This window comes from Pseudoalteromonas sp. CnMc7-15 (assembly GCF_022347925.1).
GTDB classification, from domain to species: Bacteria; Pseudomonadota; Gammaproteobacteria; order Enterobacterales; family Alteromonadaceae; genus Pseudoalteromonas; species Pseudoalteromonas ruthenica.
Map to the genome: position 1 here is coordinate 230,686 of NZ_JAKRFT010000004.1, position 202,556 is coordinate 433,241.

The following is a 202,556-nucleotide window of genomic DNA, read 5'->3' on the forward strand; positions in this document are numbered from 1 at the left end:
TAACCAATATGTTGTTGATTGTAGACCGAGGTTTTCGGTAGGAGGTAACAATGCGGTGCTTATCTTTGCTGGCCTTTATATTGTTGTTGGCAGGCTGTAGCAGTACTGAGCAATCACACCTGCCACCGCCGCCGGTGAATTTAACCTACCATCCCGAGCTTCAAGCCTTGCCTGTTGAAAGTATGGACGATATTTTCAACCTCAACAGCGATATGAAAGCACAACTCAATCAAGCCTTCGCTTCGCGTTTTGGTGATTTAAGCGCAACCAAACGCTTAATTATGTTCCTACTCAATAATGGCGATAAGAGTTTGCGTTATCAAAGTGGTGCTACGCTGACTGCTCAGCAAACCTATAACCAGCTCAACGCTAATTGCTTATCCTTGTCTATTTTGGCCTTCAGTATGGCCGAGCACTTGGGCTTAGAAGGTGAATTTCAACGCGTCCATATCCCCGAATATTGGGCCCTCGACAAAGGCTACAACCTGCTCACCGGCCATATCAACTTAAAATTACGCATGCCGAAAGTGCGCCGCAGCGATGTCATTAACCTTTATGACAACCAAGGCGCTATGTTGGTTGACTTTGCGCCAGACATCTCCGGCGACAACTTCAAAACCACAACCATCAGCAAAGAACGTGTAGCAGCCATGTTTTATAACAATAAAGGGGCGGCGGCGTTGGTGAATAACAAGCGTAACGAGGCGTTCAGTTATTTCCTGGCGGCTACACAGATGGACCCAAGCTACTCTGGTGGGTGGGGTAATCTCGGTATCTTATTTCGGGTGATCGAGGATTATCAGCGCGCCGAGCAAGCTTATGACTATGCCTTATTAGCCGACGCGAACAATAATACAGCAGCGGGTAATTTAGCCATCTTGTATCAACTTACTGGGCGTCAGCAACAAGCTCAAGAAATTGAAACCGCGTTGGCAAATAAACGCAAAACTAACCCTTATTACCAAGTGGCCCTTGGCAATGAAGACATTGTAAAGAAACAATATAGCCAAGCTTTAGCGCATTTCCGTAAGGCCCGTGAGCTAGACGGGCGCATGCATGAGAGCTACTTTGGACTGGCGCGTACCTATTACCTTATGGGCGATATCAAGGCCGCACGCAAGCATCTCACAATGGCACATCAGCGCGCGCAGTTTAAGTATGATAAAGAACGCTATCGCGGTAAGCTGGCAGCGCTGAATTTAGTTGCCAGTAATCGATGAGCAAATACGGATGGCTTATTTTGATGTTGTCGCTGAGCTCTGGCGCTTCAGCGACAAACTGGCAAGATGATATCGCCTATTTATCTAGCCCGGCATTGGCGGGACGAAAAACAGGCTCAGCGCCGAGTAAGCTCGCTCAACAGTATATTGTTCAGCGTCTGACCGAGCTAGGTTATCGCACTGAACGCGCTGGTTTCTCTTTTACAAGTGGTTTTTTTGCCAACACTCAAGGCATTAACATCTTTACCAGCGAATGCCAAACCCGCTGTTTAGTGATCAGTGCTCATTATGATCATCTCGGCCGCCATGGTCAGCGCTACTATCCAGGAGCCAACGATAATGCCTCAGGAGTCGCTGCCCTGCTGTACTTAGCGCAGCAACTGAAAGCCATGAAAGAGCAAATTATTTTTGTCGCCTTTGATGGCGAAGAGCAAGGCCTGCATGGGGCCAAGCATTTTGTCGAAACTCAGCCTGCGCAGCGCCTGTATACAAACTTAAACCTCGACATGCTGAATTTAACCAACGCTCGCAGCAGATTGTTCGTATACGCGCCACATAAAATGTGTGCAGCGGCAAAGCAAAGCTTAATCAACAGCCCAGTAAAACTCAGTGTAGTGCGCTCGGGAAGAAGCATTAATCGTCGCTTGGGGAAAGACATCACCGATTGGCGCCGGGCCAGTGATCACTATGCCTTTTTGCGCCGAGGGATTGCGGCAATATTTATAACCGCAGCAGAAGATAAGCATTACCACAGCCCTGAAGATACCTTCGAGCATATCAACAAAGCGCGTTATCAAGCTACACTGCCTATGCTAGCGCAGTTTAGTCGCGCTCTACTCACTAGGCAGTGTCAGGCTGTAGCACATCCACGATAGCCGCCGCGTAATTATCGGTAGAGGCAATGAAATGGGCTTTCGTTGCGCGACGCATTTTTTTTACTTGCCATTCCAACTTACAGGCGTCACTGCGTGAGCCAACCGGAGTCGCAAAAATGAGCGATAACGGTCCTTTGCCACGTAAATTCTTAGCCCCTTTACCCTGCTGATGAGCCTCAAAGCGCTTTACAACGTCGTTACTCACGCCTGTGTACCAATGGTTATGACGCGTCTGTACGATATATAACCACCACCACTGATGACTTTCACTTTCTATAAAACTATTTGCCTTCGCGGCGGTCTGATGTAGCATTTGACGCTTTACCTTCAGTGCACAATAGGTATCATGCTAACAATAATTAATAAGGACTGATAAACGAACATGCAGTGGTTAAAACCGTATTCGCTGGCCGTAGCCGTAGTTTTGTCATGCAGTATTCTAAGCGCATGCTCTAGTTGGGTCTACCGCATTAACATTCCCCAAGGGAACTTTTTAGAGCAATCTGACGTGGATCAGCTTCGCGTTAATATGACCCGCGAGCAAGTGTTGTTCGTGTTAGGTAAACCCGTTGCCGAAGATGCGTTCGACGACGACACTTGGCACTATCTATATGTATTTAACTTGGGCCGTAAAAACGAACAACGCAAGCAGCTTACGCTTGAGTTTGAAGACCAAAAACTCGCCCGAGTTATCTCTGACGACTACGAGCAACCAGAACAATTTAACACTCCTTTGGAGCAATAAACGCTCATAGGTGATACGTAATAGGCTGACAACTCGGGCTCTTACGTTGTAAAAACGCGGCTTTCATGCCGCGTTTTTTAATTCCCTGCTCGCCAAGCGGCAATGTTGCGCAGCTCCCGAGCCATAACCTGTCGTTCATGGACCAACAATGCCTGATATTGGCACGCACTCACAGGCGTTATACAACCATGGTAAGTTCGCCTGTACTGGCTATATAAAGCGTCGAAAATGCTCGCGACTCGCGCTAGGTGAAAACCAGAAGTAACGATGTGTAAGCAAGCCTTTGCATGGGTTGCCAGCACTGGCTGACTAAGCAATGCATCCTCAAAGGTAAAGCGGCTCATAGTTGGCGCAAGCAGTGCCTTGCGCTCGACGCCCTGGGTTATTAAATGCTGCTGTTGAAGCGCACTATGAGCCCAGGGTGATTGATTAAAGTGCTCCCCAAAGCCACCCGTGCACAGCACATGCGTCTGACCTTGGCTATTTAAACGATAATAGAGCTTGGCCGCATACTCTCCCCGGGCTCGAGCGATGTCACTCAGTTGCCCGAAGCGGTCATTCGGTGCTCCGAGCACAACCACCACGGCGTAAGAAAGCCCGCCATCAGCGCTTTGCGCGCTATTCTTTGACTTTACCACCAGTCACTTTATTGGCGCGCCCCTCTTCTTTGGCTTTTTCCGCACGACGACGGCGAGCCTCTTTGGGGTCAGCAATAAGTGGGCGATAGATTTCTACCCGGTCACCTTGTTTGAGCTCAGTATCAAGCTTGCAGGTGCGGTTCCATACCCCTAAAGTTAAGTTCGCCATGTCAATCTCAGGGCACTTGTCAACGATGCCCGACTTCAACACGGCTTCTTCTGCGGTACTGCCCTTAGGGATCTCCACCCGTAAGGTGGTGGCTTTGTCCGGCAGTGCAAACACCACTTCGACTTCAATCATGCCCGCTCCCCATAAACGACCTTGGCCCGTTGGGTAAACGCTTTTACCATATTTTTAGCTACATCATTGAAAATACGGCCAAACGCCATTTCCACTAGCTTGCTCGCGAACTCAAACTCCAATTTCAGACTGACCTTACAAGCATGCTCATCAAGAGGCTTAAAATGCCAATGACCATGTAAATGCTTAAAAGGGCCATCCACCAGCTGTAAGGCAATGGTATATGCTTGCTCATCGAGCTTGTTTTCTGTGGTAAACCACTTTTTTAAACCGGCCTTGGAAATCTCCAGACCGGCGCGCATGGTATTGTCTCCCTGAGCAAAGACTTTCGAATCGCTACAATGGGGCAAAAACTGCGGGTACGCGTCGACATCATTCACTAAGTCGAACATTTCTTGGCTGCTGTACATGACCAGCGCTGACTTTTCTATCTGGGGCATAACCTCTCCTCACAATAGCCGCAATTCTAGCAAGCTTTCTTAAGCGCCCCAAGTACCCTGTGCAAAACCAGAAAACTCACTTTATTCATTGAGCGCTAAGCAAAAAAATGATGTAAATACACAGACAATCAGTATAATGGCGACGTTATGGCAAAGAAAAAAACCGCAAAATCGACCTCAAATACCATCGCGCTAAATAAAAAAGCGCGCCATGAGTATTTTTTACACGATAAATTCGAAGCTGGCGTTGAACTACAAGGCTGGGAAGTAAAGAGTATCCGTGCCGGTAAGGTCAATATCTCGGAAACGTATATTCATATTAAAAACGGTGAAGCGTTTTTATTGGGGAGTCAAATTCAGCCCCTTAACAGTGCTTCGACACACACAGTGTGTGATCCGATGCGCTATCGCAAGCTGCTATTGAATAAGCGTGAAATTGACCGTCTTATTGGCGCAACCGAACGCGAAGGGTACTCGCTTGTTGCCACCGCTATGTATTGGAAAAAATGCTGGGTGAAACTGGAGTTCCACCTCGCCAAAGGTAAGAAAATGCACGATAAACGTGCTGATACCAAAGATAAAGATTGGGCTCGAGAAAAAGAGCGCACAATGAAACATAAAGTCAGATAAAAGCGAGCTCTAGCTCGCTTTTTTATTACTCGAGAAATTCCTCTTAAATTCAACACCTTACTAATTACCTTCAGTTGGCATTCAGCTAAATCACTGGTCAATAACAAATTTTATTACAAATTACCCCTAATAGGTCATTGCCAAATTCTTGTAAAGAATGTTAATCCTATGTTGTTTGCTTGATTCACGACAGTCACCCTAACTGATTGTTAATCAACGACGTGTAGACATACTCCATCCCCGTAAGTCGGGAAGCTAAAAGGACTCTCTTGGCGACTCCTCACGCATTGACTGAGTATGCAGCCGTTTGCCCACGCCGTTAGGCTTAGGTGTCTCTAGCAAATGTATTCAAGACAACTAAAAGTTTCCCTTTAGGAAACATAACAACAAGGATTTCAGGATGAGAAAGTTTACTCCGTGCACTGTGCGCACTGCCCTAAGCCTCGCTTTAGGCTCTGCTGCGTTATCCCTCCCCTCTGTTGCCAGCGCTAACGAAACCGGTGGTGAAGGTGTAGAACGAATAGAAGTCACTGGCTCGCGTATTAAGCGCACCGATATGGAAGGGCCATCTCCTGTACAAAGCATAGGTAAAGAAGACATTGCCAATATGGGCTACGACAACTTGCAACAATTGCTAGAACGTATGCCTGTAGCTGGTAACGGCACCTTCTCTACTCGCGGCAACAACCAAGACTCAACCGCAAACGGCGGCGCCGCTGTTAGCTTACGGGGGCTAGGACCGGATGCCACTTTGGTGCTTATTAATGGCCGCCGAGTCGCCATCAGCGCCTTCGCCGAGAGCATCACCAATTCTTTTGTCGATATCAACTCGATTCCAGTATCAGCCATTGAACGTATCGATATCCTTAAGGACGGCGCCTCGGCCATTTATGGCTCAGACGCTGTTGCTGGGGTAGTGAACGTAATTTTGAAAAAAGACATTGAAGGGATTGAAGTCAACCTTGGCTACGGAGAAACGACCGGCCCCGACTATGATGAAACCACCGCAAGTTTAGTATGGGGCACAACCAGTGATAAAGGCAGTGCGTCGGTGATTCTGGACTATTTCAAGAATACCGGTTTAGAGTCAGCGGAAATGGGTAAGCTGGGTACCGCAAACCAAGCGCCTTATGGTGGCATGGATTTTCGTTCATCACGTGGGTTCCCGGGCTACTTTTACGTCGATGGTGAAAAGACTATCGACCCGAACTGCCCACCCGAGAGTGCCACCGCCAGTGGCAGCTGTTTGTTCGACTATGGTCCGTACGGTTTTATCACGCCTCCTGCAGAGCGCGTAGGCGCCATTGCTCAGTTTGATTACAACTTCGATAACGATATCACTGCGTTTTTGGAAATTGCAGCGCAGCACAACACCTCTGAAGCCGGTGGTGCACCAACACCACTTGATGAAGACGCAGGCCTTACCGTTCCGGGCTCCCACCCTAACAACCCGTTCGGACAAGACATAGAAATTGGTCGTTATCGTACCGTTGATGCGGGTCCTCGTCGTTGGGATATCGAGTCTGATACACTGCGCTTCGTAGCCGGCTTGCGCGGTGTGATCAACGACTGGGACTGGGAAGTGGCCGCGCAAAAAGGCCGCTCAAAGTCAGAGCAAACGGGCGATCGCTCTATGGGTTGGGTCCGTGTTGATTTCCTACAGCAGGAGATTGATGCCGGTAACTATAACCCCTTCGGCGGTGTCCAAAACGATCCGGCGGTGATTGACCGCATTACCACCAGCTTAGTGCGCCGTGGTGAGTCGCATATGACTTCTTTTGATGCCAGTATCAGTGGTGAAGCGTTCGAATTTAACGATGCCATGGTGATGATGGCTGCAGGTCTTGAGTACCGTGAAGAAGATGTCAGCGATGTGCCTGACGATCAGTTCCAGCGCGGCCTTATCTTTGGTACTGAGTCCGTCTCTGCCGCTGCAGAGCGTGACCAGTGGGCGGCTTATGTGGAGTTCTCCATTCCTCTGCGCGATGACTTAGAGTTGCAATTAGCCGGTCGTCACGATGACTACAGTGATTTTGGCTCTACCACTAACCCTAAGGTTGCCTTGAAATGGGCGCCTAGTGATGAGTTTTCCCTGCGTGGTTCATGGGCACAAGGCTTCCGCGCGCCGTCTTTGGCGCAGATCGGCCTAGGCCCATCAGAAGAAAGCCAATTCTTCGTCGATACCTATCGCTGTCAAGCCACCGGACAAGATTGCGATCTACTTGATTACAATATCGAGTTTGCTGGTAACCCAGACTTAGAAGCTGAAGAGTCTGAGTCTTGGAACGTTGGTGCTATTTGGGCACCCACCACCGATTTAGGTATCTCTGTTGATGTCTGGAGCATTGAACAAGATAACAAAATCGACGAGCAAGACTTCGGTATGATTTACAACACGCACTGTAACGATCAAAACAGCACCGTGTGTGTACGCTTGCCACCGGCCAATGGCGAGGCGCTAGGCGTTATTCAAACCGTCAATAGCACCTTTGAGAACGTCTCATCACAAGAAGCATCAGGGGTTGATTTATCAACCAACTACAGCATGGACCTTGCCGACATGGGGCTATTGAAGTTTAATCTTGAATGGTCTTACATGCATGAGTTCAACAAGGATGACCGCGAGTATATTGGCGAGTACGAGTATCCTAAACACCGTGGCTTGTTTAGCACGAACTGGGAGTTCAACGACTTCAACGTCAATATGAATATCAGCTATATCGGTTCATTCGAGGACACACCGGATATCGACTTCGATGGTAACCTGGATTTCGACACCGAGACTTCTCGTGATGTTGCCTCGCAAACCCTCGTCGATATTCAAGGTGCTTATCACATCAATGATGCAGTACGCGTATCTGTGGGTGTGAATAACCTCTTTGACGACGAGCCGCCATTTGCCATTGGCGATGGTGATTCTGACCTTTACGGTTATGTATCGTCTATCCATAACCCCCGTGGACGCTACGTATACACCAACTTAACGTGGCGCTTTAACTAAGCCACTCACACAAAAAAGGCCGCGAATATCGCGGCCTTTTTGCTGGGCTCAACCCTTAACCATAGGTATACGAAGATTGAATACCCAATGGAATATCTAAGCCCCAATAGGCTAGCAAGAAGATGCTCCAGCCAATCAAAAAGGCGATAGAGTAAGGCAACATCATCGCTATCAGCGTACCTATACCGGTATTTTTCACATACTTTTGGCAATACACCACCACCAGCGGGAAGTAAGGCATCAATGGCGTAATAATGTTTGAGCTTGAATCACCAACACGATAAGCAGCCTGAGTTAAATCAGGAGAGATATTAAGCTGCATTAACATTGGTACAAAGATAGGCCCAAGTAGTGCCCATTTCGCCGAGCTTGAGCCGACAAACAAGTTTACAAAGCCAGTTAAAAAGATAATACCGACAATAGTCACGCCACTTGGCAAGGACAAGGCTTTCAAGACTGCTGCGCCCTCAATCGCCAGTAATGCACCCAGATTAGACTGTGCGAATGCGGCAATAAATAGCGCACAGAAGAACGCCATCACCACATAATAAGCCATCCCTTCCATGGCTTTGGTCATCGCCATCACCATGTCTTTTGAGGATTGGAAAGTACCGGCAACAAAGCCATACACCGCCCCTGGGATCCAGAACAATAAGAAAATAAGCGGTACGATGGATTGCATGATTGGTGCGCTAAAATCAGCCAGCTTGCCATTTTCGGCGCGCAGTGGTGAGTCACCTAAACTAGCTACATAGGCTAACAGCGCCAAGCCAGCTAGCATCACTGCAGTGGCAATAAAGAAGGCTTTCTTTTCTTTCGAGGTCGCCGTTTCAAAAGCCGGCAATTCATCGGTATTACCATCAACCGGAGAGTTCTTTAACCGTGGCTCAATAATCTTGTCGGTGATATACCACCCCACCAAGACAATGAAGATACTCGACATTGAGGTAAAGTAGTAATTGTTAAGCGGGTTGATTTCCATTGTTGGGTTAATGATCTGCGCCGCACTTTGGGTAAAGCTTTGTAATAGCGGGTCGATACCTGAGGGAATAAAGTTAGCACTAAAGCCACCGCTCACACCGGCAAATGCCGCTGCGATACCCGCCAATGGGTGACGCCCCATGGCGTAGAAAATAACCCCGGCAAGTGGGATCACTAATACATAGCCGGCGTCTGTCGCGGTATGCGACACAATACCGACCAAAATAATCATCGGTGTAAGTAAGGCTTGCGGAGTGCGTTTAAGCATCAGCTTAATGCCGGTATTGATATAGCCACTGTGTTCAGCAACGCCAACACCGAGCATCGCCACCAGCACCACACCTAATGGCGCAAAGCCGGTGAAGGTCTTCACCATCGAGGCGAGAAAGCCCGCTAACGCATCGCCGGTGAGGAGGTTATTAACCACAATAGGCGCATTAGTGCGCGGGTCAATGACATCAAAGGTAACGCCTGAGAATATCCAAGAAAGCACCCAGATCAGTAACATAGAGAACAAGAAAATCATTGCCGGATCGGGCAACTTGTTCCCCACATGCTCAATAGTATTTAAAAAGCGCGCGATAGCGCCAGTTGGTGCAGCTCCTTGCTGGCCACCGTTATTATTATTCATTATCACTCCTTAGCTAAAGCGAGTGCGTGAACATCCGCCACGCAATTTCCACTGTGCAGACTACTGCAAAATGCCCATAAAGGCTATATAGACAAAAACACCAGCTAGCTGGTGTTTTTAGGTATTCGTGTAACGCAATGGGCCTAGTTGGCAAGCGCCTTAACTTGCTCCCAAATCACCACCACATGATCTCGGTCGGTGTCATCCAGCTCACCATTTTGATAGGCCTTTACCAAGCTTTCTTCCACCTGTTGGTTGAGCTCATCTGGGGTTAACGGCAAGTTCTCTACCTGCGCATAACCGACAGCCAAATCAAAGTGGCCGCGCAGATAACCGCCCGCGAAGAGCTGATCGTCATCGGCATTATCAACCAAATCATCAAAAAACTGCTGTGCCGCATCGACATACTGTGTGTAAGGCATTACTACTCCTCAAAGTGGCCCACGGCGTAGAGCACATGGTCATTAAAGCCTGTGGTTATTTGTATATAACCGGATAATTCGTCGTCTAGTTCGCTGTCGCCGGTATCACAAACCAATGGCCGCCCTTGCAGCGCTTGCAATTTGCTTTTCGTAGCAACAACGATGATATTGTCTTTTCCTATAGCGCGAATAAGCGCTGGGCTCAGTTGCTGGTTGCCTCTGCCGAATAAATGTCCTTGGCCACCAATGAGGGTAATAACCAGTTTGGTTGGCGCCTGCTCGACAGCACTGAGCAACTGCTGCGCGGTCATGTCCTGTCCTATCAACGCTTGATCTTGAACTAAATCCACCCCTAGCAAGGTGTTCTCTAGGCCCATTTCTTCCATGACGGCCGCAACCGTAGAACCGGAGCCCATAATGTACTGGTATTGTTCATCCATCTCGCTGACCACAAAGGCCGCGATGTCAGCAAGCACTAACTCATCGACTTCTTTACCGCCAGCATTTTTCACCGCTTGCACATAGCGTAACTCGCTGGGAACGCGCAGCTCGCCGTAGCGCTTGGCGCGCACTGCACCTTGGCGAAAAGCCTGCTCATCAATGTCCATAACATCACTTTCGCTGAGGGTCACCAGCTCACCTTTAACCAGCATTTCAACCACCCTACCCGCCGCTTTTGGGGTAATGGCATACACGCCTGAGTGAATTTTACAGCCCGCAGGAATGCCCAGCGCCGGCAGCGTATCATCAATGGCATGACAGATATTTCTGGCGGTGCCATCGCCTCCGGCAAACAATAATAAATCCACACCTATAGCCTGCAGCGCTTTTGCCGCCAGCTCAGTGTCTTGAGCCGTGGTTGAGCGCTCACTGTGATACACCACTTCGACATCAAAGCCGAGCTCTTTGGCGACTTGTTCGCCCATTGAGTCATTGACAGTGTAAATACACAGTTGCTCACGATATGCGAGGAGCTGCTCGAGGGCCGCACGGGTACGTATGTTCGCTTTCGGCTCGGCGCCAAGAGCAATGGCTTTAGCTGCTGTTTGCGCACCGTCACTGCCTTTGAGCGCAACGGCCCCCCCAAGCCCAGCCAAGGGGTTAACAATTAAACCTAGTTTAAAGCGCATCGTGTTGCTCCTGTATACCCTGCCACTGCGCCCGCTCTGGCGTCAGTGGGTAAGGTTGCTGATAATGCTGACTCAAGGCTTGCAATAGGCGCTCAGTGCGAGCATTAAAGCCCTGCTCAATAAGCCTGACTAGCTTGTCGTACACCCGTTGCTGAAAACGGAATCGGCAGGTTTGCTCACCACCGAGATTATCCGCTGACACATTAAAGGGAAAACCCGCCGCCAGAGATAACGCCCATTCAATTGCTTGTGGATGCACTTCCACCTGCTCAAATGCCTGCTGTTGCTCTTTACTGCGCCCATCAGGGCAGTACCAGTAACCGTAATCTTCACGAGTTCTGCGCTCAGCACCGGCAACAAGCCAATGAGCAATCTCATGCAGAGCACTTGCGAAAAATCCATGGGCAAAGACAATACGGTGATAACCGCAATGTTCGTCTGCGGGCAAGTAAATGGGCTCGTCCTCACCGCGCACCAATCGGGTGGTGTAATCCGCATAAAACGTGCGCTCAAATAGCGCGATTAATTCATCAACGTGGTGCATAACAAAATTGAAAACAAAAACACCGCAGGATTGTACGGATTTTGCGAGGTAAAGTAAAAACGCAGCCCTATTGGCTGCGTCACTTTATTTATTTTTGCCCTGGGATAGGGCCAAACTCATGGGCCACATGGGGGTTTTGCGCCCGTTGACGTAATAGATGATCCATCAAGGTAATGGCCATCATCGCCTCGGCAATAGGCACCGCACGGATACCCACGCAAGGGTCATGACGGCCTTTAGTGATCATTTCTACCGCCTCATTGCGAGTGTTAATACTCTGCCCCACCACGGTAATACTTGACGTGGGCTTAAGGGCGATACTGGCAACGATATCTTGGCCGGTAGAGATGCCCGCTAACACACCACCCGCATGATTGGAGGTAAAGCCTTGTGGAGTGAGCTCATCGCGACCTTGAGAGCCTTTTTGCTCGACCACGGCAAAGCCATCACCAATCTCCACCCCTTTAACTGCGTTGATACTCATCAATGAGTGCGCCAGTTCTGCATCAAGACGGTCAAACACAGGTTCGCCCAAACCTACCGGCACACTTTTAGCCACGACCGTGACCTTTGCGCCGATGGAGTCGCCCTGCTTTTTTAAATCTCGCATATACTCATCAAGGGCATCAATTTGACTAGCATCAGGGAAGAAAAAAGCATTGTTATGCACTTCATTCCAATCATACTGCTGCGCTTTAATAGGCCCTAGCTGCGATAAACACCCTTGCACCTCGATACCGTGAAATTGTTTCAGGTACTTTTTCGCTATTGCCCCAGCAGCAACGCGAATAGCGGTTTCTCTGGCTGAAGAGCGCCCCCCACCACGGTAATCGCGCACACCATATTTATGCCAATAGCTGTAATCACCGTGGCCCGGGCGAAACACATCTTTAATTTTGCTGTAGTCTTTGGAGCGTTGATCGGTGTTTTCAATCACCAAGCCAATACTGGTACCGGTCGTTTTGCCTTCAAACACCCCGGAGAGAATTTTCACCTCATCCGCCTCCCGGCGTGCCGTAGTGTAGCGGCTTTGCCCCGGCTTGCGCCGGTCTAAGTCGTGTTGTAAGTCAGCCTCATTAAGCTCCAGCCCAGGTGGGCAGCCATCGACCACCCCCCCTAGCGCCGGCCCGTGGCTTTCGCCAAAGGTAGAGAGCTTAAATAGCTGCCCTATACTGTTACCTGCCATGTTCTTTCCTCATTCCAAAAATGGCGTTACCTATTCGCTAACCTAGCTGCCAAAGTGGGCATCTAAATCAGCTTTTGAAATCATAAATACCCCTAAGCCCCCCTGCTCAAACTCAAGCCATGTGAAGGGTACCTCGGGATATAGCGCTTCCATGTGTACCATAGAGTTGCCCACCTCAACAAATAATAAACCGTTATCTGTTAGATGCTGCGCTGCATTGGCAAGCAACTGGCGGGTCACATCCAAGCCATCTTCACCCGAAGCCAGCCCTAACTCCGGTTCATGGTGAAACTCTTGAGGTAAATCGCCCATATCCTCAGCATCAACATAAGGCGGGTTGGCAATAATCAAGTCGTACTTTTCTTGGCCTACGCCGCTAAATACATCGGATAAAATCGGTAATACTCTATCTTGCAGCTGATAATCCTGGATATTGATATCTGCCACGGCCAGTGCATCAGGGGAGATATCCACCGCATCCACCAGCGCATTTTCAAATGCCTGCGCTAAGGCTATGGCGATACAGCCTGAACCAGTACACATATCGAGTATACGCATTACATTTTCGGGCTCTTGCACCCAAGGTGAAAACTGCTGCGAGATGAGCTCTGCAAACGGTGAGCGCGGCACTAATACCCGCTCATCTACATAAAATGGCATGCCAGCGAAATATGCTTGATTGGTTAGATACGCCACGGGTGTGCGCTCATTAATACGTTTTGCAATCAGTACACTCAAATGCAGCTTTTCAGCTGTGGTTAAACGGCTACTAAGAAGCGTATTCGGCGCATCCATAGGTAAATGCAGTGCCGGTAATACCAGAGCTACAGCTTCATCCCAAGCATTATCAGTACCATGGCCAAAGAATAAGCCATGACCACTAAACTGACTTGTGGCCCAACGCAGCCAATCATTGATAGTTTCTAAGGTGTGCTCAGCATCTTCGCGCTGGGCGTCGGTTAGCAAAATGTCGCTCATGTTTGTAAACGCTCGTTATCCCTTAATAGCGCCATTGTAGCGTGTTTAACGCTAGGTTTTTATGCTTTTTTTGGCTAAACTCTCGACCATGAAAAAACAGCAACCAACAGCACCTGACGCACAGCCATTGTCGCAACAGGACATCGATTTATTTCGCCAAAGCATTGGCGCCACCAAGCGGGTCAAAAATGACACCGTGCGTTTGACTGGGCAACAGAAAAAGCCGATCGCTCAGCGCCAACAAGTGGAGCGTCAAAGTAATACCGAGTTTTACTTTTCTGACGAGTATATACCCGACATAGACACACATAGCACCATCAGCTATGTCAAAGCAGGAGAAGACCGCTACTTGGCAAAGCAGCTGCGTCGTGGCGATTACAACCCGGAACTGATCCTCGACCTGCACGGCCTCAACAAAGAAACGGTCAAACAGGAGTTAGCAGCGCTGATCAGCGCCTGCAAAAAGCAGCATGTGGCCTGTGCGTGTGTAGTGCATGGAATTGGTGAGCGGGTGTTAAAGCACAAAGTGCCGCAATATCTGGTGCAGCATCCTGATGTGATTGCCATGCACCAAGCGCCGCTGGAATATGGCGGTAAAGGGGCGTTATTAATTCTTATTGACTTGCCCGTGGATGTCAGCCCACTTCTTTAGGCTTGATAAATATCGGCATCATGACGCTGCATCAAAATGCTTGGGTCATCAATGGCGTCAAAGCCAAACTGACGATATAAATCGTGCGCATCGAAGGTGGCGAGCATAAAACGTCGTAACCCTTGCAGCTCAGGGTGGGCAACCACCTTAGCAATAAGTGCTTTGCCTATCCCTTGCCCTTGATAATGCTGCAACACAAATACATCAGCCAGATAAGCGAATGTGGCGTAATCCGTGGTCACGCGGGCAAAGGCTACTTGCTCGCCCCGCTGATTATAGGCGCCAAAGCACAAGGAGTTATCGATGGCACGACGCATCACCGCAGCAGGAATATCTTTAGCCCAGTAAGTGCGGCTTATAAAGCCGTGAATCACGTCAAACTGCAGCTTTGCTTTATCTGTATCTATATGCACTGAACTCATGGGGCTTCCACTTCGAGGTGTTCAGGCAACGCATTGACCGCTCCCTCTTCCAGCGGACGACTAAAGTAATAGCCCTGCACAATAAAACAGTTATTGGCTTTCAAAAACTCCATTTGTTCTTTCGTTTCAACCCCTTCGGCAACAACATTGAGGTTTAATTTTTGTGCCATAGCAATAATAGCTGCGGTGATCTCCATGTCATTAGAGTCTTCAGGGATATCTTGCACAAAAGAGCGATCCACTTTCAGCACATCAACCGGGAAACGTTTTAAATAGCTTAGCGACGAGTAGCCGGTGCCAAAGTCATCAATGGAAATAGACACGCCCAAACGCTTCATTTCAAGCAACTGCGAAATAGCGGTATCGACGTCTCCCATTAACATAGATTCAGTGAGCTCAAGGTGGAGCTTGTCAGGGGCAATGCCAGATTCACGCAAGGTTTTACTCATAGTGGCAATGAGGTTGGCGTCTTGGAACTGCCGCGCTGATAAGTTCACCGATACATTGGCTTCAAGCCCGGCTTTAGCTCGACGCGCCGAGAATGCGCACGCCTCGCGCATCACCCACTCACCAAGCTCAACAATGAGTCCTGTGGCTTCAGCGATGGGAATAAACTTAAATGGTGAAATGGGGCCTTGCACAGGATGAGTCCATCGCACCAATGCCTCAAAACCAAGAATACGGCCATCACGGCTATCAACCTGTGGCTGGTAATGAAGATGAAATTGACTATCACGGATCCCTTGGCGTAGCTCATTTTCTATGTATAAGCGCTCGTTTGCAGCGGCATTGAGCTCTTTGGAGTAGAAATGATAGGTATTTTTGCCTTTCGCCTTGGCTTCGTACATTGCCAAATCAGCGTGCTTAAGCAATTGATCTTCTTCGCTACTGTCATCGGGCGCCATGGTAATACCAATACTGGCACTCACAATCACCTCGTTATTGCCAAGCTGAATAGGCTGATTAAGAGTGCGCTGAATGGTGTTAGCGACTTCTTTTGCACGCTCATGACTTTCAATACCACTGAGTAATACCGCAAATTCATCACCGCCTAAACGGGCAATGGTGTCTTCGGTACGAAGGCGGTTTTTGAGGCGCCGAGCTACCTCCACCAGCAATTGGTCACCGACATCATGACCCAAGGTGTCATTAATGCGTTTAAATTCATCAAGGTCGAAGTAAAACAAGGCAAAAGCATAATGCCCTCTATCCGCGAGCGCCATCGACTTACGTAGCTGCATGCGGAAGAAAGTACGGTTAGCCAAACCTGTAAGGGTATCAAAATAAGCCAGCTGCTCCATTTTGCGCTGACTCTCTTTTACAAAGGAAATGTCTTGCGCAGAAACGACGTAGCTATCGACATCCCCTTCCTCATCACGGATAGGAGAAATACTGAGCGATACCCATATGGCTCGACCATCAATGTGCTGCAGCATGGTGTCACCACGCCAATAATTACGCGAGCGTAAATCAAACTCAATGTCTTCGTTGAGAATCGCCATTTCCCGGGCAATAACACTGAGTAATTTGGCCTCAATAAAGTGCTCTTCGCTGTACCCGGTCATCTCCAGCATTTTCGGGTTCACATATTCAATTTGCAGTTGATAGTTGGTGATCAACACCCCAGTACCAGAGTAAGCGACCGCTTTAGAGAGCCGGTTGGCAGCCTGCTCGGCCACTTCTTTTTCTTTAATACGCTGATTAAGCCCGGTTATGGTGTTACTCAGCTCGACACTCATGTCTTTAAATGAGCCATTGAGAACACCTATTTCATCTTTACTCTCTGGCGGGAAGTCGGTGTCCATTTTGCCTTTGCCAAAGCTGGATACCGCATTCACAAGCAAATAAATGCGCCGGAGCACGAGCTGATACAAAGCTTGGTGTAATAGCAGAGCAACGAGAATGGCGTAGAGAATAAACAGCCCTAAGAACTTTATTTGCAATGCCTCAAGCGCTTCTAAAGCACTGGACTGCTTGCGGTAAATACCCACGTACCAATCGAGCCCTTCAACTTTGCGAATCGTCGTGAGGTAGTTCTCTCCCTCGTAGCTGAATTGCTCTGTCACCGTTGGCAGTTTTAAGCGCAGCGCCCCACTGACTAATTCAACCAGTTTAGGGTTAATAAAGTCAGACATGCGTAGCGGTTTACCTTGGCGGCCATAGCGTTGGTAGGTGGCATTGTCTAAGCGCGGGTGAGCCAATAACTGTCCCTGTGCATCAACAACAAACATCTGCTGATGTGGGTCATCTATTGGTAAGTATTCGAGTAATTTATCCAGTTCTAAATCCGCACCTGTTAGCGCGACGTGCTGATCCTGCTTATAAATGGGCGTGACAATACTGACAATCCATTTGCCCCAGATAGGGTCGTAGTACACCGGCGTCCACACTGCCTGACGGGTGGGGTTATTTTGCTCATTAACGCGATCGAAATTCAATGAGTTCACGGCGCGATAATCCGCTGGCACATCCAATGCCCAGTTTGGCGGCGCCACTCGAACAAAGTCATCCTCGGTCAGCAAATAGAAATTAAAATAGTCTTGAATCAACGTGGGTGAGATGACCTGCCAAAGCTGCTCTGATTTTGCAAACAGTCGCTCGTAGGATGGTGAATAATTTTTTTTCGGGATGATGGCAGCAGAAAGGCCATCATCAGACATGCTGCGCAGTGTTAGTTCATCGGTAATTATAAATTGAGGTGACTTAAAGGAAGCGTTGGTGTTGGTGTGAGTGAATAAAGCGCGTTTAACGACCTCGTTGGCCTGCTCAGCAATGTTGGTTTTGGTATCAATAAAACGGCCAAACTGGCCGATAAAACGTGCACTATATTGGTTTAACTGTTCATGCTCTTCAAACATCAACTGCTTTTGCTCTGACTTGAGCATCAGCACCGCCGCAAAAATACCGGCAATCAAACAAATAGCAGAGATCAATGCCGAGAGCTTGATGCTGAGGGAATGAATGCCAAACCGAGATGGCGGACGCCTGTAGACCACTGCCTATCCTTTTTAAGTCTCTGGATTAATGTACTTTTAGCCAGCTAGCAAATATAACAGGCCTCAGGCACTTATATAAACCTTTTTCGTGGAATAATTGATTGCACGGTATTGCAGCCCATACAAAGGTATGAGCAATAACACCGCGTTGCTAGTTCGCACAGTATTTGTAACACAATAACGTTTTCTACTCACCTAGTTTACCGGCGCTAAGACATTAAATTGAGAAATATCAAATTAGCCCGATTTAGCTGTTGACTTGCATAGAGTGGAACCAGTAGATTGAAAGTATGAACAGTATCTCTTTCGTATTTTTTCGCTTTTTTATCTTCCGCCCTTGTTAGGGAGGCCGATAGCGAGTACGTGAGATTCACCATATGCTAAAGCCTCCCCACCGGGAGGCTTTTTTCGTTTTGGGAATGAGGAAACCTAATAATGACTAACGAAACACTGCATGCATTGCGCCGGGATATTAACGAAATAGACTCCGAGCTTTTGATTTTGCTGGCTAAACGCCGCCGTATCGCACACTCCGTTGTGGAGTATAAAATTAACAACAATAAACCCATACGTGATGAAGCCCGGGAACAGGCACTGCTGGAGAACTTGATAAGTTATGGCAAATCCTTAGGGTTAGACGCTTATTATATCAACAATGTGTTCCAGCGTATTTTAGAGGACTCGGTGTTGCACCAACAGGCCATGTTGCAACAAAACCTCAACCCCGAAGCCTTAGGGACGACCAACCGAGTCACTTACTTAGGAGGGCAAGGCTCGTACTCGCAACTGGCCGTACATAAGTATTTCAGCCGCCGCCCAGGCAAGCTCGTGGAACTTGGTTGTTCACAATTTGATGAAATCACCGGCGCAGTGGAAAAAGGCCAAGCAGACTTTGGCGTACTGCCTATTGAAAATACCAGCTCTGGCAGTATTAATGAGGTGTTTGATCTCTTACAACATGCCCAAGTGTCGATTGTCGGTGAAGTAACCCACAGCGTTGAGCACTGTGTATTAGCCAAACCAGGAACCGAGCTGGGTGATATTAATAAGCTCTTTGGTCACCCTCAGCCATTCGCTCAGTGCAGCCGGTTTATTCAAGGGTTAGATCAGGTTCAGCTCGAGCATTGCGACTCCACCACCAGTGCAATGAAAGCAGCGCTTGAATGCGATCACAGCGCAGCAATTGGCTCAGCGCAGGCCGGTAAGCATTTAGGGTTAGAGGTGCTGCAAACGGCGATTGCTAATCAAAGTGAAAACCACAGCCGCTTCATTGTGGTTGCCCGCAAACCGCTTCAGGTATCAATGCAAATCCCCACAAAAACATCGCTAATTATGTCAACCTCGCAGCAAGTGGGCGCCTTAGCTGATGCTCTGATGATTTTCAAACAGCGTGAAATTAACTTAGTGAAACTAGAGTCTCGTCCGGTGCCAGGCAACCCTTGGGAAGAGGTGTTTTATGTCGACTTAGAAGCGAACATCGACAACCCTAATGTTGATCAAGCCTTAGAAGAGCTTAAACCCTTCACTGAGTTTATTCGCGTTTTAGGCTGCTACCAAAGTGAGTCACTTAAAGCGGTTACGCCAAAAATGTAATCCTGCCTGTGTAGAAAGGCGCCATCAATGCCTTTCTACACACGGAACACATCTTTGATAAAGCAAATACTAACCTAACACCTTGGCATCGTTAGCTTTATTTAACAAAGCTCGGCTTTGGCTTAAGAACTGATCGCTGGCATCACTAAAGAACACTTTTGCATCAGAGAATGCGCTCATTAACGCCTCTTTGTCTTTATCACGCAGCATGCTTAAAGTATGTTCATAGGTATTTTTATACGCCTCCAAGAGCGGCTCTACGCGCTCAAACTGCGCAAGCATGATGTCGCTATACAGCTCTGGGCTTTGTGCAAACAAACGGCCCACCATCATTAATTCCAGCTGATAGATAGGGGACGAGCAATCGCGAATTTCTGCTAAGCTATGTTCTTGTTTAGCTAGAAACTGGCCATATACGAAGGTGGTTAAGTGACGCATAACCTGAATTATTTGCATGGCTTCGTCGTGTTTGCGTGCGCTCATAGTGACAAGTTGACACCCCCACACTTTAAGCTGAGCCAACAACGCCTCACCCGCTTCACTCTCTACGTCTTTGCACACCACCACCGTTTGTTTAACCCAATGGCTAATATCTGGTCCAAACATCGGGTGCAAGCCCAATACCGGACCGCTGTGTTTGTTGGTCAGCGCCGCTAAGGGCTTTTCTTTCACAGACGTGATATCAACCAGCAAGGCATCGTCGTCCAAAGCAGGTAGGTTGGCGACAACCTCCTCTACGGCGTTGATAGGTACACTAATAAGCACACATTTAGCGCCTTTGAGTAACTTTGCAGCTTCGCCACTTTGCTGTTCTTGGCGGTCAATAATACGCACCTCAACACCACTACGGGTAAGTTGCTTAGCAAATAGTTGCCCCATCGCTCCACGGCCACCGACAATCGCCACCGGATTGAGCGACTTACAAACACAAGCCAACTCACTTTGTTGGTTTTGATAGGCCTCTCGCATCATACGCCGCAAAATATCTTCGACCAAGTCAGGATTGACCGCCGCTTCTTCAGCCTCTTTACGCCGCGCCGCGATCAACGCCGCCTCGCGTTCGGGGGCATGCAAAGGAGCGCCGCTTTGTTGCTTTATTTTGCCTACCTGCTCGGTGATTTGGTTGCGCTTGGCAAGGAGGCGAACGAGTTCGGTATCACAGGCATCGATTTGATTGCGAAGTTGGGCTAGCTGCTGCTCTGAGGTCATGATGTAAACTTAAAATTACACTTGGTAAACTAATTAATACATCGATAGTAGCAATATTAGTAAGTCAGGAAAAGGGGCAAGAGGTAACAAGGTGCTGAATAATATGCGGGGAGTCACCTGCAGCGAGAGGAAGCATAAGGCGCTGCCTGTAAAAACCAAAGCGGGCCAGCTATCACTAGCTGGCCCGCTTTATCACGTCTTAGTAAAACGCGCGTATTAATTAAGTTTTTCTTTAATACGTGCAGACTTACCAGAACGCTCACGCAAGTAGTAAAGTTTCGCGCGACGTACTGCACCGCGACGCTTAACTGTGATGCTATCTACAAGTGGGCTGTGCGTTTGGAATACACGCTCAACGCCTTCACCGCTTGAAATTTTACGCACGGTGAATGCAGAGTGTAGGCCACGGTTACGCTTAGCGATTACAACACCTTCAAAGGCCTGTAGACGCTCTTTGTTACCCTCTTTTACACGTACCTGTACAACAACTGTGTCACCAGCGCCGAAGCTTGGTACGTCTTGCTTAAGCTGTTCAGCTTCAAGCTCTTTAATAATATTTTGGTTTACTTTTGCCATTTTATTTCTCACTTTCCTAGGTGTAACTGTCTTCTAGCCACAAGCTATGAGTTTTCTTGCTGATATTCAGCAAGTAACTGCGCTTGCTCCTCAGTCAGAGCTAGGTTTTGCAACAAGTCTGGACGTCTTTGCCAAGTTCTCCCTAATGACTGCTTTTGCCGCCATTTTGCGATTGCTTGGTGGTTACCACTGAGTAGAATCGGTGGAACCGCTTTGCCATCCAATATCTCTGGCCGGGTATAGTGCGGACAATCGAGCAAGCCATCCGAAAATGAATCCTGCTCAGCCGATTGGTTATGACCTAACACCCCTGGCACTAATCGCGCAACAGCGTCAATTAATGTCATGGCCGGTAGTTCACCGCCGCTGAGGATAAAATCCCCAATCGACCATTCTTCATCGATATAGGATTCGATGAGCCGTTCATCTATACCTTCATAACGACCAGCTACTAAAATCAGTTTATCGCACTGAGCGAGCTCTTGTGCGCCTTGCTGATCTAGTTTTCGCCCTTGTGGGGACATGTAAATTACCTTAGCGCCCTCGCCTGCCGCAGCTTTCGCATCGAGTATGGCCTGCTTCAATGGTTCAACCATCATCAACATGCCTGGACCTCCACCATAAGGGCGGTCGTCCACAGTACGATGCTTATCCGTTGCATAATCGCGCGGGTTCCAGCAGTGAAAGTCGATTAAACCACGTTTCACTGCGCGGCCTGTTACGCCCTGCTCAGTAATTGCCGAAAACATCTCTGGAAAGAGGCTTATTACCCCCATCCAAAACGGTATTTGTGCCATTAAAAGCCTGGGTCCCAGTCCACAGTAATCTGACGCTCGTCGTGGTCCACATTGATAATGACCGAATCGGTCAAAAATGGGATTAAACGCTCGCCTTTGCCGAATGCATCTTTACTGTTTGCTTTCACAACCAGCACATCATTCGAGCCTGTCTCCATCAAGTCATCAACTTGACCTAAGTCATAACCTTTTGTGGTTACCACGGCCATGCCGATGAGATCTCGCCAATAAAACTCCCCTTCGGGAAGCTCTGGTAATTGCGCCACTTCAACCGAGATTTCCGCATTGGTCATAGCCATTGCTTGGTCACGGTCATTAATTTGCGCAAACTTAGCGATAAAGCCTTTGTTGTGGCGACGCCAGTCACTCACTTCAAAGGTTTGCCATTTACCTTGTTGCCCTATCAACCATGGGCTGAAATCGAAGATCCCTTGGGGATCATCAGTAAATGAATGCACCTTAAGCCAACCCTTGATCCCATACGGGGCTCCGAGTTTGCCAACGACGATTGTTGAGGCTTGCTCTTGTTGACTCATGGTTACACTTACGCCTATTAAGCCGCTTTACGAGCGTCTTTAACTAGCTTTGCTACGCGATCTGAAAGAGCCGCGCCTTGGCCTACCCAGTGATCAACACGGGCAAGGTCTAGACGAAGTTTTTCTTCCTGACCAGCAGCAATAGGGTTAAAGAAACCTACTTTCTCGATGAAACGACCGTCACGCGAGAAACGGCTATCCGCAACCACAATTTGATAGAAAGGACGCTTCTTAGCGCCACCACGTTGCAAACGAATAGTTACCATACCGTCCTCTAAATAGATTGACTGTTTTCATTAATAAGTGAAACTTCCCCATACAGGGAAGCTCGGGAATTGTACGAATTTTTTGCCACAATGCAAGTAAGAACTGCATTAAATACGTGGTTTGTGTGGGTTAAATGATGATCTTGGCTTTTGAGCTGTCGCTAACGGCCGGTTTGTTCAGCGTATGTCGTCAAGTAATAACCCATAAATAAGGCCATCAAAACGCTGGCCCTGCTTCACTATCGCTTGCCTTAGTCGTCCTTCGAGAACAAAGCCACAGCGCGCTAACAGCGCCTGAGAACCTTTATTCCCTGCAAATACGACTGCATGCAGGCGCAGCAAATCAGTTCCATGAGCGAGCTTGCTTAATAGCTGTTGCAGCGCCTCACTCGCAAAGCCTTGGTGCCAATAAGGCTGACCCAGCCAATAACCTACCTCCGCTGATTTAGCGTACTCGAACTGCCCCACTGTGGCACTGATACAGCCAATCAACTCATTATCGTGCTCAATGGCGTAGATGTGCTCGCTTTGAGCGCCCTCTCGAACCCACCAACTGGCATCCGCCTCAGTGTAAGGATAAGGGATTTTGGGCGATAAGAAACGTTGTACCTGGGCATTATTGAGCAAAGACACTAACGCGTGCTCATCTCCTTGGGCAAAACGACGTAAGCTAATCGCCATAACCGCTGCCAATAGCACTAAAAGGCATCGCCAGTTCAAGTTCGGGAACTTGCCTGCCTATCCATGCGGGAAAGGTATTGCTGTTCGGCCCTGGAAAGAGCGTGTATTCGTTTACCCATGGATACTGCTTCGCAGCAGCTTGGATTTTAGGAATAAGCTCCGCTGCTTTGGCGCCGCTGACCACATGAAATTTATCAGGCTCAGCACCGTACCAGTAACGATCAGGTGTGGATGTTTTATAGCTGCGCAAAGCCGGTCGACCTTGGTCCACGCCCCAGCCAACCACTTCATACACTGTATACTGCTGTGCCCCCTGCTCTTTTATTGCAAGCCAAGTATGCACGGCAAACCAACCACGCCAGCTGAATGCATCAGCAGCATAAAACTCAATCACCGCCCCCGGCTCACTCACCGGCTGCGCAATACCCGCACTTTCACGACTGGCAGTACGCCAATCCGTGCTTGTACAGCCAACCAATACCCAAAAGAGCATAGTAATAATGAGCGCTCTCATATCAACCTCGCTTGTTACATTGATATAGAACCTACTATTTCACCGCTCAACGCGCTTTGCAACGCAAAAAAAAGCGCGACGGTTGTCACGCTTTTTTTATATAACGCATTGGCTCAGAACTTAGGGCCGCCGGGACCACCCATCATTCCTGGTGGCATCATCCCTTTCATGCCGCGCATCATTTTCATCATGCCGCCTTTGCCTTTCATCTTTTTCATCATTTTCTGCATCTGTGTAAATTGCTTCAGCAGCTTGTTGATGTCTTGTACTTGTGTGCCAGAGCCCGCAGCAATACGCTTTTTGCGTGAGCCTTTAATAATTTCCGGACGCGCGCGCTCTTTCGGTGTCATGGAGTTGATAATGGCTTCCATTTGCACAAATGTTTTGTCGTTAACTTGCCCTTTTACTCCTTCAGGTAAGTTACTCATGCCTGGCAACTTATCAAGCATGGACATCATGCCACCCATGTTTTTCATTTGTCGCAGTTGGTCAGCAAAGTCCTCTAGTGTAAAGCCGCTGCCTTTAAAGACCTTATCCGCTACTTTTGCAGCTTTGTCTTTATCGACCTTCATTTCCACTTCTTCGATAAGAGACAAAACGTCGCCCATACCGAGAATACGCGACGCGACACGATCAGGGTGGAACGGCTCTAGAGCATCGCTACGCTCACCAACACCGATAAACTTAATGGGTTTACCAGTAATATGGCGAATCGATAGCGCGGCACCACCTCGGGCATCACCATCGGTCTTGGTTAAGATCACGCCACTAAGTGGCAGTGCTTCATCAAAAGCTTTCGCAGTATTCGCCGCATCCTGACCGGTCATGGAATCAACCACGAACAGCGTTTCAATTGGGTTAATAGCGCTGTGTAGTGCTTTAATCTCGCTCATCATGTCTTCATCAACGTGAAGACGACCGGCGGTATCCACTAACACCACATCAATAAATTTTTTCTTGGCGTGAGCAATGGCGCCATTGGCGATATCAACTGGGTCTTGCGAGGTATCGCTGGGGAAAAACTCGACATCTACTTCAGATGCTAGGGTTTCAAGTTGTTTAATTGCCGCTGGTCGGTAAATATCGGCACTCACCACCAATACCGACTTTTTCTTGCGCTCTTTTAGGAACTTCGCCAACTTGCCAACACTGGTGGTTTTACCCGCCCCTTGTAAGCCAGCCATCATAATGACTGCGGGCGGCTGGGCATTGAGGTTAAGTTCTTCGTTAGCCTCGCCCATGGCTTTTTCAAGCTCTTCACGGACTATTTTGACAAACACTTGGCCAGGAGTCAGGCTTTTAGTCACCTCTGTGCCGACGGCACGCTCTTTGACTTGCTTGACGAAATCACGAACAACGGGCAAAGCGACGTCAGCTTCAAGCAAAGCCATACGCACTTCACGCAGCGTCTCTTTAATATTGTCTTCAGTGAGGCGGCCACGGCCACTGATGGTTTTTAGGGTCTTCCCTAATCGTTCCTGCAGATTTTCAAACATCGCTAACGATTCCGTTGCTACTTACATTTTCGCCGATTATAACTGAAAGCGGGGGGCAAATCCCAGCACCAAGTGCAAAGCAAAGGCAATTAGATCTAGGCAAGCGTGTTCGCTTTAAATACAATGGCTTCTTGATGGAATAATAACTACGAGCAAAAAAGGTCATCATGCTGATTACAATTTTGACACTGTTGAGTTGTGCTTTTTACGGTGCTGCTACCGCGCACGTATTGTCTCGCTTGTTTGATGCCAAAGGCCCATCGCAAAAAACCACGGTGATCCTCAGCACGCTTGCGATTTTGACGCACATGGTGTTGCTCGTAAATGCGGTATTCACCACCCAAGGCCAAGACCTATCTTTTATTAATGTATCGCTGCTGACCTGCTGGGTTATCGTATTATCAGTGACCGCCGTGTCATTGCGCTTTCCAGCCACCTTATTGCTACCTGTCGTGTATGGGTTTGCCACTATTTTATTACTCGCTAGCCTATTTATGCCGCACGATATCATCGTGCAAAGTATTCGCCTGGAAATTGGGTTAGTGACACATATCTCTATTTCACTGCTGGCTTATTGCGTGCTGGTGATTGCTACCTTGTATGCGGTGCAGTTTTATTTCATCGACAAACGCCTTAAACGCAAAGACCTAGCCATTGTATACAGCCACCTGCCACCGCTGATGGTGGTCGAACGTCAACTTTACCAATTAGTGTTTGTTGGCACAGCTTTGTTGAGCCTCGCCCTGCTCTCTGGGTTTGTATTCCTAGATTCCATGCTGGCTATTGAAAACGCGCATAAAACGGTGCTTTCCATTATCGCCTGGGGGGTGTTTTTAGCCGTTGTTATTGGCCGCAAGCTGCGAGGTTGGCGCGGCAAATCCTCTGTGATCACCATTATGGTCGGTGCCGGCCTACTCACTCTTGCCTATTTTGGCAGTCGCTTTGTCCAAGAAGTAATATTGCAGCGTTTTTAAGCAATTACTTTATCTTCAGGGCAAGTTCACTTGACTACGCGCGGCGAGTGCCGCTTAATATACCTTGATTTTTAATAGAAGGATCCTTCTTTGGACGACATATCGACGAGTACGTTGTTTATCATTCTAGCAATACTGATCGTACTCTCCGCATACTTCTCTAGCTCCGAAACTGGGATGTTGTCGATAAATAAATTTCGACTACGCCACCTAGAAAAACAAAAACACGCCGGAGCCACGCGAGTCAGCAGCCTACTCAAGCGCCCTGATCGCCTTATCGGCTTGATCCTTATTGGCAATAACCTTGTTAATATTGCGGCCTCTTCAGTGGCCACGATTATTGGTATTCGCCTGTTTGGCGATGTTGTCGGCTTAGCGGTGGCCACTTTTGGGTTGACCTTTATTTTATTGGTCTTTGCAGAGGTGACTCCGAAAACCATTGCCGCTTTGTACCCAGAGAAAATCGCCTTTCCAAGCTCGCTGATTCTTAAAAATTTGCTGCGCTTAACCTTGCCTTTTGTGATTGCCCTAAACTGGATCACTAACGGTTTGTTGCGTCTGCTTGGCTTTAGCCCAGAGCAAATGGAAGAGCACAGCCTTTCTAAAGAAGAGCTGAAAACCGTGGTAAGTGAAGCCGGGGCCATGTTGCCGGCCAAGCACAAAAGCATGCTGACGTCGATTTTAGACCTTGAGCAGGTCACCGTGGAGGACATTATGATCCCGCGTAATGAAATTAACGCCATTGATGTTAATGATGACTGGAAGGTGATCAGTAAGCAGCTCACCAACTTGCAGCACACCCGGGTGCTTTTATACCGTGACCAAATCGATGATGCCGTGGGCTTTATTCATGCTCGAGACGCACTTCGTCTACTCACCAAAGAGCAGTTTAATAAGTCGTCGCTGCTTCGCGCAGTAAGGGAGATTTACTTTATTCCCGAAGGCACCTCTTTGAATACCCAGCTACACAAGTTTCAGCAGGTTAAAGAGCGTATTGGCTTGGTTGTTGACGAATATGGTGATATTCAAGGCCTAGTCACACTTGAGGATATTCTCGAAGAAGTAGTTGGCGACTTCACCACCACACAAACCCGGCCACCAAGCGAGGAAGTCAGTCAGCAGGATGATGGCTCAGTGCTAGTTGATGGCGGTGCTAATATTCGTGACCTCAATAAAGAAATGGGTTGGCACCTTCCCCAAGATGGGCCAAAAACTCTTAGCGGCCTGATTGTCGAGTATTTAGAAGATATTCCCGACGCCAATTTAGGGCTTAAAATTGAGGGCTACCCGATTGAGGTCATGGAAGTAAAAGAAAACATGATTAAGCTGGTACGTGTGCTCCCACAGAAGCGTCGCAAGAAGTCTAAAGACTAGCCACCCTTTTAGGGCTGCTACCTTTTTCCAGGTGGCAGCCTCTATCCATGTGTAACCAACCTAATCGTCCGCAAAGCGATAAAAAGACCCACAAACCAAATCGGTTTTTAATCTGACTGCGTTTGTGGTCGCTAAAAAATAAGTCCGAGAAACGCCCCTTAAGGAGTCATGCTCGCTTTCAGCGCCCAACATATACTTAGACATTATCCTCTGCCTTTGCTAACTTCATGACTTTATGGATAAATAATATGCACTGCTCAAGCTTTAAGGTGTCTTTAGCTAGGAGCGACAAATGCGTTTGTTAGTTGCACCTCGATATTACCCATACCTTAAGGATACGGTTTGAAACTCAGTAAAGAGCTTTATGCAATTGCCTCAAGCATTGCGCATGAAACGGATGGTTTTTTTGATACAAAAGGACCTGGAGCCGGGAACCTTTCAACAAATCAATTCATTGATTTAGTTCGCAGCCGCGCGGAACAGGCCTTTGGCGAGGATTATAGCGAACAAAAAATTTGTGGCGACAACTCGATGGCGGTGGACTTTTATTTTCCCGAAGAACAGACGGTTGTGGAAATTGCATTGGGGATAAAAAACCCAAACACTGAATTTGAAAAAGATATTCTTAAGGCTCTTATGGCCAGAAGCTTAGGTAATAAAATTAGAAACCTTGTCTTTATTTGCAAACCCGGTGGCTATAAAAAATGCAATCAGCCGGGTCGCAAAGCAATGATCGAATGGCTACAGAACCAAAATGGAATGACCCTGGAAGTGTGGGATCTTTAATTACCGGACCAAATAAGACCTATTTTCAACAAGCTGCACAGAATAAAGAAGTATTATAAGTTCCTAGGTATTGATTAGCACGTGTGGTGGTTTATTTACTGTTGTTGTTTTTATAGCGGGCTTTTATTCTAACTATCTTGGCTTTACCACTGGGGAAGCTTCCTCCTATCTGTAATCGCGAACCACAGTTGGTAGAGGCTTTTACGCGGAGGCCAGTCACTACTGCCTACTTCAGGAACGTTTCAAAGAAACTCTCCGGGTAAGAGAAAACAGGGAATGAGTATCAAGACCGAATCCCGCTACGGATGTCATTCAGAAATTTACAAAGGATGAGCAATAACTCGCTGCAATAATGTTAGTTAATAATTTCAACTGCAGCGCTAACTCTTCACGCCCTACGGCGAATTATAATAAAAATAATGTTCAGATTAGGAGTCTAGGTTGGAAATTAGAAAGCTGAATGCCTTGCGAGGGCTCGCTGCACTTATTGTTTTCTTTACACATTTCAGTGATATAACCCTCTGGTTTGACGGCGCACTAAGCGGCTTTTTAATGGCATACCCTTATTTAAGTAAAGAGTTTAATCTGGATTGGTTGTCATTTGTTCTGACAGTTCTGATAACAAAGTGGTATCAATTCTGACATTCTCTTGCGTGCGTAAACCGGTCGTTGGCGCTGACTTATTTTTGCCCTTTTTCAAACCAGCACGACAAGAGCTAGGCTTTTTAGGCATTAACACGCATTAATGAATAATGCCAATGTCATCCAAAATAACTGAGATATCATGTCTTGGAGTGAATGTTATATTAAGGATCAAGCTCTCTTCTTGTTTAACTTCAGATAAAAATTCAATCGGAAAAACCACTGTCTGCAAAGTTGGTTCCGTAGGTGCAAATTTTACATCTTCATTTTCTAACTCTGAGTAGTCAGATACTAGCAACGGAGAAATACTGGCTGTAGATTTCGTCTTTTTACTTATCACAACACCATTCTTATTCAGAAACTCTATCTTAATGTCAGAAGCTAAGTTATAGGGTCTGCATGCTTCATGCTCTTCGGATGTCTCTATCGCGATAGAGACAGTTAGACTCTGTTTATCTTCAGCGATAACATGAAAGGTTGGTAATGCGAGTTGTAGCGTCGTTGCAACTTGTTCTTCGAGTTTCAGTTTCAGTACCTTGTTTGGTGTATCCACCCCGCCTCTTAATCGTTCCTTTTCAATCGAGAATGACACTGGCTCATTTTGGCTGTCAACCCTAATCTGAAAGTTCTTGTTTTCTGTCTTAACGCTTTCAAAGTTTTCAATAGACCAGAATGTTGAAGTACTGAACCGAGATACATAGATATCATCGGGTAAGCCAAACTCTGAGTTTGGCGGGTGCCTCAATATATCCTGATATTCTTTCTTTCCAGATAAAGTAAGTTCAATGAACGCTGACACAAATACCTTGGTTAGTTGCTCTTGCTGTTTAGCTGTCAAGAGCTTTTTATAAAAATTCTTACTGCCTCCCCAATGAAAATCATCAGACATATCTTGATTGAAATTTATGTGGTTTGCTTTGTGGATGTAGATTGAATGATTCACGTAATTTTTGCCGTCATCATATTCAACCCTCTGCCACTGTTGACTCCCTAAGAACTGGTAAACATCGGCGTCATGCCCGCCCTGTAAAACAAGATAGTTAGTATTCTTAAGAATGTTTTTGCCGTGTGCGTGTTGGTATTGTCCGTCCATGGGCGCTAATGCCACTACCGATTTAATTCCAAACCCAAACTCTGTAGGTTTTTCACTGTTCGGTATCGTTTTTAAACTGTTAAATGTCGAAGCTAAGGCGACGGCTTCTCCGCCTCTAGACATGCCAATGAGAGCAACATTTTCTAAATCCAGCTTGTTATAAAATCTGTGATCATGTTGGTTATTCCACACGCTAAGTAGCTTTAGATGCTCTAAAAGAATCCACCCGCGAGCACCGTTTTCTCCCCACAAACCATTTAAATAAGTCTGATCGACCTGAACAACAAAAAAACCGCGACTGGAAAACATCTCTCCTAAATAATCAAAACCGGGATCTGAGTTACCATGAACCAAGAAAATGACAGGCCGCTTTTCAGAAGTTTGTGGCAGCCAAACTTTCGCTTCTAAAGGTAAATCTTTGCTATCAAATCTATGGTAGGCATCATATTTATAGCCTTGGCTTTTGGAGTGGTCAGCAAGAAAGTTTGGTAGAGTGACGTCAGGTGCGACTAGATCTGGCTTATCGATAGAAAATAAATAGGGTTTTTCTCCATAAGTCATCACATCGTATTTGTATTTACCTGTTTTTGCTGGATTCGGAAGGCTACTTACCTTCTTATCTGGAAAGATATAGCTATCTGAAACACACTGTAAAGTGTCGGACGCCGAGGTTGAATACGAAACAGCTAGAGCGATGCTGGTAATGAATCTTAAAAGCAAATGCTTCAACGTATTTTCCTTGTTAATCAAATTATTTATTAGCTTCATCTTGACCTTTCCCTGAATTAGTATCATTCAATGAGATTTTTTATTTTTTATGCAACGTTGGTCGCATGTATGTATGAAAAAGTTTAAATAATCTAATTTTTATTTTTTCCAAAATAATTAGCCAAAACTAAACAAGGAAATGGCTAGTTTTATCGCTTGGCTGCTATTGGGCGACTGTCAACAGATGGCGGCTTAAGGCATGAAACGGTAGTTAAAATAACTGGAGCTGAACTTCCGGTATTTGTCTATTAATGCCCGTCAGCCATTGCTGATGGCATCTCCGCTCGTCAAGCGGACTTCTTGTTACTCAGCTAATTCGAAACTTTGAGTTAGCTACATTGCCCCTGATATGCATAAATCAATTTATATCAGCTACTTTGGGGTAGCTCAGCATTCCTGCGCTTTGCAGCAAGCGGACTCTTATCAACCCATCTAAACAGGTACATTATAATCAGCTTTGTGACACCGCTTGTAACGGCCAACATCAACAGCGGCCAGCCATCTACTAATCCCATACTTAAAGCAAATATAATCGTAGAGATATCCATCATAAATATGAACTGGCTCATTTTAAGGTCGACCGCACCAGTGTGTCCAGAGCTATAGATGAGCCTTATCTGATGAAAGTAGCCTTGAGCAAGTAAAAATGAAACAACGAGTATGATAGAGGTAGAAATCAATTTCCCCTCGTCAGAGATAGTCTCACCAAAGAAGAGGCCGACAAATGCTAGAATGAGGCTAATAGCAGCGACTGCAAAGCTTATTGCAGATTTTACTGACTTTCTATCTAATAAGATTTCCATGATAATTTGTAGCACCAATATAGACGCTATCAATCTGGGCCAGACAATATAGTGGTTAAATGGCGATATTGAGTAGCCGTAAACAAAAAAAGATAAATAGGCCAAGTAACTTACTGTAAATTGGTTCAAAGACAAAAGCTCAGTAGGACGTACGCTATTGTCACTACTCGCTTTTCTTCTACAAATTGTTCTCAATTGCGAGAATACACCATATAAACTAACGAATATGAATGCTGTGTTTACCGTCCCGGCAATGTTGTAAAAATCCAAACCCATCCCTCATACCAGCAAAAATCGTCGACAACATAGCATATTTTTGGTATATAAAGTTTACCTAAATGCCAAATTTATTGCATATTGTCGACAATACATCAAAATGGAGTTATGGGTAAGAGAAAAGTTGCGCTTATCATCGGCAGTAGTCAGGGAGTTGGAGCTAAAGCAGCGGTGCGTTTGGTTAATGAAGGCTTCCCAATTGTTCTTAACCACAGAGAGTCAGATATTTTAAAACAAGAAGTAGTACAAAAAGGGAGCGAGTGTATAGCCGTGCAAGCCGACGTATCGCAGGAACATATGTCGCAAAACTGTTTAATGCCGTCGACAAAATAGCAAAATAGGACGACTAGCAGTGCTAGTGAACAACGCAGGTGTTTTGGAAATGTTGACAGTTTGTCCGGGACAATTTATAACAATTCACGTCACTCGTACGCTCTAAAGTGCACCGATGGGCTCCGCGTTAGCTATACAACAATAAACATGGACGTATTATGGACGTATTATGAAAGTCTTATTTATCTTATCCATTATTTTCTTTTCTACCTGCAGTAATGCTGTAGTAAAAAGACATGATGTTCCCCCTGAAAATTATGTCATTGATAAAATGCCTGAATACTTAGTTGATATGCCCCATGAAGGACATGGTGTATTAATTAATTCACAATGGGTTGTAACTGTAGCACACACTATTTTTTATGATTATGTTGGCAAGGATCTATTAATTGGTTCAAAAGAGTATGAAATTGAAAGCGTTCATATACACCCAGATTACACTCAACCTAATAAAAATTTACTTAAAGGTGATTTAGCGCCCTTAATGAATTTTTTCAAATCTAGAAGTGATATAGCGTTAATCAAATTAGCTTCAACTGTTAGCGGTGTAGAACCAATCAATATTTATTCTGGTAATAGTGAAAAAGGCAAAACAATTACAGTCTATGGTAGGGGAGCTACTGGGAACGGATTAACTGGCGAAGACCCAGATACCAAATCACTTCGTGTGATGAACCGGTTTCAAAATGTTGTTGAAAGAGCGGAAGGTAACTGGTTAGCATTTAAATTTGACGAACCAGAAAGCGCACTACCACTCGAAGGTATGCATGGTTCAGGAGATAGCGGAGGAGCTTCTGTTATCTTTCGAGACGGTGTCCCTTTTCTTGTAGGTTTATCAAGTTGGCAATTAGGGCATGGCGATATAGCTACTTTTAAAGCCGGATTGTATGGTACCACTGCTTATCAAGTTAGGGTGTCAAATTACCATGACTGGATATTAGGTGTATTGGGTAGCTAACAAGATACTATATTATTAGTTAATAATTTCAACTGCAGCGCTAACTCTTCACGCCCTACGGCGAATAATAATAATGCTCAGATTAGGAGTCTAGGTTGGAAATTAGAAAGCTGAATGCCTTACGAGGGCTCGCCGCACTTATTGTTTTCTTTACACATTTCAGTGATATAACCCTCTGGTTTGATGGCGCACTAGGAGGCGGCTCCGGTGCCTATGGGGTGATGCTATTCTTTTTACTAAGCGGCTTTTTGATGGCATACCTTTATTTAGGTAAAGAGCTCAATCGCACTAACCTCACGCGCTATTTATTGGCCCGAGCAGCAAGGGTGCTGCCCTTGTACCTAGCTGTGGTGTTTACCTCGTTCATACTCGCTAAAGGCGGGAATGACAGCCTATATAACATACCTGATGTCAACGCCTTACTCGGCCACTTGCTATTTATTCACGGCGAGAGCGTACTTTGGACTATTCCACCTGAAATACACTTTTATGTGGTTTTTATTGCTTTTTGGATGCTGGCTAAAAACAGAGCAGGCTATATCTATCTCGCTATTGTGGCGGTAATGATTGCGCTGTTTTTTACCAACTTTCCGAGGATTTATGGCGATATTTATGGAATACCCTATAACCTCTTTAGCATATTGCGCACCTTACCTTTCTTTTTTGTGGGTGTGATTTTGGGCTTACTGTACCCCACCCTAAAAGTGCCTAACTACATGCGAAAACACCGCTTTGTACTGGTTCTTCTGTTAATACCGCTTATGTATCCACAATTCACTCCGCTAACCAGCGGCGATGAAAGACGGATGTGGCTAAGCTATGAAGTGTTACTAGTTATGAGCACGGTATTCTTTTGCGTCGTATTTCTCGTCCCTGATAACAATATTGTACTCGCCAATCGCCTCGGTGATTTCATCGGCAAAATCTCCTATTCGCTATACCTGCTGCATATGCCCATTATTATGCAGGTAAATAAGTTAGCGTTGACTGTTGAGCTCAAACTCATTGTCGCCTTAGCACTAAGCATAATGGTAGCCTACTTGTCATACCGATACTTCGAGCAACCTATCGCCAAGCGTATTCGTCACCTCACAGCGGCCAAAGCACAGGATGCGCCTATGCGCGCCGGTTAAACTATTGTCTATTATGGAGACGACCTTGAGTTATTTACTGTATTTTATTCTTATCGTTACATGCGCTACAGGGCTCGCAAACGAGCCCTTTGAAATACCAAGAAGTGCAGTTATCGAATTAACAGAGCCTTCGAGCAAACGGGTATACCCTGTATTTATAAAGCTGCCTCGCTCTTATGCGATAAATAAAGATAAAAAGTATCCCGTCATTTACCTGATGGATGCCTGGTATAGCTTTCAGATTGCCTCAGGTGCTACACGCTTTCCGATGAACAGCGGCACAATGAAAGAGGCTATCATTGTGGGGATATCCTATTCACGAGGCTCAAAAGGCCCATCTAGTCGAATAAGAGACTACACTCCGGTGCAAGCCACAAACTGGAAGTTTCAAACTGGCCATGCTGATGGTCATGCTAAGTTTATCCGCGAGAGCGTCTTCGCCTATATTGAGCAGAACTACCGAACCCTCCCCTCACAACGCACCTTTGTGGGACACTCATTAGGGGGGTTGTTTGGCGCCTATATCCTGTTCAATTACCCTGATATGTTCAGCGGTTATATACTCGGTAGCCCATCGGTATGGTTTGCCAATAACGATATTTTACACTCATCTGTGATGAAACCTCGTTTACCAACCAAGGTCTATGTATCAGTGGGCAGCTTGGAACAGCCAAAGTATGGAGAAAAGCAGCATATGGTGGCTGGGGCGCAAAAACTAATAGAGAAAATGACCGCTGAATGCGGAAAAAACACGACGATTAAGTTTCGCATTATTGAAGGGGCTAAACACGCGACAGCGTTTCCGAGCACCTTGATCCAAGGATTGGACTGGATTTATGCGCAGCAATAAATGAGCAACTACAGTGGCACTGGCTAAACTTGTAGTAATAAAAAAAACAAAGGAGAAGGCTTATGCAAGGCAGCTGCTTATGCGCACAGGTACGCTTCGAAATAAAAGGTGAGTTCAGTCATTTCTATTTATGTCACTGCAGTCACTGCCGCAAAGACAGTGGCTCGGCGCACGGAGCCAACTTGTTCTCAAACTCGGCTACACTAACTTGGTTATCAGGTGAGCCGTTGGTAAGACATTACCAACTCCCACACAGCGCTCACTGCAAAAGCTTTTGTAGTCGGTGTGGCTCGGCATTACCCATGTATCAACAACAAGGAGACATACTCGTTGTTCCTGCAGGCTCGCTCGACGATGACCCTAATATCAATGTCACAGCACATATTTTTTACGCCGATAAAGCGCGCTGGGAGAAGGGCTTTGAAGATATCCAGCGCTTCAGTGGTGCTCCTAAGTTGCAGCAATCAGAAGAATAAGCGCTCAAACCAGTTCTTATCTAACTCCTCTTCGCAGCGCTTAAGCTGAACCGCATAACGGCTGGCACGACGTTTCACTTTATTCGCGGCGCGCATTAACCAAGCCTTACTGCGATAGGTGCCGCGTTTATAACCGCCCCACCCTTCGTGATAGTTAAGGTATTGAGCATACGCATCCCACTTCGAAATGCCGTTAATCTGATGTGTTTTCCACACAAACCACGCCATAAAATCGATTGCATCGTCAAAATCGTCACGATCAGCGCCGCCGTTATCGGTTTCGCGTGTGTAATCTTCCCAGGTCATGGTCTTTGCCTGTGAGTAACCATAGGCGTCACTGGCACGACCTGTGGGGATGATCCATAAGAAATATTCCATGGGCGGGGCAGCATCATGACGAAAGGAGCTTTCTTGATACATCATCGCCATTAACACATGTTTAGGCGAGCCCCAGCGCTCTTGCGCGTCCTTGGCATCAAAATACCAATCTTCTTTCTCTTCAAAAATCTTGCAGATATCATCGGGTTGCTTAGGTGGCGCGGTCGCACATCCAGCAAATAAAAACAGGGTAAAAATAAGCGATAAATTTTTTTTCATTTATTTTGAACTTAATCCGCAAGCCTTAGTCTGAACTTATGAATGCAGCAGTTTAGCATTGTTTCATCCCTGTAGAATAATTTGCGCGGCTACCTTAGCCGCGCTTTTTTTATGCTTCTACCTTTTCCACCGCAAAGTATTCATCTAAAAAGGCTTCAAAGCTCACAGTGTCTTCCTGCTCCACCTGCTGTTGTGCCTTAACCGACAGTTCGGCTTGCTCAGCTAAATGTGCGTCGTCAAAGCATTGGTACTGCCACTGACTATGAGCGTCGCTGTAACGTTGTGCCAATTGCAAGGCAAACTGACCATTGTCAACATCATCACTGAGTAACTGTTGTAGGTAGCGCCCTGATATGGTCTTACTAGGATCGCTCACCCAGCTCTGTAACTCAGCAATGGTATGCTGATAAACATCGCTGCCATGCGCTTGGTCCATATAGTCAGCGACTTTTGCAAGATCGGTAAAAATGTCCTCGGCCCATTGCTTCAAAGAGACAGACTCGTCACCGCGTTGCAACTGCAATTGCGGATCGCGACCTTGATTGACCACCCGATCGAGGTTCTCTTGTGTCTGGCCTTGCTCCTGCCAATCCATGTGCGGCGATGCCTTTAATAAGCAGTAGGTCAAAAACACATCCAAGAAACGAATTTGCGTTAAATCGATGCCGGTATCCGCAAAGGGATTCACATCCAAAGCGCGAATTTCGATGTATTCAATGCCGCCGCGCAATAGCGCCTGCGTTGGCTTCTCGCCAGAGCGAGCATTGCGTTTCGGGCGGATAGGCGAGTAAAACTCGTTTTCAATTTGCAGAATATTTTTATTTAATTGCTGCGGTTTTGGTGCATGATAATCATCAAGATGCTGGTACAACTCAGAAGGTGAGTTGATCGCGCTCTTTAAGCCGGCAACATATTCCTCCAATGAGTTATACATTACCCGCAAGCTCGATTGCGCGCTATTAGTGTAACCCAAATCACCCAAACGCAGAGCTGTGCCATGCTCAAGGTATAGGCTACCTTTACCAAGCTTTTTAAACGGTAATGAGGTTTCTTGCCCTTCTAAAAAGGAGCCGCACAATGCCGGTGATGCACCAAATAAATAGCTAATTAACCACAATTCGCGTTTAAAGTTACGAATTAGTCCTAAGTAATTGTCGGAAATAAAAGACTGTAAGTCACCACTTTGCCCAGCTAAACCCTGCAAGGTTTGCCAAAACGTTTGCGGATAAGAGATATTGAAATGCACCCCGGCTATGGCCTGCATCATACTGCCGTAGCGGTTTTTTAACCCCTCTCGGTATAGCGTTTTCATACGACCGACATTGGATGAGCCGAATTGCGCCAACGGGATTTCATCTTGGCTTTGGATATAACACGGCATACTCACCGGCCACAATAATTCATCTTCGAGTTGCGCCAGAGTGAACTTTTGTAGGTCACGCAACTGAGCCAATGTTTCCTCAGGATCAGTGCTTACTGGGGTAATGAATTCAAGTAAAGCTTCAGAAAAATCGGTGGTGATCATCGAGTTGGTTAAGGCACAACCAATCGCCACTGGGTGGGGCTTTGTCGATAACCCGCCGCTGCGATTGGTACGCAGCGCCTCGCGCTCTATACCCCGAACAATGCCGACAATTGCGGCTTGATTTTCAGCGGACGACAATTCGCTAAGACGCTGATTTAATTGTGTACAAGTCAAAAAATACTACCTCTAGCCAAGCGGCTTAATTCTGTTGTTATGGGGTGCGCTGCCAAATACTCAAGTCCAAGGCAGTAAAATAACTTTCTCTTTGCTGCTATTTTGCTCTAAACGCTGATGCGCCATGCCCGCTGCCGAGAGCGGCATAGTGCAGTGAGCCAGCTCTAAGTGACCTTGGCGATACCACTGGTAAATACGTTTAAGCTGGGCATTGTTTTTAACCACCAGCACACCGCATGCAGTCACTCCTTGCTCGTTGGCCGCAGCAATAATCTCTTTTTGTGACAATGTCGGAATAGTGACTACACGACTGTGTGCACTTAATCCTTGTAAACAACGCTTCCCGACCTCTAGGCCCACAACATCGAGCAAATAACCCTTACGTTGCTCAGCCACAAACTGGTCATAACTCATTTGCTGAGCGCAAGAAGCGACACTTTTTGGCAGCTCACTGCGGCTAATAGCAACAACCTGATACCCCATTCGCGCGGCAATTTGTGCAGCTAACGAGCCGACTGTGCCATTAGCACCATTAATGTAAATGGGCTGACTTTTTGGACAGGCGAGCGCCGAGAGCGCTTGGAAGGCCGTTAACCCTGACAAACACAGACCGGATAGCACCGCATCTTCATTCACCGCATCGACTTTAATGAGTTCGTTTTCACGGGCCAAACAATACTGTGCATAGGTCCCTGGCTGGGTGGCAAAGCCAACCATACCCATTACCTTATCACCCTTTTTAAGCGTTTTTACCGCCTCACCACAGGCGACCACCTCGCCAAACAGATCATAGCCTAAGCTCATAGGCAGGTGATGTTTGTTTTGCTCTGCCGCAAAGCCGATACCAGCGCGGGTTTTTACATCAATGGGGTTAATAGCGGTGCTCAGCACCTTGATAAGTAACTCATGCTCACCGGGCTTTGGCCGCGATAGGGTCACTGGTTTTAGCACCCCTGGCTCACCAAAAGCATGAATGACCATGGCTTGGTATCCGTGTTCCATAGCTAACACTATTGTTGAATGATTGCTCCTAAACCTATATTGACATTACCACTGCATGGACACAATAAAAAAGGCGACAAATTATTGCCGCCTTTCGTATGAGTTATAACTGACCTTTATTTACAGCTAAATAAAAAGCCTTGCTCGTCAGCATCAATGGAAATCAAGTTGCCATCAGCCAACTCACCCGCCAACAGCTTCTGTGCAAGTGGGTTTTCAATGGCCTGCTGGATAGCCCGTTTTAAAGGTCGAGCACCATAGACCGGATCGAACCCGCCCTCGGCCAGCTTAGCTAATGCCGCATCGGTGATTTCCAATAGGTAGCCTTTTTCAGTGAGCCGCTCATGCAACTTCGCCAACTGAATATCAGCAATCTGCTTGATGTGCTCTCCGGCTAGTGGATGGAATACCACGGTTTCATCAATACGGTTTATAAACTCTGGCCTAAATTGCTGCGCCAGCACCATCATCACTTTGTCTTTCAATGTGGCGTAATCATTATTCCCAGCTTGCTCTTGGATCACATCCGAGCCCAAGTTAGAAGTCATAATGATCACCGTGTTTTTAAAGTCCACGGTGCGCCCTTGCCCGTCAGTGAGACGACCATCATCCAATACCTGTAGCAAGATATTGAATACGTCTGGGTGCGCCTTCTCCACTTCGTCAAGCAGTACCACCGAGTAAGGACGACGGCGCACAGCCTCGGTGAGGTAGCCGCCCTCTTCATAGCCAACATAGCCCGGAGGCGCACCGACCAAACGCGCCACTGAATGTTTCTCCATAAACTCTGACATATCGATACGAACCATGGCATCTTCGGTGTCAAACATCAGTTGCGCCAATGCTTTGGTAAGCTCGGTTTTACCCACCCCTGTAGGGCCCAAGAATAAGAATGAGCCTATGGGTCGATTGGGATCAGCTAATCCTGCACGAGAGCGACGGATGGCATTGGCAACAGCGGTGACCGCTTCGTCTTGGCCGATAACGCGCTGGTGCAGCTCGTCTTCCATCTGCAGCAACTTCTCACGCTCGCCTTGAAGCATTTTCGCCACTGGAATGCCGGTCCAGCGTGAGAGGATCTCGGCAATCTCGTCTTCACCAACTTTATTACGCAGCAAGTTCATATCTTGCATTTCAACTTGCGAGGCAAGGTCTAATTTGCGCTCCAGCTCGGGAATTCGGCCGTACTGCAGCTCTGACATTCGCTGTAGATCACTGGCTCGACGTGCCACCTCTAAGTCCAAACGCGCTTGCTCGAGCTCCGCTTTAATCACTTGAGTGCCTTGCAGCGAGGCCTTTTCCGCATTCCATACTTCGTCCAACTCAGCATATTCACTTTCCAGCTCTTGGATCAGCTCCTGCATTTCCTCACGGCGCTTTTGGCTGGCCTCGTCCTTTTCTTTAGCTAAGGCATTGTCTTCAAGTTTCAACTGAATGATACGCCGCTCAAGGCGGTCCAACTGCTCTGGCTTAGAGTCAATTTGTAAACGAATGGAAGAGCCCGCCTCGTCTATTAAGTCGATGGCTTTATCGGGCAATTGCCGGTCGCTAATATAACGGTGCGATAAATTCGCCGCTGCAACGATCGCCGGATCGGTGATTTCCACAGAATGGTGCAGCTCATAGCGCTCTTTTAACCCACGCAAAATAGCAATGGTGTCTTCAACACTCGGCTCATTTACCAATACCTTTTGGAAGCGACGCTCTAAAGCCGCGTCCTTTTCAATGTATTGACGATACTCATCTAAGGTTGTCGCCCCAACACAATGCAATTCACCTCGTGCTAGCGCCGGCTTCAGCATGTTCCCGGCATCCATGGCGCCGTCGGTTTTACCCGCACCGACCATGGTATGAATTTCATCGATAAAGAGGATCACTTGCCCCTCTTCTTTAGCCAGCTCGTTGAGGACCGACTTAAGACGCTCCTCAAATTCGCCACGGTATTTAGCTCCGGCCACTAAGGCGCCCAAATCGAGCGATAACACGCGCTTATTCTTAAGACCCTCAGGAACCTCACCGTTTACGATACGCTGCGCTAAGCCCTCAACTATCGCCGTTTTACCAACGCCCGGTTCACCAATTAACACCGGGTTGTTTTTAGTGCGCCGTTGTAACACTTGCACGGTGCGACGGATTTCCTCGTCACGACCAATAACGGGATCAAGCTTGCCTTGCTCGGCCCGCTCGGTGAGATCGATGGTGAATTTCTCAAGCGCCTGACGAGTATCTTCAGCGTTGGGGTCATCCACTTTTTGCCCGCCGCGCAGTGCGTCTATGGCTTTTTCTACCTTACCTGTGGTGATATTCAGAGCTTTAAAAATCTCTCCTAAAGGCCCCTTATCTTCACAGGCAGCCAGTACGAACAGCTCGCTGGAAATATATTTGTCTTTACGCTTTTGCGCATATTTGTCGCATAAGTTCAGCAATGACACCATGTTATTGGACAACTGCACGTCGCCACCGACGCCCTCCACTTTAAACAACTTCTCAATTTCTTGAGAAAGCTTAGTGTTGAGCTCATCGGCGCTGACGCCTGCTTGGGCAAAAAGAGCACGCACACTCGAGCCTGTTTGCTGCAATAGTGCGTACATTAGGTGTACGGGTTCAATAAATTGATGATCGCGACCGAGTGCTAATGATTGAGCATCGGAGAGCGCTTGCTGAAATTTACTGGTAAATCTATCTAAACGCATCTGTTTGTTTCCACTAAAACTTTAATTACCTATTTAATGGGTGCTAGCGCGCGTTTGATCAAGTTATACGGTTAAAATTTTGGTGATTATTTGCGCCAGATCACACTGGCCATACGACCAGTTTGGCCATCGCGTCGATAAGAAAAGTAGGTATCGGCAAGGGTATAAGTGCAGGCCTGAGCTTTAGTGACATTACTCACACCAGCTCGATTAAGCGCAAGCTCGGCTAATAGTGGCAAGTTGGCGAGAAATTTGTCGCCGTGTGCTGTAAAGCCCTGCTGATAGTCGCCACTGTGAGCGCAAAATTGGCTTTTAACCTCATTCCCGACCGCAAAGGCTGAGGGCCCTATAGCAGGCCCAAGCCAAGCATGAATATCTTTCGCGGGGGTGTTAAATAAGGGTAACGCCCGCTCGATGATGCCTCCGGCAAGGGAGCGCCAACCACAGTGCAAAGCGGCCACTTCAGCGCCATCTTGGCTGGCTAATAAAAGCGGCAAGCAATCAGCAGTCATAATAGCCAAAGGCTGCTTTGCTAAGCGTGTGAACAGGCCATCCGCTTCGATTCTAAGCTGTTCACTGTACTGAGTAACACAATGAACATGGATGCCATGTACTTGGTTTACATAACAGGCAGGACGCGGCAGTTGGCTGTTGAGCACAGCGCGATTGGCGAGCACAGCTGACTCTTGGTCGCCCACATGCAGCCCCACATTGAGGCTGCGATACACGCCCTGACTATACCCGCCTTGGCGGGTGCTTTGCAGCCCCCCTACCAGGGACTCATCAGCGCCCCAGGTTGGCGTATAAAATGGTGTTTTAGAGGTCATCGTAGCCGTTGGCTTCGGTGTCTTGGCGCAGCGCTTCGGTCAGCGCCACCATGTCCTCAGGGACTGGAGCCTGCCAACGCATTTGCTCACCGGTGATCGGGTGTGCTAACTGCAACTTAATGGCATGCAAAGCCTGGCGTTTGAAGCCTCGTAAGGTCGCCATAAACTCTTCACTGGCATGCTTAGGAGGACGTGGGCGTCCGCCGTAAAAGGGGTCACCAACAAGTGGGTGACTGATATGCGCCATATGCACACGGATTTGGTGGGTACGACCCGACTCTAGGCGCAGCCGTAAGCGTGTATGTGCACGGAACTTTTCAGCGACTCGGTAGTGCGTCACGGCTGGCTTGCCAAATTCATTGACGGCCATATGCGTACGTTTAGTGGCATGACGACCGATGGGCGCATCGACCATACCGCCTGCGGTCATGGTGCCATAACAGATAGCTTCATACTCACGGGTGAAATTTTCACGTTTTTGCAATGCCGCAACCAAATGCGTTTGTGCTGGCAAGGTTTTCGCAACCACCATTAACCCTGTGGTGTCTTTATCAAGACGATGGACGATACCCGCACGAGGGATATTTTCAATCTCTGGACAATGATGCAATAACGCGTTTAACACTGTGCCATCTGGGTTGCCGGCACCAGGATGGACCACTAAGCCCGCAGGTTTATTGATCACCAAAATATCGTCATCTTCGTAGACGATATCTAAAGCAATATCTTGTGCTTCATATTCTCGCGGCGCTTCAATTTGCGCGTTGATCTCTACGTGTTCACCGCCCAACAGCTTTTCTTTGGGGGTGTTTAAGGTGAGGCCATCAACCTGCACCATGTCATCGAGAATCCACGTTTTTATTCGTGAGCGCGAATAGTCCGGGAACAATTGCGCCAAAATTTGGTCTAGACGTTTACCGCCTAGTTCCACGGGGACCTCTGCACTGAGGGAAATTTGTTCTGCCATAAGCAAGTTTTACCTAATTTACCAGTGCAAGCTCTGCTCGACTGGGTTAGAATCGCATAATTCGCATAGTTTACTCGGTTTTACCTACTTGGCCTAGCCGAAGACAACGAAGGTACCTAATTAATGATAAATAAAATAAGTAAACGGGCACTTGCAGTCGTATTTACGGCCTCCTTACTTAGCGCATGTTCATCCGCGCCAGAACAACAAGAAATTGAGCGCGTACCCAACAAATCCGCACAAGCTTTGTATGAAGATGCACGCGAAACCTTAGATTCAGGCTTATATGCCCGGGCAATCGAGCTACTTACCGCCATTGATTCTCGCTATCCGTTTGGCCCTTTCTCTAAACAAGTGCAAATGGACTTAGTCTATGCGCATTACCAAACTGGCAATACAGAGCAAGCTTTGGCCACTATTGACCGCTTTATTCGCTTAAACCCGAACCACAAAGACTTAGACTACATGTACTACATGCGTGGCTTGGTCAATATTAAGGCCGATAAGAATGCCTTCCAAGAATACTTTGGTGTAGATCGAGCCGATAGAGACGCAAAACGCACTCGAGTGGCCTATAAAGACTTATCAACTCTAGTCAACAACTACCCTGACAGCAAATATGCACCTGAGGCAAAGCGTCGTCTTGCTTGGCTACTCAACCGCATGGCTCGCAACGAGTTGAAAGTGGCACAGTATTATTACGAGCGTGAAGCTTACCTGGCCGCAGCAAATCGCGGTAAGTACGTTGTTGAGCATTTCTCACAAAGCAGTTACCTTGAGCCTGCGTTAGAAATGATGGTGAAAAGCTACGAAAAACTTGGCTTACCAGATATGGCTGAACATGCCCAACAAACCCTTGAGGCAAATAAACGCGAACGCTAAGTAACGCACACATAAAAAAACCGATGCTGTGAAGGCATCGGTTTTTTTATATTTATAAGTTATTAAATCGCTTCTTCGTCTTCCTCTTGCGTACGGATACGTACCACTCGCTCGACTTCCGTCACGAAAATTTTACCATCGCCTATTTTGCCGGTTTGTGCGGTTTTCACTATAACTTCGATAGCACGCTCGACATCTTCATCGGCTAGCACGATATCGAGCTTCACTTTTGGTAAAAAGTCGACCATGTACTCGGCACCGCGATAAAGCTCAGTATGGCCTTTTTGGCGACCAAATCCCTTAACCTCACAGACCGTCATACCGGTGATACCAACCTCTGAAAGGGCTTCACGGACGTCGTCTAACTTAAATGGCTTGATGATGGCTTCTATTTTTTTCATGACTTTTTATATTCGCGATGACAGATGCGCCGATTTTAGTCAATTGTGAGTGTTGAAGCAAACGCCCAAGGGGTGACTAATGCGTTAATAGTGTTAAAATTAATATAATACCCATATCAGGATGAAGTTATGAAAACCTGTAACACCCCAACATCTAAGGGCTTCACTCTTATAGAACTCATGGTGACCATTGCAATTGCAGGCATATTACTGGCTATCGCATTATTTGATAGTACGCAAATGTCAGCACAGGAAAAAGCGAGCAATTTTAGTACCGAGCTCAAACGTAACGTTAAGTTCGCCCGAGCCAAAGCGATGACCACGGGTGACCCTGTGATTGTGTGTGCGATGACCAACCCTGGTAGCTCAGGAAATTGCCTCAATAGCTGGCAAAATGGCACTATCGTCATTTTCTCAGACATAAATAACAACGGCACATTCGAGGCCAATGCAGATATCCTGCACCGCTCTATCAACAATTTGGTCGCCAACAGTCAGCTTGTACACAGTGGCAATGCACGAAGCTTGCGGTTTGACCAACGCGGCCAGCTGACCGTAGGACAAAACGGGTCCTTTATATTTTGTCCCACCGATGACAACGAACATAACGTGGCAGTTTCAGTAATGGCCTCGGGAACGGTACGAGACTTAGGTAAGACCGAGCAAGCTTGCACATCGGGCTAACTGTTCTACTATTTACAAGACCAAAGAAGGATTATTGAGGCGTCAAGGATGAACGCGCTTACTCCCCCCATGTGCTCACATATAACAAATGTAGGCACGACCTTGATTGAGCTGCTTGTGACTATCGGTATCGCCGCGATGTTTGCAGCCGTCACTTTATTTAATGCCCAAGATTGGGCGTATCAAAACCGCCGCTCAGATTATATTGAACAACTCTACACGCATCTATTTGCGGCAAGATCGTACGCTATATTCAACAACCATTACGTGAGCGTATGCCCTGCGATTGCTGAGCGCTGCGTGCCGAATTGGCAAAATAATATAATGGTGTTTGTTGATAGAAATAACGATAAACAGCGTGGCGGCGATGAGCCGATTTTGAATATTCTCACTGTTCCGATTGGCAACGATACCATCGACTACCCAAGACGAGCTGTTACTTTTAAACCAACAGGGGCTCTAGGTGGCTTTCAATCTGGTAGCTTTGTGTACTGCTCAGTGGAAGATAAATTAAACCAGCCTGCCTATCGTATTACCGTTAGTCAGACTGGTCGATTGCGGATAAAGCAAGACAGTGATAAATGCTAAAAGCTAGCGCAGCTTTTTAGCATCTAGAGCGCGAGCCTCAGCTGAGCCAAATTGCTGTTTGAATTCAACACATTGAATGACTTGTTCAACTCTCGTCGCTTGCTGCTGTTGTGGTGCTGCGTACCCCCTTTGATGCGCAGCAAGCTCCGCTTGGTGTCGGCTTTTTTGCTTCACTTGTACATCAATAACCTGGTTTACACCGGTTTCCAGCGATACGTAACACTTATATTCATTAAGTAACCTAAGCTCTACTTTCGCACTGGCCTGAGTCGCAGCTATTACAACTAAGGCCAAAAACATATATCTGAACATTTATATCACCTCTTCCAGCAAGTGTCGGTGTCTGCACTTCCCGTGGACCCCTTCACACCCACTTCATTAATAGTGAAAGACGTACACTCACTGTCTTCTAAAGCTATTCCAGATGCTGGAGTAGCAGTAATTATAAAACTCTGAGCATTCACTGTTGCCGACAATGAGTACAAATCTGACTCCGTTGAGTTTGAAAGCCCGAGATCGGCCATGGTGGCAGTGTATTGACGGTTATCAGCAAAAAACTGCTCTTGCTTGCTTGCTGCATCCAACAAAGCTGTCATAGCCTCAGAGCGCGCGCTACTGATGACAAATTGCTGATAAGAAGGATATGCAATAGCCGCCAAAATACCAATAATTGCAACCACCACCATGAGCTCAATCAAGGTAAACCCTTTAACATGCTTCATTAATCAATCGCCTCCTCTTTATATATGTAAGTGCGATGCGTTTTAAACCCAAATGGGTTTTCATCACAACTTGCCATACCGCAATCTCCTGGCAGCCCGTTTGGCTCAATCGATTTCGCTTTCAAGGTGCCTTCACCATCACCTTTACCCGCACCAATTAAAATAAACTGACTTTCGCTTTCTTCCTCTGCGGTATCCGGATCATCTACTTTGGTAAAGAATAGTGTCGGCGTATCAGGCACTTTATTACCTACATCAAATTTTAGTTGATCATACACTTTTGCACCGTAGTGCAGATGGAATGCATACAAACTACCACCACCGCCTTTGAGCGAGCACTGCTGTAGGTCATTCTCTTCCGAGGGAACAAAAGTAGTGAAATAAGCAACACCACCGACCACGGCAGCTGCCGACAACGACTTCTCATTTGCACCAAGGCTATACTTCCACCCTGAGAATTGAGCGAGATCTTTCTCTAGCTCTACAAAACCACTGTCGTCATTTAATTTGGCAGTGAACGGATCATTAGTAATATCCATCAAATCATCCATAGTGATGACGGCTGGTATATCTTCACCGCGCAATGACTGCGTTATGGTATTTTCATCACGCAGCATAATTAGATGATTATTTTCACTTTCATCAAGTGGATGAGCCCGATTACCACTTCCAAGCACAATCGCTTCATAAGGAGTTTCCTCACGCACAACTTGTGTCGAAGACTCTTCATCAATGATAGTGGTGTATTCGGATACTTTACTAAAGTAAGTCCTCGCCACCTCGGGCTGATAGAAGAATCGACGTTCATTGCCAGTAATTGACAAATCAGCAATCTGTACGGCAGTCCACGGCTCACTGCCCACAGGGTTATCCGTTGGTAAATCGAATCGCCACACATCACCACCGGTATCGGCTGCGTAGAGACGATCGGTGAAACCATCGTAGTCAGAATCAAGCAACGCTATGTCACCGGGAATACTGTGCTCACCTTCATAAGTGGTATTGCCATTACCATTAGCTCCGGGAGTAAAAGACCACACTAAATCGCCGGTTTGTGCATCTAAAATATAAACACCCCGGCCAGAGTTGTCCGGGCTAATGTTGTCAGCATCTTTATTAATGTCATAGCCTGCGCCCACAACCACGACTGGTTTAGTACCGTTTTTCTCTATAAACGTAACTTTAGGCTGAGACCATGTTTGCCCAAGCTCTTCCATCCCGGTGGTGTTGGCGTCTACCTTCCACATTAATTTTGGCGAGCTTGGAGTGCTGATATCAAAAGCATAGTACGAATCACCGCCACGACGCATACCAGTGAATAACCATACTCGGTCAGAGGGGTCGACGACACCGTTCTCATTTTTATCATCGAAGTACATAGAGGGTGAACCATCCATACCATACACTTTCTCGCCTTTTATATTGCGACGTAAAGTTGTGAGGTTCGGATAAAGTTCATAAGGGATGAAGCTCCATTCCTCTTCAATGGTATTGCCATTGTCTTTGAAAAGGTGCAGTGAACCGCCATTGGTTCCTACCGCAATACGGATACTGCCGTCGCTGTAGGCTATAGCAAGTGGTTTAGAATGCAGCGGGTCGGCGAATATATCACTACGCAGCTCTGATGTATTACCATCGGAGTCATCATCATCAACGTCTTTACCTTTAGCCCATTCGAATAATGAGTCTAGCCGTTCAACGGGTGTGCCGAGATAAGTGCCAAGGTCGGCTTGAGAGCCTGCATGGGATAACGCATTCGCCAAGGTAAATTTCGGCATTTCGCCTGTCCCTGCGCCAATATCAGTGTAAATAGTACGACTATTAAGACCTGCCAGCACCGCGTTTACGCCACCTTTTTTAACCTCGTTGCCATCGGCTTTGCCATCTTTCGTCCAAAAAGTAACGGCGCTGTCTTTAATATTTCCTTCACTGCCTGAGGCACCATCAATAGCCAAGTTGCCTTTACTGTCAACAATTTTGGTGCCATCTACTTTTAACTTTTTCAAATTACCCGACCAACGCGCACCTTCTTCAGGTAAAAACATGGCATAGTAAACCGAATCGAGTGTTTGGGTTCTATCGAAGTTGTTACTGGCTACGGCTGGCGCCGTAAATGTAGTATTTACTTTGAGGATTTCTGCCAGCGCTTGGCCAAAAGATTGCGATAGTTCAATGGCATTTTGCGCCGCAAAATACCCTTTATCACCGTTACTTTTTGTTGCCGTCGCCGCCTCTTTAAGTAGCCCTGCAGCATCATCAGCACCATCACTAAAACCAATGGTAAAAGTACTCACACGTTGTACATCGTCTACTGAGGTATTCACATCATTGTGATGCATCCAATGGGTTAAGTTCGGCAGATAGTTAGAAGTGCTTAACGTGTCATCATTGTAGGGAGTCGTTGAGGTCACCACTGGATCACTGATATCAGGCTGGTTAGTCGTAGAAACAAGGGAAGACACTAAGCCATCTGCCGCTTTGTCCACCGTTGGAACACCATCAGTAATGAGAATAATGTAAGCCTCTTTAGAGCAGCCACCAGAAAACGGCGATTTATATACATTATTGCTGACTGCCGATAGATCCATGGCTGGAGTATTCCCGTCGTATTTGAATCTACACTCAGACTCCTTACAGTCGGTATCATCGTCTCCATACCATACACTTTGGCCGGCAAAAAAGCGGAACGCCTCGTAGGTTGTCTCACATAATGGTGTATTAGTTTCACCATCAATGCCGGAAATTTCACCGATAATATCAGCGTTGCTTTGGCCAAAATTGGCAATGACCCTGCCACCATCACGGGTATTTTCTTTGGGGTAATTAAGGTTGAACACCATTAAGCCAAAATCGACAATGGGTGTGGCGTTTAGCACCGTCGTGATAGATTCTTTAGCTACATCTAACTTAGACTTAATTTCCGTATCTTTATCCGTAGCATGATACCAACGTAGGTAATTAGGATGGTAAAGTGTCACGACCTCGCCGCCACTGAAATCCGCGCTGGCTTTGTCCTTTTGCTCCTTCGTCACGGAACTGGATTGGGTGTAAAAGTCATTTCTGCTTTTTGATGCGCCGCTGATAGGTAAGCCCGTCAACTCGGTGTCCCCAGACTTATAGGTTGTGCCGCCTATCTTTATCTCCAACCCGGTATTATCAGTATTCTCGTTAAGGATATCATCGAGGCAGTCAAGTGCAGAGATAGTATTGGCACCGCTATTGTCTTTGAGATCAACCCAAGAGCCGGTATTTCCTTTATATTGATGCTCTCGAATATAGCCGGTATAGAAGCCATATTGCTGCAAAGACTCTCTCGCAGCATCACACCCGTTAACATAGCTATGAAAGCGCTTGGTATCACTGTTGCTGTCAGTACGCGGTAGCTGCTGATCCACGCCTGAACCAATAGTAAAATAAACGAAGTCTTCATTAAGCGAGTTATCAAAAGAGGATACGACATCATAGGTCACATCAGGGTCGTAGCTTTTTGTCGTTTCTATCAGCCCATTCATACTGGCTGAGTTATCAAAAATAATAAGTACTTGAGGCTTTCCTGATGAGGTGAAAAATTTATTGCCTACATAAAGTTCAATATCCTCACCAAAGGATTTGCTCACACTGAAGGTGAGCGATGCTATTACTAATAATTTAAACAGTTTCATGTCATTCACCTATATGACTTACTGGCTCGATATACTTGCCATCTCTTGGGCTAACCCCGAGACAACAGTCACGTTATGCCTATTCGATTTACCATACTCAACGCGACTTCGCAGACTCAGCATATTGCACTTTATACCTGGTGTTGGGTTGGCTCTGGGTGGACAATCCAAGTCTTGGGGGCCGTCGTTATTGTGAAATAATCGCAGTGTTGCTTGTGCTCCTGCAGGCTCAAGCTGGACAAACTCGTCGCCACCGGCGTTAAATTCACCTCGGTTGAAATAAAGCGCGCTTACTGTCGCTGCCTTTTGCTTTTCATCGAACACCGCGCGCTCCGAGTCAGCCAATGCTTGCTCACTGGCAACATCGTAATCTTGAGCGGCATTCACAACTTTCATATCCACACTGCTTGCACTCATAAGGGTTACCGCGATACCGGATACGATAAGCACCATGACTAAAGATGCGATAAGTACGACCCCACCTTGATATTGCTGCGTATTCACCATGTTTCGACCTCTGCATTACGTACTTGAACAGTGGATACATAAACGAGACGACGGAAATTATCATCAAAGCTTAAACGTCGCTCAGTTCCACCTTCCCCACCTAGGATATATGTTTGGTTTGTTTTACTCATATTTCTATCTGACTCTGTGGCCCGTACTAGCGCAAATAGCTGCACGGTTAGCACTTTAGAGCTTACTTGTTCCCACTCAGAGGTGCTCATTTGCGCTGCGCTTAAATAGGTATCGACGTTGCGGTCACCGTTATTGTCCAGTCCGTAAAGAAGGCGAATATTCTCCACTCCCTCAAGTACCGACTCAGTCACCATCCCCCCTGTTGGCGTAAGGCGTTTTCTCATCAGTACGGGGACAGTAACGGTCTCATCCCCTGACTGATACGACTGCTCATTGATGTAGTAAACATGATGGGTATAGCGCCATACCGAACCATTCATATTGGTAGGATTGGCAATTGCACCGTCCCCTATGAAGATGCGAGCTGAGGATATATCTGTTTCTATATAGTAATCATTATTACTGGTTGCCTGACCGGTTACGTCATCTCCAGCGACACGCTTGATTTGGATAATGTCGCTGTCAGCGACCGCATCATCTATGCAACCTAAATTAGCGCCAGCCACAGCCGTGACACTATACAAGTATTTAAAGCTGCTTGGACTGTTAACAGGGAAACTGGCATTATTCAGTCCAGCAGTGCAATCATTACCTGGATTGACCACCCCAGTGACATCAACACTACCGGTACTAAGAGAACTCATTCCGTAAGTGCCCCAGAATCCCGCCATTTCCAAGTCGCGACTGATGATATCTAAGGCCATTCGGCCGGTTTCCTGTAGCTCACCCATTTCGACGGTATCGGACGTCGTTGTTTTCATGCTTACATACGTAAACATGACACCGCCTAGAAGGAATAAACCCACAACCATGGCAACAATTAGCTCAACCAGCGTATAACCATGGGCTTTATTTAAAGGAATAGAATTAGCGAACATAGGCGAATGACTCCAAAGCGAGGGCTCTTCGTTGATTGCTCTGACCACCGCACTCATCTTTGCTTTGAACAATATCCCCAGTGCTCGCGAGCTCTTGGCGCGATGCCCAAGAAACAATGACATCGATATCTAGCTGTTCGCCATTGACACGTGTATCAACACAAACAGTGGCATCGGCTAATGCACCTGTATTTTCCTGAGCTCTTATTGCTCGGCGCCACTGTTCGATATCAAATGCGGCAAGTGCGCCTGAACCACAATTAGCATTGATACACGAGGCGTAATTAGCAGCAACAGGATCGTCGCTTGAAACGGTGACGTTATATGCTCCCGCCATTGCTGCTAGCGTATTGGCTTTGATACGGCCAATAACATCATGAGCAACGCCTAACGCGGCAGAGCGCTGCATAGAATCGTAGGTGGCTTGCTTAGCTTTCGCTTGTAGCGCAACTGCGCCCAGTAAACCAAAAACAAGCACAATAAAGGCTATTAATGTTTCTAATAAAGTAAAGCCATTTTGCTCTCGCATAATGTTTAAACTCTAATTTGCAACTTCATAGTTAACATTCTAGTAACTGATGCAAAAGCCACAACTTAAAGAGGTGCTAACGGTGCGAAATCAGTCATGAGCGGCACCCTAAACTGTTAAATAACCCAGTAGAGGAACAGTAACCAGCCTATTTTACTAAGTCATTATCATTAACCCATTTAGCGCAACTATCTGCTCGCAGAATACGTAAGCAACCCAATAAAATTTGAGAGCTAGATCAGTAGATTATGATCACACTATCCACTTATTCCAAACTCTATGGCACAGAGATTTTTGCATTAGAACAAAGTTAATGACATGTATAATCAAAATGATATGATTGTTTCCAAATAAAAAACACGGATTTTACAACAATGGAGCTACGTAAATTTCAGTCTGGTGTCACTTTGTTGGAATTGCTGGTCACCATGGGGGTTGTCGGTATAGTTGCTGCGATTGCATTTACCGACTCGACAGAGTTATTAGCTGAGGATAGAGCAGAAAATCAGTTGCAAGAGTTAAAAAGAAACCTTTCTTTTGCTCGCGCCAAAGCGACAACAACTGAGTCAAGAGTAATCGTTTGCCCTCTTTCCGGTAGTCAGTGCTCTACCGATTGGACAAATGATGATATTGCTGTGTTTGTCGATAATAACAATAATAACCAGCGCGATGCTGATGAGCCGCTGTTGAGGGTAATGAAAGGAGTAATAAGCGAAGACTTGCTGAGCTACACAGGGTCAAGCCCCATAGTGTACAACGCAACGGGCCGTGTAGGTAACACTCAGGCAGGTACGTTTACATACTGTCCACACGGTGTCACCTCAGAGTCTAACAGAGATATGCGCTTAAGCCAGTCTGGAACAGCACTCTATCAAGGGCAAACAACCACTGAGTGTAGTTAGCACAAAATGTAAAAAAGCCTCAGAATGAGGCTTTTTTGTTAGCTTTTCTACAACCCCCAACATTCTTCTTTGCTAGCACCAGATGCGCTTTTTTCTCCTGCTTCATCAATGCTAAGACTCTGACATACATCTTTCTTAGCAGGCCCTTTCTTTGCCGTAGCCGTTACTGTAAACGCATTCGGGTTTACTGCCACGGTTAGCCCATATAGACCTGATTCAGAGTCACTTGAAGCCAACCCCAAATCATTTAAGTTTGCTGTATACTGTCTGTTATCTACAAAAAATTGTTCTTGACGATTGGCAACATCAAGGAGTGCAGCCCGGGCCTCTGCCCGAGCTGACTGCTGCACATACTGGGCATACGACGGGTAAGCAATTGCGGCCAAAATACCTACAATAGCGACTACAATCATTACTTCTATTAATGTAAATCCATGCTCTTGAGTGTGATTAGAACTCATCACGGTTGTCCTCTCGTCTGTAAATATACGTTTGCTGTGTTTTGAGGCTAATTCCCAACCCAGCTTTAACTAAGTCTATTTTGCCATCACCATCCATGTCTCTGGGTACTTCCTGCTCTACCAGCTCTTTAGGGTCAAGTACGCCATTTGGCAGTACTATTTTTCCTGAGCTTTTATTATTTCCATCCTTTTGCCAAACTACAGTAGGTGTATCAGGAACCAATTCTCCGACTTCTTTGTAGCGCCAGTTGTAAACTTTGGTACCATAATGCAAATGCAAGGCATAAACCCCTCCTTTACCTGGTGCTAGACTGCATTGATTGATTGTAGAATCGTCAGATGCGGGCTTAAAAGTTGGAAAATAAGCAACTCCTCCGACTACTGTAGGCGAAGCCAACGCCTTTTCACCCGAACTGATCCGGTATTGCCAGCCATTAAAGTTTTCACCAATATTGCGCTCTAGATTCCTAAATTGCTCTTCATCATCAAGAGCATTGGCAAAGGGATCACCGGTAATATCCAGTAAATCACCTAAATTAATGGTTTGTGGTAATCCATCGTTGAAAGATTGGGTCAAGGTGTTCTCATCACGCACCATAAACAGTCGGTCATTAATAGTGTTATCCAATGGCGATGCACGGTTCCCACTGCCAATAAGTATTGCTTCATAGGGGGTGGTATTTCGCGTGAGCGTCGTTTTGCTTTGACCATTTACCTCAGTGGTTGTCTCAGTGACTTTACTGAAGTAAGTTCTTGCCACGACTGGGCGATAGAAAAACCGTCGATTGCTGCCACTGCCACCTAACGCGGCGAGTTTATGGTGAGTCCATGGATTAGCACTGTCTGTGGGGTTGCTACTAGGCATATCCACACGCCAGATATCCCCGCCTAAATCGGCTGCGTATAAGCGATCAACATAGCCATCATAGTCGGAGTCAAGGTACGCGATATTCGCTACAATGCTGTGATTACCTGCAAAACCGTTTTGCGGCGTGAGTGACCAAACCTTTTTGCCCGTTTCGGCATCAACAATATAGATACCTCTGCCCTTACTATCTGCCCCACTGGCGACATTGTCTTTGTTAGTATCATAGCCTGCACCAAATACAAGCAATGGTTTATCTTTATAACCATCAATATTGGCGTATATCACCTCTGCACGAGACCAAGATTGACCAAGTTCTGCAAAGCCGGGGGTTTGATCAGATATTTGCCATAATAAGGTCGGGTTGTCAGGGTCCGTAATATCCATTGCATAGTAGCTAGACCCCCCTCTGCGCATAGCAAAGTATGCCCATACTCTGTCACCACCATCGACTACATTAGGTTGTCCTTTATCATCGAAGAACAAAGAAATAGGGCCATCCATTCCATAGACTTTTTCGGCACTGTCGTTATACAAAGGTTTGACCACCGAGAACAACTCCTGTGGTATAAATGCCCAGCTTTCTTCTACGGTGTTATTGGCACTGTCTGTTGCTTCATTATCCTTGAACATGTGAACATAGCCGGCGTTAGTACCAAGCAAAATACGAATATCATTACCATAGTCGATAGCCAAAGGCTTTGAGTGTAGGGGATCGCCCATAACCGCTTGACGCATTTCATTGATATTGCCATCTGCATCCTCATCCTGAGCATCTTTACCTATTGACCAATTGATCATCGCTCTGGCCTTGGCGCCATCATTGCTAAAATACTTATGTAAATCTTCTTCAGATAACGCATCTTCAACATTAGAGTAGGTGAAGTCTTTTTTATCGCCCTTTAGATAAGTAAACACCTTCCGACTTGTGGTGGCGGAAGCCAAAGTACTGTTAACACCGCCATTAATGATGCTAGCACCATCAGGTGGAGTATTAGGCTGTGCCCAAAATGTGGTTACGCCTTTTTTTATTGCGCCACTATCATTTAGCGCCTCCGCACCTCCAGTCGCCACCACTTTATCACCACTGACCTTCAACTTCTTCAAATTACCTGACCACTGTGCCGTCTGACTAGGGTAAAACATGGCATAATAAAGCGAGTCACGGCTTTGGGTTTTATCAAAGTTATTACTGGCAAATGCTGGTGACGCAAAAGTATCGCTCACCTGACGAATACTATTAATGGTTTGTGTTAGTGCAGTGGAGAGTTCACTAGCACTGTCTGCTTTTTTATATTGGCCGCCTCCATAAGCTGCAGTTTGCTCAAGAACTGCAAGGCCTTCTTTTGACAGCCCATCACCAAAACCAACAGTATAAACACGCGCAAAGTGTTTGATATCATCATTTGGTTTATAAACATCAACAGCAACGCCACTATTGTTGGCGGTTGCGGGGATACCGTGCATGAGCCGAGCTAAAGAATGAAGATAGCTGGCATGGGTGGTTTGTTGAGTTGGATCTCCAGGTAAGGAAGTTGGCGCTGTACTAAACTTAGCCGTATATTCAGAGATTATCTTTGCATCCCTGTCTTGGTCACTAGTAGGGTCACCATCGGTCATAAGAATTAGGTTGACAGAGTTATCACATCGCTTAGTTTTGTCACTGGCGAAAGGAGAAGTATACTTGCTCCCATCATCAATACTTTTATCCCTGCCATTGACATTTTTAGCTTGGTCTAAGTTTCCTCCCTGAATATAGCGGTATACTTCGTAAAGCGTTTCAGAGATAGGTGTAGAGCCGTCAGCATCAAAGTTATCGATTTTTCTCTTTATTTGACTATGGTCGCTACCAACCCCTTTCACTATGTAACCACCTTGCCCCGAGTACAACCGAGCTAAGCCAAATTCAACGTCCTCGTTCGCGTCTATTAACGATTTCATCGCTTGTTTTGCGACGGGCATTTTCTTGTCACAGTTACGCCTACAAGTGGGATCTAACTTCCAACCCATACTCCCTGAAGTATCAAAAACAATCATCACCTTCGGTTTTTCTTCAGAGTTTGCATCACGATTCAGATAAAGATCGGTGTCATCTGCATAAGTTGTAAACGAGCTCACGCTCACCGCTGCCGCGATGGCGCTGTATTTAAATAATTTCACAGGTTACATCCTTGAATATCAACGGGCTTTATTGGTTTCTAACATCTCTTGGGCGATTCCGCTGAGAAGATTAAGTTGGTGCCGTGTTTTAGCGCCATAGTCATAGGCGGTCTGCACTTCCACCAAATTACATACGATGCCCTCTGTAAAGTTGAACTTACGCGGACAATTTAACATCATCGGGCCAGGATTGAGATCACGCATCAATGTGGTTGCATCACCATTTGTAGCTAAAGTAATGGTGTTTCCAAACGCTGGCATTTGAGCTCGAGAGTTTAAAAATTCACTGTTACTTTCTTGGTTTACTTCATCGGCGATCACCGTTTCTTGCTCGCCAAGAACTTCGTGATCTGCTTCTTCACGAATCAAGGCTGCATTGGTGGCTTTAACATCAATGCTTGAACTACTCATTAATGTCACCGCTATCCCTGTCACAGCAACCAACATAATCAAGGCAGCCACGAGCACGACCCCTTGCTGAGTTTTTAAATAGCCCACAAATTTTCTCCTACATTGCGTAATTGCACAGTTGAGGTGAATACAGCACGACGGAATTCATCGTTAAAGGTTAATTCACGCCCATTGGTGCCCCCTAGTTGGTAGGTTTGGTTTCGTAAATTCAAACCCGGATCTGGCGTTAATGAACGAACCAAAATACTAATTTGTATAGTTAATACCTTGGCAGTTTGTTGCTGCCACTGTTCAACTGTCATGGTGTTACTCGTACTGTATTGATCAACACGGGAGTCTCCATTGGTGTCCAAACCGAACAACAAGTGAATGTTCTCGACTCCTTCCATAATTACGTCTGACTGAATAGGTGCAGCTCCGCCTGCGCCCGTGGTTAGTCGATTGCGCATCAAAGTGGGAATAACTCGGGTTTGCCCCTGAACTTGAAAGGTCTGTTCCTGCACGTAGTAAACATGGTGGCTGTAGGGCCACAATGTTGCATCGGGACGAGGTAGAACAGCGGCAGGACTATCAGAAAATTCGGCCCTATTTTGAGCCGCTAAGAAATAAAAGCGTTGTGCATTAGTCGCACCAGGAGCGACATTTTGCCCATCCAAGCGCTTGACTTGTAAAATATCAGAATTAGCTATGGTGTCATCGATACAGTTTAGCTGCGCTCCTCCAGCAGAAGTAATCGCAAAAATATATCGAAATTCGACAGTGCTGCCATCAGGGAAAGAGCCATTATTCAGGCCACTTTGACAGTCATTCGCTGGGGCGGCAGGGACAGTCGTGTTTGCTGCAGTGAAGCTAGATTCGTAAAATGTCCCCCAAAAACCGGCTTGCGCTATGTCGGCGGTCATGATGTCCAAAGCTAAACGTCCGGTTTCTTGCAACTCACCAATAGTCAGAGTATCTCTCGTGGTGCCTTTCATACCAATGTAGGTAAACATTACCCCGGCGAGGATCACCGCACCGACGATCAACGACACCATGACTTCTACAAGCGTTAAACCTTGCTGTCTCTTAAATCTATTATTCATCGTTACGCTCTCATGTGAATTGTGCTGGTTAACCTCACCAAGCGGCGGTTATTTCCATAGTTTCCACAGGCAACGCTGTTGTCACCACCATTAAGTTCTTGCCTACCCCGCCAAGCAATAATGATTTCCACTTCCACACGATCGGTCACAGCGCCATCTGTTTCAGTGGTATTGATACAGACTGTGGCATCATCTAGTGAGCCACTGTTATCTCTCGCTTTGATAGCAGCAAGCCATTGATTTCTGTCATAGTTAGCGAGTTCAGCAGGGCCACAAACTTGGTTGTTGCAATCAATTGTTTGTATAGGGTCGGCGCTATTAAACGTCATCGCGTACAGAGCAGCGATCGTCTGCGTATCATTTACACGAATTCGTTGCATGATATCGGCACCTAAAGCCAGTGCCGCAGAGCGCTGCATAGAATCGAATGAGGCTTGTTTAGCTTTGGCTTGAAGCGCAACCGTGCCTAATAAGCCGATGGTGAGAATAATGAATGCAATCAGTGCTTCGAGCAGGGTGAAGCCAGATTGATGCGCTTGTCGCGAGTGTCTTCCTGACATGAAATGTACCTGATGTTTTAATTTTTGTTAACGGCAGGATAATGATATTGAAGTTAGGAACAAGCCAGGAAGGAATAAACGGTACTATATTAGGTATGAGCGGTCATTTATTGGGAACTATCACCATAGAGTAAGTCTTTGACTTTGCTCACTTCACGACGGCTCACTGGCAGCGGTTGCTCACACCCTTGTAGAAAAATTTGGTATTGGCGCTGGCTTTGCGTGAGCGATGTGACTTTATTGCGGTTCACTAAGGTATTTCGGTGCACTCTGAGTAATGTAGTGGGAAATTGCTGCTCTAGCTCTTTTAAGCTTGTATCTAATAACACTTGTGCGCTTTCGCAGACTGCCTGAGTATATTTACCATCTCGAGCGACATAAAGCACTTCATCAAGGCTAAGTGTTTTTAGCTGGTTCCCCAGTTTGTAGCTCAATTGCTGACGCTGTTTATGGTTCACTTGCGCACGATTTTGCTGACCGAGCTTATTGATGACCTTATCCAGCTCTGCTGCTTCCAGTGGTTTGAGCAAATAAGCTGTAGGCATCACTTTAAAGGCATCCAGAGCATGGTTCGGGTGGGCAGTAACAAACACGATAGCCGGGGGCAATGACTGTTCGGAGAGTTGCTGCGCGGCCTCTAAACCATTCATTTGCGGCATTTCAACATCAATAAAGACAACATCTGGCTGTGTTTTCGCAGCCAATTCAAGCGCCTCGGCGCCACTACTAGCATAGCCGGCAATATGGATGTGCCTGTAGGTACCTAGTAGGCGAGCGACGCGGGCTTGGGCGAGCGGTTCATCATCAACGATTAATACTTTCATTAAAAGACTCCATTCTTGGGATCACAAGCTTTACTCGGTAACGATTGTCAAAGCGATGCTGACTTAATCGTGCTCTACCATGATATAAAATCGCCAGCCGTTTGCGGATGTTGGCCAAGGCAATGCCGTTGTGACTGCGTTTTGACTCGCTGTTAGCTGACACACTATTGCTGACTATCACCGTTGCGCTTTGCTCACTGAGGTACACCTCGACTTCTATCAGCGAGCCGGTCGCGCTAGCCTCCACTCCGTGCAACACTGCGTTTTCTAGTAACGGCTGCAAGGTCAAGCACGGCATAGCAATGTTATGTACCGTATCAGGAATCGACCACTGCACAGCTAGGCGTGTGCCAAAGCGCCATTGTTCAAGAGCGATATAGCGTTGAGCTAACTGGAGCTCGTCGTTAAGGGTACTTTGCTTTCCTACGTTCATAGCAGCGCGAGATAACGATGCCAGTGCTAATGCCGAGTCCTCTGCAGCATGGGCATCTTGATGCGCTAATTCAGCGATGGTGTTCAAGGTATTGAATAAAAAGTGCGGGCGGATACGCGCTTGTAACGCGTCCAATTGAGCACTGGCGTAGGCTGAGTGCGCCTTAGCATGTTCATTATAAATGGCCATAAACTGCACGAACAGCGCAGCGACTAACGCACTAATGGCGCAGCTTTTAATTACGAACCACACTGGCGCTTGTTCGGCAAACAGCGCCAAATAACTGATATATAAAGTGGTCATGAAAGTGACAAGCACCAAAGTGCCGATCACTGCACCAGCTTGGATATTGTCACTTAATTGCGCTCTAATGCCATTCAACGCATACAGCAGAGCAAAACTAAGAGAAACAATGAACTGCACCAGCAGGCTGACCTGACCTAACACGACCCAGAAGTTTTCCAACGCACTGACGCTAAAGCTAATGATCAGCGCCAATGCCTCCCCTACGACCAAGGCACTTAATACCCCTCGGGTCTGACAAAGCGTGGTCAGCAGGCTGTAGCGATTGCTGTGCGGTTGCGATGCTGGTTCCACGCTTACCTCGATACTAGCTATCGTAGCTCGGCCGGTACAGCAAACACGATGTCTTCTTCACGCCCGGGGTTTTCCGTGACTTGTTCACCACCTGCACACTGCAAGTGAGCAATCACTTCTTGTACTAACACCTCAGGTGCTGATGCGCCTGCTGTCACGCCCACAGAATCAATGCCCTCAAGCCAGCTGGAATCAATGCTGCTGGCATCATCGATAAGGTAGGCTTTAGTGCCCATCTTACTGGCAAGCTCTCGCAACCGATTAGAGTTTGAACTGTTTTTGGCACCCACCACTAACAGCACATCCACTTTATCAGCTAAGTCTCGCACTGCATCCTGACGGTTTTGCGTGGCATAACAAATATCGTCTTTTCGCGGGCCGTCTATATCTGGGAATTTAGCCCGCAGCGCATCAATCACATCAGCAGTATCATCTACCGATAACGTGGTTTGACTACAATAGAACAAGTTGCTTGGGTTTTTCACCTCAAGCTGAGCGACGTCCTCTGGAGTTTCGACCAGATAAATCCCGCCTTCGGGATTATCGTATTGCCCCATGGTACCTTCTACCTCAGGGTGGCCGTGGTGACCAATGAGAATACACTCAATCGCTTTGCGTGATGCTCGCGTCACTTCCATATGCACTTTGGTGACTAACGGACAGGTGGCATCGAATACTTTTAACTCGCGACGCTTGGCCTCTTGACGCACAGCTTGGGAGACGCCGTGAGCACTAAAAATGACGATACTGTCGTCGGGCACTTGATGCAGCTCTTCAACAAACACGGCACCTCGGTTTTTTAAACCATTAACCACATATTTGTTATGCACGACTTCATGACGCACATAAATTGGCGCCTCAAAAATATCCAAAGCCCGCTCAACAATACTGATAGCCCGGTCGACGCCAGCACAAAACCCACGCGGGTTAGCAAGCACTATTTTCATGGGTTTGTGACCTCCAAAATTTCCACTTCAAAGGTTAACTTTTGCCCAGCTAACGGGTGGTTAAAGTCAATAGTGACCGACTCGCCAACCACTTCGCGAACAACACCAGGAAGTTCAGTACCATCGGGCTGAGTAAACGCAATAATGGCACCGACTTGAGCCGGTGCATCACTGCCGAATTTGCTTTTATCAACATGATAAATATTGTCAGGGTTGGGCTGGCCAAAGGCATCCTCTGGCTCAAGTTCAAAGCTTTTCTCATCACCAGCCGACAGCCCTAGCAAACATTTTTCAAAGTTTTCCGTTAAGCTGCCATCGCCCATGGTCAGCTTAGCCGGCTTATCGTGCACTTTAGTAGAATCCGCTGCAGAGCCATCGCTGAGCTTGATAGAGAAATGAAAAACAACCTCGGAATTGGCACCGATCACCATGTTACTCATGGGCCTGCTCCTCTTTACTGCTGGATTTAAAGGCATCGAATAATAACAGCGCCGCACCAATACAAATGGCGCAATCGGCAATGTTAAACGCGGGATAATGCCAGTCCTGATAATAGACATGGATAAAGTCGATAACATACCCATAGTGTAGTCGGTCGTAAAGGTTACCAAGTGCTCCCGCGAGCACCAATGCATAAGCACTGCCGAGCAGCTTATTGGTCGCTGGCAAGCGTTTTAGCCACCATACCAGCAGCACCGAGATAGTCACGGCAATAGCACTTAAGAACCACCGTTGCCAGCCGCCGGCATCACTGAGAAAACTAAATGCGGCACCATAATTATGTACATAGGTAATATTAAAAAACGGCAAAACATCAATGCTTTCCCGTAACGACATAGCGCTGACAACCCAAGTTTTAGTGCCCCAATCGAGCACTAAAACCAGCGCTGAAAGCGTCAGCCATATAAGCCCACTTCGCTTTGCTAACACCTTCGCTCCTTACTTACTGCTTAGGCAAACTGGCGTGTTTCGCCATCGCCCTCAACGTTAGTTACGCAACGCCCACACAGATCGTCATACTTATCGTGGGTGCCTACATCATCGCAGTAATGCCAACAGCGCTCACATTTGCTCGCCGAGGTCGCCACCACTTGTACGCCAAGCCCTGACAGCTCTGAATCCGCAATCTCTGCTGGTTTAGTACTGAGCGCTTGCACCGTTACTTTTGATGTTAACAACACAAAGCGCAGCTCTTCACCCAGGGCATCCAGTGTTGCTTTTAACGTATCGTCGGCATAAAGCGTTACCTCAGCTTGCAAGGTGGCACCGATAATGTCTTCTTTACGAGCATTTTCCAGTACTCTGTTCACTGCATCACGCACTTCTAATACGTGTTGCCACTGCTCATCAGTGAACTTACCTGATACCGCCTGAAGGCCGTTATACCACTGTCCGGTAAAGACAAACTCTTCGCGCTCACCGGGCAGTGCCTGCCAAATTTCCTGCGCAGTAAAGCTCAGAATTGGCGCCATCCAGCGGGTCATAGCCTCGGCAATATGGTACAGCGCACTCTGACACGAACGACGCGCATGAGAATCAGCCTTTGCCGTGTACTGACGGTCTTTAATCACATCCAGGTAGAATGAGCCGAGCTCTCCGGTGCAGAAGTTCATCAGTTTTTGCGTTACTAATAGCAACTGATACTCGTCATAAGCCTTAATGAGCTCTTCTTGTAAACTGGCAGCGCGAGAGACAATCCAGCGGTCTAGTTCAACCATCTCTGCCACCTCAACAAGGTCAGTCTCAGGATTAAAACCATTGAGGTTGGCTAACAAGTAGCGGCTGGTATTTCGGATACGACGATAACGGTCCGCCGAGCGCTTAAAGATCTCATCAGACACGGTCATCTCTGCGGTGAAGTCACTCGAAGCCACCCATAGACGCAAAATATCCGCGCCCATTTTATTCATCACGTCTTGCGGTGAGATAACATTGCCCAAAGACTTTGACATCTTGCGGCCTTTTTCATCCACCGTGAAGCCGTGGGTCATTACTTGGCGATATGGCGCGTGACCATGAATTGCCACACTGGTCATCAGTGATGACATAAACCAACCACGGTGTTGATCTGAACCCTCAAGGTAAAGATCGGCAGGACGCGTCAATTCGTCACGTGCATCAATCACGCAGGCATGGGTTACGCCAGAATCAAACCACACATCTAAAGTATCTTGTACCTTCACGTACTGCTCAGCATCATCACCTAATAAGGTGTGCGGCTCTAAGTCGTACCACGCCTGGATACCGTCTTTTTCTACTAGCTGCGCAGCTTGTTCAATCAATTCTGCGCTGTTAGGGTGCAAATCACCGGTGTCTTTATCTACGAACAAGGCAATAGGTACACCCCAAGTACGCTGACGCGAAATACACCAATCCGGGCGCCCCTCAACCATATTTTCAATGCGGCTTTCACCCCATCCTGGTAACCATTGAGTCTTTTTAATTTCGGCAATAGAGTCTTTACGCAGGCCGGCTTTGTCCATTGAAATAAACCACTGCGGTGTGGCGCGGAAAATAATGGGGGTTTTGTGACGCCAGCAATGCGGGTAGCTATGCTCAAGGGCGTGGTGATGCAACAACGCGCCTTTCTCTTGTAACAGCTCAATCACATTAGGGTTGGCTTTAAATACATGCTGACCAGCAAAAATAGGGGTGTCTGGCAAATAAACGCCGTTTGCACCCACTGGATTGGCCACTTCTAAGCCGTACGCTTGGCCTGCAACATAGTCTTCTTGACCGTGGCCTGGCGCGGTATGAACAATGCCCGTACCTGAGTCGGTGGTCACGTGATCAGCCAAAATAACAGGTACATTGATATCGAGGAACGGATGCGCAACGCTCAGTTTATCAAGCGCTTCACCTTTAACATAACCCAAAGTGTGATAGTGCTTAAAGCCGAAGCGGTCCATGCAGTCTTTGACCAACTCTGAGCCCAGTACAAAACGCTGCTGCTGACCTTCATCTTCGACCTGCACTAGGGCATATTCCAAATTCTCATGCACGGCAACGGCGCGGTTCGCCGGTAGAGTCCATGGCGTTGTCGTCCAAATCGCCGTGGCTACTGGACCATTTCCTTGATGGCCCTCAGCCAAATCAAAGGCGCTAACAATGGCCTGTTGATCGACGAAGGTAAATTTCACATCAATAGCCGGTGACTGTTTATCCTGGTACTCCACTTCGGCTTCCGCCAACGCTGAACCACAGTCGGTACACCAGTGCACCGGTTTCGCCCCTTTATGCAGGTGACCTTTATCGATAATGCGACCTAGGGTACGAATGGCATTGGCTTCGAAATCATAGTTCATTGTTAGGTAAGGCTTATCCCAATCCCCTAACACACCTAAGCGTTTGAAGTCAGCTTTTTGGCCGTCTACCTGTTTCGCCGCATACTCACGACATTTTTGGCGAAATTCCGCTACCGACACTTTTTTGCCTGGCTTACCGACTTTCTTTTCTACCATCAGCTCGATCGGTAGCCCGTGACAATCCCAGCCGGGAATATAAGGCGCATCATAATCTGAAAGCGTCTTAGACTTGATAATAATGTCTTTAAGGATTTTATTAACAGAGTGACCTAAGTGAATGTTACCGTTCGCATAAGGAGGGCCATCATGCAAAATGAAAGACGGCTTACCTTTTTTTGCTGCACGAATTTTGCCGTACAAGTCTTGCTCGTACCATTGCTTAAGCATGGTTGGTTCGCGTTTGGCCAGGTTGCCGCGCATGGGAAACTCAGTTTCCGGTAAATTTAAGGTATGTTTATAGTCGCTCATTAATCCTACTTTCCGTTCCGGCTACAGACCGCCGCTGACATCTGCGGTAGTCGATAAAGTAAAAAACTGTTTGGCCTCGATAATATCTTGATTAATTTGCGCCACCAAGGCATCAAGACCATTGAATTTGTGTTCATCGCGCAGCTTCGCTTTAAGCTGCACTTCGATAAATTGCCCATAGATGCTTTGCTGGAAGTCAAACAAGTGTACTTCCAACAAGGCTCGGGTACCGTTAAAGGTGGGCTTATTGCCCACATTCGCGACGCCGTTATAAGTGTGCGTACCCACTTTGGCTTGCACCGCAAAGACACCGCTGAGCGGACAAACTTGCCGCTTCAGGGCCACATTGGCCGTTGGAAAGCCAAGCTCTCGGCCTTTTTTCCAACCGTGAATCACGCGTCCGCTAATGGCGTAATCGTGACCCAGCATCGCTTTAGCCAGCTCTAAGTCACCGGCTCTGAGCGCTTCACGAATAGCCGTACTGCTGACTCGCGCATTGGCCTTTTTAAAACTCTCGGTGCTTTTCACCGCCATACCGGCTGTTTCACCCATGGCCTTGAGCAACGAGAAATCTCCACTGCGGCCTTTACCAAAGCGGAAGTCGTCGCCCACAGTGAGTGCTTTGACGCCAAGCTTTTTAAGCAATACTTCGCTAACAAATTCAGCTGCACTTTGGCTGGCAAAGCGGCCATTAAAGCTCACGCAGACCACCCGCTCCACGCCCAGTTTAGCGAGTAAGGCAAGCTTATCACGTAGTCGAGTCAAGCGTGCCGGAGCCCGTTCTTTTAAAAAGAACTCTTGCGGCTGCGGCTCAAATAACATCACGGTGCTGGGTAAGTTCAGCGCGCTAGCATCACGCAATAAACCTTTTATCACCTCTCGATGACCCAGGTGCACACCATCAAAATTGCCTATGGTGAGTACACAGCCATGATGTTGGCTTCGAATATTGTGGATCCCGCGTATCAGCTCCATTTCTAAAAGGCCTTGTTTTACGCACTACGACTGACGAAAGTGCTCGATTATAATCTTTTTTTTAATGTGATTCAGTAGTTGCCGCGTTTTTTATCATACTTGGGCGCACACCCATAATGAATAGCACGCCAAAGTAACAACTCATCGCCACAAAAATCAGCCCTGCCAACAAAGCGATTTGCTCATAAAAAGGCCATTGCTGCCACATAAACTGGCTTTGTAAAGCATACACCGCCGCCCCCATACAGGCAGTAGCAAATAAGCATTTGCCAGTAAAGATGACACTGGTTTTTGAAAAATGATAGACCTGCTCTTTAGCCAGCTGTCGATATAACAATAGGGCGTTACAAGTCGCAGAGAGTGCGGTGGCCAGCGCAAGACCCAAATACCCAATAAACGGGGCGAGCAGTAAGTTAAATACCATATTCAAAACCATGGCGATAATGCCGATGCGCACCGGAGTGCGGGTATCCTGACGAGCGTAAAAGCCCGGCGCTAATACTTTAATCAGCATAAAACTGACCAGACCAACGGCATAGGCGGCCACGCCCAAGGACACTGCGCGAACATGATCCACCTCAGCGCTTGCGAACGCACCGTGGTCAAATAACACGGTAATAATCAACGGGCTTATTACCATCAGTCCTAGCATGGCAGGCAACCCTAGAAAGATAACAAAACGCACTCCCCAATCTAAGGTGTGCTGAAAATCAGATCCCTTATCACCGGCGTGGAGTTTAGATAAGGTCGGTAAAATCACCGTAGCAATGCCAATGCCGAATAAACCTAAAGGAAATTCAATGAGCCTGTCCGCGTAGTACAACCAGGCGATGGAGCCTGTCACCAAAAAAGAGGCAATCACGGTATCGAGAAAGAGGTTGATTTGCGACACCGATACACCGAATAACGCTGGGATCATCAGTTTTCGCACTTTGACCACGCCAGGGTCTTGCCACCCCCATCGTGGCTTCACTAACATTTTGGCGCGGTATAAAAACGGTAGCTGAAAGGCTAATTGCACCGCCCCACCAATGAACACACCGATAGCTAAAGCGTAAGCTCCAATGCTGACATACTGATGCAAGTATATAGCGCTGCTGATAATGGCAACGTTCAACAGCACCGGGGTGAAGGCCGCCACCGCGAAGCGGTTATACACATTCAATATGGCGCCACTGAGCGCGACCAGCGAAACAAAAAATAAATACGGGAAGGTCCACTTCAACAGCGCCGAGGCTAAAATAAATTTATCGCCCTCACCTGTGCCTTGGTACCAATCAACAAACCACCCAGCACCAAACAGTGCGGCGATTATGGGCGAACCTATCACGCCAACAATGGTCACCACCAACAAGATAGTGCCTAAGGTGCCTGCCGCCCGCGCCACAAATAAGCGCACGGCATCATCACCTTGCTGCTCCTTGATTTCACTGAGCACTGGCACAAAAGCTTGGGCAAAGGCCCCTTCTGCGAATAAACGGCGTAAAAAATTGGGAATGCGATTAGCAAATAAGAATACGTCGGCAGCCGCATTAGCTCCTAAAAGGTTTGCCACAACGGCGTCACGCACTAAGCCCAGTACGCGCGATATCATGGTCATGGCGCTGACTATCATGCCAGAACGAAATAAACTGTTAGCCACATATCCTCACTGAGGCAAACGATAATGGCGGCATTATGCCAACAAATAGGCAGCGAATACAGCGCTGGTGGTTGCCTAATAGCTTTGCTATAATCCGCCGAGGTCAGAGGCCTAAACTGCAATAACAGACCAATCATTTATTTGGGTATATAGTGCGTTAACCCAACTTTGCACTGTATATATGTGTCTCCCGGTAGCCATTGGCGATTCGTTACTCCCGCAGTTTGCTTTGTCTTTTGTTAATTTGATTGACAAATTGGAAAAAAGAGGGCATAGTCCACGGCCTTTAAATATAAGCTTTATTTAAGATTGTTAGGAGCAAACCTTGGCTAACATCAAGTCTGCAAAGAAACGCGCTGTAACGAGCGAAAAACGCCGTCAGCACAACGCAAGCCGTCGTTCAATGATGCGTACATACTTCAAAAAAGTATCTGCTGCTATTGAAGCTGGCGACAAAGAAGCGGCACAAGCTGCTTTCGCACAAGCAACACCTATCCTAGACCGTTACGCGACTAAGGGTCTAATCCATAAAAACAAGGCTGCTCGCCATAAGAGCCGTCTTGCAGCGAAAATCAAAGCACTATAATTTAGTTTTTTGATAACGCAAAAAACCGGCATTAGCCGGTTTTTTTATGCCTATAATTCAAGAAATCAGACAAATTCCATGTTGGGGTAAAACTTTTTCAGCATGGCTGCTATTTTCTTTGGCGAAAACGGCTTAACCACAAACCCCTTAGCGCCTTTATCAATTGCGTCCTTAACATTATCAATTGTTGAGTGAGCGCTGACCATAACCACATTGGCCTCGGGGAGCTGACTATTTATGTCTGCAATCATGTCTTTGCCATCGCCGTCAGGCAATTCGATGTCGAGAAAGATAATATCGTACTCTTTGTTCGCGCACGCAGACATGCATTGCGCAGCGTTTGCCGCCTCATCTACATTTTCAATGCCTAAATGCATTAACGTTTGATGTAAAAAGCTACGCACCGTACCCACATCATCCACGATTAAAATCGCTATATCCTCATCCATTGGACCTTCCCTAATTTGCGCCTTAGCCACTGGTGTTTAAGTTAACTTCCAGCCCTAGCCACGCTATACTAAAAAAACGTTTATATTATAGAGTCCTATATAGTTTAGGCCAAGTAAACCTGTGTGTAGAGCGTTATGGTAAAAAAAACTAAAAAGCATTCACTCTTGAAGCAAGCAGCGACGCCAAAAAGAATTAAGCGGCCGCCCTCTTCGGCAGATAACGCCTCGCAGCGCCAAGCACAGCAGGATGAGCAGTCGCGCCAAGGAGCTCCTCAGCGCACTAAACCAAAAGGTAAGTTAGGCCAAATTATTTTATTTACGTTATTAGCGCTGCTGGCAATATTTATGCTGATGCCAAAACCTCAGTTGATCACTTATCAAAAGCTGGGGTTAGTGGCCAGTAGCATTTATGTGCCCACCCTACTTGGGGGCCCAACACTCGTAGATTCAGAGCTTTACCTGCAATCCATAGACGCCAACAAGGCCATGTACTTATGCCGAGATCGCACGCAAGCAGATACTTGTCATCGCTATGAAATCATCAAACAAGAAGGTTTTTTTGCAGTCTTAGTGCATCTTTTTTCAAGTTAGAAAAACTTATCCGAAAAAGATATATTTTTTCGCTTGCTTAAGGGCCTTCACGTTCGCATAATAGCGCTCCTTTTTTAACCATCACGTTGTGGAGCGATACACCTTGGACGTCAACTTGGGAATTCAGATTTTGCTTGGAGCACTGGCTATTGGCGCATTTTTTATTAGTCATGGACGCTTACTGCGCATTGGCGCAAGTGTAGCGATTGGTCTGTTATTTTTTGTGCATGCGCAACAATTAGTAACCCCCAATGGACTGACTAACATCTCCCTGGTTTTAATTAATACGTTTTATTTATTTAAGGTGTACACACAGCGCATCAGTGGCCCATCGGTTTAGCTTGAATTGGTTTAAAAATACGCAGTCAGTACTATCGAGAGTGATCATCATAGTACTGACACCGTATATTGGGCTAGTATAAAGCTAGTAGTAACCATGTAAGCGAGGTCATCATGACAGCGTCTCATAAAAGCCCAGACTCGGATCTTTTCGCAGAGCTAATGGAGGATGTAACGCCGCTCAAGCAAAACGATAAGGTAAGCTACTTCGAACCGCACACCACGCCCACCCTCGCGCAACAACACAAACGTTTGGCGGCGCAGTTAGATGCAGAGTTAGATGACAACATCCTCAGCACCGAATACATTGACTTGATTGACCCACTCGATTTTATCGCCTACAAAAAAGATGGTGTACAAGACGGCGTGTACAAAAACCTTCGCTTAGGAAAATACGGCGTTGACGCCACACTCGACTTGCACGGTCAATCACTGCTTCAGGCACGCCAGGCACTGTATGAAACGGTGAGCGACTGCCACCAGCGTAACATTCGCGTATTGTTAGTGCGTCACGGCACTGGGGAGCGTAATCAATCCCAAAAAGGGCTGCTCAAAAGCTACGTCAATCATTGGCTCAAACAATTGTCCTGTGTACTTGCCTGCCACAGTGCGTTGAAGCCCCATGGCGGCCTTGGCGCAACCTACGTGCTATTAAAGAAAAGTGCAGATAAGAAATTGGAAAACCGCGAACGCCACGCTAAACGCTGAAAATAAAAATGCCGAAACCCTAGGCTTCGGCATTTTGTCCGTCGAATGTCAGTTACAAATAGGAGCTTTACAGCGGCATGGCATTGGCTTGGTTGAACCAAGCTGCGAGTCCCAGCAAAGCAACCCAAAACAACACATAGCTGAGCTTAGCTCCGCCTTGATTATGTTTCATAGCGCTTCCTATAAAGGTTGCGGCTAATAAAATAGCCTAACTTGTTATTTTTTTTATACATCAAGCATGTAGCATGTTTACTATAGCAACTGACTAAAACTTAACAAGCTGTTTACTTACACAGTGTTTAGTTCCTATTAAAACAACTTAATAAGCTCGTTCGCGGCTAATAAGGTGCTTTAATGTTTGCCCAGACTGCAAGCGTTGATAGTTGTCGACCACTTGCTCAACAACCGTTTCAATGCGGCTAAGCGCACTGCAATGCGGGGTCAAAATGAGGTTTTCTTGGTGCCATAAAGGGCTTTCCTCTGGCAAAGGTTCTTGGCGAAACACATCAAGGGTGGCACCGCCTAAAGTGTGTTTTGATAGTGCGGTTTGTAATGCACTTTCACAAACATGCTCTCCTCTGCCAACATTAATTAATACCGCATGCGCAGGCAGTTTTGCCAACAGCTCAGCATCAATTATATTGCGGGTCTTTGCAGTCAAAGGCAGTATACAAACCAAAAAGTCGACATGCGCAAGCATCTCGTTTAGGCCGCTATCACCGCAAAAGTGTGTCACCGTCGCTGTGTCAGGTTTTTCTGAGTTCGACCACGCTTTGATAGTAAAGCCATTAGCCGCTAAACGCTGCGCAATAGCGCTACCAAGCTGACCGTACCCGAGCAGGCCGACGCGATTGTGCGCGCGCACCCGCTTCGCTCGCCATTGTTTGCTACTTTGTTGGCGCCAATAACGAGGCATATGAGATTTATGCAGCAGCACTTGAGTTAATACGTATTCAGCCATATCTGCTGCCAGCTCATTATCAACAATACGCGTGACCGACACATGATCTGCAATGGCATCCAGGTTAAGGCCGTCGACACCGGCACCAAAAGAAGACACCGCTTTTAGATTTGGCAAAGCACTAAACACCTCAGCCGGTACCTGCCAGCCAAGCACCATATCAATCGCTGCAGCATCCTCAATATCAGGCCATACTTGTACTTGCTGCTCACCCAGTTGCTGTTTAAGCATGCTCTGCAGCTTATCTGTATTTCTGTTCGCAATTGCCACTAATAAACTCATATTATCTCCATCACAGCGATAGTTTTCCTCAGTATCCCACAACCCGATGTCGTCTTGAAACTGTCATCTATTTTACACTTTGATGTCATGGTTAATTCTTACCCTGTGGCTAACCTCATTACCAAAGGGTGGTAATATGATCAGTATTGATAAAGTGGTTGAAGATAACTTACCGAGTCTTGCCAACTCACCAAAAGTAAAAGGCCTGGTAAAGAAAGGGCTGGGCTATTTATTACACGAACAAGAGTTTGTTGCTTTTGCCGATACCTATCCTCACCTACAAGGATTAGAGTTTATCGAGCAAGTGCTCGAAGAGCTGGACTTCAGTGCTCGCTTTAGCTCATCACAGTTGGATAATATCCCAAGCGAAGGCCGCCTCGTGATTATCGCGAATCACCCGATTGGCTCATTGGATGGCTTGGCACTGATAAGCGTGCTAGCTCGCGTACGCCCAGATATCCGTGTTGTTGCCAACCGTTTGTTGATGAGTGTAACGCCAATGCACTCATTACTACTGCCGGTTGATAACATGTCTGGCAACAGCCGCAAGCAAGAACTCAATGCCATTCATCAGCACCTTAAAGCTGAAGGAGCCTTGTTAATTTTCCCTGCTGGCGAAGTGTCGCGGCTACGCCCAACAGGCGTTAAAGACTGCAAGTGGAACAATGGCTACCTGCGTATAGCCAAAAAGGCCAATGCGGCTATCTTACCGATTTTAGTAAAAGCTAAGAATAGTCCGCTGTTTTACGGCACGTCGATGATTTACAAGCCGCTTGCCACCTTGTTATTGGTACAAGAAATGTTTAAGCAACGGCAAAAGTCGCTGGAGTTCGAAATAGGCACTGCCATTCCGCCGAAGTCTTACCTTATTGATAACCTTAATGACAAAGAGATCAGCCGGCTTATTCGTAAGCAGCTGTATAGATTGGGAACTAAAAAGCCTGAACTCTTAAAAACCCAAGCTCCCATTGCCCACGCCGAGTGCCGCCAAGCCTTAGTAGGGGCGCTCGGTGAATGCGAGCGCCTGGGAGAAACCCAAGATGGCATGCAAATCTACTTATATAATTACCAAGGCAGTTCACCGCTATTTCGTGAGCTCGGACGCCTTCGCGAAATTGCCTTTCGCGCTGTCGGCGAAGGCAGTGGTCGCCGCCGTGATATCGATAAATATGACATGGACTATCACCACCTCATTCTATGGGATCCTAAACAGCTAGAGCTCGTGGGCTCTTACCGCCTTGCATGTGCCGATGACATTATTGCCAAACACGGACGCCAAGGGTTATACACGGACAGTTTGTTTAACTACCAAGACGATATGGCGCCTTACTTCGGTGCTGGCATCGAACTTGGCAGAAGCTTTGTGCAACCCAAGTACTGGGGCCGCAAAAGCCTCGATTACTTATGGTTTGGTATTGGTGCGTTTATTAGTCGCTACCCGCAATATCGCTATTTATTTGGGGCGGTCAGTTTATCCAATGCGCTGCCTCAAAATGCCAAAGAGCTGTTAGTTTATTATTATCAGCATTACTACGCTCAGCAACAGCCGTTGGCAACGGCTAAACATGAGTTTAAATACAGTGAATGTGTAAAAGAGCAGTGCCAACGTTTGTTTAATGGCAGTGATGCAAAAGCTGACTTTGCAGAGTTAAAACACGTGCTTGCCAACATGGGAGCACAAGTCCCAACACTCTTCAAACAATACACTGAACTTTGCCAACCTCAGGGCGTCTCATTTTTAAGCTTCAGTGTGGACCCCGACTTCAACAACTGTATTGATGGCCTAGTGCTGGTAGATATGGCAAAGCTAAAAGAAAAAAAGGCGCGCCGTTACCTTAACAACGAAACCCTCATTAAGCGCACCTGCAATATTGATTAGGGTCTGTTGATCTTTGCTGTTCTATTTTTGTTCTGTTTGAGCGTGCTTTTATCGCGGCGCTCGATGTGTGGCCTAGTAATCTAAGCGAATATCGAGCAACAATGAGAAAAGTGCGCTCAAAAGAATCGTTCGGCAGCGCTTGATTGGCTTTTCTACTGTGTTATCGGCTGGCTCACATAGAATAACTATGCCACGCAGCCTCTGCCTTGTATAAAACCCAATCAAACTGCTGCAAAAACGAACTTGAAAGGTCAACAGACCCTAACCAACTCCCAACCAAAAAAAGCCGGCGTATGCCGGCTTTTTCATGACTCACTTGTGTTATTTAGTGAAAAAATGCGCCAATGTGCGCTCGTAAATTTCGGTGATCTTAGCTAAATCACTCACAGCCACACGCTCATTGTCTTGATGTATGGTGTGGTTACGTACACCGCATTCGACCACTTGGGTGTCAGCACTGGCAAAAAAGCGCCCATCAGAGGTGCCGCCACTGGTACTCAGTTGCGGGTAACTCTGAGTGCTTTGGTAAATAGCTTCTTCCAACGCTGCGAGCAGGTCGTACGCTCCCCCACCCGCCGTGTAATAAGGCTCACAGGGACGCTGCCAACTAATTGTCGTATGTTGCTGCCAAGGCGCCAAGGCAGCGGTGATTAAGCGTTTAACGCTTTCACTACGATAACCATGACTATAACGCACATTAAACTCTATAAAGCAGCTGGCTGGCACCAAATTATCTAAACTGTTAGGGACTGTGAGGCCAGTTATTTGTAATGTTGTTTTCGACCCTTCAATATCTTTTTGCCAATCTATTTGTTGCAAAGCCATGCTCATCTGAGCAGCCAAATGTGCGGCATTCACACTGTGCTCGGGGTAAGCCACATGCCCGGCTTTACCAAGAACTTCAATACGTGCTGAAAGCGCACCACGGCGGCCATTTTTGATGGTATCGCCAACGCGTTTATCGGCTGTGGGCTCACCCACTAGGCAGACATCAAGATGTTTACCTTGGGCGGCGAGGTAGTTAGCTATTTCCGCACTGCCATAAAGTGCCTCACCTTCCTCATCAGAGGTGATCAACCAATAAAAGTGCCCCTGTGTTGGGCTTTGCATGAGCACCCTATCGGTCGCTTCCAACATTGCTGCGACGCCGCCTTTCATATCAGCGGCTCCTCGGCCAATAATTTCACCATTGATTATCTCAGCAGCAAAGGGATCAACATGCCACCGCGATGCATCAGCAGGTACAACATCGATATGGCCACAAAAGGCAAACTTGGCGCCTGGACCAAAGTAGCAATCGGCAACAAGGTTCGTGACACCATGACAGGTGAATACATGACAATTAAAACCACGCTGTTGCAGCTGTTGTTGTAACCAATTGATAGCCCCACCTTGCTCAGGGGTAATGGAGCGAAACCGAATAAGCTGTTGTAAATATGAAACGACATTATCTTGATTAACGCGTTGTTGTTGCGATGTGTTCAATTGCATAACGCCTGCCCTGTTGCAGCTGTTGGTAAAGCTATTACAACCTGCTCATATGACATCTTAATGTCAGCTTATGAACTCTCCTTTGTGTGCATGAAATGGATAAAAGTTTAATCTAAATCAAGGTTTTTAATCGCTCTGCAGCGTACCTGAGGCAAAGCTTGATCTAGAACAGTTTTTATTTTTCTTAAGTAGTGATAATGGCGCCAACAGCAAAGCTTTTCCGATGTATCGAACAGGAATATGATGATGAAAAAAACACTCAGCGCAGCTCTAATTGGCCTTTTCCTTGGCACCTCTTCATACGCTCACGCTAACCTAAGTGTTAACGTTGGCGCTATCAACGTAAACCCTGATAGTGAAGTGTCTAAAATTAACGAAGCCCCAACCTTAGGGCTTAACGCCGACGATGATACTCAGCTTGGTCTCACGTTCGATTATGCACTCAATGACAATTGGACCATTGAACTTATCGCCGCCACGCCATTTAGCCATGATGTTAATGGTCGCCTTGGCCTTGAAGGTGCGAAAATTGGTAACATTAAGCACCTTCCACCCACGCTATTAGGTCAATACCACTTTGGCCAAGCAGGTGATAAGTTCCGTGCCTTTGTGGGTGCCGGCGTAAACTACACGGTATTTTTTGATGAGCAAGCAAGCCAAGACTTAAAAACCACGTTAGGGACTGATGATGTTGAACTCAAGCTTGACGACTCAGTTGGTTTGGCCGCTCAAGTTGGCTTTAACTATGCATTCGACAAGCACTGGGGTTTACACGGTATGGTGAGCTACATGGACATTGATAGCGATGCCAGTGTATATGCAAACGGCCAGAAAGCGCTGACCGTTGATGTCAAAATTGACCCTGTTGTGGCGATGCTAGGTGTGCGTTACACCTTCTAATACCGATTCACGGTTACCACTTGCTAATGTAAGCAACTAAAGCGGCTAATTCTTGTTAGTCGCTTTTTTTTGCTCCAACATGGCTTTCCAGTGCATGATTTCCGGCGGCAAAATGGGTGCCTCGTCATTAAAATCAGCCAGCGCCAAAATCTCTTCGATATCGACGACCCCTTTTCGCGAGCGAAACACGCCCCGCACATAAGCAATGGCATGCAGGCCTCGGTGTGAGGTGAATTTTTGCTCGATATAAAAATACTTATGATCCCAGCCTACCAATCGGGTCGAAACCGTGAATTTTTGCCATGGTTTTACATCGCGAATATAGGTGATTGCTGTCGCATTAACCACAGGGAACCAACGGCGCTTCATCACCGCACGCAATAGTCCCAAACGCGCAGTCATCCATGTCCGAGCGATATCCATTAACGCCAAATAACGAGAATTCGTTAAATGTAAATTAATGTCGCAATCCAGCGGCCAAGCCCGAAAGTCAATATCGACCGTATCCAACAGCGGCTGTTGTGTTTTATTACCTTTGATTTTGAAAAACAGCCATAATAAACGGAAGTATAAGTTCACCGCGCTCTCCTTGTGGTTGCGTGTTAAGAAACAGGTAAGACCACCATCATAGCATTGCTTGAGTCGTCGAGCACCTTAGTGCGTTAGTTGCGCAGCGACGCTAGGTCATTTATGGTTAAAACTTCTCGCTCACAAAGGGGTTAATATGAAACCAACTTTATTTGCTCTGGCCACATTGGCAATGAGTATGCCTTGCTTTGCTGATTTTGATTACGTCGGCAAGGGCACAACCGCAAACAGCGCCGGGCAACAAACACCTTTCACCTTCGGTTTCGCATGGAACAGTGAGCAAGGTACGTTGCGTATCGGCAACAAAAGTTATGATATGGACACCCTCCCCGAGTCATACTCTTTGGCCTTAGTGCTTAGTAAAGACGACAGCCAAGTATGGCTGCAAGAGTTCCACTCTGGCTGGTTTGACAGCTTTTACTGGCAACTCGGCGAACATGTAATTCGCCTAGAGAAAGGACAATTTGAGCAACAGGTTAAAGGCAATTACGAGTTACATATTGATGATCGCAGTTACTTTTTCACCAGCAATAATGCCGCTATAAAAGTAAACTTCGCAGCTGAGGGCGTTGAGTCGATCACCGTCAGTGGGGTCACTAAGAACATGGGCACAAAAAAATAGCGCCTGACGGCGCCATTATTAAACTTTGACCGTTTTTCGGTTTATCCCGTATTCACGCAGCTTATTCGCTACAGCGGTGTGACTCAGGCCCAAACGCTTCGCAAGCTGTCTAGAGCTGGGGTATGCAGGGTAAAGTTTACGCAATAACGTAGCTTCAAAGCGTTTTACCGCCTGATCTAGGCTGCCTTCAAAGTCAGACTCCAAGTAACCAAGATCATTGGTGAAGCTCGGAAGTTGCAAGTGCTCCACCGTCAGTTCGCTATCATCGAGCAAAGATACCGCGCGGTAAATGGCATTTTCTAATTGCCGCACATTGCCCGGCCATGGATACTGCTCCAAATACTCAATACACTCTTTACTTAAGCTAGGTACTGTCGCGCCGTTTTGCTGCGCATACTTTTGCACAAAGTGCTCGGCCAGGGGCCCAATATCTGCTTTTCTGTCACGCAGTGGTGATATTTCCAGCGTCAGTACATTAATACGATAATAGAGGTCCTCGCGAAAGCCTCCCTCTTGCACCATGGCTGGAAGATCTTTTTGCGTCGCCGCGATAATGCGCACATTGACCTTTACTTCGTTCTCATCACCAACTTTACGGAAAGTACCGTCCTGTAAGAAGCGCAGCAGTTTGGTCTGCAGCTGAGTCGACATCTCGCCAACCTCATCTAAAAATACCGTGCCGCCATCGGCTTGCTCTAATACCCCGCGTTTGGGGGCGGCGTTGTCTTCATACCCGGCATAACCAAATAACTCTGACTCAGCAACATCATCAGGCAGTGAGGCGCATGACAACGCAATAAAGGGTTTAACCGAACGATTAGAGGCATAGTGGCAGGCTCTGGCCATAAGCTCTTTACCTGTGCCCGTTTCACCGGTGATCAATATCGGCGCATCAAGCTGCGCCATTTTGCGCGCCTCGCGTACAGTGCGGCGCATCGCGGTTGAATAATTATGTATGGTGGCGAAACTTTCTTGGCCATAGCGGCGAAATGCACTGACTTGTTGACCTAGACGACTTTGTGATTTGATATTGATAACCGCCCCCGCCAAGGCGTCTTGCTCTTCACCTTGAGGCACAGAGATAGGCAGAATATCGGCAATGAAATCTTCTCCGGCCACTTCCACACGGGTGGTTTGTCCTAATACCTCTGACCCCTCTAACCAACGGGTAAAGTTAAAGCCTTTAAGGAGGTTATTGATATTGGCGCCGACCACGTCTTGCTCGCTCAATTGTAAGTCGCGACATGCCGCAGCATTACACAACCGCACCCAGCCCTTGTTATCAATGGAGATAACGCCATCGGGGAGCGCACTGAGCAGCGTATTAAGCTCGTTATGCTCACGCTCGGAGGGCATAAACGCGGTTGTTCGAACGTCTTCAACACCGTCAATTAGGCGGATAGAAGGCATAATTTTTTGGAATTGCTCAAACTCGATGGGGGGGAAGCTGACATACATACGACAATGCTTAGCATCTACTTCGATGCCTTTTAGGTCAACTTGGTAGCTCACCAGGATATTCAGTATCTCTTGGGCGATACCGATTCGGTCTTGGCAATATATTTCAAGGCGCATGGATCCCTCAATCACGTGTTACCAATCAAATGCTGGGCGCAATCATACGCTATAAAAGGCTAAGATGGATAGCAAAACGTAAAGAAAATTGAACAAATAATCGATTCTATTTTATACCCCCACGCCAAGAAGTTATCGTCTGGATTGCACGATATAAGGCTAAAAAGCCAGCATGGTAGAGCTCTGGGTTCATTGGCGGTTAAGCGTCAGTACTTCCCCTGATGCATGGCTCTATGTATACTGTCGCGCGCTTGTCATCAGGATAAAGCAGCGCAGCGCGTGCAATTCTATGCATAACCTCGCTTTTTTACCATGGTGATAGCGGGCCACCCGTTCACATAAAATGTGCCCCCTCAGACTCCAGTTGAGGTTATGGCACACCATTACTTGGCGTCGCCGAAGTAATACTTGAACATCATAACAATAATAATAAGGCCTAAATAAGTGACAGTACGGCAGTACTGTAAATTGCAGTAATAGTATTCAAGGCTCACAGCCTTTGATACTGATTTATTTAGGAAGTAAATTTTCATGAGTTCAGCACCTAAAACAGGTGATCTTTTCGGTCACCCTAAAGGGCTCTTTTTGCTATTTTTCACAGAAATGTGGGAGCGCATGAGCTATTACGGTATGCGCGGCATCTTCGTGCTTTACCTTTCCACTATCGCCACCGCCGCAGCCATGGGTTGGGATATGGCTTACTTTGGCATTGACCCTTTAAGTGCCAACGCCCAAGACGAATATCACAAAGCGCTACAATCAAATGCACTCAGCATTTTGGGTATCTATGCGCTGCTTGTTTATGTAACACCGGTACTCGGTGGCTGGTTTGCCGACAATGTATCTGGTCAGCGAAAAGCCATCATTTTCGGTGGCCTCACCATGGCCCTCGGCCAATTTGCTTTAGGCACGCCTCATGCCATGGTGTCAGGCTTTGAGAAAGAGATGATGTACCTTGGCTTAGCGCTACTAATTCTAGGTAATGGCTTCTTCAAACCTAATATCTCTACCATGGTGGGAGACCTATATAGTGAAGGTGATAAACGCCGCGATGGCGCCTTTACCATCTTCTATATGGGGATCAACTTAGGCTCTATTTTAGGTTACTTCGTCGTTGGTTCTATCGGTGAAAAGTTTGACTATCAATACGGCTTCCTCACTGCCGGCGTCGGTATGCTACTGGGTGTAGTGTTGCAGTTACTATTAGCCAAAAAATACTTAGGTAGCATTGGTACTGTGCCATCTGCTAAGCAGTCTGAGGACGACCAAGGCGCAAACAAAAAGCCGCTAACCAGTGAAGAGCGCGACCGCGTTAAAGTGATCCTCATTATGAGCTTTTTCACTATCATCTTCTGGGCTGGGTTTGAGCAAGCAGCGGGGTCAATGAACCTCTTTGCGAAATACAAAACCGACTTGGTGTTTTTTGGTTGGGAAATGCCGGCCAGTTGGTTGCAAGCAGTTAACCCTATTTTCATCATTATCTTAGCGCCTATTTTTGCCAGCTTATGGATTCGTATGGGTGATAAAGAACCAGATTCACCACGTAAGTTTGCCTTAGGCATGTTCTTCCTTGGCCTAGGGTTTATTTCTATGGTCGGAGCGGCTTTACAAATTGGCGATGATGCGAATATGAAAGCCCATGTAATTTGGTTAGTGATGGCGTATATCTTCCACACCATGGGTGAGCTGTGCTTATCGCCGATCGGTTTATCTATGGTCTCGAAGCTAGCACCACTTAAGTTTACTTCGTTACTAATGGGTATGTGGTTCTTATTCTCGGGCTTGGGTAACTACGTAGCAGCCGAAATCGGTAAACTAGTTGGCGAGGGTGGACCACTTAGCACCTTTGGCGGCGTTGCCATTATGGCCTTTATCGCAGGTATTTGCTTGTGGCTAATGGCCGATAAGCTGGTTGACTGGATGCACGGCGCCGAGGGCCAGCATGATAAAGAGCAACTGCTAGAAGAAGAGTTGGAAATCACTGGTGAGAAGCAGTAACTGTTAATCCCCTCTTTCACTAAGGCGCCTAATGGCGCCTTTTTTGTGCATTTTTTTTGATGGCTGAATCTATTTAGAGAACAAATTTAACGAAAAGCTTACAGTTACCTAAAAACGTCCACTTATATTTACATTACTCCTCCTAGTTAATTCCCTGCCTAGGCTTTCTCTTTGGCACTTTTTCTCCGATGATGCCATCAAATGATCAGAGGTTGGCTGTTGCAATTTATAACCATTATTAGTGCGGACTCACCGCAATCACAGCCACCTATTACCTATGCAAGTGGAGTAACAACATGAGCGAAGTAAATAACCCTCTCGGCCTAATGGGCATCGAGTTTACTGAATACGCAACCCCAGATGCGGATTATATGGACACTATCTTTAGTGAGTTTGGCTTCTCAAAGTTGAAGAAGTTTAAAGGTAAAGACATTGTTTATTACAACCAAAACGACATTCACTTCCTTTTAAACAATGAGCGCGGTGGTTTTTCTGCTGAGTTTGCTAAAAGCCATGGCCCTGCCATTTGCTCTATGGGCTGGCGCGTAAAAGATGCGAATAAAGCCTTTGAAGTGGCGGTTGAGCGTGGAGCCAAACCGGCCACGGACGCAACCAATAAAGACATGCCTTACCCTGCTATTTTCGGTATTGGCGATAGCTTAATTTACTTTATCGACAAATTTGGCGACAACGGCTCAATTTATGACACCGATTTTGAAGATTTAGCGCAACCGAATGTGGTTGAAGGCAAGGGCTTCACTCGTATCGACCACCTAACCAACAATGTCTACAAAGGCACCATGGAAACATGGGCTAACTTCTATAAAGATGTGTTTGGTTTTACCGAGGTACGTTATTTCGATATTAAAGGCCAAAAAACCGCACTGCTTTCATATGCATTGAAATCACCTTGCGGCACCTTCTCTATTCCAATCAATGAAGGTAAGGATGACAACAACAACCAAATCGATGAGTACTTAGACGAGTACAATGGTCCGGGCGTGCAGCACTTGGCTTTCTTAACTGATGACCTAGTCGGCTCTTTGGATAAGCTAGATAAGAGCAATATCGCCACCTTGGATATTGTTGAGCATTACTACGACACTATTTTTGACCGGGTGCCTTGGGTCAAAGAGGACCGCGAGAAAATCAAGCAGCATCAAATTTTGGTCGATAGCCAAAAAGAAAACTGCTACTTACTACAAATTTTCACCAAGAACTTATTTGGCCCTATCTTCATTGAAATGATCCAGCGTGTTGATGATGGTGGCTTTGGTGAAGGTAACTTCCAAGCGCTGTTCGAGTCTATCGAACGCGATCAAGAGCGCCGTGGCGTTCTATAATTCCCTTTTTATCTAGCGTTAAAAGCAGGCTCACCATTTATGGCGGGTACTGCTTTTTCACGTTTCGAGCCCTTGTTTTTTGTGTGAACGGCTCAATAACCAATTTAGAATCAGCAAAAGGAATCTCTTATGCAACTCAATGAAACGCACGATAAGAATTTAACCAGTTGGGTCAGCTCAGCCAATGCCAATACCGATTTCCCTATCCAAAACTTGCCATTTGCCACCTTTCGTCGCAAAGGCAGCAACGAAGTCTTTCGCGGTGGTGTTGCCATTGGCGATCAAGTCCTTGACCTAGCTACAGTTGCACGCCTAGAGCTGTTTGATGAACAGGCACAGCAAGCTGTTGAAGCCGCAGCAGGAAAAAATCTAAACGCATTTATGGCTATGGGCCAAGCACATTGGTCAGCATTACGTCTGGCTTTATCGCGCGCCTTACGCACTGATAGCGAGTTACAAAACCAGCTGCAAGATGCGTTAATCGCACAGAGTGACGTCGAGTATGACCTGCCTTGTCACATTGGCGACTACACTGATTTTTATACCTCGATTTATCACGCTACAGCTGTAGGCAGTTTATTCCGTCCGGATAACCCTTTGCTACCAAACTATAAATGGGTGCCCATTGGCTATCATGGTCGCGCTTCTAGCATTGGCGTAAGTGGACAAAGCTTCCCGCGCCCTAAAGGTCAAACCAAGGCACCTGATGCCGATACGCCATCGTTTGGCCCCTGTAAGCGCTTGGACTATGAATTAGAGCTTGGCATTTATCTTGGTAAAGGCAATGAGCTAGGCGACACTATTGCCTTGGATGACGCTGATGACCATGTGTTTGGTTTTTGTCTTTTCAATGACTGGTCTGCACGTGATTTGCAAGCATGGGAATATCAGCCGCTTGGGCCATTCCTAGCGAAAAACTTTGCTTCTACCGTATCGCCGTGGATTGTTACCAACGAAGCGCTAGCACCTTACCGTCTCGCTTGGACACGTGACGAAAATGACCCTCAACCGCTCGATTACCTTGAATCCAGCAAAAACCGCGAGCTCGGTGCGCTTGATATTCAAATGGATGTCGCTGTTGAAACCGAGAAAATGCGCAGCGAGGGCAAAGCGCCGTACCGCTTATCACAGTCAAGTTTTAAACACTCGTACTGGACCGTGGCACAAATGGTCGCCCACCACACCGTTAACGGCTGTAACTTCCAGCCAGGCGATATGCTAGGTTCAGGCACTCAGTCTGGTCCTGAGCACGAAGAGGCGGGCTCACTGTTAGAGCTATCTCGTGGCGGCAAAGAGGCCATTGATTTAGGCAATGGCGAACAACGGAAATTCCTCGAAGATGGCGATACCGTGATCATGCGTGGCTGGTGCGAAAAAGAGGGCTATGCTCGTATCGGTTTTGGCGAATGCCGTGGCACCGTGCTCCCTGCTAAATAACATTCTTTGATATGGCAATACGCCATAAAAAAGTGCGATTTATACCCTGTTCAGGGTGCGATAAATCGCACTTTTTTTCCGTTCAGTTACAATTTTTTGCTGGCTTTTTAATCTCACCTTGATATCTTAGCTGCGTTTTTGTCACTAATTTGTCGCTATGAAGTTAACACCATCATACTTAGTTACTAAGTTATTCCCAGCTAAGCAGCTCTTGATCCGTCAACACGGCGAAGTCAAAGTTGTTGAAATGAGCACGACCAAACAGTGCATGTTTGCCCTTGGGGTGTTGACATGCATTGGTGCCTTGGCGAGCTTTGGTGCCTATAACTTCTGGCAACAAACGCAATTACAACACACCAGCGGCGATGTACTTGCCGAAAATGAACAGCTAAAACACGAATTGCAACAAGCACGGTTGGCGCAAGATGAGTTAATCGTCAAGTTGGGGCATTTAGAGCAGCGCCAACAACTAACACAAATCGTGCTGGCAACCTTACCGGCTTCATTAATGCCAGAGCAAGGCTTACCCTTTGAGGCCATAGATGTCAGTGACAGCAATATAGATACTCGTGTGGCTCGCCTAACACAAGGCCACGACAACACCTTTACGCTGCTAGACCAAGTGATTGCCAAACGCGAACAAGCACTGTCAGAAGCTATTGCTCGAGCCGGGTTACCACAAACGGTGATGGACGAGCTCCTCGAAAAGAGTGAACAAGCCATTGCTCAAGGTGGACCACTGGAGCTGATCCTTGATGATCAGCAAACCGACACGTCAATGGATGTAGTCGACCGCCTGCTCACACTTAACCAATTAGAAACCATGCTCACGCAAGTTCCACATGTACTTCCCGCTGCCGACTATTATATCTCCAGCAGTTTTGGCTTGCGTAAGGATCCCATGAATGGCCGCCGTGCTATGCACAAAGGCGTGGATTTAGCAGCCTGGCGCAATACCGAGATTTTTGCACCTGCTGAGGGCACTGTCGTTCGAGCAGGGCGCAATGGCGGGTATGGTCGATTCATCGAAATAGAGCATGCAAATGGCTTTAGCACCCGCTTTGGCCACCTCAATGAAATTAAAGTAAAACGTGGTGACACCGTAACTAAAGGACAAGTCATCGCGCTTATGGGAAGTACCGGTCGTAGCACAGCGACTCACTTACATTATGAAGTGCTGCATAACAACAAACATATTAATCCGGTAAAAATCACCAAGGCATTAACCGATGTTTTCAAAGAACAAAGATACACAGAATAGTAGGCCCGCTTTGAGTAAAAATACAGCTACCCCATCATTGATAGCGGCAGATGTTCGCTTAACAGGCACTCTCTCCAGCCAAGGCGAAGTTCAGCTCGATGGCCGTATTGACGGCGACATTAAGGCTGATACCTTAATTATTGGCAGCCAAGGTCAAGTTGAAGGCAGTGTTGAGGCCACTGATGTGACTATAAAAGGTCGAGTAAGTGGTTCAATTAGTGCCAGTAAAGTGGCGATTGAAAGCTCCGCCCAAGTACAGGGCGATGTCTTTCACGACACCCTAAGCATTGCCGCCGGTGCGACCATGGAAGGACAAATAAAGCAGTTAAACAAAAAAGACAGCTTTAGCGTGGTCAGCAACAATGATGTTGCTGACAGCCAAGTCAACGAGTAGTTTTACCCTTTTCGCGCGGTGATATACATGTTTATCGTCGCGCGGAATACAATTTCCCCTCGCGTATTAGTCACCTCGACAGGAACCAGCAAGTCCTCCTTATCTTGCCATTGATGTGGCAGTGGGATGTGCGCCGTTGCTGTCATATCGGTGTCCACCTTGTTCAGATACTCCACCGTCATTCCTTTGGGGATCCAGCGATGGGTTTTATGTGGTACCGTGGCATCGGTCATCACCCCAGCGACAAGCTCAGCAGCATTACATTGCGCAATCGCATGAATGGTACCGATATGGTTATGCACAGCACGGCGGTTTTTTACTTGGGCGACACACTTACCTGGCTCTAACAGAGTGATAAAAGGCTTTATTGAGCCAAAGTAAGGCGCTTTAAAGCATACGGCTTTGGAGAATAACCAGTGCCCGAATGGCCAGTTGGTCAGTTTTTTATAGGTTTTAAGTAAAGGAGGCATGGACATGATAAGGTTCTCTATCTAACTCATCCTACCAGTAAACCTAGAATCGCCGCGAAAATCAATTCATAACAAACAAATAACACGAAAATGCTGGTATCTAATAGTGTTACTCTTACAATGTTGGCTTGTATTATTAGAGTATTACTGAGTCTGTGCGTCATTCATCTTCCAAGCAAAGTAAAACCCTGCTGCTCGTATTGATGCTGCTAGTGGTATTTTGTCCACTCGCTATTGATATTTATTTACCCGCTTTTGTGGTTATGGCCGAGCAAATGGCTGTGTCTCAAGCACAATTACAACAAAGCGTTGCCGTGTTTATGCTCACCGTTGGCTTAGGTCAGCTAGCTGCTGGCCCGCTTGCCGACAAGATAGGTCGACGCCCTGTCGCCATCGGAGGAGCCGTGTTATATGGGGTATCGGCACTGGCCGGGGCCTGGGCACCGAGCTTCGAATGGCTGCTAGTCGCAAGAGCATTTCAAGGCTTGGGGGCATGCGCGACGTTTGTGGCTGCCTTTGCCATTGTGCGCGATGTTTTTGGACCTGCCCGTAGTGGACAAATGCTGACCTATTTAAATGGTATTGTGTGTTTTATCCCAGCACTGGCCCCCATTTTAGGGGCTTGGCTAACCGTACAGTTTTCTTGGCAGAGCAATTTTGTATTTATGGCGCTATGGGCTGTGATTGGTATCACCGCCACCCTTATGCTGTATCGCGAGACACGCCCTGCGGACAGTCACTATCAAGGTCACCTCCTCGACTTACGACGCTTTATGCCCATTATCCGCTCGCCCATTTTTACTTTTAATGCGGCCATAGCGATGATCACTATGAGTTCCATCTTGATGTTCGTGACCGCAGCCCCAGGGTGGATCATGCAGCACCTAGACCATGATATTGGCACCTTCACCTTCTGGTTCACCGTTAACGGTGCCTTGAGTGTCCTCGCCTGCTTTATCGCTCCTCAATTTATAAAGCGATCGAGCCGTAAAGCCTTACTGTGGGGACTATCTTTGCTACTAGTCAGTGCCGGAAGCTTAGTGTTGTTGCGACACTCTAGCGCTATCGCTGCGTTAATGTTCCCCATGTTTGTATGTGCAATGGGGTATGCACTGATTTTGGGCAGTGCAGCTGGCGCAGCACTCGCGCCTTTTGCCAAACAAGCCGGTACTGCTTCGGCACTTGTTGGCGTTATGCAAATGAGTGGCGCTGGCGTACTCGTGCTTTTAAGTCAGCAATTACAACTAGCAGCCCCCGTTGCCATTGCATTGCACATCGCCGCGTTATTGCCATTTTGGTTAGTGCTATTAAGTAAGCGGGGACGTTTGTTGCACAAATAAGAACCAACCTTTATCAGGTACTCTAGTGAGAACAGTTACTGTTCTCAATAGATTTTTATATTTTTTAGACTCTTAGACTCCTGTATATACACAAAGCTTCTGTTCTCCACCTTTTATTATTCCAAAAAAGTTATTAATAACGAGTCCAAAACCTTGCTGTTTTCCCTAAAGCGCGTACTATTGTTAAAGAATGTTAATCTATAGTTAACAACCTCCAACCGCTACATATAGAGGAAACTATGAAAAAAACAATGATTCGCAGCGCAATTGCGCTTGCTATTTTGGGCGGCGCCACGCAGGTATCTGCGGCTGACGACCGTTACATCATCCAAGTTGACAACGATAAAAAAGGCGTCGTTAAAGCGCTCGCTAAAAAGCTTGGTGGTGATGTTAAGGTTGATGGCAATGGCTTTTTTGCTGCTACCTTTACCGGAATGGACTTATCGACAGTTAAAGGTTTGTTGAACAATCCCCACATCAAGTTGATTGAGACTGATAGTCGCCGCTACCCCATGTCTGCTTACAGTGACGATATTGGCGATCCAATGACTCAGCAACTTACCCCGTATGCGGTGTATCAGTCGCAAGCGGATCAAGTCACTTTTAACGCTAACAGTGGCATGAAGGTCTGTGTTATCGATTCGGGTTTAGATAGCTCAAATACCGACTTCAACTGGGGCGCGATTACGGGCGACAATGACTCAGGCACAGGTAACTGGTTTGAGCATGGCGGCCCTCACGGTACGCATGTTGCTGGTACCATTGGTGCTGCTGATAATAACCAAGGTGTTGTAGGCATGGCACCGGGCGTGGATATGCACATCATTAAAGTATTTAATGAAAGCGGCTGGGGTTATTCGTCTGATCTGGCGCATGCTGCCAACTTATGCGCGCAAGCGGGTGCCAATATCATTAACATGAGTTTAGGCGGTGGTGGCAGCAATAGCACTGAAGAAAATGCCTTTGCTAATTTCGCTGCCAATGGTGGCTTATCCGTTGCGGCCGCAGGTAACGATGGTAATAACGTGCGCTCATACCCTGCAGGATATACCTCGGTCATGATGATTGGTGCCAATGATGCCGATAATAACATTGCCGATTTTTCCCAGTATCCGAGCTGTACCTCAGGACGTGGTAAGAAAGCCACTGACGACGAGCGTATCTGTGTTGAAGTTACCGCAGGCGGTGTTGATACGCTCTCAACTTACCCTGCAGGGATGGCTGCATTTGCTTCGGCGACCGCTGATGGCGCCGCGTTTGAAGTATCAGCAATGGAAAACACCGGTGCAACCAGTGGCGATTTATACTTCATGGGCACCGCTGAAGCAGTTGACAGCAACGCATCCGGTAAAGTGTGCTTAATCGATAGAGGCAATATCTCGTTCCACGATAAAGTCGCTAACTGTGAAAACTCCGGCGGCCTTGGCGCTATTATTGTCAATAATGAATCAGGCATGCTTTACGGCACGCTTGGGGATACTAACAGCACCACTATTCCCGCAGTAGGCGCAGCGTTAGAACAGCGCACCACGCTGATGGCAGCAACGAACGCAAGCATTAATATTAGCGCCAGTGACTACGGTTACATGAGCGGTACATCCATGGCCACACCTGCTGTGGCAGGCCTTGCGGCCTTAGTTTGGTCAAATCATGCCAGCTGTAGTGGTGAAGAAATTCGTAACGCCTTTAAAGCGACGGCACAAGACCAAGGCGCTGCCGGTAAAGATGTATACTTCGGTTACGGCATCGTCAAAGCGGCCGCCGCTGATCAGTACCTATTAGCGAATGGTTGTGGCGGCAGTGGCAGCGGCGGCGGAGATACCGGCGGTGAGCCTGAGGCCGACATTAGCGTTAGCGCCTCTGGTTATAAATCTCGCGGTGCAGCCTTTGTTGATTTGAGCTACAGCGGTGCGGCTACCTCAAATGTTGACATCTACCGTGATGGTAACTTGATCACGACCACCGCAAACACCAACAGCTACACCGATAGCCTAGGTAAAGTACGTGGTAGCTTCGGTTATCAAGTCTGTGAGCAAGGTTCAACAGTGTGCTCAGCAACCATCACTGTTAATTTCTAAATTACTGCCTTTGACAAGCATTCAAAGCGGGCTCTATGCCCGCTTTATTCTTCATAGCTAAGCTGATAGATTTACCGCTTTAGCTTTAAGCACACCATCATGCTCAACCCTGAACTATTACTTTCATTTCTTGGTGCCAGTTTCCTTATTGCCGTGGGCCCCGGCCCCTCGAATGCATTTCTAATGGCGCAAACCTTTGCCAACGGTCGCCAGGCAGGGATTCAATGTGCTATAGGCTTCGCACTCGGTGGTGTTATTCATACCCTTTTTGCAGTTATTGGCTTATCTGCTTTACTGAAAGCATCAGCGACAGCCTATACAGCCGTGCAGTATTTAGGGGCATGTTATTTAGCCTATTTAGGGATCATGACGCTGTGGCAAAGCTGGCAAGCAACGGCCATAGAGCAAGAGGATAAGCCGCATGTCAGTGTCAAAAAGCAAAGCCCACTTTTTCAAGCAATGATGACGGAAGTGCTAAACCCCAAAGTGGCTCTGTTTTTCATTGCCTTTATTCCGCAGTTTGTTGACCCTTCATTGGCCACTTCGACCACTGCTCAACTGGCTATCTTTGGACTACTTTATCCCGTACTGGCGCTGCCTATTGACTGCACCTATATTTATTTCGGCGATAAAATTGCCCAGTACTTTAAGACTCACCCGAGTGCACAGTGCTGGATAGACCGCCTGACTGGCTTTATTTTCATTGCATTAGCTATCAACCTGCTGTTATAAAATGATAAATACGATTTATTGAGGCCCAGCAGTGAAACAAAAACAACAGCCCCTTCCGCCAATTAAAACCATTGCTTTAGTGGCTCACGATGGCAAAAAGCAAGCATTGGTAGATTGGTGTCAGCGTCATAAAAGCGTACTCGAAGTGCATAATCTGTACGGCACAGGAACCACGGGGCTGCGCATAGAAAAAGAAACGGGGTTAGGTGTTACTAAACTGCTAAGTGGGCCTATGGGTGGCGATCAGCAGCTCGGAGCAAAAATCGCTGAGCATCACATCCATATGCTCATATTTTTTTGGGATCCGCTTTCATCTCAGCCCCATGATCCCGATGTTAAAGCGCTACTGCGCTTAGCTGCGGTTTGGAATATCCCCGTGGCTTGTAATGAAGCCACAGCCGATATGTTGCTAGCAAGCACTTACATGCAAAGCATTATGCCGCGTAGCTTACCAGATTATGACAATTACCTCGCTGACAGAAGCCTCGACAACGAGTAAATCACTGCTCACGACGCTGATAGAGCGTTAATTAAGCGGTTTTCTTTGTCTCAAATAGCTGGCAAAACGTGGCACGCCATTTTTTGTATAGCCATGGTATTTAAACGTAATAGTACTGCCGATAGCGGGAGGATTTGCCCGCTCGGCGTCGCTAAACCCAGTGCCAATTTTGAACTGCTTACCGCGCTTATCAACGACTATCAGAGCACCAAGCATACCTTGATATTTACCCCGTCCCTGCTGATAACCAATGACTTTAGCTTCGCTATCCATGTAAGGTTTAAGTTTTAAAACATTATCACTGCGCCCGGGATTAAAACGCGCATCACGACGGTGCAATATCACCCCTTCCGCGCCTTGGCTAACTAACTCATTAAACCACTGCGATAATTGTGCACGGGTGTTAAAGCGATGTTGTTTAATCGCCTCTAAGTTATTGCAGTCGCAGTGAGCTATCGCATGTGTATAGTCACTGTAGCGCTTGAAAAAAGGTTTATCGCTCGGTGCATCAAACACCATAAAGCGAATGTCCTGCCAATGCTGGGCATTGGGTTGATTGTCTAATACGGTGTTACTGACATGATTGAAGCGCCCTCGTCCCGCCCAGAGCTCACCATCAAGGCGCATCGATGGCCAGTTTGCGGTAAAATTAGCGGGTGTATTGATAAGTAAACCACCACGACTGCGCAACTCGCCGTTAATACAAGTCGCACGGATCCCGTCGTACTTTTCCGACGCAAGGTAGCGCTCTACTTGGTGTTTATCAGTGAGCTGTTTCGCCAACTCCAACGGCGGTGTCGTCGCCCACAATACGGGGCTGGCTAAAAGGATTAATGTGAAGAGTAAGCGCATGACCATATCCTTATGCTGTTCGCTTACTCTTTAGTGTAGTGGCTATTTACGGATTTGTAGCAACTGTTGATATAAATCCGCCAGGTTAGCAAAGCGCCCATCCGCGTGGCTAAAATCTTGGGTAAGAGTGTGTGTATTGGGCACCACAGCAACGCGCAGACCAGCACTTTTGGCCGACATAGAGCCGGTATGGGTGTCTTCAATGGCGAGGCTTTGCTGCGCATTCGCACCTAATAAGGACAGGCCTAAAAGGTAGGGCTGCGGCGCGGGTTTTGGCTCACTAACATCGTCCTTGGTGACCACACAGGCAAAGTACTCTGCCAATTCGTAACCGTGCAATATTGGCATCACCTCATCACGCGTACTGCCGGTCACAAGCCCTATCTTGAAGCCATCCTCACGACAATGTTGCAAGATTTCCAGCGCATAGGGCATTAGCCGTGGTAAAGAAGTGGCGGCTACTTTGGCAAACTGGTCATTTTTTTGCTGCGCCAATGTCTCTGCACTAATCGCCAAATTATGCTGTGTGACCACCTCTTTCGCGGATGCCAAGGTTGGACGACCGCTGTAACGCTGGCAGAACTCCACCTCATCATAGGCAATACCATAAGGTGCTAAGATGTTATTCCAACACTGAAAGTGCAGCGATTCGGAATCAACCAAAGTGCCGTCGAAATCAAATAATACGGTGGTGATCATGTGGGTACTCTCTCATGTTCATGTTACCGCCCCGACCGCTATGAAATGTATCAGCAAGGGCGAGTAAAATGGGCCGCTAGATGCTTATTGCTGTACTCCTGCAGGCGGCTCTGCTGAAGCCGGCTCGCCACTTTCTATTTCTACCAGTTCATAGCCTCTGGCTTGACGAACGACTTTCAAAGCCGGTTTCGCAAAGGCACTTTTTAAGCGCTCAGCATCCGCTTTTAGCTCTTCTATGTCGTGTCCGAAGGGCGCAGCGCCGGTCTCTGACCAATTGGTCACTTTACCACTGCTGGTATATTCCACTTCATGAATCTGATAAAGCGGCTCTTTTCCGGCTTCCTCAGCCAAAATAACGCGGTAGTTCCAAAATCCAGACATAGTTACTCTCTCTATAAACACTCCCCTTAGGGCTTAGCGCAAACTTTACCAGCTCAAGCTCCCAATATAAACGAAAAAACCCGCCAATTGGCGGGTTTCAATAAAGCTTAAAATGATTCTCGCTTAGAAGAAGCTCACTTTAAATTCAGCACCGATGTAGCGCTCTTCATTCACCATTGCGGTGTTGTTGTTGAAGTCGATAGCACCGATAGCTTGCTGCTCATCAAACATGTTGCGTACGAAAGCTGATACTTCATACTCGTTATCACCCTGGTACCAAGTATAACCAGCACGTAGGCCTACTTCCGTTAGCGGTTTGCCTTCAAACTCAACTGACTCGTATAGGAAGTAATTGATTTCACTACGGTAAGAAACATCGGCGTAAGTGAAGAAATCACCCTCGCCCATAGGTCTGATGTAGCTGAGCGTTAGGTTTGAGATCCACTCAGGCGCATGCGGTAGGCTGTTACCGTCAAGAATTGCCTGGCCACTGTTGTTGACAGGGTTGGTAACGATGCACTGTGCACAGACATCAACCGCTAGGGTGTCGTCTTTCAGCTCAGTGTTGTTATAGCTCAGGTTAAACGTCGCATTAAGGTTGTCGGTTAATACCCACTGGGTATCAACTTCAAAGCCATAACCAGTGGTTTCATCGGCATTCACTAAACGGTTAAAGTTAGCACCACCGCCAACCGCAGTAAGCTGCTGGTCGTCCATGGTGTAATAGAACACGGCTGCATTGACACGACCACGGCCATCAAGAATATCCGACTTAATACCGGTTTCGAAAGAGGTCACGGTCTCAGACTCTGCAATCGTCACTTCGTTACCAAATAAGATACGACCTTGGATACTTGGAGCGCGGAAGCTATTTGCTACGCGAGCGTACCAATTGATGTCATCGCTCACTTTGTAATTGGTTGAAATATCCCAGCTCACATGGTCATCACTTGGGTTCTCTGTAAGGAGCAATGCACCGCCGCCGACAGGGCTTTGGGTACGATTTGCTGAGAATTCTTTCTCATCGTCTGAGTAACGCAGACCCACAGTGACTTTCAAATCATCAGTCAAGGTGTAATCCGCTGAGCCGAATACCGCCCATGCTTCGGTATCCTGCTGTTGAATCACGTAGCCATTCAATATACCAGGCTGCGCACCATAAGTGTCATAGCTAAAGTTTTCAATGGTTAATGCTTCATCAAAGTAGAAAACACCCACTTGGTAATTGAAGTCACCGGCAAAGTTACTCGATAGACGAAGCTCTTGCGTGTATTGGTCTTGATCTGGGATGCCATCGGCACTTTCAGATGGGAATGGAATAACACCCGGGCCCATGTCCGGTAAGAACGCAGCACCGTAACCACCGTCAATGTCGGCGCGCGAATAAATTTCTGCGCTTTCCCATGCAGAAATAGAAGTCAGGGTGTAAAAATCATTAACGTCCCACTCAAGCTTAAGGCTTGCACCTTGCGACTCAACCTGTTGCGTCGCACGCGATGCAGCATCGTGGTAAACCACGTCATGCTCAAAGTTGTCGACTAAATCATTGCTACCGCGTTTAATAGCATTGGCGCGAAAGGCGATAGGCGTACCATCAAGGTCGCGTATGTGGTAGTTAAACAAGCCGGTGAAGTCGTCACCTTCGTACAAGAATTGTACACGCGCCGCTTTTTCACTGTAGCCGCCAAGCACATCTTCTTGCTCAAAACCTGGCGCGCGGTTATCAATGTAGTCGTCTTTTTCTTGCCATAGCAAAGAGACACGCGTTGACAGGCGATCGGTTAACCCACCACCGACAGCGCCTTCAAAATCTACGGCACCACGGCTACCGTATGAGACTGAGCCATAGCCTTCAAATTCTTGACTCGGTTTAACCGTATCGAACTTCACCAAACCTGCTGGGGTGTTACGGCCAAACAATGTACCTTGTGGACCGCGAAGTACTTCAACGCGGGCAACGTCAAATACCGGGAAGCCTTTTAAAATGGCGTTTTCTTGAACAACTTCATCAACAACAAGCGAAACCGGTTGTGAGGCATTCAAATCGAAGTCTGTATTACCTAGACCACGAACATAAAAGCGTGGAAATGAACGACCAAACGAAGATTCAATAGATAGACTTGGGATTTTCGCATTCATAAAACGAATGTCCATGCCCGCAGAGCTATAGGCTTCTAAGCCATCACCTTGCAGTGCAGATACCGCAACAGGCACTTCCTGAGCGTTTTCTACACGCTTACGTGCGGTAATTTGAATAACTTCGAGAGAATTGTCTTTTGCTGCAGGACCTTGTTGTTCAGCAGCGATTGAAGAGAATGAAGAGCCGGCAGCGGCTGAGAACAACGCTGCGTTAATTAATGTTGCAAGCGTGGTACGTTTCATTGCTTTCATGTTGGTTTTAGCCTTTTGTACACTCTTTTGTTCAACGGTAGATATGTAGCGCCGTTTCACCTGGCACAATGTTCAATTTTGCGCGCATCCTCGAGCGCGGACCTTAAATTTGAGAGTGTAAGAGCAAAAATAAGGCTGAACATTACGGGCGAGAATTATAGCACTGAAATCTGAAATTAGTTCAGTAAAAATTCATTAATTTGCAACATTTATCTACTTTTAGATACAGGTTTGATTTTTTTAACCGATTTCAGATGCAAATAAGGACATTTGTCCTTTTAAGTACAAATTCACCCTTGCGTACCTAGACACATTTGCTATATCTCGCTCTGCCTGCATTATAGTTTTGCAAAACTCAGTGGTTCAGGCGCAGCTAATGCGATCCCTAGTCGGTTCAAGCACTCGATAATTTGTAGGTTTAACGATTCAACTATGTGCAGATAATAGTCAAAGTCTGTGGTTTGTGCATAACTTAACACATCTATTTTTATGCCTCTGGGCACAAACCCGCTGAGTCGTACTCGACACGGTTGGTCGGCAATATCTTGGTGCTGCTCAAGTATCTCGCGGATCTGCTCTAATAACTGCGCTAACACCTGGTGTTGAGTTGAGCGCTCAAGCACAATATCGGGTCTATAGGCTATGCGCTCACGCTCAGATATATTCTCAATTTCCATATCGACAAACTTGGCATTTGCTATGTGTATAACGCTGCGTTCCAAAGTGCGCATTCTCGTCGCACGCAGGCCTATCTCCTCAACAACACCAAAATAGCGACCAACACGACATACCTGACCAACTTTGACCGGCGCAGAAGCATACAAGGTAATCGCACCGATAATGTTTTCTACCGACTTTTGTGCTGCTAAGGCCAGCGCCAAGCCTCCAATTCCAAGCCCGGCAATCAGTGTTGTGGCACTAAAACCTAAATTCTCAAACCAGACTAATAAGGCAATAAGAGTCAGCAGAATCTTCACGACATTCCCTGCAGGGCGCAGTAAAAATTCGGCCTGAGTATTGTTGTTGCGTTGCAAGCGTAACGTTAAACGCAAACGAATAACATCAACGACTTTAAGCAAAAACCACGTCCACGCCAGAATTAACAAAGTTGCGCCTTCGAATATAGCTCGGGTGGCCAAGGTGGAATTAGCCTCCGAGGAGAAAGTGCGGGCCAACACAATCCCCAGTAAAAAACATAATGGCCCGGTTACTAACGCTTTTGCTGGCTGGCTCACGTCGGCTTTAGCACGCAATAGCAAATACAGAAAAATGCGCGTACTTAGATAAGCAATCAGTAAAAATGCGAGCAGGTTCAGGCTGTAATAAACCCATTGCCACAACTCAACCCCTAAAAATGCCCTATGAGGTAGGTGGCGATACAACCACTCACCCGCTTGAGAATAACCAAACTCTTGGCGTAAAAATGGCACTTGGTTTACGGTCGCATTGGACACTTTCCATATGTAGTTACCCGGGGTGTCACCGGGCACACGCTGTAATAAAATTTGCACCGCTCCTCGTGAGGTGTCTATCTCTCCCACTAGGTCACGATAACTAGGCACAGGCTCATTACGACTGCCTGCGGGGTGATTACTCAGCGCCTGCGTATCTACCCATAAAGTGCGATTAAGCACCAAAAAGAGGGTGTGTGCGAGCTCAGCGTGATTCATCGCCTGAGCTTGCAGCGATAAATTGCGAAAGTCCAAATAGTGCGCCGCCCGCTCAAAGTCGCGTTGGTGGGCTGCATGCAAATATCCCTGCATAGCACTACGCGGCGTTTGTCGATTAAACTCATCGATTATTAGGTGCTCGTTAGTAGCAACCTCATCGTCTGGTAACGTAGGCTGCTCAGCGTGCTCACTGTTATCCTTTGCTTGTTGTTGCTCATTGTTTAAAATTTCTTTCACCGTAACTTTGGCTTCAAGCGAGTAAGGTAAAACAAGGGCAAGGGCCAACAGCCCACATTTGAAACTACGCCAAGGGGTCATCACATCATCCATCTGTTTTCGCACTCTATAAAGCATAGCCATAAGCGCCAAACTTGCGCACGTGGGTCGATATAAATTGCCTTCAAAGCAAGCACTTGCTAGATTGACTAAGCAATTGGCACTATCAATTTAACCACTTAGCCTGTTTGCAGGCTGCATCGATAAGTAGCACGGGCGCAATCTTTTGGACTGTGTTGTTATCGCAAGGAGGGATGATGAGTATCGCAAAGTCACTACCCGGACAATGGCCCATTTTCATACTGCAAGGCTTAGTAGCAATCATATTTTCGGCCATCGCTTGGTTATCACCGCAATTAACTATCAACGTGTTAATTTTTATTTTTGCGGCCTTCTTTTTACTTGATGGCGGCTCAAGAGTCTGGCTGGCGTTAAAACAAAAAGGCCAGAACGGCTATTGGTTTGTCACCTTAATAGCCGGCCTTTTGGGGATTGTTGCGGCTATTATCACCTTGATCATGCCCCAACTAACGGCCTACGTGATGCTCTACCTCATCGCCTTTTGGGCAGTCGCTATCGGTGTTACAGAAATCGTTGCGGCAGTGAAATTAGCTAAACATTTACAGGGCACCACGCTTATATTAATCAGTGGTATATTGTCGGTGTTATTTGGTGGCTACCTTATTTTCAACCCCGGACAAGGTATTATTGCCATGCTTTGGCTAGTCGCTCTGTATGCCTTTGTGTTTGGCCTTATTTTATGTTGGCTAGGGGTTAAGTTACGTACCCTCGAGAAGCAATTCGACTAGCTCACGCTAGTCGAATTTAAGTTATTAGTGCAAGGCTGCACGAAATGGTAAAGAGGCGCAAATTTGTGCCTCGCGCTCAATCACTTGGGCTAACCGCGCATCGACTTCAGCCTTGTCGAAATACTCATAAGCAAGCTCAACAAATAAGTTTTTATGTTTTTCTTCTGATTTTGCAATCGCGACATAAAATTCTTTGTCTTTACCAGGTGGCAACGCGTCAGCTATTAGCGCGAAGCGCTCATGGCCTCGAGCTTCAATCACAGCCGCGACCAGCAGCCGGTCCATCATAAACACGTCTTTTCCATGGCGAAACATGCCTCGCAGCTGATTCACATAAGGGTCTTTTTTATCATCCCCTAGGTTCACATCGCGCTCGCTTAGCAACTTAACCACTTGTTTAAAATGAATCATCTCTTCGAGCGCTAAATCAGTCATCGCTTTAACGAGCTTGCGTTTATCTGGGTAGTGAGACAGCATCGACAACGCCATGCCCGAGGCTTTCTTCTCAGCGCCAGCATGGTCTTGTAAAAATGTGTCAAAATCGGCCAGTACAGCGTCAGTCCATTGTGCTGGCGTGTGGTATTTGAGTTCGAACATGGTCAATATGATGAGTATACAAACAATGGCCGGCATTCTATACCAAATTTGCACGCACTCATACCGCTTCCCCCCTAAGCCACGCCTCAAGGTTATCGACCTTGCCGTTGCGCGTGGAGGGTACTTTCAGCGGGTGCTTTAAGTCGCGCCAAGCCATCACCTTATTATGCTGGTTAAGGTGCGCAAATTGCTTGCTCGTGCTATTGGCTCCAACAAACTGGCAAAATTGCTGAAAACTCTGCGGCTCACTGATATCAATTGTCAGTAAACGGTGCGCTTGCTGAGCAAAATACGTCGATACCTGTTGCTGATGCCGCTTATAGCAATATTCAAGGTGCTTACCATCAACTAGGCTTTGTTCATTCAAAGGCGAAAATACTCGATGGTAACTTGCTTTAAGAAGCGGACTAAACCCCCCTGTATCGCTCAATAAATTGGTACTCATTCGCTGCAATAAGCGTTGGATAGACTCCAGCCAACGCTCTGGTTGCCGCTGCAAGAGCACAAATTTTGCCTCAGGGAAGCGCTCAGCCAGCTCCGGGTAGTGGCTAAAGCAGGGTGTGTCGGCGATGAGCTCCGCACGCTCAAAACACGCTTTAGTATAAGCTGTGTGGGCGGTGCGAAGACCTAAATCGAGCGCAGCAGCACACACGCTGGTTGTGCCGCTGCGCGGTAAACCTATCACAAATATTTTCGACATGGCCATAGTATGGGTTGTTAAACATTGCTGTGGCCGTTATTGTACTCACTGCGTTGCGTGGCTGCGAGTATTCGCTGGTTTACATGCACTGAGTTGGTCGATACACATCTGAATATCGGCAGTAATACTCGCTAAAGCGCCTTTGAGTGCTGGGTCGCGAGCTTCACTGACTGCTTTTTTTATTTTCGCCAATAACTTCTTCTCGAACTCAATGAGATCGATTATCATTGACTGCTCAGGCCTGTTAGAAAAATGACTCTTAGCTTGCGCGTACCAAGCGATCGCTGTACCCAGCCAAGTATTTTCTATACTGCTGTGATCGGGATTTTCATCCACATCGTAGACAGATAACTGGGCTTGTTCCCGTATTTTTGCCATATTGATAAAGACATGCCTGACGTTGTAGTCACCGACCTGCTCGGCTGCCTGCTTATAAAACGTCGCCGCATCTCGGTTCAGCTTAAGAATATCTTTGGCAATTTTTTTATCACGTTTTGCTTGTGTTTGGTCAAGGTTAACCATATCTAAACTCCTATGGTCGCTGATGTACCAAGTTCACCTGCAATTCATATACCATTATTTATTTTATTATAAATCAGAAGGTTAGAAGGACCTCCTCGCTGAACCCGAGTAACATCTACCCGCTGACTTGTTATTTTTACAACTCTTTCAAGGAGAGTGATGTATGCACCAGGTTAAAATGTTTGTACAACTCAGCGATCCCGAGCTGGTCTCGAAGCTGGCTAAATTAGAAGTATTAAAAAAGTTTCAGCTGGTCTACGCAAACGAGTTTGAGCCGTGGGAAGCGCAAGTTGCCCAGTCGGGTTGTGATATTGCATTAGTGGAACTCGAAGAATTCAATGAACAAGGATACAACACCCTAAATGACACCGACGCGTTATCGCACGTTGAGTTTCTATTTTTAAGTAAAGGTAAGCCAAATCCATATCTTGATAAGTTGATGCGCGATGGTGCCGGGTTCCACTGCCGTGCCCCGTATGATTTGGAACTGATTAGCGAAACTCTGCAAGACAGCTACGAACTGTTTGGTGAAGCCAGCCAATCAAGTAAAGCTGTTGAGTCCAGCGACCTTGACCAATTTGGTTTATTAGTCGGCTCTTCTAAGTCTATGCACAAGTTGTATCGCACTATTCGTAAGGTCGCACGCACTGATGCCAACGTGATGATTATTGGCGAAAGTGGTGTAGGTAAAGAGCTCGTTGCCAATACCGTTCATATTGCTGGCGATAAGCCACAAGCACCTTTTGTTGCGATAAACTGTGGTGCGCTTTCCCCAGAGCTTATAGATAGTGAGTTATTTGGTCATGTGAAAGGCGCATTTACAGGTGCACACCGCGATCACCAAGGGGTCTTCGACCAAGCTAAAGGCGGTACGCTGTTTTTAGACGAAGTAACAGAGATGCCATTAGAGCAACAAGTTAAGTTACTGCGCGTGCTCGAAAGCGGAGAGTATCGCGCCGTAGGCAGTCAACAAGTGAAACATGCTGATGTGCGTATTGTTTGTGCAACCAACCGTAACCCGCAACAAGCCATTGATGATGGCATTTTCCGTGAGGATTTATACTTCCGCTTAGCGCACTTCCCTATCCGAGTGCCACCACTGCGCGATCGAGGCAATGACATCACCGGCCTCGCTGAGCACTTCCTTGCCTACCGTAATGCCCAAGAATTGAGCCACAAACGTATCGCTACCGATGCACTTAGCCGCATTGCTGCTTATAACTGGCCAGGCAACGTACGGGAGCTAAAACACACCATTGAACGAGCGATGATCTTGGCCGATGACGTAATCAAAGCCGAACATCTTTCATTGGGTGAATCAGTAAGCAAAAGCGACAGCAACAGCGTCGATATTCCTACTGGCGTTTCCTTGGAAGAGTTGGAAAAAGCGGCAATTTTGAAAAACTTGGAAGAGAACGCCGGCAACAAAACGGACACCGCCGAACAATTAGGTGTTAGTGTGAAAACACTCTACAACAAACTAGAAAAGTACTCTCAGGACTAATCAGTTTACGGGGCTTGCTATGAACAAGCCCCGACATTCTAGCCATCATATCGGTTACGGCTTTTACCCTGCTCTCGGCCATCAAATAAATCACGTAAATCAAAGGCAAAGGCCTTTAATTTCTCTTTCATCGTTCGCTTAATACTGACTTCCACACTCCCGAGAATAATACGCCCATGGATAATAATGCGCGGTCGCTGTTTATCTTCGTATCGCGGCCCAAGTGAGACCCGCTTATTAACCAGTGACCCCATGATATTGGTGGTCTGAGTTTGCACATCTACATTCTCTGGCACCACAATTTCATCACTGCCCAAAATACAATTAACGTAAATGTGTACTTCAGGGTGAGAAAAGATAGCGTTGGTAAAGTCTAATTCAATGCTTCCCAAATAGTTGTTTAGATGAATTTCTTTAGGGACAACCCATTCACCGCTGCGTTGGTCCGAGCTTAATATGGCGGTAATTTTCTCACCATAAACCTGCTCGCTACTTTGCGTGAAAGGAGTGCGCATACGTGCCGCCTTCTCGCTGTTGTAGCGTGGGTCGCTGTGCAGCGGCAGATCAGCAACCAATGTTGCTAGTTGCTCTTGGCAGCTGCAGTCATACGCTTGATCAAGGCGACGTTCAAACGCCTGCGCTGAAATTTCACCATGACTGTAATTTAAAATTAGCTGATCGATGATCTCTTCTTTTACTTGCGCTAACGGCCTGTCCTTTAAAGGAACACTCATGTTCACACTCCTGTTGTCGTTTTGCTTACCTAAGCAAAATCAGCGCCAAATATTAATTCCTTTAGTTTCAGTCAGATGGAGATTAAGCCAGTTCACCGCATTCGCCAAAACCACCATATTTACGCTTAATTAACGATATTTTAATTATCTTTACTGAGTAACTCCCCATGGCGCGGGTTGCGACGCCAAGTAGGTGAACTAAACTTCAAGTGTCTCCCCAACATCCCGAGTGCCATGTTACATCTACCAACATTGATAGTGGTATCGACTTTACTCAACGCCTTTATTGGCGTCTTTTTGTTGTTGGTGTTTTACCAACGTGCGCAACGAAGCTTTTTGTATTGGGGATTATCTTGTCTGGTATTTAGTTTAGCTGAAATAAGCGCGACTCTGCGTGTGTTTATCGACTTACCGGTACTGACCCATTACAGCGCCCAACTATTGATGATAACAGCGCCATTGCTGGTGCTAAGAGGTATACTCTGGTACAGCTCTTCAAAACACCATAACCCGTTGTTTATCTATTTTATTCTGGGTTTCAGTGCGTTGTTACTGGCGTTGTTGCACCACCAACCACTGTGGGGGCAGATTTACACTTCTATGGCTATTGCCACACTATTCTTTGCCGCTGCTGCGGCTATTAGAACAACAACCAAAGGCAATATATATGCCGCCACTTTGCTTGTTCTCGTCACCTTGCATGCGCTGGTAATGTTGGTTCAAACGGGCCTGTTGCTTACCAATTTGTTGCACTGGGAGCAATCATTACCGCCTTGGACCAAACAGTTAGTCCTTGCTGTTCACTTACTACTGACCACGTGCACGGCACTGGTGTTTCCGATGCTTTTTTTCATACGCTCAGAAGCTAAACTCACTAACTTAGCTAATTTCGACCCACTCACAAACTTGTACAATCGTCGTGCGTTTTTCTATGAAGGCGAAAAACGACTCGCGCAGTGTATTGCTAAGCAGCAGCCGCTTGCAGTCATGATGATAGATTTGGATTACTTTAAGAAGGTCAATGATCAGTTTGGTCACGATGGCGGAGACGCTGCGTTGCAATGGGTGAGTCAGCGCATTCGCGAGCAACTCAGAGAAGATGATTTAGCTGCGCGTATTGGCGGAGAGGAATTCGCAGTGATTTTAGCCAATACCCATCAACGCACGGCGCTCAAAGTGGGCGATCGCTTACGTAAGGCCATTGCCGAGGGCTCATTTTATTGGCACCATCAGCGCCTGCCGCTGAGCATTAGCATCGGCGTCACTTGCCGAGAGAGTGGCCATTTTGATATTAAAAAGATGCTGATTGAAGCGGATAAAGGCCTTTACGAGGCAAAAAGCCGTGGCCGTAACTGCTTGGTTGAAATCCATCATAGCGACACCATCACGGCTTCTACTGGCTAACACAAACCGACATACAAGGGTTTGAGTAATAATAACTTTTAAGAGACAATAACGCTTTTACACGGAGATCAGTAAATGCGTCACACCCTTGTCATTGCCTTGGTGGCCTTATTCACCCTGAGTGCCTGCAAAACCACAGTGCCAGTGCGAGACTTTCCCTATAATGCCATTCCTATGGCTCAGAGCCAAAACCACAGTGATAAGGATATTGAAAAAGCCATTATCAAAGCATGCCTGCAGCTCGGCTGGCAGTGTGCAGCTAAAAGCGAAGGGGTCGTTGCTGCGGTGCTCAATATTCGCACTCATCAGTTGACGGTTGATATTAATTATACCCCGAGCCAGTTTTCGGTAGAGTATGTTGACTCTGTCAATTTAAGATACGATGGCAAGAAAATCCATCGCCAGTATGTCAATTGGGTCAATAATTTAATACGCCATATTCAGGCTGAATTAGTAGTCTAACGCAACGGGGTATTGCCTCACTTTGAATGTGAGCGGTACTCCACCTTGCCGTCTTTATGTATATTAAACAACCACACCTGTGCGCCATGATAATACACAAATTCGTAGCCTGGGTATGGGCTTTGCTGTAACCGGCTGACAAAGATATTGATATCCGCTGGCGCAATTTTAAAGCGTCCCGTCGCCCGTTTTCTATCGGCATGAGTGTTAACTTGAAATGCCTTGGCCGATAGCGGCAATACCTCAGGTAGCTCCCCCTGCTCAAATAGTTGTGCTCTGTGTGCATCTGCATAACTTGCGTAATAGCGGGTTTGTGGTTCGCTACACGCCGCAAGTGATAACGTCAGTAACAACCCTGTTAGTAATCGCACTGTTTGCCCCTTTGCTCTATTCGAGCTTATAACCTAGCGACTGATCACTGACCCTAGGCTTAACTTTAGTGCTGCAACTAAGGAAGGAGCTAAAATTGCAGCTGAGCGATATTAGCGCCGCAATAAAAGCAATGACGGCGACGAGGGCTCACCTTGTGGCCACAGTCTTTGCAGTGACTCGACGATGCGACTTTACCGTCGAGTTTGCCATCACGTAGGTCGATTTCCTCTATCTTTCGTAAAATATCGCTGCGGCTGACTCCCATATCTTGCAACAACTCCAACGCGGCTAAATTCATTAAATATAGGGAGTCGATTTTTTCTTCCAGTGTCTGCAAATGTGCACTATTACCTTGCGAACGGTGTTTGTTTTGGTCGTTCGTGACGTCATTTTTACGGATACGAAGGTCTTGAAAGGCTTGGTGTAAATATTGGCTCATAGCTATCGTCCATGGGTTATCAAAGAAGCCATAGTAACGCAAATGACACCGATGTTGGCAAGCGCTTCACTCACCCTATTGCAGTTGACCGCAGACAACGAAGGCCGCTAATCTAAAGGCACATAATAACAACAAGGATACGCTCGTGAACCACACCCGGCTTACGATATCTGCACTGCTCTTGTGTATGGCCTTCAGCGCCAATGCGCAAAAGACCGAAACAGTGTCGCACCTTCAACAACAACTCCATAGTGAACAGAGCTCTGCCGCTAAGCTTACCCAACACTATTTAACACGTATTGACGCGCTAAATGATAACTATCGTGCGGTGATGGCCATTAACAATAACGCCCTACACGATGCGCAGCGCCTTGATAACTTGGCTCGTGAAGGTCAATGGCAAGGACCACTTCATGGTATGGCGGTACTGGTGAAAGACAATATAGCCGTTGCTAACATGACCACTACAGCTGGGGCCTTGGCCTTAGCACAGAATGTCAGCAGCGCTGATGCCCAGGTCATTTCTCAGTTACGCAGCGCCGGAGCGATTATTCTCGGTAAAGCCAATCTTAGCGAGTGGGCGAACTTTCGCTCCAACAGCTCTTCATCTGGTTGGAGTACCCTAGGTGGGCAAACGGCTAATGCCGTTGATGCGACCCGTAGCCCATGCGGCTCCAGTTCTGGCTCAGCCGTGGCGGTAAAACTGGGCTTCGCGCCCCTCGCGTTAGCCACTGAAACCGACGGCTCGATTGTCTGCCCTGCTGCGGCAAATGGTGTTTATGCGCTCAAACCTAGCTATGGTCAAGTCTCCCGCGTGGGTGTGGTGCCATTAGCTGAAAGTCAGGATACCGTTGGAGTAATGGCTAATTCGCTAGCGGATGTGTTATTAGCGACTCAGGTCATCGCTGCACCCGACGCCCAAGACCCAAATCACCACGCCTTTCGCACCATCAATTACACAGAGGTAAAGCCCAGTAGGGCAAAGGAATTAACACTTGGCTATGTTGATTACAGCCACTTTACCGCCGAGACCCAGGCTGTGTTTAAAAAGCAGCTCAAGCAATTAGAGCGCCATGGCATTAAACTTATCGAACTGCCTCAAGCTGATCTGGGTAGTATGTACCGCCAAGAGTTCCAAGTGTTATTGTATGAATTCAAACGCGATGTGAACGCCTATCTGGCCGCCACGCCAGCGCAGGTAAAGGTGAAAACGCTAAGCCAGCTGATCGCCTTTAATGAACAGCACCAAGATCGCACCATGCCCTACTTCGGTCAAGAGCTGTTACATCAAGCAAATGCCATCGATTTACAAGCCCAACGCGAAGATTACTTGGAGGCATCACAGCAGTATCGCCTCACTGCGCGTAATGCACTACAACATTGGTTCACAGCAAATCAGCTCGATGCCATTATCAGCCCCACCAACTCTCCGGCATGGAAGATTGATAAAATTAATGGCGATCATTATCTCGGTGGCGCCAGCACGCTCGCTGCCGTGGCAGGTACGCTCCACATTACTCTGCCTTTAGCTGATGTTCAGGGTCTGCCTGTAGGGTTTTCTGTTATGGCGAATGTCGGCGGCGATGAACAAGCCATTGCAGCGGCCAAAACCATTGATTCACTGCTTGAGCACACTAGCCTTTAAGCGCGTTGGCTGCCCACCACAATAAAAGCACCGCAATAGAGAGGCCAGCAATGGCCTTTGTTTTGTGTTTTCTGATCACCCGCTCGGCATGATTACCAGCAAAATATACCACCGCCGCCAAGCCAAAATAGCGAATTGAGCGCGCTATTGCACTGGCTAAAACGAACATTAATAGGGAGTACTTGGTCGCTCCCGCAGCCAGCATCGCTATTTGAAAAGGAATAGGCGCAATACCTAAAGTGAGCACAAACCAGAACCCTTGTGCTTGCATCTGTTGTTTGACTTGTTCAAATTGCTCAGGGCTAGAGAACGTATCAATAACCCACTGACCGACCAGGTCAAACAAAAAATAACCGATGGCATAACCAAACAAGGCACCGACTATACAGCCCAAAGTAGCCATAAGCGCGATTAACCATAGTTTATCTCGTCGTGCTTGCATCAATGGCACCATCACCGCTTCTAAAGGAATAGGCACAATGGTCGACTCTAAAAAAGAAGCGAAAGTGATGCCTTTAAGCATATGCTTCGAGTCTACGAGTTTTTGGGTCTTATGCTTTAACGTTTTTGAAATTGCCATCCGATGTGCCTTGTATAAAATTCAAAAGTTTAGTGAGTACTAATGACTCTGCTATTGTTCGCTCAGCAAAGAAGCTTTATAAGCTTATATTTACTACACTTAATGCAGTCTTATAGGCTTTTAGTCACGTATAAGACTGTTAAATGTTATAATAAAAACAGTGTATCAGCAGTCACTTTAACCGTTTCTGTATGGGAACCAGCGCCTATGAAGTTAAGTAACTTAATGAGCACGCCAGTGGTTACTTGTTCACCCGATGACACCCTGCGCGTTGTCAATGATATTTTCAAACGCACGCAATTTCACCATGTGCTGGTAGTAGAGCAATCGTTATTAGTTGGGGTCGTCTCTGATCGCGATATTTTTAAGGCATTAAGCCCGAATGTTGGTAAGGCCTCGGCATCCAAAGCCGACTTAGCCACTCTCAATAAACGTGTTAGCCAAATTATGACTCATTCCCCTGTTTGCTTACCAGTACATGCGCAACTTATTGATGTGGTGAAGTTATTTAACGAACATATTATTACCTGTGTGCCTATCGTTAATGAACAGCGCCAACCGGTGGGGATTGTGACTTGGCGCGATATTATGCGTCTGTTACTCGAGCGTTATCAAAGCAAGGCCGGTAAATAAGCAGGCACTAAAGTAACGACAAAATCTGTTCACGCTCTTTCTTGGGCATGTTACTCACCACCAAAGTATAGGAATTATCTATCATTCTTTGGATTTCGCCCGCTGGAATGGAGCCATCCAGTATCACCGTATTCCATAGCTTTTTATTCATATGATAACCAGGGATGACCGCAGTGAAAATATCGCGCAGGGCCTGGGCTTCATCAGGGTCACATTTTAAATTTACGCGCCAATGGCGATTATCTTCATCCTCTTTCCCCATTTTTCCAAGCGCTAGGGTGGCAAACATTTTATCTTTTACCTTGTAGACGTCGACCCCAGGGCCAAAGGGCTGCGCCACTGAGCTCAATGGCTTAGTGAGCAAATAATCATGTACGCCTTGACTGTCCATATAAACTCCTTTTAAGGCTAAGCAAACTAGGGCGATCACTCGCCCAAGTAGGGCCTAATCTAACCATTTAATCTAATACCCCACAAGTATATTGAAAAAGTACCTCAGATCCGCAACTTACTCATACTCGCCGTTAATCGCATTGCAGTTGCCAGCATTAACCCGCCCACCTAGGATGATATTTTCTGGTTAAAAAAAGTACTTACTTATGAATGCGCTAACCCCTTTGATACTCACAGCTGCGCTGCTTGGCGGCGCATCGTTGCCCGCCCAAGCCGACAACAAGACCTTCAGCTCCGAGGATATTTTTGCCCTCGAGTACGCCAGCGACCCGCAAATTAGCCCCGATGGCAAGCACATTGTGTATGTCCGTCGTGGCTACGACATTATGAAGGATAACAATAAGCAAAGCCTGTGGCTCTATAGCCTAAGCACTGATGAGCATACTCCGCTGTTTGCAGATCAATATAGTTACGCTCAGCCACGCTGGTCTCCCGATGGTACACGCATCGCCTTTACCAGTAATCGCAGTGGCTCTTTGCAAGTGCATATGCACTGGCTGGCGCAAGATAAAACGGCGTTATTATCACAATTGCCAAAACCAGTGCGCGACCTCACGTGGTCTCCTGACGGCACACAACTGGCTTTTACCATGACGGTGCCACAGGGCCCTTCCGATTTTGTAAAATCAGTGAAGTTACCGAAAAAACCCAAAGGCGCCGACTGATCTAAACCAGTTACGGTTATTGACAAAGCTCGTTATCAAGCCGATGGCCAAGGCTTTTTGACGCCCAGCTTTCGTCATGTGTTTGTGCTTCCAGCCGAAGGCGGCGCACCACGGCAATTAACACAAGGCGATTATCAACATTATGGTCCATTGGCGTGGAGCCCGGATGCGACACAAGTTGTGTATGCATCAGATAAGCACCCTGATTGGGAGTATCGCACCACTGAGCTTGACCTGTATGGCGTGGATGTTGGTACCTATAGCACGACACAGCTCACCGATTTGCCCGGCCGTGAGACCCATCCCCAATTCAGTCATAATGCTCAGCAGCTAGCCTTTCTATCCCGAGGTAACGCCGCAGTTCCTTACGTTAATACCGAGCTGAGCTTGTTAAATCTCAAGTCCGGGGCCGTCAAGTCACTGACATCAGAACTGGATCGCGCTGTCGGCCATTATCAATGGGCGGGCAAAGGGGATTTTGTCATTCAGTACGACGATCGCGGCCAACGTAAGCTTGCCACCCTAACCCGCGCAGGAAACATCACTGAACGCGTCAGCTCAGTCGCAGGCACATCCATAGGTCGCCCTTATGTCAGTGGTGAATTTTCCATGGCAAACAATGGTGCCCTCGCTTTTACTCAGGGCAGTGCTGAGCGCCCCGCTGATTTAGGGTATTTTCACCGCAACAAGCAGCGCACGCTAACAGCGCTCAATGAAGACCTGCTCGGCCATAAAACCTTAGGGCAAGTGCATGAGTTAACGGTGGAATCGCAGTTTGATGGGGAACCTATTCATGGCTGGTATATCACCCCTCCTGATTTTGATACGACCAAGCAATACCCACTGTTGGTGGAAATTCATGGCGGCCCACACCTAGCCTATGGCCCCAGCTTTAGCGCCGAATTACAGCGCTATGCGGCCGCTGGCTATGTGGTGGTCTATATGAATTATCGCGGCTCCACGAGCTACGGCAAAGACTTTGCCTTGTTACTTGATGGTAAGTATTCCTCAAAGGAAGATTTTGCCGATCATAATTCCGCCGTTGACGCATTAATCGCTAAAGGCTTTATTGATAAAAACAACCTCTTTATCGCTGGTGGCTCTGCCGGCGGCATTGCTGCTGCCTACGCCATTGGTTTAAGCGACCGTTTTAATGCTGCGGCAATCACCAAGCCGGTGATCAATTGGGTCAGTAAAGTGCTTACCGCCGACAGTTATTTAGGGCAAATTCGTAACCAGTTTCCGGGCATGCCGTGGGACAACCTCAGCCACTACTGGCAACGTTCACCACTGTCGTTAGTCGGTAACGTCACCACTCCGGCGATGATCATGACAGGAGAGCAGGACCGCCGCACGCCCATATCGGAGTCCGAGCAGTTCTATCAAGCGTTAAAACTGCAAAAAGTAGATACCGTACTGATCCGTGTACCCGGCTCTGCCCACGGTATTGCTGGGCGCCCCTCGCGGATGATTGCCAAAATAGAGCATACATTAGCCTGGTTCGAGCGCTACAGGAAATAACCTCAACATCAGCGGGGCATTCACGGCCCCGCCTAGCTTTAAGGTTGCTTTTTCGACGCTTTGGTGTGCGCCAAGACAAAGAGACTATCCCAGTATTGCTGCCACTGCGCTAACGCAATCCCGTAACGATATTGATGGCCAAACAATATGCTAGTAGACGGCGCATTTTGCACAAAGCGCTGCATTGCTGCGCGGTCAATAAAGAGTGCTTGATGTGTTTGCAATTCATGCTGTTGCGCAACTAGACGTTCAAATTGCTGTGGCTGGGCCATAATCTTTTTACTTGCCATCGTCACATAGTCGCGATACTCGCCACTGGCGGCGCTAATATGCACTGAGTGCACGCTATCGCCAAAGTGTTGCTTCAGCACAGTGCCTAAGTTTGCATAGTGATGCTCAATAAAACCGCCGTAGTTTAAGTGGATATAGTGACCCCAGATAATCACTTTTTTATCTGCCAATTCACTGCTCAGTAACCACTTCACGTTGTCGGCCATAGCCAAGTCGTGCTCGTCATGACGTCGCTGCCCTGCTATCGACTGCGCCACGAGCACTAACCCATGGAGTAACCGGGCGACATACTTTGGTCCTTGGTATCCTTGCTGGTCGCTGACTGCCGTGTTTAAAGCGTGCTGGAGGCGATAGGAGGTAGCAACATAGGCTTGTTGCTGCTTTGCATTAATATGCTGTGGTTGGCGCTTCAGCACCGCTGCGTTGGTACGTTTAAATGCAGCCCAGTCGACCTCTTTAGCAACACTTGGGATGAAACGCTGACTTTGCTGGATGATAAATTCGCTTACCTGCGCCTTAGAATATTCACCACTGAGACGACCATCAAAGCCAGCCAGCTGCAAAGGCCGCTCACTGCCTCGCTGTGCGTCAATATACCGCATGAGCGCTTGCACTGGCGCACTTGCGGCGTACATATAAAAGATGTTACCCGGTGCTTGAGCAGTGATAGCTTGACCGGGCTGTTGCCAGATTTGCGCAACATCAAATAGACCGCTTTCCAGTATCAGCGCATCAAAGCCTTGATGCTGGTGTAAATAACGCACCAAACAGGTCTTGAGTGCAAAATTCTGTTGCTCGCCATGGGTCAGTTCATCCAGCATAACAATACGTGCATCGCCAATCGCCTCGCCAAAGCGCGCAAAATTAGCCTGTTCACAGTGGTTATCGAGGTTTATTTTCTCTATTGTTGTGGCGCTTAATGCTGCTGCATAAAGGCTCAACAATAACGTTACTAGCCACTTCATAGACGCGCTCCTTTTTCGCCGACTAACATCCGTATTAATGTCCCATCTCGGTCAATAAAGTGGTGTTTTAATGCTGCCAATGCATGGATAGCCAGTGTAAAGCATAGCGCCCAAGCACAGTATATGTGCACCGCTAATCCCCAGTCGCTAAGCGCTGCTGAGTGAGCAACGACTTGCTGCTGAGTATCTATGTTTTGCGCCAGCAATGGCCAATCGAATAAAGCAATGCCATAGCCTCCAAAGCCGCTGTAAGCAGCGCCCGACACCACCATTATTACCAGCAGCACCAACAACAACCAATGAAAGCCATGCACCGCTTTCGCGCCCTTACCTTTAACCGTGCTCTGCCAGGGTTTGAACCAGCGCAGCACCAGTCGGGGTAGCAGCAATAATGCCACCACCACGGCAACGGATTTGTGTAAGTGATATAGGCCATAGTCGGCGACATAGGTCATGTAATATCCCAGGGTCAGCAACCCCAAAATAAGCGCCGCCATCAGCCAATGTAGTAGTCGGTTTACACCTGCATAAGTCATTAAGTACCTCCTCTTTTTTCTTCAAAGGTACTTATTAACGCATTGATTTAAATAACTTTGTGATGAAACAACTGAGTTTGTGACGAAATGCCTGGCTGTGTGCTTTGAGTTAATACTTGCTTCAGCGCTGGTTTAAAAGTTTTGCTCACTGGTACCCAATGATCCTCACCCACTAACACCTGCGCTTTGCCATTTTCCAATGGCTTAAGCTCACGTACGTGGTGTAGGTTAATCAGGTAACTGCGATGGACGCGTATCATAGGTGCCGCGCCTAGCTGCTCACTCAGTTGTTTAATGGTGGTGCGCACCAAGTAACGGCTATCAGCATCGACAACCTCAACATAATTACCTGCAGCGCGCACATACTGAATATCACTGATAGCGAGCGCTTTTTCCATGCCCCGATGCTGCACTGTGAGACATGCAGGAGCGATATCGGCTCCGTTAACTGAGTCGCGTGCTTTCACCTTGGTTACCAAGCTCAGGTAAATGGCTCCCATCACCAAAAGCACTGCAAAGGTGTACTTAGGTAGTAAATTAATGACTGCGCCAGCCCAATTAGGACCGTAAAAATCGAAATCGAGCGACACTCGGATATAACTTAGCAACAACACACTCACCACAGCACAGCTCAACAGCAGCGGTTTATACACTCGCTGAGAATGTGTTAGCGCATATATTGCTGCCATAGATAGCCCCCATAAAGCGCCCCACTCTTTCACCCAAAATAACTGTGAGTCGATAAAGTCCCAGCGTGCACCACCAACGTAGTGGCGCCAAAACAAGCAATAGAAATTAAATATAAAAAGCGAAGCTACCCATAAGACGCCCAGTTTCAGCGTTGGGTGGCTAAGCTGTTGCCAGCGCTGCAGCCAAGTCATGGTGTCAATCCATTGTCCGAATAGATTGGCAAAAATAACAAATCTAACGCGATAAACAAAGCCATGCAGCACAGACCAAGGTCGCATACAGCTTGCTCGAAAAAGAGCCTACATTTTGTAGGGTCTCTCACATGTAATACGAGGAAAGTAATTATGGCGGGCGAATATCAGCGCATTTACCAGCAGTTTCAAAGCGACCCAGTGCAATTTTGGATGCACCAGAGCCAGCGCATCGATTGGCATACGCCACCCACTGAGGCTTACCATCAAGACTCACAGGGGCTTTATCATTGGTTTGCCGATGCCAACCTCAATACCAGTTACTTGGCTTTAGATAGTCACGTTAACCAAGGTTATGGTGAGCGCGCAGCGCTGATTTATGACTCACCCGTCACCGCCACGCAACAAACATACAGCTACCGCGAACTGCGCGATGAAGTGGCTCACTTTGCTGGAGTCATGCGTGAATTAGGCGTCGGCAAAGGTGACCGAGTGGTGATTTACATGCCGATGATCCCGCAAGCAGTGATAGCGATGCTCGCCTGTGCACGCTTGGGCGCCATTCACTCGGTGGTATTCGGCGGCTTTGCGGCGCATGAATTAGCGGTGCGCATTGATGATGCCACACCCAAGCTGGTGCTCGGCGCCTCTTGCGGCATTGAAGTAGAGCGTGTCATCGCTTACAAACCACTCATTGACGAAGCCCTAGCCAAGGCACATCATAAGGTGCAGCACTGTATTATTTACCAGCGCCCACAATGCCCTGCTGAATTGAGCCCCATGCGTGATGTTGACTGGCATCAAGCAATGCAAACAGCCACTGCCGTTGACGCTGTTCCCGTAGCCGGAGATCACCCCTTATATATTCTCTACACCTCGGGGACAACCGGCACTCCAAAAGGGGTCGTGCGCGAGCATGGCGGCCATGCCCTGGCAATGCATTACAGTATGGAAGTGGTTTACGCCATGAAACCGGCGGAGGTGTTTTGGGCTGCATCGGACATCGGCTGGGTGGTCGGCCATTCCTATATTGTATACGCGCCGTTGATCTACGGCTGTACAACGGTTTTGTACGAGGGCAAGCCAGTGCGAACCCCTGATGCCAGTGCCTTTTGGCGTGTGGTTGAAGAACATCACGTAAATGCGCTGTTTAGCGCGCCAACCGCTTTTCGCGCGATAAAAAAAGAAGACCCTAATGGCGCAGGGTTTAAGCGCCATAACACGCAAAGTTTACAGCGGCTCTTTTTAGCTGGAGAGCGCCTCGATCCGCCCACTTATGAGTGGCTAACCGAAACCACCCAGTTACCCGTATTAGATCACTGGTGGCAAACCGAAACCGGCTGGGCTATTGCCTGTAACCCTATAGGTATTGAACCTTTACCAATCAAAGCAGGCAGTGCCAGTGTGCCCACCCCCGGTTTCGATGTGCATATACTTGATGTTGATGGCACCCCCTGCGCTGCAGGTGAAAGTGGTGCGGTTGCCATTAAGTTACCACTGCCTCCGGGGTGTTTACCGACCATTTGGCAAAACAATGAGCGCTTCAAAGCCGGTTACTTAAGTACCTACCCAGGCTATTATCTCTGTGGTGATGGCGGCTACATCGATGAGCAAGGCTACGTGTTTATCATGGGCCGTATTGACGATGTGATTAATGTCGCCGGGCATCGATTATCCACCGGCGAAATGGAGGAAATCGTTGCTGCCCACCCCGCTGTTGCCGAATGTGCGGTGTTTGGTATAAGTGATACCTTGAAAGGCCAACTGCCGATGGCAATGGTGGTGCTAAAAGACAGTTATTCAGGGACTTGGGCTGATATTCGCGCCGAGCTTATCAGCAGCGTACGCACACAAATCGGCGCCATTGCTTGTTTAAAAGAAGTGCTGTGTGTTGAGCGTTTACCGAAAACTCGCTCGGGCAAGATACTGCGTAAAAACCTCCGTCAACTGGTTGATGGCGAAGCGCTGCAAATTCCCTCTACCATTGATGATGCCAGTATTTTCACCCAAATAGCACAACAATTACGCAGTGCCTAAAGACCCGGTGCCCACGGTAGTGGGCACTCACTAAGCATCCTGTTGCTCGCTCATAAAGTCAGCCATACGCTGTTGCAGTTGCTCTGGACTGAGGTCCTCTTGATGGGTAGCAATGGTCCAAATATGGCCAAAGGGATCTTCCAAGGTTCCTGCTCTGTCGCCATAAAATTGATCGTGCACAGGACGCAGCTCTTTTGCACCTGCGTCAATAGCGCGGGCAAACGTGGTATCAACATCCTCCACATACAACATCATACTCACGGGAGTACCACCGAGTTGGTAAGGACTAACAAAATGTTCATCGGGGCAGGCATCAGCCACCATCAAGTATGAATCACCTATTTTAAGCTCACCGTGAGCAATGCCGCCATCAGGCAACGGCATTTGCATTACGATTTCTGCGGCAAATACGTGTTGATAAAACGCCATCGCTTTCGCCGCACCATCAATAATTAAATAGGCAGTAAGCGAGTGAAACCCTTTGGGCTTGGCAGACACACTCATATGACCTCCAGTTATTTTAATCGCTCAGCTTTAGCTTAGTTGAAGAGCCTATACAAACACAGACTGCAACCAAGTTAAAACAAATTAAGGTACAAATGTTATGTGCTGTAATTGTTATTTAAATGTTAACTAACTACATTAAATTTAGATGTTGAACCTATTATGGGGAGACCATCTATCGTGTTCTTTTACACCCACTGTTCTTTTATGGCCAACACCATTATTGGGTGCCTAAGGTAAAACAGGCCTGCTTTAAAAGGATTCTTTGTAGCAAGGAGATTATTGATGAAAACACCTGCCGCACTTGCGCTGCTAAGTAGCTCGCTGCTGACATTTAGCAGTCCCAACTCTGTTGCCGCCAGTTCCGACGACTTTAATGACCAACACTGCCAAGCGCCACAGAGTTGGCAAAGCTTTAAAAGTATCACTATGCCTGATGGCAATGACTTTAACTCGTCTTCAAACTGCGAGTTCCACGCCTGGTCATGGCAGATGTTTATGTGGCTAATGCAAGAAGATCCACATAATACTGGACAACCACGCTTCCTTGGGTTTGAGACTCCTTATGATTTACTGGGTGTAGAAAACCGTGAAAGTTTACTGCCAAGAATGGCAAAGTCGAGCGATGCCAAAGCACTTGATGAGTATCTGCAAGCAGGCACTGAGGGATTACTCGTCGACAGACAAGGCAAACCTGTTTACTACTCTCAATACTTAAACCCTGAATTTGTCGATTTTGTCAGCGAGCATGATCTGACTAACTATAAAAGTGTACAGAAGATTGATCCATCTCTGAGCTTCGATATTAATGTTGCTGAGTTTAAAGCTTCTTGGAAAATCGTTGATGCGACCACCGCCAACAGTGGCCAGTATTTTGTTACCCGCCAACCGGTTTATAAGTTGGTAAATAAGGGTGGTCAAATAGTGGTGGATATAACGCAACAAAGCAACGAGTACTTGGCTCTGGTAGGGTTTCATATTGCAGGCGTGGTCAAAGGGCACCCGGAGATGATCTGGGCCACTTTCGAGCATAAAGACAACGCTCCCAATGTGTGCTCTAAGCCACAGAACAGTTATGACGATCCCTGCCCAGTAGTACAAAACATCGACCCCAATCAGATTGTTTCAGAGCGGGACTGGACGTTTTACAGTGCCAATACTAAGTACAAAGAGTGTAATTTAAACTACAGTGTTTCGGGCCGGCTCACACTTGACGAAAAAAGCCAAACACTTAGCCCTAGTACCCAAGTTTGTCGCCGTTATGCCTGGGGTAATGACGCCACCCAAGCCACCTTCAAAGCGCCAACTAATATTCGAGTAGTACAACAACTGAACCACAGTGTCGATGATTTACTGGCTTCCAAGGACTTTGCCCTGCCGCAAGATCGCCAGTGGTTAAAAAATTATTTTGAGGTCTCGGCTATTTGGTTTGCTCAGGCAAATGCTCTTAAACCCGGACAAACACTGGCTACTAACGTCGATGACAAGGGACAGCAATTACTTATTGGCGGTTTACATTTATCAAACGCAACCATAGAGACCTTTACGCAAACACAAAGCACTATGGATAATTGTTTCCGCTGTCATAATAGTTCACAACGCTTTCCCCCGAATGGTTCACATAAACTGTCGCCATTAAAGCCCACCAACCTCAATATCAGCCATGCCTTTATGAATATGTATTTCTGGGATCAGGAAATGAAGCAGTACGTGAAGGAAAACCTAGCCAAAAAGGGAGAGAAATAACATGAGTACTAATACTATTTTTCGCGTTCACCCAGCCATCAACTTTGCTCGCGTTGGCAACAGTGAAGAGTTTTATATCGCTCCGGAGACAGCCGCCGGTGAGCTATTGGACAAATCATCGGGACTATTTGGTGGTTTACCTATTAAATGGGGAAGCGAAGCGACCCCTATCACTGCCGATGACTTTCGCGACCAGCAACAACGGGTAAAACGTCAAGCCGCACGCTTTCGTATCTACGCGTACGATGAACCACAAAGTAGCTACCCAAGTAATGACAAAGGCCGGGAAATAACCCTTGGCGATACCATCAATGGCAAGACCGTCAGCGATATTATTTGGCAAGTGCATGTAGCCAATAAAAAGAACAATAACTTTACAATTGCCGATAGTGAAGGCAATGAAGAGGGCATAAATAGCTACACTCATGGACAAACTCCGCCGTTGCGTAACCCCACTTATGGTCTTGACCCAAACATGCCAGAGCGCCTATTACAATTAGTCATAGACCCTGGCCCTCGTTGCATTCGTGCCAGTGATAGCAATACGGTGGTGCATTTTGATGCTCACACTACTGCCTCTTATATTGATCAACAGGGGCAAATTCAGCAACAGCCAAACTACCCCACTAGTTTCCCGAGCGATCATTTTGACAATCTCAATCCCAGTTCCGGTGACATTACCACCCTAGGTGAGCTGCGAGTCGAGTCTAATACTGGGCGTTTAGTCGTTACTGGGGGGTACGGTAATGCTTTTGCTTTTAAAAAAGGTAACTATGGCGCAGGTGCGCATATGAGTGAAGCGCAAAAGCGAAAGGTTGAGCTCAATGGCGCTATTGATAATGATGGGTGGTTCGATGACGTTGCCGATGGCCCAGTGCATGCAACGATTGTGTTCGATGATGGCTCAACAGCTCAAGTTGTCGCCGGTTGGTTTGTATCGACCGATCCCGCCTATGCTCCGCAAACGCGAAACATTGTCTCAACGTGGGATGATATTTTTAATACCTGGGTGGAGCATCTCAACCTTATTCCTGACCTCTATAGCGAAGGCCAGTATAACAGCAACTACAAAGCCTCTTTTAATGGCGATGTTTTACCTATATTGCATGGTGCGTTTTTACAACGCTGGAATACCAATCTACCGAATAAGGGAATACAAGGGCACAACTTTATCGCTAAAATTAAACCTTCCGACAACCCTAAAGAGTTCATCAAAGACTTCAATGGCTTGATACGCAACCCTAACTTGCCTGCTGATGATAGCGAACGCACGAAAATGCCATTGTCGCTGGGCGATGCAACGAAGAGCTTTTTATCGTTATCTACCACCCAGTACTTCCTTATGAAACAGTGGTACGAAGGTCACAGTGAAGAACAAGCACCCAACCTAGGTGAGGGCGAAAAGCTTGATAAAGTAGTTCTAGAAAACTGCTTGGGAGGACGCTATTCGCCAGGCATTGAGCTGACCTTCATTGTGCGTGATACACACCTTTACAAAGTAGACAATAGCAATGGTGTAGCCACGATTCCCGCCACACAAGGACCATTTAGGATAAACGAGCAGCCATTGGATTATAGCCATGCGAGTAAAGCACAGCCGTTCCTAAGTTTTGGCTATATACCCAATAACAGTGCCAAAGTAACCCCCGGTGATTTAAGTAAGTTTATGGCACAACCTTGGCATACCGATTATAACAGTTGTGCCGTGCATGAACCTGATCCCGTGCCCCCTGCAAGTAACACCTTGTATTGGTCTTGGCCTGCCCAACGCCCGGTTCAAGTGCACCCTGCAAATTTGTGTACATTTAACGAACAACAAGGCACTTGGAACCTTGGCGGACAACTCTTTAGTATTCGCGGTGATGCTGATGGTGAGGACAACTTAACCTACTCAGATTACCCGCAAAATGTAGGCCGGTACCGTCAATACCTCGATTACTTGGCTAATTGGCATAAAACCGGATTTATTATTCAAGGTCACCAAGTAAGTGCTCCAAAAGGTGATAACTATGGTAGCGACAAGTTCGTTGAAGTAAAGAGCTTGTATCAGTCGAATGGGCAGTTGGTACAGCCTTGGCCAACTTCAGTGATCCCAGAGCCAACTAGTAAATAACGCTTGATAGCCGGTTCTTTTGGGACCGGCTAAGGATTAACTATGACTGACGATGTCTTGATCATTGGTGCTGGGCCTGCTGGGATTGCCACTGCAATCGCAATCAAAAAGCAGGCACCACATTTGACTGTTACACTCGTTGATGCCGCAACTAGTGCCAAAGCAAAGCTTGGTGAAACTATTCCACCAGCTGCTAACGAGGTGCTTAGGCGAATACTTGGCGAGCATTCAGAGGAGCTTTTATCTAAGCACCTCATTTGCTCAGGGTCGATTTCGCGATGGCATAATGAACAAGTTGGCTTTAATGACTTTTTCTTTACCCTGACAGGCCAAGGATATCATTTAGATCGACAGCTTTTTGAACATGACCTAAGTACTTATGCCTGCCAACTGGGTGTGACATTATTACGTGGTGCAAAAGTTAACGCTATCGCTGCAAGTACCACTGGCTTTCGGTTGTCTGTAAACTTTGGGAGTGACAAGAAAATATACCATGCCCGCTTTGTGGTGGATGCGAGCGCTCAGCAGCGCCGCCTGACCCGTACTTTAGGAGTTGCAGAAAACACCTTCGATGAAGTGCTCTATCTCAGTGCGCTTGTCTCAGTTAAGCAATCGCCTTCATGCAGTGAGCGTACTGTGGTTGAGGCACAGCCTTATGGATGGTGGTATGGCGCGGCCTTACCTGGTAAGCAGTTGATGCTAATGTTATGTACCGACCGCGATAATGTTGCTCAATATGGTCTTGATAACAGTTACGAATTTTTATGTCGGGCCTGCGAAAACGGATTATTTCAGTATGGGTTTAACCACTTACGTAATTACAGCGCTAATGAGATACATATAACAAAGCGGCGCGTAAGCTCAGGTATTCTTAGTAAGGTTATTGGTAACAACTGGCTGGCAGTAGGCGATAGCGCAAGTAACTACGATCCCATCTCCTCTGCCGGTATTACCAAAGCGCTCATACATGGTGAACTCGCAGGTAAAGCCATTGCTGAGTGTTTCCAATATGGCAGTGAAGAGGCTTTACTGGCTTATGAGCAGCGTGTTTTTGCCGATTTTAATCAATATATAGCTCTTCATGCACAGCATTACGGTTGCAATCAACGCTTTGCTGACGCCTCATTTTGGCAAGCACGACGGGCCGTAACACAGGCTTAGTAACACATAGGTTATATAAACTTACCCATTATTAAGTCGGTTTGCTGGGCTCTGCCCTGTTAGCGCTATGAAGAGTGCTGCTAAGTAGAGCGATGAGCGCGGCAATACCGGCAAGCACCGCATATCCACAAAATAAAGTAAATACACCCACATAGTTAGCAGCGATACTCGCAACTAAAGCAGGCAACACCGCCCCCAAATACGAGACCATGTAAACACTTGCCAGCATCCCTGCGCGATGTTCTCGGCTAATATCCGCCATCAACACAGACATTCCCGCGCTACTGGCAACCCCTTGCGCAATCCCCACACTCAAGCTCGCAGCCAAAAAGACTTCGAGCCAACCGAAATAGAGCGCACAGGCAATAACCATAAGGGCCGTTACTAAAATCAACATCGCCACCCCAATCGCGCGCTGGGCAAAGAACCTGCCCGCGAGCGCCCCACCCAAGGGGGTGAGCACCATCACTGAGGAAAAGGCCAACGCACTGATAAGGGCATTATCACTACCCAGCGCAGTGGCGACAATTTCCGGCCCAAACGCTTGGTAGAACCCACCAATAGACCAAGTAGCCACCACCACAGCTGACAAAGTGACAAACGGCCTCAATGCTGCTTTGGGCATGTAGAAATCAGGCTTTAGTGCTGAGCGCACATTGCCTTTACGCTGCACCGTTTCCTCGCATTGAAGCAGTAGTCCAAGTAGCATCACCGCCACAGTGGCTATCAAGATGTAAATGAGTAATTTTGGCGCCGGTGCATAGTTCACGAGTAAGGCACAGCTTACCGCTCCCAAAGGGATACCGATCATGGGTGCACAACTGGTGATCAGTGCCACCCATGATTTACGTCTATAGCTTCCCAAATCGGTGACATAAGCACCTACGGAACTTGCAGCCACACCGCACGCAAATCCCTGTAAGGCTCGTGCAATGAGCAGCGCAAGCGAGGTTTGCATGGCAATCATGGTGACACAAGAAAGTAAGACACACAGTAACGCCGCCACGGCCATAGGCTTGCGACCGAGATGGTTTGATAACCTTCCAAATACCAATAAAGCCAGTGCAGCAGCAATAAAGTAGGCTAGTGAAACCCAACCTAAGTCGCTGTGCGAAAGGCCATCTTGCGCACGATATACATTAAAGAGTGAAATCGGCGCGCCGGCGCAAGCAAACACCAAAATTTGTATACTCGCGGCGACAAAAAACGCCTGGTGCTTCGCTATCATCGCTTATTGCGCTCGAATACACACAGTATCACCATCAATTGCTAATAGTGCACTGAGATCCCCTGTTAACGCGCCTAGCTTTACCAACCCTTTGGCGTAAGCGCAGTGGCGATAAAAAATCGCCAAGTTCCCCCAAGGAGCATAGTAAGCGATATCTCCAGGCTCACCTACACAGCCCGCTGCGGCTTCGGATAAGCTCAACTCCTTCGGTAAATTGGCAATTTTCTCCGCTTGAGCAAAATCACTGAGCAACACCTGCAAAGGCAATAGAGCATAGAAATCGCGTGCGGCAGGGGTATCCAGCAGGGTGCCAGTCAATGCTGTCTCGCCTATAGTTAAACTAATATGCATAAGCCCGCTTACCTAAGGCTGATACTGCTTATCGGTCACGGCTTCCATCCAAGTCACGACACTGCCTTGGTGCGACTCTTGAATAGCCATATGTGTCATTGCCGTGCGCGCAGTCGCACCATGCCAATGTTTCACATTCGCAGGAATGTGGACGACATCACCAGGCTCTATCACTAAACGCCGACCCTGCCACTGCTGTACCCACCCCTGACCCGAGGTAACAATTAAGGTTTGCCCTCGCGGGTGACTATGCCAGTGTGTGCGACTGCCGGGCTCGAACGTCACATTCGCACCGCCGGCACGGGTCTGTGGTTGCGGCTGAAATAGGGGTTCCACGCGCACCGCACCGCTAAAGTATTGCCCAAGCCCCTGCAGAGGTAACTGGCTACCGTTAACTTGTACACTGATTTGCGCCTCAGGAGCGCTTTGTGCCATGGCCTGAGTCGCCATTGTCAGGCCAATAATTAACATCAACGTCGGAATAATCGCTTTCATAGGTCATCTCCTCAGATTAAGTAGGTGTAATCAACAGCTGTGATTTGCGCTGTCGATTGCATCTATTTTTTCTGAGTTCAGCCTATCTCGGTAGTATATTATTCCGCTTTACTTGCCTATAACTCTGAGTGTACAGAACAATTTCTAGGCAAGCTTTATTCTGTGCATTACACTCACAGTTACCCACCCCATCGCCGTAGACAAGACTATGAACACAGAGCAAAACCGTATCAGTGCCATCAGCAAAGAGTTGGCTGCAATGATCGAACGCCACAATCGGGGCCAAGCGATGCAAGAAACAGCGATTGAGGGGTTGGCATTTTATCGCCAAATAGAGCCCGCCGATTCGTGTTCATTGTGTGTGGTTGAACCAAGCATTGCTCTGGTGGTGCAAGGTGCGAAAAGCATGACCCTAGGGGACCAAGAGTTTCGTTACGACCCTTACCACTTTCTCATTACATCACTGGATTTACCGGCAAGAATGCAAGTGTTGGAGGCGAACGACCAAGCACCGTATCTAGGCCTTGTTCTTAAGTTTGATTTGGCGGTGATGAGCGAGCTAATCGTTCAAGCGCCACTGCAAAAAGCCCCCCCCAGCGAACATGACAAGGGCATGGTACTGGGGACTATGACCACGACCTTACTCGGTGCTTGCCAGCGTTTAGTTGCACTGCTCGATGAACCCGATTCACAGGCGGTACTGGCGCCGCTTATCAAGCGTGAGATTTTCTGGCGGGTGCTGATCAGTGAGCAAGGGGCACGGTTACGCCAAGTAGTCTCTGCTGGCAGCCAGGGGCTGCGAGTAGCACGTGCCATCGAGTGGCTGAAAACACACTACCAAGAACACCAAAGTGTTGATGAGCTGGCCGACATGGCGCAAATGAGCAAGTCCACCTTCCATCATCATTTTCGCCAACTCACCGCCATGAGCCCATTGCAATATCAAAAGCGCTTGCGCTTGCTTGAAGCCCGTAGGCTTATGCTCGGCGAGCAATTCGATGCTTCAAGTGCGGCTTACAAGGTGGGCTACGAAAGCCCATCGCAATTCTCTCGCGAATATTCGCGTTTGTTCGGCACTTCCCCCAAACGCGATATCGCTGCGCAGCGCCAGCAAATTAAAGGTTAACTAAGGTGCTTCACTGGCCTTAACTACAGGCGCCAAATAATGCTCATCGCTCACTGCTTCAAACCATTGCACAGCCTCACCATTCAGCGCCTCTTGCACCGCGATGTGCTGCATCGGTTCACTACTGGTTGCACCATGCCAGTGACGACGACCACAGTTACACCAAATCAAATCACCCGGCCCGATCTGCGTTTTCTCACCCCCTTCACATTGGGTCCAACCGATGCCCTGAGTGACCACCAAAATTTGTCCCAATGGGTGTGAGTGCCAGTGTGTACGTGCGCCAGCAGCAAAATTAACAACCGCAGCACCTAATCGTGATGGTGCCGGGGCGTTAAATAAACTACTAATAGTTACCGAGCCGGTAAAACATTCCGCAGGGCCCGTTATGGGTTCACTCTGGTGCGCCCGGATAACGCTCATATCTTCACTTTTTGACATGGTTTTCTCCCGTTTCTAAAAACACCTAGTAGTGATTACAGTAGCGATGATTTGTGCCTAATAGAATGCCAAAAACAGCAGCATCATTGCCTGATTATAGCTCGCGCTTGAAAACGAAGAATAACGTCTACATTAGCTCTGCAAAGTAACCCGATATTCGATAGTCAGCGGTAACCCTTTTCCTATCACTCATACTTTTAGGCAAGAACCGAACAGCTTTGTGTCTATTTAATAACCAGCCTTTACCTGATAATGAGCTCAGCAACGCAACACATTGTGTGCACTTGGTAATCCTAGTGATCACCAACACTGTGCTGCACAACCGGAGGTTCTGATGAAAGCCACATTTATAAATCCATTCACTAGCGTGCTTATCTGCTCGGCCCTATGGGCAAGTGCAACCCTAGCTGCAAATAATGCCCATACTGCACAGGTGAGTCACGGAGCCAATAACTTCTATCAAAGCGAGCGTATCTCTATGCAAAAAGTTACATTCAACAATCAATATCACATGCAGGTTACTGGTAATTTATACCTGCCCGAAAACATGCAGGCGGATGAGCGCAAACCAGCAATTATCGTGGGTCACCCAATGGGAGCGGTGAAAGAACAAAGTGCCGTACTCTATGCACAAAAGCTTGCGGAAATGGGTTTTGTCACACTGGCCATTGATCTGTCATTTTGGGGTGAAAGCGAAGGCAACCCGCGCAATGCCGTGCTACCAGACATGTATGCCGAAGATTTTAGTGCCGCAGTCGATTACTTAGGCTCCAACGAGCATGTCGATGCCAAACGTATCGGAGTACTGGGCATATGCGGCAGCGGTGGCTTCGCAATCAGTGCTGCGAAAATCGACCCGCGTATGAAAGCCATAGCCACGGTGAGTATGTATAACATGGGGGCATTCACTCGTAACCTTTATAACCAGTCGCAAACGCTGGCTCAGCGTAAGCAAGTGATCGCTCAAGCTGCTGCGCAGCGTGACGTTGAGTTTGCAGGTGGTGAAACTCAATACACCGGCGGCACTCCTCATGAAATCAATGACGATTCACACCCCATAGCTAAAGAGTTTTACGATTTTTACCGCACACCACGCGGCCAATATACGCCTGCGGGCTCCTCACCTGAGCTAACCACGCACCCTACGCTTAGCAGCAATACTAAGTTTATGAATTTTTATCCGTTCAATGACATGGAACTGATCTCGCCGCGCCCGCTACTTTTTATTTCCGGCGACCAAGCGCATTCCATTGAATTTAGCCAAGATGCCTATGCCCGCGCAGCTGAGCCCAAAGAGCTCTACCTAGTTGAAGGCGCCGGCCATGTTGACTTATATGATCGTGTTGAGTTGATCCCATTTGCTAAGCTCGGCGACTTTTTCAACACCCACCTATAATTTGCTGACCTCAGGGCAGTCTATCACTGCCCTATCATTATTTTGGAGGCTTTATGAAAACCACAGGCTATGCTGCAAATTCACATGACACACCATTGGTGCCTTATGAATATAATTGTCGGCAGTTACGAGAGGATGATGTGGCCATCGAGATCCTCTACAGTGGGGTTTGTCACAGTGATTTGCACACCGTAAAAAATGATTGGGGATGGACGCTTTACCCTAGTGTGCCTGGCCATGAGATCGTCGGCCGAGTTATTGCGGTCGGTGCCAAAGTTACAGGTTACAACAAAGGTGATCATGTGGCGGTAGGCTGTATGGTCGATAGCTGCCAACAATGCAGCCAATGTCACGCAGGCGAGGAGCAGTTTTGTGAGCACGGTTTTACCCAAACCTATAATAGCCCAGACCCCCATACTAAAGAGATCACTAAAGGCGGTTATGCAAAGAACATCGTGGTGCGCGAGGAATTTGTACTCGCTGTGCCAGCGGCGCTCGATTTAGCAAAGACCGCACCTTTGCTCTGCGCGGGCATTACCACCTATTCGCCCCTGAGAACATGGAATGTTGGCCCAGGCAGTCATGTCGCTGTCATTGGCATGGGTGGACTCGGTCATATGGCTGTGAAGCTTGCTGTTGCTATGGGAGCACATGTAACAGTTGTCAGTCGCTCTGCACATAAAAAAGCGGATGCCGAAGCCTTGGGCGCCGACGCTTTTTTACTTTCCAATGATGAGCACAGCATGGAGCAGGCCGCCAGCACCTTTGATCTTATCGTTGATACGGTGCCAGTAAAACACGATGTTACGCCCTATGTGCCGCTACTAAAAATAGATGGCACCTTGACCTTAGTCGGGCAAGTAGGCCCGATGGCCGAAATGAACACGGTGCCTTTAGTCATGGGTCGTCGTCGTATTGCCGCATCGCTCATTGGGGGGATTGCTGAAACCCAAGAGATGCTCGATTTTTGCGCGCGAATGAACATTTTGCCGGAAGTGGAAATGATCACCATGGAGCAGATAAATGAGGCGTTTGAACGACTTGAGCGCGCCGATGTGCATTATCGATTTGTCATTGATATGCAAAAATCCACTTTTTAAAGTTCGGTGGGTCAAGTGGCAGCACTTGACCCTCATTATTATCGTCACGAACGTGTTATAATGGCGTTTTGTACTCAATAAGATGAACCTTGCCGTGACTGCATTGCCCTTTTCCTCCACTCCACTGTCCGCTGCGTTGTTAGATAACCTCGCATCATTGGGGTATCACTCGATGACCGATATTCAAGCGCAAACCTTGCCGCTTATTTTGGCCGGCAAAGATGTCATTGGTCAGGGTAAAACTGGTTCAGGTAAAACCGCAGCATTCGCTTTGGGGTTACTGCATAACCTCAATGTACAGCGCTTTCGAGTACAGTCTCTGGTTGTCTGCCCCACTCGTGAGCTGGCCGACCAAGTGGCGGTCGAAATCCGCAAGTTAGCACGCGCAATCCATAATATTAAGGTGTTAACCTTATGTGGTGGTGCGCCAATGGGCCCACAAATTGGGTCGCTGGAGCATGGGGCGCATATTGTTGTCGGTACCCCAGGGCGCATTGAAGAGCACTTGCGTAAGGGCCGCCTCAGTTTAGATGAGGTAAATACCTTTGTGCTTGATGAGGCCGATCGCATGCTGGAAATGGGCTTCGAACAGCCGCTGCAATACATTGTTGACCACTGCCCTGCGGTGCGACAGAGCCTGCTATTTAGCGCCACTTATCCGGCAAAAATAGAACAGCTCGCTCAACATGTTATGCACAATCCGGAAAAAATCACCGTTGAGTCCACCCATGATCATGCCACTATCGAGCAGTATTTCTACGAGGTGGACGACAATGCCATGCGTATGCAAGCAACGCAAAAGCTGTTATTGCACTTTGCTCCCAGTGCAGCGGTTATTTTCTGTAATACTAAGGCACAATGCCAAGAGCTCTGCGATAGCCTGCGCCAGTGTGGCTTTGATTGTGGTGCACTGCATGGCGATTTGGAACAAAAAGACCGTGACCGTACGTTAGTGCGCTTTGCTAACCAAAGCATGAGCGTGCTAGTTGCCACCGATGTCGCCGCTCGCGGCATTGATGTTGACCATGTTGATATGGTCATCAACTATCACATTGCGCACGACCCTGAGGTGCACGTGCATCGTATTGGCCGCACCGGTCGGGCTGGCAATAAAGGGGTTGCATGTTCATTGATGAGCTATAAAGAATCCCACAAGGTCAACGCTTTAGAAGATTATCTAAGTACCACAGTGGAGCCAACAGACTTACCTAACGACAACGTGTTTGGTAATCCCGTTAAACGTGCGCCTATGGTCACAATTCAAATCGATGGTGGTAAAAAGTCTAAGCTGCGCCCCGGTGATATTCTCGGTGCCTTGACGGCAAAGGATGCGGTGAAAGGCGCACAAATAGGTAAAATCAAAGTCACGGCGATCAGCGCTTATGTCGCAGTGGAGCGAAAAGCAGCTAATACCGCCTTGAAGGTGATCAGCGAAGGCAAAATGAAAGGCCGACAATTTCGCGCTCGTAAACTCACTAAGTAACATTCCATTGGCCACACATTGCTGCGGCCTGCTACCCACTTTGTCATTCAGTATCAATACACCTTGCTTTAGTTAGCGTTGCCTGTTCAGGAACTCTTTTTCACCTGCAATGGAGGCCTTCGGTGACATCTGACTACTTTGAGTTTTTAAGCATTATTGGCGTCGCATTTTTTGCCATTTCTGGTACTTTGCTAGGCCATGATAAAAACATCGGCGGTTTTGGTGTCGTCGTTGTTGCTTCAGTCACCGCGCTTGGCGGCGGCAGCCTGCGCGATGTGTTGCTAAATCAACCAGTATTCTGGATAGACAACCCCAACTACCTCTATGCCACCTACAGCGCTATTTTTGTCACGGTGTTGTTTATCCGCCACCTTCCTAATGTATCGAGTTACTACATGCTGTTACTTGACGCCATTGGCATGGCTATTTTCAATATCGTCGGCATTGAGAAGTCGCTACTGCAAGGCACCGATATGATCGTGGCCATCACCATGGGGATGACCACAGGCATATTTGGCGGCTTACTGCGGGATGTGATTTGTGCCGAAGTCCCTCTCGTTATGCGCCAAGAGCTTTACTCTACAGCCTGTCTGTTGGGAGGGCTGACTTATGCAGTGCTATTTCATTTAGATATTGCTTACCTGTGGTGCATTATCGGGTCTGTGTTGGTCACTGTGCTGCTGCGCCTTGGCGCAATTCATTGGGGTTGGCAGCCGAGTATATTCAAAAAAGGCCGAATGCAGTAATGCCAACCATTTTATAATTTGGGGTTTAAATCATATGCTCCGCCCCAAGGTTTTAACTGTACACCTTTTTAAGCCGTGGGTGATGACCTCATCGGCACGGGAAAATAGCAGAACTTTAAGGAGCGCGATATGAAAACCCTGATCATCGGAGCCAGTGGTCAAATCGGCAAAATGACGACCGCGAAACTGTTAGCCCAAGGGCACGAAGTCGTGGCCTTAGTACGCGATAAAAGCAAGCTAAGTGACTTGCCCCAACAAGGGCTAACTATTATTGAGCAAGATTTGGAAAATGATTTTAGCGCTGCCTTTGAAAATTGCACACAAGTGATCTTTGCTGCAGGCTCTGGGGCCAGCACCGGGGCTGATAAAACCTTACTCATTGATTTATGGGCTGCAAAGCGGGCCGTGGATTTTGCGAAAGATCATAAGCTTGCACACTTTATTATGGTGAGCTCAATTGGTGCCGACGCACCTGATAATATTGAAAGCAGCATAAAGCCCTATTTGGTAGCCAAACACATGGCCGATGAGCAACTGATAAACAGTGGCCTTGATTACACCATCGTACGCCCGGGTACTTTGCTCAATGAACCGGCGACCAAAAAATACCGTATCAAGCGCCCAGAGTCGCGCCAAGACGCAGTGATCTCTCGCGAGAACGTGGCAGAGGCGCTGGTGCATATCGCTGGCAAAGACAATAAAACGAGCCAAGTGTTTGAACTGTTTGATGGTCCCGAGCCAATCACTTCACTCATTGATTAAAGCCAATGCGCCTAGCCCCAAGCTGGGCGCTCATTTTTACGCCAATTAAAACAACCAGCTTACCGAGAGTCTCAACGTCCGTGGTTCAATGGGATGAAAGTGAATATCCGCAACACCCTCATCTGCCTCACCCGGCAAGCGAGAACTGTAGTAGTAGTCAATATCATGATCCTGACTGTTAAACATGTTGAGTAGCTCGACATCCACTTTCCAGTGGGTTTGACGATAACTGAGCAACCCATTGACCACACTCAGAGGCTGCGAACGTCGCTCGCCGTCGGCACTGAGTATGCGCTTGCCAATATGACGAAAACGTAACGAGCTCAACCACAACTCATTGATATGCCAATTGACACCAGCACTTGCAACTACGGGTACTGCGCCCTCGACGCGGTCATCCTGAGTGCCATTACGTAAGCGCGAACGCGCGAACGACGCTTCCATATCAACACTAAAGCGCTCATTGAGCCAATAGTAAGCACTCAGCTCCAAACCATAGCGCCGCGAAGCATCACTGGCCTCGGTATTACCGGCATCACCAACAAATAGTAGCTCCGAGTCTAACTCTAACCACCATAGAGCGGTTGAAAAATTAAACTGCTGCTCATCGAAATAGCGCACGCCTATTTCACCTCCTTCGCTGCGTACAAGTAGGTCAACCTGCTCTGTCGCCTCGAGGGTGATAGGGTCCAAATTTATCGTTGCTCCGCGAGCATCATTGGAATGAAACCCTTGAGCAAAATTAAAATAGCCGGCCCATTGCGGCGTAAAGAGGTAGTTTATGTTCGCCTTCACGCTGAATAAGTCATCGCTGGCATCGCCGGAGTTACTTGGGTTATCGCTTCGCACATTGGCTTCTAGATAGTCATAACGCAGACCTAGATTAGCTTCGAGCTGTGAGCTAATGGTTATCTGCGAATGCCAATAAGCACTGTAACTACGCTCATCAATACTGTCTTCACGCACAGTACTTAAACGCTGACGCGCACGTGTATTATACAGCCCCACTTCACCGACATTATCATTACGCAGAGTGATCCCTACGCGGTGCTCGATGGGCCAGGGCGTCTGTTGTGAAAAGGTATACCCTAGCGCTGCACCGCTGATCACCCGCTCATCATATTGCTGAAATTGATCGCCATTGATGGGGTCGTTGAGAAAGTAAGTAAAATTCGAAAACAAATCCAATTTATAGTCAATAAGATAGGCACTCGCGCTAAGGCGTTGCCCTTGCCAATTGGCCGATACACTGTAGCGACTGGAGTATCCCCCTAAGGTTTTATCTAAAGAACCTAACTCTGTTATTATTCCTTGGCGTACCGCGCGACGTGGTATTTGGTCGGCGGCATTCCAGCGATTGTCGTAGGCCATTGCCGTTATAGACATATCGCCGTCCCAAGCGCGGCCTACATAACGTAGCAACGCATTTTTCTTGCTGATATCTTCATTGATATCTTGCCAAGGGCCGTCATAACCTTGCCATTGTGCAGCGCCAATAACCTTGCCTTGCCCCGCTGCAACACTCGCCATCGCAACCGCTCGAGTATAGTTATCCTCACCAATACTCAACGTTAACTGCTGATGTGTGGGGTTATCAGCAAGGTGAAAGTAGGCACTGCCGGCGCTGGAGAAATCTCCTTGCTCTGCGTGATAACTGCCCTTTTGATAGGTGATGGTGGCAATCGTTTCAGGAATAATAAAATTGAGATCGGTATAGCCTTGACCGTGCCCATGACTGCGCATATTAATGGGCATGCCATCGATATAGGTCGCAAAATCGGTGCCGTGATCTAAGTTAAAACCACGAATAAAATACTGATTCGCTTTACCCGAGCCACTGTGTTGTGTCACGGCCATACCCGGAATAAGCTCTAGCATTTCTGCGCTACGCAACATGGCTCGGCTATCAATTTCACCCTGACCTATCACGCCACTTGATGCGCTAATCGACTCACCAATAAGGCCACTGCGGTGCCCATACACGGTGATCGTTTCTACATTAGCCGACAACGGATGAGCCGTAATCGCCCCGAGAGAAAGTAGTAATGTGTTAAACCTCATGGCTTGTTCCTTGTTACCAGTTAATATCAAAGGTGATAACGGACAAGCACTGATTTTGGATGCAAAAAAGGAAAGTTATTTAGAAACGATAGCCCACACTGTCAGTGTCACTGATAATGCAGGGGTATGCGAAAATGATAACTGCCAGGCGTGTGGCTAACAATAACCGCCTGCAAACTGCGCAGAGCGAGGGGTGTGTAAAGTAAAATTCAGGCAAGCTCACAACGGCCTGCCCAACTGATTAACGGTAGAAGACCTCAACCGTTCCTTTGCTTTTAATCAACAGAGGCTGACCGCGACGGTCGCGGGCTTTCGGATGGGCTACTTTAATCCAGCCTTCACTGATGCAGTACTCTTCTACATCATTACGCTCTTTATCATTGAAACGCACGCCAATGTCGTGTTTTAGCACTTCTTCATTGTAATGCGGGCTGCGTGGGTTAATCGAAAGCATATTGGGAATATCAGGTTTGCTGTTGTCGGTCATGATGACGTATCTCTACAAATAAACGTGGGCGCTATTGTAGGTAATCCCACCCTTAGGCTCAATTATTAAAGTTGCTGATAGGAAAATAATCTCGCCTATATTGCTTTCGTTGGCAATGTACTGCAAACAAGTGTGCTTAGCCCCATCGCCAATAGAGCTGAATTATTTGCGCTCAGCTCTCAGACGTAGGATAGTGATATGCGGTTTTAATGCTGTAACTACATAGGATAATCATGTTCAAACTATTGCTAGCTTCGAGTTTAGTCTTTTCTTGTGCCACCGCTTTGGCCGCCACCCTTACGGTGGAAGAGCAGCGTCTACCCGCAGCTGCTGAAGCAATGCCCAACGTAACCAGCGCCTTTGCCAGTGATGTAAGCGCGTTTGCACAACAGTGGCAAGAACTAAAGAGCTTCGAACGTGCTCAGGATGTGGTTTATGATTACGCCAACCAGTTGTGGCGCAACGCCAAACAGCGTATCACTACGAAAAAAGATTACGATGACCGTGCATTGTATTGGGCTCGGTTACAGTCGAGTAAGGTTATTCGTGCCACTAACCCACACTTTGCGCTCAGCGATGCGCAGCGTCAAAGCTTACTCAACACCCTAGAGCGAGGCAGCCGAGGACAATACGACTTAGCGTACAGCCAGGGCACTGAGAAAAAGATTCTGATCACCGGCTTTGACCCTTTTTTGCTTGATGAACACATTGACCAAAGTAATCCTTCAGGGGTCGCTGCATTGTTATTAGATGGGCAGGTAATCAGCCACAAGGGTATACGCACAGAAATTAACACCGTGATGATCCCGGTGCGCTATAAAGACTTTGATGAGGGCCTGATTGAAGCATTGCTAGCGCCCTACTACGCGCTCAACAACGTTGATATGGTCGTCACTATCAGTATGGGCCGAGAGCACTTTGATTTAGAGCGCTTTCCAGGTAAGCGCCGCAGCGTGACCGCTCCCGATAACGCCAATATAGTTTATGGTGGCACGCAAACCGCACCGAAAATATCCAGCCTTAATGGCCGCCCTCTTCCCGGTGCAGAGTTTGTTGAATTCAGTTTGCCAGTCGCGCACATGCAAAAAGCGCAAGGCCCCTATGAAATCAATGATAATCATGAAGTAACCACTCTAGAGAAGACATTTAAGCCTAGTTCGTTGGCCGAGCTGGAAGGTGCAATCGCGGTCAATGGCAGTGGCGGTGGCTACTTATCGAATGAAATCTCTTACCGCAGTATTCGCTTGCGCAACGAGCTTAATTCAGATGTACCTACAGGACATATTCACACCCCTCGCATTGCGCAGTTTGAGCCACAAACGGAAGCGAAAATCGTAGCGCAAATTAAAGCCATGCTAAAGCAAAGCTTAACAGCGCTATAACTGTGAAGTGAGGCTGCCTAGCTAAGCAGCCTCTGACCTCAGCGCGCCTTTAATGACGCTGTTGCGGTGCATTACGCACTAAATCTTTACCATTATCGTACACCTCTTGAGTGACCCAGCGCCCAAGTAGTAGCTGGTGATTGTCATCGAGTACCGCAATAAAAGGTCGGCCATCGGCATTGTTAGTCGCCAGGGCAATGCCAGCCGCATTGTCTAAGCCTAATTTGCCGCTTTCCACCGAGCGCAGAAACGCTTCTAATTCCTCTAGCGTATCAATAATGTCATTATCGTTTATCATTTTAGGTTCTCAATTACCGCTTAAAGCGCAAAGGGTAGCAACTCTTGCTCGACAGATAAACATAGCTGTGCCATGTTGCATCAGAACTCAACAAGTTAAGTCTGTTGGTTCTATCAATCCGAATCTGGGCGATAATCACGAATAAAACGCAACTGGAATTCGGTGTTATCAAAGTCTGCGCACATGACATCGAACCCATAATGCAACACGGTATCAATATCAGCGCCAATAGCGCCTTCTTGCGTCAGCGAAGCCATCGCTGTGAGTAGCTCTTTGGCTCGAGTTTCATGACCCCCACACCCGTAGTCAACCACTGAGTAAAATTTTGCGTAGTTATCGCCCAAGCTTACAGCCTGTTGGAGATACTCACCTCGTTTGGCTCCCTCACTCGTGCGAGCCAAGATAAACGCAGCGCGAGGCTGCTGACGATAGCGGAGCAAATAACGCAGGATCGTTTGCGCTTTAAACGGTGAGTGGGGATAGGCGCCGCGCATTTGCCCTTGAGGGCGCATATCACGACCAGTGTAATAACTGTAAGCGTAATAAAAAGCCTGCTCGGTAGATAAACCCTGCAATGCCTGTGGTGTCACATCTATGCTTTTTTCACGATGCTGCGTTAATTGTTGCTGATAGTCCTGCGCCCACTGCTGCTGAAGCCTCGCCCCATGAACAACATGAATCGCTAGCGCAGTTGCGACACAACAAAAGGAAGCGCCAAGCAGTAGCACTGGAAACGCAACATAACTACGATTCTTTAGCTGTTGGCGACTAGCGTGTGGCTGCTGTTCACTGAGCAAGTAAAAAGCACGATTGTCTGTCAACGGCACACTTCTGCGAGCAAAAAAAGCAGCAGCCCACGCACCACTGACATACAATGCCAGCAAAATAATTCCCCAAATTGTGCCTGAAAGGACAATACCGATATTGATGGCAACGCCCACGACTATTATGTGCGCCAACAAAGCGAGCACGGCAAAACACCGCATAAAGCCCTTGCCATGATAACGCACAGCAACGCCTAACAGAGCACCGCTGACAAATAACATCAAAGGAGATGCCTTAGGCAACACAGCAAACGTTCCATACCACAGCAGCAAAATAGGTACACACCACATGCTTGTGTACAAGGCGGCTTTTACTGCATGTTGGTTATTGAGTTGCGTGTGCACTCGCTTTGCCATGCTCGGCTCTAGATTCATGATAATGTGCCCGGCTTCAGAATATAAATAATGGCTGACTGTACCAAAGAACTATACCCAGTGCCGTATCATTTTCATACCGTGTAAACTCTATGTTAATAATAGGTTTTATACTCATGAAACATATTTTTGTCACAATCGCCTTATTGGTCGGTTTAAGTCCATTCGCTTGGGCACAGTGTCGCGATAATGTCGTCTTGGTCCATGGCAACACATCATCTCCCTCGAGTTGGAACAACACCCGTGAACAACTATATGCTCAAGGTTATACCGATACACAAATCTTTGCCCCAAATTGGGGCTCTAAAACATGCGCCAGCTGCAACGATCACAACGGCAGTGAAGAGCTTCCCGTGCGCGAAGCAATTCTTGATGCCATCAACCAATCGTGCAGTGGAAAAATAGACATTATTGGCCATTCGATGGGTGTCACCCTAGCTGCGCAGCAAGTTTACAAACTGGGGTTAAGTGCTGATGTCGATGCATTTGTCGGTATTGCCGGGGCGTTGCGCGGTTTATTAAGTTGCGGTGTTTATCCTTACAATGTGTGGAACAGTACCTGTGGGTATCACGGCCTATCAGTGAGTAGCCCGTTTCTTGACGGGCTATATGGACAGCAATTCGCAAACCGAGTGTATTCCATTAAAAGCTATGCCGATCAGGTCATCTGCGCAACGGGGAGTTGCTACGTGTACGGCATTCACAGCAGTCGAATTTGGCATGAAACCGCTACTTTTACTTACGCTCTTGGCCATTTTGGCCTACAAACCGATACCGCTGCGAAGCAGGTTAGTCTAATTCAATAACAACCTTGTCGTATATGGCACCCAATACTCACGCTTTATAACTAAATATACGCATTTATAGCCGGTAACATCATACCGGCTCGTGACTATTTCGTTGAACTTGTGGCTTCATTCGCTACTACCACGGCCTCAGCGGCGGTGTTAACCTGCGCACTGGTTTTTGCCAGACCGACCGCCTGAGCCCCCTCCAATCAGCCAGGTTTGTGCGCCTAAGGAAATCGCCCCTAAACCATGACGAGCCAAAGGCCACTGCCCTTGCACATGCCATTGCTGCGTACGAGTGTTGTAGCGCAGCACATCGGTATAGACTCCCTCGGCGTGTTCACCGCCAAAAACAGATACATAGTGATCATTGACTGTTGCAGCGTGCCCTGCCCTTGGCTGTGGCATAGAAGGCAAGTGCCGCCATGTATCTTGTTCGCTCTGATACTCCAACACATCCGTCATCGGCGGCATACCGACTTGGCGCCCGCCAAGGATGAGCCATCGTCCATCAATCTGCACGGTTGCGGCGCTGTTACGAGCACTGGGTAGCGGCGCTGCTTCAGTGATACTAAATGTGTCAGGGTCGAACACAAAATGGCGTGCGGTATCATGGCTATGCTGCCACTGACCATTTTTATCGCTATGTGGTGTGCGCCCACCGGCGAGGTGTATCTTGCCATCGATAACCGCTGCAACCGTCTCACTTAATGGGATAGGTAAAGTGGCTACATGCTGCCACTGCGCCGCTGATTGAGACAACATTAAAATGTCACCAGTATTAAACCACTGGCCACTTTCGGAGTTGATAAAGCCACCCAATGCAAACAGCTTATCGCCAACCGCTTGTAGATAGGTATGATGACGCCCTTGGGGTAAATCAGGTGCGCTCTGCCAGTGCGAATCTCCAGGAGACCAGTAATGCACTTTCGCTGTCATTTGCCCTTGAGACACTGGCAGCTGGCTAGAAATTCCACCTGCTACCCATATCTTATCGCCTATCAATGTGGGGTATATCTCCTGTATAGGCTCCACAAGAGATGCACCCGAATGTTGTGGCTCAGCGTGTAAAGCAGTGGCCCACAAAGCACTCAACACCAGCATCAGAGGGTATTTTAACTGTCGCATAATAATTATTGGATGACTCCGCAGGGTGAATATACAACCCTTAGCATAAACAGAACAGTGATTTAAAAACAACTAACTAAAGGTCTTACAAATCCCCTATCAACACCCATGAGTGACGAAAAAGCGCCCTAAGGCGCTTAGTTAGAACTGATAATGAACACTGAGTTCGAGGTTCCTTTCCTCTCCGGGCAAGCCGCCTAGGAAAAGTGCCTTTTCGTAGTAACGCTCATTAAATAGGTTATCTAGGTTTAATTGGACTTTGTAGTTATCCGCCTCGTAGGCAAAGGCGGCATCCCAACGCACGTAGCGCGGGACCACGGATTTAGGCAAGCCAAATGCGGTGGAATTAATAGTGCGCTCATCAACATAAGTCACCCCGAGATTCACAGCCACAGGATGCGCAAGCTCAAAGGCGCTCATATCATAGCGTAACCAAGTGCTGGCAAAGCGCCTTGGCACCCCTTTTATTTGCCCAGAGCGCTCGCCTGCACGCACGGTCACTGCGTCCTGGTAAGTACCATTAACATTGACCGACATTACCTCGCTGAGCGCCATATTCAGATCAAACTCCACCCCTTTAGTAGAGTCCTCATCGTCATAAAAATATTGTGGCACACTGATGTTGAACTCGGGGTCATTGGGATTGTCGTTAAACGCCTCATTGGCGTAGCGTAAATTAGTGCGTCGGGTGTCAAATAGCACTAATGAACCGAGTAAGTCTTCCTCTAAGGCAGTAAAGCGCACGCCAATATCCAATGACTCGGATTCCGAATCAGGGCGATTATCCGCTTGGTTTTCACTTACTGACCCTAAAATACTATAGGCCGTGCGCCCTTTCGACACATTCACAAAGGTCGATAATTGCGATGACAGCTGATAGTTGAGGCCTAGGTTATAGGTCATACCGGCATCATCACTGTCGTTTTCTAGGCTGACTTCGGGTACTCGCGCTGTGCCTCGATGCTGATAACTTTGCTTAATGCGCGTATATGCTGCGCCCACACGCGCTGTAAGTGCATCACTTAAATAAAGAACTTCTTGGCCGCTTACCCCCACTGCTTCGACACTTTTATCATAGTGACTGCGCAGCACTGGACTGTAGTCTTCAAAATGCCCTGTTGGCCAGTTGGGGTTACGGATGTCAAGAATATAATCAACGGCGTTGGCATCCGCAGCGGCGCCATCGGCATCGTAAATTGACCAGCTTTTAAGGCTAATATCGCGTTTTTCTGCATTCACACTCAGTAAGTGCTCACCAACTACTGAGCCCCAATCCCACGTATGCTGCAGATCGGAAAAGTACTGAAACATTTGTTCTTGCGCATGCTGCTTGCGATATTCTTGGCGTCGCGCTGCATAGGGGTAGAGTTCACCATCGACCATTAGCGGTGCACGCGGCGCTAGATTAATGGTGCCTCGACGCTGCCAATACACATAGTTGTAAGCTCCAGTTTGGCGCACGAAATCGGACTCATAATCGCGAAATTGCAGTTGTTGCGTAAGCTCTGTATTGGCACCGAGATACCAATCCCACCGCAGCTTCACACGTTGCTCAGTACCAGCATTAGGGCGACTTAACGGCGAAATTACATTGCCATCACCGAGATCAAAGGGTTCAAGCCCATCGTTTTGTTTAATGCTCAGCGCTAGTTGTTGTCGTTGCTCGGCATTTAGCTGGAGCGCTTCGCTCGCAGCATCATTGGGGAGATCAGCGCCACTCAAAGGGTAGTCACCGTCAATGCTATCCCAGTTAACAATACGCACTGGAAAACCTACGGAGTCTACCTGCACTTCATCGTCAATATAAGCCGTTGATAATAACAAACGATGGTTATCGCTTGCCTGATAGCGCAATGACCCATAAAACTCACTGCGCTCACTACCTAAATCGCGGTAACCATCACTCGATTGGTGATTGACGACTGCGCGGTAAGCCCAGTTCTCACTGAGTGCGCCAGTTGCATCAAACATCACCCCGTAGCTTTGCCATTGCCCAACATTAACTGCCACCTCATACTGAGCTTGGTCTTGCGGCTTCTTTTCAATTAGGTTAATAACGCCACCAGCGGCACCAATACCATATAACCCCGTAGCCGGGCCTTTTAGCACTTCAACACTGTCCACATTGGTCATCGACCGCGTTGGGTTAAAGGCGTTGCCTAAATCAGCGCCACCATACATGCCATCATAGGTGTAGTTAACGCCTAGGCCACGAATAATAAGATTATCACCGACACCATAGTTATTGCCCGCTTGTGCTAATCCGGAAACATTACGCACCGCTTCTTGCAAAGTGTCAGCCGATTGCTGATCCAGCAAGGCTTTATCAACCACAACAATGGGTGCGGGGGTTTGCATCAAGGCCATATTCGACTTGGTTGCCGTGCCACTGTTGAGCACGAGTTCGTTATGGCGACCATAGACGCTAATGCGCTCAACCTTGTCTAGCTCTTGCGACGACGAGGTGTTGGCAGATGCATCAGACGACAGCAGCGCTGCGCCTACGGCAGCACTTACGAGTGAAAACTGAAATACGTTCATTATCTCTTCCCTATATGAGATACAGCAAAAAACGCGCGCATTCTAGCACCACATACAAATGATAACAATTGTCATTTTTGTTTGTAAAATTTATGTAAGCACCGCCATAGCTGAATAGCAAAAGTTGAAATCAGCTAGCAGTTTTCCCACGCTCTATAGCAGCCCAGACACGACCCTATATAAGCAACAAACTGATTTTTGTTATGATAATTAACTGTTACCGAGTGTAATAGTTAATATTCACACAGCGACTAATTTTATAGCGTGGATATCAAAACCACAAAAAACAGTCGAATTTAAAGTCATTAAAAGGAGATTATTATGTCAACATTTAAAGTAAACATTCCGGCAGGTCCAATTTGGGACCAAAAAGATGCTGAGGATAAAGCGCCCCTTGTAGCGGCAGCACACCAGGGCAAATGGACGGGACAGTGGAACACTGTCGTCCAAGGAGAGATGAGTGTTGTGGAAGTTGAATTGCAAGTGAAAAACACTGGCTCAGACTGCTTCAAAACAAACGTTCTTGCAGGGCCGCTATGGAGCAACGATGAAGCGCAAAAAGTGGGGGAAACCTTAGCAGCCTCTTACGGCGGCACCTTTACCGGTGAGTGGCACACCATTGTTGAAGGCAAAATGAGTGTGATTGAAGTTGAGTTCAAGTTCTAATTTATTCTACATTACCTTTATCTTTATAATAACGGCTAGTAACCCTAAAAAGCCAGCCGTTATTATATATAAAACAACACTCTCATTTTACGGGCTTTAATTAAGCGTAAAGCTTGTACCAGACCAAAATATAGAGTCATAATCACTACACTGCATACACTTGTACCATCTCACAGCCTCACTATCATAAAAAAGGCTGCTGTATCCGGCATCTCCTTGGTGAGTAAAAACTTTTACTACGCTAGAGTTACGTAAAATCGCCAGAAACCGCCCTTGCTGAGCGGATTTCGTTTTATAAACACCCACGATAACACGCTCTTCACTAGGCTCGTCATCTAAGTTTGCTCGAATGGAGAACTTTAATGGGGAACTCTGAATATCCAGATATTGAGACTCAGGCAACGTCTCCTCGAAATAGCTCTTATCGAAGACCGTAATGTACTCCCAATCTGGATTTAGTTCCGATACCGGAATCTCCATGAAATTAGACGTTTCAGCACAAAACTTTTTCGCAGTCCACCATGCTTTATTAGGTTCTAGAGTTGAAGTTTCACCAGCTATTGAAGGGGAGCTAAAAAAAGCCCCCGCAACAAGGGAAAGAATCGATACCTTACCAATCAACATGTCAATGCCTCCCACCTGCCATTCTAGGCTGCAATTAATGAAATGCCTTATGAACCTCTCTTTTATTTAATTTTGAAGGGCTCCTATTTGCCAGCTAATTGGAAGTAATAACTAGCGAAAAAAACCATTCAATTATAATAACATGATAATCTATAGCCGATTAGCTACTCGATCATTTTTATATAACTAAAAAAAAGACTGTAAAATATTGGTTTTAAAGTTACAATTTTTGTCGATATGTATCCAACCCGAAGAAATAGTGAAGCTGATTTTCTGGAAAAAATAAAATGAAAAAGATAACACTTGTGTGCGCTTATCTCTTCATGTGCGAGTGCACAGTATAACTACCTAGATCAAAGCACTCTGGACAACCTCAATGACGATGCGTTTTTAAGCGTACCTCGTCATCCCGTTTACTTCGATTCAGGCGACGTTGCTCACAACTGTGAAGACTACTTATCACTTATAAAAGCACATCACTTAAAAGAAACCAGCGACAATTACCTCGCTAAAACTGAGTATTTATCTTGTGAAGTACATGGGTTAATCCAAAAAAGCAATAAACTGGTTAGTAATAAACTTGCCTTGCCAGATTTAACTCCCTTAGCAACTAAACTAGACTTACGCTCCATACCCTCCTCGTTTGGACCTCAGCTCAATGAGAGTAACTATACGCTATCAACTCTTGCTCAACAGGCAGTGCAATATAAAAACAATCAGCTATTCATAAATACACCACAGCAATACTTTGAATTTAGACTGAAAGCCGTTTTAGACTTAAACAGTAACACAATACCCGATTGGGTTATTTGGATGGTGGATGAGTCCAAGCAAGGCACCTACAAAGCTTATGCAACCCTTATCGTTATGGATGCACAGCCAGACGCACCAACGTGGCAAGCGCAAAAGTTTAGGCAAGTGTATCAAGGGCAAAGCTCTGATTAGTGAGCTTTTTACCGGTAAAAGGCACAAGTCGACAATGCCATACCTAGTTGTAAAAAAAGTAGCCTCTGGCGAATGGGCGCCATCAGCTACCTTATACTTATAAGCTTAGCTCAAGCCAGTTAGGTGGCACTTAACTCTTTACGTACAATCTCAGCTCCGGCACTGAGCGCACTGAGTTTGGCTCTTGCGACCGAGCGAGGCAACGGCGCCATGCCACAGTTCGTGCAAGGATAGAGCTTGTCAGCATCCACATATTTCAGTGCCGCGCGCAACGTGCTGGCCACCTCTTCAGGGGTTTCAATGCTGTGGGTGGCCACATCAATGGCCCCCACCATCACTTTTTTGCCTCGGATCAGCGCCAGTAGTTCGATAGGCACATGGGAGTTGTGGCATTCCAAGGAAATTATGTCGATATTTGATGTTTGTAACTTCGGAAACACCTCTTCATATTGCCGCCACTGCGTGCCCAGAGTCTTCTTCCAATCGGTATTAGCTTTAATGCCATAGCCATAGCAGATATGCACAGCGGTTTCGCATTTCAGCCCTTCAATTGCTTTTTCTAAGCATGCGATGCCCCAATCGTTAACCTCGTCAAAGAACACATTAAATGCCGGCTCATCAAACTGAATAATATCAACGCCAGCGGCCTCAAGCTCTTTAGCCTCTTGGTTAAGTATTTTGGCAAACTCCCAGGCTAGCTTTTCGCGGCTTTGATAATGCTCGTCATACAAGGTGTCGACCATAGTCATCGGCCCCGGCAGCGCCCATTTAATCGGTTGTGTGGTTTGCTGGCGAAGAAACTCGGCATCAGCGACAAAGACCGGCTTGCTACGAGAGACGGGGCCAACCACGCAAGGCACACTGGCATCGTAACGGTCGCGAATTTTCACAGTTTTGCGGTTATTGAAGTCAACACCATTAAGATGCTCAATAAAGGTGGTCACAAAGTGTTGTCGTGTTTGCTCGCCATCGCTGACAATATCGGTCCCAGCGACTTGCTGCTCATGCAGTGCTACCCGCAGGGCATCTTGCTTACCATCAATCAACGCGTCACCGTGCAATTTCCACGGTGACCACAGTGTTTCCGGCTCAGCCAACCATACCGGTTTAGGTAGGCTGCCAGCGCTTGAGGTGGGTAATAACTTGTTCATTATCAGCACTCTTCTAGGTTGTTGTTATTTATAAAGCGGTGTTGGCAGACCACTGCTCAAGTACCGACTGATAGGGTTTAATAAAGTGCTGCTCGGCGAATTTACCTTGGGCAATCGCCAATCGGCTGCGCTCTTCGCGGTCATAAACAATTTGCGTGAGTGAGTGATCCGCATTTCTCAGATTAGGTTGATAACAGCTGCCCGCTACTGCGTTGGCATTGTAGATCTCTGGGCGATAAATTTTCTGAAAGGTTTCCATGGTGCTAATGGTGCTGATCAATTCCAAATTGGTGTAATCGTTTAACAAGTCACCAAAGAAGTAAAAGGCTAGCGGCGCTACACTATTTGGCGGCATAAAGTAACGCACCTGAAGCCCCATCTTTTTAAAATACTGCTCGGTTAATGATGACTCGTTGGGATGATACTCAACACCTAAGACTGGATGTTGATTCTCGCTGCGGCGATAAACTTTATTGTCTGACACGCTAAGGCATATAACAGGTGGCTTGGCAAAATGCTGTTTGTAAGTGTTGGACTCAACAAAATGCTTAAACAGCTTACCATGCAGTTCACCAAAATCACCGGGGACACTAAAGCCCTCTTTATCTTTGTTGTGCTCTAGCAGTAACACACTAAAGTCATAGTCGCGCACATATGAGGAGAAGTTATTGCCAACAATGCCCTCGATACGCTCATTGGTGCGATGATCGATAATGTTGGTTTTCAGCACTTCAATCGATGGAAAGGCCTGTTCATCGCCGTCGATGTGCATATCTACCGACACAATTTCTAGCTCTACGCTGTAACGGTCCCCTTCGGGGTTATCCCAATTGGCCAACGCATTAAAACGATTATCAATCATTCTTAAGGCGTTGCGTAAATTTTGTTGGCGGCTCTCGCCGCGAGCCAGGTTAGCAAAGTTGGTGGTAATACGCGTAGTGTCTGACGGCGTATAGTGCTCATCAAGACAAATGCTCTTAATGGTAAATGTGAAATCTTTTTTCATGACTCGTTGGTATCCAAATTCCTAAGGTGAAAGCAAACGTCTTCGTGCTGAGTATGCTGATGCAGCCAGGGTGATGACCGCTGTGGCTGTGTGAGCCAACTTACTCAGCAACATGGCTTAAGTTATACGTACATACTTGGATGAAGAAAAACGGTTTAATTTCAGGTAAAACATGAGCATGATTCATTTGCTGGCAAAGCCGTTGCTATTCCCTCAAAAAGTCCTGGCAAATCGTGAGCACACCGCCCCAAAAACACCCAGACTTCTAGCCATCTATACATAAAGATGTGTTTTCCTCAAGTAAAAGCTGAGGAATATTCATGACTTAACAGCACTAATTGCCGCAATGATGTTGATATACTCACACCTCAGATGGCAATCAAGTGACACAATAGGTGGATTGCTAGATAACGCGATACACCCCCTTGCAGGGGTCATTAGCCGTTTCAAGCAAATAACAATGAGAATAATGAAATGAGTGAGTTAGTCGTACTGTTTGTTTTCTGCGCAATACTGGGCAGTGCTGTGGGCTTTTTAGCGGGTTTACTTGGCATTGGTGGCGGGCTCGTCATTGTGCCTATTCTGAGCATGATTTTGCTGCACTTTGACGTGTTGCCCCCTGAGCAGGTTGTAGTTACCGCCATTGCCACCTCATTGGCATCGATTTTGTTTACATCTACGTCGTCAGCCATCGCTCATCATAAACATGGCAACGTTCCCTGGCAGTTAGCGCCTTGGGTGATGCTAGGTGTTGGTTTAGGCGCCCTGATCAGCGGCTTTATGGCAGCACTATTACCTGAGCACGTGGTGCGCTGGGTATTTGCTGTTAGTGTGTTTGCCATCGCTATAAAAATGCTGATGGGCAATAAAAGTACCAGCACCAATGCACGCTCCTTGCCTAATAAAGCAGTACTAACAACGCTAACAACTCTTACCGGTGGCTTATCGGCCATGATCGGTATAGGCGGCGGCGCAGTTTTAGTGCCGCTGTTGAACTTTTTCTCTGTGGATATGAAAAAAGCCATTGGCTGTGCATCTGCATGCGGCATTGTTATTGCCTTATTCGGCTCAATTGGTTACATCAGTGCAGGCACGCAACATCTCGCCCTTACAGATGGTTTTGCTGGCTTTGTATACCTGCCAGCGTTAGCGGGGATAGTTTGTACTTCATGGTTTAGCGCGCCACTAGGGGCCAAAGCCACGCAAACCCTGCCTGTGACCACCATTAAGAAAATATTTGCACTGTTGTTGGTTATTATGGCGGTTAATATGCTCTTAAAGTAGCGAGCAAATCGGGCATAAAGTCTGGGCTGAACACCTACTTTGCTCTTGGTTTCTGGGCGTTTTATACCAGCACTATAGTTCTTCGTCCGCGCTGGCGTCGAGAACCAGTTCCTGAATTTGTTGTGGCGTGAATACAAAGAAATAGAGATTTTCAATTGTCGCCACTGCTCTGCCCTGCAACATAGGGTAATCTGAGGCATCGGTATCGAGCCAGTAGCCAGCTAACACCCCTTCCTTTATGGGGAAATAAACACTTTCACTGGTGGTAATGGCATCGGGGGAATCAAACACATAATCGCCATAGTGCTGGTGCACAATGTTAACCAGTTCGCTTTGCTGCTGTTTACGCTGGCCCACTTGTGACATTAATTCAGACTCTTGCATACAGCCTCTTCGTTATTTAATTGCAGATTATTTATAAGCTGGCTTAATCACTCTTCTCGCACTTGAGTAAAGCAAAGCCAACACAGTAAGAATAAATATAACACGCCATATCTACAAGGCGACAACCTAGAGCTGAGCCCTTTAATTACGAACTTTATCCGCCCTGATAAAAATCCAAGCTCATATAGGTTGCCACGAAAGCGTGATAGCCATTCTCTATTAGCTATTTCATAAGACAAAATTACAGTTTATTATTAATCAGTTAAGGACTTTTGTAGTGCCGCCAGCACTATCACTTCAATCATTTAGGGAAATGAAAAACGATGAACAAACTCCATTGGCTGATCGCCTGCTTTTTTCTTCTTTTGCAATCACTACCCACCCGCGCCCAGTTAAGCTTCCAATTAGAAATGATACCTAACCCTTATCAAGCACCTAAAGGGACAAGAGCCATACTAGTCAATGGTGACGGCTCGCACGTGGTTGTGTACGGCAAAAAAGTGGATGAGCATGATGATAAAATCCCTATGGCATTTCATTGGAGTGAGCGCGACGGCCATACCCACCTTGGCCTGTTAAATAACCGCAACGTACTGCTCCCCATGGATATCTCTGATGATGGCAAGGTTATCGTCGGCCATAATGGAGGGGCCAGTTTTGTGTGGACCAAGCAGCAAAAAATGCGCACCGTGCCCAAACTAAAAAGCCATTACATCAACACCGCGATATCCATTTCGGCAGACGGTAAAAACGTGGTCGGCTATACCGGCTGGCAATCGGATATACGAGCCTTCCGGTGGGAAATAGGTAAATCATTACACGAGATTGGTACAGGCAAAGACAAAGTAAAGTGGCGTAACGCAACATACAGCTCAGAAGACGCCAGCGTGATTGTTGGCAGCACACCTGGGCAAGTTTATGTGTGGAAAAGTGATAACACTATAACCCCTATCATCGCGCCAGAGGACTGCCACTTTATTGCCGAGGACGTCTCTCATGACGGACACACTATTGGTGGACGCTGTAGCATCGATACACCCATGGTATGGAACGAGTTTAATGGTTTTAGCACCTTGCCAATACCAGCTGAGGCGGCCACAGCCATGATCACAGCTATGTCAGGGGATGGCACAAAATTCCTCGGCTCAGCAAAGTATAAAGGTGAAAATTACATTAATACTTATCGCCCTATCTTATGGCATCAAAAGCACATTTACTTTCTTGATGACATTGTAAAACAGCTCAACCCAAATAAAGCGATGAAAAGAGTCACTATCAGTAACATCTCATCCAACGGTAAGGTGATTGTTGGTGGCTATAAAGACAGCATCGACCGCTACTATCCGTTTAAGCTGATAATTAAAGAGTGATAAAACTCAATGAGCGCTGAGGATGAGAACCGGACGAGCTTGTATTTTCAGCGCTTAACCATTTATAAAGCTATTTTTTGCATTAAAACTCACCTCGGCATGCCAAAACACTGGAAAAATGCGCATAACTGCGGCAAGCTAACCTTTTAAGATGTAAATAAAGTGTAACTTATGCGCGCATGCATTGCTCTTTTGGCGTGGTTATTAATGCTGGCTTTGCCCACCTTAGCGTGGTCCTCAGCACCGCTAAGGTTTGTAGCTGAAGATTTATACCCGTTACACTTTGCAGACTCTGAAAAACAACCACAAGGCTTCTTAGTCGATGTGGTCAATATTGTTTTAGCCCAGTGCCGTTGCCAAGGACAGGTGGAAATTATGCCTCAAGCAAGAGCATTTAAAGAGCTGCGAACAACACCAAACACACTGATGATTTCGTTACTAAAAACTCCACAGCGAGAGGCTGAATTCATCTTTTTAGGTTCTGTTTTTAATGCTCACGCCTATCTGGTTGGCCTTAAAGAGCGGCAGTTTAAGTTAACTGGCTTGCAAAGTGCTCGCGGGCTACGAGTAAGCACGGTGCGCGGTTATTATAGCCACCAATACTTACAAAAAGCTGGCTTTTCGTTGCAACATGACTTAGTGCTGGCCCCCGAGCCTGCCAGCTTAATGAAAATGCTCTACAAACAGCGCACCGACTTGGTACTTACCAACACCTTGTCGTTAGATAAAGAACTTCGCAGCATCGGCCTTGACCCCAACCGGCTTGAAAAGAAACTGCACCTCCCCGAGTTCCCCAGCGAGCTGCATATTACTGCCAACAAGAAGCTTCCAGCCGACCTTGCCATCCGACTTCGCCAGTCACTTAAAGCCATCAAAGCATCAGGGCAATATCAAGCCTTGCTAAACAAGTGGCAATTGACTCTCTCAGCTTATTAAGGTGCGTTACCGAGAAGATTCATGTGCCCTAGCTGAGCCCTCGCAGCTAACCTTGATGAGTGACACTCAACGCAATGCAGCTCTGGGCTAGGTAGTAGGTTGCAAGTAACATCGGCTGAGTCCATTGATAACTTTTAACAAAGCGACCGTAGGCTAGGATGGAATCCGACACCATAAACAGGAGTGCGCCAATAAAGGCGTAAACGCTGAGCGAATAACCTGAGCTCTGCCAGAAGGTATAACTTGCCAAAACCATGAAAGTAAGCACAGCAGCATAGGCATAAACAGGTCCACGCAACGCACCTAGGTGCTTATCTAATAACCGGATAAGAGCTCCTGCGTATATGGCTAGTACCACCAGCAATAAAGGGCTCAGAACGAACTCGGTGTTGTAAATGAAAGCGATGATATAAGCTAAATGAGCGATAAAAAACGCGACCAACCCTTGTAAAAAGTAGTCTTTTTTCAACATTAGAAAGATGTCACCCAAAAGGGAGAAGACTAACCCTACAAATACCCAGTACTCTATCAGTGTAAGCGCGCTTGTTTGGGTATATGCCAACATGGCAATTAGCACGGTCGTTAAGGGCTTAAACACATAGCACAACATGCTGCTATGGCGACTATCAGCAATAATATGAGTGCATGCAGAGACAAAAATTAACAGCAATAAAGTGTGAAATAACATAGTAATAGTTGTAGTTGCCTTAGGCTCCAACTGCCGTGTGGGTGGATAAAGTTCGATGACACTTAAGCTTTTTAGTGCCTCTTATGTCAGTGCTGCCCATAACCATGTATCCAAAATGCCTCTAGCTTAGCGTTATCACTTTGCTCTTGAATAGATTAGCAAGCTTATTCGCGTAGGCAGAGGTTGCACTTAAGCTATTGGTTTCCAAAATATTGATGCGCTCGCCGCTGCGCGCTACAACGTTGAGCTGATAGTCAATGAGTAGTGGCTGGTTGCGCCTAGCATAGCGGATGATCTGCAAGCTATCGATGTCGCTGGTACCCATAATACAGGTGTCCTTTGACAAACACGCCTCGTTCGACAAATACACTCCCTGCTCGTCAAAGTAGAACGTGTTTTTAGGGGAAAAGGTTTTATAGGCGGCAAAAAGTAACAGCAATAAAAAGATGCCTCCTTCCAAGGTAGGTGAGCGAGTCAGTTCATATCCTGGAATAACTCCCTCCTCTGGCACGATAATAGCTGCGACGATTGCAACGAAAAACATAACCAAGCCAAGGATATTTAACGACACGACTTTATCTTTAAACGACAATGCTGACCTGTAGCCGTCCGCATAGGGCGCTAGCATGGTAAAAGAGCTCACCGGCTCTACTTTGTGCCACTCGTAACCACGTAGATGTTGGTTCTCTTTTTTAGCCACTTGCTCTTGTAGCGCATCGAGGCGAGTTGAATCAGTAAAAGCGCGTATTAGTTCTTGCCAGCTTTCCTTAAAGTTAGCCTTACTCAAAAAGTAAATATTAGACAAGCTTAAGAGCACACCGACAAGGCATAAACCTGCGAATAGCTTGATATCCTCAACCAAACCAAAGGCAAAAATACAAAGAAAGAAATAAGCCGGTAACGACATGATCATAGGAAAGATAACACCCACGCTGACACCTCCATATACAGCAGACTGATGATATTCTCACTTTTTCAATCATTAGCAAAGCAAATCCCATAATAATATGGCACCCACAAAGCCGCTGAGGGCCAGCTTTTTAGGTGTGTAGGTCAGGCTTCAGCCTGACAGGCATAATGAATCGTTGTAGGTTAGGCTTTAGCCTAACAATCATAGTGAAACCCTTTGTAGGTCAGGCTTCAGCCTGACAAGCATAGTGCAGCCGTTGTAGGCCATGCTTCAGCCTGACGAACATATTACAACCCTTGCAGGTCAAGTTTTATCGGCAATAAGGCAGCACAGGAGCAATTGACGATAGCACTAACAACACCAGTTTATTCAGTCAGATGTAGAGTTAGCTGTTCCATCCGTGAAAGCATAGTATTCGGTGTAACTGAAATTACCTCGCTGGCCCCAACAATACCGAGAGGCATAGGCGAAATCACAAGGTAACGCGTCACAACGGAGTAAAACCGTTTATATAGCTTTAATTGCCCATACATTACTGTAAGCTTTATATTGATCAAACCCCATGCTGAACTTGTCTCAATTTAGCTGATAGAGCTAGTGCCAGCGAATGCTGCCAAAAAGAAGGTTACCCCATGTAACTTCAGTGCCACAGTACGGCCCAATTAATATGGTACAGGTCGCCCCGTCTACTTTCGTTGTTACATACTCTGAATAAACTGTTTTTCCATCAACAACCCATGACGTTGTGCCTGTTTGACCATAGGGAATGGTTAAAGGGATCGGAAGGGGAACAACGGGGCCAACAACAATACCTGCCCATTTGTAGTTGCCGTCGTGATGAAACACTTGCTCTGCATCTTCGGTGATTTTTGATTTATCCCCTATGGCATGGGTTTCGGTGTATACAATATCTGCGGAGACACATGCTTGTAGAGCTAGCATGGTGAAAATGATTAACGATACGTCCTTGCATATTTTCATTATTAGTTGAATTTCTTATTATAAATATTAGGGACGCATTTAATCGCCAGCGTTGAACTTTGTCAACAAATAGACAAAGAACACAATAATTTAGCCCCAAAGCTCCCCACCTCGCATTGTTGACAGGCTTTATAGTGAGCCGTTGTTGATCGGGCTAATGAATCATTGTAGGTTAGGCTTTAGCCTAACAAGCACAGTGCGACCCTTGTAGGTCGGGCTAGTGAATCGTTGTAGGTTAGGCTTCAGCCTAACAATCATAATGAAACCCTTGTAGGCCAGGCTTTAGCTGCCCACCTCCCTAAAGCCGAGTGAAAATATCTGCACTACACCTTATCTAACTAAAAGAGTGCCTTGTTAATTAAAAGCCGCTGTGAGGTAAAAAAGCAAGACCTGCCCCAACACTCCTTCCCTAATACACTCCACATTCCATAGCGCCCTCTGCCCGGTTATAATCATGCTCTATTATCGTCAATCCTTATCTCGAACTTCCATGAAAAAACTCTCCAAAGTCCAGTTAAAACAACAGGCACTGGTGCTCAATGTGGCCGATGCACTTGAAGAACAAGCGCGCGCAGAAATACCCGGCATGTTGCAATGCTGGTTTGATGTGGAGTACCACTTGTTCCCCGGCTCCCTGCTCCTGTGTTTTCAGTTCGAAAACGACCAAGCACTCAAGGCCGCCGAACCTCAACTACTCAAATGGCAAAAACGCTTAAGCGCCGCCATGTTGAAAAAAGGCGTGATCCTAAAAGATATGCGTAAGCACTTAACCTTTACCCTGAAAGGGCCCGAGGATTGAGATAGAAGAAACATGAGGCTAGGTGAATGTGATGGACTGAACAATGCAAGACCTGCCCTCATTGGCTTGCTTGGTTTTCAACACGGGCAAGGATGATACCTGTAGCTCAGGCTTTAGCCTGGCAACTATGCTCATGTAGGTCATTGCTTTGTGCCGACAAAAGTACCTTTGGGTAGGTCTTGTCGGGCCGCCTCAGAGGAAATGCGCGCCCATTTCCTCTAACAACTCCTAGGGCGCCCGTAATTCGCTATTGCTTGAGAACTCAGCCTTTTTGTTACCCGCTTCACTTAGCTACTGACATGACTTAACGGCCAAGCCTTATACTGGTATATCCAGCTCAGCTGTCATACCCTCGCAGCAACCGCCAATCTATACAACAAAAGCGGCTTCCATAGCACAGATTAAAAGTGATGAATTACTCTTAAAAGATGAGTTATAAGGCGAAATTTCGATTCAAACCAATATTTATAAAACTTAACCCTAAATATGAAACAAAAATAAAACATGCTATTATCTCAAAAAAATAAAAACTCTCATTTATTTATTGACATAAGGACATCGAAATGTATTTAAGGATTTTTTATCTAACTATAATTATTACATTTGCTTTAAAATTTAGTACAGCCTTCCCCTCCGAATTAAATTTAGAAAGTAGCAGTAGCAGTAGCAGTAGCAGTAGCAGTAGCAGTAGCAGTAGCAGTAGCAGTAGCAGTAGCAGTAGCAGTAGCAAAGTCCACAAAGAAAAAAGTTGCAAGTCAATAAATTGCGATTTACCTGAAAAAACCAATGAGAAAAAATTGAATGCATCTATTCCTGGCAAGGTGGTTGTATCGATTATAAATACAACTGTGCCAGTGGGTGTATATTTTGATATTGATGTCCAAAACCAAGCTAAGAATGCTACTTTTTATCATTTATATGAAAATGGTGCTTTGCTTGCTACCAGGTCAAACCTGCCTATAAAGCGCTATCCAAACGATACAGGTGAGCGCTACTATCAGGTACAAGCTTGCAATAACTATGGCTGTGGTCCGGTTAGTGACAGAGTCACGGTGATTATTGGAAGACCTGTCACGCAGAAACCAGTTATGAAGTTAGCGAATACAAGCGTATTTCTAAATAAATACTTCGACATTGATATCAAAACGACTATCCCAAATGCAAGCTTTTATAACCTGTACGAAAACGGAAAGTTATTGGCGAAAAGGGACACCTTACCTATCAGCAGATATATGGAAACTGTAAATGTTAAGCGCTATCAAATAGAGGCCTGTAACGAATTCGGCTGTGGTCCAATCAGCGACGGTATTGACGTAAGTGTAGAACCTTTCACTATAAAAAATGGTACGGTGAAAAAATCGCGAGCTATTGCACTGGTAGACACGTCTATTCGCTTAGAGGCTCATAAACCTCAAGAGAGTATTTTTATTAAAATAGGAAGTTATCCAGAAGTTGCTATGACCCTATCTACTAATGGCGAGTGGATTTATAACATAACGAACCTAACGGCTGGTAATTATTCTCTAACAATTAGGGCTATCGATAAAAATGGTAACGAGACAATTAAAAGGTTTTTAAATGAGGTCAATGGCACCACATATCACACTTTTAACCTATGCAATTCAATTTTTAACTCACAGTTAGTCTCTCAAAATAGAATCGAGGGAGAACTAATGCCTGAGCAGTTTGGTGCTCATGCAGATGGTACGCATGACGATTTTGAAGCATTTAAACATATGCTCAAATGCTCTAGCGGAGAAGAAATAGACAAAGATCCAATAAAAGGTGATGACTCTACTAATTCAGTAATAAAGCTAGCTTCATCAACTTATTGCATAAATAGCACTCTGAACACACACTCTCTGTTTGGAGTGGGATCATCTAAAAGTACTAACCGAAGTGTCCATATTGTAGGTGCTGGTAAAAACGCAACAATTTTAAAGCAATGCGATGTAGCGCCAGACTCAGTTGATATAGCTATGTCAATGTTTAAGGCTGACTACAGAGATGTATCTAAATTATTTAGAATTGATGACCTTAGCGCCCAAGGTATTTTCTTACAAGATAGTAAAAACGAGCGTTTCCATAAATGGTTATCACTTCCTTTTAGTGAAGCTTGGGAAAAGAGTAACGATTGTAGTAACAAGAAATGTAAAAGTACTTTTGATAACGCTTTTGTAAATACCATTAGCTCTGGGAATATTATCGCTAAGAATATTTCTACATCAGGGTTCGTTTACGGCTTTGAGCTGGAGTCACCACGTGGCTTTTATTTTAAAAATATAGCTAATGATAGCTTCCTACATAAGCTAGTATCAAATGATAACATTATAGAGCGAATAGAACGCCCATTCGGTGCGCCATTCAATAAACTATTCTCATCAGGTTATGCCTGTATAAACAACCTCGCAGCGAGTCGAAGCTATAGTAAAAACCCATGTGACCAGCCCGAGAAAAAGATATTTAATGGCGAGCAGAATGGTGGAAACTGGAATGCTGCCATCCGGATTGAACATGCACGATCCAATACCATATTTGACCGTGTCATAAGAAGTGTCTCTACATCAGATAGTGGGGCTGCAGTAGTACTCGGCTCATCATCTAATGATGTTAAAGTGTCAGATATTAGTTGTAACAATATCCACGATAACTGCGTCTACGTATCTTCAGGCCAAAATGTCAGAATAAATGGTGTCAATGGAATGAACGTCGGCGGCGCTCTAGTTAAAGGAAGAGGTTCAAACATTGGTATTCACGACATAACAGGAGACAATGTAACCATAGGTGTAAACATCCAGTCATTAAGGCCTGGTGAAGGCGTTACTTCGGCTGATATAACAGGCGTGAAGGTTACAAATATTAGAAGCGATGGCGTTAGAATTCAACATCATGAAAATTCGGGAAGTGATATTATTTACGGTGCTAATGTTTGTGATATTGATGTAAGTTTTTCAGCCACGATGCATAATGACTACACTGAAAGCTATGAACAATACTCTTATTCAGGTATTTGGGTTGGTTCGGATGTAGCTGAAGGTAAAGTGAGCTCCATCAATGTTGGAACATGCGATCAGGTTTACGGCGGCAACGCTCCCGATAGCTTCAACCCAACCAACCCAAAATCTACTTTCCCTTTGTTTAGCAATGATATATTAATTAATAAAGCAAACGCAAAGAAAGATTCTGGAATTCTATTTATTAAAAATGTACAGCCATCGCACATTAAAATTAACAAAGTAATAGGCATATTCCCCAATGAAAGTCCCAATCAGCTATTTAAATGGGTTGGTGATTCAAAACCAAATCACAATATTTGCCAACGTTTAGAGAGTGAACGATTTAACTGTATATCCGTAATTTAATAGCTTGCAGATCGTCTTATCTATAAAAACGAGTCTGTTATGAACAGAATGTGTAAGTAGAAAAGTTGCTGAGCAGAGCGTCTAACAGAAAGACCTGAGTTCGAAAGCATGAGCGAATTACGGGCGCCCTAGGAGTTGTTAAAGGAAATGGACGCACATTTCCTCTGACCCGAAGTCGGCGGCCCGACAAGAGAGTAATTTGAAAAGCCTGAGTTTAGATTTATCAGGAATATCAAGTTGTCAGACTGAAGTCTGACCTACAGGCAGACACGTTTTACATTTTTAAAGCCGCATCAAAACTTTCCACCATGCAAGCAACTACCAGCACCCTACCCCCGTTTAAATTCGCGCTGGAGAAATCGCTTTTGTTGCGGAGCGTGTCGCTGACAGTGAGGCTGGACGCCGAGCTAGATTTACCAGCACAGGGAAGTGCTGTTAAATCGTGTCAGCAGCTAAGCGCAGCGTTTAACAAAAGATATGAGTTCGTAAGCATTGGCGAATTACGGGCGCCCTAGGAGTTGTTAGAGGAAATGGGCGCGCATTTCCTCTGACCCGAAGTCGGCGGCCCGACAAGATCTAACCACATTCATAAGGTTATCAGGCTGAAGTCTGGCCCACCAAAGATAAGTTGATCGGTATGAAAACATCTCTTGTCAGACTGAAGTCTGACCTACAAGGTTATCCTTGGCGGTTCGATATGAACTGGTAGCATGACCCTAAGTTGTCAGGCTAAAGCCTGACCTACAAGAAAAGCAAAGCTGACCTACAGGGGTCATGCGCCGCGTATCACTCACAAAAAAAGCGAACCATTTCTGGTTCGCTTTTTCATATTTACCGACCTCAAGATTCAACTATCGGTTGCAAACTTTATTTGAGTTGCAAACTTAATTCCGATAGTTGCATTCTTTATTCGAGCTCGACAACCCATTACTCGTCGCGATACGTATCTACCGCTGGGCAAGAGCACAGTAGGTTACGGTCGCCGTATACGTCATCAATACGGGTCACCGTTGGCCAGAACTTATCTTTTGCCACACTCGGTACTGGGAAGGCCGCTTCGAAGCGGTCATATGCACGGTTCCAGTCGCTGCTTAGTACATCGGCTTGGGTATGCGGTGCATTCACCAGTGGGTTATCTTCGATAGACCATTCACCCGAGGCGATCTTCTCGATTTCACCTTTAATTGCCACCATCGCTTCAATAAAGCGATCAATCTCAACTTTTGATTCCGACTCTGTCGGCTCAACCATCAAGGTGCCAGCAACCGGGAACGACATAGTTGGTGAGTGGAAACCATAGTCCTGTAGGCGTTTCGCGACGTCCATTTCACTGATGCCAGTGGCGTCTTTTAAAGGGCGCAGGTCAATAATACACTCGTGCGCAACACGGTCATTACGGCCACGGTATAAAATTGGGAAGTGCTCGCTAAGTGTCTGCGCAAGGTAGTTAGCATTAACAATGGCGGTTTCAGTCGCTTGGCGTAAGCCTTCGCTGCCCATCATAGCAATGTATGCCCATGAGATAGGTAGAATCGCCGCTGAGCCATAAGGCGCCGCTGATACCGCGCCATTATCAACACTCGTGCCAGGCACGTTGATCACGCTGTGATTTGGCATAAATGGCGCAAGGTGCGATTTAACACCGATTGGACCCACACCTGGGCCACCGCCACCGTGCGGAATACAGAAGGTCTTATGCAGGTTTAGGTGCGATACGTCAGAGCCGATTGAGCCCGGGCTTGTGACCCCCACCTGTGCATTCATGTTGGCGCCGTCCATATAGACTTGGCCGCCGTGCTGGTGCACGATATCACAAATATCACGAATGGTTTCTTCGTATACACCGTGCGTCGATGGGTAAGTGATCATGATGCAAGATAGATTTTCCGATACCTCGGCCGCTTTGGCTTTCAGGTCGTCCATATCAACGTTACCTTGCTTATCGCAATCAACAACAACAATTTTCATGCTCGCCATTTGCGCTGAAGCAGGGTTAGTACCGTGGGCAGAGCTTGGGATCAAGCATACGTTACGGTGACCTTCGCCGCGTGACTCATGGTATTTACGAATGGCGATAAGGCCTGCATACTCACCCTGAGCACCGGAGTTAGGCTGCATTGATACGGCATCGTAGCCAGTAATATCAACCAACCAGTCGTGCAGCTCACCAATCATGATCTGATAGCCTTCGGCTTGATCCAGCGGGCAGAATGGGTGCAAGTTTGCAAACTCCGGCCACGTAATCGGGATCATCTCGGCGGTCGCGTTTAGCTTCATGGTGCATGAACCTAATGAGATCATTGAGTGGTTAAGCGCTAAGTCTTTATTCTCTAGACGCTTAATGTAGCGCAGCATTTCTGTTTCGCTGTGGTACGAGTTGAAGTTCGGGTGCGTTAGCACTTCGTCATCACGTACTAGGCTAGCTGGGATAGACTGCGAACCATTGGCGCTGATTTGTGTGTCAAGGGCAGCCACATCAAGGCCGTGGCCTTCACCCAGAATGATATCGAATAGTTCAACAATGTCTTCACGAGTGGTGGTCTCAGACACCGATACCGAGTACTCGCCTGCGTGGTTGGTGGCAAAGTTCACTTCAGCAGCCACTGCACGTGCAACCACCTCTTCTTTGTTCTGTGCCACAACCGTGATGGTGTCGAACCAAGTATCGTGCTTAAGCGTGACGCCTTTCTCCTTAAGGCCAGCAGCTAGAATGTCAGCAAAGCGGTGGATACGCTCGGCGATGGTTTTAAGGCCTTCTGGACCGTGGTAAACCGCGTAGAACGCTGCCATGTTCGCCAGCAACACCTGTGCAGTACAAATGTTTGAGTTGGCCTTTTCACGGCGGATATGCTGTTCACGAGTTTGCATCGCCATGCGCAGTGCATCATTACCAAGGCGGTCTTTTGATACACCGATGATACGACCTGGCAATGAACGCTTGTATTTGTCACGCGTGGTGAAGAAGGCGGCGTGAGGGCCACCATAACCCATTGGCACACCAAAGCGCTGCGCTGAACCAAGTACTACGTCGGCACCTAGTTTACCCGGCGCTTTAAGTAGCATCAGGGCCATGATGTCTGCTGCAACGCAGGCCAGTGCTTTTTTGTCTTGTACCGCCGCGATAAGATCAGTTAAGTCAACGACTTCACCACTGGTTGTTGGGTACTGGAATAAGGCACCAAAGATGTCATGGTTAGCCGCTTCCTGAGCAGGGCCAATAATAATGTCAAAACCAAATTGCTCGGCACGAGTTTTAACCACATCGATGGTTTGTACGTGCACATCGTCGGCGATAAAGAAGCTGTTCGCCTTTTTCGCTTTGGCAACACGCTTAGCAAGCGCCATGGCCTCAGCTGCCGCCGTTGCTTCATCGAGCAAAGAAGCGCTCGCTAAATCTAGGCCAGTCAAATCCATCGACATAGTTTGGAAGTTTAATAGTGACTCCAAACGCCCTTGCGCAATCTCTGGCTGGTAAGGTGTGTAGGCTGTGTACCATCCTGGGTTTTCCAAAACGTTACGCAGGATCACATGAGGTACATGGGTGGGGTGATAGCCCTGACCAATGTAAGATTTAAATACTTTGTTTTTGCTCGCTACTGACTTTAAGTAGCTCAGCGTTTCAACCTCAGTGCGGCTTTCACCAATTTGCAGGCCGTTCTCAAGACGAATGCTGGCAGGAACGGTTTGTTCCATCAGCTGTTCAACACTCGATACTCCAAGAGCGCTTAGCATGTCGCTCATTTGCGCCGGGCTTGGGCCAATATGACGACGAATAAAATCTTGCTTTTGCTCTAACTGCTCAAGAGATTTGGCATTTGACATGTGTCCAGATTCCTATGATCCAAGAAATTAACGCGGCCTAGTGAGGGGTTATGGCCTACATGCAGGCACGTCACTAAACCTGTAAAGGTGCCGATATGGCGGCACAACTTAAAAAGCCCCGAAACGGGGCTTTTTGGGGCCGGGGCCCTACCGACGCTTATTCGTCGTCGATGCTATTTTGATACGCTTCGGCATCAAGCAGGTTGCTCAGCTCTGATTCGTCAGAGGCTTTAATGCGGAACAACCAGCCGTCACCGTAAGAGTCATTGTTGACCGTTTCTGGTGCGTCTTCTAACTCTTCGTTAATGGCAACAATTTCACCACCAATTGGCGCGTAAATGTCTGAAGCTGCTTTAACAGACTCTGCAACGGCACAGTCTTCGCCAGCGTCAACTTCATCGCCCACTTCAGGCAGCTCTACGAATACCATATCACCCAAAAGCTCTTGCGCGTGCTCGGTGACACCTACAGTGAAAGTGCCGTCGCCTTCAGGACGAACCCATTCGTGTGACGGGGCGTACTTTAACTCGCTTGGAATGTTGCTCATTATCTGTTCCTTTGGTGTTAAGTTTAAATTCTTATACTACGGCTTTACCTTGACGCACAAAGCAAGGTTTAACCACTTTAACATTGACTAATTTTTTACGCATTTCTACCTGCGCGGTCTCGCCGATGTCACGCGGTACGCGAGCAAGGGCAATACTGTGACCAAGCGTTGGTGAGAACGAACCCGAGGTGATCACCCCTTCGCCGGCATCGCTCACTACTTTTAAGCCACCACGTAACACGCCTTTTTCTTCCAGCACTAAGCCAACCAGCTTATGAGTGCTCTTTTCGGCGCGCTGCTGTTCAACGACCTCACGGCCTACGAATTGACGCTCAGCAGGTTCCCAAGCGATGGTCCAAGCCATGTTCGCAGCCAATGGCGAAACGCTCTCATCCATATCTTGACCGTATAGGTTCATACCGGCCTCTAGGCGCAAGGTATCACGAGCACCCAAACCTGCTGGGGCAACACCGGCATCAAGCAGTTGCTGCCATAGCTCGGTTGCTTGCTCGTTAGGTACGACAATTTCGTAACCATCTTCGCCAGTATAGCCTGTTGTAGCGATAAATAAATCACCCGCTTGAACACCAAAAAACGGCTTCATATCGGCAACGGCTTGCTGCTGCTCGGCGCTTAAGATAGTGGCCGTTTTGGCTTTAGCATTCGGGCCCTGTACGGCAATCATGGCGTATTCTGGACGCTCGGTCACGGTCACACTGAAGCCGTCCGCTATTTTAGCCATGTGCGCCAAATCTTTATCGCGAGTCGCTGAATTAACAACAAGGCGATATTCATTCTCGCTGAAGTAGTAAATGATTAGGTCATCCACTACACCGCCCTGCTCGTTAAGCATTCCGGTGTACAAAGCTTTGCCAGCTACTGTCAGTTTAGCAACATCATTGGCAACCAGCTTTTGCAAAAATGCCTTGGCGTCATCGCCTTGCACGTCAACAATGGTCATATGTGATACGTCGAACATACCGGCATCAGTGCGCACCGCTTTGTGTTCTTCGATTTGCGAACCGTAGTTAATCGGCATATCCCAGCCGTGGAAATCGACCATTTTAGCACCGGCTTCAAGGTGCTTGGCGTGTAGAGGTGTTTTAGAAGACATAATATTCCTTCACGTTTTACAAACCCAGTATGGTGGGCGTGGCCTCGTTGTTCGAGGGGGAATAACATGGGCCGCGATTATACATAAGTTATGCGCCGCTGGCACCCAAATTAACATTTACTTTTCACACATTAAAACAGTAATGCGTACACTATGTTGTACTCACACTAGGCTGCATCAGCCTTGGGGTTAAAGTGTGCATCAACAAGTTGCTGCTTGAGTGTATCAAGCGCTGAACTGCGCGCAAATACGCGGTAAAACTGCTGCTCGGCGGCACTGGCAACAACAAAATAATCATTTCGTTGCACACCGTAATGTTGCTCAACACGGCCAAGGGCCATGCCGCTAAACAAACTAAACTGGTGTTGCAGAAAGTCGCAGGCTGCCGGGCCCTGAAAATGGAGGCTTTGTAACTCTGGGCGCGGTAATACGTCAACATCAAAACGCTCGCTGGCGCTATTGAGTATGGGCATCAATTTATCTGCTTCTGTAGTCACTAGACGCAATGCGCTGTCGCTAAAGAAAAAGGCATCAAAGCTCACTGTATCAAGCTGGTAACGAACTGCCATGCCTGGCTGCTTGGCCCAGTTAAGGGTACAGTCACGTAAACTTTTTAAGAATAACAGCACTTCACTGCCGCCTAAATCGATGACTTGTTCGTGAGCACTGACAAAGGTATTGCTCGAGGCACTGTTAACGCCTTGATGGCGAGCAAAGAATACCGACTGAATAGCCATAGCTGTTTCTACTTTCTAGCACTAAACTGAGGGCAGTATAGAGCTGGGCTAAATTAACAACAAATTGTAATTTTTTATCGATTGATAAATAATTGCAATGTATAAAACCTTTTAAATTGGCTTTATTAATATGAAAAATATCCCTACCGACAGTTTGCGCACGCTAGTCACCGTAGTTGAAGTTGGCGGTTTCGCCAAGGCGGGTGAGCTGCTGGGGCTGTCGCAACCCGCCGTGAGTTTGCAAATAAAGCGCTTAGAGGAGCTGCTCGGGCGTAAGCTATTCAAAAAGCAAGGCCAACGGCAGATTCTTAACCATCAAGGCGAGCAACTGTTGCCGCTGGCAAAACAAATGCTCAAAGATAATGACGCCATTTTACAGTTGTTTAGTAACGAAACCATCACCGGTAAGGTGCGTTTGGGGATCCCCAGTGAATTTGCCGCCAGTATTTTACCGGCCATCATCGGTGACTTTGTGTCGTTGTACCCCGATGTTTCACTGGAAGTAAAATCTGAGCTCAGCAAACAGTTGATGCATGTGAGTAATCGTGACGAATTTGATTTAGTGCTCACCCTAGTGGAACAACTGGACAACCCGCATTACCCGAGCTTTTTACAAGATGATTTGGTGTGGGTCGGTAATACCCCCGCTAAGCTTACCGAGCCGGTCACCTTGGTTGTGGCGCCACAGGGATGTATTTATCGCCGCCGCGCGATTGAAGCGCTGGAGCAAGCCGGTGTATCTTGGCGTATTGTTTACACCAATGCCGATTTAACCGGCCTCACAGCAGCCATAAAAGAGCAGCTTGGGGTTACCGTACTCGCTCGTAAAACCGTGCCCGAAGAGCTGCCCTACACCGCTAACTCCGATGTATTGCCGGCACTGGGCCAGGTTGGGATCAGCCTTATCAAACGTGGTCAGGAGTCTTTGCAAGCCATTGATAAACTTGCCGAGTTTATCACTTTACGATTGAGCTAACGGCGTTGTCCTAGGGCTTGCTCAGCAAAAGCTTGCTTTAATGGCGCTATCTCGTTAACCGCGCTTAAGCCCAGGCCGCGCACTATTTTTTTCACTGGATTATCACCTGCGAACAGCCCTTTGAGTGCGCCCATAGTGGCAATGTGCTTTTGCGCATCGAGCTTACGCTCACGCTCATAGGTACGCAATGCCCGCGCTGTGGCGGTCATCGAATCAGTCAGTGCGTCACTAATAAGCGCACTCAGTCTTGCCGCATCTTGCAGGCCTAGGTTCATGCCGAGTCCTGCCAAAGGGTGAATGGTATGGGCGGCATCGCCAACCAACACAATACGTTCTTTCACCCATTGCCGGGCATAGCGCATAGTCAGCGGGAACACCGCTCGCGCTGATTGCACGGTGCATAATCCGCATTGACCATCAAACGCAGCAAACAAGGCTTTATTGAACTCTTGCTCACTCATGTTTTGGTAAGTGGCGGCCTGCTGTGGTGAGCAGGACCAAACAATAGAATGGTAATGGGGATCAGCCAGTGGTAAAAAGGCAAGCGGGCCGTCGCTTAAAAATACCTGTCGCGCACAGTTATCATGGGGCTGCGCCGTTTTTACTGTGGCTACCAGGGCATGATGACCATAATCTTTAAAGGTAATAGGCAGGTTGAAGCGCTGGCGCACTCCCGAATTGGCTCCGTCGGCGGCAATTAACAGCTCACTCATCACCGGCGTACCATCGGTTAAGGTAATAAGCACATTATTATCACCTTGATGGATGTCTTTGTAGGCGGTGTTAAAAAGCAGGGTAACGTTATCTTGGCGCTCTAGCTTTTCCACCAATGCCCGGTGGATCACATCATTTTCGATGATATGACCCAAATGGCTCACATCGTACTCCTCGCTGGCAAAGTGAATATGCGCAAAGCTATCTTTATCGCGCACGTCCATTTGCGTGTAAGGGGTCATGCGTTGCGCGGCTATGCCCTGCCATACACCCAACTCTCGAAATAGCGCTTCACTAGCGTGATTAATGGCACTCACGCGCAACCCAAACTCTTCATTCAGCGGCTCACTACTACCTTTGGCGTCGATAACGGCCACAGAGATGCCTTTTAAGCTCAGTGCCAGCGCCGTGCTTAAGCCTACACAACCACCGCCAACAATGGCTACTTTTGCCTGGTGCATATTAATTAAATCCCATCAATTGTTTTGCTAGAGGTTGGCGCAGCGAACTACATAATTGCATCGCGCTGAGGCCAACACTACGCCCTAAAGCAAGGGTACGCGAGCCATTGGAAAACAGCCGCACTAATGAGTCGGTAAGCTGCATCACTCGGCGAACATCGTTTAGACGAGCACGGCTGTAACCTTGAGTAAAATGATAATTCCCCAAGCTATGTGCATCAGCATAGCGAATACGCTGCGCTAATTCTTTGATATCACGCAGCCCAAGGTTGAAACCCTGCCCAGCGATAGGGTGAATGGCGTGGGCAGCATTTCCTATTACCACGGTGCGATGGCTGCTCAGGCTTTGTGCTTGGCCAAAGCTTAACGTGTACACGCTACGCTCTCCCACTTGGGTAAAGAGCCCAGCTCGGTAGCCAAACTCCTGTTGCAAGGCAGCGGTAAACTCCGCCGCACTTAGTTGTTGCATGGTGTGTAGCTTCTGTGGATTATCGCACCATACTAATGAATAGCGGCTTTGTGACATAGGCAACAGCGCTATAGGGCCGTGCTCAGTAAAGCGCTCAAAAGCATGGTGGTGGTGCCCACCTTGGACTTGGACGTTAGCGATCAGCGCGTGCTGCTCATACTGTGTGGTAGGAAAATCTATATGCACTAATGAGCGCGTTGGCGACTGCGCACCGTCCGCTATCACCACTAACTTAGCCCCTAACTGCGTGCCACAATCAAGAGTAACGCAGTTGTAGTCAGCATGCAGTGTTATATCACTCACCCGCGACGGGCAATGCCAAGCTAACTGGCTGTGCTCTTTTGCGGCATGCGTAAGTCGCTGACCCCAAGGGCGAACTTCAACAACATAGCCCAATGCATCGAGCTGATAGTCGTGATGATGGATTTGCGTTTTACCAAAGTGACCACGATCTGAGACCTGCACATGCTTGATCGCGCTGGCATAGTCCACAGCGATGTCAAACAGCTGATGTTGCTGCAAATACGCCACGGAATCCGCTGCCAAAGCGATACAGCGATCATCAAAGCTGGGGTGGTAGCTTTGTAACTCGTGGGCTTCAATAACAGCAATACTCAGCTTGGGGCATTGCTGCATAAGAATATTAGCCAGTGTGCTTCCAACAAGCCCACCGCCAACAATAACAACATCAGTGTGCTGCACCCTTTAACTCTCCTGCATTAATGCTTCTATAGCGGCAATGTCTTTTGGTACGCTGGCACTGAGGTTTTCGTGCCCTTTTTCTGTCACCAGAACATCATCTTCGATACGGATACCAATACCGCGATATTGCTCCGCCACCGGCGCATCCTCGGCAATGTAGAGACCTGGCTCTATGGTCAGCACCATGCCAGGGGCAAACTCACGATCCTGCTCATCTTTTTTATATTCACCCACATCGTGCACGTCGAGCCCTAACCAGTGGCCGAGACCATGCATGTAAAACGCGCGAAACGCTTGGCTTTCCACAAGCTCATCGACATTTCCTTCAAGTAAACCTAGTTTCACCAGCCCTTCGGTCAACATGCGGTTTACCACTTTAGCTGCTTGCGCGAGGGTGTTTCCAGGTTTAACGACCTCTAATGCGGCAAGCTGAGCATCCAGTACCACTTGATAGAGGGCTTTTTGCGCAGCATTAAAGCGACCATTAACCGGGAAGGTTCGGGTGATATCGGCTGCATAACCGTCGAGCTCGCATCCCGAGTCTATTAATATCAAGTCGCCATCTTTTAAGGTCGACTCATTTTCGGTGTAATGCAAAATAGTGGCATTGTCACCACTGCCGACAATAGTGCCGTAAGCGGGGTGACGAGCTCCATTCATAGCATAATGGTGATGCAATTCCGCCTCTAATTGGTACTCGGTGGCACCAGGTTTTGCAAAACGCATAGCGCGCTCATGAGCCTCGGCACTAATTTTTGCGGCGCGGCGCATAATGGCTATTTCCGCGTCTGATTTAAACAGACGCATTTCATGTACTAAAGTGCGAATATCACGGATCACTTCAGGGGCGCGATAACCTTTTTTGGGGGCGCCACGTAAGGTGTTTAAAAGCGCGAGTACTTGGTTATCTACGTCACTGTAAACACCTTGACCGTAGTACAAGGTACTTTTTTGATTAACGGCATCAAGCAGGCCTTGCTCCAGCTCCGCTAGGGTATAAGCCTCATCCACCGGCAGCTGCTGTTTGGCGGCATCAGCGCCTAAGCGTCGGCCATGCCAAATTTCAGCGCTTTTATCTTTGGCGCGACAATAAAGTATCGACTTCTGCTGCTCGCCATTGACCAGCACCAACATGGCATCTGGTTCGTTGAACCCTGTTAAATAGAAAAAGTCGCTGTCTTGGCGAAACGGAAATTCGGTGTCGCGGCTGCGCGTGATTTCTTTGGCCGCCGGGATCAAGGCTACCGAATTAGTTTTCATTTGCGCCAATAACCGCTGCTGACGCATTAGGTATTCGTTTTTGCTAATAGTCATTAGTGTAAAGTCTTTGATGTTTGTGCAGTGTTTTCATGCTTGCCCAGTTCGGAGAAGCACAACATAGCCGATACGCGCACGTACTCAAGCACTTCGTGTAATGCTTGTTTATCTTCTTCTGTTTCATCAAAGTGGGTATCGAGGCGGCTGATTTCAGTGAAATCTTGGATCACTTCTTTGACATCGCCGGAGATCTTGCCGTAGTCCTGCTGTTTTAAGCCAAAACCAAGTAAAAAGCCATTGACCCAGGCAACCAAGGCATTCGCTTGGTCGATAAGGCTGTCTTCTTCGTCGGGCAATAGCATCTCAAACTGTAACTGTTCATTTGTGAAACTCTCTACCACCCGGGTATAGAGTTCACTAAGCCAGTGTTTAAGGTTTTTCTCAAAACTGATACCGTCGTTCAGCACATCACACAACAGCCCTTGATAGTCTTTCTCTTCAATATCGACACCACAGGCTAACAACCCAGTGATAATGCCATGGACTTCAGCCGGCATTACAAAAATATCATTACTCTCGAGAAGTTGCTGTGCTTGTTGGTAGGTACGTTGGTCGCTCATGATAGGCTCGCGTATGACGAAATATTTTAAATTACAGTTATTAATGCTACCACTGCTGCGAGGCCGACTCCACAGTATTGTATGACAGCGATCAAATATCCAGCACTTGATGAGGCTCTCGCTTACTTTAACAGCAAATGACGTGATAATTTGTAACTGAGGCTGTATCCCTAGGCCTGTGTCTTATATACTGAAATAGTTCCCTAGCTTGTTGGCCAGCGAATGATGTCCCTGAGCCGATAAACTTTGATTAGGAACACATCTTGTGGGCTACTGTGCAAGCTCGGCATGTACCGAGAAGCCTACGGTCTACAGGTGTCTTCCGCCTTGAACCTTAGGGTTCAAGGGCTGATATTCGCAGCCGCAACGCCGGGGAACACTTCCTTCCTTTAAACACGCTACGTACAGCCTATATATAGAAATATTCCGGCCCTATTCTTAGATTAAAAAGTTGTCGTAAAGTTGCCGTAAGTATGATTTCACTGACAAAAAGTTGCCGTGAAGTTGTCGCATTTCTTGAAGCAAATTGAGTGGAAATATACCGGCATGTATAGATGCATATATCTATCTTGGCCAACACAGTTAAACGTAACTATGCCACCTGGCAAATCACTTCTGGTACCACATAGACACCGACGTCTTTGCTCGATAATAGACATTGATATCTATAGTCGACCTACTCAGTAATGGGCTTAAGCTGGCTATCTAGATTCGTTGCTTGGCTCATGTACCCTGTAAACTGCCCTGATTGCTGTGACTTCCCAGCTCCCTCGTGGGTATGCATGGCAAGTGTCTGATTGGTGTTCTTTACCACAGCAATTAAATCGAGCAATATTTGCAACACATTCACCGATTCATTGCCCACCCAAACCGTTTGTCCCTCTAGCTTTGCTAAGTTCGCGGCTTTGGCGTGGAGCGTCTTTAGTGTTTCAAGGTTCATGTTACCGTGGGCTTTGATATCTACCTGCTTTTGACTGCCCAATTGCATGTTATCTAATGCAATAAGCAAGGCCTTCTCGCCAACTGTGGTTTTTAAAGCGCCCAGAATGGTGTTTAGCTGGTTACCCTCCACATACGTGGAATCATGCGAATCAATGCTCGTACTCTTTTGGTGGTAATGCTCCGAACGCTTACGCGATTGAATACGCGTGGTATCGGCGCTTTGTGCTAGTTCACCATCGGTATGGATATGCCAATCACCATTGGTGCCACGAACCTGGCTACGGGCACTTTGTTTGAGTGATACATCAGTACGTTTACGCTCATTCACAAGTTGCCCAAATGGCAGCAAGTGAGTGATCACCGGCATAGCGTTATTACCATCAATAAATTGAATCAAGCATTGCATGCCCACATGCGGTGACAATTCCACACCCGCATCACTGGCCGCAACGCTGACGGCTAGGGGCACCTGCTCGTAAACAGGTGTATTTTTTGGCTCGCCACTGGGCCCTAGCAGCTGGATATCCACTGCGAGGTGGGCACGAAACGGCGTGCTTATCTGCGCATCCTGGTGTGGTAAGTCATACACAGCTTCAATACGCGCCAGTTGCGGTACGTGTTGACGCTGCGTTAGCTCAGGATGAAAACGCTCGATTAAACGGCGGACAGCTGCGGGGACCATAAAATACTTTGCTCCGTTTCTTTAAGTTCTACTTGCCCAACATAGCGCTGGTTGAGTTTCATGCCCGGGCGCAGATAAGGCACCGCAAACAGTGTCGCGCTGCTGGCATTGCTGGATTTAAAAATATGCTCGGCCGTGGTAATGGTTTTATCTTCGGCTTGCCAACCACTGTCATGCCAGCTCCCCACATACACATTGCCATTGGTGCGCTGCTGAAATATATAATCAGTAATACCAAACGCAGCCCCCAGTTTACGCAGCGCATTCACACCATCGTCACTGTGATAGAAGCATGGGATCTTACGACTGGCATAGTCCGCGTTGGGCAACTCAATGGTGATACCTGCACGCTCTATCTCGTCGCACACATCGCGGAGTGTCGGGTGACGCCTGGCGATAGGCAGCGCAAAAGACAAGGCACCGACAAGCTCTCGGCAGGTAATGAACCACCGCCCTGCTCGCTGTTGCTTCGACTCGATCACTCCATAGAAGTACGGCACCAATTTATCCTGATAACCAATGTGAAATTCTACAAGGCCACTTGGCAATGTGTCTTCTGCAACCACAAACACCGCGCGCCCGGGTGAGCGCAAAGAAAGCACCACGTTATGGTGAGCAGGCGTCACCACCTCGCCGCCGATAGTGAGTAAGGTTTGTAACTTCATGCTATTGACCCTCAGCCGCTTCGAACAGCACAAGGGTTTGTGCGTGTCCGTCTTTAGCTGGGCTTTGGCTGATCCCTTTGTTTGTTTCGTCTAACTGCTGCTGTTTTTTCTCGGCCACACTTTTAACTTCAACGAGTTTAAAGGTGAGATTCCACGCTTTGAGCGTTTGGTCTTCTTTGACATTGACCTTGCCGGCAAACTTAGCACGGCGTATTTTCATACTCTGCGCTAACTCATTTGTGATGGTATATACTTGGCGCTCACCGTAATCGTTTTCAGCCTCGGCCCAGCGAGTGATTTGTTCGAGCGCGTCGAGCTCATCCATTCTCAGCACAGTGCTAATGGTAAGCCCTTTTGGTTTGGTGCCCTCTTCACTGGTAATAGCAAAGGAGCCAACCCCTGATTGGTTTGTTCCCGCCAGGTCAAAATTGGCATGCACCCGAGTATTGCTACCGGGCACTTTTACGCCATTTAATGCAATCAATTGAATAACTCCACAAGTGGTGCGATGGCCTGTTGGCGCCCCACATAAACCTGAAAAGCCCAATGCGTGTGATTGTCTCCCAAGCGCTCAAGCGCATCGGCCAGACTGCGCGCACTGGTCGCGGTGATCGCTTTCGTGCGAAGCCCAAGTTGGGCCGCGTCAAACGAGCATGAATCAATCCGCGCATCCCGCGCAGCTTTTTGCTCGCCAAGCGCCGCTAATTCCTCATCAATGCTGCCAACACTGTTTTGCCCCTCACCTTTTATCAGCTTGGTTGAAGCTACCTGATAAGCGCGACTTAGCCCAGGAACGTGGCACGCATCACTGAGTGTTTGCCACTCGATGCTTTGCTCATGGCCCGTGGGTAAAGTCATTTTATGACGCGTTAAATCTGATAATGAGCGAGCATAACGCGCTGCGGTGATAAACACAGGCAGAGGACAAGCAGTATTCACACTATCAAGGGCTTGGTGCAAACTTGTAGGAGATGGCGCTGTGATATAAAGCACCAATGCACGCCACTGTGTTGGGCGCTCACGGCGGCTCAAATCTCGCACGGCTTTGGCTAGCTGCATCGCGCCGCTGGCGCTGGTGTCCTGCTTTGCCACTTCATAGCTGTGCAACGCAAGTGCGTGCACTTCCGTGCATGCCCCTTGCAAAGCAGCTCGCGTGCTGGCGCTATTAAAAGAGTTTGGGTATTGCATGCACACCATCACTTAATTTCTGATAAACAGTCACCGCAACACGCATCATAAAGGCCTTATAGGCAGGCACACCCGCTTGGCGAAGAAGCACATAAAACTCTTTGTGAGGCTGCTTACGCCCTGTTTTAAGCGCAAAGTCATGCCAAATAGCCGCATCCAATCCGCGCCCAAAAGGATTATGAAACCAACGTAGATACCAAGGTAAGGTAAAGCCATCGGTAACAAAGCCACGATGCACAACGCCGAACTGGGTGCGTACCGGGTGCAGTAGCTGGGCCACACCCATGCCGATAAATGCTAATTGGATGTGTTTAGGCGACATAAGCATCAAACTCCACTGTATCGAACGCTAGTCGAAAAGGTGCGCCTATTGTTGCTAAACCTTGGTTTAAACGCTCAGCGGTGATCTGATAGTTACCCGACGCTTCAAACTGGCTATTGATTGTGATGTGCTCATTCACGATGGATGCTTTAGCCCTGATATCCTGAACAACTGTGCCGCCCTGGATGATGCGCTCAATAATGATCATCATTTCCCCATCGGGCATACCTTCAGCTTTTGCGGTGATGGTATAAGCTGTGTTTTGCGCCACCCACCAAATGCCGCCATTTCCAAAAGTAACGGCCTCGCCACTTACGTCAATATCAGATAAAGCGATGGTAGCTGGTGCGACGTTTATTGCTTGCTCATAGCTGGTAACGTTGTAATCACTCAATATGACTTTTGTCCCCAAGTAATCAGCATATAGGTACGAATTTCCATCAATAAATACCATTTTTTGGTTTACAAAAAAGCGGGTGTCATCCGGTAGATCGTTCGCTACAAACTTGGGTTCGACTCGAATGAGTACTTTCATATCTTAACTCCCCTCTGGAACAGGAATGCGTACGCCTGTTTGCGCATAAATACAGTCTGAGGCCCAGCGCTCTAACTCTGTACGATGGATAAGCACATGGTTATTACCTGATTGAATACCTCGGTAATCTTTTACATAAGATTCTGTCGAACTGAACCAATCATTAGAGAACTGTTGGATTTGGCTCATCCACATATTTTGAGCTATTGGATGGAGTGTCTGTACCATGACCTTGTTGTTGTCAGGGGCAGTCCAGTCCATATTCTGATTGACCGCAAAAACATTTGCGACCGCGTCTGATGAGTAGCCCCCTGTTCCTTGCACATGATGAGGCTTTAGCAAAGTCACACTTCCGTTCAGTAAGGAGACTCCCTCAACACTGCGGTTTGTAGAGCTATAAGAGCCAGTATTGAGTGGATAATGGAAACCAATGTTATATAGGCGTTGACCGGCGGATAAGTCCCCCCAATTTAATGTGTAACTGCGATATTGTGCAGTGCCCGATACACTTTCTGTATAGAACAAGGTGCCATCATTGAGCATGCCAATATTGCGTATGCGGTCAGGGCCAGCAGCACTGGCTACTCGCGATTCTCGAGTTTCCGCATTAAGCTCAAAAATACGGGAGCCATAGTTATCACTGAATATCTGACCAATTACATGGCGATTTCCGGTTGCAGGGTCCACATAAACGAAAAATATATCGAAGTCCCTATTTGATAACGACCAAATTTCTTTTACATCAATAGACCAAGCAACTGTTAGATCTGAATTGTAGTATGATAGGTGAATAGATTGCGAGCTGAAAAAAGCCGCTTTATCTAGAGGGTCTAAGACAACTTTATGGTTTCGCACCATAGAATTGTAGTCAGCTGATGATAGGGCTAATTTGCCTCCCGTGCGGCTCACATTGGGCCATGGTAGGAGTCGAGATCCCCCATGTTGAAAAACGCCATCGATGAAGCCACTACGTTCGTTAACTAAACTATCCACGATCAAAACTCCCACATGTTTTCTTGTTTATTAAAGACAAACACAAGCTCTCTTAGGTCATGGCGTACGACTTTGACAAATGCCGCGATTTTGCCATCAGCTAGACGCTTGAATTGCTCACCACCATCACCTTGAACGTGTATTAAGGGTTCTTCACCACCGAAGTTTTTGACAGAGAACCAGTCACCATCGCTGATTCCTAAAGTCGTAGGAGCTGTCTTGCTGCTTGCATCAATCAGTTTGTGCCGTTGGTATAAATGCAACTTTGGTTTTGTGACAAAGGGCAGCCGCTGTATGTAGTCAATGCTGCGTACATAGCGGTCATCATGACTGTGTTGACTAAATTCACTCTGGCTAACGAACTCCCCTTCTTGCACTTGCCAGGGCAACGCAGCGACAGTGATATTTAACTCATCAGCTATGCGCTGTGAGCGCCAAATAATACTTTTCGCGCTGTAATTCCCGTTTCGCCCCGGCTCAGACTTTTGCTTGCTCTGAAGCACAACCTGAGCCACAGCCACCAATTCTTGGCTATTATCGGCTCGTGTTGCCAGCGCGCCGTACCAGTTGTAGTCAAAATCCCCCACCTCATGCCCGAGCACAGCACTGATTGCAACTGCATTTGCGTCAATGCGCGTCACTGCTTGCACAGGTTGTGTATGAACCACATATTCCTGAGGCACTGTAATGGCTGGATCAATTTCTGCGTTCTCGTCCAGCCCAGGTATATTGGCAAAGACGAAGTGACTGATATTTTGGACTTCTTCACCTGCAAAGACCGCATCTTTGTACAGCAGTCCCGCATTGGTTATTTGTAACTGACTCATCCCACCACCTCTTTATCGTATTCAATGTTCCCAAGTGCTTCTGTTGTGTGTGTTTCTGTCAGCGCACTTAAAAAGTAGCGGCGGCACGTTCGCCCGTAGCTACGTATGATCTCTTTAATGAGCGCCTGCTTACCAGCTGACTGCGTCTCCGACATAGCGATTTCGACCATATCCCAGTCGAATCCAGGCACCCGATCGTTGATTTGCACAAACCCGAACCCTAACCGCTCAAAAATCCGCATCATGCCAGTATTTGAACCTGCATCCTCAGCATTGGCGACCGCATACTTGATGCGTTGTGCGTAAAGCGCCACCGGCTCATCATCCAGCCGGTTAATATCACGCTCCCATGCAAGTAAATCGAGTATTTCAAGCGCTGCTTTTTCCTCGTCTATTTGCTCAAGCCAACTAAACAGCGCTGCCTCAATGCTCTGCCAATAAGCATCCGCTGCGCGCTCAAGCGCTTTGGCATTCTCACCACGCAGCCATACAGGAAGTTTGCTTATACTCATTGCTGCTCCAATACCAAACTATTTATCTTGGGCAGCCACATGCCACATTGAATGTCATCGTTGATAAACTGGATACTTTTGAGCTCTGGGAACAGGGCATGCAGCTCACTCGCCAACAAGCTAAAGCTGAACTGTTGGTTCGGCATGGCTTTGGTCACAGTAAACATGGCGTTTTCCCGAAAGGCCGCACGAATGGCGCGTACTAACTTCAATTTAATTGAGTCAGTGTTGGGGTGTTGCCAGTACTTAACGTGTATGTCTTGGGGCTGTTCAGGCAGCGCCATGACCACCAAGTCATCGCCATTGCCATGATTACCGGCACTGATATGGTTGTTAATCTCATCCAGCAGTGCTTGGCTCACCGTGCCTATTTCTAAAAACACGTAGGCATTGGCCGTACCCGGCCCACGCGGCGCATTGTGCTCAAACACAATATTCTCAGTCAGCATGCCGGGGAACTCTGCGATCATTGAGCGATAGACGGCATCAACATGGTAGTTACCAAGCGTGGCGAACTTATCTCGACAACGCAGCCGATAGTTTGCATTGCTCTCAATGTCTTGCCCGGGGCGCACTAACCAGTCATCGAGGTTAATCACACTGACGCCTTCAATCGGTGTGACAAGTTGTGTGTAGTATCCAGCAACCAAGTTATGAGCGCTGCCACTTTCCAGTGCTTCTGCCAGTGCTATGCGCTCGCCCTGCCCATCCTCAAACTGAATATCATTGAGCAGCTCAAGCACATACACACGACCGTCTACGGGTTCACTTTGTATCTGTGTGCCCTTGGGGATGGTTAAGGCGCCTTGGGTGTCTGTGCGTGAAAGCACGAGGTTTCCCTGTGCTTTGAGCTCCGGTAAGCGCGGCACATTGCGACTACGGCCATGCTGATCGAGCCACTCATCTTCTGCAAGTAGGATGAATGAGTTGGGCATGATCACATCTACCAAGGTATTAGTGAGCTTACTTGTCGCCTCCCCAACAATGGCTTTTTGTGCACGCCAAAACGGGCTTTGTGGCGACTGGTTTTTTACAGCTAAGCCCTGGCCAACTAGGCTTTGCTCCCATAGCGCCTTTTGCTCTTGCTCGCTTATTGGCACGCCACGCGCTTTAAGCACATTTAGGAACTGCGCTCTATAATCCATACTGCACCTCTAAATCACCGAAATCACGGGTCTTGGCCCACATAATGATGCGCTCATGGTGAGGCATCGCCATATTAATCGTGCCAGGAACCAAACGTGTGTCTTGCTCAACTAAAAGCTCTAAGTCCGTCAAAATACGCTGAATGATGATAGGGTCGCGCATACCAATCAGCGGCAGCACAATGCCTGATTCACGTATCGCGTGGCGAATATCCTGCGCTATCACGACGCGATCGGTGGCACTCTCAACGGCTAACGCACGATTGATTTGTAAGTCATCATCGCTTATCAGTAAGTCGATATAGATTGGCGTCGCACTCACCCGGTTAACTCCCATAGGTCGGCCAAGCTTTCCTTGGTAATTTGCTGATCTGTACGCAGCTCTAGGTGGTCGATATACACGCGTTTATCCTCACTCTGCTGGTTGCTGTGTTGAGTCTGTGTCGCAAACTGCTGAATGAGCTTGCTTTGGTTCAATGTTGTTGCCGCGCGCACCGAACTCAGTGGCTGTGTGTGCGCCTGTTTGGCTTTATCAATAGCATCAAACGATGTGTCATTTGCTGAGTGGGTAAAATGGTGGTTTGCATCAATGACGTTTGCGCTCAGCGCATCGACGCGGGTTAATGAATTAGCACGACCTGCAGCAAAGTTATCGGTAGCTATGGGCAAAGGCACCACATTATTGGCTCGCGTGACAATATCGCTGCCATAATGGCGGCTAAATGTGGTGTCTGTTTGAGTGTGCTCGGTAGCCACACTCACATCACTGTCGATACCCAGTAAATCACGCAATTTCGCCAGTGCGCCCTTTAGGCCGCCCAGTTTTTGCTCTAACCACTCGAGTGCTTTGCCGTACCCTTTTTGCACTAAACCTATCGGCGAATAACCAAAGACCTTTCCAAGAAACTGCCAAATGGCGCTCAGTGGACCGCGCACCGATTCCCATGCCTGGCTTGCAGGCGTCGCTAACCAACCAAACAACTCGCCTAAGCGAGTGACGCCCCATGCGAGCGCACGAACGGGCGCCAGTAAAAAGTTCATCACACTGCCGACAACCGTGCCAAAGAGCTGCCCCGCTGTCGCCGCCCCTTCTAATTGCTGAGATGTACTGTTCACAGGCTCAAACAAATTCACAAACCAATCAAACAACGCACCGAGCATACTAAAGAGCGGTGATAACGCCGTGCGCAGCGTACCCAGTGATGAAAACACGGGCGCTAAGCCATCGGTGAAGCCTTCCCAAAAGCCGCCTAGGAATGCCTTGATAGGCTCCCAGTACTTGTAAATGACCGCCGCCAACAAGCCGACTAAGCCAATCACAATGCCAATCGGGTTCGCGAGTAATGCGGCATTTAATAACCACTGCGCTCCTGTGAACATGCGTGTGGCACTGGTGACGGTGATCATCGTCATACCCCACCCAGCCGTCGCCACTTTGTTTAATCCCATGACGAGGGTGTACGCGCTGCCAATAGCAACTAGACCCAGCATGGCAGCGGCACTGGCTGTCAGTACCGTGGTGAGCACAGGGAATTGCTCTGAGAAATCCACCACGTAGGCAAATGCACTTGCAAGCATATCAACGAGGGGATCAATGACCGGCGCCAAGCGCTGCCCCAAAGCCGAAGCCGCTGCGTTAATCGAGCCGCCCAACCTATCCCAGGGGCTGGCAATGGTGTTTGCCATTTCGAGCGCTTTATCCATGCCTTTTTGCTGGCCCAGTGTTTCAATGTTGCTGGCGAGTTTTGCAGTTTTAGGAATAAGGTTATCGATAAAGGCAACAGCTTGCTTTGAGCCAAATGCCTTCATCATTAGATCTTTTTTGGCTACGGTATCAAGGGCGCCATATTTGCCGGTGATGCGGTCCATGATATCGACCATGGGCAATAGCTTGCCTTGGCTGTCGGTAAAACTCAGCCCTAGTGTGTCTTGTGCTTTACCCACCCCTGTTAAAAATGCCTGGTACTTGGTGGCCGCTTCACTGCCACTCATAGTGGCTTGCAACTCACCTAAGATAGCCATTTGCTCATTCATGGCAACGCCATGGGCCGTCGCCGCAGAGCCAAGGCGGCTAAATGCTTGCTCCATTTGGGGGCCGGTGGTTTTAAACATTTGCACCGCCGCAGCGGTTTGCCCGGCCACCTGTTTCACCCAGTTGGACTTGCCCATCTCGTTGGCAGTGCTCTCAAAGATACCGTACATGGTGCCCAAGTAACTGGTGATGTTGCCCACGTTGGCTTTCGTCGCCACCGCGAGCACCCCAGATGCCTCGGTAAAACTAGAAAGCTCATCGCCGGTTAACCCTGCAATGGCTGATTGAATGTCATAGGCCGAGCGGATCACGGTCGCACTGTCACCGCCAAAGCGCGTCGTAAAGCGGTGCGCCGTGCTATTGAGTTGTTCGAGGGCGTGTTCAGCCACCCCCAGGGACTGGACTTCACCGAGCGCGGCAATACTGTCAATTGATGGCGCCAGTGATGCACTGAGCATAGCACCGGCGGCAATCATGCCCGCTGCACCCGCTGCCATATCGCCCATGCCCGACTTCACTTTGTGTGTCAGCTGGTCTACTTTGGCTATCATCTTGTTCACAGGGCCGGTGACCGCATCCACCACGCCTATCGTAAACATGAGTTTTTCCAACTTATTCACACGCGCTACTCACTCAATGCAGAAGCAATGCCGTTATTGACGGCCACTGCCATTTTTTTCCAATAGTCGTTCTCTAAGAACAATGCCCGGGCAAGGTTCTCTTCACCAACGGCACTGCCGGGCAAGTGCCGCTGGTGATAGGCGAGCAGCTGATCTAAGCTGTTTTCGCTGATGTCTCTTGCTCGCCTTTCGATTTTTTTACCGTGATCGCTATATCTGGCTGGTACTCTTCAACAATCGCACCGGCCACGTGTAAGGGCATGCCTGGCTGTTTTATCAGCTCTTTCAGCGCCGCTTTGCTGCTGTCATCCACAGTATTCATGCAGAAGTTATGCGCAGGCTGTATTTTGTTATTTGGCGTGGTGCTGTTGATGTACTGGTTGTATGCCGCCAACGTGATGTTAAATGTGATCGCTTTATCGTTAATTTCTAGCTCAATGACTTTTTTCACAGGCGCGTCTCGCTCTCAGTTAAAAGGGTGTAAGAAAAACTCGGGCCATACAGTGAAGCACTGTCACGGCATAGGTTCATAAATTGGCTAAAGTGCTCGGGGCTCGCTAATACCTGGCAACCGGCAGACCACTTGCCAACGTGTTTGCTCGTTGTGTGCTTGTTGGCTCGGTGGCAGTTGATACCGAAGTAGCCGGACTCCGTCGGGGTATCTGTGTCGATGTGTGCATCCGAATTGTTATCTCTGTACACCGTCATTTCGCCGCGCTGCACCAACGCATCGTACTTACCCTGGTGCTGTCCAAGTTGCCAGCAGCCACTGTAGCGACCAGGCACAAGGACGGCCGTGCCTTTCACATTCGCGGGATGCTCGCGGTAATAGGTGCCCGGATCAGTGGTGGCCGGGTAGGCTTTGCACTGCCATGCGCCACCGCGTTGGTAAAGCACATAAATCATGTCATTAAAGGTATTGGCCTGTGCATCACTGGCGCGCACGCCAATGATGTTTAGGTTTAACTCCCCTTCAAATACACGGTGTCCATTTGCCCGCATCGCTACTAAGAGCTGTTGAGCGCTGAGCGGCTTCATACGATGTTCTCCACTTCTTTCGCGGTCAGATAGGGGATACCGTTGATTTTGACAAAATCCGATGAAGTCACCTCAAAAGGGATTTTAGTTTCATCGGCCTTGGCGCCTTCGGGATCAATACTGAGCACATCGCTGAGCTTTAAGAGACAGCCATACGATTCAATATTTTTCTCACCACTGACCACGGCGCCCATCATGCTGATATCAATCGGGTCAATGCCTTTCCAGCTGCCTGCCTTTTGCGCCTCTTGTTGAATAATCAAGAAGTTTTCATGGTTGACTGTCAGCTCGCCTTTGGCAGTGCAAGGCCCATCTAAAAAGCCATCGGGTACGCCATTGGTCATACGCACTTGGCGTCCATCATCAATGGTGAGTGAGCAGTTGATCACATGAACGAGGGCATCCCCCACGTTCACATCAAAGTCTTTACCTGAAAGTTTATGTTGGCTCATGGTCGCTCCTACTCTACGGTGCCATCGGCCAAATCAAGGCCAATACTGATCACAATTTGTTTTGGCGCGTTGTACGGCGTCAACCGCATGTAAATGCGCACTTGGGTTTTGCTTTGCCATACGATGGTGATGGCATCATCTTGAGGCGGCTTAATTTCGCCCGGGAATGGGACTCCCGCCACCACCGTGCGCTTAGCCATCTGGCGCAGCGGCTCACCTAAGTAGCGCTTGGCCCAGGCCATGGATGAAGGCGTGGAGTTAAGCTTGCGATCGGCAATTAACTTAATGGCTTTGATGCGCACGGCGCGTCGGGCTTTATTCACCACGCGCAGGTTCTCTATCACCTGATAGTCGCCGCCCTCAGCATCAAGTAAGTTCAAATCGCCAAAGTAAACGCCATCATAATCGGGATAAGTTTGTGTGCAGCTTAGGCGCGCATCATCAAGCGCAGCCGTTACTGCACTGGGCAGTGGCACCGAGTCCATATCAACAGGCGTTGCCCCAAGGCCGACCATGGTGCCCGTGGCGGTGCGCATTGGGCTATCAGCCACGGTGACGGCGTGTTTACACAAACGACCGGCGAGCGCGCCTAGGTCATTGCCGTGCAGTAGTGGCACAACCCCAACAGTATAAGCAGCCACACCATCGGTGATGGCCGCTGTGGCGGCGGTGTAGTCGGACCATGTTTGTGTGTCCGCTTGAGTGCCTGCCACGCAGCCCAAGAAGAAATGAAAGCGGTGATAGGCATTTTCGACCTCTTGCTGTTTGGTGAACACCGCCTCAACAGCGGCTTTATCGGCGAGAGGCTCACACAACACGATGCCTTCAACTTGAATGCCCTGCACCATGGCAGTGTCCACCGCCATCAATTGCGTGGTGATATCATCCAATGGCAATGCATAGGACTCAAACAGACCATCGGCGTTTAGCATCGCGGCACGCAGTTGGGTTTTCAGTGCAGACTCTGCCTCACCCAATAACGCGTCTAAATCGCTTTGCCCATTAATACTCACGACCTTGAGTTGATTCTCAGGGGCTTTACCAATAAACAAGAGCTTGCGCTCGATGCTGTTAGTCGCGCCCTGGCCTAAGTTATCGGCTGTAACTAATACCTGACCTTGTGACATTGTTTTCCTCGCTTATCTAAGGCGCATGGCCTCGTCTAACATAAAGTTCTTGAGTTCTTTGAGCTCGTCTCGTGACTGCCCTAAGAACGAGCGCTTGGGTGTTTTCAATGTCCAGCGCTCTTTGCTTGGTTCATCGCTCAGCAGTTTTAAAATAAAACCTGCTTTGGCTGTGCTCAGGTTCTCGGTGATCCACTTCACCGACGGCCGTTTATATCCCTTGCCTTTAGCACGCCGTATCTTGTAGCCCGCAGCTATGAGCTTCTTTGCCAACTTTCGCGAAGCGGGTGCATCATAATCGGGGGTGCCATAGATGCGTTGTTGCTCGCCAGCAGTGCGTTCTTGCTCAGCCCCATATTGGTGAGCGCTGGCAATTCGCGCGGTGCGCGGCGAATCAAACTGCACCCGCGCCCCCGCCGGGCTTGTCTTAACAATCATCTTGCGGCCAATGCGCCGTAACATGCGTTTCTTGGTGCCGTCGGCGCGCCCTGGCCACCGCTTATTCTCTAAATCTTTTTGGCCTTTTAGCCGTGCTTTCGAATCGCGGCGCACTTTTCGCCCGGCGCTTCGAAAAACACGCCGACGAGTGCGATCATCCAGCTTAAGAAGCGCCAGTTGGTCGCGATTATCGTGGCTAATTCGCGATGTCAGCATCTAACGTAAAGTCCTCGGCCACCCACACAGGGGCACTTTCAATGCGGTATTGTTCACCCATAAATGTCAGCGGGCCGTTAGGGTCTCTCACAATCTGAACGTCTTCACTGAGCATAAACTCAAGCTCAATATCAAAGAGCTCGTCGTCTGTTTTATCCGCGCTAAACCCAACCATCGAATCGTCAAACTCCTCGCCCTGCTCTTGCATCCAAATCGCGACCATCGCGGCGAGTAAATGCGCCGAGTGGGCATAACGCTCAATGCTCACGATGGCTTTGTAAGCCATGGTTAAAATCGTGTAGCCGGTGCCTTCGTTTTTCGCGCGTGGCTCGAACGTGCCCTCTTCTATCCACGCATCCAATGTGGCGGCTTGGCTCAGTCCATGAGCGCTTAAATAGTCAGTGATGCGCTGCAACTTGTTCATAGCAATTCCACCGGGCGATACTTGCTTTGCACCAGGTAGTTGCGCGCTTTAATGCCTTCGTTCAACCAATAAGCCCGGTGCTCTGTTTGCTGCTCTTTCTCTGCCAATGCGCTCTCGCGTTGGCTAATGCTTTGGTGGCTGAGTAACAAGTCTGCTTTGGCGAAGCACGACAGCGCTTTGATGTAGTAATACACCAGGGCGCTTTGCCCATTTATGTGTTCACTCGGCACCTCAGCAAGGGATGGATACTGTTCCCAATGCAAGACGTAGTCTCGCTCTAATGCTGCGTTAAGTGCGTGCACTTGGTGAGTCAATACATCCACCACCATGGCTTCACGGTATGAGCTCGGTACATGGTAGTGCTCAGCAAATTGCTGCACCGACACCGCCGGATAAAAGCCATTATTCGCAATGACCTGAACACTCGTTGTGCTGTTAATACCGCTAAAGCTCATACTTTTTCCTATTGGGTGCGGGCGCCTACAATCTGCACCTGTAAAGCAAATCAATGACTACCGGTGTGATTGCATGCCCGCTGGCGTTGGAGACTTAAATATCAATGGACACGTTAAGCTGTTTAGCCACATCGCGGGCCAGCTTTTTCACCCCTGCACCGTCATTGATAAGCGTGGCCTGCACAGCGAATTGCAGTGCGTAGCCTAAATTGTGCTGGCTCTGCTCGAGCTTGGCCGCCATGGCATACAGCTTGCCGCCCACCACTTCACTCCCTGACCAATCCTGCGTAAGCAGCTGCGCAATCAAGCGGTGCATCACCAAAGCAATACCACTGTCGCTGACTGCTTCTGCCCCCTTGTTGAGGTAGTAGTTGCCTTCGTCATAGAGCTGATCGATTAAGAACGTAGGCCAATGCTTGGTGTTAAATGCCGTTGGCAGTGGCTGCTTTTGCTCGACCATTAATGGCAATAGCTCGAGCACAGCATCCCAGCGCTTGAGGTCTACCAGCCAAATGAATACCCATGCCAACACCGTATTAGGGAAGTTGTGGCCGCTGAGGCGGTACTCGCTGATATAAGCTAGGTATTCGTTTCGCTCGAGCGCTTCGCTTTTGTAGCTGGCTTTATCAGCCACATCGTCAATTGTTTTTAATTGGCCTAAGTCCGATTTAATAGCCGCTTTAAAGAACTCGTAGCGACTGGGGCCGCCATCGGCTACCACCTGCTTGTCTTGAGCGGGTGACTCGGGTGCTGGGGTACTGTTTACCGGTGCCGCTTTGTTGTCAGCCTCTTGCTGCGCTTGCTTTTGTGCAGCAGCTTTCGCGAGTGCCTTTTTAACTAAACTCATTTAGGAATGCTCCACTTGGATGAAAAAGGACGCCCGCCCCACGGTTTGGTTAGGGCGCCAACCTGCGCTGCTGCTCGTTACGACCAGGTCGTGCCGCCGTCTTTGGTGACTTTCACGTTTGCAGATTCAAAAAACGCAATCATTTCTAAATCTTCCACGTAGTAGCAATCGTTGCGGCTTTGGTAATCTTCGACACGTTTTTTCTTCGGGTTGTCCTCGATGTGCGTGCGTGTTGATCCCTCTTGCACATAGAAGCTCAGGTTTTCAAAGGTGGTCACCAAAATGCCACGCTCAGGGAAAAACGGGATTTTGTATGTCGGCAAGCCGCCATAGGTATCAATGACCTGTTGCAGCTCAATCTTGGATTTCTCACTTGGGGTATGCGCTTGTTTTGCATACAGCTTGTTCTTGTCATCGGCATGCAGTTCGCCACCAACAATCGCAACCAAATTAACGCGCTTATGCTCCGGGATCGCTTGAATCAAATCATGCACCGCCTGGTCCAAGTTCTCGTAGTCACCGCCGGTGCCGATACGAATTTCGCCCGCTTGCTTTTCACCTTCGCTAATTGCACGCCCCGGCGCATCGCGACGAACTAGTTGTAACCAACCGATGTTCACATCTTCCATCATTGGATTGGCAACAATATCTGTCACATCGGCGGCATGTGTGCCATGCCAACCAATCTTAATGATGTCCAAGGCAATGGCTTGTTTGACGTGGTTTCGATAGCGATTGGCAAAGTCGGGGAACTTGGACCATTGATCCATTTTGTACCAAGGCAAATGCACGTCACACTCAGTGGGGTAACAGCGGTACTCACGTTTTGATAAGCCCGCCACATCGCGTGTTTTTCGCTCTCGGTTACCGTCTTGTTCAACTCCAGCACGGCCAGTAACGCCACCGCCCACGCCCATGAATACTGATTGACCAACGAGGTCATCCACCGTGGCGGTGTTGATCATCTGTAGGAACTCTACAGATTCATACACCATGTCATACAAGCTTTGCTCAATAGATGGCTCAACGGAAAATTGCTCCGACATTGATGCCACGCCGTAGTTGCTAGCCAATCCAGCCATCAGGCTAGCGAATAATTGTGAGGTCTTTAATTTCATGCTTCTTCCTGCTTAATGTGCTTGGGTTGGCTTACAGTAAATTTGCGTACTGTGCGTTATCGCCTTCGGGATCTTCTTCTGAGTCCGTCGTATCTGAATGCTCTTCAGCCGCTAGCTTTTCCAATTTGCTGTTCAAATCAGCCAGCGCCTGCTTGGTGCTTGCCAACTCTTGCTTCACTTGTGCAAACTCGGTGTTTTCCTCTTTATCGCCTGGCTCATCTTCAGCGCCTTCTTCATCGACTTGTTGAGCAAAGTGGTTTTCGAGCTTGTCTGTTTTGGCAGACAAGGCGGTAATTTGGGTGCTTAGATTAAGTAGCGGTTCGCCCAGCGCGTCTTTCATCGCTTGTGCTAAATCTTCTTTTTTCATGTCGGGATCATCCTTTGTTGAAAACAGTTTTTTAAAAAATCCGGGAGTGTCGGCGCTAGGTTGATCGGGCTCTTCAAGCTGAAAGTTAACGGTAATAGGGGTAACATCCTTGTCGGCTCCTTCGCTTACCTGGTCTTTATTCTGTTCTTTTGAAAACTTCACACGGTCGGTGTAACAGCTCGCGGGGTAATCGGTGACAGCCAGACCGACCAAGTAGGTTTTATCGGTGCCCCGGAAGTTGCGGTTAATCTCAATGCTGAAATACACCGCTTGGTCGGCTTGGTTAAGCTGCACGAATGACGCATTGGGAGCGAGCACGGCATACAAGCACAGCACGCCGTCATTATTTTTCTTCGCATCAACACTGAGCACATCACCGAGCATGCCCGGGATATCAACATTACTAAGGTTTTTCGCCGCCCAGCCTGACCAATCACGTTCGTGGTCTAAATTGATGCGGGCGCCATACATTGCAGGGTTGTAAGTCTCGACAATATCTAAGATATCCTGCTCGGAAATCTCGCGGCCATCCACGGTCAAACCTTCTGCTGCTATTGATAATGGTTTGGTGCGTAACTGGCTGTTTTGTGGCATGGGCGGGTTACCTTTAAAAACTTTACAAATGCAATAAATGCTCTAAATTTGATTGCAGTTTGCCCCGCATTTGGCTGCCTTGCCATTTTTTTAATCTTTTGAAATTCCTATATTTTTGTTCTAGGTGTGTCTAGGATTTTAACCGCGCGTACTCCTGCTTTTTAGCCTTTAAACTGCCGTTAAGTTTTGAATTTGACGCGGTCTATGAAACCCAAGTACTCCAGCGAAGTGATTGCACAGGCACGTAATCTTTACGTGATTGAGGGCTTTACGTTTGACGAAATTGCAGACGTGGAAGGCATGCCCAGTGCACGCACCATTCGCCGTTGGTCAGAAAGTGAAAACTGGGTGGATATGTGCCCGAGCTTTAGTGCAGAAATGGCCTATGCTAAGCGCATTAATGTGCTGGCTGAAAAGGATGAAAAAAGCGATAGCGACTATAAAGAGTTAGACTTTTGCACCCGCCAACTCGCTGCACTCAATAAAAGTAAACTGGCCCCGAAGCCAAAAGAGCGAGCACCGGCACACAATGATGCTGGCAACAAGAAAGGCAAAAAGAAGAAGGTTAAAAACGATTGCTCTAGCATCACTATTGAGCAACTTGAAGAACTCGCGCAAGAACTACTCTACCCGCATCAGTTGCATTGGCTCGATAATCAGGACCACCGCCAACGCTTTATATTAAAGCCACGCCAAATCGGTGCGACGTTCTACTTTGCGTTTGAAGCGTTTTACGATGCGCTGAAAAGTGGCCGCAACAAAATCTTTATTTCTGCATCGCGCGACCAGGCAGAGATATTTAAAGCCAACATCATCGCGATGGTGCGTGAATACTTTGGCATTGAACTCAGCGGCTCGCCCTTGGTGCTTAACTACCATGGCAAAACCATCAAGCTTGTTTTCAAAAGTACCAATGCACGCACGGCCCAATCAGATTCGGGCGACTTATACATTGATGAAGTATTTTGGATACCCAAATACAAAGAGCTGCGAAAGCTGGCCCAGGCGATGGCTACGCATGCGCATTACCGCATTACTTACTTTTCTACGCCTTCGGTCACAAGCCATGAAGCATACGATCATTGGAACGGTAAATGGTATCGCAAAACCAAAGCTTGTAATGACCCTGAATTTGCCATTGATGTTAGCCACAAAGCACTGAAAAACGGTGTGCTGTGTGATGATGGCATTTGGCGACAAATGCTCACTGTTTACGATGTGGTTGAGTCGGGGTTTGACCGTATCAGTATTGATGTACTCGAGAATGAATATTCACAAGAGGAATTCGATAACCTCTTTATGTGTAAGTTCATTGATGATGCGCACTCAGCATTCAGTCTCAAACAGCTCATGGCCTGTGTGGGCGACTCATCAAAGTGGAAGGATTACAACAGTGAATGGGAACGGCCCTTTGCAATGAAGCCCGTACTCATTGGTTTTGACCCTGCCCGCACCCGAGACAAGGCCAGCGTGGCAGTACTCAGCATGCCGCAAGCCGGTGAAAAATTCCGCTTACTGGAAACCCTTGATTTAAGCGGCAATGACTTCGAAGCCATGGCCGCAGAAATAAAGCTACTCACTGACAAATACAACGTGCAACACATTGGCGTTGACACCACAGGAATTGGCTATGGTGTATGGGAACTGATCACCAAGTTCTACCCGCAAGCTGAGCCCATTTACTACAACCCACAAATCAAGGCCCGGATGGTGATGAAGGCCCTGAACGTGATTAAGAATGGCCGCTTTGAATACGACAAAGATGCCGTGACGGTCGCAAGTAGCTTTATCAACATACGTAAAAAGGTGGTGGGCGACCAAATCACCTATGCCAGTAACCGCAGCGCAGAAATAGGCCACGCCGATATTGCGTGGGCCATTATGCACGCCATGATTTTTGAACCATTGGACGGTAACACCGCTAACCGTCGAACCTCTGTAGGGATAGCCGCCTAATGAAACAACGACTTTCCGTAGTTGCGGGGCAGATGCCGCAATATAATCAATCACAAAATAGCAGTGTGAGTTTTAGCTTTGGCGACCCCGAACCCTGCTTAGATAATCGGTTGACCAGTTATATTGGTGTGTTCGCCGATATGAATGGTATCTATGCGCCCCCTGTTAGCCTCAATGGCCTTATTAAGTTGCTGCATGTGAACGCACAGCATGGGCCTATTTTGTACTTTAAGCGCAACATGATTTTGAAGTGGCTCAAACCCAGTGCCATTATCAGCCGCCGCACGGCTGGCAAATTTGCCTTTGATTATTTGTGGTCAGGTAATGGCTATTTGCAAATCATCAAAAACCGCTTAGGGGGTGTCATTAAGCTTCGCCACCTACCAGCTTTGACCATGCGCTACACCAAAGAGCGTGGTGTATATGCACAGCTGCGCAGTGATGGCAGCATCACTCGGTTTAAAAAAGGGGAAGTGATCCAGATTAAAGAGTATGACCCCACCCAAGGTATCTACGGCATCCCGCAGTATTATGGTGGGATTCAGTCGGCGCTACTCAACGAAGATGCAACTCTGTTCCGTCGGCGCTATTACAAGAACGGCGCCCACATGGGCTTTATCTTTTCCATGGCAGATCCCAATTTAGCCACCGAGGATGAAGACGCGCTCAAAGAAGCGATTAAGGATTCAAAGGGGGTGGGTAATTTTCGCAGCCTGTTCTTTAACAATCGCAGTGGCAAAACAGATGCAGACAAAGCCATCAAAATCACACCGGTTGGGGATATCTCCACAAAAGATGAGTTCGAGCGTATCAAGCGCATCACCACCAACGACATGCTTTCGATGCACCGTGCCCAAGAAGCATTGAGCGGGCAAAGCTCTGGCGACTCAGCAGGATTCGGTAATTTAGACCGAATTACCTCGGCTTATTACAACAATGAGGTGGTGCCTTTGCAGCAAGATATTTTGCAAATAAACGATTACCTCCCCCGCTCCGCTCACATTGATTTTGATGTGCCGGCCTACAGCGATTTACTTAACACACCTGATGAAAAGGATTAACCGTGAGTTGGATTGATATTGTTGCCTTTATCAAACAATGGGGGCGCTTGGGCTTTATTTGCTTAGCGGCCGCAGCCATACAAATGTACTTGAGCGGCAAACGCTTTACGTACTTCCATTACTTTATGTCAGTACTGATTGCGATATTTGCTGCTTACCTGGCAGCAAGCTTTTGTGATTGGCGCGGCTTTGATGAGAATTTAAAGACCGGGGTTATTGGCGTGACCGCCTACGCCGCCCCGCATATTTTGGAGGGGTTCGATAAACTGGTGAAGCTATTCAGTAAAGATCCCCATTCGTTTTTTAAATTATTTGCGAGAGCCAAATAATGGGATGGATTTCGAAAGTGCTGGGATTTCTAACGAACCCCATTGCCGACCTAACAGGCAGCTATCGTGAGCGTAAACGCATTGCAGCCGAAACAGCTGCCAACATAGCCACCGCTGAAGGTGAGCTAAAAGTAGCACGACTTAAAGCGAAAACGCGGCGCATTGAAAACCAAGAAAACAATGATACCGACTACGACCTCATTGTGCTTAAGAACCGCGCCACCTCATTAATGGATGAGTTCGTTATTCTTGTTTTCTTAGGGCTCTTTCTCGCACACTTTGTTCCCTCTCTCCAGCCTTATATGCAAGGCGGATGGAAAGCCATGGGTTATGCGGGCGCGCCCTGGTACTTTGAGTTTGCAGTCGTTGGCATACTAGTTAGTACACTCGGACTGATGCGATTATTTAGAGTCTTCTTTGAGCGGCTAAAACCCACGCGCGCCCCAGTCTAACTCTTTTATTTCTTCGACGACGGCGGCTACCTGGTTTAGCCGCTCAGCCCCACGTTTCACGTTTTGCGCTGGGACGTTATTTAACAATGCTGCATCGGCTTGCTTCATACCACGCACATAGTGATCGACGAGTGCTGCGCGTACATCCTCACTGGCTATCCTGGTTAACTTGAAAAGTAACTCTAAGCGCTCAAGGCTTAATTGTCCTTTGTGCAGATAATTCATAAAAGTAATCACTTAACTGATTATTAATATTCATTTTAGCAATGCGACGTATTGAACACCAGATACATGGCTGCAATGTCCTGTGATTGTCATAGCGTGTCACATCTTTGACATAGCCGATCTATTTCACCTCCCTTTTAGATCCTTTCAGATCAACGGATAGAGCCAAATACCCATGTCATTGGCTATGTCAAAATGATCACTTTTTTGTGCGAAAGCGGAAGGCGAGGAGGAGTGAATTTTTCGAGCATTTGAATGTCCCTGATGTTGGTGAATCATTAAACACTGTATATAATTACAGGGTTAATTTTAGGTAAGTAACTGAGGGTGAATTATGGCTAGAGTTTCGTGTCCAAATTGTGAAGCAAAGGCGATTGTTACATCAAGAGAAAAGCAAACGAATGGCGTTAGTCATTTATACTGTAGTTGCACCAACTCGAAGGAATGCGGTGCCACGTTCCGAGTAACGCAAAGCTTTGATCACTATCTCAACCCACCAATTCGCAGCACCCAAGACTTAGCCGCCGCCCTCCTTAAAAATTTGTCCAAAGAACAGCAGCTAGATTTGCTGGGTGTTTAAAAAATCAATTACCTTTTTGCTTCCCACTCTGACACCAGTTTAAAAAGCTCATGCTCTATCTTTTGCAGACCGCCATGATTTTCTGAAAAGTATTCATTATCTTTTGCGTACTTATAGTCAGATACAACAAAGCAAATTATTTCCTCTAACCCTAGACCTTTTTCTCTTAATACTTGCGTCCGTTCTTCAACGTTAATTGAGTCTGTTTTCGTCTGTTTGCTCATACTATGTTCCCTTCATTCTACATTTAGTAAAGCCGTCAATATTGCTTGCCTTTCTGCTGGCGGTAACGCTTGATAATTATTTGCCCAACGCTGGGCTTTTCTCTTTATTCGCTGCCTATCTGTATAATTTTCACCGGCATACGTATGATAGTGAATTTCACCTGGCATGAAGTTGCACCAAACCGTTTCAGTTCTCACACCGCCGCGTGTCATTGCTTGAAAGCTCTTACTCCACCAATCATCCAAAATCTCTGCATATAATTTATTGTTATATCCTGAGATAATGATTTTTGTCATATCGCTGTCTATGCGTTTAATGGCCGTAAGCAACCTATAGTGATCATCATGAGTTAACTCGTGTTCATATCTGGCGCTGCTAGTACGGGTGCTTAGGTAATAAGGCGGATCCAAGTAAATAAGCGTGTTTGGTTTTGCTTGGTAGTTCTCCAAATACTCAATAGTACAACCAGTGATCTTTTCTGCACCTGGGTAAACAAACTGCCCTACCATGCAAGGGCTTTTATCAATAACAATGTTATATTCGGCAGGAGCTTTCTTTTTGAAGATGGCGCCAGTTCCTAAAAACCCCTCTATGTATGTTTCATGCGGCGGCATTAAGTTAATAATGGCCTGATAAACACCACTGCCACCTTTGGCGCCTAAATAGCTTTTATGTTCTGATTTGTCTTTCATTTTCATTCCAGCAGCTGACATAGCCGCTTTTATCTATTGTGGCCAACACAGATAAATTTAACTATGCCACCTGGTAACTGCAGCATAGTTACCGCTGGTACCACATAGTTAAATTCGTCTGTACTCGAGTCAGTACTTCATAGCTAGGCTTATCTATGGTCGACCTCTGCTATGCCGCTACGCGGCGCTCATCTACACCAAAGTTGGCCTTCACAAGAGCTTCAGCAGCAGCTGGACTAACCGAGTTACCGCATCGTGCTACCTGGTTCTTTTTGGTGTTCTTGTTGCCGTTAGAGTCATAAGCTATTTTATAACTAGCAGGAAAGCCCATTGCTGCGAACAGTTCGTGTGGCTCGAGCATACGCATGCCGATATCAACAATTTGGTATTGCTCACCATGAATGGTGACAAGGCCAAATCTATCTTTAGTGGTAACAGTCCCTAAAGGCGCATTGATCGCTTGGGCATCACTGGTGCCATAATATTTAACTAAGAACGCTTGAACGTTACCCAAATGGTTGCCGCCGGCTGAAATGGTATGCAGTGGCTCGTTGGTAGAATGCCCCAAGTTATCACCGCGTAGTTTTATCATGTGGCTTGTTACCAAGGCGTTATGATCTGTTGTTGTGACGGTGTGCAATGGGTCGCGAACGTCTGACCCAGTAACACCTGTGTAATGCTTTGCTATATGCGCAGACACCAACGCAAAGTGACCACCTTTAACCTGTGCACAAATGGTGCGCAACGGTTCATTAGCCGCCATGTTTCGTTGATTAGATGCGTTGGCATGTTCTGTAATAAATGGCAATGCTTTGGCCTGATCAACAATGAACGGTTGTTCGGCATCAACAATGAACTTTTGAATGCCCTTTGCGATTCGCTTTAGGGTGCTTTCAGCAAGCGGGCGCTTTCTATCAAAGATAGACTTAACTGGGATGCTCCAATCAATAATATCTGCCGCCGTTTTATATGGCTGCAATCCTTCACCATGCGTTGGTTCAGGCCAGTTGATTGCTTCCCCATCATTGCGACCAACCATAAACAGGCGTTGGCGCGTTGTGGGTACGCCGTAATCGCACATTTTCAAAATACGATGGTCCAGCTCATAGCCCAAGCCGCGCTCTAACTTATGGTATGGGAAATCATCACCCAGTGCGCCGCGTATTTCTTCCCATGCAGGGTGATCCTTTTCGAGTCCTGTTGTCATACACGCAACGAATGCGTTGAACGTTTCACCTTTCCTATCAGGGCATGGCTTAAACTTACCTGGCTCTACCTCAACAACTGGCCCCCACGTTAAGAACTCTTCAACATTCTCGAGCATGAAGACTCGCATAGGAACCAATGCCGCCCAGCGAACCACAACCCATGCAAGGCCGCGAATGCTTTTATCTACTGGGCGTGAACCCTTTGCCTTGCTGAAGTGTTTGCAATCAGGCGAAAACCATCCCAATCCTACAGGGCGGCCAGCACAAGCCTCTATCGGGTCTACGTCCCATACAGATTCGCAATAATGCTTTGTCTCTGGATGATTGACTTTGTGCATATCAATAGCCGCAGGGTCATGATTTATTGCAATATCAACATGGCGATTCAACCCAAGTTCCATGCCAGTGGAAGCACCGCCTCCACCCGCAAAGTTATCGACAATAATTTCATTTGCTCTCAACATAGCCGTGCCTCACTTGCCATTTAACTTGCTGTAAATTGCAGACACATAACGTGCTTGGTGCACAGCATCATCCATGGCGTTGTGGCGCGTGCCAACAAAAGGCATATCATTTTTAGGGTCGAACCCATGCAAGGTGCGGCCAAGGTCAACAAGTGTTCGCACATCACGATCACCAAAATACGGCCAAGGCTGACGCATTCGGCAAGCCTTGTATGCATTACCCAAAATAACATTATCGAAAGTACAACCATTTCCCCACACCACACGCTCTTTAAAGTTTTCTATTTGGCTGATCCACTCGTCAAATTCACCTAATGCGTCTTTTAACGAAACAGCCATATCATCTAATAGCACTTTACGCGCATCGTCGCTTTGCTCCATCCACCAAAGCACGGTTCCTGCGTCCATTTCACCGTAATATGCTGAGCTTTTAAGGTTTACTATTGTGTGGAACTGCGCGCCAATTTCACCCGTTGTTGGCTCAAAAAAACATGCGCCTATAGATACGATGGCCGCTTTTGAACCATTACCCATAGTTTCTAAATCTAACATTACATTATTCATCGTTTCTCCAACTAACCCCATGCTGCGGCTACGTCCCACCAGTCCTGCTCGGTTTCACCGGCAAGCACCTGGTGTGCATATTCATAGTCGCTACCTGAATCAACGCCGCCCACTGTTGGGGTATTGCGGCCAGCGTTAGTTGCGTGTGCATAAGCTAGGTTCACCAGCTCTCGCGCACGCTGCCAATGTGTATCTGTTACTTTGATTGGGCGTGCTGGTGTAGCACGCTCTAGGTTGGTCTGAGCAAAGGATTTCAATTCCTCTGCTTCCATAAAGTAGACGCGGCCATAGTGAACCACACTGTCGCCCTCGCTCAGCGCCTGGCGTTCTACCTCTGTCATATCCTCAAGCACAGCGATAGGGTCAATCATGCTTTCTTCAGGCAAAACCTCGCTGTCTTGTTGGGCAAAGATGTGTGCGTGGTACTCAATGTCTAAGCGTTTGCGTTCATTTATTGCACGCTGTTCATCCAATACTTGTAATTGGCCGTCTCGTATTCGGTAAATAAACCCATCAATTGCGATCTGCCTACCCGCTTTTAGATCCTTTTCATGATCTTTCACCTGGTCTTTATCAAAACCAAAGTCGTTAAACGCAAACTGGGTGCTATCCCCCGCCGCTATGGGCGTACAGTTATTCCCACTAGTCCAAGATAGGTCGGCGGAGCCGACGAGGGCGTTGTCTTTAAGCTGGTTTTTCTCTGCCGTCCCTTTGAGTTGTCTGGTCCATTCCACAAGACGCGTCATTAGCACTGATTCGCTAAAGGTATTAAGTACGCCTTTAATACGTCTAACTAGCTCGCCATAGGCGTTACCAAAGGGAGTCTGTTCGTAGAAGGGTTTAAACCGCGCGTTGCGGCCAATGCACATGCCACCTTGCAATTTCACATAGTCTTTCCAGCTGCCTGAGTCGGCCGCCGCACGCACCTCTTCTATTTGCGGGTCATCAACGGCTTCACGCTTTCGGCGCAGCTCTCGCCATACGGTCACCGACGGTGAGCCCTGAAATTGAAACTGATGAATATTCCAAGTACTGGCCCAGGCCTGAACCGGGTTCACTTGCTTCTTAATAAGCTCGCCTGTTTCATCATCCTCATGATCAGACATTTGATAACCATCGATGTTTTTGGCGATGTACTTGGCGATATAGCTCGCGGCACTGCCCTTTTTCTTATCAATTAAGATTGCCTCGAAGCGCGGTGAAAAAGTGCGGTGAAATTTCTGAGGCTCCTTAGCCTTGATGCCTTGGCTCTTTTTAAACCCCCAAGCCTGGCGTTGCTTCTTATAAGCAGTAAAAAGCTCTTTTTTGCGTGCATAGCGCTCTATAAGTTCTTCACGGTCCTCAGCAATAAAGTACTTGCGCATAATGGCGTTGACCCACTGCACTTTATCTTTAGGAATAAACAAGAGCATGTGCCAGTGCGGGGTTGCATCAGCATGGGGCTCCGCCACACGCACACCAAAATAGTTGATACCAAGGCGGCCTAGTTTAGCCCTTACTCGTGACCACACTTTATTCAAATAGGCGTTGGCATCCTTCGGTGTGGTTCCTTGGTACTTAGGTGAGTTTGCATGAAAGCGGCTGGGCGTTGTTATGGTCGAAAACACACCTTGATAGCCTATCTCTTCGGCGAGTTCTTCTGTTTCACGAATACGCAGCATTAGCTCATTGCGGCGGTTGTCAGTGTTAGCCATACCGCTTTTCACTGCATCCATTAGGTTTATAACACGTCCATCGCTGCCTTCTAGTTCCATCATTTCGAGGAACTGTCGGCCACTTTCTTGTGATGCGCTGTACTCCCGCTGCGCCGTTTTACTGGCATACGGGCTGACGCCACGGCGCTTGCTCTTCTTCGATTTGGGGCAGTGGTAAAGGTCTTTGCCTACCTGACCGGTGGCAATTTCTAGTAGTTCAATATACTGGCGGCGAACGGATTTGAGCTTGCGCGCCCACCATTTTTCACACTGCATTTTCAACAAGGCGATTTCGATGTGCTCAATGGGCACCTTATCGCCTTTTTCAGAATAAAAGGGGGCTTTCACCCCTCGCTCCAAGGAGAATTTGGAAAGCTTTTCATGTATCAGCGTCGCAATCTCTGCATAATCGAGGTGCTGATTTTCGTCGCTGATATCAATGGCTATTTGCATGCACTCGCGTGCAGCGTCGGTGCCATATTCTTTGGTTTTCTCAACACTACTCAAAATATGCCAAGGTAAGGGCATACTTTGAGTAATCCTGAATAACACTTCAAAGCGAGGCTGCAATCTTGCAATCGTGCGGCTTAACCAGCGATTAGCACGATAAATCGAGCCCTGCTTTTTTTGGTTGTAGCGGTCAATGTAGCGGCGTGCCATGCGCCCTTGTAAAGGCGTGGGGATCACCGAAAGCTTGCGTGCCACATAATTAAAATTATCTACATCATCAATGGCCGCAACAATTCCGCGCGCCATTGATGATAGGCGCAATTGCGCCAAATCAACGGGTTGAACTGCAAGCATTGCTTAAATCTCGTCGACTTCAATCAGTGTAAGGCTTTTACCAGCCAGTAAGTCATCTAAGCGGGATTGGATAGCGTCATGCAGTACAGCACCAAGACCATCACCTTCTTGCTCGGCCAACACTTTTGTGATGCGCAATAAGTTGGTAAATGTGTCTTCACAGTAGCAAGCAAAGTTCATGGTTGAACGGTGGTTTAAAAACCTGATAGCTTCATTGGCTGTGTTAATTACTTCGTTAGCGATTTTTGTTGTAAGCGTAGTCATATCTATTCCTTAGATAACTTTGAGTTTGGCTGAATTAGGTGAGTAACCCTTTTTGAATACAAAGTGGGCGTATTCGATAGAGTCTTTTTTGTTTGGTTTATCGGGGTAGAAACTGGCGCGTTTGTGGTGCACATACACAGTTTGCAGTGGGGCACTTCTCCAAAACTCACGGCGCTTGATGGTGCCCAGCCAGTTAAGGCGCTGTAAAACAACTACATAACCACCAATGAAAACATGTGTAAGCGCGTTTTCAACAAATTCGATAGACAAGTTAAAAGGTGGATTAGTGATCACAACACCGTATTGCTCTGCACCTTCTACAGATAAAAAGTCTACCGGGCAGATTTGTGCTTTCGAGTCAGTGCGAATGTCTCCTGTCATTAGTTGAATATTTGGAAAGCGCTTTTTTAATACTGTTGGGTAACTCGGTTCGTACTTGTTACAACCACCGCATGACGGGTCAAGTACATTCTCACTTTTAAGTGCTTGCCCTAAAAAATCATGCTCTACAGCATCGAGCAGTTCTTCTATCAACCAATGCGGGGTGACGTAGTAATCGTCATCATGGCGCTGTGCGCCGCGACTTGTTGAACTCATGATGGCTCCTAGTGCTGCTTTGGCAGTTGGTTGGCTGGGTCAAAGTGGCCGCTGGTCACAGTCCGCTTTGCTCCCTGGTAGAACTTGGCCGGTGCCATGGCATTGGCTGAAGTGAACGCTTTTACAATTTCATCGAGCTCTAATACTGCTTTGCGCAATGCATCACGCTGCTCATAATTCAGCTGGCTAAATGGCTTATCAATGTCGGTGCGCTTTAAGCCAGCCGCAAAGCATAAAATGGTACGCTCACGTTCGCTCAGTACTTGGGTATACACATGCTTCGGCGTATGGCGCTCATCACCTAACATGGCGCGGATCTCGCGCAATCCTTGAGGTGTATGGCTCCCCTCTATCGCCTCAAGACTTGGCACTGGGTTGAGGGATGCCTGCTTAGCGGTTGCGGTCATGAAGTTGCTCCCATTCAGTCATACATTGTTTGTCGCACCAGCGGCGCCCTTGCTCGACTGGCTCTTTGCAATTCCAGCATCGACCCGTGCTTTGCTTGGGCGGCTCTGGCTTGCGGTAAGTTAAAGCGCGAGATAATTCGCGCTCTGTTTCGTTTGTTGCTATGTCGATAGCGTCCATATAAATCCTTGTTTCATTGCGTAAAACCCTCCTTGTTTTGGTAAGTTGCAAGTGCGACCAATTAACAAACCAAAACAAGATGGGGAAGCTCAAGAATGAGAGTAAAGCCGCTTAAATAACTGTTTTTTCATTTTGTGGCTTTTACGTTTTTTCACTATTTGATTTTTCAAGCTTTTCTGTGACCAAGAGAATTTCGTCAGGCGTGAGAGAAAAGCCTGTAAATTCTGAGACTCTGCGTATATATCGCGCAGGTATTGGTCTCATTTCAGTCAAATAGGCTTTTGCCGTATTTGGACTTACTCCTAACGTTCTAGCTAATTCATTCCGCACGTTTCCGCGTTGATCACGCTTGTGTGCCTTATACCAATTTTTGACTTTCACACTGCCTCCATAAGATACCTCTCGTACCCTTTGAATCAGCTTACTATCTTATGGATACTTTTTCTATCTTTTTGAATCAAATTTTTATCTGGAGTCTTCTTTTTTATTTGAATGATATTTATTTAAAGCCATTGCTTAGCTTTATCCCTTGTATCAGAGCGATACAGAGTGTATCTTTAGTGGTGGATCTGTGTTGGTACTACGTCAAAGGAAATAGGATGAAAAAGAAGCCATACTGGATAACACAAGCCCAACGAATAATGAAAGAGAAGGGTATAACACAAGAGGATTTGCTGGATGTCTTTGACGTTTCAACTCGAGGGGCAGTTGGTCATTATTTCCAAGGAAGAGCTGAAATCTCAGCTGATCAATTGGCCAGATTATCAGAGCGTCTTGGGCAAAACATTTATTACGATGAAAAGTATGCTAGTAAAACAGTTTTAACAATTGACGAAATTGACAGTGTTTTAGATTCATGGCTAGTAAAGTTGCACCAACTTGATTTCATCACATTCAATATTGAACAAAGCAAAGTAAAGCAGCTACTTTTACAAGCTATGGAAGAAAAGGCAGAGTCTACTTTAGGACGCAGTTCTAGTTTACACAAATCCAGCATCCAGTCTAAAGCTGTTTGAATATTCATCCGACATAGAAAAAGGCGAGTACGTTACTTCGCCTTTACGCTTATCTTCAGAGTATCTAATTACATTCTATCCAAGCCACTCTGAAATACTTTGATTTTCATTTGTCCTGCCTGCAACGATGTTTATAATCCGCTGACAGCTCATAAGATAAAAGATCAGATATTGTATTTACGTCTTTTTGACAACTTACCCAACCCATTTCTTCAAGTCTCATGAGCCAGTGCTCTAGTTTAACTTTCAAATATTCTCTTAGCTCGTCGCCAGGAAAATCATTATTTGTGTTTGAAATTCCCATCAAAGTGTTTGGATCGGTTTCAAGGAAGCTTGCTAATGACTCTAGCTGCTTAACATTTAGCTCTCTTTTTCCTGTTAAGTAATGGCTAACTGCTCCTTGAGTCTCTACGCTAAGGGCTAGCTTAATGGCATCTTGAGACAGTCCTTTTTCTTTTAGCATTTCCCTTGCTTGATGTGCCCACACAGGCCCTTTATTCATTATTTCTCCCATGTATTTAAGTGTGGCGCTGGCTAGAAAATTTAGTCATTTGCTTTTGAGAACCTCAGAACATTTTCACTCTCATTAACCTTGTTGCAGGACTGCTCTAACTCTTCATAACGACCGATAAACTCAGCTAAATCTTGCTCAAATTCATCAAGCATTAGAACTCTTTTATCAATGTCTGGCTCTTCTTTCATGTCTTTATATTTATACAGTATTTTCAACATCACTATTCCCGAAGGAGCGTCGAGAGCATGTCTTTTTCTATTAATGACTAGGATATAAGTGCCAATACCTCCGAACAACAAAAAAATCAGAGTAAAGCTAATTAGGTCAATGTACTGCATTTAAAGTTCCTTTTTCTTGGTCATCATCACTACTGAGTAATAAAGCATGTAGGATGTTACTAACCCTGTCATTACCGTGCTAATTAATGGATACCAACCATCTAGTATTTGGGTTTTTAATATGAGGTTATCGAATGCCCTAAGAATATGCCAAATGCCATAGGAAACGCTAATAAATGCGATAACTCTAGTGAACTTAGAGTATTTAACAGAGGCAATAGAATGTAAAACTCCTATTATGGCTATTAGCAAAAATTCACATAGTGCTTTTATTGTGTACCTTGCAACACCGTACATAAACTCTCTTATTTCTTGATTGTGTACTGATGCGCCTATGAACTTTTCCGCTGTTTTATCAATTAAAGGCAAACCAAAGGCATTACCAAAATATATAACCATAACACTTGTAAAAGTTATAAAAGCACTAATCTCATCCTGATAATAGTGACTGTACCTTCTAGCCACCAGTTCTGCTGGAGTGCATTTGGTTTTTGCTACAATTATCAACATGCCCAAGGTAACTGCCACTGCCCCGCCATAGTAAACGGTTCTATAGATGAGCATTAATACTTGAGCATGTTCGTTTATAAAACTATCCATATCTCTCGTTCTTAAAAACGATTGTTACTAATTTTCCTTTTTCTTTGGGTCAAAGGGATCAGTTCCAATCTGTACTTGTTGATCCATTGCTTCTCTGCTTATTGACACTTGGTCATCTTTTAGCCCTTCATCTTTCGAATCTATAGCAGCCTTCTCATTCAAAGTGCTTTTACTTAAGGTTCCTGAAGCAATTGGGCTATTACTCTCGATTTTCATTCTCTCTCCTTATGATACATAATGTATCTTTAATTACAAATACAAAACAAAAGCTAATTTTACTATCTTAAAAATATTAAAAGACAAAAAACTTGCCATCAACTCATATTTCTATCACAATGATACTTATTGTATCTTTGACAAAGAAGCTGTGAGGACTAGAATGGACACTCTAGAATTAGCAAAACCCCTGTTTAATGAGATGCTAAGCAGTATTGTGAAGCAACACGCACAATCACTTCCTGTAAGTAAAACTTTGCCAAAAGACGTCTATTGCAACTTGTACAATATCACACCAGATGCTATACGGAAACGTTTACAAAAGGGCATTTGGCAAACTGGAGTGCATGTTCTCAAAGTCAGGGGGGCTGGCGAGTATATCGACTTGGAGGCAGTGGACGCATGGGTGAGAAAAGAGGGAAAAAGCTCCCACGCGGGGTAAGAATACGCACGCAGAAAAGTGGCGCCCAAACACTTTACATTCACTTCACTTATCAAGGCGTAAAATGCCCCGAACCGCTATCGGGGCGCCCTGTTGACGAAAGCAACATCAAATACGCTGAGCGCCTACGCGGCGAAATTCTAAACAAAATTCAAAACAATACCTTTGTCTACGCTGATTACTTCCCTGCCTCTGCAAAGCTAGCGCTTTTTGGCTCCGTAAAGTCTACCGATGATATGGCCCACTATTTAGATCTTTATCTTGAGCATGCGGAACGGCGCGGTTTAAAGCCATCTTCTCTGGTGACGTACAAAAGCAGAAAGGCAGAGATAGAAACCTGGGTTGGCAAACTTAGGCCAGAAACCCTTACGCTTGCCAAAATACGCGACCTGGCCATTGATATGCACAACAAGGGGCACAGCTATACCACTATACGAAATTGCTTTAAGGTGTTGCGGGGCGCCCTCGATGAAGCGGCAATGAATGGAGCGATACCAGCTAACCCTATTATAGGCTTTCGCCTTTCTAACTATGTCAGTCAGCCCAAGCGCACCATTACCGACGATGAAGACGAACAGATAGATCCCTTTACTCCTAGTGAGTTAAGCGCTCTGGTTGGCTCTTGCCGCAGCAATAGGGAAAAGTTAATGCTGATGATATGGGCAAAGACAGGGCTTCGCACCGGTGAACTTTGCGCGCTCAAATGGGCCAACCTGAACGTTAAGCGCGGTTATATAAAAATCCGTGAAAACTATGTTTCCATGGTTGCTACACTGGGCACCACTAAAACCGATTCAGGCACGCGCGAAATTGATTTAGACGACGAAACAATAGAGTTGTTTGAACAGCAAAGAAGTCTTATTAAAAGCGGCGATCTTGTATTTCAGAATGACAGGGCTGTTAGTAAAGCGGGCTTTGATAGCTATTCAATACGCCGCTGGTTCGTGCGGCTATGCAAAGACGCAGGGGTGCGCTATCGTTATGCTTACCATCTGCGCCATACCTTTGCCACTATACACATTAGCCAGGGCACTAACTTGTGGCAGCTGGCCGAATGGTTGGGCCATAAATCGCCAGAAATGCTATACAAGCATTATGGTTCATTTATTAAAGAGTATGCCGATAAAGATAGGTTGTTCTGATACGACGCGCAATTGCAACCAGGTTTAAAGCTTATTGAACCTCGTTGGGTAAGTGCGATTTTTACTAAACAGAATCTACACCTGATCCGATGATGTAGAACCAAGTAACGCCAAAATAAGTGACTGCGTAAATAAGTGACATGATTACCATCGTTAGCAGCTTACTCAATAATGCAAACCCTCGTAGGGACATATATATAAGCACCATCGATATCATGTATAGACTTATATGCATTGTAAACCATACTACTTCTGGCATGCCTAGACTGTGAAAATCACCAGCCACTCTTAGCCCATAACTTAGTGCAATGCTTAGCGGTAAGCCTAAGAACCAAACCAGTACCGCATTAATAAATTTTTTCTTATTCATCTTTAGCTACCGTTTAGTTAACTTTAACGCGAGGTGCTACTGGACAAAATGGCATGAAGTAAGTTCTTGGCACTCTTTTTGAATTTGATATGTCGAAACCTTTCATATCTCCATCTACATTGCCCCCTGAATATTCAATAACTGACTGGACCCAGCTGTTGCTATTCACACCAAACCCCGCTGTTGGATACTTAATCGGGTCGACAGTTTGGTTTAGAATGTAATTCCCTATCAGGTTAATAACTCTTCTCTTTGCTTCTTGCTCTGGTAAATTTCCATACCCAACTTCAATTAGCTGTGCGTCATAATCTGAAGTATGCCAGTTCGTTTCAACGCCACCGAAATATTCCATAGCAGCTGTGAGGTCACCTTTTTCATGAAACTCTGCGACTAGTTTTCCTCTGTTTTGGGCGCCAATGACGATACCGCGAACCCCTCGACCCAATGGCTTTGCGGCCACTTTCTTTAAACCAATTTGCAAAGGTGGGGTTGGATTTTCAAAAGTAATAACGATGAATTGGTGGGTTCCTATTGCTAAACCACTGAGATCTCGTGCTCCAACATAAATAGCCATGTGCATCTCCTTTGTTACATGGGATTATTTTCACTTACTGTATTTGTGTACACCTAATAGGTTTGTGCCCTTTTTATTACAGCTCTATTTGTACCATTAATACGCTATAACCTAAAGCATTGAGTAAAAAGCCCGCGCTATTGCGGGCCATACTTTTTAAGCGGTAGTTACTAACGACGGAACCAGTACGGTATTTCACCTTTTGGCTCTTCTCCATTAACACAATTGTGGCCTATAAATTCGAAAGCAGCATCATTAGCTGTCTTATCTTCTGGAATCCTCTCTGCCGCGTAAAACGCATCGTCCATTTTTGCTAACGTGCTAATTGCTGAAAAGTTATGCCTATTATCTTTAGCATCATCATCTAAAGAGCGGTTAATCGCGTTGTTTATGAGTGCGGTTTGAACTGCTGTAATGAATTGGAACTTTTTCCACGTGAATTGGTTATCCATTATATTCACCTTTTTCTAGGAGTAAGTATTAAAAAGCCCGCTATTGCGGGCTGTGTTATTTAAGCACTTCTCAGTTGTTCAGCTTCATGTGCTTGTCTAGCAGCTTCTAAATTAAACATGGTTTTTATGTCTAATCCAAGCTGCGATAGTTTCGACGCTAGGCTAGTAGTTAAACTACCGCCATCAAGAAAGCGAATTAAGGTAGTGTGACTCACACCGATTTGTTTGGCGGCTTGCGAGGGGGATAACTCCCTCTTTTCCAAGCGGCGCTTTACGATCGCTGCGGCCCCTTTGGGTGATCCCAAATGGCCGTTCAGCAGCTCTTTTTGGAATTTCATTATATTCTCCTTGAATTTTTCGGACTGTACACATTTTTCACCATGCTATATAACCCCTTACCTTTGGGGCCTGGGGCGGCCAAGCCGCCCCGGTGTACTTATATATAGCATTGAATTTCGACCACAATCGCGCTATCTTTATCGAATGAAAGGCTTACACATGCTGTAACATGTTGATAGTTCCCTTTCACCTTAAAGGCTACTCCGTGGTCTGTGCGTTCCACATCATCAAATGAAGTGATTAAAGCATCCATGTCAGGGGCTGCTTGTGCTGTTTCGAGAAACAGTATCACTTCATCTTGCTGAGTTTCACTCAGTGGCTCAATTGCCATAAATAAGTCGCTATTGCTATTAATTTGCATATGCGCTCCTTATTTATTATTAACCGACACCATGTCGATATGTTTTTATTATATGTGCGTGATGCGCACATTGCAATTAATTTTTGTGCGCGGTGCGCACATTTGTAAATTTGTCCAAAGAAAAGCTGCCGTGTAGTTGTCGCGAACCTCTACAGCCCCTTAAAAATAGGCACCGCCTTATTACTTAGGGTTCAAGGGCTGATATTCGCAGCCGCAACGCCGGGGAACACTCCTCCTTTATTTCTTCCTTATAAGAATCCCTATTTTAAGCCTTAGAGAGGCTGTGTTGTAGGTCAGGGCTCTACCCTGACTAGATGATGCAAGGCTGAAGCCTTGCCTACAGGAAACAATCTCTAACGGGTGTCTCGATCTGTTGTAGGTCAGGATTAATCCTGACAAAGGTGTTACAAGGCTGAAGCCTTGCCTACAGGAAACAGTCTCTAACGGGTGTCTCGATCTATTGTGGGTCAGGATTTATCCTGACAAAGATGATGCGAGGCTCAAAGCCTTGCCTACAGGAAACAGTCTCTAACGGGTGTCTCGATCTGTTGTAGGTCGGGGTTTACCCTGACTGGGGTGATGCAAGGCTAAAGCCTTGCCTACGGGTGCGTGATTCTTCTGTTGTTTGGTTCTGTTGTAGGTCAGGGTTCTACCCTGACTAGGTGTCGCTAGGCTGAAGCCTAGCCTACACGCATAAAAAACCCGCTGCATTGCTGCAACGGGTTTCTCTTAATAAGGCCCTGACGATGTTCTACTTTCACATGGGCGAACCCACACTATCATCGACGCTGTTTCGTTTCACTTCTGAGTTCGGCATGGAGTCAGGTGGTTCCAAAACGCTATGTTCGTCAGGAAAATCTTTAAAATTCTTTTCGCTCTAAAAAACCCGCTGCACTTCTGCAACGGGTCTCTCTAATTAGGAGCCTGGTGATGACCTACTTTCACATGGGCGAACCCACACTATCATCGGCGCAGTTCCGTTTCACTTCTGAGTTCGGCATGGGGTCAGGTGGGTCCAGAACGCT

The 202,556-nt window shown here is 47.2% G+C and carries 207 protein-coding genes, 2 rRNA genes and 1 other RNA gene; 71 read left to right on the plus strand and 139 right to left on the minus strand.

Annotation, left to right across the window (positions count from 1 at the left end; all coding sequences use genetic code 11):
• The first annotated feature begins 50 nt into the window (after window positions 1-50).
• Window positions 51-1,220, plus strand: coding sequence for a tetratricopeptide repeat protein (locus MHM95_RS11495; RefSeq protein ID WP_026111222.1), 1,170 nt, complete (start codon window positions 51-53; stop codon window positions 1,218-1,220).
• Complete coding sequence (locus tag MHM95_RS11500) at window positions 1,217-2,095, plus strand: M28 family peptidase (protein WP_239385326.1); 879 nt, start codon at window positions 1,217-1,219, stop codon at window positions 2,093-2,095. Before MHM95_RS11495 ends, MHM95_RS11500 begins: the two co-directional genes overlap by 4 nt.
• On the opposite strand, the gene MHM95_RS11505 is transcribed toward MHM95_RS11500, so the two are convergent.
• A complete protein-coding gene (locus tag MHM95_RS11505; protein WP_239385327.1) occupies window positions 2,061-2,408 on the minus strand; it encodes a GIY-YIG nuclease family protein in 348 nt (115 codons plus the stop codon). The two genes, MHM95_RS11500 and MHM95_RS11505, sit on opposite strands and share 35 nt — an antisense overlap.
• Window positions 2,409-2,477: 69 nt before the next feature.
• On the opposite strand from MHM95_RS11505, the gene bamE reads away from it, so the two are divergent.
• A complete protein-coding gene (gene bamE / locus MHM95_RS11510; RefSeq protein WP_022945736.1) occupies window positions 2,478-2,840 on the plus strand; it encodes an outer membrane protein assembly factor BamE in 363 nt (120 codons plus the stop codon).
• Between the two features lie 77 nt (window positions 2,841-2,917).
• Here bamE and MHM95_RS11515 read toward each other — a convergent pair whose 3' ends face one another.
• From MHM95_RS11515 to MHM95_RS11525, 3 genes are read right to left on the minus strand one after another with little or no spacing between them, the layout of a single operon-like run.
• Window positions 2,918-3,478, minus strand: coding sequence for a YdcF family protein (locus MHM95_RS11515; protein WP_239385328.1), 561 nt, complete (start codon window positions 3,476-3,478; stop codon window positions 2,918-2,920).
• Complete coding sequence (locus MHM95_RS11520) at window positions 3,459-3,779, minus strand: RnfH family protein (protein ID WP_022945738.1); 321 nt, start codon at window positions 3,777-3,779, stop codon at window positions 3,459-3,461. The genes MHM95_RS11515 and MHM95_RS11520 overlap by 20 nt, the downstream gene beginning before the upstream one ends.
• A complete protein-coding gene (locus MHM95_RS11525) occupies window positions 3,776-4,219 on the minus strand; it encodes a type II toxin-antitoxin system RatA family toxin (RefSeq protein WP_022945739.1) in 444 nt (147 codons plus the stop codon). Before MHM95_RS11525 ends, MHM95_RS11520 begins: the two co-directional genes overlap by 4 nt.
• Window positions 4,220-4,366: 147 nt before the next feature.
• On the opposite strand from MHM95_RS11525, the gene smpB reads away from it, so the two are divergent.
• A complete protein-coding gene (gene smpB / locus MHM95_RS11530; RefSeq protein ID WP_022945740.1) occupies window positions 4,367-4,849 on the plus strand; it encodes an SsrA-binding protein SmpB in 483 nt (160 codons plus the stop codon).
• Window positions 4,850-5,249: 400 nt separating this feature from the next.
• Window positions 5,250-7,850, plus strand: a complete 2,601-nt coding sequence (locus MHM95_RS11535; protein ID WP_239385329.1) for a TonB-dependent receptor — start codon at window positions 5,250-5,252, stop codon at window positions 7,848-7,850.
• Window positions 7,851-7,905: 55 nt separating this feature from the next.
• On the opposite strand, the gene MHM95_RS11540 is transcribed toward MHM95_RS11535, so the two are convergent.
• From MHM95_RS11540 to prmB, 6 genes are all read right to left on the minus strand, one after another.
• Window positions 7,906-9,462 (minus strand): AbgT family transporter, encoded by a 1,557-nt coding sequence (locus MHM95_RS11540; protein WP_239385330.1) that lies wholly within the window; start codon window positions 9,460-9,462, stop codon window positions 7,906-7,908.
• A gap of 143 nt (window positions 9,463-9,605) precedes the next feature.
• Window positions 9,606-9,884, minus strand: a complete 279-nt coding sequence (locus tag MHM95_RS11545) for a YfcL family protein (RefSeq protein WP_022945743.1) — start codon at window positions 9,882-9,884, stop codon at window positions 9,606-9,608.
• Window positions 9,885-9,886: 2 nt separating this feature from the next.
• Window positions 9,887-11,014 carry an ATP-NAD kinase family protein gene (locus MHM95_RS11550; RefSeq protein WP_239385331.1) on the minus strand — a complete coding sequence of 376 codons (1,128 nt, stop codon included), beginning with the start codon at window positions 11,012-11,014 and terminating at the stop codon, window positions 9,887-9,889.
• Complete coding sequence (locus MHM95_RS11555; RefSeq protein WP_239385332.1) at window positions 11,004-11,558, minus strand: elongation factor P hydroxylase; 555 nt, start codon at window positions 11,556-11,558, stop codon at window positions 11,004-11,006. The genes MHM95_RS11550 and MHM95_RS11555 overlap by 11 nt, the downstream gene beginning before the upstream one ends.
• A gap of 88 nt (window positions 11,559-11,646) precedes the next feature.
• Window positions 11,647-12,744 carry a chorismate synthase gene (gene aroC, locus MHM95_RS11560; protein ID WP_022945746.1) on the minus strand — a complete coding sequence of 366 codons (1,098 nt, stop codon included), beginning with the start codon at window positions 12,742-12,744 and terminating at the stop codon, window positions 11,647-11,649.
• Between the two features lie 42 nt (window positions 12,745-12,786).
• Entirely contained in the window at window positions 12,787-13,722 is a 936-nt protein-coding gene (prmB, locus tag MHM95_RS11565) for a 50S ribosomal protein L3 N(5)-glutamine methyltransferase (protein ID WP_022945747.1), read from the minus strand.
• 88 nt (window positions 13,723-13,810) lie between these two features.
• Here prmB and smrB point away from each other — a divergent pair, with 88 nt between their 5' ends.
• Window positions 13,811-14,374, plus strand: coding sequence for an endonuclease SmrB (gene smrB, locus MHM95_RS11570; protein ID WP_026111224.1), 564 nt, complete (start codon window positions 13,811-13,813; stop codon window positions 14,372-14,374).
• Here smrB and MHM95_RS11575 read toward each other — a convergent pair.
• Both MHM95_RS11575 and MHM95_RS11580 read right to left on the minus strand, forming a co-directional pair.
• Window positions 14,371-14,796, minus strand: coding sequence for a GNAT family N-acetyltransferase (locus MHM95_RS11575; RefSeq protein ID WP_239385333.1), 426 nt, complete (start codon window positions 14,794-14,796; stop codon window positions 14,371-14,373). The genes smrB and MHM95_RS11575 overlap by 4 nt on opposite strands.
• The gene (locus MHM95_RS11580) at window positions 14,793-17,792 is read right to left on the minus strand and encodes an EAL domain-containing protein (protein ID WP_239385334.1); all 3,000 of its coding nucleotides are present in this window, start codon (window positions 17,790-17,792) and stop codon (window positions 14,793-14,795) included. Before MHM95_RS11580 ends, MHM95_RS11575 begins: the two co-directional genes overlap by 4 nt.
• Before the next feature lie 435 nt (window positions 17,793-18,227).
• Between MHM95_RS11580 and MHM95_RS11585 the strand changes: the two genes are divergently transcribed.
• On the plus strand, window positions 18,228-19,385 hold the full coding sequence (locus tag MHM95_RS11585; RefSeq protein WP_239385335.1) for a chorismate mutase: 1,158 nt from the start codon (window positions 18,228-18,230) through the stop codon (window positions 19,383-19,385).
• 69 nt (window positions 19,386-19,454) lie between these two features.
• On the opposite strand, the gene tyrA is transcribed toward MHM95_RS11585, so the two are convergent.
• The 8 genes from tyrA to ffh all read right to left on the minus strand — a co-directional run bounded on the left by tyrA (window position 19,455) and on the right by ffh (window position 25,460).
• Window positions 19,455-20,594, minus strand: coding sequence for a bifunctional chorismate mutase/prephenate dehydrogenase (tyrA, locus tag MHM95_RS11590; protein WP_138547818.1), 1,140 nt, complete (start codon window positions 20,592-20,594; stop codon window positions 19,455-19,457).
• 216 nt (window positions 20,595-20,810) lie between these two features.
• Window positions 20,811-21,170: a 50S ribosomal protein L19 gene (gene rplS / locus MHM95_RS11595; RefSeq protein WP_022945752.1), complete on the minus strand. Its 360-nt coding sequence runs from the start codon at window positions 21,168-21,170 to the stop codon at window positions 20,811-20,813.
• Between the two features lie 44 nt (window positions 21,171-21,214).
• Window positions 21,215-21,967 (minus strand): tRNA (guanosine(37)-N1)-methyltransferase TrmD, encoded by a 753-nt coding sequence (gene trmD / locus MHM95_RS11600; protein WP_239385336.1) that lies wholly within the window; start codon window positions 21,965-21,967, stop codon window positions 21,215-21,217.
• Entirely contained in the window at window positions 21,967-22,503 is a 537-nt protein-coding gene (gene rimM, locus MHM95_RS11605) for a ribosome maturation factor RimM (RefSeq protein WP_022945754.1), read from the minus strand. Before rimM ends, trmD begins: the two co-directional genes overlap by 1 nt.
• Window positions 22,504-22,520: 17 nt before the next feature.
• Window positions 22,521-22,769 (minus strand): 30S ribosomal protein S16, encoded by a 249-nt coding sequence (gene rpsP / locus MHM95_RS11610; protein ID WP_022945755.1) that lies wholly within the window; start codon window positions 22,767-22,769, stop codon window positions 22,521-22,523.
• 177 nt (window positions 22,770-22,946) lie between these two features.
• Window positions 22,947-23,450, minus strand: a complete 504-nt coding sequence (locus MHM95_RS11615; RefSeq protein ID WP_239385337.1) for a GNAT family protein — start codon at window positions 23,448-23,450, stop codon at window positions 22,947-22,949.
• Window positions 23,440-23,964 (minus strand): DUF3750 domain-containing protein, encoded by a 525-nt coding sequence (locus MHM95_RS11620; RefSeq protein WP_239385338.1) that lies wholly within the window; start codon window positions 23,962-23,964, stop codon window positions 23,440-23,442. The genes MHM95_RS11615 and MHM95_RS11620 overlap by 11 nt, the downstream gene beginning before the upstream one ends.
• A gap of 113 nt (window positions 23,965-24,077) precedes the next feature.
• Window positions 24,078-25,460: a signal recognition particle protein gene (ffh, locus tag MHM95_RS11625; protein WP_022945758.1), complete on the minus strand. Its 1,383-nt coding sequence runs from the start codon at window positions 25,458-25,460 to the stop codon at window positions 24,078-24,080.
• A gap of 167 nt (window positions 25,461-25,627) precedes the next feature.
• Between ffh and ccsA the strand changes: the two genes are divergently transcribed.
• From ccsA to MHM95_RS11640, 3 genes are all read left to right on the plus strand, one after another.
• Window positions 25,628-26,434, plus strand: coding sequence for a cytochrome c biogenesis protein CcsA (gene ccsA / locus MHM95_RS11630; protein ID WP_045978190.1), 807 nt, complete (start codon window positions 25,628-25,630; stop codon window positions 26,432-26,434).
• A 90-nt stretch (window positions 26,435-26,524) separates the two neighbouring features.
• The gene (locus tag MHM95_RS11635) at window positions 26,525-27,808 is read left to right on the plus strand and encodes an HlyC/CorC family transporter (protein WP_239385339.1); all 1,284 of its coding nucleotides are present in this window, start codon (window positions 26,525-26,527) and stop codon (window positions 27,806-27,808) included.
• Window positions 27,809-28,150: 342 nt separating this feature from the next.
• A complete protein-coding gene (locus tag MHM95_RS11640) occupies window positions 28,151-28,594 on the plus strand; it encodes a hypothetical protein (RefSeq protein WP_045978191.1) in 444 nt (147 codons plus the stop codon).
• A gap of 742 nt (window positions 28,595-29,336) precedes the next feature.
• Here the strand turns inward: MHM95_RS11640 and MHM95_RS11645 are convergent.
• Window positions 29,337-31,097 carry a hypothetical protein gene (locus MHM95_RS11645; RefSeq protein WP_239385340.1) on the minus strand — a complete coding sequence of 587 codons (1,761 nt, stop codon included), beginning with the start codon at window positions 31,095-31,097 and terminating at the stop codon, window positions 29,337-29,339.
• 368 nt (window positions 31,098-31,465) lie between these two features.
• Complete coding sequence (locus tag MHM95_RS11650; RefSeq protein WP_138547815.1) at window positions 31,466-32,176, minus strand: hypothetical protein; 711 nt, start codon at window positions 32,174-32,176, stop codon at window positions 31,466-31,468.
• Between the two features lie 108 nt (window positions 32,177-32,284).
• Between MHM95_RS11650 and MHM95_RS11655 the strand changes: the two genes are divergently transcribed.
• From MHM95_RS11655 to MHM95_RS11675, 5 genes are all read left to right on the plus strand, one after another.
• A complete protein-coding gene (locus MHM95_RS11655; protein WP_138547814.1) occupies window positions 32,285-32,509 on the plus strand; it encodes an SDR family NAD(P)-dependent oxidoreductase in 225 nt (74 codons plus the stop codon).
• Between the two features lie 169 nt (window positions 32,510-32,678).
• On the plus strand, window positions 32,679-33,467 hold the full coding sequence (locus MHM95_RS11660) for a trypsin-like serine protease (RefSeq protein WP_138547813.1): 789 nt from the start codon (window positions 32,679-32,681) through the stop codon (window positions 33,465-33,467).
• Between the two features lie 95 nt (window positions 33,468-33,562).
• Window positions 33,563-34,600 (plus strand): acyltransferase, encoded by a 1,038-nt coding sequence (locus MHM95_RS11665; RefSeq protein WP_239385341.1) that lies wholly within the window; start codon window positions 33,563-33,565, stop codon window positions 34,598-34,600.
• A gap of 25 nt (window positions 34,601-34,625) precedes the next feature.
• A complete protein-coding gene (locus MHM95_RS11670) occupies window positions 34,626-35,450 on the plus strand; it encodes an alpha/beta hydrolase-fold protein (protein ID WP_235419733.1) in 825 nt (274 codons plus the stop codon).
• A 62-nt stretch (window positions 35,451-35,512) separates the two neighbouring features.
• A complete protein-coding gene (locus MHM95_RS11675) occupies window positions 35,513-35,926 on the plus strand; it encodes a GFA family protein (protein WP_045978193.1) in 414 nt (137 codons plus the stop codon).
• On the opposite strand, the gene MHM95_RS11680 is transcribed toward MHM95_RS11675, so the two are convergent.
• The 6 genes from MHM95_RS11680 to rluD all read right to left on the minus strand — a co-directional run bounded on the left by MHM95_RS11680 (window position 35,915) and on the right by rluD (window position 43,711).
• The gene (locus tag MHM95_RS11680) at window positions 35,915-36,523 is read right to left on the minus strand and encodes a transglycosylase SLT domain-containing protein (RefSeq protein WP_239385342.1); all 609 of its coding nucleotides are present in this window, start codon (window positions 36,521-36,523) and stop codon (window positions 35,915-35,917) included. The genes MHM95_RS11675 and MHM95_RS11680 overlap by 12 nt on opposite strands.
• 109 nt (window positions 36,524-36,632) lie before the next feature.
• Window positions 36,633-38,222 (minus strand): glutamate--cysteine ligase, encoded by a 1,590-nt coding sequence (gshA, locus tag MHM95_RS11685; RefSeq protein ID WP_239385343.1) that lies wholly within the window; start codon window positions 38,220-38,222, stop codon window positions 36,633-36,635.
• 60 nt (window positions 38,223-38,282) lie between these two features.
• On the minus strand, window positions 38,283-39,224 hold the full coding sequence (locus MHM95_RS11690; protein ID WP_239385344.1) for an NADP-dependent oxidoreductase: 942 nt from the start codon (window positions 39,222-39,224) through the stop codon (window positions 38,283-38,285).
• Window positions 39,225-39,340: 116 nt separating this feature from the next.
• Window positions 39,341-41,917 (minus strand): ATP-dependent chaperone ClpB, encoded by a 2,577-nt coding sequence (clpB, locus tag MHM95_RS11695; protein ID WP_045978196.1) that lies wholly within the window; start codon window positions 41,915-41,917, stop codon window positions 39,341-39,343.
• An 86-nt stretch (window positions 41,918-42,003) separates the two neighbouring features.
• The gene (pgeF, locus tag MHM95_RS11700; protein ID WP_239385345.1) at window positions 42,004-42,744 is read right to left on the minus strand and encodes a peptidoglycan editing factor PgeF; all 741 of its coding nucleotides are present in this window, start codon (window positions 42,742-42,744) and stop codon (window positions 42,004-42,006) included.
• Window positions 42,734-43,711 carry a 23S rRNA pseudouridine(1911/1915/1917) synthase RluD gene (rluD, locus tag MHM95_RS11705; protein WP_053910294.1) on the minus strand — a complete coding sequence of 326 codons (978 nt, stop codon included), beginning with the start codon at window positions 43,709-43,711 and terminating at the stop codon, window positions 42,734-42,736. The genes pgeF and rluD overlap by 11 nt, the downstream gene beginning before the upstream one ends.
• Window positions 43,712-43,834: 123 nt before the next feature.
• Here rluD and MHM95_RS11710 point away from each other — a divergent pair, with 123 nt between their 5' ends.
• On the plus strand, window positions 43,835-44,593 hold the full coding sequence (locus MHM95_RS11710) for an outer membrane protein assembly factor BamD (protein ID WP_045978199.1): 759 nt from the start codon (window positions 43,835-43,837) through the stop codon (window positions 44,591-44,593).
• Between the two features lie 62 nt (window positions 44,594-44,655).
• On the opposite strand, the gene MHM95_RS11715 is transcribed toward MHM95_RS11710, so the two are convergent.
• Window positions 44,656-44,994: a P-II family nitrogen regulator gene (locus MHM95_RS11715; RefSeq protein WP_022945250.1), complete on the minus strand. Its 339-nt coding sequence runs from the start codon at window positions 44,992-44,994 to the stop codon at window positions 44,656-44,658.
• 129 nt (window positions 44,995-45,123) lie between these two features.
• Here MHM95_RS11715 and MHM95_RS11720 point away from each other — a divergent pair, with 129 nt between their 5' ends.
• Window positions 45,124-45,678 carry a GspH/FimT family pseudopilin gene (locus tag MHM95_RS11720; RefSeq protein ID WP_239385346.1) on the plus strand — a complete coding sequence of 185 codons (555 nt, stop codon included), beginning with the start codon at window positions 45,124-45,126 and terminating at the stop codon, window positions 45,676-45,678.
• Between the two features lie 48 nt (window positions 45,679-45,726).
• A complete protein-coding gene (locus MHM95_RS11725; RefSeq protein ID WP_235419735.1) occupies window positions 45,727-46,266 on the plus strand; it encodes a GspH/FimT family protein in 540 nt (179 codons plus the stop codon).
• 3 nt (window positions 46,267-46,269) lie between these two features.
• Here the strand turns inward: MHM95_RS11725 and MHM95_RS11730 are convergent, their stop codons facing one another.
• From MHM95_RS11730 to pilV (MHM95_RS11755), 6 genes are read right to left on the minus strand one after another with little or no spacing between them, the layout of a single operon-like run.
• Window positions 46,270-46,578 carry a TapY2 family type IVa secretion system protein gene (locus MHM95_RS11730; protein ID WP_239385347.1) on the minus strand — a complete coding sequence of 103 codons (309 nt, stop codon included), beginning with the start codon at window positions 46,576-46,578 and terminating at the stop codon, window positions 46,270-46,272.
• A gap of 5 nt (window positions 46,579-46,583) precedes the next feature.
• The gene (locus MHM95_RS11735; RefSeq protein WP_239385348.1) at window positions 46,584-46,988 is read right to left on the minus strand and encodes a type IV pilin protein; all 405 of its coding nucleotides are present in this window, start codon (window positions 46,986-46,988) and stop codon (window positions 46,584-46,586) included.
• Complete coding sequence (locus tag MHM95_RS11740; RefSeq protein WP_239385349.1) at window positions 46,988-50,650, minus strand: PilC/PilY family type IV pilus protein; 3,663 nt, start codon at window positions 50,648-50,650, stop codon at window positions 46,988-46,990. The genes MHM95_RS11735 and MHM95_RS11740 overlap by 1 nt, the downstream gene beginning before the upstream one ends.
• A gap of 18 nt (window positions 50,651-50,668) precedes the next feature.
• Entirely contained in the window at window positions 50,669-51,157 is a 489-nt protein-coding gene (locus tag MHM95_RS11745) for a pilus assembly protein PilX (protein WP_239385350.1), read from the minus strand.
• Entirely contained in the window at window positions 51,151-52,167 is a 1,017-nt protein-coding gene (locus MHM95_RS11750) for a PilW family protein (RefSeq protein ID WP_239385351.1), read from the minus strand. Before MHM95_RS11750 ends, MHM95_RS11745 begins: the two co-directional genes overlap by 7 nt.
• Entirely contained in the window at window positions 52,157-52,696 is a 540-nt protein-coding gene (pilV, locus tag MHM95_RS11755; RefSeq protein WP_022945258.1) for a type IV pilus modification protein PilV, read from the minus strand. The genes MHM95_RS11750 and pilV (MHM95_RS11755) overlap by 11 nt, the downstream gene beginning before the upstream one ends.
• A gap of 374 nt (window positions 52,697-53,070) precedes the next feature.
• On the opposite strand from pilV (MHM95_RS11755), the gene MHM95_RS11760 reads away from it, so the two are divergent.
• Window positions 53,071-53,598, plus strand: coding sequence for a GspH/FimT family pseudopilin (locus MHM95_RS11760; protein WP_022945259.1), 528 nt, complete (start codon window positions 53,071-53,073; stop codon window positions 53,596-53,598).
• 47 nt (window positions 53,599-53,645) lie between these two features.
• Here MHM95_RS11760 and MHM95_RS11765 read toward each other — a convergent pair whose 3' ends face one another.
• The 13 genes from MHM95_RS11765 to murJ form a co-directional block, all read right to left on the minus strand.
• Window positions 53,646-54,059, minus strand: a complete 414-nt coding sequence (locus tag MHM95_RS11765; RefSeq protein WP_022945260.1) for a type IV pilin protein — start codon at window positions 54,057-54,059, stop codon at window positions 53,646-53,648.
• Window positions 54,049-57,084: a PilC/PilY family type IV pilus protein gene (locus MHM95_RS18880; RefSeq protein ID WP_239385352.1), complete on the minus strand. Its 3,036-nt coding sequence runs from the start codon at window positions 57,082-57,084 to the stop codon at window positions 54,049-54,051. The genes MHM95_RS11765 and MHM95_RS18880 overlap by 11 nt, the downstream gene beginning before the upstream one ends.
• 18 nt (window positions 57,085-57,102) lie before the next feature.
• Entirely contained in the window at window positions 57,103-57,582 is a 480-nt protein-coding gene (locus tag MHM95_RS11775; protein WP_239385353.1) for a pilus assembly protein PilX, read from the minus strand.
• Window positions 57,570-58,577, minus strand: a complete 1,008-nt coding sequence (locus MHM95_RS11780; protein ID WP_239385354.1) for a PilW family protein — start codon at window positions 58,575-58,577, stop codon at window positions 57,570-57,572. The genes MHM95_RS11775 and MHM95_RS11780 overlap by 13 nt, the downstream gene beginning before the upstream one ends.
• Window positions 58,578-58,579: 2 nt before the next feature.
• Window positions 58,580-59,137, minus strand: coding sequence for a type IV pilus modification protein PilV (pilV, locus tag MHM95_RS11785; protein WP_022945264.1), 558 nt, complete (start codon window positions 59,135-59,137; stop codon window positions 58,580-58,582).
• 107 nt (window positions 59,138-59,244) lie between these two features.
• Complete coding sequence (locus MHM95_RS11790; protein WP_239385355.1) at window positions 59,245-59,961, minus strand: LytTR family DNA-binding domain-containing protein; 717 nt, start codon at window positions 59,959-59,961, stop codon at window positions 59,245-59,247.
• Complete coding sequence (locus MHM95_RS18885) at window positions 59,942-60,991, minus strand: histidine kinase (protein ID WP_022945266.1); 1,050 nt, start codon at window positions 60,989-60,991, stop codon at window positions 59,942-59,944. Before MHM95_RS18885 ends, MHM95_RS11790 begins: the two co-directional genes overlap by 20 nt.
• A gap of 17 nt (window positions 60,992-61,008) precedes the next feature.
• Complete coding sequence (ispH, locus tag MHM95_RS11800) at window positions 61,009-61,938, minus strand: 4-hydroxy-3-methylbut-2-enyl diphosphate reductase (RefSeq protein WP_239385356.1); 930 nt, start codon at window positions 61,936-61,938, stop codon at window positions 61,009-61,011.
• Window positions 61,935-62,378 (minus strand): FKBP-type peptidyl-prolyl cis-trans isomerase, encoded by a 444-nt coding sequence (gene fkpB, locus MHM95_RS11805; protein WP_239385357.1) that lies wholly within the window; start codon window positions 62,376-62,378, stop codon window positions 61,935-61,937. Before fkpB ends, ispH begins: the two co-directional genes overlap by 4 nt.
• Complete coding sequence (gene lspA, locus MHM95_RS11810; RefSeq protein ID WP_022945269.1) at window positions 62,371-62,868, minus strand: signal peptidase II; 498 nt, start codon at window positions 62,866-62,868, stop codon at window positions 62,371-62,373. The genes fkpB and lspA overlap by 8 nt, the downstream gene beginning before the upstream one ends.
• A 20-nt stretch (window positions 62,869-62,888) precedes the next feature.
• Complete coding sequence (ileS, locus tag MHM95_RS11815) at window positions 62,889-65,711, minus strand: isoleucine--tRNA ligase (protein WP_239385358.1); 2,823 nt, start codon at window positions 65,709-65,711, stop codon at window positions 62,889-62,891.
• 21 nt (window positions 65,712-65,732) lie between these two features.
• A complete protein-coding gene (gene ribF / locus MHM95_RS11820) occupies window positions 65,733-66,686 on the minus strand; it encodes a bifunctional riboflavin kinase/FAD synthetase (protein WP_045978216.1) in 954 nt (317 codons plus the stop codon).
• A 61-nt stretch (window positions 66,687-66,747) separates the two neighbouring features.
• Window positions 66,748-68,328: a murein biosynthesis integral membrane protein MurJ gene (gene murJ, locus MHM95_RS11825; RefSeq protein ID WP_343224303.1), complete on the minus strand. Its 1,581-nt coding sequence runs from the start codon at window positions 68,326-68,328 to the stop codon at window positions 66,748-66,750.
• Window positions 68,329-68,653: 325 nt separating this feature from the next.
• Between murJ and rpsT the strand changes: the two genes are divergently transcribed.
• Window positions 68,654-68,914 carry a 30S ribosomal protein S20 gene (gene rpsT, locus MHM95_RS11830; protein WP_022945273.1) on the plus strand — a complete coding sequence of 87 codons (261 nt, stop codon included), beginning with the start codon at window positions 68,654-68,656 and terminating at the stop codon, window positions 68,912-68,914.
• 65 nt (window positions 68,915-68,979) lie between these two features.
• Here the strand turns inward: rpsT and MHM95_RS11835 are convergent, their stop codons facing one another.
• Window positions 68,980-69,363: a response regulator gene (locus MHM95_RS11835; protein ID WP_022945274.1), complete on the minus strand. Its 384-nt coding sequence runs from the start codon at window positions 69,361-69,363 to the stop codon at window positions 68,980-68,982.
• A 165-nt stretch (window positions 69,364-69,528) separates the two neighbouring features.
• Here MHM95_RS11835 and MHM95_RS11840 point away from each other — a divergent pair, with 165 nt between their 5' ends.
• The 3 genes from MHM95_RS11840 to smrA all read left to right on the plus strand — a co-directional run bounded on the left by MHM95_RS11840 (window position 69,529) and on the right by smrA (window position 71,001).
• Complete coding sequence (locus MHM95_RS11840; RefSeq protein WP_239348340.1) at window positions 69,529-69,954, plus strand: hypothetical protein; 426 nt, start codon at window positions 69,529-69,531, stop codon at window positions 69,952-69,954.
• A gap of 115 nt (window positions 69,955-70,069) precedes the next feature.
• On the plus strand, window positions 70,070-70,294 hold the full coding sequence (locus tag MHM95_RS11845; protein ID WP_231658063.1) for a hypothetical protein: 225 nt from the start codon (window positions 70,070-70,072) through the stop codon (window positions 70,292-70,294).
• Window positions 70,295-70,407: 113 nt separating this feature from the next.
• Window positions 70,408-71,001, plus strand: coding sequence for a DNA endonuclease SmrA (gene smrA / locus MHM95_RS11850; RefSeq protein WP_053910275.1), 594 nt, complete (start codon window positions 70,408-70,410; stop codon window positions 70,999-71,001).
• 319 nt (window positions 71,002-71,320) lie between these two features.
• Here the strand turns inward: smrA and MHM95_RS11855 are convergent, their stop codons facing one another.
• Window positions 71,321-72,244 carry a glyoxylate/hydroxypyruvate reductase A gene (locus tag MHM95_RS11855; protein WP_239385359.1) on the minus strand — a complete coding sequence of 308 codons (924 nt, stop codon included), beginning with the start codon at window positions 72,242-72,244 and terminating at the stop codon, window positions 71,321-71,323.
• A 136-nt stretch (window positions 72,245-72,380) separates the two neighbouring features.
• Between MHM95_RS11855 and MHM95_RS11860 the strand changes: the two genes are divergently transcribed.
• Window positions 72,381-74,123: a lysophospholipid acyltransferase family protein gene (locus MHM95_RS11860; protein ID WP_239385360.1), complete on the plus strand. Its 1,743-nt coding sequence runs from the start codon at window positions 72,381-72,383 to the stop codon at window positions 74,121-74,123.
• 321 nt (window positions 74,124-74,444) lie between these two features.
• Here the strand turns inward: MHM95_RS11860 and dapE are convergent, their stop codons facing one another.
• Window positions 74,445-75,614 (minus strand): succinyl-diaminopimelate desuccinylase, encoded by a 1,170-nt coding sequence (gene dapE / locus MHM95_RS11865; protein WP_138588783.1) that lies wholly within the window; start codon window positions 75,612-75,614, stop codon window positions 74,445-74,447.
• Window positions 75,615-75,860: 246 nt separating this feature from the next.
• Here dapE and MHM95_RS11870 point away from each other — a divergent pair, with 246 nt between their 5' ends.
• Window positions 75,861-76,514, plus strand: a complete 654-nt coding sequence (locus MHM95_RS11870; protein WP_022945282.1) for an OmpW family outer membrane protein — start codon at window positions 75,861-75,863, stop codon at window positions 76,512-76,514.
• A 45-nt stretch (window positions 76,515-76,559) separates the two neighbouring features.
• On the opposite strand, the gene MHM95_RS11875 is transcribed toward MHM95_RS11870, so the two are convergent.
• Window positions 76,560-77,093 carry a thioesterase family protein gene (locus MHM95_RS11875; RefSeq protein WP_022945283.1) on the minus strand — a complete coding sequence of 178 codons (534 nt, stop codon included), beginning with the start codon at window positions 77,091-77,093 and terminating at the stop codon, window positions 76,560-76,562.
• A gap of 145 nt (window positions 77,094-77,238) precedes the next feature.
• On the opposite strand from MHM95_RS11875, the gene MHM95_RS11880 reads away from it, so the two are divergent.
• Window positions 77,239-77,724, plus strand: coding sequence for a hypothetical protein (locus tag MHM95_RS11880; protein WP_045978224.1), 486 nt, complete (start codon window positions 77,239-77,241; stop codon window positions 77,722-77,724).
• Between the two features lie 18 nt (window positions 77,725-77,742).
• On the opposite strand, the gene tyrR is transcribed toward MHM95_RS11880, so the two are convergent.
• Complete coding sequence (gene tyrR, locus MHM95_RS11885; RefSeq protein ID WP_022945285.1) at window positions 77,743-79,299, minus strand: transcriptional regulator TyrR; 1,557 nt, start codon at window positions 79,297-79,299, stop codon at window positions 77,743-77,745.
• A gap of 531 nt (window positions 79,300-79,830) precedes the next feature.
• On the opposite strand from tyrR, the gene MHM95_RS11890 reads away from it, so the two are divergent.
• From MHM95_RS11890 to MHM95_RS11910, 5 genes are all read left to right on the plus strand, one after another.
• Window positions 79,831-81,297, plus strand: coding sequence for a peptide MFS transporter (locus MHM95_RS11890; protein WP_022945287.1), 1,467 nt, complete (start codon window positions 79,831-79,833; stop codon window positions 81,295-81,297).
• 296 nt (window positions 81,298-81,593) lie between these two features.
• Window positions 81,594-82,640 carry a 4-hydroxyphenylpyruvate dioxygenase gene (gene hppD / locus MHM95_RS11895; RefSeq protein ID WP_130147455.1) on the plus strand — a complete coding sequence of 349 codons (1,047 nt, stop codon included), beginning with the start codon at window positions 81,594-81,596 and terminating at the stop codon, window positions 82,638-82,640.
• Between the two features lie 129 nt (window positions 82,641-82,769).
• Window positions 82,770-84,077: a fumarylacetoacetase gene (fahA, locus tag MHM95_RS11900; RefSeq protein WP_022945289.1), complete on the plus strand. Its 1,308-nt coding sequence runs from the start codon at window positions 82,770-82,772 to the stop codon at window positions 84,075-84,077.
• 157 nt (window positions 84,078-84,234) lie between these two features.
• On the plus strand, window positions 84,235-85,338 hold the full coding sequence (locus MHM95_RS11905; RefSeq protein ID WP_239385361.1) for a M23 family metallopeptidase: 1,104 nt from the start codon (window positions 84,235-84,237) through the stop codon (window positions 85,336-85,338).
• Entirely contained in the window at window positions 85,307-85,732 is a 426-nt protein-coding gene (locus MHM95_RS11910) for a polymer-forming cytoskeletal protein (RefSeq protein ID WP_022945290.1), read from the plus strand. The genes MHM95_RS11905 and MHM95_RS11910 overlap by 32 nt, the downstream gene beginning before the upstream one ends.
• 2 nt (window positions 85,733-85,734) lie before the next feature.
• Here MHM95_RS11910 and MHM95_RS11915 read toward each other — a convergent pair whose 3' ends face one another.
• Window positions 85,735-86,208: a hotdog fold domain-containing protein gene (locus tag MHM95_RS11915; RefSeq protein WP_081604426.1), complete on the minus strand. Its 474-nt coding sequence runs from the start codon at window positions 86,206-86,208 to the stop codon at window positions 85,735-85,737.
• Between the two features lie 149 nt (window positions 86,209-86,357).
• Here MHM95_RS11915 and MHM95_RS11920 point away from each other — a divergent pair, with 149 nt between their 5' ends.
• The 4 genes from MHM95_RS11920 (at window position 86,358) to MHM95_RS11935 (ending at window position 90,851) form a co-directional block, all read left to right on the plus strand.
• A complete protein-coding gene (locus tag MHM95_RS11920; protein ID WP_239385362.1) occupies window positions 86,358-87,542 on the plus strand; it encodes a multidrug effflux MFS transporter in 1,185 nt (394 codons plus the stop codon).
• Between the two features lie 251 nt (window positions 87,543-87,793).
• Window positions 87,794-89,620 carry a S8 family serine peptidase gene (locus tag MHM95_RS11925; RefSeq protein ID WP_239385454.1) on the plus strand — a complete coding sequence of 609 codons (1,827 nt, stop codon included), beginning with the start codon at window positions 87,794-87,796 and terminating at the stop codon, window positions 89,618-89,620.
• Window positions 89,621-89,719: 99 nt separating this feature from the next.
• Complete coding sequence (locus tag MHM95_RS11930) at window positions 89,720-90,352, plus strand: LysE family translocator (protein ID WP_235419753.1); 633 nt, start codon at window positions 89,720-89,722, stop codon at window positions 90,350-90,352.
• A gap of 31 nt (window positions 90,353-90,383) precedes the next feature.
• On the plus strand, window positions 90,384-90,851 hold the full coding sequence (locus MHM95_RS11935) for a methylglyoxal synthase (RefSeq protein ID WP_045978231.1): 468 nt from the start codon (window positions 90,384-90,386) through the stop codon (window positions 90,849-90,851).
• A gap of 27 nt (window positions 90,852-90,878) precedes the next feature.
• Here MHM95_RS11935 and MHM95_RS11940 read toward each other — a convergent pair whose 3' ends face one another.
• From MHM95_RS11940 to MHM95_RS11960, 5 genes are all read right to left on the minus strand, one after another.
• Window positions 90,879-91,703: a DNA ligase gene (locus MHM95_RS11940; RefSeq protein ID WP_239385363.1), complete on the minus strand. Its 825-nt coding sequence runs from the start codon at window positions 91,701-91,703 to the stop codon at window positions 90,879-90,881.
• Window positions 91,704-91,745: 42 nt separating this feature from the next.
• On the minus strand, window positions 91,746-92,402 hold the full coding sequence (locus MHM95_RS11945) for an HAD family phosphatase (protein WP_022945297.1): 657 nt from the start codon (window positions 92,400-92,402) through the stop codon (window positions 91,746-91,748).
• Between the two features lie 84 nt (window positions 92,403-92,486).
• A complete protein-coding gene (locus MHM95_RS11950; protein WP_239385364.1) occupies window positions 92,487-92,783 on the minus strand; it encodes a hypothetical protein in 297 nt (98 codons plus the stop codon).
• Between the two features lie 123 nt (window positions 92,784-92,906).
• The gene (locus MHM95_RS11955; RefSeq protein ID WP_239385365.1) at window positions 92,907-95,174 is read right to left on the minus strand and encodes a TonB-dependent receptor; all 2,268 of its coding nucleotides are present in this window, start codon (window positions 95,172-95,174) and stop codon (window positions 92,907-92,909) included.
• A gap of 338 nt (window positions 95,175-95,512) precedes the next feature.
• Complete coding sequence (locus tag MHM95_RS11960; RefSeq protein WP_239385366.1) at window positions 95,513-97,162, minus strand: mechanosensitive ion channel family protein; 1,650 nt, start codon at window positions 97,160-97,162, stop codon at window positions 95,513-95,515.
• A gap of 215 nt (window positions 97,163-97,377) precedes the next feature.
• On the opposite strand from MHM95_RS11960, the gene MHM95_RS11965 reads away from it, so the two are divergent.
• Window positions 97,378-97,929: a DUF308 domain-containing protein gene (locus MHM95_RS11965; protein WP_239385367.1), complete on the plus strand. Its 552-nt coding sequence runs from the start codon at window positions 97,378-97,380 to the stop codon at window positions 97,927-97,929.
• A 24-nt stretch (window positions 97,930-97,953) separates the two neighbouring features.
• On the opposite strand, the gene MHM95_RS11970 is transcribed toward MHM95_RS11965, so the two are convergent.
• The 3 genes from MHM95_RS11970 to MHM95_RS11980 are packed head-to-tail and all read right to left on the minus strand — an operon-like array spanning window position 97,954 to window position 99,748.
• Complete coding sequence (locus MHM95_RS11970) at window positions 97,954-98,526, minus strand: tRNA-(ms[2]io[6]A)-hydroxylase (protein WP_045978298.1); 573 nt, start codon at window positions 98,524-98,526, stop codon at window positions 97,954-97,956.
• Between the two features lie 58 nt (window positions 98,527-98,584).
• The gene (locus MHM95_RS11975; RefSeq protein WP_239385368.1) at window positions 98,585-99,226 is read right to left on the minus strand and encodes a sulfotransferase family protein; all 642 of its coding nucleotides are present in this window, start codon (window positions 99,224-99,226) and stop codon (window positions 98,585-98,587) included.
• A 45-nt stretch (window positions 99,227-99,271) separates the two neighbouring features.
• Window positions 99,272-99,748 carry a DUF2383 domain-containing protein gene (locus MHM95_RS11980; RefSeq protein WP_022945304.1) on the minus strand — a complete coding sequence of 159 codons (477 nt, stop codon included), beginning with the start codon at window positions 99,746-99,748 and terminating at the stop codon, window positions 99,272-99,274.
• Window positions 99,749-99,911: 163 nt separating this feature from the next.
• On the opposite strand from MHM95_RS11980, the gene MHM95_RS11985 reads away from it, so the two are divergent.
• On the plus strand, window positions 99,912-101,252 hold the full coding sequence (locus MHM95_RS11985; RefSeq protein WP_235419758.1) for a sigma-54 dependent transcriptional regulator: 1,341 nt from the start codon (window positions 99,912-99,914) through the stop codon (window positions 101,250-101,252).
• Between the two features lie 38 nt (window positions 101,253-101,290).
• Here the strand turns inward: MHM95_RS11985 and MHM95_RS11990 are convergent, their stop codons facing one another.
• A complete protein-coding gene (locus tag MHM95_RS11990) occupies window positions 101,291-101,986 on the minus strand; it encodes a LiaF domain-containing protein (RefSeq protein WP_239385369.1) in 696 nt (231 codons plus the stop codon).
• Window positions 101,987-102,220: 234 nt separating this feature from the next.
• Here MHM95_RS11990 and MHM95_RS11995 point away from each other — a divergent pair, with 234 nt between their 5' ends.
• Both MHM95_RS11995 and MHM95_RS12000 read left to right on the plus strand, forming a co-directional pair.
• Window positions 102,221-103,390 (plus strand): GGDEF domain-containing protein, encoded by a 1,170-nt coding sequence (locus MHM95_RS11995; protein WP_239385370.1) that lies wholly within the window; start codon window positions 102,221-102,223, stop codon window positions 103,388-103,390.
• 75 nt (window positions 103,391-103,465) lie between these two features.
• On the plus strand, window positions 103,466-103,852 hold the full coding sequence (locus MHM95_RS12000; protein ID WP_045978237.1) for a hypothetical protein: 387 nt from the start codon (window positions 103,466-103,468) through the stop codon (window positions 103,850-103,852).
• A gap of 17 nt (window positions 103,853-103,869) precedes the next feature.
• Here the strand turns inward: MHM95_RS12000 and MHM95_RS12005 are convergent, their stop codons facing one another.
• Both MHM95_RS12005 and MHM95_RS12010 read right to left on the minus strand, forming a co-directional pair.
• Window positions 103,870-104,223, minus strand: coding sequence for a hypothetical protein (locus MHM95_RS12005; RefSeq protein WP_138588803.1), 354 nt, complete (start codon window positions 104,221-104,223; stop codon window positions 103,870-103,872).
• Window positions 104,224-104,312: 89 nt separating this feature from the next.
• The gene (locus MHM95_RS12010) at window positions 104,313-104,663 is read right to left on the minus strand and encodes a hypothetical protein (protein ID WP_239385371.1); all 351 of its coding nucleotides are present in this window, start codon (window positions 104,661-104,663) and stop codon (window positions 104,313-104,315) included.
• Between the two features lie 145 nt (window positions 104,664-104,808).
• Between MHM95_RS12010 and MHM95_RS12015 the strand changes: the two genes are divergently transcribed.
• A complete protein-coding gene (locus tag MHM95_RS12015) occupies window positions 104,809-106,308 on the plus strand; it encodes an amidase family protein (RefSeq protein WP_239385372.1) in 1,500 nt (499 codons plus the stop codon).
• On the opposite strand, the gene MHM95_RS12020 is transcribed toward MHM95_RS12015, so the two are convergent.
• Complete coding sequence (locus MHM95_RS12020) at window positions 106,298-106,888, minus strand: VTT domain-containing protein (protein WP_022945313.1); 591 nt, start codon at window positions 106,886-106,888, stop codon at window positions 106,298-106,300. The genes MHM95_RS12015 and MHM95_RS12020 overlap by 11 nt on opposite strands.
• 207 nt (window positions 106,889-107,095) lie before the next feature.
• Between MHM95_RS12020 and MHM95_RS12025 the strand changes: the two genes are divergently transcribed.
• Window positions 107,096-107,521: a CBS domain-containing protein gene (locus MHM95_RS12025; RefSeq protein WP_045978239.1), complete on the plus strand. Its 426-nt coding sequence runs from the start codon at window positions 107,096-107,098 to the stop codon at window positions 107,519-107,521.
• A 7-nt stretch (window positions 107,522-107,528) separates the two neighbouring features.
• On the opposite strand, the gene MHM95_RS12030 is transcribed toward MHM95_RS12025, so the two are convergent.
• The gene (locus MHM95_RS12030) at window positions 107,529-107,912 is read right to left on the minus strand and encodes an MmcQ/YjbR family DNA-binding protein (protein WP_045978240.1); all 384 of its coding nucleotides are present in this window, start codon (window positions 107,910-107,912) and stop codon (window positions 107,529-107,531) included.
• Window positions 107,913-108,120: 208 nt separating this feature from the next.
• Here MHM95_RS12030 and MHM95_RS18890 point away from each other — a divergent pair, with 208 nt between their 5' ends.
• Window positions 108,121-108,639 carry a DPP IV N-terminal domain-containing protein gene (locus MHM95_RS18890; RefSeq protein WP_343224304.1) on the plus strand — a complete coding sequence of 173 codons (519 nt, stop codon included), beginning with the start codon at window positions 108,121-108,123 and terminating at the stop codon, window positions 108,637-108,639.
• Between the two features lie 57 nt (window positions 108,640-108,696).
• Window positions 108,697-110,160 (plus strand): prolyl oligopeptidase family serine peptidase, encoded by a 1,464-nt coding sequence (locus MHM95_RS12035; protein WP_343224305.1) that lies wholly within the window; start codon window positions 108,697-108,699, stop codon window positions 110,158-110,160.
• A 38-nt stretch (window positions 110,161-110,198) separates the two neighbouring features.
• Here MHM95_RS12035 and MHM95_RS12040 read toward each other — a convergent pair whose 3' ends face one another.
• The 3 genes from MHM95_RS12040 to MHM95_RS12050 are packed head-to-tail and all read right to left on the minus strand — an operon-like array spanning window position 110,199 to window position 112,920.
• Window positions 110,199-111,416 (minus strand): erythromycin esterase family protein, encoded by a 1,218-nt coding sequence (locus MHM95_RS12040; protein ID WP_239385373.1) that lies wholly within the window; start codon window positions 111,414-111,416, stop codon window positions 110,199-110,201.
• The gene (locus MHM95_RS12045; protein ID WP_239385374.1) at window positions 111,413-111,952 is read right to left on the minus strand and encodes a cytochrome b/b6 domain-containing protein; all 540 of its coding nucleotides are present in this window, start codon (window positions 111,950-111,952) and stop codon (window positions 111,413-111,415) included. The genes MHM95_RS12040 and MHM95_RS12045 overlap by 4 nt, the downstream gene beginning before the upstream one ends.
• Before the next feature lie 47 nt (window positions 111,953-111,999).
• Entirely contained in the window at window positions 112,000-112,920 is a 921-nt protein-coding gene (locus MHM95_RS12050; RefSeq protein WP_239385375.1) for a LytTR family DNA-binding domain-containing protein, read from the minus strand.
• Between the two features lie 66 nt (window positions 112,921-112,986).
• Between MHM95_RS12050 and MHM95_RS12055 the strand changes: the two genes are divergently transcribed.
• Window positions 112,987-114,870 (plus strand): propionyl-CoA synthetase, encoded by a 1,884-nt coding sequence (locus tag MHM95_RS12055; RefSeq protein WP_239385376.1) that lies wholly within the window; start codon window positions 112,987-112,989, stop codon window positions 114,868-114,870.
• A gap of 30 nt (window positions 114,871-114,900) precedes the next feature.
• Here the strand turns inward: MHM95_RS12055 and MHM95_RS12060 are convergent, their stop codons facing one another.
• Window positions 114,901-115,374, minus strand: a complete 474-nt coding sequence (locus MHM95_RS12060) for a VOC family protein (RefSeq protein WP_239385377.1) — start codon at window positions 115,372-115,374, stop codon at window positions 114,901-114,903.
• Between the two features lie 285 nt (window positions 115,375-115,659).
• On the opposite strand from MHM95_RS12060, the gene MHM95_RS12065 reads away from it, so the two are divergent.
• The 3 genes from MHM95_RS12065 to MHM95_RS12075 are packed head-to-tail and all read left to right on the plus strand — an operon-like array spanning window position 115,660 to window position 120,394.
• Complete coding sequence (locus MHM95_RS12065) at window positions 115,660-117,120, plus strand: hypothetical protein (protein ID WP_239385378.1); 1,461 nt, start codon at window positions 115,660-115,662, stop codon at window positions 117,118-117,120.
• 1 nt (window position 117,121) lies between these two features.
• A complete protein-coding gene (locus MHM95_RS12070) occupies window positions 117,122-119,233 on the plus strand; it encodes a LodA/GoxA family CTQ-dependent oxidase (RefSeq protein WP_239385379.1) in 2,112 nt (703 codons plus the stop codon).
• A gap of 42 nt (window positions 119,234-119,275) precedes the next feature.
• Window positions 119,276-120,394, plus strand: a complete 1,119-nt coding sequence (locus tag MHM95_RS12075; RefSeq protein ID WP_239385380.1) for a tryptophan 7-halogenase — start codon at window positions 119,276-119,278, stop codon at window positions 120,392-120,394.
• A gap of 31 nt (window positions 120,395-120,425) precedes the next feature.
• Here the strand turns inward: MHM95_RS12075 and MHM95_RS12080 are convergent, their stop codons facing one another.
• From MHM95_RS12080 to MHM95_RS12090, 3 genes are read right to left on the minus strand one after another with little or no spacing between them, the layout of a single operon-like run.
• Complete coding sequence (locus MHM95_RS12080; RefSeq protein WP_239385381.1) at window positions 120,426-121,622, minus strand: MFS transporter; 1,197 nt, start codon at window positions 121,620-121,622, stop codon at window positions 120,426-120,428.
• 3 nt (window positions 121,623-121,625) lie between these two features.
• Complete coding sequence (locus MHM95_RS12085) at window positions 121,626-121,973, minus strand: cyclophilin-like fold protein (RefSeq protein WP_239385382.1); 348 nt, start codon at window positions 121,971-121,973, stop codon at window positions 121,626-121,628.
• Between the two features lie 12 nt (window positions 121,974-121,985).
• Window positions 121,986-122,468: a cupin domain-containing protein gene (locus MHM95_RS12090; RefSeq protein WP_239385383.1), complete on the minus strand. Its 483-nt coding sequence runs from the start codon at window positions 122,466-122,468 to the stop codon at window positions 121,986-121,988.
• Between the two features lie 208 nt (window positions 122,469-122,676).
• On the opposite strand from MHM95_RS12090, the gene MHM95_RS12095 reads away from it, so the two are divergent.
• On the plus strand, window positions 122,677-123,594 hold the full coding sequence (locus MHM95_RS12095) for an AraC family transcriptional regulator (RefSeq protein ID WP_239385384.1): 918 nt from the start codon (window positions 122,677-122,679) through the stop codon (window positions 123,592-123,594).
• Here the strand turns inward: MHM95_RS12095 and MHM95_RS12100 are convergent, their stop codons facing one another.
• Window positions 123,595-124,035, minus strand: coding sequence for a cupin domain-containing protein (locus tag MHM95_RS12100; RefSeq protein WP_022945326.1), 441 nt, complete (start codon window positions 124,033-124,035; stop codon window positions 123,595-123,597).
• A 334-nt stretch (window positions 124,036-124,369) separates the two neighbouring features.
• Between MHM95_RS12100 and MHM95_RS12105 the strand changes: the two genes are divergently transcribed.
• The 5 genes from MHM95_RS12105 (at window position 124,370) to MHM95_RS12125 (ending at window position 129,522) form a co-directional block, all read left to right on the plus strand.
• Window positions 124,370-125,431, plus strand: a complete 1,062-nt coding sequence (locus MHM95_RS12105) for an alpha/beta hydrolase (RefSeq protein WP_022945327.1) — start codon at window positions 124,370-124,372, stop codon at window positions 125,429-125,431.
• A 53-nt stretch (window positions 125,432-125,484) separates the two neighbouring features.
• Window positions 125,485-126,531 carry an NAD(P)-dependent alcohol dehydrogenase gene (locus MHM95_RS12110; protein WP_239385385.1) on the plus strand — a complete coding sequence of 349 codons (1,047 nt, stop codon included), beginning with the start codon at window positions 125,485-125,487 and terminating at the stop codon, window positions 126,529-126,531.
• Window positions 126,532-126,613: 82 nt separating this feature from the next.
• A complete protein-coding gene (dbpA, locus tag MHM95_RS12115) occupies window positions 126,614-128,014 on the plus strand; it encodes an ATP-dependent RNA helicase DbpA (RefSeq protein WP_239385386.1) in 1,401 nt (466 codons plus the stop codon).
• Window positions 128,015-128,136: 122 nt separating this feature from the next.
• Window positions 128,137-128,760 carry a trimeric intracellular cation channel family protein gene (locus tag MHM95_RS12120; protein ID WP_022945330.1) on the plus strand — a complete coding sequence of 208 codons (624 nt, stop codon included), beginning with the start codon at window positions 128,137-128,139 and terminating at the stop codon, window positions 128,758-128,760.
• 129 nt (window positions 128,761-128,889) lie between these two features.
• A complete protein-coding gene (locus MHM95_RS12125; protein ID WP_239385387.1) occupies window positions 128,890-129,522 on the plus strand; it encodes an SDR family oxidoreductase in 633 nt (210 codons plus the stop codon).
• Between the two features lie 45 nt (window positions 129,523-129,567).
• Here the strand turns inward: MHM95_RS12125 and MHM95_RS12130 are convergent, their stop codons facing one another.
• The gene (locus tag MHM95_RS12130; RefSeq protein WP_239385388.1) at window positions 129,568-131,583 is read right to left on the minus strand and encodes a TonB-dependent receptor; all 2,016 of its coding nucleotides are present in this window, start codon (window positions 131,581-131,583) and stop codon (window positions 129,568-129,570) included.
• Between the two features lie 241 nt (window positions 131,584-131,824).
• Complete coding sequence (locus MHM95_RS12135) at window positions 131,825-132,070, minus strand: DUF3297 family protein (protein ID WP_022945333.1); 246 nt, start codon at window positions 132,068-132,070, stop codon at window positions 131,825-131,827.
• Between the two features lie 233 nt (window positions 132,071-132,303).
• Here MHM95_RS12135 and MHM95_RS12140 point away from each other — a divergent pair, with 233 nt between their 5' ends.
• Window positions 132,304-133,452, plus strand: a complete 1,149-nt coding sequence (locus tag MHM95_RS12140; protein ID WP_239385389.1) for a hypothetical protein — start codon at window positions 132,304-132,306, stop codon at window positions 133,450-133,452.
• Window positions 133,453-133,501: 49 nt separating this feature from the next.
• Here the strand turns inward: MHM95_RS12140 and MHM95_RS12145 are convergent, their stop codons facing one another.
• Both MHM95_RS12145 and MHM95_RS12150 read right to left on the minus strand, forming a co-directional pair.
• Entirely contained in the window at window positions 133,502-133,750 is a 249-nt protein-coding gene (locus MHM95_RS12145) for a hypothetical protein (RefSeq protein ID WP_022945335.1), read from the minus strand.
• Between the two features lie 113 nt (window positions 133,751-133,863).
• Window positions 133,864-134,949, minus strand: a complete 1,086-nt coding sequence (locus MHM95_RS12150; RefSeq protein WP_239385390.1) for a hypothetical protein — start codon at window positions 134,947-134,949, stop codon at window positions 133,864-133,866.
• 116 nt (window positions 134,950-135,065) lie between these two features.
• Between MHM95_RS12150 and MHM95_RS12155 the strand changes: the two genes are divergently transcribed.
• Window positions 135,066-135,755 (plus strand): alpha/beta fold hydrolase, encoded by a 690-nt coding sequence (locus MHM95_RS12155; protein ID WP_239385391.1) that lies wholly within the window; start codon window positions 135,066-135,068, stop codon window positions 135,753-135,755.
• 141 nt (window positions 135,756-135,896) lie between these two features.
• Here MHM95_RS12155 and MHM95_RS12160 read toward each other — a convergent pair whose 3' ends face one another.
• Window positions 135,897-136,865 carry a kelch-like protein gene (locus tag MHM95_RS12160; RefSeq protein ID WP_239385392.1) on the minus strand — a complete coding sequence of 323 codons (969 nt, stop codon included), beginning with the start codon at window positions 136,863-136,865 and terminating at the stop codon, window positions 135,897-135,899.
• Between the two features lie 141 nt (window positions 136,866-137,006).
• The gene (locus MHM95_RS12165; RefSeq protein ID WP_239385393.1) at window positions 137,007-139,406 is read right to left on the minus strand and encodes a TonB-dependent receptor; all 2,400 of its coding nucleotides are present in this window, start codon (window positions 139,404-139,406) and stop codon (window positions 137,007-137,009) included.
• Between the two features lie 321 nt (window positions 139,407-139,727).
• Between MHM95_RS12165 and MHM95_RS12170 the strand changes: the two genes are divergently transcribed.
• Window positions 139,728-140,072: a mannan-binding lectin gene (locus MHM95_RS12170; RefSeq protein WP_022946214.1), complete on the plus strand. Its 345-nt coding sequence runs from the start codon at window positions 139,728-139,730 to the stop codon at window positions 140,070-140,072.
• Between the two features lie 96 nt (window positions 140,073-140,168).
• On the opposite strand, the gene MHM95_RS12175 is transcribed toward MHM95_RS12170, so the two are convergent.
• Window positions 140,169-140,696, minus strand: a complete 528-nt coding sequence (locus MHM95_RS12175; RefSeq protein WP_239385394.1) for a hypothetical protein — start codon at window positions 140,694-140,696, stop codon at window positions 140,169-140,171.
• Window positions 140,697-140,999: 303 nt separating this feature from the next.
• Here MHM95_RS12175 and MHM95_RS12180 point away from each other — a divergent pair, with 303 nt between their 5' ends.
• Complete coding sequence (locus MHM95_RS12180; protein WP_239385395.1) at window positions 141,000-141,641, plus strand: hypothetical protein; 642 nt, start codon at window positions 141,000-141,002, stop codon at window positions 141,639-141,641.
• Window positions 141,642-141,760: 119 nt separating this feature from the next.
• Here the strand turns inward: MHM95_RS12180 and MHM95_RS12185 are convergent, their stop codons facing one another.
• Both MHM95_RS12185 and MHM95_RS12190 read right to left on the minus strand, forming a co-directional pair.
• Window positions 141,761-142,792 carry a methionine synthase gene (locus tag MHM95_RS12185; RefSeq protein WP_045978264.1) on the minus strand — a complete coding sequence of 344 codons (1,032 nt, stop codon included), beginning with the start codon at window positions 142,790-142,792 and terminating at the stop codon, window positions 141,761-141,763.
• A 28-nt stretch (window positions 142,793-142,820) separates the two neighbouring features.
• Complete coding sequence (locus MHM95_RS12190; protein WP_239385396.1) at window positions 142,821-143,798, minus strand: DUF1852 domain-containing protein; 978 nt, start codon at window positions 143,796-143,798, stop codon at window positions 142,821-142,823.
• A 474-nt stretch (window positions 143,799-144,272) separates the two neighbouring features.
• Here MHM95_RS12190 and MHM95_RS12195 point away from each other — a divergent pair, with 474 nt between their 5' ends.
• Entirely contained in the window at window positions 144,273-145,082 is an 810-nt protein-coding gene (locus tag MHM95_RS12195) for a sulfite exporter TauE/SafE family protein (RefSeq protein ID WP_239385397.1), read from the plus strand.
• A gap of 72 nt (window positions 145,083-145,154) precedes the next feature.
• Here MHM95_RS12195 and MHM95_RS12200 read toward each other — a convergent pair whose 3' ends face one another.
• Window positions 145,155-145,466 (minus strand): hypothetical protein, encoded by a 312-nt coding sequence (locus MHM95_RS12200; protein ID WP_239385398.1) that lies wholly within the window; start codon window positions 145,464-145,466, stop codon window positions 145,155-145,157.
• Window positions 145,467-145,789: 323 nt separating this feature from the next.
• Between MHM95_RS12200 and MHM95_RS12205 the strand changes: the two genes are divergently transcribed.
• Together MHM95_RS12205 and MHM95_RS12210 are read left to right on the plus strand one after the other, a co-directional pair.
• Window positions 145,790-146,836: a hypothetical protein gene (locus tag MHM95_RS12205; protein ID WP_239385399.1), complete on the plus strand. Its 1,047-nt coding sequence runs from the start codon at window positions 145,790-145,792 to the stop codon at window positions 146,834-146,836.
• Between the two features lie 171 nt (window positions 146,837-147,007).
• Complete coding sequence (locus tag MHM95_RS12210; RefSeq protein WP_239385400.1) at window positions 147,008-147,772, plus strand: transporter substrate-binding domain-containing protein; 765 nt, start codon at window positions 147,008-147,010, stop codon at window positions 147,770-147,772.
• Window positions 147,773-147,818: 46 nt separating this feature from the next.
• Here the strand turns inward: MHM95_RS12210 and MHM95_RS12215 are convergent, their stop codons facing one another.
• From MHM95_RS12215 to MHM95_RS12225, 3 genes are all read right to left on the minus strand, one after another.
• On the minus strand, window positions 147,819-148,460 hold the full coding sequence (locus MHM95_RS12215; RefSeq protein WP_239385401.1) for a lysoplasmalogenase: 642 nt from the start codon (window positions 148,458-148,460) through the stop codon (window positions 147,819-147,821).
• A gap of 121 nt (window positions 148,461-148,581) precedes the next feature.
• A complete protein-coding gene (locus MHM95_RS12220; RefSeq protein ID WP_239385402.1) occupies window positions 148,582-149,391 on the minus strand; it encodes a hypothetical protein in 810 nt (269 codons plus the stop codon).
• Window positions 149,392-149,964: 573 nt separating this feature from the next.
• Window positions 149,965-150,351 carry a hypothetical protein gene (locus MHM95_RS12225; RefSeq protein ID WP_022946228.1) on the minus strand — a complete coding sequence of 129 codons (387 nt, stop codon included), beginning with the start codon at window positions 150,349-150,351 and terminating at the stop codon, window positions 149,965-149,967.
• Between the two features lie 490 nt (window positions 150,352-150,841).
• Between MHM95_RS12225 and MHM95_RS12230 the strand changes: the two genes are divergently transcribed.
• Together MHM95_RS12230 and MHM95_RS12235 are read left to right on the plus strand one after the other, a co-directional pair.
• Entirely contained in the window at window positions 150,842-151,150 is a 309-nt protein-coding gene (locus tag MHM95_RS12230) for a hypothetical protein (protein ID WP_130147550.1), read from the plus strand.
• A 797-nt stretch (window positions 151,151-151,947) separates the two neighbouring features.
• On the plus strand, window positions 151,948-154,512 hold the full coding sequence (locus MHM95_RS12235; protein WP_239385403.1) for a hypothetical protein: 2,565 nt from the start codon (window positions 151,948-151,950) through the stop codon (window positions 154,510-154,512).
• 927 nt (window positions 154,513-155,439) lie between these two features.
• Here MHM95_RS12235 and gcvP read toward each other — a convergent pair.
• From gcvP to MHM95_RS12255, 4 genes are all read right to left on the minus strand, one after another.
• A complete protein-coding gene (gene gcvP, locus MHM95_RS12240) occupies window positions 155,440-158,334 on the minus strand; it encodes an aminomethyl-transferring glycine dehydrogenase (RefSeq protein ID WP_239385404.1) in 2,895 nt (964 codons plus the stop codon).
• Window positions 158,335-158,491: 157 nt separating this feature from the next.
• The gene (gene gcvH, locus MHM95_RS12245) at window positions 158,492-158,881 is read right to left on the minus strand and encodes a glycine cleavage system protein GcvH (RefSeq protein ID WP_239385405.1); all 390 of its coding nucleotides are present in this window, start codon (window positions 158,879-158,881) and stop codon (window positions 158,492-158,494) included.
• A 31-nt stretch (window positions 158,882-158,912) separates the two neighbouring features.
• Window positions 158,913-159,995 (minus strand): glycine cleavage system aminomethyltransferase GcvT, encoded by a 1,083-nt coding sequence (gene gcvT, locus MHM95_RS12250; RefSeq protein ID WP_239385406.1) that lies wholly within the window; start codon window positions 159,993-159,995, stop codon window positions 158,913-158,915.
• A 167-nt stretch (window positions 159,996-160,162) separates the two neighbouring features.
• A complete protein-coding gene (locus MHM95_RS12255; RefSeq protein WP_045980654.1) occupies window positions 160,163-160,732 on the minus strand; it encodes a hypothetical protein in 570 nt (189 codons plus the stop codon).
• A 130-nt stretch (window positions 160,733-160,862) separates the two neighbouring features.
• Between MHM95_RS12255 and MHM95_RS12260 the strand changes: the two genes are divergently transcribed.
• Complete coding sequence (locus MHM95_RS12260; RefSeq protein WP_045980655.1) at window positions 160,863-161,708, plus strand: LysR substrate-binding domain-containing protein; 846 nt, start codon at window positions 160,863-160,865, stop codon at window positions 161,706-161,708.
• Here MHM95_RS12260 and MHM95_RS12265 read toward each other — a convergent pair.
• The 4 genes from MHM95_RS12265 to MHM95_RS12280 are packed head-to-tail and all read right to left on the minus strand — an operon-like array spanning window position 161,705 to window position 165,931.
• Entirely contained in the window at window positions 161,705-162,883 is a 1,179-nt protein-coding gene (locus MHM95_RS12265) for an FAD-dependent oxidoreductase (RefSeq protein WP_239385407.1), read from the minus strand. The genes MHM95_RS12260 and MHM95_RS12265 overlap by 4 nt on opposite strands.
• 1 nt (window position 162,884) lies before the next feature.
• A complete protein-coding gene (gene ubiH, locus MHM95_RS12270; protein WP_239385408.1) occupies window positions 162,885-164,054 on the minus strand; it encodes a 2-octaprenyl-6-methoxyphenyl hydroxylase in 1,170 nt (389 codons plus the stop codon).
• Between the two features lie 3 nt (window positions 164,055-164,057).
• Window positions 164,058-165,368: a Xaa-Pro aminopeptidase gene (gene pepP / locus MHM95_RS12275; protein ID WP_045980658.1), complete on the minus strand. Its 1,311-nt coding sequence runs from the start codon at window positions 165,366-165,368 to the stop codon at window positions 164,058-164,060.
• A complete protein-coding gene (locus MHM95_RS12280; protein ID WP_239385409.1) occupies window positions 165,368-165,931 on the minus strand; it encodes a UPF0149 family protein in 564 nt (187 codons plus the stop codon). The genes pepP and MHM95_RS12280 overlap by 1 nt, the downstream gene beginning before the upstream one ends.
• A 197-nt stretch (window positions 165,932-166,128) precedes the next feature.
• On the opposite strand from MHM95_RS12280, the gene ssrS reads away from it, so the two are divergent.
• Window positions 166,129-166,311: non-coding RNA, 6S RNA (gene ssrS / locus MHM95_RS12285), on the plus strand.
• Between the two features lie 296 nt (window positions 166,312-166,607).
• On the opposite strand, the gene MHM95_RS12290 is transcribed toward ssrS, so the two are convergent.
• The 22 genes from MHM95_RS12290 to MHM95_RS12395 all read right to left on the minus strand — a co-directional run bounded on the left by MHM95_RS12290 (window position 166,608) and on the right by MHM95_RS12395 (window position 183,467).
• Window positions 166,608-167,555 (minus strand): hypothetical protein, encoded by a 948-nt coding sequence (locus tag MHM95_RS12290; protein ID WP_239385410.1) that lies wholly within the window; start codon window positions 167,553-167,555, stop codon window positions 166,608-166,610.
• Entirely contained in the window at window positions 167,528-168,220 is a 693-nt protein-coding gene (locus MHM95_RS12295; protein ID WP_239385411.1) for a hypothetical protein, read from the minus strand. Before MHM95_RS12295 ends, MHM95_RS12290 begins: the two co-directional genes overlap by 28 nt.
• 1 nt (window position 168,221) lies before the next feature.
• On the minus strand, window positions 168,222-168,704 hold the full coding sequence (locus MHM95_RS12300) for a hypothetical protein (RefSeq protein ID WP_022945381.1): 483 nt from the start codon (window positions 168,702-168,704) through the stop codon (window positions 168,222-168,224).
• A complete protein-coding gene (locus MHM95_RS12305; protein WP_239385412.1) occupies window positions 168,701-169,408 on the minus strand; it encodes a hypothetical protein in 708 nt (235 codons plus the stop codon). Before MHM95_RS12305 ends, MHM95_RS12300 begins: the two co-directional genes overlap by 4 nt.
• Window positions 169,386-169,730, minus strand: a complete 345-nt coding sequence (locus MHM95_RS12310; RefSeq protein ID WP_239385413.1) for a DUF1353 domain-containing protein — start codon at window positions 169,728-169,730, stop codon at window positions 169,386-169,388. Before MHM95_RS12310 ends, MHM95_RS12305 begins: the two co-directional genes overlap by 23 nt.
• Complete coding sequence (locus MHM95_RS12315; RefSeq protein WP_239385414.1) at window positions 169,720-170,265, minus strand: hypothetical protein; 546 nt, start codon at window positions 170,263-170,265, stop codon at window positions 169,720-169,722. Before MHM95_RS12315 ends, MHM95_RS12310 begins: the two co-directional genes overlap by 11 nt.
• A gap of 3 nt (window positions 170,266-170,268) precedes the next feature.
• Entirely contained in the window at window positions 170,269-171,258 is a 990-nt protein-coding gene (locus MHM95_RS12320) for a hypothetical protein (protein WP_239385415.1), read from the minus strand.
• A 2-nt stretch (window positions 171,259-171,260) separates the two neighbouring features.
• Window positions 171,261-172,085: a phage tail protein gene (locus tag MHM95_RS12325; protein WP_239385416.1), complete on the minus strand. Its 825-nt coding sequence runs from the start codon at window positions 172,083-172,085 to the stop codon at window positions 171,261-171,263.
• Window positions 172,082-172,597, minus strand: a complete 516-nt coding sequence (locus MHM95_RS12330; protein ID WP_239385417.1) for a phage tail protein — start codon at window positions 172,595-172,597, stop codon at window positions 172,082-172,084. Before MHM95_RS12330 ends, MHM95_RS12325 begins: the two co-directional genes overlap by 4 nt.
• Window positions 172,594-173,742 carry a baseplate J/gp47 family protein gene (locus MHM95_RS12335; protein WP_239385418.1) on the minus strand — a complete coding sequence of 383 codons (1,149 nt, stop codon included), beginning with the start codon at window positions 173,740-173,742 and terminating at the stop codon, window positions 172,594-172,596. The genes MHM95_RS12330 and MHM95_RS12335 overlap by 4 nt, the downstream gene beginning before the upstream one ends.
• Window positions 173,732-174,064, minus strand: a complete 333-nt coding sequence (locus tag MHM95_RS12340) for a DUF2590 family protein (RefSeq protein ID WP_239385419.1) — start codon at window positions 174,062-174,064, stop codon at window positions 173,732-173,734. Before MHM95_RS12340 ends, MHM95_RS12335 begins: the two co-directional genes overlap by 11 nt.
• Window positions 174,061-176,373: a phage tail tape measure protein gene (locus MHM95_RS12345; protein WP_239385420.1), complete on the minus strand. Its 2,313-nt coding sequence runs from the start codon at window positions 176,371-176,373 to the stop codon at window positions 174,061-174,063. The genes MHM95_RS12340 and MHM95_RS12345 overlap by 4 nt, the downstream gene beginning before the upstream one ends.
• A gap of 175 nt (window positions 176,374-176,548) precedes the next feature.
• Window positions 176,549-176,845, minus strand: coding sequence for a putative phage tail assembly chaperone (locus tag MHM95_RS12350; RefSeq protein ID WP_138508001.1), 297 nt, complete (start codon window positions 176,843-176,845; stop codon window positions 176,549-176,551).
• Window positions 176,842-177,432, minus strand: a complete 591-nt coding sequence (locus MHM95_RS12355) for a hypothetical protein (protein WP_239385421.1) — start codon at window positions 177,430-177,432, stop codon at window positions 176,842-176,844. Before MHM95_RS12355 ends, MHM95_RS12350 begins: the two co-directional genes overlap by 4 nt.
• Entirely contained in the window at window positions 177,429-177,884 is a 456-nt protein-coding gene (locus MHM95_RS12360) for a phage protein (RefSeq protein WP_138508003.1), read from the minus strand. The genes MHM95_RS12355 and MHM95_RS12360 overlap by 4 nt, the downstream gene beginning before the upstream one ends.
• An 8-nt stretch (window positions 177,885-177,892) precedes the next feature.
• Window positions 177,893-179,011: a DUF2586 domain-containing protein gene (locus MHM95_RS12365; protein WP_022944375.1), complete on the minus strand. Its 1,119-nt coding sequence runs from the start codon at window positions 179,009-179,011 to the stop codon at window positions 177,893-177,895.
• 12 nt (window positions 179,012-179,023) lie between these two features.
• Window positions 179,024-179,662, minus strand: coding sequence for a phage virion morphogenesis protein (locus MHM95_RS12370; RefSeq protein ID WP_151173457.1), 639 nt, complete (start codon window positions 179,660-179,662; stop codon window positions 179,024-179,026).
• Window positions 179,643-180,086 carry a phage tail protein gene (locus tag MHM95_RS12375; RefSeq protein WP_239385422.1) on the minus strand — a complete coding sequence of 148 codons (444 nt, stop codon included), beginning with the start codon at window positions 180,084-180,086 and terminating at the stop codon, window positions 179,643-179,645. Before MHM95_RS12375 ends, MHM95_RS12370 begins: the two co-directional genes overlap by 20 nt.
• Entirely contained in the window at window positions 180,083-180,541 is a 459-nt protein-coding gene (locus tag MHM95_RS12380) for a head completion/stabilization protein (protein WP_239385423.1), read from the minus strand. Before MHM95_RS12380 ends, MHM95_RS12375 begins: the two co-directional genes overlap by 4 nt.
• Before the next feature lie 94 nt (window positions 180,542-180,635).
• Window positions 180,636-181,388 carry a phage terminase small subunit gene (gpM, locus tag MHM95_RS12385; RefSeq protein WP_239385424.1) on the minus strand — a complete coding sequence of 251 codons (753 nt, stop codon included), beginning with the start codon at window positions 181,386-181,388 and terminating at the stop codon, window positions 180,636-180,638.
• 77 nt (window positions 181,389-181,465) lie between these two features.
• Window positions 181,466-182,506: a phage major capsid protein, P2 family gene (locus tag MHM95_RS12390; RefSeq protein ID WP_138547395.1), complete on the minus strand. Its 1,041-nt coding sequence runs from the start codon at window positions 182,504-182,506 to the stop codon at window positions 181,466-181,468.
• Window positions 182,507-182,537: 31 nt separating this feature from the next.
• A complete protein-coding gene (locus tag MHM95_RS12395; RefSeq protein ID WP_239385425.1) occupies window positions 182,538-183,467 on the minus strand; it encodes a GPO family capsid scaffolding protein in 930 nt (309 codons plus the stop codon).
• Window positions 183,468-183,671: 204 nt separating this feature from the next.
• Between MHM95_RS12395 and MHM95_RS12400 the strand changes: the two genes are divergently transcribed.
• Genes MHM95_RS12400 through MHM95_RS12415 form a run of 4 tightly spaced genes read left to right on the plus strand, consistent with a single transcriptional unit; the run spans window position 183,672 to window position 187,265 of the window.
• The gene (locus MHM95_RS12400; protein ID WP_239385426.1) at window positions 183,672-185,423 is read left to right on the plus strand and encodes a terminase family protein; all 1,752 of its coding nucleotides are present in this window, start codon (window positions 183,672-183,674) and stop codon (window positions 185,421-185,423) included.
• A complete protein-coding gene (locus MHM95_RS12405; RefSeq protein WP_239385427.1) occupies window positions 185,423-186,484 on the plus strand; it encodes a phage portal protein in 1,062 nt (353 codons plus the stop codon). Before MHM95_RS12400 ends, MHM95_RS12405 begins: the two co-directional genes overlap by 1 nt.
• A 2-nt stretch (window positions 186,485-186,486) precedes the next feature.
• A complete protein-coding gene (locus MHM95_RS12410) occupies window positions 186,487-186,813 on the plus strand; it encodes a phage holin family protein (RefSeq protein WP_022944366.1) in 327 nt (108 codons plus the stop codon).
• On the plus strand, window positions 186,813-187,265 hold the full coding sequence (locus tag MHM95_RS12415; protein WP_022944365.1) for a hypothetical protein: 453 nt from the start codon (window positions 186,813-186,815) through the stop codon (window positions 187,263-187,265). Before MHM95_RS12410 ends, MHM95_RS12415 begins: the two co-directional genes overlap by 1 nt.
• Here MHM95_RS12415 and MHM95_RS12420 read toward each other — a convergent pair.
• Window positions 187,239-187,490 (minus strand): hypothetical protein, encoded by a 252-nt coding sequence (locus tag MHM95_RS12420; RefSeq protein WP_239385428.1) that lies wholly within the window; start codon window positions 187,488-187,490, stop codon window positions 187,239-187,241. The two genes, MHM95_RS12415 and MHM95_RS12420, sit on opposite strands and share 27 nt — an antisense overlap.
• 334 nt (window positions 187,491-187,824) lie before the next feature.
• Here MHM95_RS12420 and MHM95_RS12425 point away from each other — a divergent pair, with 334 nt between their 5' ends.
• Window positions 187,825-188,070, plus strand: coding sequence for an ogr/Delta-like zinc finger family protein (locus tag MHM95_RS12425; RefSeq protein ID WP_239385429.1), 246 nt, complete (start codon window positions 187,825-187,827; stop codon window positions 188,068-188,070).
• Window positions 188,071-188,078: 8 nt separating this feature from the next.
• Here MHM95_RS12425 and MHM95_RS12430 read toward each other — a convergent pair whose 3' ends face one another.
• The 10 genes from MHM95_RS12430 to MHM95_RS12475 form a co-directional block, all read right to left on the minus strand.
• The gene (locus MHM95_RS12430; protein ID WP_239385430.1) at window positions 188,079-188,294 is read right to left on the minus strand and encodes a hypothetical protein; all 216 of its coding nucleotides are present in this window, start codon (window positions 188,292-188,294) and stop codon (window positions 188,079-188,081) included.
• 12 nt (window positions 188,295-188,306) lie between these two features.
• Window positions 188,307-188,987 carry a DNA adenine methylase gene (locus tag MHM95_RS12435; protein ID WP_239385431.1) on the minus strand — a complete coding sequence of 227 codons (681 nt, stop codon included), beginning with the start codon at window positions 188,985-188,987 and terminating at the stop codon, window positions 188,307-188,309.
• Between the two features lie 169 nt (window positions 188,988-189,156).
• Window positions 189,157-190,659: a DNA cytosine methyltransferase gene (locus MHM95_RS12440; protein ID WP_151173467.1), complete on the minus strand. Its 1,503-nt coding sequence runs from the start codon at window positions 190,657-190,659 to the stop codon at window positions 189,157-189,159.
• A 9-nt stretch (window positions 190,660-190,668) separates the two neighbouring features.
• Complete coding sequence (locus MHM95_RS12445; RefSeq protein WP_239385432.1) at window positions 190,669-191,223, minus strand: 3'-5' exonuclease; 555 nt, start codon at window positions 191,221-191,223, stop codon at window positions 190,669-190,671.
• 11 nt (window positions 191,224-191,234) lie between these two features.
• Window positions 191,235-193,721, minus strand: a complete 2,487-nt coding sequence (locus MHM95_RS12450) for a replication endonuclease (protein ID WP_239385433.1) — start codon at window positions 193,719-193,721, stop codon at window positions 191,235-191,237.
• Window positions 193,722-193,724: 3 nt separating this feature from the next.
• Window positions 193,725-193,985, minus strand: coding sequence for a hypothetical protein (locus MHM95_RS12455; protein WP_138508018.1), 261 nt, complete (start codon window positions 193,983-193,985; stop codon window positions 193,725-193,727).
• Between the two features lie 9 nt (window positions 193,986-193,994).
• Window positions 193,995-194,582, minus strand: coding sequence for an SAM-dependent methyltransferase (locus tag MHM95_RS12460; protein WP_239385434.1), 588 nt, complete (start codon window positions 194,580-194,582; stop codon window positions 193,995-193,997).
• Between the two features lie 8 nt (window positions 194,583-194,590).
• Window positions 194,591-194,989, minus strand: coding sequence for a hypothetical protein (locus tag MHM95_RS12465; protein ID WP_239385435.1), 399 nt, complete (start codon window positions 194,987-194,989; stop codon window positions 194,591-194,593).
• On the minus strand, window positions 194,973-195,167 hold the full coding sequence (locus MHM95_RS12470) for a hypothetical protein (protein ID WP_239385436.1): 195 nt from the start codon (window positions 195,165-195,167) through the stop codon (window positions 194,973-194,975). Before MHM95_RS12470 ends, MHM95_RS12465 begins: the two co-directional genes overlap by 17 nt.
• Window positions 195,168-195,308: 141 nt before the next feature.
• A complete protein-coding gene (locus MHM95_RS12475) occupies window positions 195,309-195,548 on the minus strand; it encodes a helix-turn-helix domain-containing protein (protein WP_239385437.1) in 240 nt (79 codons plus the stop codon).
• Window positions 195,549-195,766: 218 nt separating this feature from the next.
• Between MHM95_RS12475 and MHM95_RS12480 the strand changes: the two genes are divergently transcribed.
• Entirely contained in the window at window positions 195,767-196,183 is a 417-nt protein-coding gene (locus tag MHM95_RS12480) for a helix-turn-helix transcriptional regulator (RefSeq protein WP_239385438.1), read from the plus strand.
• Window positions 196,184-196,289: 106 nt separating this feature from the next.
• Here MHM95_RS12480 and MHM95_RS12485 read toward each other — a convergent pair whose 3' ends face one another.
• Genes MHM95_RS12485 through MHM95_RS12500 form a run of 4 tightly spaced genes read right to left on the minus strand, consistent with a single transcriptional unit; the run spans window position 196,290 to window position 197,851 of the window.
• Entirely contained in the window at window positions 196,290-196,685 is a 396-nt protein-coding gene (locus tag MHM95_RS12485) for a helix-turn-helix transcriptional regulator (RefSeq protein ID WP_239385439.1), read from the minus strand.
• A 41-nt stretch (window positions 196,686-196,726) separates the two neighbouring features.
• Window positions 196,727-197,035, minus strand: a complete 309-nt coding sequence (locus MHM95_RS12490; RefSeq protein ID WP_239385440.1) for a hypothetical protein — start codon at window positions 197,033-197,035, stop codon at window positions 196,727-196,729.
• Window positions 197,036-197,635 carry a hypothetical protein gene (locus MHM95_RS12495; protein WP_239385441.1) on the minus strand — a complete coding sequence of 200 codons (600 nt, stop codon included), beginning with the start codon at window positions 197,633-197,635 and terminating at the stop codon, window positions 197,036-197,038.
• 27 nt (window positions 197,636-197,662) lie between these two features.
• A complete protein-coding gene (locus tag MHM95_RS12500) occupies window positions 197,663-197,851 on the minus strand; it encodes a hypothetical protein (RefSeq protein WP_239385442.1) in 189 nt (62 codons plus the stop codon).
• A 402-nt stretch (window positions 197,852-198,253) separates the two neighbouring features.
• On the opposite strand from MHM95_RS12500, the gene MHM95_RS12505 reads away from it, so the two are divergent.
• Window positions 198,254-199,435 carry a site-specific integrase gene (locus MHM95_RS12505; protein WP_239385443.1) on the plus strand — a complete coding sequence of 394 codons (1,182 nt, stop codon included), beginning with the start codon at window positions 198,254-198,256 and terminating at the stop codon, window positions 199,433-199,435.
• 383 nt (window positions 199,436-199,818) lie between these two features.
• Here the strand turns inward: MHM95_RS12505 and MHM95_RS12510 are convergent, their stop codons facing one another.
• From MHM95_RS12510 to rrf (MHM95_RS12535), 6 genes are all read right to left on the minus strand, one after another.
• A complete protein-coding gene (locus tag MHM95_RS12510) occupies window positions 199,819-200,379 on the minus strand; it encodes a hypothetical protein (RefSeq protein ID WP_239385444.1) in 561 nt (186 codons plus the stop codon).
• Between the two features lie 170 nt (window positions 200,380-200,549).
• Complete coding sequence (locus MHM95_RS12515) at window positions 200,550-200,831, minus strand: hypothetical protein (protein WP_239385445.1); 282 nt, start codon at window positions 200,829-200,831, stop codon at window positions 200,550-200,552.
• Window positions 200,832-200,890: 59 nt separating this feature from the next.
• Entirely contained in the window at window positions 200,891-201,169 is a 279-nt protein-coding gene (locus tag MHM95_RS12520) for a hypothetical protein (RefSeq protein WP_239385446.1), read from the minus strand.
• A 98-nt stretch (window positions 201,170-201,267) separates the two neighbouring features.
• Complete coding sequence (locus tag MHM95_RS12525) at window positions 201,268-201,531, minus strand: hypothetical protein (protein WP_239385447.1); 264 nt, start codon at window positions 201,529-201,531, stop codon at window positions 201,268-201,270.
• A 738-nt stretch (window positions 201,532-202,269) separates the two neighbouring features.
• Window positions 202,270-202,384, minus strand: a 5S ribosomal RNA gene (rrf, locus tag MHM95_RS12530).
• A 69-nt stretch (window positions 202,385-202,453) separates the two neighbouring features.
• Window positions 202,454-202,556: ribosomal RNA gene (gene rrf / locus MHM95_RS12535) — 5S ribosomal RNA — on the minus strand; the annotation flags it as partial.

What these genes read in the sequence shown, in the direction of transcription:
- MHM95_RS11575 (WP_239385333.1), bottom strand. Translation starts at nt 14,796, where the DNA reads ATGAGTTCAGTGCATATAGATACAGATAAAGCAAAGCTGCAGTTTGAC.
- MHM95_RS12485 (WP_239385439.1), bottom strand. Translation starts at nt 196,685, where the DNA reads ATGAATAAAGGGCCTGTGTGGGCACATCAAGCAAGGGAAATGCTAAAA.
- trmD (WP_239385336.1), bottom strand. Translation starts at nt 21,967, where the DNA reads ATGGCACAAATACCGTTTTGGATGGGGGTAATAAGCCTCTTTCCAGAG.
- MHM95_RS12000 (WP_045978237.1), top strand. Translation starts at nt 103,466, where the DNA reads ATGCGTCACACCCTTGTCATTGCCTTGGTGGCCTTATTCACCCTGAGT.
- clpB (WP_045978196.1), bottom strand. Translation starts at nt 41,917, where the DNA reads ATGCGTTTAGATAGATTTACCAGTAAATTTCAGCAAGCGCTCTCCGAT.
- MHM95_RS12440 (WP_151173467.1), bottom strand. Translation starts at nt 190,659, where the DNA reads ATGTTGAGAGCAAATGAAATTATTGTCGATAACTTTGCGGGTGGAGGC.
- MHM95_RS11730 (WP_239385347.1), bottom strand. Translation starts at nt 46,578, where the DNA reads ATGTTCAGATATATGTTTTTGGCCTTAGTTGTAATAGCTGCGACTCAG.
- MHM95_RS11615 (WP_239385337.1), bottom strand. Translation starts at nt 23,450, where the DNA reads ATGGCGATTAGCTTACGTCGTTTTGCCCAAGGAGATGAGCACGCGTTA.
- MHM95_RS12365 (WP_022944375.1), bottom strand. Translation starts at nt 179,011, where the DNA reads ATGTCACAAGGTCAGGTATTAGTTACAGCCGATAACTTAGGCCAGGGC.
- MHM95_RS12195 (WP_239385397.1), top strand. Translation starts at nt 144,273, where the DNA reads ATGAGTGAGTTAGTCGTACTGTTTGTTTTCTGCGCAATACTGGGCAGT.
- MHM95_RS12455 (WP_138508018.1), bottom strand. Translation starts at nt 193,985, where the DNA reads ATGACTACGCTTACAACAAAAATCGCTAACGAAGTAATTAACACAGCC.
- MHM95_RS12450 (WP_239385433.1), bottom strand. Translation starts at nt 193,721, where the DNA reads ATGCTTGCAGTTCAACCCGTTGATTTGGCGCAATTGCGCCTATCATCA.
- MHM95_RS12230 (WP_130147550.1), top strand. Translation starts at nt 150,842, where the DNA reads ATGAAAAAACTCTCCAAAGTCCAGTTAAAACAACAGGCACTGGTGCTC.
- MHM95_RS11520 (WP_022945738.1), bottom strand. Translation starts at nt 3,779, where the DNA reads ATGATTGAAGTCGAAGTGGTGTTTGCACTGCCGGACAAAGCCACCACC.
- MHM95_RS12190 (WP_239385396.1), bottom strand. Translation starts at nt 143,798, where the DNA reads ATGAAAAAAGATTTCACATTTACCATTAAGAGCATTTGTCTTGATGAG.
- gpM (WP_239385424.1), bottom strand. Translation starts at nt 181,388, where the DNA reads ATGAGTTTAGTTAAAAAGGCACTCGCGAAAGCTGCTGCACAAAAGCAA.
- MHM95_RS12490 (WP_239385440.1), bottom strand. Translation starts at nt 197,035, where the DNA reads ATGCAGTACATTGACCTAATTAGCTTTACTCTGATTTTTTTGTTGTTC.
- MHM95_RS12170 (WP_022946214.1), top strand. Translation starts at nt 139,728, where the DNA reads ATGTCAACATTTAAAGTAAACATTCCGGCAGGTCCAATTTGGGACCAA.
- MHM95_RS12085 (WP_239385382.1), bottom strand. Translation starts at nt 121,973, where the DNA reads ATGCATATTAGTTTAACTATAGGCGAGACAGCATTGACTGGCACCCTG.
- MHM95_RS11985 (WP_235419758.1), top strand. Translation starts at nt 99,912, where the DNA reads ATGCACCAGGTTAAAATGTTTGTACAACTCAGCGATCCCGAGCTGGTC.
- MHM95_RS11725 (WP_235419735.1), top strand. Translation starts at nt 45,727, where the DNA reads ATGAACGCGCTTACTCCCCCCATGTGCTCACATATAACAAATGTAGGC.
- MHM95_RS12495 (WP_239385441.1), bottom strand. Translation starts at nt 197,635, where the DNA reads ATGGATAGTTTTATAAACGAACATGCTCAAGTATTAATGCTCATCTAT.
- MHM95_RS11990 (WP_239385369.1), bottom strand. Translation starts at nt 101,986, where the DNA reads ATGAGTGTTCCTTTAAAGGACAGGCCGTTAGCGCAAGTAAAAGAAGAG.
- smpB (WP_022945740.1), top strand. Translation starts at nt 4,367, where the DNA reads ATGGCAAAGAAAAAAACCGCAAAATCGACCTCAAATACCATCGCGCTA.
- MHM95_RS11585 (WP_239385335.1), top strand. Translation starts at nt 18,228, where the DNA reads ATGACTAACGAAACACTGCATGCATTGCGCCGGGATATTAACGAAATA.
- MHM95_RS11525 (WP_022945739.1), bottom strand. Translation starts at nt 4,219, where the DNA reads ATGCCCCAGATAGAAAAGTCAGCGCTGGTCATGTACAGCAGCCAAGAA.
- MHM95_RS12390 (WP_138547395.1), bottom strand. Translation starts at nt 182,506, where the DNA reads ATGAAATTAAAGACCTCACAATTATTCGCTAGCCTGATGGCTGGATTG.
- MHM95_RS12515 (WP_239385445.1), bottom strand. Translation starts at nt 200,831, where the DNA reads ATGGATAACCAATTCACGTGGAAAAAGTTCCAATTCATTACAGCAGTT.
- pepP (WP_045980658.1), bottom strand. Translation starts at nt 165,368, where the DNA reads ATGACTATTAGCAAAAACGAATACCTAATGCGTCAGCAGCGGTTATTG.
- MHM95_RS12260 (WP_045980655.1), top strand. Translation starts at nt 160,863, where the DNA reads ATGAAAAATATCCCTACCGACAGTTTGCGCACGCTAGTCACCGTAGTT.
- MHM95_RS12465 (WP_239385435.1), bottom strand. Translation starts at nt 194,989, where the DNA reads ATGACCGCAACCGCTAAGCAGGCATCCCTCAACCCAGTGCCAAGTCTT.
- MHM95_RS12290 (WP_239385410.1), bottom strand. Translation starts at nt 167,555, where the DNA reads ATGGTCCCCGCAGCTGTCCGCCGTTTAATCGAGCGTTTTCATCCTGAG.
- smrB (WP_026111224.1), top strand. Translation starts at nt 13,811, where the DNA reads ATGAAAAAACAGCAACCAACAGCACCTGACGCACAGCCATTGTCGCAA.
- MHM95_RS11790 (WP_239385355.1), bottom strand. Translation starts at nt 59,961, where the DNA reads ATGAAAGTATTAATCGTTGATGATGAACCGCTCGCCCAAGCCCGCGTC.
- gcvP (WP_239385404.1), bottom strand. Translation starts at nt 158,334, where the DNA reads ATGTCAAATGCCAAATCTCTTGAGCAGTTAGAGCAAAAGCAAGATTTT.
- MHM95_RS11835 (WP_022945274.1), bottom strand. Translation starts at nt 69,363, where the DNA reads ATGGATGAGGATATAGCGATTTTAATCGTGGATGATGTGGGTACGGTG.
- smrA (WP_053910275.1), top strand. Translation starts at nt 70,408, where the DNA reads ATGACAGCGTCTCATAAAAGCCCAGACTCGGATCTTTTCGCAGAGCTA.
- MHM95_RS12140 (WP_239385389.1), top strand. Translation starts at nt 132,304, where the DNA reads ATGTTCAAACTATTGCTAGCTTCGAGTTTAGTCTTTTCTTGTGCCACC.
- MHM95_RS11970 (WP_045978298.1), bottom strand. Translation starts at nt 98,526, where the DNA reads ATGTTCGAACTCAAATACCACACGCCAGCACAATGGACTGACGCTGTA.
- MHM95_RS11915 (WP_081604426.1), bottom strand. Translation starts at nt 86,208, where the DNA reads ATGTCCATGCCTCCTTTACTTAAAACCTATAAAAAACTGACCAACTGG.
- MHM95_RS11550 (WP_239385331.1), bottom strand. Translation starts at nt 11,014, where the DNA reads ATGCGCTTTAAACTAGGTTTAATTGTTAACCCCTTGGCTGGGCTTGGG.
- MHM95_RS12470 (WP_239385436.1), bottom strand. Translation starts at nt 195,167, where the DNA reads ATGGACGCTATCGACATAGCAACAAACGAAACAGAGCGCGAATTATCT.
- MHM95_RS11760 (WP_022945259.1), top strand. Translation starts at nt 53,071, where the DNA reads ATGGAGCTACGTAAATTTCAGTCTGGTGTCACTTTGTTGGAATTGCTG.
- MHM95_RS12095 (WP_239385384.1), top strand. Translation starts at nt 122,677, where the DNA reads ATGAACACAGAGCAAAACCGTATCAGTGCCATCAGCAAAGAGTTGGCT.
- MHM95_RS11950 (WP_239385364.1), bottom strand. Translation starts at nt 92,783, where the DNA reads ATGTCTGGATTTTGGAACTACCGCGTTATTTTGGCTGAGGAAGCCGGA.
- hppD (WP_130147455.1), top strand. Translation starts at nt 81,594, where the DNA reads ATGAGCGAAGTAAATAACCCTCTCGGCCTAATGGGCATCGAGTTTACT.
- MHM95_RS11930 (WP_235419753.1), top strand. Translation starts at nt 89,720, where the DNA reads ATGCTCAACCCTGAACTATTACTTTCATTTCTTGGTGCCAGTTTCCTT.
- ileS (WP_239385358.1), bottom strand. Translation starts at nt 65,711, where the DNA reads ATGAGCGACTATAAACATACCTTAAATTTACCGGAAACTGAGTTTCCC.
- MHM95_RS12155 (WP_239385391.1), top strand. Translation starts at nt 135,066, where the DNA reads ATGAAACATATTTTTGTCACAATCGCCTTATTGGTCGGTTTAAGTCCA.
- MHM95_RS12110 (WP_239385385.1), top strand. Translation starts at nt 125,485, where the DNA reads ATGAAAACCACAGGCTATGCTGCAAATTCACATGACACACCATTGGTG.
- MHM95_RS11940 (WP_239385363.1), bottom strand. Translation starts at nt 91,703, where the DNA reads ATGCGCTTACTCTTCACATTAATCCTTTTAGCCAGCCCCGTATTGTGG.
- MHM95_RS11765 (WP_022945260.1), bottom strand. Translation starts at nt 54,059, where the DNA reads ATGAGTTCTAATCACACTCAAGAGCATGGATTTACATTAATAGAAGTA.
- MHM95_RS12050 (WP_239385375.1), bottom strand. Translation starts at nt 112,920, where the DNA reads ATGCGACCTTGGTCTGTGCTGCATGGCTTTGTTTATCGCGTTAGATTT.
- MHM95_RS12215 (WP_239385401.1), bottom strand. Translation starts at nt 148,460, where the DNA reads ATGTTATTTCACACTTTATTGCTGTTAATTTTTGTCTCTGCATGCACT.
- pilV (WP_022945264.1), bottom strand. Translation starts at nt 59,137, where the DNA reads ATGTCAGGAAGACACTCGCGACAAGCGCATCAATCTGGCTTCACCCTG.
- MHM95_RS11735 (WP_239385348.1), bottom strand. Translation starts at nt 46,988, where the DNA reads ATGAAGCATGTTAAAGGGTTTACCTTGATTGAGCTCATGGTGGTGGTT.
- MHM95_RS12295 (WP_239385411.1), bottom strand. Translation starts at nt 168,220, where the DNA reads ATGAAGTTACAAACCTTACTCACTATCGGCGGCGAGGTGGTGACGCCT.
- MHM95_RS12030 (WP_045978240.1), bottom strand. Translation starts at nt 107,912, where the DNA reads ATGGACAGTCAAGGCGTACATGATTATTTGCTCACTAAGCCATTGAGC.
- MHM95_RS12145 (WP_022945335.1), bottom strand. Translation starts at nt 133,750, where the DNA reads ATGATAAACGATAATGACATTATTGATACGCTAGAGGAATTAGAAGCG.
- pilV (WP_022945258.1), bottom strand. Translation starts at nt 52,696, where the DNA reads ATGCGAGAGCAAAATGGCTTTACTTTATTAGAAACATTAATAGCCTTT.
- MHM95_RS12525 (WP_239385447.1), bottom strand. Translation starts at nt 201,531, where the DNA reads ATGCAAATTAATAGCAATAGCGACTTATTTATGGCAATTGAGCCACTG.
- MHM95_RS12135 (WP_022945333.1), bottom strand. Translation starts at nt 132,070, where the DNA reads ATGACCGACAACAGCAAACCTGATATTCCCAATATGCTTTCGATTAAC.
- MHM95_RS12045 (WP_239385374.1), bottom strand. Translation starts at nt 111,952, where the DNA reads ATGACTTATGCAGGTGTAAACCGACTACTACATTGGCTGATGGCGGCG.
- tyrR (WP_022945285.1), bottom strand. Translation starts at nt 79,299, where the DNA reads ATGCGCCTTGAAATATATTGCCAAGACCGAATCGGTATCGCCCAAGAG.
- MHM95_RS12305 (WP_239385412.1), bottom strand. Translation starts at nt 169,408, where the DNA reads ATGCAATACCCAAACTCTTTTAATAGCGCCAGCACGCGAGCTGCTTTG.
- MHM95_RS11645 (WP_239385340.1), bottom strand. Translation starts at nt 31,097, where the DNA reads ATGAAGCTAATAAATAATTTGATTAACAAGGAAAATACGTTGAAGCAT.
- MHM95_RS12370 (WP_151173457.1), bottom strand. Translation starts at nt 179,662, where the DNA reads ATGCTGACATCGCGAATTAGCCACGATAATCGCGACCAACTGGCGCTT.
- ribF (WP_045978216.1), bottom strand. Translation starts at nt 66,686, where the DNA reads ATGGAGCTGATACGCGGGATCCACAATATTCGAAGCCAACATCATGGC.
- MHM95_RS12430 (WP_239385430.1), bottom strand. Translation starts at nt 188,294, where the DNA reads ATGAGCAAACAGACGAAAACAGACTCAATTAACGTTGAAGAACGGACG.
- MHM95_RS12405 (WP_239385427.1), top strand. Translation starts at nt 185,423, where the DNA reads ATGAAACAACGACTTTCCGTAGTTGCGGGGCAGATGCCGCAATATAAT.
- MHM95_RS11660 (WP_138547813.1), top strand. Translation starts at nt 32,679, where the DNA reads ATGAAAGTCTTATTTATCTTATCCATTATTTTCTTTTCTACCTGCAGT.
- MHM95_RS12165 (WP_239385393.1), bottom strand. Translation starts at nt 139,406, where the DNA reads ATGAACGTATTTCAGTTTTCACTCGTAAGTGCTGCCGTAGGCGCAGCG.
- MHM95_RS12420 (WP_239385428.1), bottom strand. Translation starts at nt 187,490, where the DNA reads ATGAATTATCTGCACAAAGGACAATTAAGCCTTGAGCGCTTAGAGTTA.
- MHM95_RS12070 (WP_239385379.1), top strand. Translation starts at nt 117,122, where the DNA reads ATGAGTACTAATACTATTTTTCGCGTTCACCCAGCCATCAACTTTGCT.
- ispH (WP_239385356.1), bottom strand. Translation starts at nt 61,938, where the DNA reads ATGAAAATAGTGCTTGCTAACCCGCGTGGGTTTTGTGCTGGCGTCGAC.
- MHM95_RS12400 (WP_239385426.1), top strand. Translation starts at nt 183,672, where the DNA reads ATGAAACCCAAGTACTCCAGCGAAGTGATTGCACAGGCACGTAATCTT.
- MHM95_RS12415 (WP_022944365.1), top strand. Translation starts at nt 186,813, where the DNA reads ATGGGATGGATTTCGAAAGTGCTGGGATTTCTAACGAACCCCATTGCC.
- MHM95_RS12205 (WP_239385399.1), top strand. Translation starts at nt 145,790, where the DNA reads ATGAACAAACTCCATTGGCTGATCGCCTGCTTTTTTCTTCTTTTGCAA.
- MHM95_RS12345 (WP_239385420.1), bottom strand. Translation starts at nt 176,373, where the DNA reads ATGTTTACGATAGGCGTGGTGGATGCGGTCACCGGCCCTGTGAACAAG.
- MHM95_RS11650 (WP_138547815.1), bottom strand. Translation starts at nt 32,176, where the DNA reads ATGGGTTTGGATTTTTACAACATTGCCGGGACGGTAAACACAGCATTC.
- MHM95_RS18890 (WP_343224304.1), top strand. Translation starts at nt 108,121, where the DNA reads ATGAATGCGCTAACCCCTTTGATACTCACAGCTGCGCTGCTTGGCGGC.
- tyrA (WP_138547818.1), bottom strand. Translation starts at nt 20,594, where the DNA reads ATGACCTCAGAGCAGCAGCTAGCCCAACTTCGCAATCAAATCGATGCC.
- MHM95_RS11880 (WP_045978224.1), top strand. Translation starts at nt 77,239, where the DNA reads ATGAAACCAACTTTATTTGCTCTGGCCACATTGGCAATGAGTATGCCT.
- MHM95_RS12330 (WP_239385417.1), bottom strand. Translation starts at nt 172,597, where the DNA reads ATGAGTATAAGCAAACTTCCTGTATGGCTGCGTGGTGAGAATGCCAAA.
- MHM95_RS11680 (WP_239385342.1), bottom strand. Translation starts at nt 36,523, where the DNA reads ATGAAAAAAAATTTATCGCTTATTTTTACCCTGTTTTTATTTGCTGGA.
- MHM95_RS12210 (WP_239385400.1), top strand. Translation starts at nt 147,008, where the DNA reads ATGCGCGCATGCATTGCTCTTTTGGCGTGGTTATTAATGCTGGCTTTG.
- MHM95_RS12510 (WP_239385444.1), bottom strand. Translation starts at nt 200,379, where the DNA reads ATGGCTATTTATGTTGGAGCACGAGATCTCAGTGGTTTAGCAATAGGA.
- MHM95_RS12435 (WP_239385431.1), bottom strand. Translation starts at nt 188,987, where the DNA reads ATGAAAGACAAATCAGAACATAAAAGCTATTTAGGCGCCAAAGGTGGC.
- MHM95_RS12130 (WP_239385388.1), bottom strand. Translation starts at nt 131,583, where the DNA reads ATGAGGTTTAACACATTACTACTTTCTCTCGGGGCGATTACGGCTCAT.
- MHM95_RS11975 (WP_239385368.1), bottom strand. Translation starts at nt 99,226, where the DNA reads ATGTCGAAAATATTTGTGATAGGTTTACCGCGCAGCGGCACAACCAGC.
- gcvT (WP_239385406.1), bottom strand. Translation starts at nt 159,995, where the DNA reads ATGTCTTCTAAAACACCTCTACACGCCAAGCACCTTGAAGCCGGTGCT.
- MHM95_RS11655 (WP_138547814.1), top strand. Translation starts at nt 32,285, where the DNA reads ATGGGTAAGAGAAAAGTTGCGCTTATCATCGGCAGTAGTCAGGGAGTT.
- MHM95_RS12090 (WP_239385383.1), bottom strand. Translation starts at nt 122,468, where the DNA reads ATGAAAGCGATTATTCCGACGTTGATGTTAATTATTGGCCTGACAATG.
- MHM95_RS12075 (WP_239385380.1), top strand. Translation starts at nt 119,276, where the DNA reads ATGACTGACGATGTCTTGATCATTGGTGCTGGGCCTGCTGGGATTGCC.
- MHM95_RS12355 (WP_239385421.1), bottom strand. Translation starts at nt 177,432, where the DNA reads ATGAAGCCGCTCAGCGCTCAACAGCTCTTAGTAGCGATGCGGGCAAAT.
- MHM95_RS11890 (WP_022945287.1), top strand. Translation starts at nt 79,831, where the DNA reads ATGAGTTCAGCACCTAAAACAGGTGATCTTTTCGGTCACCCTAAAGGG.
- MHM95_RS11960 (WP_239385366.1), bottom strand. Translation starts at nt 97,162, where the DNA reads ATGACCCCTTGGCGTAGTTTCAAATGTGGGCTGTTGGCCCTTGCCCTT.
- MHM95_RS12200 (WP_239385398.1), bottom strand. Translation starts at nt 145,466, where the DNA reads ATGCAAGAGTCTGAATTAATGTCACAAGTGGGCCAGCGTAAACAGCAG.
- MHM95_RS12520 (WP_239385446.1), bottom strand. Translation starts at nt 201,169, where the DNA reads ATGAAATTCCAAAAAGAGCTGCTGAACGGCCATTTGGGATCACCCAAA.
- MHM95_RS11715 (WP_022945250.1), bottom strand. Translation starts at nt 44,994, where the DNA reads ATGAAAAAAATAGAAGCCATCATCAAGCCATTTAAGTTAGACGACGTC.
- MHM95_RS12265 (WP_239385407.1), bottom strand. Translation starts at nt 162,883, where the DNA reads ATGCACCAGGCAAAAGTAGCCATTGTTGGCGGTGGTTGTGTAGGCTTA.
- dbpA (WP_239385386.1), top strand. Translation starts at nt 126,614, where the DNA reads ATGAACCTTGCCGTGACTGCATTGCCCTTTTCCTCCACTCCACTGTCC.
- MHM95_RS11505 (WP_239385327.1), bottom strand. Translation starts at nt 2,408, where the DNA reads ATGCTACATCAGACCGCCGCGAAGGCAAATAGTTTTATAGAAAGTGAA.
- MHM95_RS11555 (WP_239385332.1), bottom strand. Translation starts at nt 11,558, where the DNA reads ATGCACCACGTTGATGAATTAATCGCGCTATTTGAGCGCACGTTTTAT.
- ffh (WP_022945758.1), bottom strand. Translation starts at nt 25,460, where the DNA reads ATGTTTGAAAATCTGCAGGAACGATTAGGGAAGACCCTAAAAACCATC.
- rplS (WP_022945752.1), bottom strand. Translation starts at nt 21,170, where the DNA reads ATGGCAAAAGTAAACCAAAATATTATTAAAGAGCTTGAAGCTGAACAG.
- MHM95_RS11690 (WP_239385344.1), bottom strand. Translation starts at nt 39,224, where the DNA reads ATGGAACACGGATACCAAGCCATGGTCATTCATGCTTTTGGTGAGCCA.
- rpsP (WP_022945755.1), bottom strand. Translation starts at nt 22,769, where the DNA reads ATGGTAACTATTCGTTTGCAACGTGGTGGCGCTAAGAAGCGTCCTTTC.
- MHM95_RS12185 (WP_045978264.1), bottom strand. Translation starts at nt 142,792, where the DNA reads ATGAACAAGTTATTACCCACCTCAAGCGCTGGCAGCCTACCTAAACCG.
- MHM95_RS12080 (WP_239385381.1), bottom strand. Translation starts at nt 121,622, where the DNA reads ATGATAGCGAAGCACCAGGCGTTTTTTGTCGCCGCGAGTATACAAATT.
- MHM95_RS12380 (WP_239385423.1), bottom strand. Translation starts at nt 180,541, where the DNA reads ATGAGCTTTAGCGGTATTAACAGCACAACGAGTGTTCAGGTCATTGCG.
- MHM95_RS12375 (WP_239385422.1), bottom strand. Translation starts at nt 180,086, where the DNA reads ATGAACAAGTTGCAGCGCATCACTGACTATTTAAGCGCTCATGGACTG.
- MHM95_RS11740 (WP_239385349.1), bottom strand. Translation starts at nt 50,650, where the DNA reads ATGAAACTGTTTAAATTATTAGTAATAGCATCGCTCACCTTCAGTGTG.
- MHM95_RS12040 (WP_239385373.1), bottom strand. Translation starts at nt 111,416, where the DNA reads ATGAAGTGGCTAGTAACGTTATTGTTGAGCCTTTATGCAGCAGCATTA.
- MHM95_RS12105 (WP_022945327.1), top strand. Translation starts at nt 124,370, where the DNA reads ATGAAAGCCACATTTATAAATCCATTCACTAGCGTGCTTATCTGCTCG.
- MHM95_RS12255 (WP_045980654.1), bottom strand. Translation starts at nt 160,732, where the DNA reads ATGGCTATTCAGTCGGTATTCTTTGCTCGCCATCAAGGCGTTAACAGT.
- fahA (WP_022945289.1), top strand. Translation starts at nt 82,770, where the DNA reads ATGCAACTCAATGAAACGCACGATAAGAATTTAACCAGTTGGGTCAGC.
- aroC (WP_022945746.1), bottom strand. Translation starts at nt 12,744, where the DNA reads ATGGCAGGTAACAGTATAGGGCAGCTATTTAAGCTCTCTACCTTTGGC.
- MHM95_RS11745 (WP_239385350.1), bottom strand. Translation starts at nt 51,157, where the DNA reads ATGGTGAATACGCAGCAATATCAAGGTGGGGTCGTACTTATCGCATCT.
- MHM95_RS12055 (WP_239385376.1), top strand. Translation starts at nt 112,987, where the DNA reads ATGGCGGGCGAATATCAGCGCATTTACCAGCAGTTTCAAAGCGACCCA.
- bamE (WP_022945736.1), top strand. Translation starts at nt 2,478, where the DNA reads ATGCAGTGGTTAAAACCGTATTCGCTGGCCGTAGCCGTAGTTTTGTCA.
- MHM95_RS11780 (WP_239385354.1), bottom strand. Translation starts at nt 58,577, where the DNA reads ATGAATAATAGATTTAAGAGACAGCAAGGTTTAACGCTTGTAGAAGTC.
- MHM95_RS11710 (WP_045978199.1), top strand. Translation starts at nt 43,835, where the DNA reads ATGATAAATAAAATAAGTAAACGGGCACTTGCAGTCGTATTTACGGCC.
- MHM95_RS12225 (WP_022946228.1), bottom strand. Translation starts at nt 150,351, where the DNA reads ATGAAAATATGCAAGGACGTATCGTTAATCATTTTCACCATGCTAGCT.
- MHM95_RS11620 (WP_239385338.1), bottom strand. Translation starts at nt 23,964, where the DNA reads ATGAGAGCGCTCATTATTACTATGCTCTTTTGGGTATTGGTTGGCTGT.
- MHM95_RS12310 (WP_239385413.1), bottom strand. Translation starts at nt 169,730, where the DNA reads ATGTCGCCTAAACACATCCAATTAGCATTTATCGGCATGGGTGTGGCC.
- MHM95_RS11965 (WP_239385367.1), top strand. Translation starts at nt 97,378, where the DNA reads ATGAGTATCGCAAAGTCACTACCCGGACAATGGCCCATTTTCATACTG.
- pgeF (WP_239385345.1), bottom strand. Translation starts at nt 42,744, where the DNA reads ATGACCTCTAAAACACCATTTTATACGCCAACCTGGGGCGCTGATGAG.
- MHM95_RS11945 (WP_022945297.1), bottom strand. Translation starts at nt 92,402, where the DNA reads ATGATCACCACCGTATTATTTGATTTCGACGGCACTTTGGTTGATTCC.
- MHM95_RS11540 (WP_239385330.1), bottom strand. Translation starts at nt 9,462, where the DNA reads ATGAATAATAATAACGGTGGCCAGCAAGGAGCTGCACCAACTGGCGCT.
- MHM95_RS11495 (WP_026111222.1), top strand. Translation starts at nt 51, where the DNA reads ATGCGGTGCTTATCTTTGCTGGCCTTTATATTGTTGTTGGCAGGCTGT.
- MHM95_RS11910 (WP_022945290.1), top strand. Translation starts at nt 85,307, where the DNA reads ATGTTTTCAAAGAACAAAGATACACAGAATAGTAGGCCCGCTTTGAGT.
- rluD (WP_053910294.1), bottom strand. Translation starts at nt 43,711, where the DNA reads ATGGCAGAACAAATTTCCCTCAGTGCAGAGGTCCCCGTGGAACTAGGC.
- MHM95_RS12315 (WP_239385414.1), bottom strand. Translation starts at nt 170,265, where the DNA reads ATGAAAGTACTCATTCGAGTCGAACCCAAGTTTGTAGCGAACGATCTA.
- MHM95_RS12175 (WP_239385394.1), bottom strand. Translation starts at nt 140,696, where the DNA reads ATGTTGATTGGTAAGGTATCGATTCTTTCCCTTGTTGCGGGGGCTTTT.
- MHM95_RS12010 (WP_239385371.1), bottom strand. Translation starts at nt 104,663, where the DNA reads ATGAGCCAATATTTACACCAAGCCTTTCAAGACCTTCGTATCCGTAAA.
- ccsA (WP_045978190.1), top strand. Translation starts at nt 25,628, where the DNA reads ATGCTGATTACAATTTTGACACTGTTGAGTTGTGCTTTTTACGGTGCT.
- MHM95_RS12100 (WP_022945326.1), bottom strand. Translation starts at nt 124,035, where the DNA reads ATGTCAAAAAGTGAAGATATGAGCGTTATCCGGGCGCACCAGAGTGAA.
- dapE (WP_138588783.1), bottom strand. Translation starts at nt 75,614, where the DNA reads ATGCAATTGAACACATCGCAACAACAACGCGTTAATCAAGATAATGTC.
- MHM95_RS11855 (WP_239385359.1), bottom strand. Translation starts at nt 72,244, where the DNA reads ATGAGTTTATTAGTGGCAATTGCGAACAGAAATACAGATAAGCTGCAG.
- MHM95_RS11925 (WP_239385454.1), top strand. Translation starts at nt 87,794, where the DNA reads ATGATTCGCAGCGCAATTGCGCTTGCTATTTTGGGCGGCGCCACGCAG.
- MHM95_RS11500 (WP_239385326.1), top strand. Translation starts at nt 1,217, where the DNA reads ATGAGCAAATACGGATGGCTTATTTTGATGTTGTCGCTGAGCTCTGGC.
- MHM95_RS11720 (WP_239385346.1), top strand. Translation starts at nt 45,124, where the DNA reads ATGAAAACCTGTAACACCCCAACATCTAAGGGCTTCACTCTTATAGAA.
- MHM95_RS12065 (WP_239385378.1), top strand. Translation starts at nt 115,660, where the DNA reads ATGAAAACACCTGCCGCACTTGCGCTGCTAAGTAGCTCGCTGCTGACA.
- MHM95_RS12480 (WP_239385438.1), top strand. Translation starts at nt 195,767, where the DNA reads ATGAAAAAGAAGCCATACTGGATAACACAAGCCCAACGAATAATGAAA.
- MHM95_RS12060 (WP_239385377.1), bottom strand. Translation starts at nt 115,374, where the DNA reads ATGAGTGTGTCTGCCAAGCCCAAAGGGTTTCACTCGCTTACTGCCTAT.
- MHM95_RS11750 (WP_239385351.1), bottom strand. Translation starts at nt 52,167, where the DNA reads ATGTTCGCTAATTCTATTCCTTTAAATAAAGCCCATGGTTATACGCTG.
- MHM95_RS12500 (WP_239385442.1), bottom strand. Translation starts at nt 197,851, where the DNA reads ATGAAAATCGAGAGTAATAGCCCAATTGCTTCAGGAACCTTAAGTAAA.
- MHM95_RS12025 (WP_045978239.1), top strand. Translation starts at nt 107,096, where the DNA reads ATGAAGTTAAGTAACTTAATGAGCACGCCAGTGGTTACTTGTTCACCC.
- MHM95_RS12335 (WP_239385418.1), bottom strand. Translation starts at nt 173,742, where the DNA reads ATGGATTATAGAGCGCAGTTCCTAAATGTGCTTAAAGCGCGTGGCGTG.
- MHM95_RS11905 (WP_239385361.1), top strand. Translation starts at nt 84,235, where the DNA reads ATGAAGTTAACACCATCATACTTAGTTACTAAGTTATTCCCAGCTAAG.
- MHM95_RS11980 (WP_022945304.1), bottom strand. Translation starts at nt 99,748, where the DNA reads ATGGTTAACCTTGACCAAACACAAGCAAAACGTGATAAAAAAATTGCC.
- MHM95_RS11955 (WP_239385365.1), bottom strand. Translation starts at nt 95,174, where the DNA reads ATGAAAGCAATGAAACGTACCACGCTTGCAACATTAATTAACGCAGCG.
- MHM95_RS12325 (WP_239385416.1), bottom strand. Translation starts at nt 172,085, where the DNA reads ATGAGTCAGTTACAAATAACCAATGCGGGACTGCTGTACAAAGATGCG.
- gcvH (WP_239385405.1), bottom strand. Translation starts at nt 158,881, where the DNA reads ATGAGCAACATTCCAAGCGAGTTAAAGTACGCCCCGTCACACGAATGG.
- MHM95_RS11870 (WP_022945282.1), top strand. Translation starts at nt 75,861, where the DNA reads ATGAAAAAAACACTCAGCGCAGCTCTAATTGGCCTTTTCCTTGGCACC.
- MHM95_RS11860 (WP_239385360.1), top strand. Translation starts at nt 72,381, where the DNA reads ATGATCAGTATTGATAAAGTGGTTGAAGATAACTTACCGAGTCTTGCC.
- MHM95_RS11535 (WP_239385329.1), top strand. Translation starts at nt 5,250, where the DNA reads ATGAGAAAGTTTACTCCGTGCACTGTGCGCACTGCCCTAAGCCTCGCT.
- MHM95_RS12395 (WP_239385425.1), bottom strand. Translation starts at nt 183,467, where the DNA reads ATGCCACAAAACAGCCAGTTACGCACCAAACCATTATCAATAGCAGCA.
- MHM95_RS11545 (WP_022945743.1), bottom strand. Translation starts at nt 9,884, where the DNA reads ATGCCTTACACACAGTATGTCGATGCGGCACAGCAGTTTTTTGATGAT.
- MHM95_RS12505 (WP_239385443.1), top strand. Translation starts at nt 198,254, where the DNA reads ATGGGTGAGAAAAGAGGGAAAAAGCTCCCACGCGGGGTAAGAATACGC.
- MHM95_RS12160 (WP_239385392.1), bottom strand. Translation starts at nt 136,865, where the DNA reads ATGCGACAGTTAAAATACCCTCTGATGCTGGTGTTGAGTGCTTTGTGG.
- MHM95_RS12280 (WP_239385409.1), bottom strand. Translation starts at nt 165,931, where the DNA reads ATGAGCGACCAACGTACCTACCAACAAGCACAGCAACTTCTCGAGAGT.
- prmB (WP_022945747.1), bottom strand. Translation starts at nt 13,722, where the DNA reads ATGAGCGACATTTTGCTAACCGACGCCCAGCGCGAAGATGCTGAGCAC.
- MHM95_RS12425 (WP_239385429.1), top strand. Translation starts at nt 187,825, where the DNA reads ATGGCTAGAGTTTCGTGTCCAAATTGTGAAGCAAAGGCGATTGTTACA.
- MHM95_RS12460 (WP_239385434.1), bottom strand. Translation starts at nt 194,582, where the DNA reads ATGAGTTCAACAAGTCGCGGCGCACAGCGCCATGATGACGATTACTAC.
- MHM95_RS12150 (WP_239385390.1), bottom strand. Translation starts at nt 134,949, where the DNA reads ATGAATCTAGAGCCGAGCATGGCAAAGCGAGTGCACACGCAACTCAAT.
- rimM (WP_022945754.1), bottom strand. Translation starts at nt 22,503, where the DNA reads ATGAGTCAACAAGAGCAAGCCTCAACAATCGTCGTTGGCAAACTCGGA.
- MHM95_RS11995 (WP_239385370.1), top strand. Translation starts at nt 102,221, where the DNA reads ATGTTACATCTACCAACATTGATAGTGGTATCGACTTTACTCAACGCC.
- MHM95_RS12445 (WP_239385432.1), bottom strand. Translation starts at nt 191,223, where the DNA reads ATGAATAATGTAATGTTAGATTTAGAAACTATGGGTAATGGTTCAAAA.
- MHM95_RS11675 (WP_045978193.1), top strand. Translation starts at nt 35,513, where the DNA reads ATGCAAGGCAGCTGCTTATGCGCACAGGTACGCTTCGAAATAAAAGGT.
- fkpB (WP_239385357.1), bottom strand. Translation starts at nt 62,378, where the DNA reads ATGAGTAACATGGTGATCGGTGCCAATTCCGAGGTTGTTTTTCATTTC.
- MHM95_RS12125 (WP_239385387.1), top strand. Translation starts at nt 128,890, where the DNA reads ATGAAAACCCTGATCATCGGAGCCAGTGGTCAAATCGGCAAAATGACG.
- MHM95_RS12020 (WP_022945313.1), bottom strand. Translation starts at nt 106,888, where the DNA reads ATGGCAATTTCAAAAACGTTAAAGCATAAGACCCAAAAACTCGTAGAC.
- MHM95_RS12360 (WP_138508003.1), bottom strand. Translation starts at nt 177,884, where the DNA reads ATGAGCCAACATAAACTTTCAGGTAAAGACTTTGATGTGAACGTGGGG.